This is a genomic window from Shewanella subflava (assembly GCF_025971955.1).
GTDB classification, from domain to species: Bacteria; Pseudomonadota; Gammaproteobacteria; order Enterobacterales; family Shewanellaceae; genus Shewanella; species Shewanella subflava.
In genome coordinates, this window is record NZ_JAPDMX010000003.1 from 57,672 (window position 1) to 288,357 (window position 230,686).

At 41.7% G+C, this 230,686-nt stretch carries 216 protein-coding genes, 1 tRNA gene and 1 other RNA gene (2 of these 218 only partly in view); 138 read left to right on the forward strand and 80 right to left on the reverse strand.

Annotation, left to right across the window (positions count from 1 at the left end):
* From OHT75_RS02335 to OHT75_RS02370, 8 genes are all read left to right on the forward strand, one after another.
* On the forward strand, window positions 1–1,965 hold the 3' portion of the coding sequence (locus OHT75_RS02335; protein ID WP_264724799.1) for a bifunctional aspartate kinase/homoserine dehydrogenase II. It extends 429 nt beyond the left edge of the window; the window shows 1,965 of its 2,394 coding nt (coding positions 430–2,394); its start codon lies beyond the left edge, outside the window; it ends in the stop codon at window positions 1,963–1,965.
* Window positions 1,966–2,213: 248 nt separating this feature from the next.
* Complete coding sequence (gene metF / locus OHT75_RS02340; protein WP_264724800.1) at window positions 2,214–3,098, forward strand: methylenetetrahydrofolate reductase; 885 nt, start codon at window positions 2,214–2,216, stop codon at window positions 3,096–3,098.
* Window positions 3,099–3,278: 180 nt separating this feature from the next.
* Complete coding sequence (locus tag OHT75_RS02345) at window positions 3,279–3,905, forward strand: c-type cytochrome (protein ID WP_406681960.1); 627 nt, start codon at window positions 3,279–3,281, stop codon at window positions 3,903–3,905.
* A 9-nt stretch (window positions 3,906–3,914) separates the two neighbouring features.
* Window positions 3,915–4,970: a c-type cytochrome gene (locus OHT75_RS02350; protein WP_264724803.1), complete on the forward strand. Its 1,056-nt coding sequence runs from the start codon at window positions 3,915–3,917 to the stop codon at window positions 4,968–4,970.
* Window positions 4,971–5,057: 87 nt separating this feature from the next.
* Entirely contained in the window at window positions 5,058–5,303 is a 246-nt protein-coding gene (locus OHT75_RS02355) for a cysteine-rich CWC family protein (RefSeq protein ID WP_264724804.1), read from the forward strand.
* Window positions 5,304–5,387: 84 nt separating this feature from the next.
* Window positions 5,388–5,933: an SRPBCC family protein gene (locus OHT75_RS02360; protein WP_264724805.1), complete on the forward strand. Its 546-nt coding sequence runs from the start codon at window positions 5,388–5,390 to the stop codon at window positions 5,931–5,933.
* Window positions 5,934–6,165: 232 nt separating this feature from the next.
* Window positions 6,166–7,530 (forward strand): alanine/glycine:cation symporter family protein, encoded by a 1,365-nt coding sequence (locus tag OHT75_RS02365; protein ID WP_264724806.1) that lies wholly within the window; start codon window positions 6,166–6,168, stop codon window positions 7,528–7,530.
* Window positions 7,531–7,549: 19 nt separating this feature from the next.
* A complete protein-coding gene (locus OHT75_RS02370) occupies window positions 7,550–7,990 on the forward strand; it encodes a hypothetical protein (protein ID WP_264724807.1) in 441 nt (146 codons plus the stop codon).
* Between the two features lie 283 nt (window positions 7,991–8,273).
* Here the strand turns inward: OHT75_RS02370 and OHT75_RS02375 are convergent, their stop codons facing one another.
* Complete coding sequence (locus OHT75_RS02375; RefSeq protein WP_264724808.1) at window positions 8,274–9,629, reverse strand: flavohemoglobin expression-modulating QEGLA motif protein; 1,356 nt, start codon at window positions 9,627–9,629, stop codon at window positions 8,274–8,276.
* Window positions 9,630–9,855: 226 nt separating this feature from the next.
* Between OHT75_RS02375 and OHT75_RS02380 the strand changes: the two genes are divergently transcribed.
* Window positions 9,856–10,821 (forward strand): PDC sensor domain-containing protein, encoded by a 966-nt coding sequence (locus tag OHT75_RS02380; RefSeq protein ID WP_264724809.1) that lies wholly within the window; start codon window positions 9,856–9,858, stop codon window positions 10,819–10,821.
* A 96-nt stretch (window positions 10,822–10,917) separates the two neighbouring features.
* Here OHT75_RS02380 and OHT75_RS02385 read toward each other — a convergent pair whose 3' ends face one another.
* The 5 genes from OHT75_RS02385 to OHT75_RS02405 form a co-directional block, all read right to left on the reverse strand.
* Entirely contained in the window at window positions 10,918–11,094 is a 177-nt protein-coding gene (locus OHT75_RS02385) for a PA3496 family putative envelope integrity protein (protein ID WP_264724810.1), read from the reverse strand.
* Window positions 11,095–11,494: 400 nt separating this feature from the next.
* Window positions 11,495–12,181, reverse strand: coding sequence for a TorF family putative porin (locus tag OHT75_RS02390; protein ID WP_264724811.1), 687 nt, complete (start codon window positions 12,179–12,181; stop codon window positions 11,495–11,497).
* Window positions 12,182–12,485: 304 nt separating this feature from the next.
* Window positions 12,486–12,758, reverse strand: coding sequence for an HU family DNA-binding protein (locus tag OHT75_RS02395; protein WP_188840938.1), 273 nt, complete (start codon window positions 12,756–12,758; stop codon window positions 12,486–12,488).
* Between the two features lie 124 nt (window positions 12,759–12,882).
* Window positions 12,883–13,680, reverse strand: a complete 798-nt coding sequence (locus OHT75_RS02400) for a response regulator (RefSeq protein WP_264724812.1) — start codon at window positions 13,678–13,680, stop codon at window positions 12,883–12,885.
* Between the two features lie 75 nt (window positions 13,681–13,755).
* The gene (locus OHT75_RS02405; RefSeq protein WP_264724813.1) at window positions 13,756–14,163 is read right to left on the reverse strand and encodes a hypothetical protein; all 408 of its coding nucleotides are present in this window, start codon (window positions 14,161–14,163) and stop codon (window positions 13,756–13,758) included.
* A 65-nt stretch (window positions 14,164–14,228) separates the two neighbouring features.
* Between OHT75_RS02405 and OHT75_RS02410 the strand changes: the two genes are divergently transcribed.
* A complete protein-coding gene (locus tag OHT75_RS02410; protein ID WP_264724814.1) occupies window positions 14,229–14,738 on the forward strand; it encodes a DUF4240 domain-containing protein in 510 nt (169 codons plus the stop codon).
* A 44-nt stretch (window positions 14,739–14,782) separates the two neighbouring features.
* Here OHT75_RS02410 and OHT75_RS02415 read toward each other — a convergent pair whose 3' ends face one another.
* On the reverse strand, window positions 14,783–15,079 hold the full coding sequence (locus tag OHT75_RS02415; RefSeq protein ID WP_264724815.1) for a hypothetical protein: 297 nt from the start codon (window positions 15,077–15,079) through the stop codon (window positions 14,783–14,785).
* Window positions 15,080–15,372: 293 nt separating this feature from the next.
* On the opposite strand from OHT75_RS02415, the gene OHT75_RS02420 reads away from it, so the two are divergent.
* Window positions 15,373–15,915, forward strand: coding sequence for a DUF3016 domain-containing protein (locus OHT75_RS02420; RefSeq protein WP_264724816.1), 543 nt, complete (start codon window positions 15,373–15,375; stop codon window positions 15,913–15,915).
* Here the strand turns inward: OHT75_RS02420 and OHT75_RS02425 are convergent.
* Both OHT75_RS02425 and OHT75_RS02430 read right to left on the reverse strand, forming a co-directional pair.
* A complete protein-coding gene (locus tag OHT75_RS02425; RefSeq protein WP_264724817.1) occupies window positions 15,912–17,660 on the reverse strand; it encodes a GGDEF domain-containing protein in 1,749 nt (582 codons plus the stop codon). The two genes, OHT75_RS02420 and OHT75_RS02425, sit on opposite strands and share 4 nt — an antisense overlap.
* 153 nt (window positions 17,661–17,813) lie before the next feature.
* Window positions 17,814–18,125 (reverse strand): prephenate dehydrogenase, encoded by a 312-nt coding sequence (locus tag OHT75_RS02430; RefSeq protein ID WP_264724819.1) that lies wholly within the window; start codon window positions 18,123–18,125, stop codon window positions 17,814–17,816.
* A 101-nt stretch (window positions 18,126–18,226) separates the two neighbouring features.
* Between OHT75_RS02430 and OHT75_RS02435 the strand changes: the two genes are divergently transcribed.
* Window positions 18,227–19,123: a TraB/GumN family protein gene (locus OHT75_RS02435; RefSeq protein ID WP_264724820.1), complete on the forward strand. Its 897-nt coding sequence runs from the start codon at window positions 18,227–18,229 to the stop codon at window positions 19,121–19,123.
* Window positions 19,124–19,152: 29 nt separating this feature from the next.
* Window positions 19,153–19,776: a chemoreceptor glutamine deamidase CheD gene (locus OHT75_RS02440; protein ID WP_264724821.1), complete on the forward strand. Its 624-nt coding sequence runs from the start codon at window positions 19,153–19,155 to the stop codon at window positions 19,774–19,776.
* A 10-nt stretch (window positions 19,777–19,786) separates the two neighbouring features.
* On the opposite strand, the gene OHT75_RS02445 is transcribed toward OHT75_RS02440, so the two are convergent.
* Window positions 19,787–20,554: a methyltransferase domain-containing protein gene (locus OHT75_RS02445; protein ID WP_264725136.1), complete on the reverse strand. Its 768-nt coding sequence runs from the start codon at window positions 20,552–20,554 to the stop codon at window positions 19,787–19,789.
* 243 nt (window positions 20,555–20,797) lie between these two features.
* On the opposite strand from OHT75_RS02445, the gene OHT75_RS02450 reads away from it, so the two are divergent.
* Entirely contained in the window at window positions 20,798–21,634 is an 837-nt protein-coding gene (locus OHT75_RS02450; RefSeq protein WP_264724822.1) for a MaoC family dehydratase, read from the forward strand.
* Between the two features lie 57 nt (window positions 21,635–21,691).
* Here OHT75_RS02450 and OHT75_RS02455 read toward each other — a convergent pair whose 3' ends face one another.
* Window positions 21,692–22,582, reverse strand: a complete 891-nt coding sequence (locus OHT75_RS02455) for an aldo/keto reductase (protein ID WP_264724823.1) — start codon at window positions 22,580–22,582, stop codon at window positions 21,692–21,694.
* Window positions 22,583–22,704: 122 nt separating this feature from the next.
* The gene (locus tag OHT75_RS02460) at window positions 22,705–24,360 is read right to left on the reverse strand and encodes a mechanosensitive ion channel family protein (RefSeq protein WP_264724824.1); all 1,656 of its coding nucleotides are present in this window, start codon (window positions 24,358–24,360) and stop codon (window positions 22,705–22,707) included.
* 487 nt (window positions 24,361–24,847) lie between these two features.
* On the opposite strand from OHT75_RS02460, the gene OHT75_RS02465 reads away from it, so the two are divergent.
* Window positions 24,848–25,171 carry a hypothetical protein gene (locus OHT75_RS02465; protein WP_264724825.1) on the forward strand — a complete coding sequence of 108 codons (324 nt, stop codon included), beginning with the start codon at window positions 24,848–24,850 and terminating at the stop codon, window positions 25,169–25,171.
* Window positions 25,172–25,176: 5 nt separating this feature from the next.
* Here OHT75_RS02465 and OHT75_RS02470 read toward each other — a convergent pair whose 3' ends face one another.
* Window positions 25,177–25,302, reverse strand: coding sequence for a hypothetical protein (locus tag OHT75_RS02470; RefSeq protein ID WP_261298844.1), 126 nt, complete (start codon window positions 25,300–25,302; stop codon window positions 25,177–25,179).
* A gap of 213 nt (window positions 25,303–25,515) precedes the next feature.
* Between OHT75_RS02470 and OHT75_RS02475 the strand changes: the two genes are divergently transcribed.
* From OHT75_RS02475 to rraB, 6 genes are all read left to right on the forward strand, one after another.
* Window positions 25,516–25,809 carry an ABC-type zinc uptake system zinc chaperone gene (locus OHT75_RS02475; RefSeq protein WP_264724826.1) on the forward strand — a complete coding sequence of 98 codons (294 nt, stop codon included), beginning with the start codon at window positions 25,516–25,518 and terminating at the stop codon, window positions 25,807–25,809.
* 120 nt (window positions 25,810–25,929) lie between these two features.
* Entirely contained in the window at window positions 25,930–27,171 is a 1,242-nt protein-coding gene (locus OHT75_RS02480; protein ID WP_264724828.1) for a hypothetical protein, read from the forward strand.
* Window positions 27,155–28,063: a metal ABC transporter solute-binding protein, Zn/Mn family gene (locus tag OHT75_RS02485; protein WP_264724829.1), complete on the forward strand. Its 909-nt coding sequence runs from the start codon at window positions 27,155–27,157 to the stop codon at window positions 28,061–28,063. Before OHT75_RS02480 ends, OHT75_RS02485 begins: the two co-directional genes overlap by 17 nt.
* A gap of 3 nt (window positions 28,064–28,066) precedes the next feature.
* Window positions 28,067–28,849 carry a metal ABC transporter permease gene (locus tag OHT75_RS02490; protein WP_264724830.1) on the forward strand — a complete coding sequence of 261 codons (783 nt, stop codon included), beginning with the start codon at window positions 28,067–28,069 and terminating at the stop codon, window positions 28,847–28,849.
* Window positions 28,850–28,991: 142 nt separating this feature from the next.
* A complete protein-coding gene (locus OHT75_RS02495; RefSeq protein WP_264724832.1) occupies window positions 28,992–29,726 on the forward strand; it encodes a 1-acylglycerol-3-phosphate O-acyltransferase in 735 nt (244 codons plus the stop codon).
* A 54-nt stretch (window positions 29,727–29,780) separates the two neighbouring features.
* On the forward strand, window positions 29,781–30,191 hold the full coding sequence (rraB, locus tag OHT75_RS02500) for a ribonuclease E inhibitor RraB (protein WP_264724833.1): 411 nt from the start codon (window positions 29,781–29,783) through the stop codon (window positions 30,189–30,191).
* A 282-nt stretch (window positions 30,192–30,473) separates the two neighbouring features.
* Here the strand turns inward: rraB and OHT75_RS02505 are convergent, their stop codons facing one another.
* Both OHT75_RS02505 and OHT75_RS02510 read right to left on the reverse strand, forming a co-directional pair.
* Window positions 30,474–31,439, reverse strand: coding sequence for a sensor domain-containing diguanylate cyclase (locus OHT75_RS02505; RefSeq protein WP_264724834.1), 966 nt, complete (start codon window positions 31,437–31,439; stop codon window positions 30,474–30,476).
* Window positions 31,440–31,457: 18 nt separating this feature from the next.
* Window positions 31,458–32,453, reverse strand: coding sequence for a response regulator (locus OHT75_RS02510; protein WP_264724835.1), 996 nt, complete (start codon window positions 32,451–32,453; stop codon window positions 31,458–31,460).
* A gap of 382 nt (window positions 32,454–32,835) precedes the next feature.
* On the opposite strand from OHT75_RS02510, the gene OHT75_RS02515 reads away from it, so the two are divergent.
* Complete coding sequence (locus OHT75_RS02515; protein WP_264724836.1) at window positions 32,836–33,642, forward strand: crotonase/enoyl-CoA hydratase family protein; 807 nt, start codon at window positions 32,836–32,838, stop codon at window positions 33,640–33,642.
* A gap of 71 nt (window positions 33,643–33,713) precedes the next feature.
* On the opposite strand, the gene OHT75_RS02520 is transcribed toward OHT75_RS02515, so the two are convergent.
* Both OHT75_RS02520 and rapA read right to left on the reverse strand, forming a co-directional pair.
* Window positions 33,714–34,646, reverse strand: a complete 933-nt coding sequence (locus tag OHT75_RS02520; RefSeq protein ID WP_264724837.1) for an alpha/beta hydrolase family protein — start codon at window positions 34,644–34,646, stop codon at window positions 33,714–33,716.
* An 88-nt stretch (window positions 34,647–34,734) separates the two neighbouring features.
* On the reverse strand, window positions 34,735–37,638 hold the full coding sequence (gene rapA, locus OHT75_RS02525; protein WP_264724838.1) for an RNA polymerase-associated protein RapA: 2,904 nt from the start codon (window positions 37,636–37,638) through the stop codon (window positions 34,735–34,737).
* Between the two features lie 300 nt (window positions 37,639–37,938).
* On the opposite strand from rapA, the gene OHT75_RS02530 reads away from it, so the two are divergent.
* The 3 genes from OHT75_RS02530 to OHT75_RS02540 all read left to right on the forward strand — a co-directional run bounded on the left by OHT75_RS02530 (window position 37,939) and on the right by OHT75_RS02540 (window position 45,788).
* Window positions 37,939–39,333 carry a PhoH family protein gene (locus OHT75_RS02530; protein WP_264724839.1) on the forward strand — a complete coding sequence of 465 codons (1,395 nt, stop codon included), beginning with the start codon at window positions 37,939–37,941 and terminating at the stop codon, window positions 39,331–39,333.
* A gap of 275 nt (window positions 39,334–39,608) precedes the next feature.
* Window positions 39,609–43,316, forward strand: a complete 3,708-nt coding sequence (locus tag OHT75_RS02535; protein WP_264724840.1) for a response regulator — start codon at window positions 39,609–39,611, stop codon at window positions 43,314–43,316.
* Between the two features lie 69 nt (window positions 43,317–43,385).
* Window positions 43,386–45,788 carry a zinc-dependent metalloprotease gene (locus OHT75_RS02540; RefSeq protein WP_264724841.1) on the forward strand — a complete coding sequence of 801 codons (2,403 nt, stop codon included), beginning with the start codon at window positions 43,386–43,388 and terminating at the stop codon, window positions 45,786–45,788.
* A gap of 72 nt (window positions 45,789–45,860) precedes the next feature.
* Here the strand turns inward: OHT75_RS02540 and OHT75_RS02545 are convergent, their stop codons facing one another.
* A complete protein-coding gene (locus OHT75_RS02545) occupies window positions 45,861–47,669 on the reverse strand; it encodes a protein kinase domain-containing protein (RefSeq protein ID WP_264724842.1) in 1,809 nt (602 codons plus the stop codon).
* 172 nt (window positions 47,670–47,841) lie between these two features.
* On the opposite strand from OHT75_RS02545, the gene OHT75_RS02550 reads away from it, so the two are divergent.
* Window positions 47,842–48,198, forward strand: coding sequence for a hypothetical protein (locus tag OHT75_RS02550; RefSeq protein WP_264724843.1), 357 nt, complete (start codon window positions 47,842–47,844; stop codon window positions 48,196–48,198).
* Between the two features lie 75 nt (window positions 48,199–48,273).
* Complete coding sequence (locus tag OHT75_RS02555; RefSeq protein ID WP_264724844.1) at window positions 48,274–48,933, forward strand: thiopurine S-methyltransferase; 660 nt, start codon at window positions 48,274–48,276, stop codon at window positions 48,931–48,933.
* Window positions 48,934–49,031: 98 nt separating this feature from the next.
* Here the strand turns inward: OHT75_RS02555 and OHT75_RS02560 are convergent, their stop codons facing one another.
* Both OHT75_RS02560 and OHT75_RS02565 read right to left on the reverse strand, forming a co-directional pair.
* Window positions 49,032–50,075 carry a porin gene (locus OHT75_RS02560; protein ID WP_264724845.1) on the reverse strand — a complete coding sequence of 348 codons (1,044 nt, stop codon included), beginning with the start codon at window positions 50,073–50,075 and terminating at the stop codon, window positions 49,032–49,034.
* A gap of 401 nt (window positions 50,076–50,476) precedes the next feature.
* The gene (locus OHT75_RS02565) at window positions 50,477–51,532 is read right to left on the reverse strand and encodes a porin (RefSeq protein ID WP_264724846.1); all 1,056 of its coding nucleotides are present in this window, start codon (window positions 51,530–51,532) and stop codon (window positions 50,477–50,479) included.
* 403 nt (window positions 51,533–51,935) lie between these two features.
* Between OHT75_RS02565 and tcdA the strand changes: the two genes are divergently transcribed.
* A complete protein-coding gene (tcdA, locus tag OHT75_RS02570; protein ID WP_264725137.1) occupies window positions 51,936–52,733 on the forward strand; it encodes a tRNA cyclic N6-threonylcarbamoyladenosine(37) synthase TcdA in 798 nt (265 codons plus the stop codon).
* 135 nt (window positions 52,734–52,868) lie between these two features.
* Here the strand turns inward: tcdA and OHT75_RS02575 are convergent, their stop codons facing one another.
* A complete protein-coding gene (locus tag OHT75_RS02575; protein WP_264724847.1) occupies window positions 52,869–54,503 on the reverse strand; it encodes a sensor histidine kinase in 1,635 nt (544 codons plus the stop codon).
* 189 nt (window positions 54,504–54,692) lie between these two features.
* Here OHT75_RS02575 and OHT75_RS02580 point away from each other — a divergent pair, with 189 nt between their 5' ends.
* Window positions 54,693–55,304, forward strand: a complete 612-nt coding sequence (locus OHT75_RS02580) for a superinfection exclusion B family protein (protein WP_264724848.1) — start codon at window positions 54,693–54,695, stop codon at window positions 55,302–55,304.
* Between the two features lie 125 nt (window positions 55,305–55,429).
* On the opposite strand, the gene OHT75_RS02585 is transcribed toward OHT75_RS02580, so the two are convergent.
* Window positions 55,430–55,567 carry a DUF3149 domain-containing protein gene (locus OHT75_RS02585; RefSeq protein WP_188840902.1) on the reverse strand — a complete coding sequence of 46 codons (138 nt, stop codon included), beginning with the start codon at window positions 55,565–55,567 and terminating at the stop codon, window positions 55,430–55,432.
* A gap of 351 nt (window positions 55,568–55,918) precedes the next feature.
* Between OHT75_RS02585 and OHT75_RS02590 the strand changes: the two genes are divergently transcribed.
* Window positions 55,919–56,005, forward strand: a tRNA-Leu gene (locus tag OHT75_RS02590).
* A gap of 446 nt (window positions 56,006–56,451) precedes the next feature.
* Here the strand turns inward: OHT75_RS02590 and OHT75_RS02595 are convergent.
* From OHT75_RS02595 to OHT75_RS02615, 5 genes are all read right to left on the reverse strand, one after another.
* A complete protein-coding gene (locus OHT75_RS02595; RefSeq protein WP_264724850.1) occupies window positions 56,452–60,078 on the reverse strand; it encodes a S8 family serine peptidase in 3,627 nt (1,208 codons plus the stop codon).
* Window positions 60,079–60,313: 235 nt separating this feature from the next.
* Window positions 60,314–60,775, reverse strand: coding sequence for a transcriptional regulator AsnC (asnC, locus tag OHT75_RS02600; protein WP_188840899.1), 462 nt, complete (start codon window positions 60,773–60,775; stop codon window positions 60,314–60,316).
* A gap of 69 nt (window positions 60,776–60,844) precedes the next feature.
* A complete protein-coding gene (gene rluA, locus OHT75_RS02605; RefSeq protein ID WP_264724851.1) occupies window positions 60,845–61,522 on the reverse strand; it encodes a bifunctional tRNA pseudouridine(32) synthase/23S rRNA pseudouridine(746) synthase RluA in 678 nt (225 codons plus the stop codon).
* A 77-nt stretch (window positions 61,523–61,599) separates the two neighbouring features.
* On the reverse strand, window positions 61,600–61,890 hold the full coding sequence (locus OHT75_RS02610) for a hypothetical protein (protein ID WP_264724852.1): 291 nt from the start codon (window positions 61,888–61,890) through the stop codon (window positions 61,600–61,602).
* Window positions 61,891–61,913: 23 nt separating this feature from the next.
* Window positions 61,914–62,339 carry a hypothetical protein gene (locus OHT75_RS02615; RefSeq protein WP_264724854.1) on the reverse strand — a complete coding sequence of 142 codons (426 nt, stop codon included), beginning with the start codon at window positions 62,337–62,339 and terminating at the stop codon, window positions 61,914–61,916.
* A gap of 239 nt (window positions 62,340–62,578) precedes the next feature.
* Here OHT75_RS02615 and OHT75_RS02620 point away from each other — a divergent pair, with 239 nt between their 5' ends.
* From OHT75_RS02620 to OHT75_RS02630, 3 genes are all read left to right on the forward strand, one after another.
* Window positions 62,579–64,360: a flavocytochrome c gene (locus tag OHT75_RS02620; protein WP_264724855.1), complete on the forward strand. Its 1,782-nt coding sequence runs from the start codon at window positions 62,579–62,581 to the stop codon at window positions 64,358–64,360.
* 246 nt (window positions 64,361–64,606) lie between these two features.
* On the forward strand, window positions 64,607–65,596 hold the full coding sequence (locus OHT75_RS02625) for a 2-hydroxyacid dehydrogenase (protein WP_264724856.1): 990 nt from the start codon (window positions 64,607–64,609) through the stop codon (window positions 65,594–65,596).
* Between the two features lie 59 nt (window positions 65,597–65,655).
* On the forward strand, window positions 65,656–66,393 hold the full coding sequence (locus OHT75_RS02630) for a dienelactone hydrolase family protein (protein WP_264724857.1): 738 nt from the start codon (window positions 65,656–65,658) through the stop codon (window positions 66,391–66,393).
* A 192-nt stretch (window positions 66,394–66,585) separates the two neighbouring features.
* Here the strand turns inward: OHT75_RS02630 and OHT75_RS02635 are convergent, their stop codons facing one another.
* The gene (locus OHT75_RS02635) at window positions 66,586–67,128 is read right to left on the reverse strand and encodes a mechanosensitive ion channel domain-containing protein (RefSeq protein ID WP_264724859.1); all 543 of its coding nucleotides are present in this window, start codon (window positions 67,126–67,128) and stop codon (window positions 66,586–66,588) included.
* 376 nt (window positions 67,129–67,504) lie between these two features.
* Between OHT75_RS02635 and OHT75_RS02640 the strand changes: the two genes are divergently transcribed.
* From OHT75_RS02640 to OHT75_RS02655, 4 genes are all read left to right on the forward strand, one after another.
* On the forward strand, window positions 67,505–68,251 hold the full coding sequence (locus tag OHT75_RS02640) for a spermidine synthase (RefSeq protein WP_264724860.1): 747 nt from the start codon (window positions 67,505–67,507) through the stop codon (window positions 68,249–68,251).
* Window positions 68,252–68,490: 239 nt separating this feature from the next.
* A complete protein-coding gene (gene ahpC / locus OHT75_RS02645) occupies window positions 68,491–69,060 on the forward strand; it encodes an alkyl hydroperoxide reductase subunit C (RefSeq protein ID WP_264724861.1) in 570 nt (189 codons plus the stop codon).
* A 162-nt stretch (window positions 69,061–69,222) separates the two neighbouring features.
* Window positions 69,223–70,788 (forward strand): alkyl hydroperoxide reductase subunit F, encoded by a 1,566-nt coding sequence (gene ahpF / locus OHT75_RS02650; protein ID WP_264724862.1) that lies wholly within the window; start codon window positions 69,223–69,225, stop codon window positions 70,786–70,788.
* Window positions 70,789–71,343: 555 nt separating this feature from the next.
* Complete coding sequence (locus OHT75_RS02655; RefSeq protein ID WP_264724863.1) at window positions 71,344–72,963, forward strand: methyl-accepting chemotaxis protein; 1,620 nt, start codon at window positions 71,344–71,346, stop codon at window positions 72,961–72,963.
* 465 nt (window positions 72,964–73,428) lie between these two features.
* On the opposite strand, the gene OHT75_RS02660 is transcribed toward OHT75_RS02655, so the two are convergent.
* Window positions 73,429–75,630 (reverse strand): S46 family peptidase, encoded by a 2,202-nt coding sequence (locus OHT75_RS02660; RefSeq protein WP_264724864.1) that lies wholly within the window; start codon window positions 75,628–75,630, stop codon window positions 73,429–73,431.
* 127 nt (window positions 75,631–75,757) lie between these two features.
* Between OHT75_RS02660 and dnaB the strand changes: the two genes are divergently transcribed.
* The 3 genes from dnaB to OHT75_RS02675 all read left to right on the forward strand — a co-directional run bounded on the left by dnaB (window position 75,758) and on the right by OHT75_RS02675 (window position 79,638).
* The gene (gene dnaB, locus OHT75_RS02665; protein ID WP_188840885.1) at window positions 75,758–77,167 is read left to right on the forward strand and encodes a replicative DNA helicase; all 1,410 of its coding nucleotides are present in this window, start codon (window positions 75,758–75,760) and stop codon (window positions 77,165–77,167) included.
* 85 nt (window positions 77,168–77,252) lie between these two features.
* Window positions 77,253–78,344: an alanine racemase gene (alr, locus tag OHT75_RS02670; RefSeq protein WP_264724866.1), complete on the forward strand. Its 1,092-nt coding sequence runs from the start codon at window positions 77,253–77,255 to the stop codon at window positions 78,342–78,344.
* 19 nt (window positions 78,345–78,363) lie between these two features.
* Window positions 78,364–79,638: a BamA/TamA family outer membrane protein gene (locus OHT75_RS02675; RefSeq protein ID WP_264724867.1), complete on the forward strand. Its 1,275-nt coding sequence runs from the start codon at window positions 78,364–78,366 to the stop codon at window positions 79,636–79,638.
* Window positions 79,639–79,664: 26 nt separating this feature from the next.
* On the opposite strand, the gene OHT75_RS02680 is transcribed toward OHT75_RS02675, so the two are convergent.
* Window positions 79,665–80,132 (reverse strand): chemotaxis protein CheX, encoded by a 468-nt coding sequence (locus tag OHT75_RS02680; protein ID WP_264724868.1) that lies wholly within the window; start codon window positions 80,130–80,132, stop codon window positions 79,665–79,667.
* Window positions 80,133–80,565: 433 nt separating this feature from the next.
* On the opposite strand from OHT75_RS02680, the gene OHT75_RS02685 reads away from it, so the two are divergent.
* The 5 genes from OHT75_RS02685 to OHT75_RS02705 all read left to right on the forward strand — a co-directional run bounded on the left by OHT75_RS02685 (window position 80,566) and on the right by OHT75_RS02705 (window position 84,513).
* Entirely contained in the window at window positions 80,566–81,042 is a 477-nt protein-coding gene (locus tag OHT75_RS02685; protein ID WP_264724869.1) for a hypothetical protein, read from the forward strand.
* Entirely contained in the window at window positions 81,042–81,254 is a 213-nt protein-coding gene (locus OHT75_RS02690; protein WP_264724871.1) for a hypothetical protein, read from the forward strand. Before OHT75_RS02685 ends, OHT75_RS02690 begins: the two co-directional genes overlap by 1 nt.
* Before the next feature lie 7 nt (window positions 81,255–81,261).
* Window positions 81,262–81,669, forward strand: coding sequence for a hypothetical protein (locus OHT75_RS02695; RefSeq protein WP_264724872.1), 408 nt, complete (start codon window positions 81,262–81,264; stop codon window positions 81,667–81,669).
* A 212-nt stretch (window positions 81,670–81,881) separates the two neighbouring features.
* Complete coding sequence (locus OHT75_RS02700; RefSeq protein WP_264724874.1) at window positions 81,882–83,453, forward strand: hypothetical protein; 1,572 nt, start codon at window positions 81,882–81,884, stop codon at window positions 83,451–83,453.
* A gap of 1 nt (window position 83,454) precedes the next feature.
* Window positions 83,455–84,513, forward strand: coding sequence for a hypothetical protein (locus OHT75_RS02705; RefSeq protein WP_264724876.1), 1,059 nt, complete (start codon window positions 83,455–83,457; stop codon window positions 84,511–84,513).
* 176 nt (window positions 84,514–84,689) lie between these two features.
* Here OHT75_RS02705 and OHT75_RS02710 read toward each other — a convergent pair whose 3' ends face one another.
* Genes OHT75_RS02710 through OHT75_RS02770 form a run of 13 tightly spaced genes read right to left on the reverse strand, consistent with a single transcriptional unit; the run spans window position 84,690 to window position 88,681 of the window.
* The gene (locus tag OHT75_RS02710) at window positions 84,690–84,983 is read right to left on the reverse strand and encodes a hypothetical protein (RefSeq protein WP_264724878.1); all 294 of its coding nucleotides are present in this window, start codon (window positions 84,981–84,983) and stop codon (window positions 84,690–84,692) included.
* Window positions 84,983–85,108, reverse strand: coding sequence for a hypothetical protein (locus OHT75_RS02715; RefSeq protein ID WP_264724880.1), 126 nt, complete (start codon window positions 85,106–85,108; stop codon window positions 84,983–84,985). Before OHT75_RS02715 ends, OHT75_RS02710 begins: the two co-directional genes overlap by 1 nt.
* Window positions 85,105–85,383 carry a hypothetical protein gene (locus OHT75_RS02720; protein WP_264724882.1) on the reverse strand — a complete coding sequence of 93 codons (279 nt, stop codon included), beginning with the start codon at window positions 85,381–85,383 and terminating at the stop codon, window positions 85,105–85,107. The genes OHT75_RS02715 and OHT75_RS02720 overlap by 4 nt, the downstream gene beginning before the upstream one ends.
* Window positions 85,380–85,622 (reverse strand): hypothetical protein, encoded by a 243-nt coding sequence (locus OHT75_RS02725; protein ID WP_264724883.1) that lies wholly within the window; start codon window positions 85,620–85,622, stop codon window positions 85,380–85,382. The genes OHT75_RS02720 and OHT75_RS02725 overlap by 4 nt, the downstream gene beginning before the upstream one ends.
* Window positions 85,619–85,945, reverse strand: coding sequence for a hypothetical protein (locus OHT75_RS02730; protein WP_264724884.1), 327 nt, complete (start codon window positions 85,943–85,945; stop codon window positions 85,619–85,621). The genes OHT75_RS02725 and OHT75_RS02730 overlap by 4 nt, the downstream gene beginning before the upstream one ends.
* Window positions 85,946–86,209 (reverse strand): adhesin biosynthesis transcription regulatory family protein, encoded by a 264-nt coding sequence (locus OHT75_RS02735; protein WP_264724885.1) that lies wholly within the window; start codon window positions 86,207–86,209, stop codon window positions 85,946–85,948.
* A complete protein-coding gene (locus OHT75_RS02740; protein ID WP_264724886.1) occupies window positions 86,206–86,520 on the reverse strand; it encodes a hypothetical protein in 315 nt (104 codons plus the stop codon). The genes OHT75_RS02735 and OHT75_RS02740 overlap by 4 nt, the downstream gene beginning before the upstream one ends.
* Window positions 86,517–87,227 (reverse strand): hypothetical protein, encoded by a 711-nt coding sequence (locus OHT75_RS02745; RefSeq protein ID WP_264724887.1) that lies wholly within the window; start codon window positions 87,225–87,227, stop codon window positions 86,517–86,519. The genes OHT75_RS02740 and OHT75_RS02745 overlap by 4 nt, the downstream gene beginning before the upstream one ends.
* Window positions 87,224–87,571, reverse strand: a complete 348-nt coding sequence (locus tag OHT75_RS02750; RefSeq protein WP_264724888.1) for a hypothetical protein — start codon at window positions 87,569–87,571, stop codon at window positions 87,224–87,226. Before OHT75_RS02750 ends, OHT75_RS02745 begins: the two co-directional genes overlap by 4 nt.
* On the reverse strand, window positions 87,568–87,909 hold the full coding sequence (locus OHT75_RS02755; protein ID WP_264724889.1) for a hypothetical protein: 342 nt from the start codon (window positions 87,907–87,909) through the stop codon (window positions 87,568–87,570). Before OHT75_RS02755 ends, OHT75_RS02750 begins: the two co-directional genes overlap by 4 nt.
* Before the next feature lie 27 nt (window positions 87,910–87,936).
* Complete coding sequence (locus OHT75_RS02760; protein WP_264724890.1) at window positions 87,937–88,197, reverse strand: pyocin activator PrtN family protein; 261 nt, start codon at window positions 88,195–88,197, stop codon at window positions 87,937–87,939.
* A complete protein-coding gene (locus OHT75_RS02765) occupies window positions 88,194–88,361 on the reverse strand; it encodes a hypothetical protein (protein WP_264724892.1) in 168 nt (55 codons plus the stop codon). The genes OHT75_RS02760 and OHT75_RS02765 overlap by 4 nt, the downstream gene beginning before the upstream one ends.
* Window positions 88,358–88,681 carry a hypothetical protein gene (locus OHT75_RS02770; RefSeq protein ID WP_264724894.1) on the reverse strand — a complete coding sequence of 108 codons (324 nt, stop codon included), beginning with the start codon at window positions 88,679–88,681 and terminating at the stop codon, window positions 88,358–88,360. The genes OHT75_RS02765 and OHT75_RS02770 overlap by 4 nt, the downstream gene beginning before the upstream one ends.
* Before the next feature lie 151 nt (window positions 88,682–88,832).
* Between OHT75_RS02770 and OHT75_RS02775 the strand changes: the two genes are divergently transcribed.
* Genes OHT75_RS02775 through OHT75_RS02785 form a run of 3 tightly spaced genes read left to right on the forward strand, consistent with a single transcriptional unit; the run spans window position 88,833 to window position 90,091 of the window.
* Complete coding sequence (locus tag OHT75_RS02775) at window positions 88,833–88,994, forward strand: hypothetical protein (RefSeq protein ID WP_264724895.1); 162 nt, start codon at window positions 88,833–88,835, stop codon at window positions 88,992–88,994.
* Window positions 88,995–89,012: 18 nt separating this feature from the next.
* Window positions 89,013–89,618 carry a hypothetical protein gene (locus OHT75_RS02780; protein ID WP_264724896.1) on the forward strand — a complete coding sequence of 202 codons (606 nt, stop codon included), beginning with the start codon at window positions 89,013–89,015 and terminating at the stop codon, window positions 89,616–89,618.
* Between the two features lie 14 nt (window positions 89,619–89,632).
* Complete coding sequence (locus OHT75_RS02785; protein WP_264724898.1) at window positions 89,633–90,091, forward strand: hypothetical protein; 459 nt, start codon at window positions 89,633–89,635, stop codon at window positions 90,089–90,091.
* Here OHT75_RS02785 and OHT75_RS02790 read toward each other — a convergent pair.
* Window positions 90,086–90,772: a helix-turn-helix transcriptional regulator gene (locus tag OHT75_RS02790; RefSeq protein ID WP_264724900.1), complete on the reverse strand. Its 687-nt coding sequence runs from the start codon at window positions 90,770–90,772 to the stop codon at window positions 90,086–90,088. The two genes, OHT75_RS02785 and OHT75_RS02790, sit on opposite strands and share 6 nt — an antisense overlap.
* Window positions 90,773–90,876: 104 nt before the next feature.
* On the opposite strand from OHT75_RS02790, the gene OHT75_RS02795 reads away from it, so the two are divergent.
* From OHT75_RS02795 to OHT75_RS02845, 11 genes are all read left to right on the forward strand, one after another.
* On the forward strand, window positions 90,877–91,062 hold the full coding sequence (locus OHT75_RS02795) for a Cro/CI family transcriptional regulator (RefSeq protein WP_264724901.1): 186 nt from the start codon (window positions 90,877–90,879) through the stop codon (window positions 91,060–91,062).
* Between the two features lie 31 nt (window positions 91,063–91,093).
* Window positions 91,094–91,687 carry a toxin YdaT domain-containing protein gene (locus OHT75_RS02800; protein WP_264724902.1) on the forward strand — a complete coding sequence of 198 codons (594 nt, stop codon included), beginning with the start codon at window positions 91,094–91,096 and terminating at the stop codon, window positions 91,685–91,687.
* A gap of 2 nt (window positions 91,688–91,689) precedes the next feature.
* Complete coding sequence (locus tag OHT75_RS02805; protein ID WP_264724904.1) at window positions 91,690–91,893, forward strand: hypothetical protein; 204 nt, start codon at window positions 91,690–91,692, stop codon at window positions 91,891–91,893.
* 1 nt (window position 91,894) lies between these two features.
* Window positions 91,895–92,089: a hypothetical protein gene (locus OHT75_RS02810; protein WP_264724905.1), complete on the forward strand. Its 195-nt coding sequence runs from the start codon at window positions 91,895–91,897 to the stop codon at window positions 92,087–92,089.
* Between the two features lie 130 nt (window positions 92,090–92,219).
* Window positions 92,220–93,002 (forward strand): helix-turn-helix domain-containing protein, encoded by a 783-nt coding sequence (locus OHT75_RS02815; protein WP_264724907.1) that lies wholly within the window; start codon window positions 92,220–92,222, stop codon window positions 93,000–93,002.
* Window positions 92,999–93,742, forward strand: coding sequence for an ATP-binding protein (locus OHT75_RS02820; protein ID WP_264724908.1), 744 nt, complete (start codon window positions 92,999–93,001; stop codon window positions 93,740–93,742). Before OHT75_RS02815 ends, OHT75_RS02820 begins: the two co-directional genes overlap by 4 nt.
* A complete protein-coding gene (locus OHT75_RS02825; protein WP_264724910.1) occupies window positions 93,732–93,953 on the forward strand; it encodes a hypothetical protein in 222 nt (73 codons plus the stop codon). Before OHT75_RS02820 ends, OHT75_RS02825 begins: the two co-directional genes overlap by 11 nt.
* Before the next feature lie 2 nt (window positions 93,954–93,955).
* A complete protein-coding gene (locus OHT75_RS02830) occupies window positions 93,956–95,215 on the forward strand; it encodes a tyrosine-type recombinase/integrase (protein ID WP_264724911.1) in 1,260 nt (419 codons plus the stop codon).
* A gap of 27 nt (window positions 95,216–95,242) precedes the next feature.
* Window positions 95,243–95,488 (forward strand): helix-turn-helix domain-containing protein, encoded by a 246-nt coding sequence (locus tag OHT75_RS02835; protein ID WP_264724912.1) that lies wholly within the window; start codon window positions 95,243–95,245, stop codon window positions 95,486–95,488.
* On the forward strand, window positions 95,475–95,840 hold the full coding sequence (locus OHT75_RS02840) for a hypothetical protein (RefSeq protein WP_264724913.1): 366 nt from the start codon (window positions 95,475–95,477) through the stop codon (window positions 95,838–95,840). The genes OHT75_RS02835 and OHT75_RS02840 overlap by 14 nt, the downstream gene beginning before the upstream one ends.
* Before the next feature lie 584 nt (window positions 95,841–96,424).
* Window positions 96,425–97,114, forward strand: a complete 690-nt coding sequence (locus tag OHT75_RS02845) for a helix-turn-helix domain-containing protein (protein ID WP_264724914.1) — start codon at window positions 96,425–96,427, stop codon at window positions 97,112–97,114.
* Window positions 97,115–97,699: 585 nt separating this feature from the next.
* Here OHT75_RS02845 and OHT75_RS02850 read toward each other — a convergent pair.
* From OHT75_RS02850 to OHT75_RS02860, 3 genes are read right to left on the reverse strand one after another with little or no spacing between them, the layout of a single operon-like run.
* A complete protein-coding gene (locus OHT75_RS02850) occupies window positions 97,700–97,903 on the reverse strand; it encodes a retron Se72 family effector protein (protein ID WP_264724916.1) in 204 nt (67 codons plus the stop codon).
* A gap of 2 nt (window positions 97,904–97,905) precedes the next feature.
* Window positions 97,906–99,090 (reverse strand): reverse transcriptase family protein, encoded by a 1,185-nt coding sequence (locus OHT75_RS02855; protein WP_264724917.1) that lies wholly within the window; start codon window positions 99,088–99,090, stop codon window positions 97,906–97,908.
* Window positions 99,091–99,126: 36 nt separating this feature from the next.
* Window positions 99,127–99,330 (reverse strand): hypothetical protein, encoded by a 204-nt coding sequence (locus tag OHT75_RS02860; RefSeq protein ID WP_264724918.1) that lies wholly within the window; start codon window positions 99,328–99,330, stop codon window positions 99,127–99,129.
* 638 nt (window positions 99,331–99,968) lie between these two features.
* On the opposite strand from OHT75_RS02860, the gene OHT75_RS02865 reads away from it, so the two are divergent.
* The 24 genes from OHT75_RS02865 to OHT75_RS02975 all read left to right on the forward strand — a co-directional run bounded on the left by OHT75_RS02865 (window position 99,969) and on the right by OHT75_RS02975 (window position 121,471).
* Window positions 99,969–100,310, forward strand: coding sequence for a DUF4406 domain-containing protein (locus tag OHT75_RS02865; protein WP_264724919.1), 342 nt, complete (start codon window positions 99,969–99,971; stop codon window positions 100,308–100,310).
* Between the two features lie 152 nt (window positions 100,311–100,462).
* Window positions 100,463–100,954, forward strand: a complete 492-nt coding sequence (locus tag OHT75_RS02870) for a lysozyme (protein ID WP_264724920.1) — start codon at window positions 100,463–100,465, stop codon at window positions 100,952–100,954.
* The gene (locus OHT75_RS02875) at window positions 100,932–101,390 is read left to right on the forward strand and encodes a hypothetical protein (protein ID WP_264724921.1); all 459 of its coding nucleotides are present in this window, start codon (window positions 100,932–100,934) and stop codon (window positions 101,388–101,390) included. Before OHT75_RS02870 ends, OHT75_RS02875 begins: the two co-directional genes overlap by 23 nt.
* Complete coding sequence (gene lysC, locus OHT75_RS17995; protein ID WP_406681949.1) at window positions 101,311–101,544, forward strand: Rz1-like lysis system protein LysC; 234 nt, start codon at window positions 101,311–101,313, stop codon at window positions 101,542–101,544. Before OHT75_RS02875 ends, lysC begins: the two co-directional genes overlap by 80 nt.
* Window positions 101,528–101,779, forward strand: coding sequence for a phage holin family protein (locus OHT75_RS02880; protein WP_264724922.1), 252 nt, complete (start codon window positions 101,528–101,530; stop codon window positions 101,777–101,779). Before lysC ends, OHT75_RS02880 begins: the two co-directional genes overlap by 17 nt.
* Window positions 101,779–102,312, forward strand: a complete 534-nt coding sequence (locus OHT75_RS02885; protein WP_264724923.1) for a terminase small subunit — start codon at window positions 101,779–101,781, stop codon at window positions 102,310–102,312. The genes OHT75_RS02880 and OHT75_RS02885 overlap by 1 nt, the downstream gene beginning before the upstream one ends.
* Window positions 102,287–104,269 (forward strand): phage terminase large subunit family protein, encoded by a 1,983-nt coding sequence (locus tag OHT75_RS02890; protein WP_264724925.1) that lies wholly within the window; start codon window positions 102,287–102,289, stop codon window positions 104,267–104,269. Before OHT75_RS02885 ends, OHT75_RS02890 begins: the two co-directional genes overlap by 26 nt.
* The gene (locus tag OHT75_RS02895) at window positions 104,270–104,470 is read left to right on the forward strand and encodes a hypothetical protein (RefSeq protein WP_264724926.1); all 201 of its coding nucleotides are present in this window, start codon (window positions 104,270–104,272) and stop codon (window positions 104,468–104,470) included.
* A gap of 11 nt (window positions 104,471–104,481) precedes the next feature.
* Window positions 104,482–106,035, forward strand: coding sequence for a phage portal protein (locus OHT75_RS02900; protein ID WP_264724928.1), 1,554 nt, complete (start codon window positions 104,482–104,484; stop codon window positions 106,033–106,035).
* Window positions 105,962–108,031, forward strand: a complete 2,070-nt coding sequence (locus OHT75_RS02905; protein WP_264724929.1) for a ClpP-like prohead protease/major capsid protein fusion protein — start codon at window positions 105,962–105,964, stop codon at window positions 108,029–108,031. The genes OHT75_RS02900 and OHT75_RS02905 overlap by 74 nt, the downstream gene beginning before the upstream one ends.
* 77 nt (window positions 108,032–108,108) lie before the next feature.
* Window positions 108,109–108,429 carry a DUF2190 family protein gene (locus OHT75_RS02910; RefSeq protein WP_264724930.1) on the forward strand — a complete coding sequence of 107 codons (321 nt, stop codon included), beginning with the start codon at window positions 108,109–108,111 and terminating at the stop codon, window positions 108,427–108,429.
* Window positions 108,422–108,727, forward strand: coding sequence for a hypothetical protein (locus tag OHT75_RS02915; RefSeq protein WP_264724931.1), 306 nt, complete (start codon window positions 108,422–108,424; stop codon window positions 108,725–108,727). The genes OHT75_RS02910 and OHT75_RS02915 overlap by 8 nt, the downstream gene beginning before the upstream one ends.
* Window positions 108,728–108,738: 11 nt before the next feature.
* Entirely contained in the window at window positions 108,739–109,290 is a 552-nt protein-coding gene (locus OHT75_RS02920) for a hypothetical protein (protein ID WP_264724932.1), read from the forward strand.
* 24 nt (window positions 109,291–109,314) lie between these two features.
* Entirely contained in the window at window positions 109,315–109,740 is a 426-nt protein-coding gene (locus tag OHT75_RS02925; protein ID WP_264724933.1) for a hypothetical protein, read from the forward strand.
* Complete coding sequence (locus OHT75_RS02930) at window positions 109,737–110,456, forward strand: phage tail tube protein (protein WP_264724934.1); 720 nt, start codon at window positions 109,737–109,739, stop codon at window positions 110,454–110,456. The genes OHT75_RS02925 and OHT75_RS02930 overlap by 4 nt, the downstream gene beginning before the upstream one ends.
* Window positions 110,457–110,532: 76 nt before the next feature.
* Entirely contained in the window at window positions 110,533–114,009 is a 3,477-nt protein-coding gene (locus tag OHT75_RS02935) for a tape measure protein (protein WP_264724936.1), read from the forward strand.
* A gap of 32 nt (window positions 114,010–114,041) precedes the next feature.
* Window positions 114,042–114,419 (forward strand): hypothetical protein, encoded by a 378-nt coding sequence (locus OHT75_RS02940; RefSeq protein WP_264724937.1) that lies wholly within the window; start codon window positions 114,042–114,044, stop codon window positions 114,417–114,419.
* A 20-nt stretch (window positions 114,420–114,439) separates the two neighbouring features.
* Complete coding sequence (locus OHT75_RS02945) at window positions 114,440–116,944, forward strand: hypothetical protein (RefSeq protein WP_264724939.1); 2,505 nt, start codon at window positions 114,440–114,442, stop codon at window positions 116,942–116,944.
* 15 nt (window positions 116,945–116,959) lie between these two features.
* The gene (locus tag OHT75_RS02950) at window positions 116,960–117,916 is read left to right on the forward strand and encodes a hypothetical protein (protein WP_264724940.1); all 957 of its coding nucleotides are present in this window, start codon (window positions 116,960–116,962) and stop codon (window positions 117,914–117,916) included.
* Window positions 117,909–118,214: a hypothetical protein gene (locus OHT75_RS02955; protein ID WP_264724941.1), complete on the forward strand. Its 306-nt coding sequence runs from the start codon at window positions 117,909–117,911 to the stop codon at window positions 118,212–118,214. The genes OHT75_RS02950 and OHT75_RS02955 overlap by 8 nt, the downstream gene beginning before the upstream one ends.
* Window positions 118,214–120,070, forward strand: a complete 1,857-nt coding sequence (locus OHT75_RS02960; RefSeq protein WP_264724942.1) for a hypothetical protein — start codon at window positions 118,214–118,216, stop codon at window positions 120,068–120,070. Before OHT75_RS02955 ends, OHT75_RS02960 begins: the two co-directional genes overlap by 1 nt.
* Window positions 120,071–120,092: 22 nt before the next feature.
* A complete protein-coding gene (locus OHT75_RS02965; RefSeq protein WP_264724943.1) occupies window positions 120,093–120,305 on the forward strand; it encodes a hypothetical protein in 213 nt (70 codons plus the stop codon).
* A 155-nt stretch (window positions 120,306–120,460) separates the two neighbouring features.
* Entirely contained in the window at window positions 120,461–120,619 is a 159-nt protein-coding gene (locus tag OHT75_RS02970; protein ID WP_264724944.1) for a hypothetical protein, read from the forward strand.
* A gap of 15 nt (window positions 120,620–120,634) precedes the next feature.
* On the forward strand, window positions 120,635–121,471 hold the full coding sequence (locus OHT75_RS02975; RefSeq protein WP_264724945.1) for a hypothetical protein: 837 nt from the start codon (window positions 120,635–120,637) through the stop codon (window positions 121,469–121,471).
* Here OHT75_RS02975 and OHT75_RS02980 read toward each other — a convergent pair.
* Window positions 121,468–122,532 (reverse strand): tyrosine-type recombinase/integrase, encoded by a 1,065-nt coding sequence (locus OHT75_RS02980; RefSeq protein ID WP_264724946.1) that lies wholly within the window; start codon window positions 122,530–122,532, stop codon window positions 121,468–121,470. The genes OHT75_RS02975 and OHT75_RS02980 overlap by 4 nt on opposite strands.
* Window positions 122,533–122,642: 110 nt before the next feature.
* Between OHT75_RS02980 and dusA the strand changes: the two genes are divergently transcribed.
* The 3 genes from dusA to OHT75_RS02995 all read left to right on the forward strand — a co-directional run bounded on the left by dusA (window position 122,643) and on the right by OHT75_RS02995 (window position 124,637).
* Complete coding sequence (dusA, locus tag OHT75_RS02985) at window positions 122,643–123,662, forward strand: tRNA dihydrouridine(20/20a) synthase DusA (protein ID WP_264725138.1); 1,020 nt, start codon at window positions 122,643–122,645, stop codon at window positions 123,660–123,662.
* A 291-nt stretch (window positions 123,663–123,953) separates the two neighbouring features.
* Entirely contained in the window at window positions 123,954–124,262 is a 309-nt protein-coding gene (locus tag OHT75_RS02990) for a hypothetical protein (RefSeq protein WP_264724947.1), read from the forward strand.
* Window positions 124,263–124,436: 174 nt separating this feature from the next.
* The gene (locus tag OHT75_RS02995; protein ID WP_264724949.1) at window positions 124,437–124,637 is read left to right on the forward strand and encodes a PspC domain-containing protein; all 201 of its coding nucleotides are present in this window, start codon (window positions 124,437–124,439) and stop codon (window positions 124,635–124,637) included.
* Window positions 124,638–124,729: 92 nt separating this feature from the next.
* Here the strand turns inward: OHT75_RS02995 and OHT75_RS03000 are convergent, their stop codons facing one another.
* The gene (locus OHT75_RS03000; protein ID WP_264724950.1) at window positions 124,730–125,470 is read right to left on the reverse strand and encodes an enoyl-CoA hydratase-related protein; all 741 of its coding nucleotides are present in this window, start codon (window positions 125,468–125,470) and stop codon (window positions 124,730–124,732) included.
* A 35-nt stretch (window positions 125,471–125,505) separates the two neighbouring features.
* On the opposite strand from OHT75_RS03000, the gene OHT75_RS03005 reads away from it, so the two are divergent.
* Genes OHT75_RS03005 through OHT75_RS03015 form a run of 3 tightly spaced genes read left to right on the forward strand, consistent with a single transcriptional unit; the run spans window position 125,506 to window position 127,754 of the window.
* Window positions 125,506–125,994, forward strand: coding sequence for a copper chaperone PCu(A)C (locus OHT75_RS03005; protein ID WP_264724951.1), 489 nt, complete (start codon window positions 125,506–125,508; stop codon window positions 125,992–125,994).
* Window positions 125,995–126,006: 12 nt separating this feature from the next.
* Window positions 126,007–126,978, forward strand: coding sequence for a DUF2333 family protein (locus OHT75_RS03010; protein ID WP_264724952.1), 972 nt, complete (start codon window positions 126,007–126,009; stop codon window positions 126,976–126,978).
* Window positions 126,979–126,980: 2 nt separating this feature from the next.
* Window positions 126,981–127,754: a TIGR04219 family outer membrane beta-barrel protein gene (locus tag OHT75_RS03015; RefSeq protein WP_264724954.1), complete on the forward strand. Its 774-nt coding sequence runs from the start codon at window positions 126,981–126,983 to the stop codon at window positions 127,752–127,754.
* Between the two features lie 55 nt (window positions 127,755–127,809).
* Here OHT75_RS03015 and OHT75_RS03020 read toward each other — a convergent pair whose 3' ends face one another.
* A complete protein-coding gene (locus OHT75_RS03020) occupies window positions 127,810–128,907 on the reverse strand; it encodes a PQQ-dependent sugar dehydrogenase (protein WP_264724956.1) in 1,098 nt (365 codons plus the stop codon).
* A 273-nt stretch (window positions 128,908–129,180) separates the two neighbouring features.
* Between OHT75_RS03020 and pyrC the strand changes: the two genes are divergently transcribed.
* The 3 genes from pyrC (at window position 129,181) to OHT75_RS03035 (ending at window position 134,428) form a co-directional block, all read left to right on the forward strand.
* A complete protein-coding gene (gene pyrC, locus OHT75_RS03025) occupies window positions 129,181–130,212 on the forward strand; it encodes a dihydroorotase (protein ID WP_264724958.1) in 1,032 nt (343 codons plus the stop codon).
* An 811-nt stretch (window positions 130,213–131,023) separates the two neighbouring features.
* Window positions 131,024–132,727, forward strand: coding sequence for an aspartate-alanine antiporter (gene aspT / locus OHT75_RS03030; RefSeq protein ID WP_264724960.1), 1,704 nt, complete (start codon window positions 131,024–131,026; stop codon window positions 132,725–132,727).
* A 90-nt stretch (window positions 132,728–132,817) separates the two neighbouring features.
* A complete protein-coding gene (locus OHT75_RS03035) occupies window positions 132,818–134,428 on the forward strand; it encodes a bifunctional aspartate transaminase/aspartate 4-decarboxylase (protein ID WP_264724961.1) in 1,611 nt (536 codons plus the stop codon).
* Window positions 134,429–134,755: 327 nt separating this feature from the next.
* On the opposite strand, the gene OHT75_RS03040 is transcribed toward OHT75_RS03035, so the two are convergent.
* On the reverse strand, window positions 134,756–135,637 hold the full coding sequence (locus tag OHT75_RS03040; protein ID WP_264724963.1) for a DUF72 domain-containing protein: 882 nt from the start codon (window positions 135,635–135,637) through the stop codon (window positions 134,756–134,758).
* A 208-nt stretch (window positions 135,638–135,845) separates the two neighbouring features.
* Here OHT75_RS03040 and OHT75_RS03045 point away from each other — a divergent pair, with 208 nt between their 5' ends.
* Window positions 135,846–138,911, forward strand: coding sequence for a transglycosylase domain-containing protein (locus OHT75_RS03045; RefSeq protein WP_406681952.1), 3,066 nt, complete (start codon window positions 135,846–135,848; stop codon window positions 138,909–138,911).
* Between the two features lie 225 nt (window positions 138,912–139,136).
* Here OHT75_RS03045 and OHT75_RS03050 read toward each other — a convergent pair whose 3' ends face one another.
* Complete coding sequence (locus tag OHT75_RS03050) at window positions 139,137–140,057, reverse strand: manganese-dependent inorganic pyrophosphatase (RefSeq protein ID WP_264724965.1); 921 nt, start codon at window positions 140,055–140,057, stop codon at window positions 139,137–139,139.
* 180 nt (window positions 140,058–140,237) lie between these two features.
* Between OHT75_RS03050 and gloA2 the strand changes: the two genes are divergently transcribed.
* Both gloA2 and OHT75_RS03060 read left to right on the forward strand, forming a co-directional pair.
* Window positions 140,238–140,627 (forward strand): SMU1112c/YaeR family gloxylase I-like metalloprotein, encoded by a 390-nt coding sequence (gene gloA2 / locus OHT75_RS03055; RefSeq protein WP_264725140.1) that lies wholly within the window; start codon window positions 140,238–140,240, stop codon window positions 140,625–140,627.
* 78 nt (window positions 140,628–140,705) lie between these two features.
* Entirely contained in the window at window positions 140,706–141,569 is an 864-nt protein-coding gene (locus OHT75_RS03060) for an ion transporter (RefSeq protein ID WP_264724966.1), read from the forward strand.
* A 103-nt stretch (window positions 141,570–141,672) separates the two neighbouring features.
* Here OHT75_RS03060 and OHT75_RS03065 read toward each other — a convergent pair whose 3' ends face one another.
* Window positions 141,673–142,344 carry a hypothetical protein gene (locus OHT75_RS03065; RefSeq protein ID WP_264724968.1) on the reverse strand — a complete coding sequence of 224 codons (672 nt, stop codon included), beginning with the start codon at window positions 142,342–142,344 and terminating at the stop codon, window positions 141,673–141,675.
* A gap of 445 nt (window positions 142,345–142,789) precedes the next feature.
* On the opposite strand from OHT75_RS03065, the gene folM reads away from it, so the two are divergent.
* Both folM and OHT75_RS03075 read left to right on the forward strand, forming a co-directional pair.
* Window positions 142,790–143,515 carry a dihydromonapterin reductase gene (folM, locus tag OHT75_RS03070; RefSeq protein WP_264724969.1) on the forward strand — a complete coding sequence of 242 codons (726 nt, stop codon included), beginning with the start codon at window positions 142,790–142,792 and terminating at the stop codon, window positions 143,513–143,515.
* A gap of 121 nt (window positions 143,516–143,636) precedes the next feature.
* The gene (locus tag OHT75_RS03075; protein ID WP_264725141.1) at window positions 143,637–144,929 is read left to right on the forward strand and encodes an O-acetylhomoserine aminocarboxypropyltransferase/cysteine synthase family protein; all 1,293 of its coding nucleotides are present in this window, start codon (window positions 143,637–143,639) and stop codon (window positions 144,927–144,929) included.
* 109 nt (window positions 144,930–145,038) lie between these two features.
* Here OHT75_RS03075 and OHT75_RS03080 read toward each other — a convergent pair whose 3' ends face one another.
* The 3 genes from OHT75_RS03080 to OHT75_RS03090 form a co-directional block, all read right to left on the reverse strand.
* Window positions 145,039–145,839: a 5-formyltetrahydrofolate cyclo-ligase gene (locus OHT75_RS03080; RefSeq protein WP_264724970.1), complete on the reverse strand. Its 801-nt coding sequence runs from the start codon at window positions 145,837–145,839 to the stop codon at window positions 145,039–145,041.
* A gap of 8 nt (window positions 145,840–145,847) precedes the next feature.
* A non-coding RNA gene (gene ssrS / locus OHT75_RS03085) (6S RNA) lies at window positions 145,848–146,030 on the reverse strand.
* A gap of 43 nt (window positions 146,031–146,073) precedes the next feature.
* Window positions 146,074–146,382, reverse strand: coding sequence for a cell division protein ZapA (locus OHT75_RS03090; RefSeq protein ID WP_264724971.1), 309 nt, complete (start codon window positions 146,380–146,382; stop codon window positions 146,074–146,076).
* 217 nt (window positions 146,383–146,599) lie between these two features.
* Between OHT75_RS03090 and OHT75_RS03095 the strand changes: the two genes are divergently transcribed.
* From OHT75_RS03095 to OHT75_RS03125, 7 genes are all read left to right on the forward strand, one after another.
* Window positions 146,600–147,175 (forward strand): UPF0149 family protein, encoded by a 576-nt coding sequence (locus OHT75_RS03095; protein ID WP_264724972.1) that lies wholly within the window; start codon window positions 146,600–146,602, stop codon window positions 147,173–147,175.
* Between the two features lie 52 nt (window positions 147,176–147,227).
* Window positions 147,228–148,505: a 2-octaprenyl-6-methoxyphenyl hydroxylase gene (gene ubiH, locus OHT75_RS03100; protein ID WP_264724974.1), complete on the forward strand. Its 1,278-nt coding sequence runs from the start codon at window positions 147,228–147,230 to the stop codon at window positions 148,503–148,505.
* A 68-nt stretch (window positions 148,506–148,573) separates the two neighbouring features.
* Complete coding sequence (locus OHT75_RS03105) at window positions 148,574–149,797, forward strand: FAD-dependent oxidoreductase (protein ID WP_264724975.1); 1,224 nt, start codon at window positions 148,574–148,576, stop codon at window positions 149,795–149,797.
* A 231-nt stretch (window positions 149,798–150,028) separates the two neighbouring features.
* Window positions 150,029–151,123, forward strand: coding sequence for a glycine cleavage system aminomethyltransferase GcvT (gene gcvT / locus OHT75_RS03110; protein WP_264724977.1), 1,095 nt, complete (start codon window positions 150,029–150,031; stop codon window positions 151,121–151,123).
* Between the two features lie 88 nt (window positions 151,124–151,211).
* Entirely contained in the window at window positions 151,212–151,601 is a 390-nt protein-coding gene (gene gcvH, locus OHT75_RS03115) for a glycine cleavage system protein GcvH (protein WP_264724979.1), read from the forward strand.
* 206 nt (window positions 151,602–151,807) lie between these two features.
* The gene (gcvP, locus tag OHT75_RS03120; protein ID WP_264724980.1) at window positions 151,808–154,696 is read left to right on the forward strand and encodes an aminomethyl-transferring glycine dehydrogenase; all 2,889 of its coding nucleotides are present in this window, start codon (window positions 151,808–151,810) and stop codon (window positions 154,694–154,696) included.
* Window positions 154,697–155,037: 341 nt separating this feature from the next.
* A complete protein-coding gene (locus OHT75_RS03125; RefSeq protein ID WP_264724981.1) occupies window positions 155,038–155,883 on the forward strand; it encodes a DUF2971 domain-containing protein in 846 nt (281 codons plus the stop codon).
* Between the two features lie 150 nt (window positions 155,884–156,033).
* On the opposite strand, the gene OHT75_RS03130 is transcribed toward OHT75_RS03125, so the two are convergent.
* Entirely contained in the window at window positions 156,034–156,873 is an 840-nt protein-coding gene (locus OHT75_RS03130) for a CLCA_X family protein (RefSeq protein WP_406681953.1), read from the reverse strand.
* 309 nt (window positions 156,874–157,182) lie between these two features.
* Between OHT75_RS03130 and OHT75_RS03135 the strand changes: the two genes are divergently transcribed.
* Window positions 157,183–157,608, forward strand: a complete 426-nt coding sequence (locus tag OHT75_RS03135) for a CBS domain-containing protein (RefSeq protein ID WP_264724982.1) — start codon at window positions 157,183–157,185, stop codon at window positions 157,606–157,608.
* Window positions 157,609–157,711: 103 nt separating this feature from the next.
* On the opposite strand, the gene OHT75_RS03140 is transcribed toward OHT75_RS03135, so the two are convergent.
* Window positions 157,712–158,923, reverse strand: a complete 1,212-nt coding sequence (locus OHT75_RS03140) for a porin (protein ID WP_264724983.1) — start codon at window positions 158,921–158,923, stop codon at window positions 157,712–157,714.
* 278 nt (window positions 158,924–159,201) lie between these two features.
* Here OHT75_RS03140 and trxC point away from each other — a divergent pair, with 278 nt between their 5' ends.
* Entirely contained in the window at window positions 159,202–159,624 is a 423-nt protein-coding gene (gene trxC, locus OHT75_RS03145; RefSeq protein ID WP_264724984.1) for a thioredoxin TrxC, read from the forward strand.
* Window positions 159,625–159,736: 112 nt separating this feature from the next.
* Here the strand turns inward: trxC and OHT75_RS03150 are convergent, their stop codons facing one another.
* The 7 genes from OHT75_RS03150 to OHT75_RS03180 all read right to left on the reverse strand — a co-directional run bounded on the left by OHT75_RS03150 (window position 159,737) and on the right by OHT75_RS03180 (window position 166,944).
* Window positions 159,737–160,930, reverse strand: coding sequence for a serine hydrolase domain-containing protein (locus OHT75_RS03150; protein ID WP_264724985.1), 1,194 nt, complete (start codon window positions 160,928–160,930; stop codon window positions 159,737–159,739).
* 94 nt (window positions 160,931–161,024) lie between these two features.
* Window positions 161,025–161,708, reverse strand: a complete 684-nt coding sequence (locus OHT75_RS03155) for a PilZ domain-containing protein (protein ID WP_264724987.1) — start codon at window positions 161,706–161,708, stop codon at window positions 161,025–161,027.
* Window positions 161,709–161,964: 256 nt separating this feature from the next.
* The gene (locus OHT75_RS03160; RefSeq protein ID WP_264724988.1) at window positions 161,965–162,465 is read right to left on the reverse strand and encodes a GDYXXLXY domain-containing protein; all 501 of its coding nucleotides are present in this window, start codon (window positions 162,463–162,465) and stop codon (window positions 161,965–161,967) included.
* Window positions 162,452–163,606 carry a DUF4401 domain-containing protein gene (locus tag OHT75_RS03165; protein ID WP_264724989.1) on the reverse strand — a complete coding sequence of 385 codons (1,155 nt, stop codon included), beginning with the start codon at window positions 163,604–163,606 and terminating at the stop codon, window positions 162,452–162,454. Before OHT75_RS03165 ends, OHT75_RS03160 begins: the two co-directional genes overlap by 14 nt.
* Window positions 163,599–164,672 carry a DUF2157 domain-containing protein gene (locus OHT75_RS03170; protein WP_264724990.1) on the reverse strand — a complete coding sequence of 358 codons (1,074 nt, stop codon included), beginning with the start codon at window positions 164,670–164,672 and terminating at the stop codon, window positions 163,599–163,601. Before OHT75_RS03170 ends, OHT75_RS03165 begins: the two co-directional genes overlap by 8 nt.
* A gap of 30 nt (window positions 164,673–164,702) precedes the next feature.
* Complete coding sequence (locus OHT75_RS03175) at window positions 164,703–164,918, reverse strand: DUF7661 family protein (RefSeq protein WP_264724991.1); 216 nt, start codon at window positions 164,916–164,918, stop codon at window positions 164,703–164,705.
* A 199-nt stretch (window positions 164,919–165,117) separates the two neighbouring features.
* Entirely contained in the window at window positions 165,118–166,944 is a 1,827-nt protein-coding gene (locus OHT75_RS03180) for a S8 family serine peptidase (RefSeq protein ID WP_264724992.1), read from the reverse strand.
* 373 nt (window positions 166,945–167,317) lie between these two features.
* Between OHT75_RS03180 and OHT75_RS03185 the strand changes: the two genes are divergently transcribed.
* The gene (locus OHT75_RS03185) at window positions 167,318–167,575 is read left to right on the forward strand and encodes a hypothetical protein (protein ID WP_264724993.1); all 258 of its coding nucleotides are present in this window, start codon (window positions 167,318–167,320) and stop codon (window positions 167,573–167,575) included.
* 90 nt (window positions 167,576–167,665) lie between these two features.
* Here OHT75_RS03185 and OHT75_RS03190 read toward each other — a convergent pair whose 3' ends face one another.
* The gene (locus tag OHT75_RS03190; protein WP_264724994.1) at window positions 167,666–169,822 is read right to left on the reverse strand and encodes a M3 family metallopeptidase; all 2,157 of its coding nucleotides are present in this window, start codon (window positions 169,820–169,822) and stop codon (window positions 167,666–167,668) included.
* A 302-nt stretch (window positions 169,823–170,124) separates the two neighbouring features.
* Here OHT75_RS03190 and OHT75_RS03195 point away from each other — a divergent pair, with 302 nt between their 5' ends.
* On the forward strand, window positions 170,125–170,385 hold the full coding sequence (locus tag OHT75_RS03195; RefSeq protein WP_188840837.1) for a DUF5062 family protein: 261 nt from the start codon (window positions 170,125–170,127) through the stop codon (window positions 170,383–170,385).
* Window positions 170,386–170,585: 200 nt separating this feature from the next.
* Window positions 170,586–170,834: a DUF3297 family protein gene (locus OHT75_RS03200; RefSeq protein WP_188840836.1), complete on the forward strand. Its 249-nt coding sequence runs from the start codon at window positions 170,586–170,588 to the stop codon at window positions 170,832–170,834.
* 147 nt (window positions 170,835–170,981) lie between these two features.
* Here OHT75_RS03200 and OHT75_RS03205 read toward each other — a convergent pair whose 3' ends face one another.
* Window positions 170,982–171,590, reverse strand: a complete 609-nt coding sequence (locus OHT75_RS03205) for a protein-disulfide isomerase (protein WP_264724995.1) — start codon at window positions 171,588–171,590, stop codon at window positions 170,982–170,984.
* A gap of 237 nt (window positions 171,591–171,827) precedes the next feature.
* Here OHT75_RS03205 and OHT75_RS03210 point away from each other — a divergent pair, with 237 nt between their 5' ends.
* On the forward strand, window positions 171,828–172,340 hold the full coding sequence (locus OHT75_RS03210) for a hypothetical protein (protein WP_264725143.1): 513 nt from the start codon (window positions 171,828–171,830) through the stop codon (window positions 172,338–172,340).
* Between the two features lie 176 nt (window positions 172,341–172,516).
* Here OHT75_RS03210 and OHT75_RS03215 read toward each other — a convergent pair whose 3' ends face one another.
* Window positions 172,517–175,480 (reverse strand): M9 family metallopeptidase, encoded by a 2,964-nt coding sequence (locus tag OHT75_RS03215; protein ID WP_264724996.1) that lies wholly within the window; start codon window positions 175,478–175,480, stop codon window positions 172,517–172,519.
* 992 nt (window positions 175,481–176,472) lie between these two features.
* On the opposite strand from OHT75_RS03215, the gene OHT75_RS03220 reads away from it, so the two are divergent.
* Together OHT75_RS03220 and OHT75_RS03225 are read left to right on the forward strand one after the other, a co-directional pair.
* Window positions 176,473–177,603 carry a Na/Pi symporter gene (locus tag OHT75_RS03220; RefSeq protein WP_264724997.1) on the forward strand — a complete coding sequence of 377 codons (1,131 nt, stop codon included), beginning with the start codon at window positions 176,473–176,475 and terminating at the stop codon, window positions 177,601–177,603.
* Between the two features lie 325 nt (window positions 177,604–177,928).
* Window positions 177,929–178,843: a pepsin/retropepsin-like aspartic protease family protein gene (locus OHT75_RS03225; protein ID WP_264724998.1), complete on the forward strand. Its 915-nt coding sequence runs from the start codon at window positions 177,929–177,931 to the stop codon at window positions 178,841–178,843.
* Between the two features lie 22 nt (window positions 178,844–178,865).
* Here the strand turns inward: OHT75_RS03225 and OHT75_RS03230 are convergent, their stop codons facing one another.
* Window positions 178,866–179,786 carry a substrate-binding periplasmic protein gene (locus OHT75_RS03230; protein ID WP_264724999.1) on the reverse strand — a complete coding sequence of 307 codons (921 nt, stop codon included), beginning with the start codon at window positions 179,784–179,786 and terminating at the stop codon, window positions 178,866–178,868.
* A 289-nt stretch (window positions 179,787–180,075) separates the two neighbouring features.
* Here OHT75_RS03230 and OHT75_RS03235 point away from each other — a divergent pair, with 289 nt between their 5' ends.
* The gene (locus OHT75_RS03235) at window positions 180,076–180,462 is read left to right on the forward strand and encodes a ribosome recycling factor family protein (RefSeq protein WP_264725144.1); all 387 of its coding nucleotides are present in this window, start codon (window positions 180,076–180,078) and stop codon (window positions 180,460–180,462) included.
* Between the two features lie 205 nt (window positions 180,463–180,667).
* Here the strand turns inward: OHT75_RS03235 and OHT75_RS03240 are convergent, their stop codons facing one another.
* A complete protein-coding gene (locus OHT75_RS03240) occupies window positions 180,668–181,525 on the reverse strand; it encodes a PA4780 family RIO1-like protein kinase (protein WP_264725000.1) in 858 nt (285 codons plus the stop codon).
* Between the two features lie 360 nt (window positions 181,526–181,885).
* Here OHT75_RS03240 and OHT75_RS03245 point away from each other — a divergent pair, with 360 nt between their 5' ends.
* From OHT75_RS03245 to OHT75_RS03280, 8 genes are all read left to right on the forward strand, one after another.
* Window positions 181,886–182,383, forward strand: a complete 498-nt coding sequence (locus OHT75_RS03245; RefSeq protein WP_264725001.1) for a VF530 family protein — start codon at window positions 181,886–181,888, stop codon at window positions 182,381–182,383.
* A gap of 509 nt (window positions 182,384–182,892) precedes the next feature.
* Window positions 182,893–183,102 carry a transcription antiterminator/RNA stability regulator CspE gene (gene cspE / locus OHT75_RS03250; protein ID WP_188840826.1) on the forward strand — a complete coding sequence of 70 codons (210 nt, stop codon included), beginning with the start codon at window positions 182,893–182,895 and terminating at the stop codon, window positions 183,100–183,102.
* A 321-nt stretch (window positions 183,103–183,423) separates the two neighbouring features.
* Entirely contained in the window at window positions 183,424–184,356 is a 933-nt protein-coding gene (gene rluF / locus OHT75_RS03255; protein WP_264725002.1) for a 23S rRNA pseudouridine(2604) synthase RluF, read from the forward strand.
* 558 nt (window positions 184,357–184,914) lie between these two features.
* Window positions 184,915–186,264, forward strand: a complete 1,350-nt coding sequence (locus OHT75_RS03260; protein WP_264725003.1) for a DASH family cryptochrome — start codon at window positions 184,915–184,917, stop codon at window positions 186,262–186,264.
* A gap of 286 nt (window positions 186,265–186,550) precedes the next feature.
* On the forward strand, window positions 186,551–186,727 hold the full coding sequence (locus tag OHT75_RS03265) for a DUF2256 domain-containing protein (protein ID WP_264725004.1): 177 nt from the start codon (window positions 186,551–186,553) through the stop codon (window positions 186,725–186,727).
* 70 nt (window positions 186,728–186,797) lie between these two features.
* On the forward strand, window positions 186,798–188,366 hold the full coding sequence (locus tag OHT75_RS03270; protein ID WP_264725005.1) for a cryptochrome/photolyase family protein: 1,569 nt from the start codon (window positions 186,798–186,800) through the stop codon (window positions 188,364–188,366).
* A gap of 95 nt (window positions 188,367–188,461) precedes the next feature.
* Entirely contained in the window at window positions 188,462–189,157 is a 696-nt protein-coding gene (locus OHT75_RS03275; protein WP_264725006.1) for a flavin reductase family protein, read from the forward strand.
* Window positions 189,158–189,206: 49 nt separating this feature from the next.
* Window positions 189,207–189,428 carry a hypothetical protein gene (locus OHT75_RS03280; protein WP_264725145.1) on the forward strand — a complete coding sequence of 74 codons (222 nt, stop codon included), beginning with the start codon at window positions 189,207–189,209 and terminating at the stop codon, window positions 189,426–189,428.
* A gap of 184 nt (window positions 189,429–189,612) precedes the next feature.
* Here the strand turns inward: OHT75_RS03280 and OHT75_RS03285 are convergent, their stop codons facing one another.
* Complete coding sequence (locus tag OHT75_RS03285; RefSeq protein WP_264725007.1) at window positions 189,613–190,488, reverse strand: hypothetical protein; 876 nt, start codon at window positions 190,486–190,488, stop codon at window positions 189,613–189,615.
* Window positions 190,489–190,675: 187 nt separating this feature from the next.
* On the opposite strand from OHT75_RS03285, the gene OHT75_RS03290 reads away from it, so the two are divergent.
* The 3 genes from OHT75_RS03290 (at window position 190,676) to OHT75_RS03300 (ending at window position 195,824) form a co-directional block, all read left to right on the forward strand.
* Window positions 190,676–192,862 carry an OsmC domain/YcaO domain-containing protein gene (locus OHT75_RS03290; RefSeq protein WP_264725009.1) on the forward strand — a complete coding sequence of 729 codons (2,187 nt, stop codon included), beginning with the start codon at window positions 190,676–190,678 and terminating at the stop codon, window positions 192,860–192,862.
* Window positions 192,863–193,447: 585 nt separating this feature from the next.
* The gene (locus OHT75_RS03295) at window positions 193,448–195,031 is read left to right on the forward strand and encodes a methyl-accepting chemotaxis protein (RefSeq protein WP_264725010.1); all 1,584 of its coding nucleotides are present in this window, start codon (window positions 193,448–193,450) and stop codon (window positions 195,029–195,031) included.
* A 133-nt stretch (window positions 195,032–195,164) separates the two neighbouring features.
* A complete protein-coding gene (locus tag OHT75_RS03300) occupies window positions 195,165–195,824 on the forward strand; it encodes an NAD(P)H-dependent oxidoreductase (protein ID WP_264725011.1) in 660 nt (219 codons plus the stop codon).
* A 123-nt stretch (window positions 195,825–195,947) separates the two neighbouring features.
* Here OHT75_RS03300 and OHT75_RS03305 read toward each other — a convergent pair whose 3' ends face one another.
* Window positions 195,948–197,153 (reverse strand): ammonium transporter, encoded by a 1,206-nt coding sequence (locus tag OHT75_RS03305; RefSeq protein ID WP_264725012.1) that lies wholly within the window; start codon window positions 197,151–197,153, stop codon window positions 195,948–195,950.
* A 457-nt stretch (window positions 197,154–197,610) separates the two neighbouring features.
* On the opposite strand from OHT75_RS03305, the gene acuR reads away from it, so the two are divergent.
* Together acuR and acuI are read left to right on the forward strand one after the other, a co-directional pair.
* Complete coding sequence (gene acuR, locus OHT75_RS03310; protein ID WP_264725013.1) at window positions 197,611–198,252, forward strand: acrylate utilization transcriptional regulator AcuR; 642 nt, start codon at window positions 197,611–197,613, stop codon at window positions 198,250–198,252.
* Window positions 198,253–198,345: 93 nt separating this feature from the next.
* A complete protein-coding gene (gene acuI, locus OHT75_RS03315; protein WP_264725014.1) occupies window positions 198,346–199,326 on the forward strand; it encodes an acrylyl-CoA reductase (NADPH) in 981 nt (326 codons plus the stop codon).
* Window positions 199,327–199,433: 107 nt separating this feature from the next.
* Here acuI and OHT75_RS03320 read toward each other — a convergent pair whose 3' ends face one another.
* Both OHT75_RS03320 and OHT75_RS03325 read right to left on the reverse strand, forming a co-directional pair.
* Entirely contained in the window at window positions 199,434–201,503 is a 2,070-nt protein-coding gene (locus OHT75_RS03320) for a M13 family metallopeptidase (protein ID WP_264725015.1), read from the reverse strand.
* A 220-nt stretch (window positions 201,504–201,723) separates the two neighbouring features.
* Window positions 201,724–202,317, reverse strand: coding sequence for a hypothetical protein (locus tag OHT75_RS03325; RefSeq protein WP_264725016.1), 594 nt, complete (start codon window positions 202,315–202,317; stop codon window positions 201,724–201,726).
* A gap of 880 nt (window positions 202,318–203,197) precedes the next feature.
* Here OHT75_RS03325 and OHT75_RS03330 point away from each other — a divergent pair.
* From OHT75_RS03330 to OHT75_RS03340, 3 genes are all read left to right on the forward strand, one after another.
* Window positions 203,198–204,148, forward strand: coding sequence for a LysR family transcriptional regulator (locus tag OHT75_RS03330; RefSeq protein ID WP_264725017.1), 951 nt, complete (start codon window positions 203,198–203,200; stop codon window positions 204,146–204,148).
* A gap of 351 nt (window positions 204,149–204,499) precedes the next feature.
* Entirely contained in the window at window positions 204,500–205,711 is a 1,212-nt protein-coding gene (locus OHT75_RS03335) for a dicarboxylate/amino acid:cation symporter (protein WP_264725018.1), read from the forward strand.
* 5 nt (window positions 205,712–205,716) lie between these two features.
* On the forward strand, window positions 205,717–206,043 hold the full coding sequence (locus OHT75_RS03340) for a hypothetical protein (protein ID WP_264725019.1): 327 nt from the start codon (window positions 205,717–205,719) through the stop codon (window positions 206,041–206,043).
* 102 nt (window positions 206,044–206,145) lie between these two features.
* Here OHT75_RS03340 and OHT75_RS03345 read toward each other — a convergent pair whose 3' ends face one another.
* Together OHT75_RS03345 and OHT75_RS03350 are read right to left on the reverse strand one after the other, a co-directional pair.
* The gene (locus tag OHT75_RS03345; protein ID WP_264725020.1) at window positions 206,146–207,579 is read right to left on the reverse strand and encodes a hypothetical protein; all 1,434 of its coding nucleotides are present in this window, start codon (window positions 207,577–207,579) and stop codon (window positions 206,146–206,148) included.
* A 13-nt stretch (window positions 207,580–207,592) separates the two neighbouring features.
* On the reverse strand, window positions 207,593–208,267 hold the full coding sequence (locus tag OHT75_RS03350; RefSeq protein WP_264725021.1) for a hypothetical protein: 675 nt from the start codon (window positions 208,265–208,267) through the stop codon (window positions 207,593–207,595).
* Window positions 208,268–209,464: 1,197 nt separating this feature from the next.
* Here OHT75_RS03350 and OHT75_RS03355 point away from each other — a divergent pair.
* From OHT75_RS03355 to OHT75_RS03370, 4 genes are all read left to right on the forward strand, one after another.
* Window positions 209,465–211,564 carry a winged helix-turn-helix domain-containing protein gene (locus OHT75_RS03355; protein WP_264725022.1) on the forward strand — a complete coding sequence of 700 codons (2,100 nt, stop codon included), beginning with the start codon at window positions 209,465–209,467 and terminating at the stop codon, window positions 211,562–211,564.
* Between the two features lie 173 nt (window positions 211,565–211,737).
* On the forward strand, window positions 211,738–215,517 hold the full coding sequence (locus OHT75_RS03360) for a S8 family serine peptidase (protein WP_264725024.1): 3,780 nt from the start codon (window positions 211,738–211,740) through the stop codon (window positions 215,515–215,517).
* Between the two features lie 78 nt (window positions 215,518–215,595).
* A complete protein-coding gene (locus OHT75_RS03365) occupies window positions 215,596–219,186 on the forward strand; it encodes a S8 family serine peptidase (protein ID WP_264725026.1) in 3,591 nt (1,196 codons plus the stop codon).
* A 675-nt stretch (window positions 219,187–219,861) separates the two neighbouring features.
* Entirely contained in the window at window positions 219,862–221,580 is a 1,719-nt protein-coding gene (locus OHT75_RS03370) for a hypothetical protein (protein ID WP_264725027.1), read from the forward strand.
* A 110-nt stretch (window positions 221,581–221,690) separates the two neighbouring features.
* Here the strand turns inward: OHT75_RS03370 and OHT75_RS03375 are convergent, their stop codons facing one another.
* Window positions 221,691–222,581: a phospholipase A gene (locus tag OHT75_RS03375; RefSeq protein ID WP_264725028.1), complete on the reverse strand. Its 891-nt coding sequence runs from the start codon at window positions 222,579–222,581 to the stop codon at window positions 221,691–221,693.
* 224 nt (window positions 222,582–222,805) lie between these two features.
* Here OHT75_RS03375 and cobA point away from each other — a divergent pair, with 224 nt between their 5' ends.
* The 5 genes from cobA to cysC all read left to right on the forward strand — a co-directional run bounded on the left by cobA (window position 222,806) and on the right by cysC (window position 228,578).
* Complete coding sequence (gene cobA, locus OHT75_RS03380; RefSeq protein WP_264725029.1) at window positions 222,806–223,633, forward strand: uroporphyrinogen-III C-methyltransferase; 828 nt, start codon at window positions 222,806–222,808, stop codon at window positions 223,631–223,633.
* A gap of 62 nt (window positions 223,634–223,695) precedes the next feature.
* Window positions 223,696–224,604 (forward strand): sulfate adenylyltransferase subunit CysD, encoded by a 909-nt coding sequence (gene cysD, locus OHT75_RS03385; protein WP_264725030.1) that lies wholly within the window; start codon window positions 223,696–223,698, stop codon window positions 224,602–224,604.
* A 62-nt stretch (window positions 224,605–224,666) separates the two neighbouring features.
* Window positions 224,667–226,109 (forward strand): sulfate adenylyltransferase subunit CysN, encoded by a 1,443-nt coding sequence (gene cysN / locus OHT75_RS03390; protein ID WP_264725031.1) that lies wholly within the window; start codon window positions 224,667–224,669, stop codon window positions 226,107–226,109.
* Between the two features lie 3 nt (window positions 226,110–226,112).
* Window positions 226,113–227,837 (forward strand): SLC13 family permease, encoded by a 1,725-nt coding sequence (locus OHT75_RS03395; protein ID WP_264725032.1) that lies wholly within the window; start codon window positions 226,113–226,115, stop codon window positions 227,835–227,837.
* Between the two features lie 117 nt (window positions 227,838–227,954).
* Window positions 227,955–228,578, forward strand: a complete 624-nt coding sequence (gene cysC / locus OHT75_RS03400; RefSeq protein ID WP_264725033.1) for an adenylyl-sulfate kinase — start codon at window positions 227,955–227,957, stop codon at window positions 228,576–228,578.
* Between the two features lie 144 nt (window positions 228,579–228,722).
* Here cysC and OHT75_RS03405 read toward each other — a convergent pair whose 3' ends face one another.
* The 3 genes in view from OHT75_RS03405 to OHT75_RS03415 are tightly spaced (at most 15 nt apart) and all read right to left on the reverse strand, a layout consistent with a single transcriptional unit that may run on beyond the window.
* Window positions 228,723–229,883 carry a dipeptidase gene (locus OHT75_RS03405; RefSeq protein WP_264725034.1) on the reverse strand — a complete coding sequence of 387 codons (1,161 nt, stop codon included), beginning with the start codon at window positions 229,881–229,883 and terminating at the stop codon, window positions 228,723–228,725.
* Between the two features lie 15 nt (window positions 229,884–229,898).
* Window positions 229,899–230,354 carry a SufE family protein gene (locus OHT75_RS03410; RefSeq protein ID WP_264725036.1) on the reverse strand — a complete coding sequence of 152 codons (456 nt, stop codon included), beginning with the start codon at window positions 230,352–230,354 and terminating at the stop codon, window positions 229,899–229,901.
* A gap of 8 nt (window positions 230,355–230,362) precedes the next feature.
* On the reverse strand, window positions 230,363–230,686 hold the 3' portion of the coding sequence (locus tag OHT75_RS03415) for an aminotransferase class V-fold PLP-dependent enzyme (RefSeq protein WP_264725037.1). It continues 909 nt past the right edge of the window; 324 of the gene's 1,233 nt are visible here — the last part of the coding sequence; its start codon lies beyond the right edge, outside the window — the gene reads right to left on this strand; it ends in the stop codon at window positions 230,363–230,365.

Here is a 230,686-nt window from a genome sequence, read left to right on the forward strand (position 1 = left end):
GATGCTTGTTCTATTTTAGTCGCCGATGAAGGCGCAGTGCCTATTATTCGCGTGGAAGAGTCGCGCGCCAAAGTGCAGGCTTTACTTGCGGCACATCCCAATGAGCGTCTAGTGATCACAGGCTTTATTTGCGCAAATAGTCAGGGTGATACCTTACTTTTGGGTCGTAATGGCTCAGATTTCAGCGCAAGCTTAATTGCCAGTTTGGCGGATATTGGCCGAGTCACTATCTGGACTGATGTTGAAGGCGTTTTCAATGCCGATCCAAACAAAATTAACGATGCTAAGCTATTAAAAAGCATGTCATTAGCAGAAGCTGATCGTCTTGCTAAGCTTGGTTCTCCCGTATTGCACTCACGTACCTTACAGCCATTATTTAATACTGAAGTGAGTTTAGCGGTGCGTTCAAGCTACGCCTCTCACACAGATTTCACCTTGATTGCGCCGCAAAGTTCATCGGCCAGTGCACCTGTGGTCACCAGTTTGAACGAAGTGGTGCTATTTAGCTTTAAAGCGACAGCAGATGTTGATCCCTTGTTGGCGTTGTTAGGGCAAGCGGGTTTAACACCGTTAGCCTATTGGTCGCTGGCGCAACATAAATATGAATTGGCGTTCACTCTTGAAAGCCAAAAGCAAGTTCATGCGTTGTTATCAAGACAGGCCTTAGCGTTAGGCATTGAGGAATTACAGGTGCAAACTGATTTAGGCTTAGTGGCTTTAGTCAGCGCAGATGCAGAACTGTACCGCAAAAGTTTTGCCCGTTTGTTAAGTCGTGATGCAAAGCCTATTTATCAGGATGGCTTGAGTTTAGTGACACTGGTACCGCAAGGTCAGGTGAGTTTGCTGACACAAAAGGTGCATCGCCGCTGTGCCGGCCCAAGAATGCGCATTGGCGTATTATTGCTAGGCGTGGGTAATATTGGTGAAGCTTGGATAGATTTATTCAAACGCGCCCGTCTTGGCTTGAATAAAGATTTAGAGGCCACAGTGGAACTTGTTGGCTTAGTTAGCTCGCAAAAAGCTTTGGTCGTTAATCAAGGCGTTGATTTAGACAACTGGAAGCAGCAATACGAGCAGCAAGCGAATGAGTGGACATATGACACATTATTTACGCAATTAGAGCAACTTGCTTGCGATGAAGTTGTGGCATTAGATATCAGCGCCAGTGCGACTTTAACCTTGCAATATCCTGAGTTATTCGCCCGTGGCATTCATGTGGTCAGCGCTAACAAATTAGCAGGCTCTGGCCCCTTGCCTTTTTATCGCGAGCTAAAGCAGCAGTTGTGTAATCGTCGCCTATTTTGGCGTTACAACGCCAGTTGTGGTGCGGGGTTACCTATCCAACATGCGTTAAATGATCTGCGTAATAGTGGCGATACCATTGAAGCGGTTGGCGGTATTTTCTCTGGCACTTTATGTTGGTTGTTTGAAAATTATGACGGTAAAAAGTCATTCTCTGATTTAGTGTTGGAAGCAAAAGGCCTAGGTATTACTGAGCCAGATCCTCGCGATGATTTATCCGGCCGTGATATGCAGCGAAAACTGCTTATTTTGGCGCGTGAGATTGGACTTGCCATCGAGTTAGAAGATATAACGCTAAACTCATTAGTACCAGATGCCTTAGCTGAGCTGACCTTAGCAGACTTTTTAGCGCGAATTGATGAGCTGGATGCAGAGCTATTACAGCAATATGTAGCAGCTGCAGAGCAAAACAAAGTGCTGCGCTATGTTGCATCGTTGGATAAAGTTGGCGGCAAGCTGAAAGCCGAAGTGGGTATCCAGTGGGTGGATAGAAATCATCCGTATGCCAATTTAACTCCAGGCGATAATGTATTTGTTATTCGCAGTGCATTTTATCAGGGCAACCCATTAATTATTCGCGGCCCTGGTGCTGGACGTGAGGTGACTGCTGCGGCGGTGCAATCTGATTTAGTGCATATTTGCCGCGATTTATTGCAGGAGTAATCGCGCCTTTATCTAGGTAATCGCTGTCATGATAGGCAGATGAAGCAAGGCTTTTACGAGTCTTGCTTTTTTTTCATCTTCACATTGATCAATTTTCATCATATAACAATTCATTCTCTGCACATTTATTCTTGACATCATGGTCAGTTAAATTACTATGTAGACATATAGACGTCTAAACGTCCATTTTGTTTATTAAGCATTTAATCCATCGATATTGGTATCGAAGCAGTTGAAGGAAATAAAAAATGGCTTTTCATCACGCCCAGCATTCACAGTCGTTAAATCAGAGTCTATCTGAGTTAAGTGATATCAATGTGTCATTTGAATTTTTTCCGCCTTCAACACCTGAAATGGAAAAAATTTTATGGAACTCTATTCGTCGCTTAGCGCCATTAAATCCTAAGTTTGTTTCTGTTACTTATGGTGCGAATTCTGGGGTTCGTGATCGCACCCATGGCGTGATTGAGCGTATTCAAAAAGAAACCGACTTAGTTGCTGCGCCGCATCTGACGTTAGTAGATGCCAGTGATGAAGAGTTAGTTGAGTTGGCAAAGCATTATTGGAACTCGGGCATTAAAGATATTGTGGCTTTACGCGGTGATTTGCCTGATGGCAGCCCAAAACCAACGCGCTTTGCCAATGATTTAGTGCGTTTATTACGCTCAGTTGCTGACTTTGATATTTCGGTTGCCGCTTATCCTGAAGTGCATCCCGATGCGCGTAATGCTCAGGCTGATTTAATTCACTTAAAGAAAAAAATTGATGCGGGTGCCAATCGCGCCATTACCCAGTTTTTTTATGATGTTGAATCTTACTTACGTTTTCGCGATCGCTGTGTAACTGCAGGCATTGATGTTGAAATCGTACCGGGCATTTTGCCAGTCACCAATTTCAAGCAAACTAAACGCTTTGCAGGCATGACCAATGTGGCTATTCCTGCATGGTTACATCGTCAATTTGAAGGCTTAGATGATGATCCCGGTACGCGTCAATTGGTGGGGGCAAATGTGGCAATTGACATGGTGAAGGTATTGGCACGTGAAGGCGTAAAAGACTTCCACTTTTATACCTTAAACCGTGCAGAATTAACCTACGCGATTTGCCATACTTTGGGTGTTCGCCCTAAATAATTAATTTAACGATAGTTTAGCTTCATTAAGCCTCTGTCAATTTACGACTGAGGCTTTTTTGTTTTGGGGGGAATCTTAAAACAGTATTAAAAATGCTGTGTGTTCATTAAGCCTATATTCATCTATAGTTTACCTAATATACGTGAGCATGGATTTTTAAGAGGCATGATGATGAATAAAATGATAACTGCTGCAATATTTGTTAGCAGCGCATTGAGTATACAAGTAAGTGCATCTGTTCCAGATGCATCGCCAAAAGAGTTACAACAAACAGTGCCAGCAGCTGCACAAGTTTGCCTGAGTTGTCATGGCGCTCAAGGGCAGGGTATTGATCTTGCGGGGCCCAAATTGGCAGGGTTATCTTCGGCTTATATGATGCAGCAAATTAAGCTGTTCCAATCGGGCAGTAGGCAAAATCCACTTATGCAACCGATGTCGATGACTGTGCAAGGTGACAATATCAAAGTCGTAGCCGACTATTTTGCTTCTCAATCCGTTGATAAAATAAATTTACATTATCGTGGCGATAAAGTGGTCATCGCTGACCCCGCGGAGAAAATTGCCTATCAAGGAGACTGGTCTCGCGATTTACCTGCGTGTTTTTCATGCCATGGACCATCAGGTGTCGGTGCCGAACAATTCCCTCGCTTAGCGGGGCAGCAAGCAAGTTATCTTAAAACCCAGCTTGAAGCCTGGCAAAGCGGAACACGTAAAGGCGATGCCGATAATATGATGGGCAATGTTGCCAGTAAATTAACCGCTGCAGAAATCGATCAACTTGCGCAGTATTTTGCCTCGCTTAAGTAAGGATACATTATGAAATTTCAAGCAAAAAATATCTTAGGTGTAGCGGCGCTAATCGGTTTTAACCTCACCCCAATCGCGGATGAATTACCTGATCGTCAACAAGCTTTACCTTCAGTGGCAAAACAAGCAGAACACTTATACATAGAATCTGCGGCGTTAGCGGACATTCCCGCCGGTGAATTTGGCGATAAGGTGCGTTTAGGCTATCAATTATTTGTTAATACTCAACAGCTGCGCGATAAGCATGTGGGTAATGAGCTCAATTGTGTCAACTGCCATTTAAATGCAGGTAACAAGGCCAATGCATCACCGTTATGGGGCGCCTATTTTGCGTATCCTGCCTATCGTAAAAAGAATGACAAAGTGAATAGCTTTGAAGAACGCTTACAAGGTTGTTTTACTTATTCTATGAATGGCAAAGCACCAGAATCGGGCAGCAAAGAGTTAGTGGCATTGTCAGCCTATTCATATTGGTTGGGAATGTCTGGTTTAATGCTTCAACACAATGTTGCAGGCCCTGTGCCTGAGTTAAGCGACAGTGAGTTAGTGAAAGGGGCAAAGCGCGATGACTTTATTTTACCCGAGGCTATTTCAAGTAAAATGGATCAAAATGCGTTAGCGCAACTACCCGGTCGTGGCTACCCAGCGGTACCTAAAGCTGAACAGGCTTATTCACCAGAACGCGGTGCAAAGGTTTATCAGGCACATTGTCAATCTTGTCATGGTAAGGATGGTCAAGGGCAAATGATTGCGGGTGTTGCCGCTTTACCGCCGTTATGGGGACCACAAAGTTACAATTGGGGCGCGGGTATGCATCGCGTTGGCACAGCTGCAGATTTTATTTATGAAAATATGCCATTAGGTAAAAGTGTGCAGCTTACGCCGCAACAAGCCTGGGATGTTTCAGCCTATATTAATTCGCAAGAGCGCCCACAAGATCCACGCTTTAAAGGTCAGGTCACTGACACTCAAAAGCAATATCATCAGCATGATGGTTATTATGGCAAAACGATTTCGGGCAAGGTACTAGGTAGTGCTTCTTCAGCTAATTTTCCTAAAAAATAACTGACTGAACACAGTTCATTAACGCTCTAGATTGATCATATTCTTTCTAGGGCGTTTATGCTGCGCTACCGTTAAGGAGTCTTTATATTGCTTGAAAGTCATTGCCCAATCTGCCAGCAAAATAATCAATGCGCCATGGCTTATGGTCAAAATATTGAAAATTGTTGGTGTATGGATACGGGGTTTTCTGCCGCCCAGTTGATTGAGCAATATTTACATCAACATCCTCAAATATCAGTTAACAAGCAACAATGCGTGTGTCGAAGTTGTTTAGATAACATGGCAGCAACTCAGTTGCCCTCTCAAGCGTGCGTGCATATTTATACTCCTTAGCCCCCCTGGTTAATTACTTCTTGTTAACGATATGTTGCTGAGTATACTCATATCGTTATTTACGATCTAAAAGAGAAAATTAGCATGTTGAAAAAATTTATCATCGTCTTAGCCATAATTGTGGCGATTCCGTTTATCACTGCGTTATTTATCAAAAAAGATTATCAAGTAGAAAGAGTTATCGTTATTAATCAGCCCGTAAATGAGGTGTTTGACTATGTAAAGCATCTTAAAAATCAAGATAACTTTAGCAAGTGGGCGTCAATGGATCCCAATATGCAAAAAACCTATCGGGGTACTGATGCCACGGTGGGCTTTGTGAGTGCTTGGGCGAGTGATAATCCCGATGTAGGTGTTGGCGAACAGGAAATTAAATCAATTACACCAGGGAAACGCATCGATTATGAGTTACGTTTTTTATCCCCATTTCAAGCAACCGAACCCGCCTATATGACAACTGTTACAGTGGGAGATAATCAAACAGAAGTTCGATGGGGGTTTAGCGGCCACATGGATTACCCGATGAACTTGATGTTCTTATTTATGGATTTTGAAGCCATGATAGGTGCAGATTTACAACAAGGCTTAGATACATTAAAAGTGTTATTAGAGAAGCCATCTCAACCTTAATCACTAGGGTGTTTATCTTTGATTATCAATAAAAATAAACACGCCCTAAATAAATTACCGGTAAACGGCTTGGTTAATGTAATTTTGAATTGCGGATTGTTGCAAAAAATACGTTAATCAAGGTACTCTAAAAAATTGCTGCAAATACGGCCTTAGATTCGATTTGTTAACAGCATAGATAAAGCATAAATAACTATAAAGATAATAACTTAGCTAATCATGAGGTTTTTGAATGGAAGCGGTCACAAGTTTTGTAAGTACAATTAATGGCATTGTATGGGGCATTCCCATGCTGGTAATGATTTTAGGTGTAGGCTTGTTCCTGTCAATTGGTTTGAAACTCATGCCAATTTTGAAGTTAGGCACCGGATTTAAATTATTATGGTCGGGCAGAACTGTCACAGATGAAAGCGAAAAAGGCGATGTGAGTCCTTTTAATGCGTTGATGACCTCGCTTTCAGCTACTATCGGTACAGGTAATATTGCTGGTGTTGCAACCGCCATTGTGATTGGTGGACCGGGCGCATTATTTTGGATGTGGTGTACTGCATTAGTTGGTATGGCGACAAAATTTGCTGAAGCTGTATTGGCGGTGAAATTCCGTGAAACAGATTCCAATGGCGACCATGTCGGTGGCCCTATGTATTACATCAAAAATGGTTTAGGACAAAAGTGGGCATGGTTAGGCACGGCTTTTGCCTTTTTTGGTATGTTTGCTGGATTTGGTATTGGTAATACCGTGCAATCAAATTCTGTTGCCGACGCATTAAGCAGTAATTTTAACGTACCCAGTTGGGTGACAGGCTTAATCCTTATGGTACTGGTTGGCGCTGTGTTAATGGGGGGGATCAAACGCATTGCTGAGGTGGCAGGTAAATTAGTGCCCCTTATGACGGTCTTTTATATTACCGCAGGTTTAGCGGTTTTAGTGGTGTATGTTGATCAAATCCCTGCAGCATTTGAATTAATTATTCACAGTGCATTTAATCCCGTGGCTGCTCAAGGTGGCTTTGCTGGTGCGGCAGTTTGGGCAGCCATTCGTTTTGGTGTTGCTCGTGGTGTGTTTTCAAATGAGGCGGGATTAGGCAGTGCACCAATTGCCCACGCTGCGGCAAAAACTAATAACCCAGTTAAGCAAGGTTTAGTGGCTATGCTAGGCACGTTTATTGATACCATCATAGTGTGTTCAATAACGGGTTTGGCGATTATTGTTTCAGGTGCTTGGACCTCAGGTGAAAATGGTGCCGCACTGACCTCGTATGCTTTTTCCCACGCTTTACCTTTAGGTAATTACATTGTGGCAATAGCCTTAGCTATTTTCGCTTTTACCACCATTTTAGGGTGGAGTTTTTACAGTGAAAAATGTGTCCAATACTTATTTGGCGATAAAGCCGTTAAACCCTTCCGCTTAATTTTCACCTTAGTGGTGCCTATTGGTGCGATTAGCTCATTAGAGTTTATTTGGTTATTAGCAGATACTTTAAATGCTATGATGGCGTTACCCAACCTCGTCGCACTTATGATGTTAAGCCCTGTGGTTTTCGGATTAACCCGCGAGTATTTTATTAAGCAAAAAGCGTTAAAAAAAGCGGTGTAAGGGAATGATTCATATTTAATTGGGTTCAGTTAAATATGAGGTTATAGCAAGTTATAAGGATATAGAGATAATGCTTAGATTAAGTGGTTTATTGATACTAATCATGTTGTCGGTTGTTATTTTAGGTTGCTCTTCGCTTCGGTTTGATACTAATGTTTTAGAAATTGGCGAACGAAATGTGAGAGCAAGTAAAGTGGAGGTTTACAGTCAGCAGTTTGTATTTAATCGTAAATATACAAATGTTGGCAATGTATCTGCCACTTATTGTCATGATGCGCCTTTAAACCAGCAGGATATCAAACCAATACCAAGTGATGAAGTGCTGATAAAGTCTTTGAAATCCCAAGTGCAAAGTCGAGGAGGCAATGCCTTGGTGGTGCATCAATGTAAGCGTTCAAATAGCGGGAAATGCTCAGTATTTATTGATTGCACAGGTAGCGGTTATTCAATCGATGTTTAATATCAATTACGATAAGTAGTTATTCTATAATCAAAAAATCTAACGCTGTTATCGAGTGTTTTAACAAGCTAGGGTAAGCAGTTATTCATTACGATTGGTTTTAGTGTTAATAGAAGTAAAAATGGGAATAACAGTTGTTATTCCCATTTTTATCAAGTATTTAACCTGTAGAAGTTGCTTAATACCTTGTGTAGAGTGTTATTTATCTTTGTCAGACGTTGATGATTAATCTTATTTATCAGTTATTTATGCTGCCAGTAACGCTTTTTAGCTAGTTTTAGACTTAATCCGAGTTATTATCAAACTCCGCATCTTCAAACAACTCAGCTTCTTGAGTATCAATGGATACTTTACTGAATGAGCGAGCAAAGTGACGTTGCACCCCTTTCAAATCAATATTACCGATACCAGATGCAAATCCAAACCAAGCATATAAACCACTGATATCGGCAAACATTGGCGGCAGATATTTAGGTCCAGCAATGATGCCTTCCTGATATGCTTGATATAAAACGGGAATATCTTCTATAGCTAACTTGCCTAAAAATAGCATCGGGATCAGCTCTGGCAAGCCTGTGCTAATGGCGCTGCGGATAAAGTTAATGTTTTCAACATAACCACGAACGTAAGAAATATCTTTAGTAAAAAAGCTGCCGCCTTGAACCATGCCGCCGCGAAAAACGCGCTGTGTGACACGGTAACTGTCTTTTGAGCTTAAATGCAGGTTTCTGAAATAACGATACACCTCGATGAAGTCGGCGCCCTGTTCGGCCATGTCTACAGCCGATACGCGGTCGCTAATACGTCTTGCTCGTCCTGGGTTGGAACTTAGCGTAAGCATTTCCATTAATACCGCTAAACCCTCCTGTGAGGCGGTCACGCGAGGTGAACCGACACTGAGCCAAGTTGCATGCGGTTGAGCTCGTCCATTGAGTGTGGTGCCCACATGGACCCAGCCCTCGTGTACTTCATACACATTCATGTCAGATTCACTGAACATGGCACGGGTGTTTATTTTTACGGTATCGCCACCTACAGCGGCATCTGACACAATCCCGTCGCTGAGTTTTACGTGAATTTCATCATCATGGAAGTAATTGACTAAACGTTGGCTGAGATGATCAACTGCTTGTGGGGCGGTGATAATTTTAGGGTGTTGTTTACTCATGTGCCTCGCGGCGGGCAATGAAAAAATATGACTTAATCTGTCGCCTAATTGACGAAGTGTGTTGCGGTCACCATGTAGTTTATGGCTAGCACTGCCATACAATTCCTGGCTTAATTTTCCAAAGGTTGGTTTACCACGATTGTTAAGCATATCAATAACAATGCGATATTGATCGACGTTAGCAATCAAAATTTTACCCAGTTGGTCTTTTTTGCCTAAACGCTTTTCAATCGCATAGCGAAGATCTTTCAACTCTTGTTGGGTTTTGTCGGTATTAAATGATAGTGGAATTGAATCGTAAAAATTGGCACTGATCTCGGGGAGCACTTTAGTTTGTTTTGCCAGAAATTTATCTTCAATTTCACGGGGCCATTTTATCGTATCGAGGATTTTAATCGGCGCTTGTACACGAATTAATTCATCAGAAAAACGACGAATATCTTGTTGATAGCGAGATACAGCATCAGACATGGCATTACCTATGGAGTGATAAATTTTAGCGAATTTAATGAATATTCGCATTTATTGCTTTGATTAACCAATTGAAAATGACGATCTAGACTGAGTTATTTCGGTGCAAGTGCACTATTTTCGTCTGTATTAATGCAGTTTGTTAAAGTTAAGGTATTGATTTATTTTGTTTAATTACTTGGCACATTCACTGCTTTATCTATACATCATGTTAAAGGAGTAATGTATGGCTGCAATGAGTTTTTTAAGTGTTATTGAGCGTTATCATGAACATGAGAATGTTATTCACGAATTACTGGACTCTATTTTACTTGGGTTAAGTGATGCAACACTGTTTCAAAATGGGTTGTCTGATAAGGTTTTTAGCGAGTTAGCTCAGCGTTATCCTTTTGTGCAATTACTGTATTTGCTTGACCAAGATGGTATGCAAATTAGTGATAATATAGTGCTGGTAAACCAAAAGGTTAACCGATCAAATTATGGCTTTAATACCGATCGAAGTCATCGCCCCTATTATACCGGTTTAATTCACCTGCAAGATAAACGTTATATTACCAGCCCTTATCTATCAAATACGGGGGCTGGTTTATGTATTAGCGCCTCGAGGAAGCTAACCAACTCGTCAGGAAAGACGGAGATTTTGGTCATCGATATCAACTTAACCCAACTTATTGAGTTTATGATGGGGGACAGTGCCAGACGCAAAATGATGCCAATTTTTAAGGGGGTATACAGCTTTATCGTGCTGGGACTATTTGTGTTGGTGAGTGTGTTGATGTGGACCGTGATAAAGGATATTTATGTACTGTTTTCTCAACCAGCTAAACACGACCCCTTGTTGCCTTTTGGGATAATTATTTTTCTTACACTTGCATTGGCCATCTTCGATTTAGGCAAAACAATATTAGAGGAAGAGGTGCTAATGCATAAAGATATTTTTCGTCACAGCTCTACAAGGCGAACCATAACACGGTTTATTTCGACCATTTTGATCGCTATTTCCATCGAGGCTTTGTTAACTATGTTCAAAGCGTCTTTAGGCGAAAAGCAATATCTACAGCCTGCGATAATGATGATGCTTGCTGTGGTTGGATTATTGGTAGGATTAGGAATTTATGTGTATTTAGGCGCAAAAGCAGAACAGTTATTAACGCAAAATCAGCAGCATAGATATAACAAAGTATCAGGTTAAGCTGGTAATCAATTCAAATATTGTCACACTACTCTGGGGTTGAGTAGTGTGATCTATTCACACTAAACCGTGCAGATTATCGTAAAGCGCATTCGCTTAGAAAAAATCATCGTCACCAATGGCTTTGCGTAATTGCGCTTGTTCAAGATAATCTTCTAGTCTGCGCTTTATCTGACGTTTGTGTTGTAAATTTTCACCGCTTTTACTATTTCTAGGTGAAGTCATTGCTTCAATTTCAGTATCGTCAGGAACTCTTTCAGTAATATTAGCCATAATAAAACCCTCATAACCAATGGTAAACCACAGAATTAAACCAATGAGCACTTTCTAACTAAAAAGTAACGATTAGAAAAGCAAAATATATTGTTCACTTTGAGCAATTATTTTTACCTTACCTATTTGAGCTTAGCAGTTATTTTTTGGGGTGCTAAAAAATACAGCTCAAAGCGCAATGGTGTGTGACTAGCTTAAAGGGTGTTAATGCTATCAATGCATAGCATTGAGGATAAATAAAGGGTGTTGGAGCAGAGGTGTTGTGATGACTTTGAAGCCTATTTTCAAGCTTGAACATCGCGGCGGTTAACTTTCACCACCTTGCCACAGAATAACAAACGCCACTCGAAGGTGGCGTTTAATAGCGAGTGTTTAGACCCTGTTAATATGCATCATCAGGTTAAAGATCGAAGCTGTACGAATAACCCAAAACCACTTTGACATCGTCATCATCTAAATCGGTATTAGCAGCCATAAACGATACTGTACCCATGTCAGTGTCGGCGCTTAATGACACATTATAATCAGAGTAACTGTCGCCAAATAAGTCTTCAACCACATCGCCTTGTGAGTAACCATAATGAATACCTAGGCTTAACTTTTCCGTTAATGGAAAGCTGGCATTGGCCTGTAGATAGCCCCAATCGGTTTCACTATCAGCCCCCGACACATCTGATTCAGCATTGACGACATGAGAGTAACCTAGCTCTAACCACTTCCAACCAAGTAATAAGCTGACCTCACCAAAGTTGTAATCACTATCAGCATCTGGGTAAGCATAATAAAGATAGCTAATATCGTAAGTGAAATCTTGGGCGAACTCACCTGCATAACCTGCGTAGAAATCGGCTTCGTATGTTGCAGCATCACCAAAGTCTACATTTGATGCCCATGTGCCTGCATAGAAACCAGATTCATGCGCATAATCAAGACCCCCTTGAACCGCCACAGCATCGTCAGTTTGCGTTACACCGCGCCATAGGTAATTTGATGTGGCGCCAATATTTGCTGATACTTCAGCAAACGCTGTACCCGTTAAAAATAGTGTGCTTGATAGTGCGACAGCTTGAATGAGTGTTCTATTCATCTTTATCCCTCAATGTTTTATTGTGCATTTTATGTCTTGTATGTCAGGGCAATACATAAAATGTTTGTTTGTCTGAGGTATGCAAAGCGAAGGTTGTGCCAGAATTTAAAACTATTAAATATCAGTTGCTTATTTTGATTTTGTTTAGGTTTTTACCGGTTGGTTGCTTTGTAATGGTGCGGCATTGCACTCTATGCGTGCAATGTTGGGGGGATTCTTTTCGATTATTGGTGGAAAATAACGAAATGAATACATAAAAAAACCTCCATCAGGAGGCTTTTGAAAACGCTGTTTAAACAGAATATTAGTTAACGCTATCTTTTAATGTTTTGCCAGCTTTGAACTTAGGTACAGTTGCAGCAGCAATTTGAATTTCTTTACCCGTTTGTGGGTTACGGCCTGTACGTGCAGCGCGTTGTGAGGTTTCAAATGAGCCAAAACCAACAATAGAAATTTTTTCGCCATTTTTCATAGCTTCAGTTACTGCGGCTTCAAATGATTTTAATGCACGACCAGCTTCAGCTTTAGTTAAATCTGCGTTTTCAGCAATTTTTGCAATCAGTTCACTTTTGTTCATATTGGTATTCTCTGCTTTCCATAGAAATGTTTATTAAAAACGTGGTTAACATGCCATAAGCGTTGGCGGTTTAAAAGTATTTTGTCCGATAAAAACTGAAAAAGAAGACGAAATGCGCACTAATCTAGTCTTCTAACAGCTTATATAGGATTTGCTTAACCAAATTAGGCTCAAACGGCTTGTCACAAAGGGCATTGACTCCTGCGCTGGACACATTACTTAAATGGGTATCATTTGCTTCTGATGAGACCATTAGAATGGGGATATGTGACTGCTGGCTTTCGTTACGGATATATTGCGTTAAGGCTAATCCATCCACACTTGGCATGTTGTAATCGGTGATCACGAGATCATACATATTGTGCTGCATCAATTCGATCGCCTGAGCACCATCTTCGGCTTCAGTGATAATTTGAATACCTAAGTTGCCAATAGTGCGTTTAATCACGTTACGGGCCATACGGCTATCATCAACCACTAACACACGAAGGTTATGAACATCAAAATGACTCAGATCAAGTTCATCATGACTGATAAGATCGATGGTTGAGTTTAATGCACGGGCTAAATGATCGGCATTAAAAGGCTTGGGTAGAATTGCCACCACTCCAGATTGCCTAAAAATCTCAAGTTGTTCACGACGACACTCGCTAGATACCAACATAAATTGGATATCTTGAAATTCAGGTTCTTGTTTAATGTACATCAATAAATCAGTCGCTTCGCCATCAGTAAAGTGCAATGCACTGGCGATTAAATCAGGTTTATGGCGAGTGATAATCGCCTTTGCTTCAGCCAACGTGGTGGCAGTTTGAATGCTGCTAACGCCTTCTTGTTGTAATCGAGATATAATAATTTTTCTTTGTGTTTCAGAAGGTTCTAGCAATAATATTGATAACTCACTGGGTGATAAACTGTGCATTTTGTACTCTTATTATTTTTTTAGCTAAGAAAACTATAGCATATGCATGTTAGCTTTTTGCCATAGGACGAGTTATCACGCTGTTGTCGAAATACCCTGCGTATTAAGGTATGCGCGGGTTTTATGATGTAATGCTGCCCACCATTGGATTGCCAGTAATGTTATTGCAACGACTACGGCGAGAGTGATGGAAATATTGTAACCTGCAAATTCCAGCTTCACATCTTCAGGTGTAATTTGGTAGGCAATAACAGCCGTTGTAGTCAAAGCGACAAACACTAAAGTTTGTAAGCCTAAGTGGAAAAACAGCACGACCTTTGCCCATCTAGCTTGCATCAAAAGACCAACCAATACCGGAAGAACCCCCATAGTTAAAATATCAAACGAGGCATATTGTGTGGCTCGCCAAACAGCAATGAGGGTAAAGAGGCTGTATAACACTATCAGTAATAAAATACTAAATGGTCGCTTGTTTTGAGTCATTTTGTTCACTTGATGAGACTGATTTGCGGTAGAATATCGCAATTTTGTAGGCAGGGGGAAGTGCGATGACTGAAACACAATTTTGGCAGCTGGTGACACGCAGTCATGCAGACCAATCTTCAGAGCAATTGGCATTGCAATTAGAGCAATCATTAGCTGAATTAGATAATGAATCATTAAAAGCATTTGATAAAATATTTGGCCAACAATTGCGCCGAAGTTATACCTGGTCAATTTGGGGCGCCGCTTACATTATTACTGGTTGTGATTCCGATTATGCCTTTGCTGAGTTTCGGTGTTTTATTCTGTCGTTGGGCCAACAATGGTACGACAATATTGTGAATGATCCTGATTGTTTAGGGGATTTAGTCGATTGGCCGTTGAAGGATAATTATGCTTATCCTTTTGTTGAAGACTTCGATTTAATAGCGGGTAAGCTTTATGAGGATCGCACTGATGAAGAACTGCCTTTTGTTCCCTCTGGCAGTAAATCCCCAGCAGGGAAAAAGTTTTCGACTAAACCCAAAATACTTAAGCAAACCTATCCTAAGTTGAGTGCAAGGTTTCCATTTTAGCAAAAAGCCCCGAAATATCAGGGCTTTTGGTTATAATTTTTTGATTAACGACGACAGGTTGATGTTTCGTTATCGTAGGGCAGATCATGCTGTTGACAAATCTGCGCTACATATCGGCTTTCAGCATTGGCCACTTGTTGCGTTAACTGCTTTTCTAACTTCAATTCATATTGCAGTTCGTTTTGCACGGCTTGTTCATTGAGCTGTACGGTATGTTGTGTCAGCAATTCATTTTGTATTTCGTTTGCCTTACTCGGCGTTGCAATCGCCATACCCACCACCGCAGTGGCCAATATGGCGGCTAAAGAAACACGTTTTGCTGCGTTGTTCATTGTTTTCATAGTATCTGATTCCGTAGGATGAGTCGCACTTCGTTACGATGTTAGATCCTTGAACAGTCGTTAACAGTAAGGTGTTTAATTTTCGAAAACGCATATTAGCCTAAGTTTATTGAATGAAAGCTGAACGATTATAGTCATTGTCTGTTGATGGTTTTTTAGCCACTGACTCTCCACTGTGTCTTGCTGATAAAAGGCGGTTAATTTAGCTTATGTTAAGCAACGATACAGGTTGTGTTTGTTAGAGTATGGTTATTGCCCTAATTGCCCGTTTGAAACCGTCTAGGAGACACATTATGAATATCAAACCTTTACTCATTGCAGGCCTATTGATTAGTCATTTTGCCATTGCTGAAGAAGCTCAAGTCACAAATCCTGTGACTGAAAATGGCGTTGTTAAGGTTGAGTGGCAGGAGCCTGAAAATTATCGCGATATTAAATCCTCTAATGAATTGCAATCGCGTTTTGAAAATCGCTTTTTTGAAACCATGACCAAAAACATTAACAAAAAAGCGGAAAAAACCTTAAAGCCAAATCAGAAGCTGGTGATGCAGGTGTCTGATGTCGATCTCGCCGGTGATATGCGTCCAACCTTTGGGGCAACAACCGGTGATTTACGCGTTGTAAAAGAACTCTACCCACCAAGAATAACGTTCACCTACCAGATTTTGGAGGGCGAGCAGGTCATTATGGCAGGCGATGAAAAATTAACCGATATGGGATTCATGCAGCGACTTAACCGTGTGAATGAACGTCCATTTCAAGCTGAAACAACAATGATTGATAACTGGTTAACACGCACTATCGCCCCACAGCTAAATCAGGCTGCAAGCAATTAAGCCACGTTTACACTCAGTGTTGGCTGCGAAAACAGGTAAAGTCCGCTCTCAGCGAGTTTTGCCTGTTTTTTTGCTTGTGCACTTAAAGTCGACAACTCATGTTCTGTTGCATTAGACGTCATGCTGGGAGGCAATATGCCAATACATAATGAAATCAACGGATGATGTATTAGCTCTCCTTTTCTGTCTTCAGCCAGCATGCTTTGACTCCGCCAATGTTCCTCTTGATAAAATGCCTGTTTATGGTGTTCAAACTGTTCAATGATTTGTTGGCTATGGCTAAAAGTGCTATCGCAGGTGCAGATCATGATAAAATCATCGCCGCCGATATGGCCGACAAAACATCGCTCATTTTGATGTGGAATTAATAGCTTAGCGACAAGTTGAATGACCTCATCACCACGGCAAAAACCATAAATATCGTTATATGGTTTAAAGTGGCATAAATCCAAATAAGCCAAATAGAAGGGTTTTTGTTGTGCGCGCAGTAATTTCAATTCTTCTTGAATAGGCACATTGCCTGGTAAGTTAGTTAATGGATTTGCATGGCGGGCCATTTTAATTCTGTGTTCGGTAATCCGTTGTAGCAGATCTTTGGTGTGGCCAATACCAATCAACTTTTGATTACGGGTAATAATAAATTGCTGCGCCACGGTATGTGCGTCTTCAGAGGTTAATAATTGACTCACATGCGATAAAGGCTGGTTAGCATCAATTTGTAATACCTGCTTATCCATGACTGCGCTAGCGGGGTGAGTTTCGTGCAATGCTCGCCCGTAGGGTGTGCTAAATAATTCCAATAATGTCGCACGATTAATAATGCCCTTTGGCATATCATCCTCAACAATCACAATAGCTTGCAGAGCAGGTTGGTCAATAAACTGCTGACTCAATTGTTTTAGTTGTGTTTTTGGTGTCGCAACAATGGCATTGTGGCAGATACTGTCTGCTGTTTCACAATATCGGGTATGGGGTAATGAAGTGACCGTTAAAGGTGCGTTAATGTATTCTCTGTTCGGCTCGACTTCTGGCCGTCCAAGTAAGTAACCTTGACAATAACTTACACCTAATTGAGATAGCATTGTTAACTCAGCTTCGGTTTCGATCCCTTCTGCAATGACTTTGCAGGTCAAGCTTTGGCATAAATCAACAATTGATCGCACAAACTCCTGTTTTACGGGTGTGATATCAATTTGATGAATAAAGTGACGATCAATTTTGACATAATCGGGTGCTAACTCTGACCATAATCTTAGCCCTGAATATCCTGCTCCTAGATCATCAATAGCGGTTAAAAAACCTTGATTTCTATAATGATTCAAGCAAGATTTTAATAAATCAATATCGTCAGCAGGATATTGTTCAGACAATTCAATCACCACATCGCTAGGGGATAAGCCTAATTGTTTTATGAGTTTTAAGGTGCTGCCTTTAGGGTGGTTAGGATCGAGTAATGCCTTTGGCGAAATATTAATAAACAACTTTCCGGGTAACTGACGTTTTTTAAACGCGGTTAATGAAATACTTCTGCACAGGGTTTCTAATTCACTGAGCTTGCCAAGGTGTTCTGCTGTCTTAAATAAAGGCACTGGTGAATGTAATGGACTATGTTCAGGCCCTCGGCTTAAAGCTTCAAACCCATGGAGCTTGTTATTTTTTATATTGAAAATGGGCTGAAATACAGCATTGATGCATTGCTTATTGATAATGCTATCTAAAGCTTGAGATAAATCAACTGAAGGCATGATGGGATCTAATGATTGTTGTTAACTCATAGTAATCATCATTTATGACAGAATAATGTCGTACTTTTGGCTCAAACTTGAATAAATTTAATACTGATATGGCACTGGCAGATTGAAGTATCCTGCAATGTTTGTACATTGCAGGGGATAAAACTATTTACTTTGCAGTTTAAAGGCTTGTAATGTTTGTAAAAGTATCGCGAGTTTTTTCACGAACGCTTCTAGGGTTTCAGGCGCGGTATGGACACTTTCTTGCATGGTTTCAAATTCAGTAGCAAGTTCTTGCACATAGGGTAGAAAGCGATTACTTTTTTGAGTAAACCCTTGTTCTTCATTAAAAATAGCGACAAACTTACCATGGCCAGCCTTGCGAAGCTCATCTAAACGATTATCACTGTCAATCGCTTGCCTGTAAGCGACTTGGAGGTTTTCTTTTAACTGTTGCATCACTTTGGTATACGGCATAAACATCTCTAAATCTAACGGCACATTTGAGTAAATTATAAGGTTCAGCAATGGATGCAACAAGGAAAATACGCAATTGTTTAAATATAGGGAGTACTTTGATGCATTGGTTTAGTTGTGATGTCCTCAAGTTGCCTTTGCGGGGCAAATGCGCTTTATGGCTGATATTCGCTATTCTTAGCCTGCCATTTTCTGCTAGTGCTGCGCCTGAAGACAAACCGCCATTTTATAAAGTCACCTGGCATGGACAAGATGCTTTTTTGCTGGGGTCTATTCATGTCGGTAAAGCTGATTTTTACCCGATGGCAAAGCCAATCGAGGCCGCTTTTGCCAAAAGTACCACCTTGGTGATTGAAGCGGATATAGAAAAAGCCGATACCGCGAGTTTGTTGGCTCAATACGGTACAGCATCTGAAGAGTTGCTGCAAAAAGCCCAACACACTACAGCCCGTTATTGTCAGCAAATGCAGCCTTTGTGTAATGCGATTAAGCCCTTTGCACCTTGGTTACAAGCCGCGCAAATCAGCATGGTCCGCTTTGCCAACCTAGGCTATAGCGCAGATCTGGGTGTTGATGCTAGGTTTGCTTCTAATCGACAATCAAAAACATTGCTTGAATTAGAAAGTGTGGCCTTTCAATTTGAACTCATTTCCTCCTTTAAAGAAAAAACTCAATTACAAATGCTAGATGAAGCTGTTAATGCCACCGATGATGAAATGAGAGCATTAATTCAAGCTTGGCGCACCGGAGATGAAGTGGGTTTAGCCGCGATGATGGAACAGCAAGCTGGTGGCGAAGATGAGCTGTTAAGTCAGTTATTGTGGCAACGAAATCATACAATGAGCGATAAAATGTTACTGATGATGCAGCAACAATCAGATCAGCAACTATTCTTTATTATTGGGGCTGGCCACTTGGTCGGACAACAAAATATACCGGATTTATTGCGTCAACAAGGAGCGACCGTGCAGGCCTGTTGGCAACAGAGTTGCATTTAGCCGTTAAATCTAGTTGTTAAGGAAATGACATGCCGCAAGAACTTAACCATCAATTGAGAGTATCGCCCAATAGTTGGGAGGGGGGAAGCGGCCATCAATCCATTATTCGTGTCGATCCCGGTGAGTTTTATATCTCCCAAGCAGATGAGCTTATTTATACACGCTTAGGCTCTTGTGTCGCGGCATGTATTTGGGATCCCGCTGCGGGTGTGGGTGGACTGAATCATTTTTTAGTGCCTGAAAAACGGTCACAAAACGAGTGGCAAGAATTAACCAGTTTTTCATGCCGTTATGGTAACTGGGCCATGGAACAGTTAATTAATGCGATTTTATCTAAAGGCGGAAGTCGCAAACGCTTACAAGCCAAAGTGTTTGGTGGCGCACAAATGACGCCACACATTAGCATAAAAATAGGTCAGGCGAATATTGACTTTGTTCGGCACTATCTTGGCTTAGAAAACATCCCTATTGTCAGTGAAGATATGGGGGGAGTCTTACCTCGTAAAGTCTTATTCCACCCTCTGTCAGGTAAAGCTCTGATGAAGTCGCTACCTATGAGTATTGTGTCTAAAGTGAATCATCAAGAGCAAGATTACCTGCAAGCATTAGATAAAGACGATCAACGCTCACAAAATGATATTGAGCTGTTTTAAGCGAAGTCGCTTAGGCCTTTTTAGCTAAAAAGTGCACATAGCGGCCAAGGGATAAATAAGGTTCGCGTTGTGAATAAAGCAGCTCCATTTCTATTAGCTGCTGAGTATCAAAGTTAGGTGGTAAATGATGTTTTAAATAATCATTGATCACTCTGACACCCGATTGGCACACCATTGTAAGCTGCCACTGATTAAACCACAGGCGTACATCTTCAATATACAAGGGGTGTGTTGGGGTTAAACCGACCTTTTTTTTAACTTTCATGTCGCGCATGACATAGTCGAAATTACCTGATACTAAACTGTGAAAACGCATGGCCTCTTTGTTATAAAACATCAATGAAAATAGGCCTTGTGGCTTTAGAAGGGCCAATAAACCTTTTAATGTTGTTTGGGCGTCAATTAGCCATTCCGCGACTGCGTGACATAAAACCACATCAAATTGACCGTGCTGTTCAGTCGTTAACGCTTGAATTGGACTGTGGACTAAAGTGATATTGAGTGGTGTGTTTGCTGCATCGATTTGTTGTTTTGCTTGGGCCAACATTTGCTCTGAAATATCGCATAAAACGACCTCATGCCCCATCGCGGCAAGTTTTTGACTAAGAAAGCCAAATCCGCCGCCCGCATCAAGAATTCGCAGCGATTTATTCCCTAAGGCCGCTATCTGTGGTGCAAGATCACGCCATAAAACTGCAGCCCTGATTTCACCTTTGGTCGTTCCGTATATGTTTTTTGCAAATTTTTGGCTTAGTTTATCGAAGTTTTTATCTTGCACGATAGGTATTTCATCAGTAAAAAGATGCGGTATTTTGCTACGACACTCTTTACTGGGTAAAGCAAAATATATTAGCCAAGGTAAAATAGGACTTAAAAGTGAATAACATCGCACTTGTATTGTGTTATCCATTTCAATTTTGTTGAATTTCTGCGTTATAATACATCACTGTGGCGTAAAACAGCGCCGTTTTGAAAAAGGGTAAACACGTTGAGTTTCGATTACAAAATGGATTTAAAGGCGATGCCTTCGCTTTTTACACTTTATCGTAAAATATTTTTTAGTCGTAAGCCTGGTTGGGATCAAAAGCCGCTGCCAAGTATTGCGATTCAAGCTGATAATGTTATGTTATCTAAAGATAAAATCCGTCAATACGCCAACGTGTGTGGTTTTGATTTTAACGGCAACGTTATCCCCCCCACCTATCTTTATGTGCAGGCTTTTAGATTGCATGCGGTGATATTTACCCATAAAGCGATTACCTTTCCTTTGTTAGGAATGATCCATCTTAAAAACAGTATTAGTGTATTTAGACCCGTTCACTGTGATGAAGTTTTTTCGGTGCAATGCCAGCTACTGAATAGCACCGAAACCGATGCGGGCTTAGAGTTTGTGCTTGAGTCGAATATTTATGTCGGTGATGAATTGGTGTGGCAGGCGCATTCAACATATTTATATCGGATTGAATCGGCAAAGCGTCGTCCGCGTCCACCGCGTGCATCTGATATGACTTGGAATAATGTGCAGCAATGGCGTTTAACCGAAGACCTTGGACGTAATTATGCTAAAGCCTCTGGGGATTATAATTTAATTCATTTGCACCCATTACTGTCAAAACGTTTTGGGTTTGAAAGAGTGCTCGCCCATGGTATGTGGTCTAAAGCAAGATGTATGGCGCATTTAATGCAGTTTGTGGGGGAGCGACCTTTTAAAGTTGAAGTGGAATTTAAACTTCCGGTATTCATGCCCTCTGAAGTGACTTTTGCCTATGAATCACTCGACAATGGTAAACGTTTTGAAATGCGGGATGTGAAAGCTAAGCGGCCACATTTATATGGACAAATGACTTATTTAGACTAGCTTACTAGATTAAAAAAGCCCCCTATTGAGAATATCGGTAGGGGGCTTTTTATTGAATTAAGGCACACTGTGTCCCGTTGAAGCTTGCCAAATACTAAACCACTGTTGTTTATCTAGGGTGATGTTGATTGAGTCTACGGCTGCACGAATACGATCAATATTACCACTACCAATAATTGGCACAGGCTGACTGGGTAACATTCTTACCCAAGCATAAATGACTTGGCTAATATCTTTAGCGCCAACCTGTTCTGCGATTAAGGTTAAGCAGTTTCTCAACCTTAGGGCTTGCTCTGTTTGAGCATGGAATAACTCGCCGCCACCCAAACATGACCACGCCATAGGTCTAATGCCTAATCGTTGGCACTGATCTAACACGCCATCATGGATGTGCGTTAAACATTGCACTGAAATTTCAACCTGATTGGTGATAAGCGGGGCATCTAATCTTGACTGTAATAAATCAAATTGTTGTGGTAGAAAGTTAGACACTCCAAAATGCTTTACTTTACCTTGGCTGTTTAATTGAAAAAAAGCTTCTGCAACCTCATCAGCTTGCATCAATGGATCGGGACGATGGATCAAAAGTGCGTCTAAATAATCGGTATTCAGTGAGGTTAACGAGCGTTCAACACTGGTAATGATATGTTGTTTGCTAGTGTCGTAATGGTTTACATAACGATTATCTAAGCCACCAAACATGGGTTTAATGCCACATTTGCTGATAATCTGCATTTTATCGCGTAGTTTTGGTGCTAAAGATAACGCTTCACCAAATAATGATTCACATTCATATACACCGTAAATATCGGCGTGATCCATACTTGTCACGCCTAATTCCAGATATTGTTCTATCAATGCCAGACGTTGTTGAACATTCATATTCCAAGCATTTATCCGCCAAAATCCAGCGACGAAATTTGAGAATTCAAAATGAGAGACTGTCATGCTTTATCCTAACGTGAGTCGCTTAATAAAGAACGCACCCAATAAAAATGGGTGCAAATTATCTATGTTGTGTCTTAGTCTAATGGGGAGAAATATGACCCCCCTATTGAAGTTAACTCAGTCTATTTTTGATAAATGTGTACATCACGTTGCGGGAATGGAATGCTAATGCCTTCAGCATCAAAGCGCATTTTCACGGAGCGGGTGATATCCCAATATACATCCCAATAATCATCCGGTTTAACCCAAGGTCTAACAATAAAGTCGACAGAAGATTCACCTAACGTGTGCAGTTTTACAATCGGCTCCGGCGTGGCTTGTACTTTAGGGTGTTGCGCAACAATGTCCTTCAAAATGGTTTCTGCATGCTCAATGTTGTCGCTATAGCTGATACCGAAAACCAAATCCACACGGCGTTGATGTTCCGCGGTAATATTATTGATGGTATCGCCCCAAATTTTATTGTTAGGCACAATCAGACGTTGGTTATCTAAGGTTTTAATTGTGGTAGACACTAAGCTCATGTGACTTACTCGGCCAGTGACGCCGGCTGCATTGATTAAATCACCCACATCGAATGGTCGATAAATAAGGATCATCATGCCAGATGCAAAGTTAGATAACGTATCTTGTAATGCAAATCCAATAATCACACCTGCAATACCAAAACCGGCTAATAGTGGCCCCAATTCAAACCCAAGTTGAGATAATGCGACTAATAAACCAATGGCAAATATGGCTTTACTCGATAGAGAAATAAAGAAATCTTGTAATAACTGGCTAAACTTTAGTTTTGACGAGCTCACCGCTTTGGTGGCGATACGTGTCACTACCTTGGCAACGAGACTGCTTAAGAAAATGATTAAGGTAAATACCACGATTTTAAATGTCACACTTGGGCCATTATCTAACGCTTGATCTTTAGCCACACTCATCCATTCTTCAATGAGGCTTGAAGCTACATTAAAGTTCAGAACATCTTGGGTGATATCACCTGATACACTGAATAAGGTTTGTTTTATATGTGCAGTGTCGATTTGTAACTGGTCTAGCAGTTCAGCCGCAATTGATAAACTGGTGCTGTTTTGCTTAAGGCGTTCTTTTAAATTGGTTACCCGCAGTTTTTGATCAGCACTGATGTCTTTGCCTGCTGCGGTGGCTTCAGCAACAGCATTTTGTAATTCATTTTGGGTGTAAGTCACTAGGCTTTGCAGTTTATCCGCACGAATGATTAACCTTTGACGTAATGCCTGCTTGATATTGCTGACATCAATATTAACCTTTTCAGCCCAATTGATAGTTTGTAACTCTGCTTTAAGGTAATGATCGCGCTCAAATTCACGGGCAGATACTTGTAATAATATTGCTTCGTCATCACTTGAATTTGTCACTGAACTTTTGAGGCGAGTAATATCGTTATTGAGGTAATCACCGACTTTGTCTAAAAACGCGAGTTGCGATTGTACTAACGGGGTGACAAAGGGGTAATCAATATTTTCAGCATTGACTAACTCATCTATCAAGCTACGTAGTTCTATGGTTTTGTTTTTAATTCGATATTCTGCAATAGATTTAATCTCACCTTTTGATTGAGGCAATAAATTAACATCTTCTTGGATCATTGCTGTTAATGATGCAATTTTCTGCTGGATTTCAGCACTGACGTGTGAAGCCTGCTCAGTCGTTTGTACTGGTGTGGTAGGGGTTTCAGCGTTGACGTTACTTGCCCCGAAAAGGCAGGCTAGGGTTAAGCCTAGCGTCAGAACCATTTTACACATATCGATTTTTCCTGTGAGTCGTCTGGAATTTAAGCAGATTTTATAGATAAGAGACTAGCGCGTGTTTATCTTTGTTTATTTTTTCTGTTGAGCGATTAAATGACTTTAGGCAAGGCGGATAATTGCTGGCATAGCTGCCCTACGATAAGATTATCCAACGCAGTATAAAGTCATTTTAGCCTCACCCCTAAGGGCAGTGGTTATTTCCAGCCATTCTGGCTACAAATTCACTTATTTAGCGGGCTAAACGGCGTTCATTTGTGATTGCCTGGCAGAAAATAGCCTAGTGCATAATTTATCAACAAAGATAAACACGCCCTAATAGGAATAATCATAAAGTGTTTGTATTGCATTACCAATAAGCTTTTGGCATTAACGCGAAGTTTAACTCATAATAGGCCACAGGAGCAGGCGATTTATCAAATCAGTACTCACGCATTTTTTGTGTACGCCATGTTCATTTGATTTTTTAACTAAAGGATTCAATATGTTATTGCAGTGTGCTTTTTGTCATAAAAGCTTTTCGGTGGCAAAGGTAACTCAAACCCGGGGCAAAGGAATCGGGGCGCAAATTCAGTGCCCTAAATGTCAAGCTTGGTTGGGACGACACAAAAGCCTGACTGCAGGAAAAATTGCGGGATTTTATCTCGCAGCATTTGCTGGGCTGGCGGGATATTTTATGGATAACATGATGCACATTGTTACCCCAACAATAATCTTATCAGTGATTTTGGTCGGGGTAATGCACATCATGGATCATTTAATTTTGATTGAGCCGCCAGAAGATGTCGTCTCGTCACATGATGTATAACAGGATCAGGAAATAACCTGCTCTTGGCTTGCTAAGGATGCTTCAACCCAATAAATGCCGCCTAGCACCACAACACCAATGACAATCATGGTGATGATAATGCCAATATTTTCACGTAGAAAGTTAGCCATGGTCAGTCCTCGTCCTTACAAATAAACAGAATATGCTGCAATTTTACGGAGATGAGCTTAAGTTTATCTTAAATTATGGCTAACTTTGGCCGAATTGTCTGTGGCCGCACAAAATCTGTTAAAAAGTGATTTGTAACAATCTAGAGGTTGCTTTTTTTGGCGTGTCTTCTAAAATTGTGGCACTAATTCCACCACATCTGATCAGGTATATCTGTGAGATTGAGCATTCAGTTGAAGCAACATATCGCAATTTGGCTTTGTGCCATATTGTTGGTATTGGCTTTTACTGCGTCAAATCACAGTGCCCAACATCATAAAGATGGTGTTAATGCTCATCACTGTACCTTGTGTTTTCATCAGCACCAGCTGAATAAAACCCTTACTTCATTTTCTTTTTCTATCCCGGTTCAAAAGCAACAGTATCAATCGAATATTGATATTTTTTCTGAGTTTGAATCCGTCAGTCTGTTTTATTACCACAGCCGTGCCCCTCCTTTAGCCTCGTAAACCCACTGAAAATTGTTATTGATTATTTTATTAAATCGTCAGCAAGGTTTGCTTTGACGATCGTGAGTTTATGCTTTTTAGCACCGTTTAAATCGGTTGAGCTAAAACGTAGGAGTATGTATGTCTGTTTTAAAAACACCTTTATCGTTAGTTTCTGTTGGCTGTGCAATGGTTTCAGCGTCGGTATTCTCCCAAGATTCAAGTTTAACTAACCCCAATATCAGTGCAGTGTTAGATGGTTATTATCAATCGGGTGATAGAGGCTTAGAGGGGCGCGGCGAAGGTTTCGGACTTGGCGAGACTGAATTAGCGATTAGCGCCAATATCGATGATATGTTTTATGGCAAAATGACTGCCATTCTTGCTGTCCATGATAGTGATACCGAAGTCGAGCTAGAAGAAGCCTTTATTCAAACTATGGGCATAGGTGCCGGTTTTGATATCCGCGCGGGTCGCTTTTTATCTGATGTGGGTTACTTGAACAACCAGCACCCACACACAGATGCCTTTGTTGATCGTCCTGGTGCTTACCGAGCCTTTATGGGGGGCCATTACTTTGATGATGGTGTGCGCTTAACCTATGTTGCGCCAACAGAATTATTCTGGACCATGGGCTTAGAGGCATTTAAAGGCAATAAAATGCGTGCAGCTGAAGTGGCTGAAGAGCATGACGAACATGACGAGCACGGCATCGAAGAAGAACATGTTGAGCGTGATTACAAAACGATTGGTGTTTATTCTGCTTTCACAAAATTAGGTGGTGATATTGGCGCATCTAGCTCTTGGCAGTTAGGTTTAAGTTATTTACGTAACGAAAACGGTATGGGTTTCATTGAAGAAGAACATGATGATGAGCCACATATTGCAGAAGAGCACGATCACAGCGGTCACAACCATAATGCTGCTTACTCGGGTGAAAATACCTATATTGCCGATTTCGTCTATAAGTGGGCACCTAATGGTAACTACAAATATCAACACTTAACATTAAGTGGTGAATATTTCCGCGTGACTGATATTTTCTCATTTGAAGAACACGACCACGATATTTTAAGCACTGAAAAAAGTGATGATTATCATCAAGGTTGGTATGTCAGTGGTGTGTATCAGTTTACACCTCATTGGTCTGCAGGTTTACGTTATGGCGAAGTGGATACCCATGAAGTGCATGGCGAACACTTAGATGCACAAAAACTGAAGGAAACGGAATTGAGCTTGGCGTGGCATCACAGTCATTTCTCTACTGTGCGTTTACAGTATACTAACCAGAAAGGAACTAACTTTGATGGTTTCGAAGATGACAACATCATCACCCTTCAATATGTTATGGCATTAGGAGCTCACGGTGCGCATCAATTCTAAACTGATAAAGGCCGTCGCGGGATTGGCAGCATTAGTTTGCTCAACTGCGGCCTATGCCGAATTAAACGTGTTTGCCTGTGAGCCAGAATATGCCTCATTAGTCAAATCATTAGCGCCAGAGGCTGATGTGTATTCAGCAACAACAGCGATGCAAGATCCACATCAAGTGCAGGCTCGCCCAAGTTTGATTGCTAAAATGCGTCAGGCGGATTTGGTGGTTTGTGCCGGTGCAGATTTAGAAATTGGCTGGCTGCCTATGTTGCAAATGAAAGCATCAAATAGCAAGGTTCGTTCAACTGACGAAGGGCTATTTTATGCCGCCGAGCATACTGAAACTTTAGATCAACTCGACAATGTTGATCGGTCGATGGGGGATGTGCACGCCAAAGGTAATCCTCATTTACATTTTGACCCAACTAAACTGCTTGAGGTTGCCAAAGGTCTATCGGCGAAATTAATCCAACTCGATCCACAAAACAAACCCCAATATGAGGCAGCATTTAACGAATTTAGCGAGCAATGGCAGGCTAAAATCCCACAATGGCAAGCGCTTGCTAAACCATTACAAGGTAAAAAAGTCATTGGTTACCATTCAAGTTTCCGTTATTTGTTTAACTGGACTGGCATTGAGCAAGTGGCCGACTTAGAGCCCAAACCGGGTTTAGCACCTACCAGTAGCCATTTAGCCACGCTTTTAGCGCGAGCTGAAAAAGGTGATGTGATGGCAATTGTGGTCGCTTCGTATCATGACGATAGAGGGGCTCAATGGTTAGGTGAGCGTGCCAATTTGCCTGTGCTAATGTTGCCAATGTCTGTGGGCGGTAACGAGCAAAGCACCGATTTAATTAGTCTTTACGATAACGTGTTGGTGCTATTGAACGGAGTGCAATAGCCTATGTTTGATATTGAGCTAGTCTCTATCCTGTTACCTGCCTTTGTGGCAGGTTTACTGGTGCTATCTACCCATGTGGTATTAGGTCAGCAAGTGTTAAAGCGTGGCATTATCTTTATTGATTTGGCCATTGCACAGGTTGCAGCATTGGGCGCTATTGTGTCGCACATTGACCATGATATAGAGCAGTTGCCTTTTTCACATGTGTGGATGCCAGCGTTATTTGCGTTAGCAGGTGCAGGGGTAATTGCTTGGATGGCAACTAAGTTTAAAGGTGAGCTTGAAGCATTTATTGGCTGTTTTTATGTGTTGAGTGCAGTGGGCGCTATGTTGTTATTGGCGAATGACCCCCACGGCGCTGAATTGTTAAAGCAGTTGATGTCGGGGCAAATTCTATGGGTGAGTTGGTCGCAATTATTGTTACCAGCCATAGTTTCTGCGTTGATTTTAGTGGCCATAGCCATTAAACCGAATTTGCTAGATGGGATCAGCTTTTATTTTTTATTTGCTATGGTCATCACCTTATCGGTTGAGTTAGTTGGCGTATATTTAGTCTTTAGTACGTTAATTTTACCTGCATTAGCCTTAAACAAATACCTGGGTAAAGCTAAGTTAGCGCTTGCCTATGGTGTCGGAGTGATAGGGTATATCTTTGGTCTGGCATTGTCGGCAAGTTACGATCTCCCCAGTGGCGCAGCTATTGTTGCGACGCTAGCGATAAGTGCTTTCCTGTTTAGATCAGCTATTTCACGTGTCAATCAGTCCAACGCTACGGTAATACGTTAGATTACAAGTCAGCAATGTTCGTAGGCGAAATCGGCATGTTTATGCGGTTTCGCCTTTTTCAGCTTACACATGTATGCAAAATTGATTGAGTCAATTTGCTGCCCTCGTTATACTGTCGCCAATTCATCTGCAGGAGTCTGTTGTGCTGCTAATCGCTCGTTCGTTAATACTTGGCATACTATTGTTTTTAGCTTTTGTTTTCGCAATGGTTTTATGTATCGTCCGCCCTATGCATCGTGACAATGTTCATGTGATTGCTAAAATTTTTGCCTCAGTATCACCAGTGCTTGGTATCAAGGTTATTACCCGTTATGTACAACCTGATGTGGTTAATCAGCAAAACATTTACTTGGGTAATCACCAGAACAATTTTGATTTATTCACCCAAACTTCAGCGGTACCCAAAGCCACTGTGAGTTTAGGCAAAAAAAGTTTGGCGTGGATGCCGTTGTTTGGCCAAATTTACTGGCTGACAGGTAATATTCTCATCGATCGTAAAAATCGTTCTAGTGCATTTGACACCATGGCTAAAACGGTGAAAAAAATGCAACAAAAATTACTTTCAGTGTGGATTTTTCCTGAGGGTACGCGTTCTCGTGGGCGCGGCTTATTACCGCTTAAAGTCGGCGCATTTCATACCGCCATTGCCGCTCAAGTGCCAGTTGTGCCTGTATTAGCGTCATGTCAAAAGCACATTAAAATGAATCGGTGGGACAATGGTGTGGTGATTGTTGAAATGATGGCCCCCATAGCAACGCAAGGCTTAGATAAAAACGATGCGAAAACGTTTGCGAGTCAAGTGCACGGTATTATGGCAAAGCGTTATGAAGAGCTAAATCAGGAAGCCGCAGCATTAATGGCTAAACCTAGCGTGTAAGATAAAGTATAATAATTAGATTCATTTTTATTGTTACGTTATTCGGAGTATTTCATGTCTATCGAGCGTCAGTTAAAAGAGCAGTTAGCCGAAAACCGCGAAATTGTTGAAGCCCTTATTGCTGATGGTTCTGAACCTGATGCTGAATACACCATTGAGCATCATTTTTCATCAAGCAACTTTGACCGTTTAGAGAAAGCGGCTGTAGATGCCTTTAAACTTGGTTTTGAAGTCAATGATGCGGAAGAAATGGAATTAGATGATGGTGAGATTATTTTCTGTTTTGATGCGATTGCGTATCATAAATTAGAAGTGCCTCTGCTAGATAAAGCCTGTGAGCAGCTGCTCGCGCTTGCAGCAAAGCAAAAAGTGGATTATGACGGTTGGGGAACATATTTTATCGGCGATGCTGAAGGTGACGATGAAGATGACGAATATGATGAAGACAGTGCGCAAATGCACTAACGCTATCGCAACCGGTAGCAGAATATAGTCGATATAAAAAAACCACTCTACGAGTGGTTTTTTAGTTTACAGAACCTCAATTCTGATGAAGAGATGGGCTCAAAAAGCACAACTCAACAGTTTGAGCTTATTTTGTAGCAAACTTGTCATTTGTTTTGAAAACAAGGCGCATGACCACGTCAATAGCGGGCCTATCGCGCGTTCATGAAACGCAGTTAGCAAGACAAAGGGCTGCTTGGTAAGCGTTTATTAGCTCGAGTTGAGGTTACATATCAAGTCGATTTAGCTTGGTTCTGTAAACACAACACTTTGATTGCGCCCATTTTGTTTGGCTTGGTATAAGGCTTTATCCGCGCCAGATAACCACACAGAACTATTCTCACTGTTGGGCTTTATTTCATTTATTCCTAAGCTTACTGTGACTTTAATGATGCGGTTATCACAAATAACTTCAGATGCTTCAATTTTCTTTCGTAATCGCTCGGTAAAATACAAGGCATCTGTATCACCTGTTTTAGACAGCACAATAGCAAATTCTTCACCGCCATAACGCCCAGCGCAATCTGTTTCCCTGAGTGATTGCTTTAACAAGTGAGCAATGTGTTGAATAACTTTGTCACCCGCTGGGTGGCCATATTTATCATTTATCTGTTTGAAGTTATCGATATCGATCATGATTAAAGAAGCTTGATCTTGATAACGAGCAAAGCGTTCAAACTCCCGCTCCATGCAGACTTGCCAATGTCGACGGTTATGCAATTGAGTTAAGCCATCGGTTTGGCTTAATTCTTCAAGCTGTTCATTCATCGCTTTAAGCTGCAATTTGTTCACCGCAATGTCACTGACATCATAAACTATAATGCTGATGTGGGTGATGCTGCCTGTGAGTGATGCTAAAGGAAGCAAGGTTATGTTTTGGTACATAAAATCAGCTCGCCCAGTAATTGGACGATAGTTTTTAAATTTAAACACGTAGGGGCGTTGTTCCCAACTGATAAAGGTACGATTTTTGAGTAAAAAAACTGATTCCATTTTTTGCTTTAGCCAGTCTGCAGGGATGTCAGGCAACGCGGTGAACAGGTTTTTCCCTTTGATGGAATTAGGCGAAATACCGCTATGGTTTTCCATAAAGCCATTCCACAATTGGATGTTGTAATTACGATCAAGCACTATCAAACCCACTTCAATGGTTTGCACCATATCGATAAGCCAGTGAAGTTCATTCATCGCATCTAGATCATTTGACATATTCGCAATATCCAATCTTTAATCGAGAAGATAGCCAAGCTTAAAGTTAAGCGTGGGTATCGAATCTTCGGTAAACAAAAGTAGCAAGTCGCATTGGATGTTGTAATCTTCAATACGGTAATTAATTTCCATGGCAAGGGTACGATGCCATTTTTCAGAACTGGCATGAATAAGATCGTTCACAGTACAGTGCTGCCCTAATACCACCGGATGACTTTGGCTGAATTTCATATCCAGCTGCTCCGATATGCCACTTAAAAAGGCGCCAATAAGCACGTTACCTGTATCAATTAGCACTTCTACTTCGGAATGGGTTTCTTCTGTGCTATTAATTTTCATAAGCTTGGCCATATCGGCAAAACTCGAATCATGAAAGAGTAACAAGGCTTCACCAGCAACACCTGCACCAATAAACCCTTGGCACAAAGCCGAAATCGTGGATGATTCTTCGGTTGCTTTTAGCGCCATGGTCAGTTCACTGACCTCCAATACATTAACATTTGGAATAGGCAATACCACAAACACATCAAGCAACTTAGCAAGGAGATCTGCCGCACGTCCCATCGCCACGTTGGCAATTTCCTGACAGGCATCCCTCAGGTCAACTTTGACCATAGGTTGCGCATCGGCTTCGACACCTTGTGTGAGGGTTAATATGCCATATTCTTGCAATATATTGCTGATGGCATCTGCGCTGACGGGTTTTTGAATAAAATCTAAAGCCCCTAAGGCTTTTACGCGCTCGTGGGCTTTAATTTGAATATCACCTGACACCACAATAATCAGTGCGGGTAAATCTTGTTGTTGAACGGTTTCAAGTACTTCATAACCGTCCATGACGGGCATGTTTAAATCGAGAAATACAATCTCACCTTTTCCCGCTCGAATGGCGTCAAGGCCTTCAGCGCCATTAGTGGCAAATGTCACTTCCACATCCCAATCTTTTGGGAGCGTGCGTGCCATTTGTTTTCTGGCTAATGCTGAGTCATCACATATTAATACGGGAATTGTCATCTTGACTTGTTGTCCTTATTTCGCCCCAGATAAAGAAGATACTGCTGTATAAGAGCCACCAGTAACACTCTTTGGGCGTTCATTTATTATTATAAGACGTTTTTATCTTATCTTTTATTCTAGGATACTCATCAATAACATGCGAAATTAATCTGATTTTCATGTTAAATATGATTGATATAGGCATCCAAACTTGGATTTGTCGAGCGCTTTACTTTCATCAATCTCATTTTACCAGAGGCGATATGCTGAGTTTGTGATTGTAACAGCATGGAATGCCATTAAATTGACTGTGGTCAATTAGTCGACATGTTATAACTATTAGCAAAATACAACAAACATGTTAGTCTAAAATCTGGACTGACCAGTAAGGAAATGTTTCATGACAACGGAATTAGTGACGCTCGATATTCGCGATGATATTGCCTATGTGTGTTTAAATCGGCCAGAAAAAATGAATGCGCTTAACTATGCAATGTTTGTGGCTATAGATAAAACGATCAAACGAATTGCTCACAATCGCAATCTTAAAGCCGTTATTCTGTCGGGCGCCGAAGGTAATTTTAGTTCTGGTTTAGATGTTAAAAGTTTAGCCAATGACCCCATTAAAGGCATTCCGCTGTTGTTCAAATGGTTACCGGGTAATGCCAATTTAGCGCAACGAGTATCGGTGGGTTGGCAGCGTTTACCTGTGCCGGTGATAGCGGTTTTGCAAGGCTGTTGTTATGGCGGCGGTATGCAAATCGCGCTGGGTGCCGATGTGAGAATTGCCGAGCCTGCGACTAAATTATCCATTATGGAAGCTAAATGGGGCTTATTACCTGATATGGGCGGTCTTGCCAGCTTAAGGCAGATAATGCCCAAAGATAAAGCGCTGCACTTAACCTATACCGCGCAAGTTTTAGAAAGTGATCAAGCGTTAAATTTGGGACTAGTGTCAGAAGTAGTAGATGATGCCATGCTACGTGCTAAGGCACTTGCTGAGCAATATAAGCTGACATCGCCCGATGCTATAGCTGCGATAAAACACAGTATTAATCGCAGTTGGAGTAGTTCTATTAGACAGTTATTAAGCCGTGAGTCATTAAGCCAAATCAAAGTCTTGCTAGGTAAAAATCGCGTGATTGCTGCGATACGCCAAACTAAAGATCCTAAAAAATCTTACCGTCCAAGACAAGGTTGGTGGTAATAGCGCGCAAGTCAAAGTATGGTCAAGTCTAAGCCCGCCTGATTTATTAACCAGCAAACAACGAAGCAGTATTATTGATTGATAACGCGTTTAGCAAATCCTTCTATGCGCGTTAAAGCCTCTTCCCAACCACCTGAGTTGTCTAAGTCTAAACTTAAATGGTATTGGCTATAGTATTTAACCGGTTTGGCACTGTTATATTGCTTGCGGATAGGCGCATATTCTAATGCCAGTGGATTAGCATCATTAGATATTAAATCCAGAATTGGCACTGACATCATCATCAATTGTTCGGCTATTGGTTTACGTTGCGCTGATTTCTCAATCAGTTGTTCATACTCTCGATAAGGATTCACCAGAATAAGTAAATCAGGAACAGGGATTTTTTTATCAAAAAGCAGGTGCGTAATCATGCCTGCACTGTCGTCAAACGCAATCAGCATCCTAGCTCCTGGGTAGGGTTGACCTAGGGGAGTGAGTTGATTGAGCGCTTCGGTTAAATTCGCTTGCTGAAAGTTTCTCAGTTCAAGTAACTGTTCGGAATTATATTTAGGTACAGCTTGGTTTGCCGTTAAGGTCAGTTGAGCGTCTCCGGCTTGTTTGATTTGTTCACTTTCGGTTATAAAGTTAGGACGATATAGCCCTTTTGGTGGGGTTAAGCTGAGCGTTGCCCAGCCTTTAGCATTTAATTGATGGCGCAAAAAACCGCTAAGCCCCATGCTTTGAGCTTGGGTATCAGATGCGCCAACAATAACGGCTAAGCCAAGTTGTTGTTTGCCGCTCCACGATCTTAATAAAACTTCTGCGGATTTGCCGTCTAAGGTGATGGTTTGAATTTCAGAGGCTGGAATTGGGGAAAAATCAATCTGCGCCAACACTAAACTTGGCATGAAGCAAAGACTCAATAATAAACGCTGTAAAGTACGTAATGGACGCAAGTTAACCTCGTCGCGACAATCGCTGTGGCATTGATAATCTTGGTTATCAATTGTTTGTGCAATCAATCATAGCGTAATCTAATAAAAAAATAAGCACATGCCCGTTAATCAGTCATGTGCTTATTGTTATTAGCAGCCCCTCGGTTTGAAGCTGTTATACGTGGCTGACTAATACCATACGGATCGCATCAAGTTGTAGCTGACTATCATCAATATAGCTATTTAGCTCATTGATTTGATTGCGAATGTAATCTAATTCAGCATCACGAATGTTGGGGTTAACCGCTTTAAGTGCTTCAAGGCGGTTTAACTCAGCCCCTAATTGATGGCTCATTTTATTTTTAGCCGAAGCAACTAACTCTGATAACGCTGTTTGTGCGTGGGTTTCACCATGGGCAAATAACGGGTGTAATATCGGTTGCGAGGCATTGACTAATTTACTGGCAATATGGCGATTAACCGCACTGAGCTGCTTATCAAAACTTTGATAATCGACTTTGTCTGACATGCTATTGCCGTTTTTGTCCAACAAAATACGGATAGGTGTGGGTGGCATATAACGATAAAGCTGGGTTGATTTAGGTGCTGAAGCATCGGCCATGTAGATAAGTTCTAAGAATAACGTGCCCGCGGGTAAGGCTTTGTTTTTCAATATCGCGACGCTTGTGGTGCCGGTTTCTGAACCTGTGATCAAATCTAGGCCAGTTTGCACAATAGGATGCTCTTGCGAGATAAACGCAATGTCATCACGCGATAATGCGGTGTCGCGATCAAATGTGACCGTTACACCATCTTCAGGCAAGCCGGGATAAGTGGGATAAAGCATGTGCTCACTTGGACGTAATACGATGGTATTTTCACCACTGTCTTCTTGATCAACCCCTATGATGTCCCATAAGCGAATAACACTACCGATTAAATCTGTGCTGCTGTCATTATCTGCCAGGCGTTTTATCAATGCATTGGCACGTTCGCCGCCATGCGAGTTGATTTCTAATAGCTTATCGCGACCTTGTTCCATCGCGTGCTTCAGCTGTTTATATTGTTGTTGGGTATGATTAAGCAGTAAAGTTAATGCTTGCTCATCATCATTGGCCAAAACCTGTGTTAGTTCTTCAGCAAATTGATTAAACAATACGTGTCCACTAGGGCAGGTTAGCTCGAATGAGTTCAAACCATCATGATACCAACGCATTAAACGCTCTTGTGCCGTACCTGCTAAGTAAGGTAAATGAATTTGAATATCATTTTTTTGGCCAATACGGTCTAAACGGCCAATACGCTGCTCAAGTAAATCAGGATTGAGTGGTAAATCAAATAACACTAAGTGGCTGGCAAACTGGAAGTTACGACCTTCAGAGCCAATCTCAGAACATATCAGTGCCTGTGCGCCGCCTTCTTCTTGTGCAAAGTAAGCGCCCGCTTTATCACGCTCGATAATCGACATACCTTCGTGGAACACCGTGGCTTGAATGCCTTCGCGGGTGCGCAAGGCTTCTTCAAGGCTCAATGCCGTTTCTGCTAAGCTAGCGATGATCAGTACTTTTTTACTGCGGTGACTTTTGAGAAAATCAATTAACCAGTCTACGCGTGGATCAAATTTCCACCATGAACTGTCATTCTCAAAAGCCTGATAAAGTTTTTCTGGGCTTAATGCCTGCAAAGCTTTGGCTTCAGGTGTTTTGGCTCCGCCCATCATGTCGTTGACGCGCTGAGCGGTAACGTATTGTTCGGGCATTGTTTGTGGGTAAGCATTAAAATGACGCTGGGGGAAACCTTTTACCGACGCACGACTGTTACGATATAGCACTCGGCCAGTACCATGGCGGTCTAACAATTCTTGCAATAATTCATCGCGGGCTTCTTGTTGTTGAGTGGCATCAACCTCGCTAGCTTGGATCAAACGAATATTAGGCTCGATATCTTTTTCTGATAGCAGCTCAGTTAAGCTATTGATGGCTTCTTGAGTTAACTTACCTTGCGAAGCTAATGCATGTGCGGCATCGGCAACATCTTTATAGCTATCTTCTTCTTTTAAAAATGCGTCGTAATCATAGAAACGATCTGGGTCAAGTAAACGCAAGCGGGCAAAGTGGCTTTGATGACCTAGCTGATCAGGCGTGGCGGTTAACAGCAGCACACCAGGGACGACTTCGCTGAGGGCTTCGACGATTTTATAAGCACGGCTAGGCGCATCTTCAGACCACTCTAAATGATGCGCTTCATCGACTACCAATAAATCCCAGTCGGCATCTAATGCTTGATCAAGGCGTTTCTTTTTACGTAATAGTTCAAGCGAGCAAATAACAAGTTGCTCAGTGTAAAAAGGGTTGTCGTTATCAGCATAGGCTTCAACACAACGGTCTTCATCAAATACAGAAAAACGTAAATTAAAGCGGCGTAGCATTTCAACTAACCACTGATGCCTTAAGGTATCAGGAACAATCACGAGTATACGTTCTGCTCGGCCAGTTAGCAGTTGTTGGTGGATAATTAATCCGGCTTCAATGGTTTTACCTAAACCCACTTCATCGGCGAGTAATACACGTGGTGCGTAACGACGGCCAACTTCATGGGCAATCCATTGTTGGTGAGCAATTAAACCAACGCGCGGGCCTTGTAATCCCAGTAAATCTGAGGTGGCAAGTTTATGACGCAGTAATTGGCACTGATAACGCACACCAAAACGTTCTAAACGATCGATTTGCCCTGCAAACAGGCGATCTTGTGGTTTATTGAAACGAATATTATGGCTTAATAATGTTTCCCTCAAACTCACCTTTTCTTGGGTTTCACTGTGGATCCCGTGATAAACGATAATTTGATTTTTTTCTTCTACTTCTTCAACCGTGAGCTGCCAACCGTCACCACTTTCAATAGTATCACCAGGATTAAAAATCACCCTAGTCAGTGGAGCATCAGTACGGGAGAACATGCGGTTCTCGCCTGTTGCAGGAAATAATAATGTGACCATACGGCCTTCAACTTGCACAACAGTGCCTAATCCAAGTTCTGACTCGGTATCACTGATCCAGCGTTGACCTAAAGCAAACGGCATTTTTAATTCTCATGTTTGAAGCGGGGAAACAAAAAGGGGGCGTATATTATCTTAAACCCATCCAGATTTAAAATTTTAGCACTTAATTAAGTGGATATTTTCAAATTATCGACATAAGTGTCATAGGGATGTCATTAAGCCTCCATATAAATGTCATGTCACCGCAAACAAATAGTTGAGCTTTTGCTAAGCCACTGCCATATTTAGAGGGTGATGTTTACTAAATGCTCAGCCAGAATGGCACTTTAAAAGGTCATTATTTAGCAGGTGAATTTGATAAATCAGCACAGCGGAGGCGCCATGGAACAAAACGACAGAAAGTTGTTTGTATTGGATACCAACGTGTTACTGCATGAACCATTAGCGATATATTCGTTTAAGGAACATGACGTAATCGTCCCTATGACCGTATTAGAAGAACTTGATAGCATAAAAGATCGAAAACGCGATGTAAGCCGAGATGCACGTGTAGCGATAAGAGCCTTAGAGGATATTTTAGGCGGCTCAACCACTCCAGAACAGATTATTCAAGGCGTACCTTTACCCAGTAGAGAGGGCCATTTAGACGTATCGGGCAGTTTATCCATTTTCCCTGACCATCAAATTGACTTCACCATGGGCGCGCTGCCCGGAGACAATAACGATAACCGTATTATCAATACCGCACTTTATCTTCAAAAGCAGCATCATCCCCGTACTGTTGTGTTAGTCACTAAAGATATCAACATGCGCCTCAAAGCCAAAGGAGCGGGTATTGAGCGAGTTGAAGATTACCGTACCGATCAACTTATTGATGATATTCGTTTTCTTGCTAAAGGCTTTTATCAGTTCGACGGTGATTTTTGGAGTCAGGTTGATAAAGTCTCAACCGACAGAGTTGGCCGTCATACGGTTCATCAAGTCCCCTTAGAGCATTTAGGAAAAGAGCCATTTTACATAAACCAGTATTTGATCGATGAATCATCTGATTTTTGTGGCAGAGTTGCTGCCAAAAATGATACCCAGCTGGATATTATCGATCGCGGCCGTGAACGCTTAATGCACCATGAAGCATGGGGAATTAAGCCCAAAAATATCTATCAAGGTATGGCCTTAGATGCATTGCTAGACCCAGATATTGAATTGATTATTTTAACCGGTCCAGCAGGATGCGGTAAAACCCTACTTGCAATGGCCTCAGCACTTGAATTAGTGATTGAGAAAAAACGCTACGATAAAATTATTGTAACCAGAAATACCCCAGAGATTGCCGAATCAATCGGTTTTTTACCTGGCACCGAAGAGGAGAAAATGGCTCCTTGGTTAGCGGCTATCACCGACACATTAGAAGTGCTGCATAAAAACGATGTTAATCCAACGGGTAGCGTGAATTACATCATGGAAAAAGCCAATATTCAGTTTAAATCGATTAATTTTATGCGGGGTCGTTCTATTCAAAACGCTGTGGTCATTTTGGATGAATGCCAAAACCTAACCGCGTCGCAGATAAAGACCATGATCACTCGAATGGGGGAAGGGACAAAGTTAATCTGTAGTGGTAACTTAGCCCAAATTGATACCACTTATTTAACGGCAGTCACATCAGGACTTACTTACATTGTTGAGCGATTTAAAGATTTTGAAGGCAGTGCCAATGTGTATTTAAATGGCGTTGTACGTTCTCGCCTAGCAGAATTTGCTGAAGAGCATCTTTAACCTAAAACTCATTTCAACTTAACAAGGTTCAAACTATTAAATAAAGGCTACAATAACCCCTGTAGCCTTTTTTTATGCTGAATATTGTCGTTTGCGCTTGCATAGCTTGATATGGCGCTATTTAATCGAATGAGATTGATATTAAAGCGTGTGATTGCGACTATGTTCCTGATATTATGAACCTTGTATTAATTTATTGCGTGCGTGATAACCTACTCTGATATTACGCCGACACCTGCTCCTGAATAAAAAGGCGCTGTCGCAAAGGGTATGGAATGAAACCAACAGAGCCAGATTTACAGCTAAAATCACCTATTCAACGTAACTATAACCGCGCGGTTTTTTACACTTACATTGGTGTAATTGTTATGTCACTAATTTCTGCTGCCATTTTTTATGAACGTCAGAAAGAAGTACAAATAGAACAGCGTGAAGATCAGGTTGCCCGGCACGTTTTACAAATCGATTTATTACTGGAATCCAGTATTCGTGCGGTTAAAAGCTTGCGGGATGTTGCCATTGATCATCTGCGTTTAGGTGAGCAAGTACGTAAAGATCGCCTGCCTCAATATGAAAAATTCAACGCCGATGGCCAATACTTCAGTCTAGAACCTAACTATGTAAAAAGCGGTGAACCCTTTACCAATATGGGACGCATTACTGGCATGGGCTCGCTTGATGGCCGCAGCGAACAGTTTTACCAAGAACTCGAAATGCTTTTTGAGTTATCGTTATCCTTCCCTGTTGCAAAAGAAGCCGCGCCCAAAGCCTCGTCAATTTATTATGTTTCTAAGCGCAAAATGATGTCTTATTTTCCTTGGAGTAATAATGATCAACGTTTTAAAGAAGAACAATTAAACAAACAACAGTTTCAATTAGCGACCCCAAAACTCAATCCCCAGCGCAATGCGTTTTGGAGTCCAGCCTACGTTGATGCGGGTCAGCAGGGATTATTAACCACCTTGGGCTTACCGGTTTATCTTGAAGATGATTTTATCGGCACCATTAATCTGGACATGACCTTGGCGTCACTCGCGAAACAAATCCGCACGTATTTCAAAATGCCAGGGACAGTGATCCTGTTGGATCAGCAAAATAATATTTTATCCCATAGCGATTTTGACTCTAATGAAATGAATCGGGTCTACCACATTAGTCAACGTATTCCAGCGGAATTACATTCATTGTCTGAGTCAGAATTGTTTGACGCCCATGAAGGTATTTTACGCAATGGCCATTATATTCACTCGGTGGCATTGCATAATGCCCCTTGGCGCTTGCTGTATATTCAAGAAGAAGGCGCACTATTTAAAGACTCGTGGGAAAAGCTTCAGCTGACGTTTATTTTAGTCGTTTTAGCACTGTCAGTGTTGGTGACCATAGTGCATTGGCAAACCCGCCGCGCTTTTGTTAGTCCAGCATCAAGGCTATTAACCCATTTGGAAGCGTGTTCACAATCGCCTTTAGCACCACCAGAAAAAATGAGCCCAGGGTGGGAGCCATGGTTTTTACTGGTGAGCCGCATTTTTGAAGAGAATCAGCAATATACTCGCCATTTGGCTGAGCAAAACAAGCGCCTTGATAACTTAGTGGCTAGCCGCACTCAAAGGCTACGCGACACCACTGAACGTCGCGAACGAGAATTTGCGTTATTAAGGTCGTTGATTGACTCTCTACCAGAAGCGATTGTTTTTAAAGATAAAGAAGGTAAGTATCTTGGGTGTAATAAGTCTGCCGAGCGCATGTTAGGCGTGAATGAAAGCGACATTATTGGCTTAACCACAGGTGACTTTACCAGCCCAGAACAAGGTAAACGTATTCTGGCAGAAGATAAAAAAATCTTAGATGATAAAAACTCTATGCAGTACAAAGAACGCATTGAAATTGCGGGCAAACCAGTATTGCTCGATGCGTTCAAATTACCCTTCTACAACCGCCGTAATGAGTTACTTGGATTAATTTCAATTTGGCGAGACATCACTCGCGAATACGAATCTGCCGAACAATTACGTTTGTCAGAAGAGCGTTACCACATGGCGATGGATGCGGTTGAAGATGGTTTATGGGATTGGTACATAGATTCAGAGCAAATTATTTGTAACCCTGCATTTTACTCGATGCTAGGCTATGCGCCCAATGAGTTTCCTGCACTATTATCCTCAATTGATGGCTTAACCCATCCCGATGACAGAGACCGAGTGCAAGAATACCGTAGCCAGTATTTGCTGGACCCTACGGATGCCTATGAAATTGAATTCAGAATGAAAGGCAAACTCGGTGAATACCATTGGCTATTGTCACGTGGGCGTGCGGTAGAGTTTTCTGACTCTGGCCAAACTAAGCGTATGCTTGGCACACACAAAGACATTACACGTCAAAAGAGTAACGAAGTTGCCTTGCTTGAAGCCAAGCAAGACGCGGAATTAGCCAACATGTACAAGAGTGAATTTTTGGCGAACATGAGCCATGAAATTCGTACCCCCATGAATGCGATTATTGGCATGTTACAGTTAGCCCAGCGCACCAGTTTGACTCCGCAGCAAGAGGATTACCTCAGTAAAGCGGGATTCTCAGCGCAGTCTTTATTGCGGATCATTAATGACATTCTCGATTTCTCTAAAATTGAAGCCGGTAAATTAGAGTTAGAGCGGGTCGCATTCCCGTTAGATAAAGTGCTTGATCATGTATTAGATATGAATGCCATTAAAGCTCAGGAGCGTGGTGTCGAATTATTACTCTATGCACCCGTAACAGCAGGGCTTATTTTAAATGGCGATCCACTGCGTTTGGGTCAGGTGTTAGTTAACTTATTGTCTAATGCGGTTAAATTTACTCAAAATGGTGAGATTGAGCTCGGTTGTGAAGATGTTGGTGAGCGTGACCATCGCATCACATTGAAGTTTTGGGTCAGAGACACAGGCATTGGTATTAGCAAAGAGCAGCAGTCTAAATTGTTTGATGCGTTTTCACAGGCCGATGGTTCAACGACTCGAAAATACGGCGGTACAGGTTTAGGTTTATCCATCAGTAAACATCTTGTGTCTATGATGGGTGGCACTATGCAAGTGGAGTCTGAAATCAACCAGGGCAGTACTTTTAGCTTTACCATTAGTTTTGAAATTGCCGAAGAAAACATCGTCGAGCCATTGGTGGTACCCGAGCAGTTGAATAATTTAACCACATTAGTGGTGGATGATAACCCAAGTGCATTGCAGATTTACTCTGCGTTGATGAAAGATTTCAGTTTTGGCGTGCGTACCGCATCCAGTGGCCAACAAGCGTTAGATTGTTTAGCAAAACAGCCAGTTGATTTAATTTTGTTAGATTGGATGATGCCTGAAATGGGCGGATTAGAAATGCTAACCAAAGTCGATGAAATGGTGGCGGATGGTCGATTATCTAAACGGCCAATCATTATTCTGATGACCGCATACAGTGCTGAGCCTTTAGCCGACGATGTTGCTGATAGAAACATCCACGCGATATTACAGAAGCCTTTTAAAGCCTCCGCGTTGTTTGATGAAATTATCAGTGCCTTTGCAAAAGAGCCAAAACTGAATGTGCAGTCTGTGCCGAAAGAAGATGTGCAAGAGCAGCAATCGGGATTGGTTTTATTGGTTGAAGATAACTTTATTAACCAACAAGTGGCATCTGAGTTATTAAAAAGTGCGGGTTATGAAGTGGTTATGGCTGATAACGGCCAAATTGCCTTAGATTTGATTGATACCCGACCATTCGATGCCGTGTTAATGGATATACAAATGCCGGTGATGGACGGATTAACAGCATCGAAAGAATTGCGTAAACGCTACAGTGCGCAGCAAATGCCGATTATTGCCATGACAGCCCATGCGATGTCAGGCGACCGCGAAAAAAGTTTGGCAGCGGGCATGAATGCGCACATTACCAAACCGATAGTGTTAAATGAGTTATTTGACACCTTATCTTATTGGATTGAATATAAAAACAATAATAAAGCCTAATGATCTTTTTGTGTTATGCGTAATGGATGGCATTGTGATTTAGGCTAGAATCAAAACAAGGATTAGCACATGAAACCTCGTCAGCTCTCTTTGGCAATACTCTTGGCCATCAGCCCTGTATTGTCGCTATCAACATTATCGACTCAAGCTATCGCAGCTGAAAGCGCCGAAAAAGTGATAAAAAACAGTCAAGCTGCCGAAGGTTTTATTAATCTTTATTATGACAATGTTGAAGGCCAGCTCTATTTACAGGCCAATAAGCTGAACCAGCCTTTTTTATTGTTAACCAGTTTACCCCATGGTGTGGGCTCAAATGATATCGGCTTAGACAGAGGGCAGTTGGGGCGCACCCGAATGGTGCAGTTTGAGCAACATGGTCCTTATATCGTTTTAAAACAACTTAATACTTATTTTAGAGCCAGTAGCGATAATCAAGCTGAACAGCAATCCGTTAAGCAGGCTTTTGCTGAATCCATTTTATGGCGTGGTAAATTGCTTCAAGGTAAAGCCGCATTAGTGTCGATTAACGACTTAGTGATTAATGACTTACATGGTGTGTCCGATGTTTTAGCATCGACAAAGCAAGGGGCGTATACACTTGATTCACAGCGCTCAGTTATCATGCCTGAGCAAGTCAAATCATTTGCCCGAAATGCGGATATCGACGTTAATCTTACTTTTACTGCCCAGCAGCCTGGGCAGCAAGTTGCTGAAGTCACCCCCGATGCCAAGTTTATGTCCGTCAGGATGCGTTACTCGTTTGTCGCGTTGCCTGAGGCTGGTTACCAACCACGTGCTTATCATCCGATGAGCGGTTACCTATCTGATGAACATTTAGACTATTCGACCCAAGTCGATGAGCCAATCGTGCAGCGCTATTTATTGCGTCATCGCCTTGAAAAAGTCACCCCCGGTGATGCTCCAAGTGAAGTCATAAAACCGATTACTTATTATCTCGATCCTGGCGTACCAGAACCCATTAGAACGGCACTTTTAGATGGCGCACGCTGGTGGGAAGACGCGTTTAATGATGCAGGGTTTATTAATGGTTTTAAGGTGGAAATGTTACCCGAAGATGCCGACCCGCAGGATATTCGCTATAACATGATCCAATGGGTGCATCGTGCCACACGGGGGTGGTCATACGGTTCGGCAATTACCGACCCACGAACGGGCGAAATCATTAAAGGTCATGTTACCCTCGGCAGTTTGCGCGTCAGACAAGATCATCTCATTGCCCGTGGATTAACCGCTGACTGGCCAGATAGAGAAGCGGCCGCCGATGCGGCAATGGCATTATCATTAGCGCGCATTCGCCAGTTATCAGCCCATGAAGTAGGCCATACGCTGGGTTTTGACCATAATTTTGCCGCATCAACCAATGAAAATGCATCCGTTATGGATTACCCACATCCCTACGTGCGTTTGGAAAATAACGCGATCGCAATAGATTCGCCTTACACCGAGGGTATTGGTGAATGGGATAAATATACGGTGGCGTTTGGTTATGGCCCGCAGGCTAATCAGGACAATTTGCTTAATTTGGCCATGAGTAAAGGCTACCGTTATATTGGCGAAACTGACTCGCGTGACGCCAGTGCTAGCCATGTTTACGCCAGCCTTTGGGATAATGGCAGTGATGCAGTTGCTGAGTTATTGCGTTTAGAAACTGTGCGTCGACATGCCATTGAACAATTTAATGCTCAGGCCCTATTAAAAGATGAGCCAAAGGGTGAACTTGCCGATGTCTTTGTGCCTATGTATTTACTCACCCGCTATCAAGTTGAGGCGGCTGCCAAATGGTTGGGGGGAACGGATTATAGTTACCAACAATTAGGTGCAGGGTTAAGTTGGCATTATGCCGCCCCAGCAAAACAGTTTGCGGCGTTGGAGGCATTACTTGCTAGTTTATCTGCTCAGAGTTTAGCTGTTCCGGCTAATGTCATAACCGCCTTAGTACCTAAAGCGGGCAATTATCGTAAAAGCCGTGAAAGTTTTAACGGCAATACTGGTGTGGTCGCCGATGAATTAGGTATGGCAGAAGTGATGAGCCGTCATATCGTTAGCCAAATATTAGCGCCGCAGCGTTTAAACCGCATTAACCAAGGGTTTATGCACGATGCTGAACAGCTTTCTGTCGTAAGCCTGTTGGATAAATTGATTGGTGCGACGGTTTATCAAGACCTTAATAGAGGCGCAACATTAGGCATTAAGCTGCGGGTGAATGCTGTGGTGATTGAAGGGATATTAAAGGCTTATCATGATAGTCAAACCGCCCCCGAAGTGAAGGCGCAATTGCTGGCTAAACTTGAATTTACCTTAAAACAGCTTAAACGTCGAAGTACTCGTGCTAGCGAATATCAGGCAGCCCACTATGATTGGCTATATGCGGGCATAGAAAAAGGTCTGCAAACACCTGAGTTTAAAATGATAGCTGAACCTTTGGCTATGCCACCAGGTTCGCCAATTTAACATTTTAGGCTCACACTATCTTTGGCTATCAAAATGGATATAACAAAACCGAGTCACCTCAGGGGCTCGGTTTTATGTTGTCTGTAGTTTGGGATTTTTTGGGTAGAATAGATCTGGTTTTTTGTCTAAATGAGAAAACTGACGGGTATTTTTATAGGGTAACTTCATGAACCCACTGATCCCATGACCTTGTATTTTGCTCGCGTTGGCAATAATTCTATCAAGGCTAGCTCGAAAAGCCGCTTGTTTACGCGGGTTGAGTAAGCGTAAATAACTGTGAATTTTTAAGTGAGTCGGTAAAGCTTCAAAAATAATACAACCTGTGTGGTGTATTTGATTTAACCAGCCTAATTCAGTCATGATTTCAGCAGGAAGCTCGAGGTTTTCTTCTGGATCTTTACCATCTTCAAAATAGGAATGTAATCGTGACTTATCTTCTAAAGAGGGGACGTCACCAACCTCAAAAGGTAATTGCATTTCTCCGCTGGCTTCAAATGGCATGTCTGGGCTACTGCGCTCGATATGCAATGTGTCTTTTGCATTAAAGAAACAGGCCTTAAATACCCCAATGCGCTTAATTCCTCTGGCCATAGTGACCATATTGTTAACCGCTACTATAAGAGCTGTTTTTTGTGTGGGATCGTAGGTCGCTAGGTTGGAATCAATGTAAACCCCTGTTGGTTGCCAATGGATGGCCAGTCCACCCACAATCGGATATTGCGCGAGCCTTCCCACCGCAGCAATAAAGCCTTTTTCGGTGTCAGCCATCCCCACCATAAAGTTACGGTAATACTTATCAACTTGTACATCGTCAATATCCGCAATCGGGTCGTGATCATTGTGTTCTTTTAGAAAAGATTTACGCGAGCTATAACTGACGGTTTCAATGGCTCTGGTGCGAGGTTGAACCCATACAGGAATGTCAGATTTAGTGGGCAGATAGCTAATGGCAGGTAAGTGCATTCTATGGCTGTGGCGCATACTCTTTAAAAAGTAATCTCCTGCACGGCAGCGTAATTCGGGATCATCGCTTAGCATGCCATCTAACGTTTTTGCCAATTCTATGGGTAAGCCTATGCTGGTGGCGGGAATGATTTTAGTACCAAAACGGCTGCTTTGTCCTGAGGCTAAAGCATACAAAGTACCCGCAACACCTTGTTCATCAAATCTAGCCGATGACAATGCACCATTCAGTTGTGCATCTCCAATAAAGTAAACATCGCCCATCCGCGCATTCGTTTGATGCTGATCGCTGGACATTAACGACATCACATTATCATCTACCGGGCGATCGTACTCATCACGTTGCGCAAAAACGGCTGAGCCCCAATCGATTAATGATAATTTGTCAGTTTCAATATCATAAACCAAATTTGATGGCTTAATATCGCCATGGACTAGAGGTTTGCCTTTGCGTAAGTAATACAAAATGTTGGCCAGTTGCCGCGCGATACTAACGATCATCCACGCAGGCAGCGCGCCTAATCTTTGGCAAATTTTATCTAAATCTTCACCCTTGGCGCGCTCCATCACCAAAATCCCTTGCTTGCCTACGCGTTCAAACTTTATTGCCGCAGGCACATTGGGGTGCTTAACTAAACTCAGCATGTAGGCTTCTTCTTCAAGCCTGTCTTGAATATTTTGTGGCAAGGTTAAGCGCGAAAATTTAAACACATGGGATTCGCCAATAGTATTTATCCCTGCGAATACAAAACCATAAGCCCCTTTACCAATAAATTCGATTTCATAATAACCAAGTTTACTGAGCTGTTGCTTACACAAACGTATCCACGCTTTATGTTTACGAGCATCATTGGCTTTTAATAAATAAATCGACTGTTCTTCATTAATATAAAATTGCTGTAATTGCGGCGTTTGCAAATGATATCCCCTTAATGTGCTTAAGTTATTTAATCCTTATCTGGCGTTGACTTCAAGGGCTTCCTAACTAATTTTATTGGTTAAGTAAACCTTGATGTGTATCAATTTAGTAAGGGCATGTAATCGGTAAGATGAAGGGAGATTTAATCATAGCTTTAACAGGGAGACGCTTATGTCAAATATCAACAAAGCAGATTTAATTCAACTATTTGACTTTCCTCGCTCACGTATATTGAAGTCGATGGAAGTGACTCATTGCCCCCATGCCGTCTTTTTTAATGCCTCCGATGAGCAATGTATTACTTGTCACCAAGGGGAAGAGTGTGTGTGGATTAATCATAATGATGAAATGGTAGCTATGGAGGAAAAATCTATTGAAGATTTGAAACAGCAAATTTTGGTCGCTGTTGATTTTGTTGATTCAAGTTTATCTCCACACCATTTATCACGTCGTAATTGTCAGTGTGAAAATTGTGTATGGTTACGTCAAGTTCAGCTTACCCTGAAAGGGGAATCATCCAGCGATTAGCAAGATGATTAAGTTGCTTCTATTGTTTCAAGCTTATAAAGTGAGCCAGCAATTTTATTCGCGGGAGAAACAAAGATGGAACCTCAGTTTTGGCATGAAAAGTGGAAGATGCAACAAATTGGCTTTCACCAGCCCCAAGTAAACCCTTTTTTAATCCGCTTTTGGCCTACATTGGGCCTAGCCGAAAACAGTAAAATTTTCGTCCCCTTATGCGGTAAATCGTTAGACATGTGTTACTTGGCAGAGCAGGGGCATCAGGTACAAGGTTGCGAACTTAGTCAAACCGCCATTGAACAGTTTTTTGCAGAAAACCAGTTACCTTTTCAAGTTGAATCTAAGCAACAACACCAATATTTTAACGCCGATCAGATAGAGCTGATTCAAGGTGATATCTTCACTATAGCCCCTAGTGTGACAGCCAATATTGCTGGGTTTTACGATAGGGCAGCATTAATTGCCTGGCCTGAGATCCTGCGTCAACAATATGCTAAAACCTTAGCAATGCTGATTCCTGCTAATGTGTCTGGTTTACTTATTACCTTAGACTATCCGCAAGAGACCTTAAAAGGACCACCATTTGCTGTTAGCCCTGAGTGGATCGAGCAATATTTAGCGCCATATTTTGAGATTAGCTTGTTGAGCTGTGAAGATGTATTAGCTGAAAACCCACGCTTTTTGAGCAAAGACGTTCCGTGGTTAAATGAAGCGGCTTATAAATTGACGCGTAAAGCATAGTGGCTGCAAAACATAGCCAATAAACATCGAGAGGGCTCAGTTAACGCTCAATAAAAAGGCGACCAAAGGTCGCCTTAATGATTTAGCCTCTAATGAAATTAGAAATCGTAACGCATACCCACAGAGAATACGTTGTCATCTTCTAAATCAGTTTTAAAGTTAGCAACGGTGTAATCACCTTGATACATTGCATAATGTGCGAATACTAAGGTTGACTTCGCAATGCGGTAATCAGCACCAACAGTAAAGTTTTGCACATTAATGTCATCAGCACCTTTAACACCGCCTAGCTTTTTGTAGTAACTACCAAAACCTGCATCATCTTGGCCATATTCGGCCTTAAGATTTACACCATTTAAGTTATATACCACGTTAACAAAATAGCTATTACCATCGATATCATCATTTACAACATCTTCAGCATTTTGGAATAAACCACCAATTTTGAAGTCACCCAATTTAACTTGGCCAACAGCACGGTAAGCATTCACACCACCAATAGCATTGTTGTATGCACCAGCAACATAGTAGTTATGCTTTGCTAACGCTTTATCGCCTAATGTTGCACTCACAGCATACTGTGACTCATTAGTAGGAGCGCCATCTTGGTTATCATCCATTAAATAAGTTGCATTAACGGTGAATAGATCAGCAATCACGGGAGAGAAGTACCAAAAACCATCAGCACTACGAGTTTGGCCACTGACTACACGGTCGATATCGGCGTTTGTGTTACCAAAAACGTCTACGCCACCTTCAGCTTGTTTAAATACTGTGTCGTTGCGACCTACTAATACAGAACCCGCAACAGTTTTTAAGCCTAAATAGGTATTACGTGCTTTGAACACGTCACCAGAACCTGAAGTATTTTCTACTTGAAATTCCATTTGGTAGACAACATCTACACCATCATAGATTTTTTCGCTGCCTTTAACACCCACGTTTGAAAAGTTGTTTTCGAAATAAGTACCACTTTCGCCTAAAGTCACACCATTAGTGCCACCTTGTAACGTTGCGCCTGTGTCAGTATAAGTTACAGCAAGCTCTAAGCGACCATAAAAATCAGGACCTTCAGCAAGCGCACCAAAAGAGGTGATAGCTAGTATTGATGCCACTGATGCAGATAGTAAGGTTTTTTTCATCTTTCATACTCCCAGAACGTGATGTTCTATAATTCCATTTTAAGAATGGTTTTAATATTGACTTATGTCGTAAACGACTATGTAACAATCTAGTATCGGATTTTACAGTTTTGAGGGTGACAGATTGTGGTAGAGATCAAACTTTTTAATTTTGAGTTAAGAATTAATGTTTAAATGTGACCATTTAGATCGTTTACAGCGCTGATTAACACTAATGCAGCATTTTATGCTACTTAGCCTGCGAACATAAAAATAACATTTTGTATTTTGTTGGTTTAGCATTAAAGCTCGGGGGGATGTATGCTTGCTAACTAAATTGCTGTTTTTCTGTGGGCATTGTTATGTATTGAGATATAAAAAAACGGCCAATTTGGCCGTTTTTATTGTCAAGAACTGAGTTTTTAGAAATCGACGCGAAGACCGACAGTAACGATATCATCACTTAGGTCGGCATTGAATGTATCAACTAACATATCGCCATCGAATTTAGTGTAGTGACCATAAACCAAAGTGTTTTTGCTCACACGGTAATCAGCACCAATACTGAATTGTTTTAAATCAATGTCACTGACATCAGATAAATCTGATTGGGTTTCTTTACCGATGAAACGGCTAACGTACTTTCCTAAACCTGAATCATCATGGCCGTAAGATGCTTTAAATTTCCAGTCACCCATTAAATATGCTGCATTGATGATGTAACTATTGCCATCTAGGTGAGCAAGTTGTGCATCATTGCTTTCACTGTGTTGATATAAACCACCCACAATGAAGTTACCAAATTTACCTTGCACTACACCACGGTATGCTTCGATGTTGCTGATACCATCTTGATAAGCTGCAGCAGCATAGAAATTGTGTGATTTAAAAGCTTTATCACCTAGTGTTGCACTAAGGGCATACATAGAGTCAGCTGATTTCTTATTACCTTTAGCATCTACATGGTTGTCATCAACCAGGTAAGTTGCGTTTAACGTGATTAAGTCAGCAAGTTTAGGTGAGTAGTAACTGATACCATCAGCTTCACGGTTTTGACCCGCAACAAGTAAATCGATATCTGAGTTAGTATTGCCGAATTGATCAAAGCCACCTTCAGCAGATTTGAATACTGTGTCATTACGACCCACTAATGCAGTACCAGCAACGGTTTTTACACCAAGAAAGCTATTACGTGCTGCAAAAGTATCACCTGAATTATCAAAGTTAGATACGCCAAATTCCATTTGGTACAGAATTTCTACGTCATCATTAATTTTCTCTGAACCCTTTACGCCCAACCATGAAAAATTATTTTCAATGATGGTGCCGTCTTTTTGGTTTTGAGTTGCAACACCTAGATCGGAATTGGTTAATGCTAAATCAGCGCGGCCATAAAATTGAGGACCTGAAGCGAGTGCACTAAAAGAGGTTAATGCGGCACAGGAAAGGATTGCACTCGTGATTAGGTTTTTTTTCATTTTCATCTTCCTTTATTATTAAGGTAGTGATTATTCGATGGTCTTTAGACCCATATTTACCAGCGCTTTATCAGCACTAGCGGATTTTTTTAAGCTGTCGCAGTCTGACATAAAAGTTTTATCAAAAGTGTGGTTTAGTTCAAAAACATCTATTTTTCAATTAATTAGATGCTTTTTGTTTACACGGGGGTAACATTTAATTTACTGGTTTACAGCAATGTGGCTCGGTATTCTTGCTAAGTGATAACCTTTTAATCATCTTATTTACCAAGGTTGCTTTGGCGAGCGTTTGATTTTGGCAAACGGGTATCGTCGATTTATAAATCTTGAGCATTTAGCTTTGCTGACGAGTCAGTTAAAATAGGCAATTGGAAAAATGAGCTATTTTTAGGGTATCAAAATGTTGTCGCAAGCATATGTAAATCGATTTGCGGGTATTGGACGTTTGTATGGACAGACGGCACTGAATACTTTTGCTGAAGCACATGTAGTTATTGTGGGGATCGGCGGTGTCGGTACTTGGGTTGCAGAGTCGTTAGCTAGAAGCGGCATTGGCCAAATAACGCTTATCGATTTAGATGATATTTGTGTTACCAATACCAATCGTCAAATTCATGCCACAGCAGACACTATTGGTCAGTCAAAAGTTGCGGTAATGGCACAGCGTATTTTATCAATTAACCCTGAATGTCAAGTAAATGAGATTGAAGACTTTGTTACATTAGATAACCTTAATGATTATTTCCCGCGCCAAGATCCTCAACATAAAACCATCAGTTATGTAGTAGATTGTATTGATGCTGTAAAACAAAAAGCGGCATTAATTGCTCATTGTAAACGCAATAAATTACCTTTAGTGACAATTGGTGGGGCGGGGGGGCAAACGGATCCGAGTCAAATTCAGGTCACTGATTTAGCCAAAACAGTACAAGATCCATTATTAGCCAAGGTTCGCAGTATATTACGCAAAGAATACGGATTTAGTAAAAATGTTCAACGACGCTTTGCTATCGATGCCGTTTTTTCAACACAGCATTTAGTCTATCCACAAGCCGATGGTAGTGTTTGTGCCACAAAAGCTACAGCAGAGGGAAGTATGAGAATGGATTGTGCTTCGGGCTTTGGGGCCGTCACTATGGTAACTGGCACCTTTGGGTTTATGGCGGCAAGTCGAGTGTTAGCTAAGTTAGCCGTCAAATAATCCCACTTCCAACTTGAGCGATTAAATCCGCACGATAAGGCTATTTTAAATGCTGACGAAGACCTGCGAAACTTCGTCGATTGAATTTCTTATTCATCTTTTAGCGTAAATTGAGTTTAATTAAAGTGAATTACGTTAATCAGCATTACCTTCATCAATAAAAACGCTGCCTTCACTTAATAATGGGGGCGGAGTATAGGGGAAACTGACAATAAACATAGGGCCACCTAAAGGCGAAAGCGGTTCAAAACGAATGCTCCCTTGAATTAACGTTGCTGCGTTAAAGGCTGCTGCCAAGCCGAGTCCTATACCTCCTTTGTTGCGGGTGGTGGTAAAGAAAGGTTCGAACATATGATCAGCGACTTCTTTAGGTATGCTTACCCCATTGTTTTGAATTTCAATGTTTATCGCATCATTATCAAGGGTGACATTGATGAATATCCGGCTGTCTTCAATTCCTCTGAATGCATGGGTATAAGCATTTGAAATAATATTACCGATAATTTGATTGAGCAAATTAAGGTTACTGTTTACCTCTAGATCGGCATCCACATTCATCTTGATATCAACATGCTGCGGTGAAAACATAATCTGCGTTGAATCAACAATATCTTCTAGTTGCTGCTTTAGATTAAATTGAGTGTTTTTCTCATGTCGCTGTTCAGCTGCGACAGTTTTGAATTTTTGAATTAAGGTGCTTGCGCGGGTGATGTTATTTACTATCAATTGACAGCTTTGTTGGTACTCTTCCAGTATTCGATTTATTTCTTCTAGCGTAGCGTGTTCACTATGAATAAGTTTAATGAGATCTTCTACATGTGAAAGTTGAGAGCTAGCTGCAGTAAGACAAATGCCGATAGGGGTATTAATTTCATGGGCTAAACCTGATACTAATCCACCAAGGGCAGCCATTTTTTCTTGCTCAACTAACACTTGCTGCGCGCGCTTTAGGATCAGTAAAGATTGCTCTAACTCTTTAGTTTGCTCTTTAACCTGTCTGGCTAACTCATCTTTGTAACTGCGTTCTAATTTGAGCAAGCGCTCGCGATCTTCTAATGCCATTTGTAAAGCATTTTTAGATTCTTGCACATCAGCAAAAGATGCACGAACTTGTTGCTGCATGGTGTTAATTGCATTCGCCACTAAAGAAAATTCATCTTTGTCTTTATGATCAAATTGCAGTGGTTCGAAAGGCTTTTCTAGGCTAATTCTGTCGCAGTATTGACTGAGTTTTAATAGGTGTTGGGTAATATTTAGCCATACCAAGAAAAGAATGAAACCTGCCACTAAAAACGTTTTGATCGCATTGGACAGCAAAATTAAAATGGCTTTGTCATAGAGCCTGTCATAAATGATGTTTAAGTCTGCTTGAACATAAAGCGTGCCGACTTTTATATCGCTAGAATTGGTGTAAATGAGATCGAATTGCTTCTCGATAACCGAGGTTTGTTGATAATTACCAGCATGCCATTCTTGGCCGCTATCGTCTTTGATTGAGATATAGGTAATGTCAGGTAATTGACTTAAACCATCTATCTGAGTGTTGATTAAACGTTCATCGATAACCCAAATACTGGCAGCCAGTACTTCTAAGTTTACTTTTTCAATACTTGAGAACGCTCTATCAATTCGGCTGACATCACCATTGTAGTCATTGAATAGCTGATAAACAGTGGTCAGCAGAGTAATGAGAGAACTAAAAAGCACAATTGATAGCATCAGTTTGCGACCAATTGGGCTGGTTAATAGTTGTCCTGAAAATTTTAGCATGACATTTATTTAATTATTCTAAGTGCTTATATAAATAAGTTAGTGCATAAAAACGTTTTAAGCCACCTTTAATTAAGCGCTTTATTGCTGAAATATAATGCTGAATTTTAATTGTTTTGATATATCAATGTGGCATTAGTTTTGCTTTGCTACGGTAGGCGTTCAAAATTCTGACACTGTGGGTGGTATATGAAAGAAGTGATGATAAAAGCGATTAGCTTAAGCAATGCAAAGCGCACTTTTATGAGTGTGATGTTGTGGTTGGTCATTGCATGTTTGGCATTGTTATTTGCCCCGAAAGCCTTATTAGAAAAATTGGCTTTAGCTGAGGTGGTATCTCAGTATAGTTTTATCATTGGGCTTGGGTTAATTGTTGGTGCGGCGTATTTTTTAAGTCAACTTGTTAGCTTTGTTGCTGATGAATCCATTCAATATTTGCGTCAAAAACGCACCGTTGAAACCATAGAAGCAAAAGTAAAGTTACTTGATCCTGCAGAACGTGCATTACTAAGAGAGTTCTTCCTTCAAGGCGCTACGATATTGGCCTTACCGCAAAATGAATTAGCAGTCAGAAGTTTGTTACACACTAATATCCTAGAAAAGTTGGGTAACGAACGTCACTATGCCATTCAAGGTCCTACCGCTGAGTATAAGATTTCTATGGCAGCCAGGGTTTATTTGAACCGTGATGTGCTGCGTTTACCCGCGGGTGAGCCAACTCAAGAAGAATTGTCACACTTACTAAAAGCAAGGCCCCATTTTATCAGTGGACTCGTGCAGCCGCGTAAACATGCCGCTTAATGATCAACGCTGGCTTGATATTATATAAGCAATAAAAAAGGGGCTAAATTAGCCCCTGAAATGGTTCAGTTTTACTTGAAAAACAACAATTCAAAACTAAGAACAAAGATAACGCAGCAAGCAAATTACTCGTTATTGCCTGGTGCTGACTTTACAACGAACATCCACATCAAGTAAGAAATAATTCCCAAAGTACTGAAAATGACAATCATTGAGAGTAATCCAATTGGGTTACCGAACATTAAATCTAACCAAAATGCCATGATAAAATTCCTTGTAATTGTAAAGTCCTAGTTATCATAATGCTGAATTAAATGAACAAAACTGATCTTGATCAATGATCCCCTCTATAAATAGGTATGGATGTTATTTAAATGTGATCGCGGTTACATTTATTGGCAAACTATATTGGTACTGCTCTCATTTAAATAATAGGCATGATGCTTCATTGAACGCAGAATAATGGCAGTGTGTGAATTTGATGGCAAAGATACGATTGGAATTTAAGCGCTTGATATTTTTTGTTGATAAAGTCGAGTCAAAGGGCTTGCCATTGTCATAAGCATGGGTATAATTCCCGTCACTTGATTGATACTATTCAATTATGTGATTGTGCCAGTGTGGTGAAATTGGTATACACAGGGGATTCAAAATCCCCCGCCTTTAAAAGCGTGTCGGTTCGAGTCCGACCACTGGTACCACTTTAAAACCGACCTTAGAGTCGGTTTTTTTGTATCTAAAATAAGTGGTTATACATATTCAGTCGATTACTTTGCCAGCCTCTTGTATCAGGTTTTAAACTGCCTAATTGCCATCTTTATATTTTTTGCGAACAATTCCTCCTGTTTTGGGCTTTGGATTAGCTATGTACGTTAGGTCACGCTGACTTTATATTTAAACAGAGCCAACCTCTAATCATTGGCAATTCTTCTTCCATCGGGGTAATTTCAGTCACCACCTTGATATGTAGAATAATTCAGCACTGTAACATTCCCTTATTTGTAGAGGCTGTCGATCAGATCTGTTTAAGTAACATTCGAAATAACGTTAAATTCAGAATCATTATTATTAAGTTGTCTAATTTTTAAAAATAAAAAAACCAGTTGCCTAAGCAACTGGTTTTTATTTTACTAATTAACGTTTTGAATTAGTGCTTACGACGACGTAATGCAGCTAAAGGTAGTAATAGTGCTGTTAACCAGCCCATTGAACCACCACCTGAGCTTTGCTCTACTTTAGCATTCACTGTAATTGTAGCAACGCCAGGTGCACTTTCTGCACGACCATCAGAAGCGACTACAGAGAATTTGAGAACATGGTTACCAGCAGGAGCTGTAAAGTTAATGCTTGATCCGCCATTTGTGAATGTCACAGCAGTACCAGATGTTTGAGTCCAAGTGTAAGTTAACTTGTCACCATCAGCATCTTTACCATTTGCTTTAGCAGTAACAACAAAGTTCTCTGTACTTGTCATTCCAGTAGGAGCAACTGTAGGAATAGTATTGTTAACCATTACTGACACAGTAACAGGCTCAGAGCGGTTGCCCATGGTATCCATTACTACAACAGAAGCTGTCATTGTTTCTGTTTGTTGGTCAATAACAGCAGACTCACTTAAGGTCACAACACCTTTGTTGTCGATAGCGATCATGCTTGAATCAGAACTTATCACAATAAACTCTGAAATTGGGCTTGTTAGCATATCAGGGTCGGTTGCAACAACTTGACCTAACACTAAACCTGCTTTAGCACCTTTATCAACATAAACAACTAAATCTTCTGCTACAGGCGCTGAGTTACCTTCATCGGTTGTATTAGCAACAACTGACATTGAGCCATCTTCAGATAACAGCATATAACCCATTGAGTTATCACCCACTGAGCTGATTAGCATTGCGCTTTCGCCAGGCGCAAGTTCAGTGACATCATTGCCTTCTTCATCAACTAAACCAGCCATAGCATCTGGGCCAACTAAGCTTAAAGAGGCCAAAGCCTCATCACCCGTGCCTGTTGATACTGGTGCCCAATCACTTTCTTCTACGCGGAAACGTACATTGATAGATTCGCCAAGGTTATTTTGATCAAGTCCTAAATCTTCAAAACATGCTTTGGTGGTTAAGAAGTCATTACCTGTAACATGGAATGCAGGTTGTAAAGAACCACTTGCTGTACCATAAGCGGTTACAAAACCATATAAAGAGCGAGGATATGCATCATTAAACCATTGAAGGTTAACGGTCTTAGCTGTGTAATCCCATACGCCATCATTGTTAACATCATAATCTACGTTATAGCTTGCAACTAATGCATGAACGATTGGATCGCGCATTTGGAAAGTGTTGTAAATAGCGATACCTGCATCACAAGAACCGCTAGCAGCAAGTTCAGCAGAAGCATTTAATAAGTCATGACGCAGTGACATATCTTTTTTGCTTGTTGCTGTTAAAGGTGCACTAAATGGAGCGGTAATCGCCGTGGCACCAGTATTGGTGAAGGTTCTTACAATGCCTTCTTCAGTCACTTCAGTCGCAACTGATGCAGCAGCGGCAGCTTTGGGTAGGATATGATAAACCACATGCAATGCATCGGTTTCGCCATCCATAAACTTAATTGCACCATCATATTCAGATAACGTTAATGCATCAGACGCTTCAGCAGCTGTACCATCAAGTTCGTATGACGATGTTAACGTCCATTCTGGAAGTTTAGTTGGATCAATAGTAACCGTAACATCAAATGATTTAACTTGGCCTGCAGGGATAGATACTGACTCAGGTAAAGTAAATGACACCGCGCCAGAATCTTTATCATTCATGAAGCGTTGTTCAGCCATTAATGAATAGGTTTTGTTTTCGCTAGAGAAGTTTTTAACTGTGATGGTTTTAGTCATCGTAGTCACTTCAGTTAACGATACTAAACCAAATGCTAAGGCGGCTTGCATTGTCTCTTTGTTCCAAGCAGCAACAGGTAAGTTGATCGCTTTTTGAACGTCGACAAGACCAGCACCGATATAACTAATTGGTGCAAGTTCAGCATCTGGGTTTAAACCACGCGGTTCAGCAGTTACATCTAAGTTAGCTGAGTTCATCATAGTGGCTTTAATTTCAAAACCATTGCGGTTAGGCAGTGCTTCTTTAACAATACTCATCGCGCCTGCTGTGATAGGGCTTGAGAAAGACGTTCCGCTAATTGGGGTTAATCCATCACCTAAACCAGGGTGCGCAGTCATAATGGCAGTACCAGGTGCTGTAATTTCAGGCTTCAATGTACCTGCGATAGATGGTCCGCGTGATGTAAATGTTGCAATAGCACCTGCAGTTAATACTTCAGTTGACGTAATAGAGTATTCAACGACACCATTTGCAAGTTCAGCTTTGATTGCATCGCCTTCTTCTTTTGAAATCATTACCGAAGGAATAGTGACGGCAGGATCACTTCCTCCCATGTTGAATGCGCCATCATCAGGTTTATTGTTTGCAACAATAACAAACAATGCACCTTGTTTTTGAGCGTTTAATACTTTGACTGTAAATGAACAAGCACCACGGTCAATGATGACCGCTTTACCGGTAAAATCTTCAGTAAACTCAGCACAACCGTTGAGGTTTGATGTTGGTAATACTAAAGGTGCATTTGTATGGTTGAATTCAAATACGTTGCTCTTATTAAAGCCTGCGCCAAATGCTTCTAACTCAACACCAGCAGCTGTAGCAGCTAATTTACCTACTTTTGTTGTAGGGTGGGTCATGGCTCCCACAGATAAAGCATTGTTTGAAGTACTTGGGCCGCCAACAACAAATGGTGTCGCGCCATCATTACCCGCAGAAATAACTAAGTTAACACCAAGTTCAACCATTTCATCGATAAGTTCTTGAACAGCGCCACCTTTGGTATCACCAAAGTCACCGCCCAAAGACATGTTCACGGTGTCAACACGGTCTGAAATATCACCGTCGTCATTCGGGTCCATTGCTGCTTCAAGTGCATTTAATTGCGCTAATCCAGGGCAACCTGAGTTACATACTGAGTAAACGAACAACTCAACATCGGGGGCGATGCCAACAACAGAATGGCTGACATGAGTACCATGATTGGTGTTTACATCAATTGGGTTAGGGTCATTATTCATGAAATCATAACCGCCAACCACTTTACCTTGTGGCCAGTTAGGCATTTCTGCTTGAGCTGCAACTGCTGCCTGATAGTCAGCCACATCACCGCTACCACCTAATGCTTTGTGGGTGTAGTCAACGCCCGTATCTAATACGGCAACACGTTGGCCTTTACCTGATGCTATGCCAGCATCGATAACTGGGGTTGCATTGACATAGTCAGCACTGTCTGCCACATCTAGTTGGTAATCATAGATAGGCAGAATATCTGCTACGTCTGGATTTGATAATAAAGTGGTAAGTGTATTTTTATCTGCTTTAACAAGAATAGCGTTAACCAGTTTTGAGGTTTTGCCCACAACTTGGATGTTCGCATCTAACTGGTTAATAACACTTAATACTTTTGCTTGAGATTGTTGAACATTGTTTAATGCGGTAGAAAAATCAGTATTTGAAAGTCTATTTTGCTGAGAAACTGATTGAGAGGTTAGCTTTATCATCCAAGCAGAAGGGGTATTCTGACTTTTTTCCAATTTGGTCGCTTGAATACCTGCATATTCATTATTGACTTGGTTGGTCGTATTATACTTATCTGCCGCGCCTGCGAAACATGCGCCTGAAATTAGTGCCGCTGAAATAGCGAGTGATAGTTTTGTCTTCACAACGTCTTCCTTGTTTTCAAGTCACCCTCAAAATGGTTACTGCAATCATTAACAAACTGCAGATAGGTCGCGGGGTGTAATTGTAATGTTTTTATAATGCTTATGTTGCACAAGTGGTGTGCAGTAAACATTTTTATCACAACAGGATAACAAATGTAATAACGCAGGTGAAAAAACTATGCTTTTATTTTTTACAGTATTTTATGCTGTTTTTTCTAACTTATAATGATTTGATCTAAGGTTTAACCGCCCTTACTATGGGGTTTTGCAGGCTAATAAGCGTTTCGGTGGATTGTATTTCGTCAATAGATTGGATGCGGTTTATTAGCACATGTTGCAGCCCATCAATAGATTGGCACATAACCTTTACAAAAATAGAGTAATTACCCGTAGTGTAATAAGCCTCTACAACTTCATCTAAGGCATTTAATTTTGCGATAGCCGCAGGATAGTCGCCTGCACTTTTTAAATTGATACCGATAAAACAGCAAACGTCATAACCCAATGCTTTGGGGTTGACGCTGATTTGCGCGCCCGTAATGATCCCCGCCTGTTTCATTTTTTCTACGCGAACATGAATCGTTCCAGCACTTACAGAAAAACGTTTAGCGAGTTCGGCAAAGGGGGTGCGCGCATCTTCCATTAATGCCGATAAAATTTGGTTATCAAGCTGGTCTCGTTGAAATGAACTATCCACAGTAAAGCACCTATTGTCTATCTAATTGATTACTAATTTACGTCTTTTACTAAACTATTACCATTAAAATTACTGTTCTTTTAATGGCTCTATAAATGAAGGTAAGATGCTGAATTGCATTGGTTGAGCAGAATAGGGGTGTTTGATGGACAATTCTGCAGCATGCAGTAGTAATCTTGGCGCTAAGCGTTTTGCCAAAGCATCAGCATAAAATCCATCGCCTAAAATGGGATGACCAAGGGCCATCATATGTACTCTGAGTTGATGCGAGCGACCTGTAATAGGTGTTAATTTGACTAAGGTTGAACGTTTTGCATAGCTAATGACCTCAATCAGGGTTTCTGATGGTTTACCGATAAGATGGTCCACTTTTTGTTTTGGTCGGTTGGGCCAATCGCAAATTAAGGGTAAAGAAACTCTATTGGTCGATGACTTCATATGTCCAGCGACTCTTGCAAAATAGACTTTATGGGTTTCTCTATCACGAAATTGACGTTTTAGCTCACGTTCAGCATTTTTACGTAAGGCGAGCACAATAATTCCCGATGTTGCCATATCAAGTCGGTGCACGATTTGTGCATTTGGGTGATCACGCAATACCCGATGATATACGCTGTCATGGTATTGAGCCTCCCTGCCTGGAACAGATAGCAACCCAGAAGGTTTGTTTATCACAATAATATCTTTATCTTGATGGAGAATATCTAACCAAGGATCGGTTGCTGGTTGATAGATAAAATTGGCCATAACAGGTCTCTATTGCGGGTGGACGGCAAAGATACTGATTCACTTATGCAGATGCAAGCTTATCTAACAGTGGAGAGTTAAGAAAAAGCATTGCCATTAACATGCATGATGGTAAAGGTCCAAACCACAAATGCTAATGGAATATGGACCAGTGCGTAAAAACATTGATCGAGTCGAGTCATACCCTGTGCCAACCAGATCAAATATCCATGAGATATAATGACTAACGGAAATAATATCATTAACGGATAAAGTGCAAATGGACTGGCATCAGCAAAAATGCTGTGACTTATCAACGCCCAAAATACCATAAAAGCGGTGGTAATAGGCGGCGTGGCAGTACGGTATTGCTCTGGATAAGGGAACATCCTGTGTCCTTGATTGTAAAAGACTAACCTTTAATCTCTTTTTTACCATGGATAACCTTTCTATGCACCACTGAATAATGACGTAATCCAGCAGGTCCATGGGAAACCGTAACCGACAACAATACCAGTGCGGTGATGATCTCAACTTGCCAATTCGAAAAAGGCACGAGTAAAAATAATAAGCCCACTTTGGCTAAAGTGAGTAAGCCTTTTAATTGAATAAGCCAACGCCAGTCACGAATAATCTCCCATGCCATCAACAAAATGCCGGTTGTCATGGTTATGATCCAATAGGTTAGCCAAGCATGCTTATCGACATGCAATAAAATGCCTCCCCCCGCGCCCACTACGCCAATAATATGTAGGGCCCTTAATCCTGTCTTGGTTAGACGCTCAAACCAAAATCGTGCTTCCGATAGCGGTGGCTGATCAGTTTTGTTTTTGCCCATACGTTATTTACTGCTTATGTAAACCATGGGCTTATGTTAGCAACAGCGATAAAAATATACACTAAGCAAGTCTCATTTTTAGAGGTGTTTCAATATGCATCATTGCTAATTCGTGCGTGAGGACACAATTATAACCATGATAAATGTAGGGTTATGTTTGTGTGATCTTGTTACCAATCTACCTCTTTAGAGGGTGTTATGTTATCACCAAGATTAATACCGCTAGGTAGGGGAAACATATGTTAACAAACTCAACAAAATCTTTGCTGGCATTGCTGATATCAGGTGCACTCAGTACAGGGGCTTATGCCACACCCGAGAATTTAGCCGATTTTCACGGTGAAATGGGCAGTTGTGATACTTGTCATGTCACTAAAAAAGGACCCACTGACGATAATTTGACCTACGAAAATGCGCAATGTACTAGCTGTCATGGCACATTGAAGGAAGTGGCCGAAACCGAAAGAGAAGGGATTGTGTCACCTCATCAATCACATCTGATAGGTGATATCAGTTGCACAAGCTGTCATTCAGGGCATGAAAAGTCTGTCACTTATTGTGATGCTTGCCATAGCTTTGATTATAAAATGCCTTTTGCTGGTAAATGGGAGCGTGAATTTGTGCCTGTGAACGCAGATAAAGATGCGCAAGATAAAGCGATTGCTAAAGGTGCGAAAGAAACCACTGATGTGGTTGTTATTGGTTCGGGTGGTGCTGGCTTAGCGGCAGCGGTTGCCGCACGCAACAACGGCGCGAGAGTTATCCTATTAGAAAAAGAGCCAGTACCTGGTGGCAATACTAAGTTAGCGGCAGGTGGTATGAACGCTGCTGAAACCAAAGCACAGGCCAAATTAAAGATTGAAGATAAAAAGCAAATCATGGTCGATGACACCATGAAAGGGGGGCGTAACATTAATGATCCTGAATTAGTCAAAGTGCTTGCTAATAATTCATCAGGTTCAGTGGATTGGTTAACAGCATTAGGTGCGGATTTAACCGACGTAGGCCGAATGGGCGGCGCAAGTGTAAATCGTAGTCACCGTCCGACTGGCGGAGCTGGAGTAGGGGCGCATGTTGCTCAAGTGCTTTGGGATGCTGCGGTCAGCAAAGATACCGATATCAGACTAAACAGCCGAGTGGTTCGCATTATTGAAGATGCATCGGGTAAGGTCACAGGGGTATTAGTCAAAGGTACCTACACAGGGTATTACCTTATTAATACCGATGCCGTGGTCATTGCCACAGGTGGTTTTGCTAAAAATAATGAGCGAGTTGCTAAGTATGACCCAAGCTTAAAAGGCTTTAAAGCGACTAACCACCCAGGTGCTACAGGTGATGGTTTAGATGTGGCTGAGCTTGCAGGAGCGGCAACTAAAGATCTTGAATATGTGCAAGCGCACCCTACCTACTCTCCAGTTGGCGGGGTCATGGTCACTGAGGCGGTACGTGGTAATGGCGCAATATTAGTCAACCGTGACGGTAAACGTTTCGTCAATGAAATTACTACCCGCGACAAAGCATCTGCAGCCATTTTGGCACAAAAAGGTGAAAGTGCTTATTTACTGTTCGATGACTCAGTGCGTAAAAGCTTAAGTAAAATCGAAGGCTACATTCATTTACACATTGTTAATGAAGGTAAAACCTTAGACGAGCTGGCTAAAAAGTTAAGCATGCCTGCGCCTGAACTAACAAAAACATTAGCAACTTATAATGGGTTTGTTAAAAATGGTAAAGATGCGCAGTTCGAACGTCCTGATTTACCTAGAGAGTTAACAACGGCTCCGTATTACGCGATTGAAGTTGCACCCGCTGTGCATCACACCATGGGCGGTGTCGCAATTGACACTAAAGCGGAAGTCAAAGGTAAAAATGGTAAAAACATTCCTGGTATGTTCGCTGCGGGTGAAATTACCGGCGGTGTTCACGGTGCTAACCGTCTGGGTGGTAACGCGATTTCAGACATTGTCACCTTTGGACGCATTGCAGGTGAACAAGCCGCTAAGTATGCCAAAGAAAATTAAGCAAAGGGCGTAATAGCCAGTTTGATCTAAAATCAATATCCGCAAGCGAGCTCAGAAATGGGCTCGCTTTTTTATAGGAGAATTAAGAGTAAAGAAGCAATGCTGGATCACATTTACATTTGTTAAATGACGACTGTTAACGACAAAAAAGACCCGTTAGCATACACTGAAGGCAGAATTAATTTTGCTGGCAACGCGGGGTAAAATCGCCCTAAGCTGTTAAGCCTTTTGAATGTAGGACATGCTATGAGAATTGGATTTTTTAGCGCAAAACCGTATGACATTCGTCATTTCGACCGCACCAATGAAGCCTTTAACGCTCAAATAGAGTATTTTGACTATCGTTTGTGCATGCAAAATGTCAAGCTGGCTGAAGGCTTTGAGGTGGTGTGTGCCTTTGTAAACGACTCATTATGTGAAGAAGTGTTAGTTGAGCTTGCTAAAGGCGGCACTAAAGTGATTGCCATGCGTTGTGCGGGTTTTAATAACGTTGATTTAGTGGCGGCTAAAAAACTTGGTATACAAGTGGTCAATGTACCTGCGTATTCACCAGAATCAGTTGCCGAGCATAGCGTTGCTCTGATGCTAACCCTGAATCGGAAAATTCATAAGGCTTATCAACGCACCCGTGATGCTAATTTTGCTTTAGCAGGCTTAGTTGGCTTTAATATGTTTGGTAAAACTGTGGGTGTTATTGGTACCGGTAAAATAGGCTTAGCAACCATTAAAATACTTCAAGGCTTTGGCTGTAAAGTAATAGCCTATGACCCTTATCCAAATCCATTAGTGCTTGAGCTTGGCGTTGAATATGTCAGCTTAGATGAAATGTACCCTGTTTGTGACATCATCAGCTTACACTGCCCTTTAACCGCAGATAACCATCATTTATTAAACAAACAAAGTTTTAATAAAATGAAATCGGGGGTGATGGTCATTAACACCAGTCGTGGTGGTTTGCTCAATGCTATCGATGCTATGGAAGCGCTCAAAGAAGGCCAACTCGGTTCGTTAGGATTAGATGTCTACGAAAATGAAAAAGGGCTATTTTTTGAAGATAAATCGAGTGAGATTATTCAAGATGATGTGTTCCGTCGTTTATCGGCTTGCCACAACGTGATTTTCACTGGGCACCAGGCATTTTTAACCGAAGAAGCACTTAACGCAATCGCTTTAACGACCTTGAATAATGTTCAAGCACTGGCGTTAGGTGGAAAATCAGGTAACGAGCTGTGTTAACTTACAATAAATATTGATAGATTGGAGCCTACGGGCTCCATTTTTTTGCAAGAGACACTATGATTATTTCAACTCAAGTACATGATATTGCCACGCCAACAGGCAAGATGCGCACCACGGTCTTTCGTCCTGCTCAATTAGGGCAATTTGCCAGTGTCATTTTTTACTCTGAAATTTTTCAATTAACTGCGCCCATCGCTCGAGCTGCTGCCATTTTGGCAGGGCATGGTTTTGTGGTGCTCGTGCCAGAAGTGTTTCATGAGCTCAATCCCATTGGTACGGTACTGGCCTATGATGAAGAGGGAAAAGATAAAGGTAATCAGGATAAGTTTGCCAAGCCATTAGAGCAGCATGATAGTGATACCCAAGCCTTAATTGATTTTGCTCGCTCTCAACCTTACTGTACCGATAAAGTTGGCGCGATGGGCGTATGTATTGGTGGGCATCTTGCATTTCGCGCCGCATTAAATCCTGATATTAAAGGGGCATTTTGTTTATATGCTACAGATATCCATTCCAACACCTTACCTTGCAAGCCGCAAAATGATTCATTGACTCGTGCAGGTGACATTAAAGGTGAATTAGTGATGGTTTTTGGCAAACAAGACCCACATGTTGCTGCAGAAGGTCGTAAACAGATTTATCAGCAATTGGAACAGGTGAATGCTAACTTTAGTTGGGTAGAAGTGAATGCGCAGCATGCATTTATGCGTGATGAAGGTGATCGTTATGATCCGGCATTAGCATTGCAAATGTATCAGCAATCAGTGGCCTTTTTTCAACGTATTTTGAACTAGGTTTCGAATAGAATGGGTTTCAAATAGCATTGGGATGGCAGGTATAAAAGCGAGCTGTTTTAGCGTCATGCTTTACGTTTGCTGAATGCTAGAGTACTTCGATTGCCATAATGCCGAAAAGTCGTTTTTTTATGAAATATAATCAAAAAGGCGCTAAATGCGCCTTTTTGATTGAGTTCGAATAATTGATATCTACTTTAAACGTTTTGGAATAATACGCTTAGTGGTGGTTTTTTTCTTGGCGACATTGTCATTAGACAGTTTAATCACTCCTTTTTGCAGCATTAAGCTGTTTGGGTAGGTCATAACATCGCCTGAGTCGCGTTTAATTAAGATATGAAACAGAGATATTTCAACAATGATGCCCGACATATCTTCATCTTTATCAACAATTTTTATGCGATCGCCAATACGGTAAGGGAAGACAAAAAAGATCAACACTCCAGCCGTAATATTGCTTAAAATCGACCATTGGGCGAATAAGGCTACCCCTAAAACGGCAAAAGCCGATGACACAAACAGTGATACTTCTTGGTAACCCAATCCTAATGAAATCGCGATAACCGATAGGGTGACAAAAAACATAAAGTATGAAATGAGTCGGGTGACCAATCGACTTCGAACTTCGTTAACCTGCTTTTTGATAGCTTGGGTTTTTATCCACTTTTTTAGTTGACGCTGAGCGATAACAAATATGCCTAAGTACAACAACACCATCACAATTTGATTCAACATAACCTACCTTCAAGTAATACTGTCTCTTTAGCTCTATATGATCCGCTATAATACGATCTTTGCATTATTTTGGCTCGCTGAATTTAGAACTTGTTGAACTTGCGTTGTTTTATATTCAGTGGTTTGACCGAGGTAAAAAGTGGCTTCTTGCTGACATGACATAGTGACTCATCATAAAGGCGAGATGCGCGGTCAATCATCAACAAACAGGGTCTTAATATGCGCCCCGATGCCATTTATGGCTAAGTGTGTTTAACTGAAATTCGAATAGCCGTAATTCAAAACTTACCTGACTCAATGACGATGATTTTTCTTGAAATATCTCAGTCGCCCAACTCACCGCTCTGTGAAGGAGCGATGAACAATATGGAATCCTATGTCTGATTATAAAGTGTTACATACCAGTAAAGATGAGTTTGGTGACTTATTTGTACTTGATGATGGCCATTTTCGCGTTTTATCATTTGGTGATAATGATGAGCAAAGTAAAATGGATAAAACTGAGCCACATGTGCCCCAACATACTTATGTACAAGCGATGTTGGCGGTATTAATGGCTAAGCAGCCTAAAAGTGTCATGATTTTGGGCTTAGGTGGCGGTGCGTTAGTGCATGCGTTGCGTCATTATGATGCGGCAATAAAAATCACTGCGGTCGAAATTCGTGAGCAAGTTATTCATGCTGCTAAACGATTTTTTCAATTGCCTACAGGCAAAAAGTTAACCTTAGTTCATCAGGATGCAGTTAGCTTTATCAAGGCCGGTGACTTTAAAAAAACCGATATTCTATTTGTTGATATCTACAGTGAAAAAGGGGTTGATCCTCAATTACTGTCTGCCGAATTTACTCAATATTGTCATCAAACGCTCAAATCTGAAGGGATTTTAGTCCTAAATTGCTGGAAAGAGCATCGTAATAACGCTGCATTATTGCACCATCTTCAACAACATTTCAGTCATGTTGAAGCCTGTTTAACTGGTGGAGGGAATTGGGTGGTATTTGCTACCAATCAAAGCCAGGGCTTATCGGCCATGAGCAATAAAGCTAATCAACAAGCCTTAAGCCAAGCGATAGCGGTTAATGTTCATCGGGTGTTAACCCGTTTTGAGCCATGGGAGTCATAGTGAGGTGGCTTTATCTATTAGTCATCCGGTTAATGTTGAGATGAATCAAAAAATCGATAACGCCTCTCTGTTAAATCAAAAAACCGATTAAGATAATAGTTTTTATCCGTTATACATAATTAACTGACCAGCGTATTCTAACACCATCGAATGACGGCACAACGTTTAAGTGAAAATAAAAACGCTTTTAACGCCGCATTACAACATCACTTAGTTAGTTAATTACAATGGAGTTAATCATGTCACAATCAATTATCAACAGCACTATCAAGCCATTCAAAGCAACTGCATTCCACAACGGCGCATTTGTTGACGTTACTGAGCAAGACCTATTAGGTAAATGGTCAGTGGTATTTTTCTACCCAGCTGACTTTACCTTTGTTTGTCCTACAGAATTAGGTGACATGGCTGACCATTATGAAAAGCTACAATCTATGGGTGTAGAAGTTTATTCAGTATCAACTGACACACACTTCACTCACAAAGCATGGCATGCAAGTTCAGACACAATTAACAAAATCACTTATCCAATGATCGGTGACCCAACAGGTACTATCACCCGTAACTTCGGTGTGATGATTGAAGAAGATGGTTTAGCACTTCGTGGTACGTTTGTGATTAACCCAGAAGGTGAAGTGAAAGTGGCTGAAATTCACGACCTAGGTATCGGTCGTAGCGCATCTGAATTAGTGCGTAAAATTCAAGCTGCACAATATGTTGCAAGCCATGATGGCGAAGTTTGCCCAGCAAAATGGCAACCAGGTGAAGAAACATTAGCACCTTCTATCGACCTAGTAGGTAAGATTTAATTCTGACCTCAGCTTGTTAGAAAGCGTTATATCGCCAGTTAATGCCCCCCTGCATTAACTGGCAATCTCCACCCGTATTTACTCTTACAAACCTTGATCTTAAAACCTTGGTCTTAAAAAACTGAGTTAATTGCCTCATCTTGTTCATCCTTAGGAGTTGTTATGTTAGATGCCAACGTAAAAAATCAACTGAAAACTTATCTGCAGAATCTTAAACACCCAGTTGAGCTTGTGGTATCTGCAGATGACTCAAAAAAATCTGCAGAGTTAACCAGCCTAGCGCAAGATATTGTCGACAGTTCTTCTTTGGTCAGTAGTATTGCTGCGAAAGGTCAGCGTACTCCAAGTATGACCGTGATCAATCCACAGCAAAATACCAGTATTACTTTTGCTGGTTTGCCGATGGGCCATGAATTTACCTCTTTAGTATTGGCGTTATTGCACAGTGGCGGCCACCCTATTAAATTAGAGGCCGATGTGATTGAACAAATTCGCAATTTACCGGGTGAGTTTCATTTTGAAACCTATGTCTCACTCAGTTGCCAAACCTGTCCTGAAGTGATTCAAGCATTGAATATGATGGCGGCAATCAATCCTAATATCACCAACGTAATGATTGATGGCGCATTATTTCAATCTGAAGTTGAGCAGCGCAACATTTTGTCTGTACCATCGGTATATTTAAATGGTGAAGCGTTTTCAGTTGGTGCTATTAGTGTTGTCGAGATTTTAAATAAACTGGATAAAAACGCAGCAGGTCGTAAAGCGGAGCAGTTAAATAACAAGTCAGCATTTGATGTATTAGTGGTTGGCGGTGGTCCAGCAGGCGCATCTGCGGCAATTTATGCTGCGCGTAAAGGCTTAGTTACTGGTATTGTGGCCGATAAATTTGGTGGTCAAGTGGCTGAAACGGTAGGCATTGAAAACTTTATTTCTGTTGCAAAAACAGAAGGGCCTAAATTAGTCGCTAATCTTGAAAACCACGTTAAAGATTATGATGTTGACGTGATGGAAAACCAAAAGGCGATTAAACTAGCCGCAAACGGTTTATTTGATGTTGAGCTTGAAAGCGGCGCAACATTACAAAGTAAAACCGTACTACTGGCCACAGGTGCCAGATGGCGTGAAATGAATGTGCCTGGCGAAAAAGAATATCGCGGTAAAGGCGTGGCATATTGTCCACACTGTGACGGCCCATTATTTAAAGGAAAACGTGTTGCCGTTATCGGTGGCGGAAACTCAGGTATTGAAGCTGCAATTGACCTTGCTAATATTGTTGAGCACGTCACTGTACTGGAGTTTGATAGTAAATTACGTGCAGACGAAGTATTACAACGCAAAGCAAAATCAATGGGTAATATTACCATAATTACTCAAGCGCAAACCACGCAAGTCAATGGTGATGGTACTCGTGTTAATGGCTTAACCTATACCGATCGTAAAACCGGCGAGAGCCATGATGTGGCATTAGCGGGCATCTTTGTACAGATTGGGTTGATCCCCAATACCGAATGGTTAAAAGGTGTTGTTGATTTAACGCCTCGCGGAGAAATTATCGTTGATGCCCGCGGTCAAACGTCTATTCCTGGTGTGTTTGCAGCAGGTGATGTTACCAACACACCTTATAAGCAAATTATTATTGCTATGGGGAGTGGGGCAACAGCTTCGTTAGGTGCGTTTGATTATCTGATCCGTCACTCAGAAGCGACAGCGGAGCAAGCTGCATAATTAACGCAGCAATTTCCATTAAGTTGATATTTCGCTTACAAAGCCAGCATTTGCTGGCTTTTTTGTTTTCAGCCCTAAACGCCCTACTTCAGTAGGGGTTATCATCAATTAGGCTTTGCCTGAAGTATGTTCAATAGCTGGATTCTTAACCTTGGGGTTTTGTTAATTAAAGGTATAGCGATGACAATCACAGCAGAGGATTTATGTCATCTAGCGAGTGAAAAACTTTTTCAGGTATACGCACATCTCGAAATCATTTTGCCTATTAAACAAGCTCGTTTAAGATAATCAAAGCTTTCAATTATTTAGTATAGTTTATACTGTAACTGCCGATAACAGAGTTACTGTAGACATCTTCAGTCAAACAACGATTATTGATTGTTTTTCACCAACAGCAAGTCCGTTGACTATTATTACTGATATCAAGGTTTTGCTCTGCGCAATAAATATAAAATGAAAGTAATAGCCTCTCATGGAACGAGATAAGTTCAGTTGTAAAAATGGTTAGAACCTTCATTAGGTTCACCACTTGTTAGTATCGCTTGGGGGCGAAGTATGAATTGGTTTAATAACATGTCCATTTTCAAAAAAGTGGGATTAATCTTCGTATTATCTGTGGTTATTTTTACTGCAAATTTAGCGATCAGTATTGTCGCGATAAACAAAAATCGTGACACCATGAACTTTATGCAAAGTAAAGTGAGTGAACGTGTCGAGCTTGCTAATCAGAACGTTATTTTTGTGCAGCGATTGGATGAGTTATATACTCAATCAGTCTCATTTGCCGATGAAGACTTACTCACCAATGCCAGCAAAGTGTTTAAGTCATTAGACTCCAATCTTAATAAATTAACCGCGATTGATAGTAATCAATCACAAGCATTATCAACCCTGACACGTGCATTAACAGAATACAATGACATGACATCTGATCTTGCCAGAGGCATGCTAGATGGCACGATTGACATGAGTCAGGTTGGCCAAATTAGTCAAAAAAAGGCTGCCGTCTTTGATAAATTAACCAATGGTATTAGCCAATATAAAGCTGACAAGGTGGATGAGTTTTCAACCACACTTGCTGAGGCAAGCAATCGCTCAGAGCAAAGTTTGTATCTTACCCTCGGTATCGGTATTGCGTTACTTATCATTATGGGGATAGCCACCATTTCGATTGCGCGCTCTATTAGTGGTTCAGCCAGTGATGTTGCCAATTCATTAGGTGAGCTTGCTGATGGTAAGGGCAATTTACGTCATCAATTAAACGTAAATGGCACAGATGAATTAGGTCAGGTATCAAGTAACTTCAATCGTTTTTTACGTTTATTAGCCGACTCGATTCAAGGTGTCGTTAGTGTAACTAACCCATTGTTAGAAAGCGCCAAATCGCTAAAAGATAAAATGTCATTGGCAACCAAGGCGACACAACAGCAAAGCCAAGATGCGCGTACTGTGCATGTGTCAATGGAGGAGATGCGTCATTCTGTAAATGATATTTCACTCAGTGCGCAGCAAGCTGCAGAGGCAGCACAAGAAGCGGAACATGAAGCAACAGCCGGATTAGCGGTTGTGCAGCGCACCATTAATATCTCTCAGGACCTAAATAAAGGCATTGAGTTGGCAGCTAATTCTATTAATGAGTTAGCGCGCGATACCGAAAGTGTGGGCTCTATTTTGAATGTGATTACTTCAATTGCCGAACAAACTAACTTACTTGCATTGAATGCAGCTATTGAAGCCGCTCGAGCAGGTGAGCAAGGGCGTGGCTTTGCCGTAGTGGCTGATGAAGTGCGTGCCCTGGCATCCAAAACAGCCGATGCGACCAAAGAGATCCGCGGTGTGTTAGACAGACTAAAAGGCGCAGCAGAATCATCAGTGACCACTATGGGTGCGGCGATTACAAAATCATCCGATAACGAACGTTATGCAAAAGATACTGGTGATGCGTTGAAGTCAATTCAAGCCAAGATTGTCAGCATTAACAGTATGAATACCCATATAGCTTCCGCCACAGATCAACAGTCAGTTGTCGCGGAACAAGTGAGTGGTAATGTGGTAGAGATGAATGCATCTTTTGAGCATTCATTAAGTATATTAGCGGAGGTTCATAATATTTCTCAGGGCCTAGATGACTTCGCAATCCAGCTAAAAAATGCCACTTCTCAGTTTAAACTTTAGGCTATATCAATCGTAATACATAGCAGCTCATTTTAGCTTGTGAAAATCAGTGACAACGGCGTTAAATGTTTAGATTGTAGAATATGACTAATCATAAAAATCTGCCTTGTTATCATGCATTTTTACATGGCAATGTCTGAACACTTATTCACTGTGGCGGGGGTTAAGGTATTCATTCAGTTGTAGTTTAATCGGGTATGTGGAACAAATAACCACCTACTTCAGTAGGTAGTTATCATCAATTAGGCTTTGCCTGAAGTATGTTCAATAGCGGATTAACTCAAGTGATAGGTGAGCTTTGCTAATGGTGCGGTACAAGTTTCTAAATCAGGAATGATTTAGTAGAGCTTATAGGGATGTATTTACGGCGTCTTGTTAACGCACGATAGGAAAGCGCCCTTTTAGGGAGTGATATCAAAGCCACCTTCTTCAGAAGGTGGCTTCTTTACATACCAACATTTCGGATTAAGGGTTACGTACTAACTCTAATTCTTTGATTAAATTGTCAGCATGGTCAACTTTATCCATCATCCACAAAATGTAGCGAATATCGACATGCACTGCACGGGTAATGGTAGGATTGAAGAACCAATCCTTGGTGATGGCTTCGTAGGTTGAATCAAAGTTTAATCCAACTAATTCGCCTCTACCGTTAAAGACCGGAGAGCCAGAATTACCGCCAGTGGTATCAACGCTAGATAAGAAGTTAACCGGTACCGAGTTAAAATCATTTTTAGGTTCAACACACGATACTAGCTTACACATCCAAGAGCGCGGATCGTTATACACTGACTGAATAGTATGTTTACCATAATCATGGGTTGCGATCGCAGCTAACAATTTAGCGGGTGCATTATAAGGCTCTTCACCAGTATGTTTTGCTGCTATGCCTTCAAGACGGGTAAAAGGCTGTTTGTATAATGCATCTTTAGACTGGTAACCATCCACCATACCGTAGGTAATCCGTAATGTACGGTTTGCATCGGGATAAACAGGCCAGTTGTTTGCTTTGTAATAAGCAATTACCGCTTCCATGTACTTTGGCCGTGCTTTTGAAAGCTTTCCATCTAATAGCTTACTGGCTTTTTCCAGCTCCATGTTGGTTGCATGAACATCAACCGCTAACCGAATAAACGGATCGCTGCTGGTTTCAAACTCTGCAACAGACTTATCCATCCAGGCTAAACGCGTTGCTTGGTCAGTTAACTCTGTTAATGCATACATGCCATCAACTTTTGCAACAAAGGCTTTATGGTTATTAGCATGTTCTAATGCATTATCAAATACTTGTACTTTTAGTGGCTGACCAATATAAGCATTTAAGTCTTGTAACCATAGGGTTTTATCAACCTCAACATCAAAGCTGGTGTCGATACGTTTAAGTTCTGCGCGGAACATTTTCATGTCACGCTCTTGGTAGCCTGATTCACGCTCTGCATCAGGCTTTTGCTTTTCCTGTGCCAAACGATATAGCTTTTTAGCGGTAGAAAGTAGGGTGCTTGATTGGGCATTCTCAAAGTAATAATTGGTTTGAGTTTGCTTTTGTTGCTCCGCCAGTAAGGTTTCAAGTTCAGCAATTAACTTAGGATTAGCTGTTTTATCTTGTTTCAACCAGGCCAGAAAATCATCTTCGCGGCTTTGCTTGATGCCCACAATATCGGTGGCTTTAAAACCGTCTAATAAGCCATTGAGCTTTTTCATTCGGTTTGACATTGAAGCGATAGTGCCAGCGTACTTAATGGCAATATCTCTATCTGTTTCGCCCATTTGGGTAATAGTGTCAATCTGTAATTGGTAGCGTTCAGCATACGTTGGATATAACCAATCACTAGCAAACTTGAGTTCACTGGTTAAGTTGTAACGACTTGTTGAACCTGGGTAACCCGCGGCAAATACGCCATCCCCTGCTTTAACACCGTCGGCATTGATTTTTAAATAGCTTTTGGGCGTAAAAGGCACGTTATCTTCAGAATATACTGCAGGCTTACCATCTTTACCTACGTATGCGCGTAAAAAGGTAAAATCGCCGGAATGACGCGGATATTCATAGTTATCAATATCGCCACCATAGCCCCCGACACTTTCAGGTGGGGCATACACTAAGCGAACATCTCGAATGATCAGTTGTTTAATCAGATAATATTCTAAGCCATTATGGTAACTGTTTACCGAGCAACGATAGTTGTCATCCGCTTCACATTCTTTAATTAGCCCTTTACTGTTGGTTTGGATCTGTTCATAACGGGTCAGTGGCTCATCACTTAGATTGGCAGTCACCTGCTCAGTGACATTTTTGACATTTTCAGTGATGTATAAACGTTCGTTTGGACCTGCTGAAGGCTCATCAGCCATCTTTTTTGCAAGAAAACCATCAGCCAGGTAATTATGTTCTTTTTTGCTGTTATATTGAATGCCACGATAGGCGCAGTGATGATTTGTGACAACTAGGCCTTGGGGAGAGACGAAACTGGCGGTACAATAGCCTAAGCTAACCACAGCGTTCATCGGATATTGACCTAAATCAGCCAGTTGTTTAGCGGGAATTTCAATACCACGCTCAGTCAGTTTATCGGCAATCGAAGGCATCTGATAGGGTTGCCATTGGCCTTCATCGGCATAAGCAAAACCCGATGACAACACTAGGGCTGCTATCAATGTAATACGCATGTTTATTCCTTATGTATTTTATTTTTTCCGTATTTTTAGCATCGCCGCTAGGGTAATATTACCTTAGCTAAATTCGACCACGGTGTTATACCATATTTTTTAAAGTCGTTGGAAACTTGGAGTGTCAATGTCGCAACAATCAACCGTATTTAAGGCTAGAAATAGACAGAAAGATGCCGAAGTCAATGCATTAAAGTTACCCCCTCATTCGATAGAGGCTGAACAGTCTGTATTGGGTGGGCTTATGCTCGATGCGGAAGCCTGGGATCGCGTTGCTGAAGCGGTTGTCGCAGAAGACTTTTATTCACGTTCCCATCGAATGATTTTTCAGGCAATGCAACGGTTAATGGAGCGAGGCCAGCCTATCGATTTGATCACGGTTTCTGAACAGTTAGAAATTGAAGATCAACTTGATGATGCGGGTGGCTTTTCTTATCTTGGTGAAATAGCTAAAAATACCCCCAGTGCGGGTAACATTTTATCGTACGCTCAAATTGTCCGTGAACGCGCTGTGGTAAGAGACATGATTGGCGTTGCCCATGAAATTGCTGATGCGGGTTATAATCCAGAAGGACGAGACTCAAGCCAACTACTCGATTTAGCGGAAACCAAAGTCTTTAAAATTGCTGAATCTCGAGCCAATTCAAATGAAGGTCCTGAAGGGATTAAATCGATTCTTGAAAAAACCGTTGATAGAATTGAACAGCTATACAATAACCCGCATAACGGGGTAACAGGGGTTTCTAGTGGTTTTGCAGATCTGGATAAAATGACCTCAGGGTTTCAATCTGGTGACTTAGTCATTGTGGCCGCGCGTCCGTCTATGGGTAAAACAACCTTTGCGATGAACCTGTGTGAGCAGGCGGCAATGAATGAAGATAAGCCAGTATTAATTTTCAGTTTAGAGATGCCCTCAGAACAAATTATGATGCGTATGCTGGCCTCGTTGGGCCGCGTGGATCAAACCAAAATTCGTACTGGTCAATTGGATGATGAAGATTGGGCGCGTGTGTCTTCGACCATGGGGATTATGCTTGAGCAAGGCAAAATGTATATCGATGATAGCTCTGGTTTGACCCCTACTGAAGTACGTAGTCGAGCCCGACGTATTGCGCGTGAATATGGCGGTTTATCGATGATTATGATCGATTACTTGCAGCTAATGCAGGTGCCAGCGCTAAAAGACAACCGTACTTTAGAAATTTCTGAAATTTCCCGTTCATTAAAAGCCCTTGCTAAAGAGTTAGAAATCCCCGTAGTGGCATTATCTCAGCTTAACCGTTCGTTGGAACAACGCGCAGATAAACGTCCAATTAACTCCGACTTGCGTGAATCAGGGGCGATTGAGCAGGATGCCGACCTCATCATGTTTATTTATCGTGATGAGGTTTATCATGATGACTCAGAAGACAAAGGGACGGCTGAAATCATTATTGGTAAACAGCGTAACGGCCCCATTGGACGAGTTAAATTAGCGTTTCAGGGACACTTCTCACGATTCGACAACTATGCTGGACCGCAATTCGAAGAAGACTAATCCAGTTTGTATTGAATTTATTCCATAGACAGAATTAACAATGGCTCAGCTTTGCGGCCATTCTTTGCTTTATAAGGCCATATTTTTGAAACCTTTTCCTCGCGCAGAAATCAGTCGTCACGCTTTACAGCACAATCTTGCCAGATTGCGTGAAATCGCACCCCATAGCCAAATTATGGCGGTAGTCAAAGCTAACGGCTATGGCCATGGTTTGTTAAATGTTGCCCAGTGTGTCGGTAATTATTTAGGTGGCGCCGATGGTTTTGGTTTAGCAAGATTTGAGGAAGCATTAGAGCTGCGTCATGGCGGCGTCAAAGGCCGTTTATTATTACTCGAAGGTTTTTTCCGCGCCTCTGATTTACCGTTAATCGTTGAGCATGATATTGAAACAACTGTTCATCATGAATCACAAATTGACATGTTAGAAAACATCAGTTTATCCAAGCCGGTTAAAGTTTGGTTGAAAATTGATACCGGCATGCATCGTTTAGGGTTCAGTTTGGCACAGTTTACTTCAATTTATCAAAGGTTAATGTCATGCAACTCTGTGGCAAAACCGATAAATTTAATGACTCATTTTGCCTGTGCTGATGAGCCACAAAACCCATTAACTCAAAAGCAAATACAAGCGTTTGAAGAGCTTGTCAAAGGGTTGGATGGCGAACGAACATTGGCAAATTCTGCCGCCACCTTATTTTGGCCACACAGTCAGGCTGATTGGATACGACCTGGCATTGCACTTTATGGCGTCTCTCCCGTTGTGGGCGACAAAGGGTTTAATCATCAACTGATCCCAGCAATGGAGTTGGTGTCTAACCTTATTGCGGTTCGTGAGCATAAGGCTGGTGATACAGTAGGCTATGGTGCTTATTGGCAAGCCAAAGAAGATACCTTGCTAGGGGTAGTAGCCATTGGTTACGGTGATGGTTATCCACGTAATGCGCCAGAAGGCACACCTGTACTGATTAACGGACGACGTGTGCCAATAGTGGGGCGTGTTTCAATGGATATGCTGACAGTAGATTTAGGTAAAAATGCGACCGATAATGTCGGTGACAGTGTGCAACTTTGGGGTAAATCACTTGCAGTTGAAGAGGTTGCTGAACATATTGGCACCATAGCATATGAGTTAGTGACTAAGTTAACCCCAAGAGTCGTTGTTGAGCTTTTACCGTAAAGTGTGTTGAGCAAAGATAATGAAACCTTGGTGTATTAGTATCGCCCTGTTTGGCCTGTCAGTTATTGATGCTAATGCCAATACCGTGGTTGAGCCGCTTATTGCAGCACAATCGTCAAGCTCTACGCAAACTGCTGTCGGTAACGACCCCCTCTTAAACCAAGACCCTGATGCAGAATTTATCGCGCTGCCGTTTATTTTTTCTACTGAAACGCTCAGTACCGCCATGGGCGCCGCGGCAGTAATCAAACATGCAGGGCAACCTCAAGCCGCGGCATTAGGCATAGGCTTATACAGCAGTAATGACAGTTGGATAGGTTTTTTAGGGCTATATAATTATCAAATTCCCACCATTGAGCAGTGGCTTTTTTCATTTGAAACCTACCAAGGCCATTATGAGCAGGGTATTTATTTCTTAGATGCCAATGAAACGCCCAGTTCTCAGCCGGAAAAAACCATTTCTGAAGGGGATAAAGGCTTTAGCCGTTTACATTTTAAATATATTTTACCCTTTGCAACCGGTGCCAATGGTGCAAAGCAAGCCCTGTTAGACCGACGAGATGATATTAGCTGGAATCCGTTAGTATCTGGTGTCAGCAGCATTAAAATTACCCCATACACTCAACACAGAAAATTAGCGGTAAATGATCAGCTTGCCGATAAAGCGCGTGGAGTAGAGCTTAAATTTGAATGGGATAACCGTGATGCACAAAATGACAGTAAAGAAGGGGGGAAAACCAGCGTTAAAATTAAACACGGCTTAGCCATCGATGATGACCCTCATTGGACATTATGGGAGTTTGAGCAAAGTCTATTTTACAATCTTGGCGGCAATAGCTGGTTTGATGAGCAAGTCGTTGCAGCAAATGTGTTTGTTGCTGATACGCCTACTTGGAACGATTATGAAAATGCCACCCAAGATTATCGCCGTCCTCCCAGTTTTGCTGGCGTGTATTTAGGCGGGTATGATCGTTCAAGGGGGTATTCGTCTAAATCATTTACGGGTAGAAGCGCCGTAAACTATACGTTGGAATATCGTATAAAACCCCAATGGCAACCACTACAAAATTGGCCAATTTTTAATTTGTACCATATTCCATGGTGGCAGTGGGTAATGTTTGCAGAGGTCGGTAAGGTGGCGAATGAATTTGACGCCCAGGCATTACATACAGATATGCATCATACCTTTGGTGTGGGTGTGCGATTTGAGGTTGAAAACATTGTAGTTAGAACAGAGTTAGCTTTTGGCTCAGAAGACAGTGAGTTTTGGGTGATGGTGAATCAGCCATTTTAACCATGGCTGATCCACGTCAATGAACGTCAAATGTCTTCAAAACAGATTTCGATAAAAGCCATGCCATGTTCGTGACTAAAGGGCATTAGAATTTTTTTGCCTTTGGATTTGTGCGAAATTGTATGGTTTTTACCAGACACCACAACAGGTGTGGCCATGTTAAAATCATAACCCTTGTCACTGAGCAAGTTTTTAGCGCCACCCGTAACCATATTGGTAATTTCACCAACCAAATCGCTAATTTCTTCATTAATTGAAGCGGGTTTTTCTCCTAACATTTTGTTCATTATCTCGAGGATGAGTGGCTCATCAAAGGTAATAGATAACGACCCTTTTGTTTTAGGTCCAACCATACCAATTAACCCAGAAACATCCCCCTTTGCTATATCGTGACTTTTCAGCTGTGGTTTACCCGGTTTTAAATCCATCGTGGCCATGGTTGATATCACGTTAACTAAAGACACAAGAAAGGGGTTAATAAATTCAACGTTCATAAAAGACGACTTCCTAATGAGAAAATGCAATGATGAAATAAAGGAGGTAAAAACACATTTACAGTATCACTAAGTTATAGTCTAGAACACCTTATGGGATTTGGGTATCTGAACCTAAGGCTTACATGATATAATTTACCTCGGCATCAAATGCTCATTTATATATGTCTGTTTAATGGCGGTGACTTATATCATCTGCGGTTAAATCGGATTTTCGCATCAGCAATAATGTTTGGTTTTTATGACTTCTACTGCAAAACTTGATCGCACCTTTTCAATCGCACCAATGCTTGATTGGGGTGATTTTTGTTTAAGTATCTGTTTTTAATACCTTTGAATTTGATGAGGTTCCCCATTTGTTCCCCACTTTTATTTTGATGGATTTTGGTTCCCCGTTAATGTAATTTAGATGAATTGGATAATGGGGTGTTCTATGGATGGAAAATCATTTTTAATTCTTCTTTTATTCGTTTCTTGTTCGTCTACTGCAGAGGTTTATAACTGTGCTGATGGTAAGTATCAGGCTGAACCTTGTGATGGTGAAAGTGTACCTATAGATCTTAGCAATGTTGGTAGCGTTATATCCTCGCCAACTAATCCAAATAATATCCTTTCTTCGAGTTCTTCTAGTTCTGATAAAAAATCAGAAGTCAGTTCATATATTCATAAACAACAAATTAAACGAGAAATTTCTGCTCTTGAGCAAGACAGGAGGCGAGTATTTAAAGAACGGGATGCAAAGATTAAGGAGCTTCGTGAACGTGGCCGTTATGCTAGTAATAATCTCGCCGGCGCAACCTGGCAGCAAAGTTTGGCTCAAGAAATGACTGCTGTGATGCAACAGGCTGACACGGTAGTGGGGACTCTTGACCGTCAAATTAGTTTGCTACGTTCAGAGTTGTCTCAGTAATGGTCTTTCGTCCTGTTAGGGTCGCTGTTGGTGTCACGGTGTTGTTTTCTTTAGTTGCTCTTTTTAATATTTTTGTTCTTGAACCAAATATGAGCTGTGAATACGATTTGACAGATCTTGATTTTGAACAGTTTGCTGAAGGCGCTACCCACCCTGTTAATATTGATACTTGGTTTGATAAAGAAAAAAACCAGTGGTGTATGTACGAGTAAAATATAGATGAAATTAATTTTACAGATTGCCGCAGGCGTTTTATTAGCACTGGCCATTTTAGTATTAGGCGCAGCGGTTGTTGAACGATATGAAGTATATAAACTTGAGCAAAAAATGGCCGCAATTAAAGAAGAACGTTTGGCTAAAGAAGCTCTGAAAATACGTCAAGCTGAGTTATCACTTCAGCAAAAAATTGAAGCGCGTAAAGTGAAAATACTTGAGGCGCAAGAAAATCGACGGAAATTAGCAATTCAGCAGCAAAAAAATAAAGCAAAACATGATGCCTGGATAGAGTTCTTCGAACCCCGCGAGGATTGCCATCAATATCAAAATGATGAACACATGGTTGATTGTGTTGAATACCGCAATAAAAAGAAAAGTGAGTTTGAAAGTCGATACCGTGCAGGTTTGTAAAACGTTGTCAATGAGAGCAGAAAGCTCAGGAAATAAAATTAGCCAATTTGTCGTAAATTTCGAAACCTAAGTATACGTTTTTATACTAAAAACTGGTTTGTTCAATTGCCAGTACCTGTTGGTTAAATGTGTATTAATCTTATCAGAATTTGGCCTAAATGAGCTAATCATCACACTATTGCTAATCCATAAAGAGTTTTCGGAGATGTGAAATGAACCAGTTAACACAAACATTAGAAAAACAACGTTTACAGGAGCTTTTTGATAATTGTCAGCAACAAGTCTTGTCCCAAATTATGGGGCCATTCGGTTTATCAACAGCAATGTTTGAAGATAAGAATGGTGGCAATGTGGCGACGGTTCACAATGCTAATCAATCAATATTCCCTGATGCAATGCATGAGAAAAATTTTGCAATTGCTAATATAAATTATAACCAAGAAATCAGACAAAAACATTGGGATGATACGAGTGCTAGATGGAGTCGTCATAAAGCAAACAACCAAAAAATCGATGCTGGTCAAGAAGTATTGAGTGATGCAACTAAGCGTCCAATGGTAAAGGGTGATATTCACGGTGATCATGTTGTTTCTTTGAAGGAGAATCATGATAACAAATCGTTTCATCTTCGATTCAGTGAAGAAGAACGGAAAGCAATAGTAAATAATGAAAAAAACATGGCATATATCGAAGGAAAGTTGAATATGTCAAAAGGGAAAAAAAGCTGGGATGAATGTCTCAGTGATCCTGAGTTCGTAAAAGCTAATAATTTATCTCGAGACGAGATTGAGAATATAAAGAAAATTGACAAAGAAGCACGAGACTATCTTAAGGGGGCTGAAAATAAAAGACTAGCAAGTGAACTGCTGTCAACAGGCACCAAAGAAGCCGCTATGATGGGCGTTCGCCAAGCTTTGGGTATGTTGCTGACTGAGCTAGTTAATCAACTTTTCAACGAGATTAAAGATCTATATAGAGAAGGTGTTGACTCAGGTAAGGCACTTTTACAGCAGTTAAAATTTCGCAGTAAAAAAATCATAGATGCTCTGCTGAAAAAACTGCCTGATGTATTAAACCAAGTTTTTGAAGGTGGTTTAAGTGGGTTTGCTAGTAATCTCATCACTTTTTTAATTAACACCTTTATTAGCACAGCAAAAAATGTAGTGAAAATAATACGTGAAGGACTGCTTTCTCTTTTTAAAGCAGTAAAGATGATCCTTTTCCCGAAAAGCAATGTCAATAAACAGGAAAATTTAAAAGCAGCTTTAAAATTAATTACAACCGCAGTTTTTACGTCTATTGGCATTTTTTTTGAGGAGTCCTTTAAAGCTTTCTTTGTTGCAATCCCTGTGGTTGGTGTTTTCGCTGATACTCTTGCTCCAGTTTTTATGGGTATTCTGGTGGGGATATCATCTGCTCTGATCGCATATGCTATCGACCGGCTTTTTGATAAGTACGGTGGTCCCTCCTTCGATGAAAAAATGCTGGATGAGATAATTGACAATTCAAACCTTCAAAATAAATTTGCAGATGATCTTTTTGAACAGTTAGATTTTTCAATGATGGCAATAGAGAACTATCAATACTCTATTCGTATCAATCAAGATATTGCGGAACAATTTGCAGGAGCATTGGCAAGCAATGATTACACAATTTATTTGTTGGAGCATGATGTTATTTCTACCAAACAGCAGATTAAAAAAACAATCGATGCAATTAAGTGCGAGGAAGACTTTATCGCGAATTTAGATAGCTTTTTAATAACACAGGAGAAAGGTAATTAACATGGATGCGAGTAAAAATGAGCTCATAATTGTAGATGCAATCTCCCAAATGGTAATCCCTGCCGATATCTATGAAAACAGTGAGTTTAAGCAAGTTATTAATGATTTCAAATCTGCACAAGAAAATGTGAAGAAAAATGTAGATTCAATTGAATTAAAACGCGATGAGCTAAAGAAAGGAAATTACTTCGGGAATTGGTGGCATAATAGAGAGGCCGCGCTAAAGGATGCCCAACTAGATCTAAATAAATCGATAGGGCTATTAACTAAGCTGTCGTCTGATCTTATTTTGTTTAATACAGCTATTTCAAAAGTTCTAGTGTCTCAGCAAAAAATTTTACACGAACAGCAAAATCTTCTAAAAAAACAAGCTACTAATTTGGCTTCGCAAAATGAAAGTATAAAAAAACACCAAGTTGATTTATCTGAACAGCAAGAAAGTCTCCTCAAAGTAAATAAAGGTTTGCTTGAAGCAAAAGGGATAACAAGTGAGCATGCTGAAAAACTCGTTGGTTGCGTAAAGCGGGTTGAGATGGCAGAGCAAAATATGGAACGTTCTAACCACGAATTAGAGCGTTCTATTGTTGGGCGTATCGTTGATTGCGAAGGGCGAACTGAGTCTTTTGAAGTGAAAGTTAACGAGGTTCTTTGCAACTATCGTCAAGAAGCTGCTGCTGGGCTTGAGTCGCTTAGTGCAGACCACAATTCCGCTATAGAAGGCTTGAGAAATCAATTATCAAATTTTGAATTAAAAATTAATGCTGAGTCCGAGGTCAGGAAGCAAGCGGTAAGCTTGGTGACAGACAAATTAGATCGTCGGTTTGGTGAATTGCAGAATGAGCAAGAAGTCCGTGACAAAAAATTACTTTCTGATTTGGAAGCCGCGAAGGAAAGCTTCGAGTCGCAAATTGTATCGCTAACAGTAGGTCTTGATAAACACAACGCGGTCTCGGCTGAAAAAAATAAGAGGTTACTATATTTTTCTGTCACAGCGTTGATTGTTTCCTGTCAAGCTCTCGCAGCATCAGCATATGTTTATTTCGTAGTGTTACACCTCTAAAGGCATGACAAATTGAAAGTGTGCAACGACATTTGGTGATCAATAATTGGTATTGTCTAGGTTAGCTTCAAGCTCGCAACTGTCAGTGAGATTAAATATAAATCCATCCGTCTAAACTTTAAGATCAGGTTTAAGCTAGTAGATGATAAAATTAGGCAGCATAAAGCTGCTTAATTTTATCTTGCATTCAGCTGGTGCATAATTTTCAGTGCCCGACCATACGGTCTTGATTCGTGACTTTCTTGTATATCATAATGGCTGAGGGCGACGTTTGCCGCCTTTTGTTTCATTGTTCTTGCGGCTGTTGACGTTGCTTGTTTTCGACTGCGAGAAAGCCCTTTTTGTGATAAATACTTTTTTACCTGGTATTGTGTTAAGCCAAGTTGAGCAGCAACTTGATCACCGCTCATGTGTTGTTGAAGGTAGTAGTATTCAATCAGATCTGAGTTACGTTCAACTGCCGCGTTCATTACTTACCTTCCTTAGCAAGTTTTTCTGCTAGTGTTTTCATGAATTGCTGGCATGAGCCCGTTTTTTCTCTTGGCTGGCTATACCAGTGCTTTAGAGCCTCTTTGATCACCTTTGATTGCTTCATAATATTAATCCTGAATTAATTGGGCGGCTGAAAAGTACAAAATCCCACAATGCATTTTTAGATACTGAAACCCCATCTATGGCAATGACTCTCACCTTGCGGTTTGGTGCGGGTTTTATTTCGCACTCATATTTTTTTGTAACCCGAATATTAAATAACTTTGCAGATGCCACTTTTGTGTTAGTTCCTAATTCAAATGCCAGTTCAGCAGCAGAATATAATTTACCAGTTTGCAGCATGTGCTCTGCAACATATGAGGTGCTTAACTGTTTCATGCAGCATATCCCTTTAGTCGTAGTTTTGAATCAGCGGTGCTGGCAAATAGCTCTGCATCGGCTTGGGTAAAGTCACTCACTTCAATGGCATTGAAGGTTTTGCACATTCCCCAGCCGTTGTAGTTGTTTGGTTTGTATGTAACTTCAATCTGTTGATGGTCATGCATTAGGGTGAAGAACGGTTTTGATAGTGTGACAACACCTTGTTGGGTGCTGAATGTTGTGGTTACTTTTTTCATGCTGCACCTCTGATTAAATCTTCTATATCAATTTGTTCTCCTGGATGTGCGTTGTCAGGTCTGGTTTCAATAGTTGCTATGATCTCAAACGGATGACATGGTAAACGCACTTGGTGAAAACGGTAAGAGTGGGTAATTGTTCGCCTTATTCCTTTGGCTAAATTAGTCAAACCATTGCCGAGGGCTTGCCAGTAAAGGCAGTCTAACGCGCCTAAATATTGCGCGATTTGGATGTTGTCACCAGATTTAGCGTGTATACACAAAAGACATTTGTTGTTGCGGTAGTACATTAGTAAATGTTTAAACGTTGCATTAGTTTTCATTTATGCCACCTTGCTAGGTTTGAATTTGTCCCAATCGAGCTCTTTGATTTGCTCAACTGTACCGGCCACTTCTTCTATTCGCTTCATGGCGCGAGATAGGTTTGATTTTTTGACTTCGTTACGAATGGCCGCAACGCTATCAGGGTGGCCAGTTACAAAGTGATCATGCAATGCCGATTTGATGTTATCTGATTCGATATTGGTTAATTGCAATAGCAGCTGCAGGCGTTCGGTGCTTTCACCACCTTGGATTAGGTACTTCATGCTGCACCGCCTTGTGACGATTCCCATAACAAGAAATGTTTAAAGCTATCAAAGCAATCGCCACGCTCTAAATAACGCTGGTATCTACGCTGTGATGCTGTCGGTTTTCTTATTTTGCCAATTGCACCGTACTCAACGTGCCAAGTAGGGTGACAGTTAGAGATAACGCCAGGTTTATCTTTGTCAAAGTTGATACCAATGAAGTGGCCGCAATCTTTAGCAATTACGCCTGGCTCACCATCGACAACTACCTTTCTGCCTAATTCAGCATTTACGTTGTAGTATGTGTTGATATATTCAAATTGCTTCATGCAGCACTCCTTGCTTGTTTCACATCCTCGCAGTTATCAAACAACTGATAACCAAGACCTAGCCTTTCGTTCTTAGCTTCGGCACAGGTATAAAGCTCGTAAGGATTAAATCCCCAAGTTACCTTGCCGCAATCGGGGCAATTGCCGCGAGTTCTACCAGTGGTCGGTCTATTTCGTTTCCGTGGGTGATTGTTCTTAATTCCTGCACCAGTGACCATTTTTCGCTTGTTAACATTGCTTACTTGGAATGTTCTTCTTGCGATATGGTCTATTACTGACTTAGGGTAAATAACAGTCTCAACATTATATTTGGCTAAGTGAACAGCCTTTTTTAGTGCTTCTGCTTGAGGTAATACCAAGGCATCACTGTATTCAACTGAATGGTAAGCATCCGTCAGCCAATAAATATCATTGCCGTTGTAGTCGCCTACAATGTGAATCACGCAATCTGTGTCGTGTTCTATAAACGGCAATGATGTGGTTGGCAAATATTGATGATCAACTCGCACTGTTGCTAATTGGTCAATTTGGTCTTTACTGTATGGAATATCAGTTTCACGCGAATCAAAGTACCGCTGCGCTTCTTCTTTGGTGTAAACGTGCGCCTTGTTTAGATCACTTGTGTAGCCTAGACCGTTTTTAGCCCAAAACATGCAGGTATCACCAACATTGCTGCGACTATCGCGTAAGTAAAATAATTGGCTCATGCTGCACCGCCTTGTTCACTTGTAACTAATGCCTGAGCTTTATTCCATATCACCATAAAAGCCTTAAGCGAATCTTCCGGATCATCTTCGCAAAGCCATGTAGCGATATTTTCGCCATTAGCGCAAATTTCTAGCAATCCCTCATCAGGCAAATACTCCCAAGCTATCTTATTGCCATAGCTATCGATGGCTAAACCTTGGTTATTTTCAGCTTCAATTGCAACGTGGCATGACTCGCAAACCAGTGATTTAAATTCGTTGGGATGGCTAGCCATGTCGTGCAAATCAACAACAACTCCACAACGAGGGCATGGTGTTGGCATATCCATTTCGCAATTACTCATACAAAATCCTCCAAGCTGATCCCAAGCTCTCTTGCCATCAAAATATCTTCTCGCTTTCTTCTTGCTGCGGCTTTGGCTTTTTCTTGCTCAGTGATTAACTGGTTTGCCGCTTTAGTATCAACAGCATCTACCAATTCAGTGGAGTTAATCACCATGGCATTTTTACGCACCTTGACCGCTTTTTTGACATTAATCGTGGTGTTAAAAACCGCTTTAGCAGATGGCGATACTTTTGATACAGCCTGATATTGGGCGCGTTTGCTGGCACAAATGGTGGCTTTGTTGGCCTCGTAATATTTGCGCTGTGAAATCTGTTTAGGTGTGAGCTGTTGATTCATAATCGCCTCTATCTTCGATTAGTGCCGTTAAGCCGCTTTTGGGCTGTGAATATGGTCTTTTTTTGCTTGATCACGCAGGTTATCTAGGTGTTCGGCTAGGTCTGTTATGTTGATCATCCAAATGGCTTTATTGCTTTTTCCTGCTCTAAATGCCGGTATAGGAAACTTGCCTGCTTTGGCGTAGTTTTTGGCGGTTGGAGCGGATAGCCCAAAATACTCTTCACAGATATCGGTGATGGGTATCACCGCTTTGTTGAACTGGGCCATGAGTAAAAATGCTGTGTTCATGCTTTGTCCTTTACATCTTGATTGTTGCGGCGTTGCAGCTGCACTTTGGTGTTTTGCCAGCCTTCGATTAAGCGATTAAGGCAGGGGGCTTCGTGTGGCCAAGTGCGGATCATGTCTTTGCACTTGGCTATTTCACGGTCGCAATATTCAGTTGCGGCGCTCATACACTGGCCCTTAACTGAAATACCGTGCCGCTTTGGTGTAGTGGCGTGTTACGCCATAGGGTTATGCGGCCTGTGTTGTAGTTGTATCGCATGGCTAATTCGTTACCCAGTTCACCTGCTTGGTTTTCAAACTGCTTACTGAAAAGCTGGCTTGGGTTGCAGGTCATTAATTGGCGCTCAAGTTTGGCAATGCGCTGCTGTACGCGGGGGCATTCCATTGGGTCTTGTTTGGTGGTTAACAGGCAGGCAAAACGAACACTGGTTAAGTGGGCATGTTCGATGCGCTCTTTGTCTGTTGTTGGGGTGTTTGTCAGTATCATTTTGCCGTCCTCGGTTAATTGGGTATGACTAAAGGTTAAGATAACTATACTTTCGCGTCAAGATAAAAGGTAAAGATTTCTAAACTTTTTGTTTTTGCTGTTTTTAGTGGCTTTTGTGGGATAAATTAAAGTGCTAACTAAGGAGGGTTTAATGGCATTAATAAAGTGCGATGAGTGTGGTAACACAAAGAGTAGTACCGCTAAGGCTTATTTTTATTGTGGCAAAAGTCGTGATCATGTTTCATCAGGTGTTGCGTGGTTTGCTGTTGCTGGGGTGTTAGTGTTTTTTGGCGTGATGGGCGCAATAGGGTAATTGTCCAAGGAGTGGATTATGAGTGTTATTAAAAGGTTAAGGGATTTTGTTAGTACAGGTGAAATACTCACTATTATTTATCATGGTGGTACTAATCCAGGGGGGAAGCGCGAGGTTTTTCCTGTCCAAATCTTGCCTGGAGAAGAAAAGCTTAAAGCTAGATGTATTGATTCTGGTGATACCAAAGTGTTTATGATTGATAAAATATCAATCGTCGATGCTGATGGGGTTATCGATTTGGCCAAAAATGTTAGCCAGTCAACTTTATATGTAAATCTTGAACAGTTGCATACTGATGTTTTATCAAAATTTGATGATAATCAATTTCATGTTGATTTGGGAGATGATTATTTAAATATTCATAAGAAGTGGAAAAACGGGAAGCACCAAAAAGGCATTGTTATGTCTATATATTATAATGCTGAATATATTGACCATGTTTTTAGTTTTGAAACTGAAAAGATAGAGGAAGTTGCAAAAACGTATCAAAGGCCATGGCATATATGTGGTCGTAACTTTAATTCGAACTCGTTTAAAGATTTTAACAAAGCCGCTTATTACTTTATTGATCATATCGATAAGGCTATCACTGTTAAGAATATTCATGGTGAAGTAAAAGAATAATACAAGGACTGTATATGAAAGAAATTGATTTAATTCAAAAAATAGGTAGTAAACGTCGCGCGACTCGTAGTGTTGATTTAATAGCAAAGATTAAGATGGACCATCTAGACACTAATCATTGGGTATACCCGATTGGTTATGGTTTCAGGGATGCTATTGACATCAGATACGATGAAAGAGTTAAAGACAAAAAGAAGTATATGGTTTGGACTCAAGGTCCTATCATATCTTTTAAAGAAGGTGATTTTATCTGCAGTGGTTGTAAGTGTTTTGCGCTGCAGGTTGAGTTTGCCCAGCCAATGGGATGGAATGTAGAAAAAGATCTCATGTATTTAGGTAATGTGGTTTTTAAATTTTTTAAACAGAAAGCTGGTAAATTCGCCCTTTATTCAAAATATGAATGTGATCAAGTAGGGTTTCTAGCTTTATTGATTAATGGCAATCTCACTGGCTTTAAAAAGATGATTCTATAGCAATACCGAGTACCAAAACACTTTACCAATAATGGTGATGTGTTTTATATCTTCTGCTTCGTAGCGTTCATCTGGCCATTCGTCGGTGTTGAAACTGCGTAAGCGGATGCCTCCACCTGGTAGTTTGTATAAGGTTTTAACCCGTAACATGCCATCGTGATTAATGGCATACATTTTACCGTCAGTAATAGTGGTTTGTGAGGTGTCTACTCCAACAGTTGAGCCGTTAGGTAATACTGGCTCCATGCTATTACCGCTCACTCGAACGCAGGCGGCATGGGTTGGATCGACATTGGATTTGCGTAATGTTGATTTGGCAAAACGGAGTTTGGGGCCGTGATAGTGTGTCGCTTCGATTGCGCCGTGTCCTGCGGCTAATTCTACTTCCATGTAAAACGGGATCTCTACTTCATCGTCATTTAATGGGGTGCCGCTGTCCCACGTTTCCATTGGGCCAGCCCATTCTGCATTGCTGGTTGGTTTTGATTCACTTCCAAACAATAACCAGTCTGTTGTACAGCGAAGGTGTTTTGCTAAGTTATAAAGGTTTTCACCTTTTGGTGAGGTAGCCGAAGACTCCCATTGTGAAATGGTTGCTTTGGTTACACCTATCAACTTCGCAAGTTCAGGTTGCGTTAGCCTAATAAGCTTTCTACGCGCTTTAATTCTGTCATTCATCATAGTTTAGATAGCTTAACTAAACATTAGTTAAGAATCTGCTCCTTTTTATTGACAATGTGGTATAGTTTTCTTAACCTTGTGTTTGTTGAATATTCGGAGTTGTTATGAAAACGAAAGACGCAATTTTGCATTTTGGTTCTAAGAGTCTATTGGCGAAAAATTTAGGACTTACTAAAGGTGCAGTTTCTCAGTGGCCTGAAGATGTGCCTGAGCTACGGGCTTATCAGATTGAACGGCTAACTAAGGGCAAGTTGAAAGCGGATTTACCGCGCCTTCAGCAAGCCTGTTGATTTTACTTTATCTCACGTTGAGGGATTACACATGAAACAAAAATCACGTTTAGAGCTGTTAATGAAAGCCATTAATGCCTGGCTTGAACTACCCAAAGTCAGCCGTTCGGCAATGGCAACGGCTGTTGTGCAAGCGGTTGATGATTTAAAACTTGCCACAGTGCTGGCTAAAGAGGGGATTACGTTTACGTATTCCGATGATATTTACAATGATTCGCGTGTTAATGCACAAAAGATTTTTAGATGGCTTGGGCAGTACGCAGATCAAAACGCGGTACCTGAGCGGCTATTTTTTGTTGAACAGGCGTTATTGGCGGCGATGCCAGTTGATTTGCGCATTCGTTATTTAAACGATGTTTATAACATGGTTGGGGTCACTGTGGTGGTTGATCACGTTAGTGATGGGGTGTCGTTAAGCACTAATGATTTGGCTGCAACGCTAACAAAGGAAAATTGTGAGGCACAAATAGCGGTAATTCGATTAGGTGTAGAACCAACGCGCCATGAAATTGAGCAAGCTTACCGTGAATTACGTGAATCGCGCGGTACTACTCAGGCGGCTATGGATGTTTTTGAGCGTAGTTATCCGTATTTGTCGAATACTTCAATTCAGTCAGTTGGTTAGTGATGGCAGATAACGTTGATGATGCTAATGATTTGGTTTTGCTGCATTTAGCGGCTGAGCTGGCGAAAGCTAAACCCAGTTTACCACCGCTAACAGGCATTTGTTATTACTGTGATGCGTTAACTGATGAGCGCTTTTGTGATGCGGATTGTCGGGATGATTATGAGCGTGAGCAGCGCAAAATATTAATGCGTAAGCGAGGGTGATATGACTCAGTTAAGTGATAACAGTTTGATTGAAACTCCTGAAGAACGCGAAGCTTTTGAGTGCTTAGAACGTCAGCTACAAATTGATGCTCTGGCGGCGATTGCTAGAACAAGTATGACGATGAGTTGTACAGGTATTGCTGCCAAGTTATTTGATGCAGGTTGCCGTGTGGATTTAGCGCTAGTTAAAAAATAAGAAACCCCGCTTAAGTTTGGCGACTGAGCACGGGGTTAATACCTACAGAGAGAGGCAATTACATGTTACGCAAGCATTTGTGTTACGTCAATTTAGCGTTTGCTGAGTTGGTTTTATGGGGATTGCGCCCATGAGTATGGAATTGATGGTTAAGGCCATGAAGGCGAAGGTGGGTAATCCACTGCGCAAATTGGTTTTGTTGAAATTGGCTGATAATGCCAATGATCATGGCGAGTGTTGGCCGAGTTATGCGTACATTGCTGAGCAGTGTGAGATTACCCGCCGCAGTGTGATGCAGCATGTCAAAAAGCTTGAAGAAGCAGGCTTTTTAATGCGCGAGTATCGAAAAGGCGAAAAGGGTAATTCAAGTAATGTTTTTCATTTAAATTTTGATATAAAACCGGATTTACCTAGTGAATATCATTCACCAGCTAGTGAACGTAATTCACTACCCCCTAGTGAATCTGGTTCACCATCTAGTGAATCTAATTCACCACCCCTAGTGAATCTGGTTCACCCAGAACCAGTCACTTTAGAACCAGTCAATGAATCTTTAAAAGATTTATGTCCGAAATCATCATTCAAAAAATTTTTTATGTTGTACCCGAATCATCGAAAGGGTGGCTCTGACTCATCGGCTTGGAAAGCATGGAAGTCTGAAAATCTAACAGTCCAAGATTGTGAAGCAGCAATCAATTGGTTATTGCAAGCAGCTGAAAGAGATCCAAGCTGGGGAGTTACTGCTAATGGCCAGTATATTTTAGGTGTGACTAAGTTTATCCGCGAAAAAACATGGTTAACGCCCTTGCCGGTGAATAACAGCCCCCACAAAAGTTTACAAATTCCGATTTATAACGAACAGGTAAACGAGTATTCCGACTATGCCGACGATTTTTGTATGGAGATTTTATGATGCAAAACATGAATTCTGAATTATCAAAACTTTTAACACGTTTAAATGCTCCTGTTGGGATACAGCCTGCTAGTCGAGAGCATATTGCAGAGCTAAAACGTAAATCAGAAGTCGCTGCTTACAAAGAACATATTGCCAGAAAAACAAAAAAACTTTTGAATTTGACAGGTCTGAATACTCACTTTTTATCATGTCATTTTGATAATTACTATTGCGACCGCAGTGAACAATTTGATGCGGTTGAGAAGGCAAAACGCTATTGCGAAAAGTTTACTGAGTATTCAGCAGTCGCCAAAGGATTTTTATTTAGCGGCACTTCTGGTACGGGTAAGAATCACCTGGCTAGCGCTATGGTGAATGAGCTTGTTGCAAAGAATCATTTTGTTGTTTTGCTTAGTGTTATGGATTTGCTGGCCAAAGTGCGTGAAAGCTACAAAGACTCAGCAATTTCAGAAGAAAAATTAATGAATGATTTTCTAAGGCCTGATTTATTAATCATTGACGAACTTGGCTTGCAGCGTGGCAGCGTTGACGAAGTTTTATGGTTGACTCGAATCATTGATAAAAGGCTTTATGCACGTAAACCAACTTCATTCATCACAAACCTTAAAAAGTCAGAATTACAGGAGTTACTTGGCGAGCGAGCATATGGACGAATTTTAGAGTCAGTTGGCTTAGGTGTTCTATTTAATTGGCCGAGTTATCGTGTCAAACGAGCAGGAGGTTCTAATGAACAATAAACCATTAACTCAAAAAGAGCGTTTGTGTCGTGTTTTAAGCCAAGGGCGCTTTTTAACTTTGTTTGAAATTCAGCAGGAATGTTTTGAACGCTTTGGTGTGCATGATAGCGAGTGTGCGTTAAGTGCGCGTTGGCGTGAGTTACCTGATTCAAGTAAACAAAAAAGGCGCCGCGAGAAATGCCGTGCTTGGGAATATAGGTTGGTGGCGTAACTATGGCAAGGGCTGCATCAGGTGTAGAAGTCGGCAAGCTGAAAGATGCTGCCATTCGCAGGTGGTTACGTGGTGGTGTGATGCGTGATTTTCGTGATCCGCAATTTCCTGAAATTCGCTTACGAGCATTGGCTGGTCGTGAGCGGGCAAGTGTTTATCTTGTACTGAATGAGCGTGGCGTTACCCATTGGGAAAAGCTGGGCACATGGCCGAGCATGTGTATAAAAACTTTATGTGCTGATTTACCTAAGTTGTTGGCTAAGCGCAATGTGGGTGAGCAGGTGTGTGGCCAGTTTGTTTGCGTGGGTGATTTGTTGACTTGGTACGGTGAGCACATTGGCAGTAATACCACTTATAGCAAAAGTTGGCGCAGTAATATTAAGTCGATGATCAAGTGTCACCTTTTGCCTAGAATGGCTGATGTTCGTTTGGCTAATGTGACTTTTATTACTGTTGACGGTGGTTTGGTTAAGCCGATGTTGGTTGAGGGGTTTTCGCCTCAATACATTCGTGAAGCAGTGAATAAGCTAAAAGCGGTGTTTGCTGCGGCGTCAAAGCTGCGTTTGATTAGTGCTAATCCGTTAGCCGGTTATCGGGTGACATATTCAATTAAGGTGGGTGATGTGGTTGATACTCGGTTGTTTGAGTCTGATTTAGCTAAGTTGTTTACTCGCTTAAGTGAGGTGGCTATGCCTGTGCAGATGTTGTTTGTGTTGATGATGATGTTTGGTACCCGTATTAACGAAACGCGATTAGCTAGATGGGAACATTTTGCGGGTGATTATTGGGTGATACCTGCCAGTAATGCCAAGAATAACCAAGAACATCGTGTACCTATGACAGATTCAGCTAAGGCGCTGATTGAGCATTATAAACGTTGGCAGCTTAAGCATGTAGGTAAACGGGCGTATTTGTTCCCTGGCAATATTGGCGCTATTTCAATTCGCTCTGCTCATGATTGGCATACCCAGATTAGGTTTAAGCATTTCACTAGCCATGATTTACGCCGTTTGTTCAGAACCATTGTTGCTGACTTAGGTGTCGATACCATGATTGGTGAGCGATTGCTTAATCATGCCTTGCCTGTGTTGCTGCGTAAGTATGTTAAATCAACGCTAGATAAGGGTATGAGCCAAGCGTTAGACCAATACCATCAATATTTAATTTATCGTGGGTTTTCTTCTGTTGCGCCCGAGATATTGCCTAGATCGTCAGTCGAAGTTGGGAACGATCAAACCCTTACTGCAAGTGGGTGGCTGTGATGATCACCGCATCATTATTAGAAGAATATGCAATTAGAGGTTTTTGGGGGCGAAATGGTGTTACGCGGGTTTAATTTTTTGAAAACAGGTAGGCGTATTCGTGGGCTAACTCAAACAGAAGTGGCCGAGATTTATGGGGTAAGTGAACGAACTTACCAGCGTTGGGAGCGGGGGGATGTGGCGGTTTCCTTTGATGATGTATCGGCAATCTGCGACCAGGTATTTCGATTGGGTATTGATGAAATAAGGACGATGATTAATGGCGAAGATTAATGTGCAGCAGCTGCAGCATCAACAAGTGGCACTGAATATGAAAGCGTTACGCCATGGCCTAACTCGCTGGGGTAATTATTGGGCCCATCAAGAACGGGGCAAAGGCTTTGCTAACCGTAGCCAGTGCGACAAGTTAGGTGAGCCATTAGCTTTTGGTGGTGCAGTAGTTGAGATACGGCCACCCCGTGAAGTCAGGCAGTTTGATGTAATGATTGAGCGGTTAGCACCGCAATGTATACGGGCCATTAGAGCCCACTATGTATGCAAAGGGCAGTGGGCATTAATGGGGTTTGATAGTAAGAAGTCTTATGTGTATTGGTTAAGACGCGCAGAAATTGAAATAGTGGAGTGATAATAATCAAAGCTTTAAGTGCGAGCAGACTGTTTATGTGATCATTAGTACAGCATAATAAATTTAACTAAGGTAAATGGAAGATATTCGAGATTAGAATTAAACATCATTAGCATTTCAAGTCATAGAGTAAGTAACTCGTAAAGTGAAAAAATGGAGATTTTTAGTACAAAATACAACCTCGACGTGAACTAACTTAGTATTGCCATGAACTAACTGGTAATATAAATTCCATTAATTTAACTAATTAAAATATATATTTACAGGTTTTAACGACTCCTTACTCTCTAGAAAGACTTTCTGTCGAACAATCGACATCCTTTAGATACATCTTCATTATGGTTCTATTGAAAACAATTGAAGGTTAAGATTATGTCGGTAATTATGGGTTATCTAGATGCATTTATGACACTATTAGAAAGGCTTGCTAAAATTCATAAGGAATTGATTCTTTTGATTTTTGTTTTTTTTTCTGATATTTAGGGAAAATGGGTTTGAGATTATAAGTATGATTATAGGAAAATTATAAAATGCCAAGCTTGCTTTGGGTAAAGATGCCCTCTTCTTGGATTAGGGATGGTGGATTGAGTAGGCATTTTAGTTCACGGATTGAGAAATTTGTTTCAGGCGAAATAGCAGCTTTAAAAATATACATATGCATATGTTTGTATAGTGATCGGAAGATGATCACTATACCTCTAACTGAATATAATCATAAGCTTGGTTTACGCCCTATGAGAGAAAGAGAGTTTATTGGTTCTCATTTAACGTATGATCAATTATCTGATTATTGTTCTTTAAGTCGTGTGTTAGTAAGCAGAGGAATACAAAAGCTGATTTCTAGCGGATTGATAAAGAAGGAAGGGAGTAGAAAGAAGATTATATACGAAATTAATAACCTAAAAAGTGCCGGATGGTGCAAGCTTCCATGCAGAGGTTTAGTTGGAACCGATGGGGTTATCTTTTCATTTAAAGGATTGAAAAACCGCTATCAGTCAGAGAGGGATGCTTTAAAAATATTTTTATATTTACTATCTATTAGGTCTAATAGTGAAAGTAAAGTTACTGTTTCTAGAGGTAAAATATCTATTGCAACAGGAATTAGCGTATATGAAATTGACTCATCAATTGGTGTTTTAAGAGCCGTAGAGTTATTAGAAGATGTTAAAAGTCTCGGTTTTTTAATGAGTTCTAGCAATAGGCAACAAGAAAGTGATAGATACGCGAGTTACCTTGTTAAAGGTGCTATGAGCTTGAATCTTGGTAATAAATAAATGGGTCCTTCTTGCTCGGTGCACTGCGGGGGCGGAGAAGCGCAGTGCTTCACTACATATGAAAATTTTAGAGGGTTGTGTTGTTGTTTTATCGCTTTTAACTCTGCAACTCAATTTTACCTAAAAACTAAATACATTAAGTGATTAAATTAATGGGTTTTCCCCTACATGTGTTGATGTACATTTCCACTCATCTTTTGATCAACTTAAACCGCAACTTTTGATCGCCTAAATATTTGTGTCCATAGCTTTAGTTTGCTGCTAAATATTTTGTGTCAGTCGTAAGTTAGTGTTTGATGATGGTGACTCACTTTTTGGACTAGCCTTGCCTAGAACTTCTCTTGCTAAAAATCGAGCTTTAGAACTTGCTGAAACTGTTGGTCAACCATAGTGCAAGTGTTTGATTAAAAAATATAACGAGTTGCTGCGTTAGGATAAATTACTCGTTGCACTCCTAATTTTCCAGTGCGTAAAGCGATGAACTAAGTGTAACCATTATTTGTATACCAAGATCTGCACCAACTTGCATAATGAAGAACCTGGGAACAGAGAGTGTGTAATGAATCATGACTGGGGCTATTCTGTTTATTCTATTAATATGTTGCGTGCCCGTAGACCTTTTGGCTCTTTCGATATTTCAAATTTAACTTTTGTACCTATTGCAATCAGGATTGTATCGTCAGCAAAATCATCGATTGAAAAATAAACATCTTTACCTTTCTCTCTACGAATAAAACCAAAACATTTAAAGTCGTCATAGGTGTTTATAAAGCCAGTATCACTAGTCATTCTTAGCCCCAAAATTCATCGATGGTCATTACTGATGAGTAATGTTTTTTCAAAGAGTTCCGTAAATTTTTTGCTAGCACCTTATTTGTTCTAGCCAAAATTCCGAGTTTATAAATTATTAAATTATATTTTTTTATTACTCCCCATTTTGTATGAAAATTAACAGGAACTTTTAAAGCTGCGTTAACGCTCCTAACTAGCTTATCTTTGCTCTCTTGGTCATATTCAGGGAGGATGTTAGATAAACGTGCCCGATAATTAATAGCTTGAGAGTGGTTTAGCCTGCTTAACTTAGCCACTAATCCTGACGTTTTGTTCCATAATGAGTGAAATGTGTCGCTCGTTTTAGATACAGCCGCAAGCTTTTCACACTCAAATACAAGTTGACGTACATACTTGACATCTTTTTTTCTCATTTGAGGTTTTTTGGGCTGAACCCAAAGTCCAGTTACCTCAAACTCTTTATGCATTTCTGAGCGGTCAGTTATTTTGGTTTTATTACTTTTTAGGGATAATTTGCTTTTTTTAAGCATCGCCGCGACTTTTTTAATTATCTTAGTGGCTGATTCATTGTCTATTGTTTTTTGAGAGGAAATTGTTATGTCATCTAGTAATCTAGTGTATCGAATCGACTTCCCCCTTAATGAGCTTACAAGTTTATATTCTGAATTAAAAAAAACTAGGTTGGCTAAATAACTAGAGGTACAACCTCCTTGGGGTAGGCTTCCATTGTAAGTTGTTATTTTTGTGAGCAATTCAACTACATCGTCATTAAATCTAAAAAAATACTTAAAAATATCACTTACAACTCCGGCCTTTATATTAGGGTAAAAATTTTTTACATCTAAGTTTATTAATGTTTGGCTGTGTCCGTGTTGGGAGGCGTTTTCTACGTAATCTCGCTTAATTAATGGTGTTGCTTTGATACCACCATGTAAGTATGGTGGGAATATTACTTGCTCAAAAATTCTTGAGTTAATTCGTCTTTGAATTTTTTTTAATTCATGTTTTGGATCAACAACTTTTCGAACTTTTCCTGTAATAGGGTGCTCTGGTAAGTCATAGCTTGTATAGGAGGTGTTTACTTTAGATGCTATTTCAATTAGTTTTTTTCTGTGTACACCTAACGTTGAGGCAAGAACGTCAATGGAACCAATTGGTTTACAGGGATATAGCGGCTTGTCCATAAGTAACCATAAGTTTTGATTAAGAGAAGTCAGCTGTTATAAATATTTTGATAAGACATCAAGAAAAAATGATGCAATACCGGTAAATAAATTAACAGCCAAAGGGAGGTAGTCTAAAACTAGTCCTTTCCACCCCTTTGGGCTCTGGTCATCTTGCTTTTCAGAAGATTCATAATTAGCTTTAACTACGAGTTCTGTGTTTTCAGTTTTTCTTGTGTAACTAATGTCGATTTTAAACATTGTATAGTCCTTATAGGTTGTTAGCGGATTGCTTGCCAGACCAATAAAAACGTTTACAGAAATCTTAGTAATGACCGTTGAGCCGACTTCCCGAATCAGTGCCAGACAACCGTCGCATTAAATTCGTGCAATAATGGTGCGAAATTTAACACCGCTTATAGAACGAATTATGAGCGCGGATGCGGGTCAAGAACCAATAATATGAATTAGAGGTTCGCTCGATTGAGCGTCGTTTTTCTGCTTGTTACACAATGAAAACAATAAGCAAATAGGCGAATATCACCTACATATTTAGATTATAATTTAAATTTGTTTTTGTAAACAAATAGTTCTTTCACTTCAACATATTGGCTCTTGAATGAGTAAAAAATAAACGCAAGCAAATCACTTAACCGATAACTTTCTAAAGGATGTCCAAACATTCTTATTTTACATATCACGAAAAACCAAACGCCTCAACGCCATATGTGGCGTAAAACACGACAGATGTGTCGTGTTTTGCTCCCTAAAAACGGGGTATATTTATGTAAGCTTGATACAACTGCGTAACTGGCTTTGCTTCCTCTCTCATTTTTATCCCGTTATGGGCTCCTTACCTTGGAGCCCATTTTTTTTGCTCGCATTTACCTGGTGAAAACATGATCCGTAAAAAGGTGTATATCGCAGGGCCAATGTCTGGTTTGCCTGATTGCAATCGCCACGCCTTTAACTTGGCAGCGCAAGTGCAAAAGTCACTAACGCATGTTGTGCTAAACCCTGCCACGTTACCAGCGGGTTTGTCTGAACCAGAATACATGCAGATTGGATTAACCATGTTGATGTGCGCTGACATGATTTATCTATTGGATGGTTGGGAGCAATCACACGGAGCGAGGGCTGAACATGCATTAGCGCAAAAGCTTGGCTTACACATTGTTTACCAGGAGGGCATTGATCATGAAATAGCATTAATTGGTTTGGTGGGTGAAGAACACTTTTAACCGCCAGCGTGAAGGCTCGCACGTTTAATCACATTGAGCCGTTCGCCCTGCAGCGTAGTCAGCGAAAAGTGGCCTAGCTTGAAAAGTAACGGCATGACGTAGCTCGGGTTTGCGCCCCGTTAATGCATCAGTAGCTTTAAAGAGAAAATACTATGAACATCAAATCACGATTAATGGCAATGGGCTTCACCGGCGCAGTGCTTATAGGTGGTGTGCTGGTTGTTAACAGTGAAGGCGAGGTACATGCCACGTATGTTGACCCCGCAGGGATCATCACCGCTTGTTTTGGGCACACCAACCCACAACTTAAAAATGGTATGTCGTTCACCGAACAGCAGTGCCTAGATTTACTTGCAGATGATTTATCAAAGTTCGACAAAGAGTTAGACAGACTTTCACCGCCATTGTCTCAAGGTGAGCATGCTGCTTACCTAAGTTTTATTTATAACGTTGGCACCAAAGCCTTTGCTGATTCAACCTTGCGGCAAAAATTATTAGCCGATGATCGCCATGGTGCATGCAACGAGTTACCCCGCTGGGTATATGCCAATGGTAAAAAGTTACCGGGACTCATTAACCGCCGCATGAAAGAGCGGCGTATTTGTATAAAGGATCTACCCTATGCTAACGAGTTTAAAAGATAGCGTGAACAGTGCGCTAGGGGTTGCGGTGATATTGGTATTTGCATTAATGGTGGGCGTGATCATCACAGGCAAAATCAGTCTTGAAAGCCTTAAAGCCAATAATGCCTCTTTACGTGCCGACATAGTGCAGCTCAACGCCAACGAACAACAGCTAACCCGCAATAACGACATTAAAGACCAGCAGCTGAAAAAACTTGAACAAGATTACAAAATCATCATTGATTTAAATACCCAAAACCGCAAGCGGCTGGCCGCATTAAAAGCCACTCACGAAAGCCGTACTAAACAAGCCAATCTCATTAAGGACTCAAGTGATGAACCGACAAAAGATTGGGCTAACGCTTTGTTGCCTGCTGATGCTGTGCAGCTGCTCCAGCAAACCCGTTGTGAAAGTGGTGACGCAAACCAACACGATTTATGTTTTACCCCCCCTTGAATGGATTGAACCTTGCGAACCGCCAACGTTTATTGGCAACACCAATTTAGACTTATTGAATTATTCACTCACTCAAACCCACACCCTAGACGTTTGCAATGCCAACATGCAACGGCTTAAACAATGGCGACAACAGCATGACGATAACCACTGAGCTAGGAGCGCAAAAGTTGACAGCAGGAGCCTCTTACTTCGCATCGTTTTTTACCTTTATCGGTGGCGCATTAACCGTTGATGCCATCGCTATCTTAGTCGGTATGGCACTCGCACTTTTGACATTTCTAATTAACTGGGTGTATCAGTCAAAACGTAATAGTCGAGAGCATGCATTATTTGTGCAAAAGCAAGCTCTTATTCAAAAGCAGATGGAAAAATTAGAGACTAGCTAATGGCACGTATTCCTACACCCGAAGCCGAGCCAGTGCTGCTGAACAAAACCGACCTTTGTAAAAGCTTGGGCATTAGTACTCAGGCATTCGACAAGTGGGACGTACCCATACACAGCAAAAAAGGCCGTGAGTGTTTGTACACCATGAGCGACGTGGTCGGTAATCGGGTAGCGAATGAGCGCAAAAAACACATCAGCAAACCGTTAGATGATGAAGACGAAAAACCCAATATTGACTATGAACGTTACCGCTTAACCAAAGCCCAAGCAGACGGCCAAGAGCTGAAAAACGAAAAAGATCGCAAAGAAGTGGTTGAAGTTGAGTTTTGCTCGTTTGTGCTCAGTCGTATTGCAGCACAAATATCGCCAGTGCTTGACCAAATACACATACGAGTAAAACGTAAATTCCCCGACATGCCAGAGCGCACCATAGACGCTATTCGCGCTGAGGTGATTAAAAGCCAAAACACCGCCGCGCAGCTGGCCAACGGCATTGAGGATTTATTAGATGAGTATATCAGCAGCACAGATTAACAATCTGACAGCCGCTGTATCTGCTGGTCTTAAATCGTTTTACCGTCCACCCGTTTTAACCTGCAGTGAATACGCCGACACGCATTTTTATATGTCGTCGGAATCGTCCTACACCGAAGGTAAATGGGAAAGTTTACCGTTTCAAATCGGCATTTTAAATGCCATGGGTAACGACCAAATTACCACGCTGAACATCATGAAGTCAGCGCGTGTGGGTTACACCAAAATGCTGATGGCCAATGCTGGTTACAAGATAGAACACAAAAAACGCAACGTGCTGATATACCAGCCGCGTGACGGTGCCGCCAAAACGTTTATGAAAAAACACGTTGAAACGGCAATACGCGACATGCCGATTTGGAAAGCGCTAGCGCCGTGGATTGGCCGCAAACACAAAGACAGCACATTAGAAGATAAAGTATTTTCAAACGGTAAAACCTTAATGGTACGTGGTGGTACCGCCGCGGCTAACTACCGTGAAATTTCAACCGATGATGTTATTTACGATGAACTCGCAGGTTTTGACGAGTCCATTGAACATGAAGGTAACGCAACATCATTAGGTGACACCCGTGTTGAGCTGTCGATGTTTCCTAAATCGATTCGTGGATCTACACCAAAAATTCTCGGCACCTGCCAAATTGAAAAGGCCTGTAGCGAAAGCCAGTACCAATTTCGGTTTAACTTGCCTTGCCCACACTGTGATGAATTACAGCACTTAAAGTGGGGCGGCAAAACCGAGCCCTTTGGCATTAAATGGCAAGGTAGCGACCCAAGCACCGCGTATTACGTGTGCGAACACTGCGGTTGCTGCATTGAAAACAATCAACTGCACGACATGGAGCTGCACCCCAATGCTGTGTGGGTATGCGAAAAAACGGGCGTGACTACCCCCGACTTTATTTCGTTTTTTGATAAAGAGGGAAACGACTTTTTAACCCCCGAAAATATCTCAATTTATATCTGGTCGGCATACAACACACTGAACAGCTGGGCCAAGTTAGTTACCGAGTTTTACAAAGCTAAAGGCGATAAAGAAAAGCTGCAAACCTTTGTTAACACCAAGCTAGGCCAGCCGTGGGACAACGACAACGGCGAACGCATCGAGTGGGAAGATTTAAGCCGCAGGCGTGAGATGTACCCCAACGGCAATATGCCTGATTGGGTGGTGTACTTAACCGCAGGAGTTGACACCCAAGACGACCGTTACGAAGGCCGTGTTTGGGGCTGGGGCGCGGGTAAAGAATGCGCCTTAATCGATAGGTTTATTTTGTACGGGGACCCAGCAAGCCAAGTGCTACTTGATAAAGTCGCGCTGCGCTTAAACCAAAGCTACACCCGCAATGACGGCATAGTGCTGAGCATTGGTACTATCGCGTGGGACTCTGGCGGTCACTACACCGACACGGTTTACTCAATGAGTAAAAAGCTGGGTTTGTTCCGTGTTGTACCCGTTAAGGGCGCCAACATGTACGGCAAACCGATTGCTAATTTTCCCCGAAAACGAAACAACAAAGGTGTGTACCTAACCGAGGTGGGTACCGACAACGCCAAAGAGTTGATCATGGCCATGATGCGCACTCAACCCAGTGTAGATATTCGTACACCTGGTGCAATTCATTTGCCGCTAAACGACAACATTTGTGATGACACCGAACTGCAACAGTTAACGTCTGAACGCAAAATGCCAACAAGGCGAGATGGTCGCATTGTGTACCGATGGGACGCAGGCGGCAGACGAAACGAGGCCCTCGACTGTTTCGTTTATGCCTTGGCTGCGCTGTATATCGCCATTGACCGATTCGGCATCAATCTCGATGCGCTCAGTAAAGTGATAACAAAAAACACCGAAACCGATTCAGAACCCGTTGAACCCCCACAACCGAAAAAGCCAAAGCAAAGCCAGCAAAACAACTGGCTCAATGGTGGCTCAGCTAAATCAGGAGGCTGGTTGTAAATGTCAAAACAACAAGCGGCAGAGATGGTCGCACTGTATATCGAAGCCGAAAAAGACGTACTGGCGGGTAAAACCGTCAGCGTTAACGGCAAAATGATGACCAGTGAAGACCTAGAGCAAATTCGCAAAGGCCGCATTGAATGGCAGCGCACCTTAAGCATGTACACCCGCCCACGGGGTACCACACTCGCCCGATTTTAACAGGAAACAATATGAGCATTATCAACGATGCAATATCGTTTATATCCCCTAAGTGGGCGCTAAATCGACAAGCCGCGGCAATGAGTTATCGCAACCTTAAAGGTTATGAAGCTGCCAGCCCAAGCCGAACCCATAAAGCGAAAAAGGAAGGCCGAGGCGCTAACCAAGCGGTATTTGCTGCGGGTAAAAGTTTGCGTGAACAAGCCCGTTGGTTAGACGAAAACCACGACTTAAGCATTGGTATTTTAGACCGTTTAGAAGAGCGGGTAATTGGCGCCCAAGGCATAGTGGTCGAGCCTCAGCCTCGCAGCATCAGCGGTGAAATACTCGATGACTTAGCCAATGATATTCAGCGCCGTTTTGCTGCATGGTCATTAAAACCCGATGTAACTGGGCGCTACACACGGCCAGAACTTGAACGTTTAGTGCTGCGAACCGCACTGCGTGATGGTGAAGTATTCGGCCAACAAATTCGCGGCAAAGTGCCCAAGTTTGGCCACCCAAACCCGCAAGGGACCCAATACAGCATTGAGGCATTAGAGCCTGATTACATACCGTTTGAACTAAACGATGTTTCAAGCCGAGTGCGCCAAGGGTTTGAGGTTAACGGTTGGGGGCAGGTGGTGAATTACCATGTGTTGTTTGATCACCCCGCAGACCAAATCGGTTTTCGCTATAAAACCAAAGCGATCCCCGCCAGTAACATGTTGCACTTAGGCATATTTAAGCGCCTGCACCAGTTACGCGGGATCAGTATTTTTCACGGCATTTTAACTCGCCTTGGTGACATTAAAGACTATGAAGAATCTGAACGGGTAGCCGCTCGAATTGCTGCAGCGTTAGCGTTTTACATTAAACGCGGTGACTCCAGCATGTTTACGCCAGCCCAAGGCGAAAGCCAAAGCCGCGAAATTAACATTGCACCTGGTATGACGTTCGACGACCTCGCACCGGGTGAAGATGTTGGCATGATTGAGTCAAACCGACCCAACGTGCATTTGGTTGATTTTCGTAACGGCCAATTAAAAGCCTGTGCCGCTGGGACACGCAGCAGTTATTCAAGCATTGCCCGTGACTATCAAGGCAGTTACTCAAGCCAACGCCAAGAGCTAGTTGAGCAAGACGAATCAAACCGCATTATGCAGCAATGGTTTTGTGCTGGTTGGGCAAGGCCTGCGTTTCGTAACTGGCTGCAAATGGAGTTAATGAACAAGCAAGACCCATTAACTCTGCCGCCTGACTTAGACATGCGCACGTTATTTGATGCGGTGTATTACGGTCCCACCATGCCATGGATTGACCCACGCAAAGAATCCCAAGGCTGGGAAATGATGATAGCCGGTAATGCCGCAACCGAGGCTGACTGGGCGCGTGCCCGTGGCCGTAACCCAAGTGAAGTGAAGCGCCAGCGTGAGCGTGAAGTGAAACACAATCGTGAAAACGACATGGTGACACCGAATGATCCAGTGCCACAAAACGGAGAAAACCCAAGTGAAAAAAACACAACTGGCGCTGGCCGCCGCAATGATAATGCCAAGCGCATCAGTGAGCTTGACCGAGAGTAAAGAAAAACGCGGTACCTACAGCATGAAAGGTGCAGCCAATGGCGTGGTCGAATTGATTCTATATGGCGATGTTGGTTGGGACTTTACCGCCAAACAAATCGCCACAGACCTACGCGCTATGGGCAAAGTGTCGCAGATTAAAGCTTACATTCAATCGGGTGGCGGCGATGTGATGGACGGCATGGCTATTTATAACATCCTCGCTCGCTGGCCTTGTCAAAAGTCGATTTGCATTGAGTCAGTAGCAGCATCAATGGCCAGTGTGATTTGCATGGCATTCGACACTGTGATTATGCCGTCAAATGCCTTTTTGATGATCCACAGTAATTGGGGCGGTGCAGTAGGTACTGCTGAAGATTTACGTGAATACGCAGACTTGCTCGATAAGTGGCGCTCAAGTATGGGCAAGGCTTATCAAGATAAAGCCGGTGGCAAGTTAAGTGACGAACAACTTGCGAAATTTTTCAAAGAAGATACTTGGTTGTCTGCACAAGAAGCGGTTGATCTTGGGCTAGCAGATGAAGTGATAGAACCGATGCAAATGGCTGCATCAATTAATTTTAAACGACTGAAGGACTTTAATAATATGCCTAAAGCATTACAAACCCTGCTAGCACAACAGGGCAATATCGGTGCTACCAACACACCTGCGCCAGCAGCTACTATTAGCCCAGCGTCAGCAGCATCGGTACCAGTACCGACTGCACCGTCGCAAGCGGATATTCAAGCCGCTGCAATTACCTTTAACGCTGAGCGTATTAGCGGTATTAATGCCGCGTTCGCCACATTCCCGCAATTGGCTGAACTTAAAAACAGCTGCATTGCTGATGCAACCATCAATGCAGACAAAGCCAAAGATATGATTTTGGCTAAGCTGGGCGAAGGGACAACCCCTGCCGCAGCACAACCCAACAGCGTGATCATTCATGCTGGCAACGGTAACATTGTGGGTGATTCAATTCGCGCACATGTAATGAGCCGTGCGGGTCATGCACAAATTGAAAAAGATAATGCTTATACCAGTTATAACCTAAAAGAGCTTGCCAGAGCGTCATTGGCAGATCGCGGTATTGGTATTGCAGGGCTAAACCAAATGCAAATGGTCGGCTTAGCCTTTACGCATAGCTCATCAGATTTTGGCAACATTCTTTTAGATGTAGCTAATAAGTCAGTGTTAAAAGGTTGGGAACAGGCCAATGAAACCTTCGAGCGCTTTACACGTAAAGGTCAGCTAAGTGACTTTAAAGTGTCTAAACGTGTAGGGCTTGAAGAGTTTGGTAGCTTGCGCCAAGTACGTGAAGGTGCTGAATACAAGTACGTCACATTAGGTGACAAGGGTGCAGATATTGCGCTAGCCACTTATGGTGAAATCTTCTCCATCACTCGTCAAGCGATTATCAATGATGACATGAATATGTTGTCTATGATCCCGATGAAAATGGGCGCAGCCGCTAAAGCCACCATTGGTGATTTAGTGTTTGCCATTTTAACGGGTAACCCGAAAATGGCTGACGGTAAAACCTTGTTCCATGCCGATCATGGCAACTTAGGCTCTGGTGCTCCGAGTGCTGAAGTACTAGGAGTGTTGGCTGAATTAATGGAAAGCCAAACCACAGGGGGCAAAGACCCCCGCGCATTAAATATCATGCCTGAATTTGTGTTATGTCCACCAAACCTCAAGCGCACATTAACGCAGATCATCAAGTCCAGCTCAGTTAAAGGTGCTGATGTGAATGCAGGCATTGCTAACCCAGTTCAAGACTTTGCTGAAGTGATTTCTGAAGCTCGTCTGAAAGCGGATAGCGACAAGGCTTATTATCTAGCCGCTGGCCAAGGTAACGACACGATTGAAGTGGCTTACCTTGACGGTATCGACACGCCATATATTGAGCAGCAACAAGGTTTTACCTCAGATGGTATTGCAACCAAAGTGCGTATCGATGCGGGCGTTGCACCGCTTGACCACCGTGGTTTGGTTAAATCAACGGGTGTGTAACGCCAACACAAATAAGCCGCTAGCGAATGTTAGCGGTTTTTTTACGCTTAAAATTTAAGTAATCAGGAATAATCCTTATGAAAAACTGTGTAGCAGATGGTAATACCATCGATTTTACCGCCACGGCAGATGTGGCAAGTGGTGCGCCTGTGTTACTAGGCAAAGTGTTGGCAGTGTCACTTGGCAATGTTGTCACTGGTGAAGTGGGTGTTGGTGTAACTGAAGGTGTATTTGAACTGCCTAAAGTTACCGCAGATGACATCACCCAAGGCGGTCAAGTGTATATCAAGGCCGATGGCATGATCACATCAACGGCATCAGGTAATACCTTAGCCGGTAAAGCATGGGCTGATGCGCCTAACCCAAGCGACACCGTATGGGTAAAAGTGAATGCCTAGCGTTAACGAACGCATAAGCGCCAAGCTTACCCGTGCGTTCATCAAACTGGCACAGCCGTGCCAGTTTATCCCTCATTCTGGCCAAGCTGCCTTTAGCCGTAGTGTAAACCTGCCGCCAACCGAAAAAGACCGCAGTAACGAATACGTGCTAGAACCAGTCAACATTGCCGAGTTTCTTCTCAGTGAAGGCAAGGTGCAATGTGATGATCTATTTGAGCTGAACGGTAACCAATATCGGCTGACTCAACACAATGGGTCAGACGAAATCTGTGTCAGTTTTGTGTATGTGAGTTATTAGGACTAACCGTAATGGCAATAGTGGCAACAGGGTTTGATGCGGTCACGGCTGAGCTAAAACGCATGCGTGATGCTCAGGCACCTGCCATTGCTAAAGCCATTGATGATGCCGCTAAATTTGGCAATCAGCTTGCCGCAGATGAAATATTCAACAAATACGGCTTTAAGTCTAAGTCGTATGTTGAGCAACATTTCAGTGTCAGCATTAACCCTAAAACCCTAACCGCATCGATAAGCGCAAGGATGCGCGCCAGCACATTAACTCGCTTTGCAAGCCCTCGTTTTAAAGTGGGTAGGCGTTCTGCAAGGGTGGCCGCGGGGTTTAGTGTCAATGTTATTCGGCAACAGCCTGTGTGGTTTAGTGGTGCGTTTACGGTTATTGGCCGCAATGGCAATCAGCTCATGTTTAGTCGTAAAAAGGGTGACAACACTTGGCGCAGTTTAAAAGGACAAAAAGCGTTATACGGCCCTTCAGTGGCAAGCAGTTTTGGCTATATGCGTGATGCGTTAGAACCACCCATTATCGCCCATCTGCGTAAAAAATACGGTCGTTACGCTAAGTAGTTCAATTCTGTTTTTGAGGTACCCATGATCCAAACCATTTTAAACCGACTTGCCTTGGTTGACGGTGCCATTGTGCGCGAAGGATTTTATGCCCAAGGCGTTGCCAAAGAGCAAAAGTTTGTTTTTTTACAGCCCTATACCGATGCCTTTGGCGCCAAAAATGGCCTCGACAAATACCGCGACGACCTGACATTGCAAGTGGTTGCCGGTATTAACGTGACCAAAACCGATGCACCCACTACCGAGTTAATTAACCTGGTGCGCGACATTCGCAGCGCCTTTTTTGAAGCAGAGCGCAACACTGAAAAACCCTCATGGTTGCCAATGTGCATCAGTTTTAAAGAGGCCGAACCCTGTAAATACATTATGCCCGAAAGCCATGAAAAACATGGCCTTGCGGTCATTACTTTAACCCTAGTTCATACCGTTCAATTTGGAGAAAGACTATGAGCGAAACTGTAGTTGAAAGCTACATCGGATCGGCGATTGTTTATATCGACGGCAGAGACTGTGGCAACGTTAGCGGTGTAAAAATCGCTATTGAGCAAGAAACAAAGTCGTTACCTAATTATCGCGGTGGCGGTGGTTATGCCGATGAAGTTACCTTAATTAAAGCGGTTAACCTCAGCGCCACATTCTACGATTTTAACAATGAAAACTTAGCCTTGGCCATGCGCGGTAAAATCGATGTGTTAACCGCTGTACCGGTAAGCGATGAAGACATTATTGCCATGTTAGATGGCTTGGCACAAACAACTAAAATGATTGATACATCAATTACCCCTGTTGTTAAAAATACAGCCGGTGATGTTACTTACACGTTGGATGAAGATTATGTGGTGAGCGCCGCAGGTATTCGCGCGTTATCTGCAGGTACCATTACAGCTGGGCAGGCATTAAAGGTTAGCTACACCAGTCAAGCTGGTAACGCTTTGCAGGCATTAACGGAATCGGGAAAAACCGTGGGCGTGGTCATTGACGGTATTAACGATTCAACCGGTAAGCCGTGGATGCTTAAGTTTTATAAGTGGAAGCCAACGCCCACCTCAGGTTTAGACTTGATTGGCGACGATTACGGTTCTTTTGATATTGAAGGCGGGGTACTTGCTGATAGCAGCATTGTTGCTACTGGTAAGTCTAAGTTCTTTGTGAGAAGTGCCGCGTAAAACATATCAATTTTCAAACAAGCTCGCAGTTAATCGCTGCGGGCTTTTTTGTTTTCTATTGCTAATTTGGTGATGTATGAGTTTTAAAGACCAAGTTGTTAACCTGATTATTCAGGGAAAAGATTTATTTTCAAGTGAAGCTAAAAAGTCTGAAAAGGCTTTAGCTGAGTTAGCATCAGAAAGCGAAATTCTCAATGCCCGTTTAAAAGAATTAGAAGATTTGCAAGCAGCGGCTAATTCTATTGATGGCTTAACCTCGTCTATCAGCAAAGGTGAAAAAGCCTATAAAGATAATGCGGTTGCGCTTGATAAGTTAGTCAGCCAGCAGAAAGACGCTATAAAAGAGCTGAAGCAACTTGAAGCCGCACAAAAACAGGCTGAAGGCACCACGAATCAACTTGAGCAAGAATACAACCAAGCGCAAGCGGCATTAGTCAAATATGAAACTGAGTTGCAACAGGCCCGTGTTGAAGTTGAAAAACTCAGCAACGAACAGCAGCAAGGCGCGCTCGCCAGTAAAGAACAAGCTGCTGCACTGACTAAAGCCAAAAACGATTTACAGCAATTAGCCACGGCGCAAACTGGCGCCAAAAATACCGCCAATGAGCTAGCAACCGCATTAGATAACCAGCGCCGTGAACTACTTGAAGCCAGTGCAGCTACCGATGTGGCTAGCCGCAATAAAGCCGATTACACGCTACAAGTAAAAAACGCTCGGTCTGAGTTAAATCAGCTTGAGCGCAGCCTTAATAAAAATAAAACCGAGTTAGACAAAAACACCGCTAGTTTAAATAAAGCTGGCATCAGCATGGATAAACTGGCCGATGCCAGTGCTGATTTAAAGCTGCAACAAATAGCCGGGGAAGCCGCACTTAAAGGCGTAAACACTAAGCTTGAACGCCACAATCAATTATTAAATGAGTCACAAAAGCAAGCGGGTGACTTTGGTGGCAGTGTTAAAAGTGCCACAGCGTCATTGGTGGCCATGGCGGGTGCATATGTTGGCGTTGATAAGTTGTGGGAAAGCCTTAAGTCGATACTGACTGCAGGCGATGAAGCCAAAGCCTTTGGTGCCCAAATGACGGCCATGATGGGCAGCATTGCCAGCGGTGAGCAGGCAACCCAATGGATTAAAGATTTTGCCAATAATACCGGTACCCGTTTAGATGCAGTTAAACAGGCATTTGCCTCACTAAAAACCTTTGGTATCGACCCAACCAATGGCAGCTTGCAGGCCATGGTGGATTACAACGCCAAACTAGGTGGCAGCCAAGAAAAGCTTGAAGGGATTATTTTAGGCGTAGGCCAGGCGTGGGCTAAGCAGAAATTACAAGGCGAGGAGATATTACAGTTAGTTGAACGCGGCGTGCCTGTTTGGGATTTGCTTGAAAAAGTGACAGGTAAAAATGCGGTCCAACTGCAAAAAATGAGTGAAGCCGGTCAGCTTGGCCGTGATGTGATGCAGCAGTTGTTTGATGAAATGGGCAAGCAGGCCAATGGTCAGGCATCGAAAAGCCTTGAGCGCTTAAGCGGTCAAGTTAACTTAATGTCGAACAAGTGGACCGAGTTTAAAACCATTATTGCTGATTCGGGCGCTTATCAGGTGGCGGTTGATTTTATTCAATCGTTAAATGAAAAGTTTGATGAACTCAATAAAAACGGTCAAATCAAGCAAGCTGCACAAGATATTAGTGACTTTTTTACCACCATGATCCGCGATGGTGGCGCCAGCATTACTGCCACACTTGAAAACATCAGTGCTTTTGCTAGGGCGCTAAATGTGATCAGTGGGTCAATTCGATTACTTGCTAATACATTTACCTCAATGGTAGCCACTGTTGGTGGTGCATTTACGGGGTTATTTGCATTCCTACTTGAGGGGTGGGCCAAAGTCATTGGGTTTCTAGGTGGTGATGATTTATCTAAAGCCTTTGAAAACCAAGCCGCGGCCATTAAAGCAGTATCTAAAGCCTATTTTGACCAAGTTGAACAAGATGGAAAAGATGCTGCAGCAGCTTGGAAACAAATTACGGGTGAAATAGAAAGCTCTGCTAATGATGCTTATAAAGCTGCGGGTGATGCGGCGACTAAAAGCGCTAAAGTGCAGGCTGATGCAGCTAATAAAGTTAGCGCCGCCCAAAAAGAGCAAGCTGATGCAACCGATGAACAAACGGCTAAAACGAAAGCCTTTGAGCTGGCGATGTCTAAAGCCGGTATCACCACAATATCGATATTACGCGAGCAGGCGGCAGCGGCTAAAGCCACTTTTGAACAAGTAAAGCAAGGTGCAGCCGATGGCGTAGCATCGACAAATGAGCTTAACCAAGCTTTTTTAAAATATGCTGATGCAGCCATTAAAGCGGCAGCAGCAGGTGATCAACAAGTTGACGCAAGTATAAGGCAGCAAGCCGCTAATTTAGGATTAAGCGAGAATATTGAGCAACTTATTCAGCAGCATTATCGTTTAAAAGATGTTCAAAATAACGTTGGTAATGACGCAGAAAAGAATGAGGTAAGAGTAGCTAATGCCAATAAAGGCATTGGCACTACCATGGAAAACACCATGGGAATGGTGGTAAAAAGTGCTGAGCAAGCTGGGTCGTCATTGGCTGGGGTTGCCGAGTTTTTTACTGACTTTTTACGAGGAGTTACTGCGGAAGTAGCTGAACTCAGTAAAGGTGCTGTTGCTTACTTTAAATCCATCCTTTATGGACAAACTTTGTTAACTGACTCAAGTAGTGAGTTAGATAAAACCATTGGCACCTATCGACGGTTAACGGATGAAATTAATGACTTACAAAACCAGCTAGCCGTTAGTATCGACTTTACCGGCATTAGTACCTTTGCCCGTAAAGCTGAAATAGCCGGCAAGCAAGCGCAAGCGGCTTATTATGGACAGCGCATTGAGCTGCTAAAAATGGTTGATGCACTTCATGCGGCTGAGGGCGGCAATCTTGGCCTAATTATCAGTGCTGAACGTGCTGCCAAGTCAATGAACTTGATGAACGATCAGGACTTAGGTGTACTGAAATCGGCCATTGATTCCGCTAAATCTAGCATGGATTCATTGCGTGATAGTGCCCAGTCAACCCTTGATACATTGCAAGATGAGTTAGACGGTTATCTTGGCCGTCAGGACGAAATTGAAAAGCGCCGTTATCAGCAAGAGCTAACCGAGATTAAAGCCCAACTAGCTAAAGCTGAGCGAACGGGTGATCAAGCATTAATTAATCAGCTACGTGAAGCCGAAAAAACCTTAAACAAGGTTTATTCGTTTCGTACCGCTGAAATTAAAGCACAGCAAGAATCTGACAAACAACGTGCCATTACTGATGCACAAAACCTTAAGCAACAACAAACCGCTACCAAAAACACCGCTCAAACAAACGTTACCCAAATCCAGCCAAGCCAAAACACTGTTGCCCAAAGTAGCAGTGACACTGTGGTGTTGCAGCTGCAGGTGGGCAACCGCACTTTTGATGCGCAAACCAAGCGCAGCATAGTGAATGAGTTGGTGGCTGAAATTAAACGTTTGCAATCTGTGGGTGGTTAACCGCGAGTTGCTGAATATAAAAAAGAGGCCCTATGTTTAACACCATTATCGATAAAATTGCACTAGATGATCCCCTGCATTGGCTTAACCGCAATAACACCCAGCGAGTGAGCGCCAATATGAAAAGGGCACTTAACGGTGCCCCGCATATTCAGCAAACCGTTATACCGTCAGGCATTGCATTAGAGCTAGGCACAAAAGATGGTTGGATGCATCGCCTTGACTTTAATGCCCTGCAAGCCCATGCCGCTAGTACGCTCACTGAATTTACCATTAACCATGATGGCAACGACATTAAAGTTGTGTGGGATAACACCCAAGCTAATGCCATTACCGGTGATGATTTGGATGATGAATTTGGTGAATACCCGTTATTAACCAATGTGGTTTTACGATTTATCACGCTTTAACTTATTAGCACAGGTGGCACATGACCATTACCCGTAATGACTTAAAAATATTTAAACCAGAGTTACTTGGTTCAAGTGATGATGCAGGCGGCCAACGCACCAAAAACGAAGTGAAATCAGGCCAGCTAAATGAACTGTTTAGAGCCATATCTGATATTGACCATGCTCAATCAGCGGTTGATATTGTCAAATGTTACCCTGCACTAAACACGGCGGATACCAGTATTTTATTAGATGGTCATGTGTTTATTTCACAAAAACCATCAGACCCATTGGTGAGTATGTTAATCGCTGAATCTGATGATTTAGGTGATGCTGACCGCATGACAGATATGGTTGAAATTTTAGAATCATCAGTTAAAGCGGGGCAATTAATTCGCAATCGTTTGATTGGTTTGTTAGCAGGTCAAGACAGTTTTCCTCGTTCATATTTACAATCAATTTATCAGTTTAATGGTAAAGAATACTATGAAACAGTGACGTTACGCCAAGGCCAAACCATTGTGATTAGCGTGGAATACTCTGGCAATGAAAATGCCAGTTGGCCACGTTTTGAACACTTTTGTGAAATTCAGAAAACCGTGTCAGGTGGTCAAGGTGGACAAGTATCTTTTAAGCCACCAATACCCTATGACACACCTAACTATGATGTGGTGATCAACGGTGAAACAGGCTGTACCAAGCTGCGTTATGTTAGCGACAACGATGGGATTAAATATCACGGCGTTAGTGAATTAACGGTTGAAAATACTGATAACACTCTGAAGGTTGAGTCTACCCACACTGAATTACTTCCCAAAATTAAAAGTGTTAATCCTACAGGGGGTAACAAACTTCCTGGTGTTGAAGATAACCTTGGCGGTACAGCAGGTGGTGCCACCGCATTACCGAGCATGGTGTATAAAAACGTATTTTTACCGTCAGTTAGCGGCCAATCAACTTACGTATTTGAACTACCTGATTTGTTAGTTGACCCTTGGTTAGATGAGAACGGCATTAAAAATGCACAATACACAGGTGGTTATGCCTTTAATGCGTCAGTTACCATTGTTGGAACCACGGTAACAGTTACGTTCAATGGTCAGTCACCAAGCGGTAATAGCCCGATTGGTCTAAGTTATTTGTCGATAGATAAGTGGAGTGTGTGGCAATCACCAAGCCCATTTTTATCTGACCGTATTTTAGTGCTGGGTAAAACATACGGTGTGATTACCTTTAATAACGCGACCTACGGCACTAGCGTGATAAGTACTAGCACAGCGCAACCAACTGATTTGACAGCTGTACCATTGCTTGAAACCAACAACAATCGTATTGCAACCATAAACGCGACAACAGGAGTGATCACTAAAGAAATTGATTTTCGTGGTGATTTCACCGTTGAAATTGGTTCATTGTTACAAGAAACCGAATCTGGCGGGGTGATTACACCAGGTGATACCAGTGTTGTGTTTAATCTCCCTTTTGATGAGCCAATATTAGACACCCTATATATTCAAGTATCGACCACCAATGAAGTGCTATTAAGTGGTAGTTCAGACCAAGCAGGGGTGATTACGGGCAACGGTGTTTCGGGCAATGTGGTAAATGGCATTGTCACATTATCGTTCTCATCAGCCGTTTGGTTATCGACCTTAACCTATGATATTTCTGAAGTGGTGACGTTATCGCCACCCCCAGAATTGTACGGCTTAAACCCGTTGCGGATTAAAAACGGTGGTTTGGTGGAGTCATTCACCGCCTGGAACACCATTAGTATTCAACATACTCAAACTCAAGTGGTGGTAAACCCTGCACCTGCACAAACTTATACGGTTCGTGCTAATGCTCGATTTGTTGATATTACCGATGCTGACGGTAAATCGTTGTGGACGGTTACTGATGAACACTACAGCCTAAATAAAGCCACAGGTGAAGTGACCATTAATAGTGTTTTTACAGGATTCACAGCACCGTTTTTGTTAACTAATTCAATCGGGGAAACCGCACTGGTCACTGATGTGCAGCCTAATAAATTAGTGTTAGCTGCTGCGTTAAGTCAAACATTCCCAATAGGTTCAGTGGTATCAAGCATTCAAAACTTAGGTGATATGCAAGCGCGGGTTGGCACTGTTCGAGACATGACCAGTTGGAATAACAATTGGGATTTAGACGGTACACCAGCCACCGCTAGTATGAACGTGGTTGATTATCCAATTGAAGTGGTGAACGACACAGCCATTAATGAAGATTGGGTATTAATTTTCACATCAAGTACCGCATTTCGTTGTGTCGGGCGTCGTATTGGTCAGGTTGCCACTGGTGACACAATTAATGATTTCGCACCAATTAACCCACTCACATTAGCACCGTATTTCATCATTCGTAATGAGGCGTTTGGTGGTGGTTGGAATGTTGGTGAGGCGGTCCGGTTTAAAACATACGCCAGTGCAAATCCGATCATGATGTTACGTACAGTGCAATCGGGTCACAGCCAAATAACAACGGATAGGGCAGTTTTGTCATTCCGTGGTAACGAGTCATAGCAGGGGTTAAATAAAATGGGTGATTTGAAAAACAGGCCAGTAACAGTTTATCGTTGGGATGATGCAGGTGCTCCATCCATAGGTACTACGAAAGCAAGTGATGTGATCAATATACTTAAAAAATGCCTTGTTGAAGGGTATGGCACAAAGCAACCACTTGGTTGGAGTATTCCATTTGAGAATATATCAACCAATAAAGTTGTATTTAGAAACTCGACAACAGATGGTTCTGGTGGTTTTGTACAATTTTGGGATTATGATGGTACAAATGTAAACTCAAGCAGAATTGCTTACAAAGGTGCTGTTGGTATGGTCGGGTTGGACTCATTTGATAGAGATCAGGTGAGAATGCTTTTAAAAATATCAACCACCCATTTATATTGGGTTTTGATAGGTACGTCACGTGGGTTCTGGTTTATGACCAATAACTCATTAACGACTCCAAATGGATCAAGCAACGAAAAGGCGTGTTTTTTCGTAGGTGATTTTGAGTCATTTGTAACAAATGATGTAGGTTCGTTTGTTAACATTCAATACCCAACAAACGTTGATATGACAAATTCGTCATGGAATTACTCGTTTGATGCTTCCGTGGTTGCTAACAGTTCTGTGGCAAGGGTTTATGATACTGACTCGTCAAATAATAGTGTTTTTTATAAGCTGGATAATCGTTACCTAGCTGGAGCTACCAATTTAAACGGTGTACCTACAGTTGATCGTATATTTTACAAACCTTTGATATATAGTCCAACTACAACTACATCAAACGACAGATTGGGCGTTAACGCAAGCATTAGTGCAATTAACCCATTTTATAGGGGCACTATAGCTGGTCTTTTAAACACACCTCAAGGTGGTTATTTAAATCAACCTTGGCCTGTTATTGAGACTATCAACGGTGTACAACATTTTTTGATGCCGGGTTATCAGTTTGGTAGAAATTGGATCAATATGGGGACTTGGTATGAGTAAAAAAATATTACCCATCATACGTAAGCAGAGTCTAACTCAACCAATGTCATTACTTGAGGTTGATATGGACGCAGACGCAGAATCTTTTATAGTAATTGACCGTAGGAATTTCTCTATGATAACCAAGTCTGTTAGACCCACTAGCGGTATAGTTAAGGTTTTACTTGGGATTGAATATAGTCAAGATGGGTATTGTATTGTTGGTATAATTGATAATGATAAAACATACGATTGTAAATTTGTAGACGGGGTGAAGTTACAAGCTGTAGATGCTAATCTTATAAATATGAGTCAATAATGATTGAACTGTCATTTACAAAACTTTGGTCAGATAGAACATCACCAATTGCCATTAGGTTTATTGACTCACCACCATTTACAGGTATCACCATACGTTTTGATGAACCTTGGGTGGCTAGAATGTCACCCATTTCATTACGTTTTGGTGACACACCTGTTGAACCACCTACACCCGTTGATAATACTTTCGGTATTGAGTGTGGTTTTATTTGGATACCACCACTTGAGCCACAAGCTGAATTGATTATCACTGAGTCATCTACTGATTTTGAAAATCAAACCAGTAATGATTGGGGTTCGTTATTTAATGACGGTGTTTTGGTTACATCAGCTTGGCAATCATTCGATTCACATGGCGTTACAGCCGCTATGGGTTGGTTTATTAAAGATGAAATTCGTACTGATATTTCATTTAATTGGACTACACCGAAAGACTATATATCGGTAACTAAAATCACTTGGTTAACCCCTGATGAACATCAACAAACGCAAACGTTAAACTGGTTGGCGGTTGAGTCCGAAGGACTTAATTTATCGGTTAATTGGTGGGATGGCTACCAACATCAAACCGCTTTGCTGTTGCAATACCATGGTGATGTTCGGGGTAGTGAATGTGCGGTGAAATGGGGCGTACCAGCGGCACGGTGGATTTGTTCAAGCAAGTATCGGCCACCTAAATCACCGATAACAATCCGATTTAGTGAGCCGTTTAGTGCTAATACATCACCCATCACGATTCGATTTACTGCATCACCTGAAGTATGCAAATGGTATCCTGGTGGTGGCTTACTTAACCCGTTCCCAGATTTACCCGACCTTGATTTTAACATCCCCATTGAACCCCAACTGCGCAGGTATTATTTAATGCAGCCAACCATTACGTGTGTGCGTGTGTCTGACAATGTGCCGATTGTGATCAGTAATATCAACATTGGCCGCAGCCGTGGGCAGTGGGCCAGCACGGTTAGTGTGGATTTTTCCAGCCGTATAGATGCTACCCGTGCTGAAAATCAATTACTGAAAATTGGTATAAATGGTTATGAGTTTTATGCCTATATCGAGCAACTAAGTTGCAGCAAAGTGTTTGGCAATGAAACACATAGTGGTAGTGGTCGCAGCCGCTGCGCTGAACTAGCCGCCCCATACATGATGCCAAAAAGCTACACCAATGCCACATCGTTAAGCTTTGCTGGTTTGCTTAATAACATTCTACAAAATACCGGTTGGTCTGTGGACTTAAACGGCATAGTTGATTTTGTGGTACCGGCAGGCGCATTCAGTGTGGGCAATAAATCACCCATTGAGCAAGTGCAAGAGGCGGTTGCGCAGTTAGGCTGCATGTTGCTGTGTGATGATGAAAACCAAGCATTAACCGTGGTCCCACGTTGGCCAACTTCACCTTGGATGATGGCAGGCGCCGCACCTGATATTACTGTGCATGATGCGGTGATCACCCGTTACAGTGAGTCAAAAGAAATTGGTACCGAGTGTAATGTGGTTTGGCTTCGCGGTGAACAGCAGGGTATAAGCGCCAAAGTAAAACGGGCAGGTTCAGCGGGAGATATTGCAACCGATGACATCAGCGCCCAATTGATTGTTGATAACCAAGCCGCCAGAACCGCAGGCACCAATGCACTGGCAGACACGGGCAACAAGCTTAATATTACCATGAGCTTGCCTATTATGGCCGACTTACCACCATTAACACCTGGTATGTTAATCGGCGTTCGTGAAGGGGTTGATGTATACAAAGGTACCTGTGATTCGGTCAGCATTAGCGCATCGATAAGCAACACCGGTGATATTGATATTGAGCAATCAATCACGCTTGTTCGTCACGTAGCCAAGGGTTAATAAGGTTTAAAGAGGTCCGTAAATGTTAAAGCAGTTACAACAAACCCTAGGTACCCCAAGGGTGATCATGACGATTAATGTGGTGAATGCCGACGGAACGGTAACCGCCACCACAGCCAGCGGCCAAACCCAACGGGTAATCGGCACTGGCAGTGCGGGTGATCATATCTATGTACAAGACGGCTGGGTGCTAGGAACCGCCCCCGATTTACCGTTTTATGAGATGGAGGTTTAATGATAAATTTCTTGCACAAATATTAGTATATCTGTATAACCTTTCGCCCAATAATAATCACAATAGTTGCTAGATATAAGCAAATAATTGTTGATAGTTGCCTATGCTTAAGTGTAAGTTAATTTACATAAGCAATTTTATTTAAGGTGGAGTTTATGAATACTAAAAAACCAATTCTTGCAAAATCTCCAAATGAAAAAGTTTATCGCTTGAACGGTAATGGTGAATTCAGCTTGAATTTGAATGATAAAAAAATCCGTCAAAAAGTTATGAATAAGATTAATCGATTTAAAGATTTTCCTGTCACAGCCTAAAATAGTGAGGGTTTCATGGGGGCCTTCGCTGTTGCTTTTATTCTAATATCTGGATACACCTACGTATCTAAATCAACCTTTCAAAAGTATATTACTCGCAGAGAAGACGGACACCGTTATTATTTTCGGTGTGGTGCTTATGGTATCTTATTTAGTTTGGTTGGCGTTTTTATAGCTGTTGTTCTTGACGCACTAAATTTACCATCAGCTTTACTTCATCACTTTGATACATCTATTGAGCAGTTAACTAACATCACCAAGCTAGCTAAAACACTACAAGATTATTTATCAATTAAACTATTACTAGGTAGTTGTTTAGCGATTTTTTTAGCTTTTATTGCCGCACTTGTTGAGAACTTTTGCCGTGATGACGACAAGTCTAGAAAGACTATTCATGCCACTAAAAGCCCACCGTTAGAAAAATTTTTGTTTGAATGCGGATCTAAACTTCAAACAATATTGATTACCCTAGGTAACCGAAAGGTTTATGTTGGTCTAGTTAACGATGTCCCCATTGAGTCAGGCGATGTTGAGCACTTCACCATCTTACCAATTTTAAGTGGCTACAGAGACAAAGACACGTTGAATGTAATCTTTACAGTTAACTACTACCAACATTATGAGAAACATTTAGCTGAAGATGGATCTCCTTTAGATGGTGAAGGTGCGTGTTTAGATGATTTTATTGAGATAATACCTGTTTCTGAAATTGCTCATATTGGAAGTTTTGATATTGAAACATATAAAAAATTTATAACCCCAATTGAAAACTCTTTATCCTGGATGCAACCGATGTCCTTTACAGTAGATAATTATGATGTTGTTGGCTTTAAAAATAAGGGAAATACCTAAACATCTTTATCATGCAACCGCTTAGGAAATAGTTCTGTATAAACCTGCCATAGAGTATTAATGTTTCTGTGTCCTGTTACCTGCGCCACTTCATCAAAGGTATAACCCTTTTCAAATAGCCGGCTAGCCCCTTCACGGCGTAAATCATGGTAGCGTAAATCCTCAATGCCCAGTTCAGTTCGAACACGTTGGAAACCAGCGGACACTGAGCGTTCATTAAATGGAAAGATCCTATCATCATTCCTTGGCTGTTTTTGAATCAGTTCCCACGCCCCACCTAACAATGGTACCAACATGTGGTTACCTGCTTTTTTACGAGGGTCTTTTCGATCACGAACAACCACAGCCTTTTGTTCGTCATCAACATCATCCCACCGTATTCTGCACACCTCACCAATACGCATGCAGCTTAAAATAGAGAACTCGAGTAAATCAACATAAGGAATATGTGCGGTTCTTTGGTCTGAACGTTGCTGCAATCCAACTTTTAGCTTTTCAAGCTCAATGGTTGTCGGCCTGCGCGAACGTCTAGCTGATTTGGCGATCAGATTTTGAGCATAAAGCGCTTCATAAGCGTCAATAATTGCTGATTGAGACACATCATGACCAAAATTAGACTTAGCAATTTTTAACAGCCAGCGAATAACGCTAATATCAATTGCAATGGTCGAAGGGCCTGTACCAGAAGTTTTCCTTTGTTGGCAGTGCTCAATAATATGCTGTGGCTTAATTTGGTTAATTAAGTGCTTTGCTATTTCGCAATCTCTAAGTAGTTTGAGGCAAAACCTTTTTGAGCGCCCAATAGCGCTATCGATGTTTGGGTCGTTTAATACCTGGTCAATAATTTTGCCTAACGTTGGAATAGTAGAGACTTGATCTTCAAATCCATTTTTTTCAATTTCGACAATCCTTTCTTTTCCCCACGTTTCAGCTGTCAACTTTTTGGTAAAAGTCCTTTGCTCCGTGTATAATATTTTGCCTTTTTTCTTAACGCGAATTAAGCATCGGTATTTACTTGTACCATCTGCTTTATCACGTTTCTGAATACTATAAGACGCCATAATTCGGGTTCCCCATTTCCATTTGTCCAATGTATTATGGTTCCCAATAGGTTCCCCATGCAACTAAAAACGACTTAAAATGTCTAAAAATAACCTAAAATGTGAGTATGATGAAATTTGAAGAATCAGTATTAAAGCCAATCACACCAAGGGTTACGCTAGATCGCACCTTTTCAATCGCGCCAATGCTTGATTGGACCGATCGTCACTATCGTTATTTCGCCCGTCTTATGTCTGCAAATACATTGTTGTATACCGAGATGGTGACAACCGGAGCCATTATTTATGGTAGCGGAGATTATTTAGCGTATAACGAAGAAGAACATCCGCTAGCATTGCAATTAGGCGGATCGAATCCCAAAGATTTGGCTCATTGTGCTAAGTTGGCAGCCGAGCGCGGTTACGATGAAGTCAACATTAATGTGGGGTGCCCTTCTGACCGTGTTCAGAATGGTCGTTTTGGCGCATGTTTAATGGGTGAGCCTGAGTTAGTTGCACAAAGTGTTGATGCGATGAAGCAGGTGGCTGATATTCCTATTACGGTTAAAACGCGCATTGGAATTGATGAACAAGACAGTTATGAATTTCTGACCCATTTTATCGATGTGGTAAGCACCAAAGGTTGTACGGATTTTACCATTCATGCCCGTAAAGCTTGGCTGCAAGGGTTAAGCCCGAAAGAAAATCGCGAGATCCCACCATTAGATTATGAGCGCGTGTATCAATTAAAACGTGATTACCCTCATTTAAATATCAGTATCAACGGTGGTGTAACAAGCCTACAGCAAGCCAAAGATCATCTACAGCATGTTGATGGTGTTATGGTTGGGCGAGAGGCGTATCACAACCCTTATATCTTAAGCCAAGTGGATCAGTTACTTTATCACCATGATAAACCACAATTAAGCCGTGAAGAAGTCATTGAATTAATGCTGCCTTATATTGAACGGCATATTCAACAAGGCGGGCGTTTAAATCATATCACTCGCCATATGATAGGACTCTTTCAGGGATTACCTGGTTCAAGAAGCTGGCGCCGTTATTTAAGCGAAAACGCCCACAAGGCAGGTGCCGGAATTGAAGTGGTTCAAGGGGCTATCGCATTGATGAATGAAAATGCGCCTGCCTAATAGGTATTTTTAGCCATAAAAAACGCAAATTCGCGCTCATTAGAGCGCTTTTTTTTGCTTCAAATTCATGTTGGTCTAATTGACTAACCTTGGTAGTGAATTTCACTAACTGTTCGTTTTTGCTCTTTGTGGTTGATGGGTAAAAATGAAACACTGGGGGTGTTTTGTTTTTTATTATTTAAAATCATGAATTTATTTTATATTTAAAAGTTGGCACAAGGATTGTAATACCTAAGATGTCCCGTAATGAAAAAGGTTTTCATTACACACTAAACAGAAAAGGAAGCCATCATGTTTAACGTTAATTCTAAAAGTCGTTTAAATCGTATCGCCGCTACAGCCGTTGTCGCCGTGATGATGTCAGCCAGCAGCTTTACAGCACCAGCCAATGACACAATGGTGCAAGATACCTTTAGCGTACTTGAGCAAAATATCACCCAAGCCAGTCAAGATTTATTGTTGTCAGCTAAGCAAGAGTTTGTATTGTCTTTGAGAACTCAAATTGCAGAACAAATTTTTGATGTTAAGACTGACAGCCAAGCACACATGCTTGCTAGTGATGATGCTGAGCAATCGGTGACAACAGCGAGCAAAGAATAATGCTGTTTGTTGATCCTCTTGGAATGGTGATGCCTTTGTTAGCGATTTTGTTGCTACCACTAATGAGCTTTATTTGTTGCGCGGTCATCGCCAACTTACTCACTAAATTGCAAATCATGCCCAATAAATCAACTGATAATGTTTAATTTTTTGAATAATAAATTAAGGAATACAATGGAAAAACTTGTAGAGAAACTCATCGACAAGCCTAAAATTGTTTCGGGTGTATGTCATTATTTCGCGAAACAATTTGGCTGGTCGGTGATGTGGGTTAGAGTGATCGCGGCACTGATTTTATTAGCTAATCCAGTTGTTAGCCTGATTGCATATTTGGTGCTATCCGTTTTACTGGATAAGAAATCTACTCACTATTAAGTGCGCTTTCATTTGTTCAAATCATACAATGAAAGCGCAATGGCAGGCAGTAATACAAGTCACTGCTAATAGCCTTGATGTTGTATTAATAGTTAAGATGATTTACTTAAAAATGCTTGGAACAGCTTTTTCGATTCATCACTTTTTAAACGCTGTCCAAAATGAACCAGTTCAAGCTGCATTTGTTGTTTCACTTGCTGTTGGTTGTAACGGATCAATTGACGAGATGCTTGAAGTGATTCCGGAGGTTGCTTGGCTAATCTTTTCGCTTTAGTCAGTGCAAATTCAATCACGTCAGTTTCTACCACCTGATTGATAATATTTAATTCACAGGCCGTTGCGGCATTAAATGCATCGCCTAATAAAATCAGTTCCGCCGCTTTTTGTTGACCTACGATTAACGGTAACATTAAGCTCGACGCAGCTTCAGGTACTAATGCTAGATTGACAAAGGGCATTTGAAATTTTGCACTATTATCGGCATAAACTAAATCGCAGTGCAGTAATAAGGTGGTACCAATACCCACGGCAGCACCAGATACGGCCGCAACCAAAGGCTTTTTTAAATCAACGAGGCAGAATAGAAACTTCACCGTTGGATGATCCTCATTTAAGTCGCCACTTTGTAAAAAATCAGCGATATCATTACCTGCGGTAAAGCAATTCCCTTCGCCATGTAACATAAAGGCACGAATCTCGTTGTTGCTTTCGCCTTCGATAAGGTATTCTGTGAGTTGTTGATACATCGCTAGATTAAAAGCATTACGCTTGTCTGGACGATTAAAGCTGATGATCCGAACACCTTGTTCATCACGCATTTTTATAAGACTCATTCGTAGTTTCCTTTGTGAACACGAGCAGGGATTAAGTGGAGTTTAAGACATTGAAAGTAATATTCAAACACTTGTTTAGTTTTTTAGTGCTAACATCAGTATCATTTACCGCCAGTGCCAATGTCATTTTAGTCGACGGTCATGTGCGGGCGATGCCGGCATCTGTGCCAAATACCGCGGCATATTTAACCTTAGAAAACCATGGTGACGCAGCGGTAAAACTAATTGCCGTGACAACCTCTGTGGCAAAAGAAGCTCAGTTACATACTATAGTTGATGAAAATGGCATGGTAAAAATGCGCCAGGTAGAAAGTTTTCCAATTACTTCCCATGGCGCTTTAACGCTAAAACCTTCAGGAGATCACATTATGATCTTAGGGTTAAACAAGCCATTAGCTGAAAACGATAAGGTTGTATTAACATTGATATTTGATAATGAGCAGCAATTACAGGTTGAATTGCCTGTATTAAAAAATGCAGACTCATCGCATCAAGATCATAGCGAACATCATCACCATCATTAAGGAACCGTATTGATGCAGTTTACAAGGAATAAAGTATTTTCTGTTGCCGCTGTTGTAGGCTTAATTGGCTACGCTGTCAGTGTGTGGTGGAGTATTGAACCCGCTCCAATTGAACCCGAAGCTTTGCAAAATGATCAGGGTAAATTGATTATTGGCTATGCGACAACGCAATCCTTGATTGTCACCATGGAAACCTTACTGGATAAACCAGGGGGCTGGTTATCAAATGATATGATGCCGCCTTCAGTATTGATGGATAATATGCCAGCGTTCGAATTTGGTGCGCTGGAACAAGCGCGCGACTTAGCACTGGTCATGCGTAAAGAGTTTAGTCGCTCACAGTCGCAATCAGCGGCGGATAAAGATTTATCTGCGGCACATTCAAAGCTAAATATTGAACACACCAGTTGGTTAGTGCCCAGTGCTGAAAGTGAGTACTCAGATGCCATTAAATTATTCAAGCTTTACCAAGCCAGAATTAGTGATACTGATAACCCATCTGCGCAATTTTATGCCCGAGCTGACAACCTAAATGAATGGTTAAAAGAAGTGCAAAAACGCTTAGGGAGTATTTCCCAGCGCCTGTCTGCCAGTGTAGGGCAGGACAGATTAAACACAGATTTAGCGGGTGACACCGCAGCTCGTCAATCAACGCCTTCAGCAATCAGTGATGAGATTAAAACCAGCTGGTGGAAAATTGATGATGTATTTCATGAAAGCCGTGGTTCAGCATGGGCGTTATTAAACTTCATGCGCGCAGTAGAAGTGGATTTTGCTGATGTGCTAGAAAAGAAAAATGCTGAAGTGAGTTTAAGGCAGATTATTCGAGAGCTAGAAGCTACTCAGCAAACAGTGTGGAGCCCAATGGTATTGAATGGTGATGGCTTTGGTTTAGTCGCAAACCATTCACTTGTTATGGCTAACTATATTTCGCGAGCAAATGCCGCAGTAATTGATTTAACTAATTTACTTTCACAGGGATAACAATGAACAAAACTCTTGTAGCAACAGCCTTATTCGGTCTGTTAAGTGTTTCTTCAGCGCAAGCTGCAACTGTTATGGGCTTTAAAGTCGGTGGTGATATTTGGAACGCAGATACATCGGGTACTTTTAATGCTGACAGTAATGCTGGTAATGCCACAGGGCCGGCACAAAGCTATGATTATGGCTCAGATACCCAAGGAAGCGTATGGCTAGCTATTGAGCATCCAATCCCATTTGTGCCAAATTTGAAAATTCGTGAGAACCGTTTAGAGGCTTCTGCGTCAAAAGACAGCAGCGGATTTTACTATAATCAGGTTAACTTTACTGGTGCATCAACTGTTTATAATGACCTAAGTAATACAGATTTTGTGTTGTATTACGAAATTTTAGACAACGATTTAGTTGCGCTGGATTTAGGTGCTGCATATAAGCAAATGCATGGCTCTCTTCGTGTTGATGGTTTTGCTGGTAGCGAGTTAACCCGCTCAGCAGCTCAAAGAGACATCGACAGTGGTGTGGTGATGGCTTACGGTAATGCCCAAGTCGGCGTTCCGGGATTAGGTCTTTTTGCTTTTGCTGACGTCATGATTGGCGTAGATGAAAGCGGTGTACATGATTACAGTGCAGGTCTTGGTTGGCAGTTTGATGGTGTTGCATTAGACACCTTGGTGCGTGTCGGATACCGAGATTTCAACTTTGACGTTAATGGCTTCTCTGGGACAACGCAGGATATGCAGTTTAAAGGTGCTTTTGCCGGTGTTGAGTTGATATTCTAAGCATGTTGATTTGATAATATGGGTATCTTTTGATACCCATATTTATTTTAAAATATTATGATTTTTTATAACTAATGCGATAAATAGCATCCGCAAAATCATCTGATACCAATATCGAACCATCATTTAGCGTCATGATATCAACCGGACGCCCCCAGCTTTCTTCCCCTTGAAGCCAACCCGTAGCAAAGGGGTTGTAGCTTTTTACTTCATTCTTATCTAGCTCAACTTGCATTAATCGATACCCAACTTTACTACTTCGATTCCACGAGCCATGCTGTGCAATAATGATCGAATTTTGGTAGCTTTCAGGAAATTGTTCACCTTGATAAAACATCATTCCCAAAGCGGCAACGTGCGCACCTAAAGCGAGTACGGGTGGGGTATTTAAGTTTGCTATTTGGTCATTACGGTATTCAGGATCAGCTATATCAGTGTTATGGATATAAGGAAAGCCTAAATGTTGCCCCTCTTGAGTGACACGATTCAGCTCATCATCCGGTAAATTATCACCCATCATATCTCGGCCATTATCCGTAAACCATAATTCGCCCGTTTGTGGATGAAAGTCAAAACCAACACTATTACGCACGCCCTTGGCAACAATGACTGTTTCTTGAGTTTCAACATCGAGTCTTAAAATGCTGGCAAATGGCAGTTCACTTTCACAAACGTTACAAGGTGCTCCTACAGGAATATAAAGCTTCCCATCGGGGCCGAAGGTGATGAATTTCCATCCATGGTGGGATATGTTGGGGAGTTTGTCATAAACTAATTCTGGAGTGGGGATCTGCGGTAGTGTTTTTTCAATATTGCGATATCGCCAAATTTTATCCACTTCTGCCACATAAAGGCTCCCATTATGAAAAGCTAAGCCAGAAGGCATGAATAAATTCGATGCGATGATGATTTTCGAATCAGCCTTAAAGTCGTTATTACTGTCTATTAGGGCATAAACATTTCCAGCCTTTCTACTGCCAACAAAAACCGTTCCATTATCTCCTAAAGCCATTTGACGGGCATTTTCAATATTCTCAGCGTACATTTCAATCGAAAACCCCTGTGGTAGCTTTATCTTATCTAAAGGTAATGCCTTAACTAAACAGGGGAAGAGCAAGCATAGAATTAAGATATTGAGATTTTTGCAGGACATTTGGATACCTTTTATGTTGATGTAGAGTGGAATCGAGCACATTTTCATTTAAATAATATTAGCCCAATTTCAAAATAGGTTTTTAAAATGAATAAATTAACAGTCAAACGTATTTTTTGAAATCACAAAGTCAGCGTTCAAATTACACACCTATTAAGCCAGGCTGTTTTCAGGCACAATAACCGCAAAATTTGGCACCCACCTTTCATGCTCATTTAACTCGCCAATTTTGATGGTTTAAAGTAAATGAGCGGCACTCAATTAGGACTCCTTATGACGCAAATTACGATCACAACCCCTGATGACTGGCATTTACATTTTCGTGATGGCGATATGCTACAGGAAACAGTGCCAGCAACAGCGCGACTATTTCAGCGTGCGATTGTGATGCCAAACCTTGTGCCACCGGTCACTACCGCTCAAATGGCGGTAGACTACCGAGAGCGTATTTTGGCTGCGCGTCCTCAGGGAAGCAGCTTTCAGCCTCTTATGACCTTATTTTTAACCAACACCACCACAGCACAAGATATTATTGATGCTAAGGCAGCAGGTGTTGTGGCGGCTAAGTTGTATCCAGCAGGTGCAACCACTAACTCAGATGCAGCAGTTAAAGCATTAGATGCACTGTTTCCGATTTTTGAAGTGATGGCTGAACAGGGCATGTTATTGCTGGTTCATGGTGAAGTTACCGAATCACACATTGATATTTTTGACCGTGAAAAGCTGTTTATTGATCGCTATCTAGCACGTATTGTCGATACTTTACCTCAGCTTAAAGTGGTGTTTGAGCACATCACCACTAAAGAAGCTGCTGAATTTGTTACCACAGCATCAGCAAATGTGGCTGCAACCATTACACCACAGCACTTATTATTAAACCGTAACGATTTATTAGTTGGGGGAGTTCGTCCGCACAACTTCTGTTTGCCTGTGTTAAAACGTAATATTCATCAGCAGGCATTACAAGCCGCCGTTGCCACGGGTTCAAGTAAGTTTTTCTTAGGAACTGACTCAGCGCCACATGAAAAACACCGAAAAGAATCCGCTTGTGGTTGTGCCGGCTGTTACAGCGCTTGGAGCGCATTAGAGTTATATGCCCAAGTATTTGATAACCTAGGTGCATTAGATAAATTAGAGGGGTTTGCTAGTTTACATGGTGCAGATTTTTATGGTTTACCACGCAATACAGGTACGGTGACGTTAGTAAAAGAAACCTGGACCGTGCCAGAAGAAATCATTTTACCTAACGGTAACCCAATTGTGCCATTTTTTGCTGGCCAACAAGTGAATTGGAAGGTGAAGTAAATCGATCACCATAATGGTTATGTTGCTTTAGGTTTGCGCTTTTCCATTGAAGTTGTTGAGGTTGCGGTGTTGAACTCAATCTCCCCAAACAGTAGCGTAAACATCGACTGTATCTGAAATCGGGTTAAAGCATTTACTCAACCTTTAATGCGTTAACGTCAAATACAAACCAGCATCATTGCTGGTTTTTATTTCATATCCACAGGTGGCTTGCGAAAATCATCAATTGATAAACCTTAAATCCCCCATTTGGCTTAATCCAAATTCTGGTATTGCGTTATATAAATACAAAAATACTAGGGCGTGTTGATCATTGTGAAAAGAATGATGATTTTAGCGGCTCAATTTCACTTTTAAACTCAAGCTTGCTGATGAAAATAATACGGTACCATCCGATACGTCCTCCGCTATATACCTAATCTATCAGTGCATATTGGTGATAAAAAAATCAGTTTATTTTCTGATTTTATTGGCTCTATTTTTAAATTAATCATCATTTTGAATATTTTTTACGAATTTTTATCTTTATGTTGTGAAATACTTACACTTATAAAAATTATTTGTGATTAAAAATCAGTTGCTTAGATTTCTGTTGCGTGAGGTTTGATGGTTTTGAATGATTCAGTCCATCAAACGCGACTCACTTAAACATCCCCCCGACTTTATTATCACTTCCAAGGCAAAGAGAGACATTTGTGTCATCAAGTTACTGATAACCTTATGTGGTTTCTCGCCTTGTCTCTCTTTATTCCGCGATGTCCCATAAATACGTCGTTTCTAATTTAGTTAACAATGAAGGCAGCTTTTGATTATGAGTATTATCAGCAATCTTTTCGCTATTTCGCCCTACATTGCCCTGTTTATTACACTCGCACTAGGGTACCTAGTCGGTAAAATTACCATCGGACGTTTTGTTCTTGGTGGTGTTGCCGGAACCTTATTGATGGGGGTATTAATCGGTCAATTTGGTGTGCAAATAGACCCTGGTGTCAAAACCATTTTCTTCGCTTTATTTATCTACGCTGTAGGTTATCAAGGCGGTCCACAGTTCTTCGGGGCATTAAACTTTAAAACGATTAATATTCTGCTTTCAGCTGTGGTGATGACAGTAACAGGGTTACTTTGTGTACTTGCTGCGGCAATGATATTTGATCTTGATAGTGGCACAGCAGCAGGTCTTGCCGCTGGTGGCTTAACTCAGTCAGCCATTATCGGTACAGCTGGTGATGCAATATCTAAATTAGGTGGCATGACAGAAGAAGCTAAAAGCTTGATGCAAACCAATGTGGCTGTAGGTTATGCGGTAACATACATCTTTGGTTCATTAGGTCCTATTTTAATGGTGTCATGGTTAATTCCATCATTCATGAAATGGGATATCCGTGAAGAAGCATTAAAGCTCGCTGAAAAAATGTCTGATGGTAAGCCTGAGCTGGCCCCTGGTGAATTTAATGCAATGACAGATCTTGTGTCTCGAGCTTATAAAATCCCTACAGACAGTCCATTCATTGGCCAAGATATTCAAACCATAAACCGTGATTTGCTTGATACTGCAATTGAAATGATTTCACGTGACGGCCAGAACATTGAAATAGACAAATCAGTGGTGATCAAAGCGGGTGACATTTTAGTAGTAACGGGTCTTCGTCAAGCTATTGCCAGCCATGTTGAGTCAGCCAAGCATGAAGTCGTATTACCACGTGGCACAGTTTTGATAGAAGAGAATCGTCAACTTGTTGCTAATGACAAACGGTTAATTGGTAAAACACTGGCACAGATCAAAGCGGAAACTAATGTAGACACCCTTCGTGGGGTGTACATCACAAATGTTATTCGTGGTGGAAATTCACAAAATATTTCAGCAGATTTTATTGTTAAAAAAGATGACATTATTCAAGTTACCGGCTCAGCAAAAGATATTAACCGTATCGAAAAAGGTATTGGTAAACGTTTAGTTTCATTATTTTCAACTGACTACGTACTGTTTGGTTTAGGTATGGTTGGTGGCTTATTAATTGGTCTGATTAATTTCAAAATAGCCGGTATTCCAGTCACGATAGGTTCAGGTGCAGGTTGTTTGGTATCAGGTCTATTCGTAGGTTGGTTACGTAGTCGTAAACCTAATATGGCATCACTACCATTGGGTGCTTCTAACTTCTTACGTGATTTTGGTTTAGCGGTATTCGTTGGGATTGTGGGCTTACAAGCAGGACCACAAGCTATCGATATGGTTAAAGAGAACGGTTTAACCTTATTGTTCCTCGGCGTAGCGGTAACCATTATTCCACAAATCGTATCGTTCTTTATTTCGTACTATGTACTCAAGATTAAAAATCCGATTGAAGCGTTAGCGTGTGTAGCAGGTGGCCGAAGTGCTAACCCAGGCTTTGCAGCCCTACTTGAAAAAGCAGGTAATGCGACACCGGTATTTGCTTTCACTGTGACATATGCCATCGCCAATGTATTACTCACCCTCTGGGGACCAATCATTGTCGGCATTATTTCAAGCCAATAATTACTCTAGATAGTCGATGACAGTGACGTTTCATCTTGTCGACTACTTCCCGAATTAACCATTTTAAAATTGATAAATAGGTAAAATATTATGACTACAGTTAACACTCAAGCGACACCAGTAATTGATTTCACTAAGTTTGCAAACTTAAGCCCATTTGAACTAAAAGATAAATTAATTGAAGTGGCTCAAGCCGTCCCTGATCGTATTTTATTAGATGCGGGTCGAGGTAATCCTAATTTCTTAGCGACCTTACCGCGTAAAGCATTCTTACGTTTAGGTGATTTTGCAATCGAAGAATCTGAGCGCAGCTATTCTTACTTAAATGAAGGCTTTGGTGGTATACCTGATGGTGTCGGTGTTGTAGAACGCTTTGATACCTTCGCAAAAGCAAACCCCAACAGAGATGGTGTTACGTTTTTACAAAAAGCAATCAGCTATGCTAATGACCGTTTAGGTATTGATAAGCAAGCTTTTTTACACGAGTTTGTAAACGCGTTTTTAGCCTGTAACTACCCAGTTCCTTCACGTATGTTAACCAACATCGAAAAAGTGGTTAAGCAGTACATAGGTGAAGAAATGTATGGCCCAATGCCTATGACAACAGACTTTGACCTGTTTGCTACTGAAGGTGGCACAGCCTCAATGGCTTATACATTTGCATCAATGTTTAACAATGGATTACTTAAAAAAGGTGACAAAGTCGCGTTAGTGACGCCTATCTTTACGCCTTATTTAGAAATTCCAGAGCTGGCAGAATATGAGTTAGAAATTGTTGAATTACGTTTAGATGAAAAAAACTGGCAATTACCACAATCTGAAATTGAGAAATTAGCAGATACCGGCATTAAGCTATTGTGTGTGGTTAACCCAGCAAACCCTGCATCGGTTAAGTTTTCAAACGATACGTTAGACCGTTTAACAGACTTTGTTAACACACAACGTAAAGACTTGTTCATCATTACCGATGACGTATATGGCACGTTTGCAGACAACTTTATTTCGCTATTTGCCAAATTGCCATATAACACGTTATGTGTGTATTCATTCTCAAAATACTTTGGCGCAACAGGTTGGCGTTTAGGGACTATCGGTATCCACTATAAAAACGTATTTGATGATGCAATGCGCGCATTACCAGAAGCGCACCAATTACAGTTAGATAACCGTTATAAAACGCTAACACCAGAACCAAGAGCCATTAAGTTTATTGACCGTATCGTTGCCGACAGCCGTGCTGTAGCGCTTAACCACACTGCAGGTTTAGCATTACCACAACAAGTGCAAATGGCATTGTTTTCATTAAGCTGCTTAATGGACTTAGAAGATAACTACAAAGCCGCCTGTAAACGTATTATTCGTGAACGTTATGTCACTTTATACAAAAACATGGGCATTGAAGTTGAAGAAAACGAAGACCGTGTTGATTACTACACCTTATTAGAGTTAGACACATTAGGTGGCAAACTTTATGGTGAAGACTTTGTGCAATGGTTTAAAGATAACGATAAAGGTAAAGATTTCCTATTTGTGTTAGCGCACAAAACAGGGGTGATTTTACTTCCTGGTAAAGGGTTTGATGTGGTTCATGCTTCAGCACGTGTATCACTAGCGAACTTAACTCACCATGATTATGAGCTAATAGGCCGTGAAACAAGAGCAGTGCTTGATGGTTATTATGCAGAGTATCAAGCTCGCTAGTCGGGTGAAGCGATATCGAGCGAAATATTTAATTCGCTAAGCAAAAAACGCCAACATCATGTTGGCGTTTTTTGTATTTATACCAGTCACAATGTAGTTATCATGTATTTTAACAAGCTAGAATGAACAGTTATTTATTAAGATTGATATTACATGTCGGCATTTTTTATCAAGTGATATGCAATTTACAGTAACTCGGAATGGCATGGAGAAAGAGACTTAAACAGACATTGTTCAGCGTTTCAACGTCAAAGGTGGATTATATATGGGTCTTGATTCACCTTTGATGTGCGTTATTCCAGCATTATTTTATTTGCCTTTAATTGATTAAAGTAACAAATCTAACTGATTAGGATGATTAAATGGTTGTTCTATTAAATTGATTTTGGGTAATTCATTTAAGCCAACGGTTGCTCTTAACATCTCATTTAATCTAACGGCTAATTCAGGGGCGTACACATTATCTGGTGTATGAATAAACACCAAAGGTTGCTTACCTTCATTAATCCACTGGGCAAGCTTATGACACCATTTTTGAAAAAATACACTATTAACCTCTTCATCTAACTGGCCAATAAAACGCACCACAGGCTGATCTGCTGTCGCAATTGGATGAACAGGTACATTAGGCTTTTTTTGTTGCGCATCAATTAACACTGAATTGTTGGGTACGGCAGCAAAAAGCGGACGGCTGTCCATAATAATGCGATTACATTGATGTTCGATTAATAAACGGTTGAGTGCTTTTTCTGCTTCGCCTTTGCTAAAAAAGGCCTGATGTCGCACTTCCACGCCAAAATGCAAATGTGCTGGCAGTTGCTGTAAAAAGTCCTCAAGTACGGGCAATGAGCTAGGGCCAAACTTTGCGGGTAATTGAATTTTCCACAGGGCAGTTTTTTCAATTAAGGGATTCATTACTTTAAAGAAATGATTTAAATCAGATTGGGAATTTTGCAGCTGTAAATCGTGGGTGATTTGTTTGGGCAATTTGAAAGTAAATTTAAAATTATCTGGTACGGCATCACGCCAGTTCATTGCGGTTGCTAATTTAGGTAATGCGTAAAATGTGGTGTTGCCCTCAACGGTATTAAATATTTGTGCATATTTCTCTAACCGCACCGAGATGGGAGTATCGCCATACAGGCTTTGTTTCCACTGTGTTTGAGACCACATGGCTAGGCCTAATCTTAGTAAAGGTTCGCTATTCATTCGCTGTTACCTATTAACTCATCTTAGTAAAATGGACTTTTATCGCCTTTTTTTGCCACAAACCGATAAAAATACACTTCTTAGCATTTATCCATCTATCTCAACACTATCGCTATCTGATAAAATACATCAGCGATTTTGTGTTATATTCAATTCGCGGATGCAACGTTGACATGTTGTCAGTGTTTTGGTTTTCAACGGAGTGATTGTGTCAGATCCAAACCTAGATATGAAGTTTGATAATTATCGGCCTCAATCTTCTCAACAAAAACAAAAAGCCCAATCTAGCCGTCGAGGTAAACTGCTGTTTATCTTGCTTTTCATTATTTTATTAGTGGCTGTAGGTGTTTTTGTTGCCTTCGAAGTTAAAACCTCTCATTACCAATCTAAATTAGTTAACCATTACGGTACACAACTGACATATCAAGTGGTGCCCTTTGCGAGTGACAAAGTGATTTACCCACAGTATGGCCCGTTTGATATTCGCCATGGCTACACTAAGTTACCCCAATTTATTGATAGATTGGTTAAAAATGGTTTTACGATTGAGCGGCAAGCCAGCTTTTCCCCCATGTTGATGGACTACACTCGCTATGGCTTCTTTCCGCCTTATCATGAAAAAGCCCAGTCAGGTTTAATTATTAAAGACTGCCGCGATGAAAATGTATTTGATGCACTGTACCCAAGCAGAGCCTATCAAGACAGTGACCTTATCCCAAGCGAAGTCACTAATACCTTATTATTTATTGAAAACCGTGAGCTTTGGAACCCAGAGCCTAATCATAATCCGGTGATCGACTGGCCTCGATTTGTGGTGGCTAGTATAACTCAAATTGCTGAAAAAGTGGGCGTTAACATGTCCAAGGCGGGCGGTAGTACCTTGGCTACCCAGATTGAAAAGTTCCGCCATTCTGAGTTTGGTTTAACCTCCAGTATTGAAGACAAGTTACTCCAAATTGGCTCGGCGATGGTGCGCGTGTATCAGCAAGGTGAAAACACCTTGGCAGCCAGACAGCGAATAGTACAAGACTACTTAAATACAGTGCCGTTATCTTCCGCGCCAGGCTTTGGCGAAGTGCATGGTATTGGTGATGGATTATGGGCTTGGTTTAAAACCGACTTTAATCGTGCCAATCAGTTATTAATGTCACCACACGACCCTAAAACGGCTAATGAGCGTGGACAAGTTTTTAGGCAAATTGTGGCGTTAATGATAGCCCAGCGCCGCCCTTCATATTACCTATTACAGGGACACGATGATTTAGAGCAACTGGTCGATAGCCACCTTAGATTACTAGTGAGTTACGCATTAATTGATCCCCAATTGATGAACTCAGCAATGCAACAAAAATTGAAGTTTGATCGCCGCAAAGGTGTGCCAGATAAGCCAAACAACAAAGGCGTTAATGCTGTGCGGATCAGAACCGCGGGTATGCTATCGAGTAACTTATTTGATTTAGATCGTTTGGATTTAACGGTGCAATCTACTTTTCATGGTGATTTGCAGCAGCAAGTGGGGAATTATTTACGCGGTCTAGGCTCTCAGGAGAATGCCCAGCGGGTTGGGTTATTAGGTGAGCGATTACTTACCCCAGATCAGCTGCCTAATGTGTTGTATAGCTTTACCTTATTTGAAAAAGATCGCGGTGTGAATAGGGTGCGGGTACAAACCGACAGTACCGACCAACCTTTTGATATCAATGAAGGCAGTAAGCTTGAACTAGGGTCAACCGCTAAGTTAAGGGTGCTAGCCACTTACCTTGATATTGTGGCTGAGTTGCAACAGCGTTTTGCAGATAAAACCGTGGCCGATTTATACCGAATAGATGTAGAACCTAAAGATAAAATTACCCGTTGGGTGGTGGATTATTTAATTGAAACCCGCGATAGAAATTTAACGCGTATGCTAGATGCGGCATTACAACGTAAATATTCTGCATCGGTTGATGAGCGTTTCTTCACAGGCGGTGGTTTGCATGCGTTTAATAACTTTCAAAAGAAAGAGAACACCCGCAACCCCACTTTATATGAAGCCTTACAAGACTCAGTAAATTTGCCGTTTGTGCGTCTCATGCAAGATATCGTTAACTACAGCAGTAGCTATAACAGTGAAGGTAGCATGTCGCAATTACTGCGTAATGATAAAGACCCACGCCGCGAAGAATACCTAAAAGCCTTTGCTAAGCGTGAAGGTAGCACTTTTGTGCGCCGTTTTTATCGCAAGTACCAAGCGTTAACGCCCCCTGAAAGATTAGAGACTTTCTTTAATGGCGTGCAAGCCTCAGAACACCGCTTATCGGCAACGTATCGGTATTTACAGCCTTATAAAAGTACTGAAGATTTAAAACTGTTTCTGCGCGAGAGAATGCCCGACAAACCGCAAACCGATAAGCAAATTAATAGCCTATACAATAAATATGGCCAAGATAAATTCAATCTGGCTGATCAGGGATTTATTGCGCGGGTGCATCCATTAGAGTTATGGGTATTAAGCTACTTAAATGATTATCCAGATGCCAAGTTAACCCAGGTGCTTGAAGACAGTCAGGCAACCTTGCTTGAAGTATATCGTTGGTTATTCCGCACTCGCCATCAAAATGCCCGCGATCAGCGGATTAAAGTGATGCTAGAAGTGGAAGCATTTTTAAGTATCCATCAACGGTGGCAGCGCATGGGTTACCCCTTTGACTTTATCGTGCCTTCATTAGGCTCAGCGTTAGGCAGCTCTGGTGACCGTCCAGCGGCATTGGCCGAGTTGATGGGAATTATTCAAAATGACGGCGTGCGTGTACCAACCGTACGGATTGAGAAATTGCATTTTGCGCAAGATACGCCATATGAAGTGAAATTCACTAATGACATTAAACAGCCTATTCAAGCATTGCGTCCTGAAGTGGCTATGGCGCTAAAAAATGCTTTAGCCAATGTGGTTGAAAAGGGCACCGCAAGAAGGCTAAAAGACAGCATTATCAATGCTGATGGTAATATTGTGCGCCTAGGGGGAAAAACGGGCACGGGTGACAACCGTATCGCCACCGAAATCCGTAATGGCCGCAAAGTGTCGTCTACGGCAATGAACCGCACCGCGACTTTTGTGTTTTACCTTGGTGATAACTACTTTGGCACGTTAACAGCATTTGTGCCTGGCGCAAAAGCGGATGATTTCAGCTTTACCTCCGCATTGCCTTTGCAAGTGCTTAAAGGCATGTTGCCGATATTAACGCCGCAATTGTTTGCTGCTCAGCCTTTATGTTTAGCCGATGATGCTGAGTAAGCATGTTAGCCATGGTTGAGTGAATAGTGGCTTAGATTTGTTTGCCACAATTCATTTAAGCTTATCGACGCGTTATCAGTAATGAGTGAAGATTACTGCTGCGACTAGCGCTAAACTCGACCGTAATGAATAGCAGCCAATAAAAAAGTCAGCCAAAAATAGCTGACTTTTTTGTCTCTGTTAGTGTGTTAAACACTTAACAGATGAAGATTGATGGGCACAAATTTAAGCAAATGCTTGCTGTAGTGATGGCACAACTTGCTTTTTACGGCTTAATACACCGTCTAACCACACTTTACCGTCTACTGTTGCTTTGCCGTAAGCACGCTCGGTCAGATCTGCACTGTCAGAAATTACCAGCATTTCACTGCCTTCTTTCATAATATCAGTCAGTAGCAATAATACACTGTGGCGATTACCTTCTTGCTTTAGGGCTGCAATATCTGCAACTAAATCTGCTTTGATGGCATCAAATACTGCTAAATCAATCACTTCTAGTTGGCCGATACCGACAAGGTTACCGTTCATGTTGAAGTCTTTAAAATCACGCATAACAAGATCACGCACAGGTGTTCCTTCTACTGCAGACTTCACTTTAAACATGTCCATGCCTAATTCTTTAAAGTCTTCAATGCCTGCGATTTCAGCAAGGGCTTCAACGCAACGAATATCAGCAGTCGTGCAGGTTGGTGATTTGAAAATAACCGTGTCACTTAAAATGGCACACATCATAATACCGGCGATGTTTGCAGGAATTTCTACTTGATAGAAATCATACATCATCTTAATCACAGTGTTACTACAACCCACAGGGCGGATCCAGCACTCTAACGGTGTTGATGTGGTTAAATCCCCCAGTTTGTGGTGATCCACAATACCTACGATGGTAGCCTGGGCAATATCGTCTGGCGCCTGAGTGATTTCAGAGTGATCAACAATATACACATTCTCGCCAGCGTAACTGGTTTTATACTCAGGAGCTTCAAAGCCGAAACGGTCTAGAATAAATGCAGTTTCAGGTGATAATTCACCTAAACGTGCAGCAATCGCAGGTTCGCCAATTTGATTTTTTAAATACGCTAACGCGATAGCACCACAAATTGAATCTGAATCAGGGATTTTATGACCCACTACATACATTGACATTGTTAAGACTCCTCTAAATTTGCGCCGATTTTAGCAAGATTTAAATGCTTGACCAATCCTTATACGAAAAAAAGCTATCATGTCGTGTTAAAAACCTCATCAGCGCCATTATTCCAGCATATTGGTGAGCCATAGTGTGCTATAACATCTTCATTAACATGGGTTGCAATGGAATTATTTATGTTACTGGGAATTCATCATGTGGCGATTATTTGTGGCGATTATGCTCGATCAAAGCACTTTTACCATCACATATTAGGTTTGGGTATTGTTGCTGAGCATTATCGTGCCGAACGCGACTCGTACAAGCTAGATTTAGCGTTACCCGATGGTAGTCAAATTGAACTTTTCTCTTTTAACCATGCGCCGCCTCGTCCCAGTTATCCCGAGGCGCAAGGGTTGCGCCATTTGGCATTCAAGGTTGATGATATCGATCAGGTGGTCGCCTATTTGGTTGCTCACAATATTGATGTCGAACCTATCCGTGTAGATGAATATACTCAAAAACGCTTTACGTTTTTTAATGACCCAGACGGTTTGCCGTTAGAGCTTTATTCTCATCACTTTTAAGGCAATATTAAGCCAACCTCTGTAGTCTCCTGCCACATTTTATCTGTTGTACTTATGTTTGCAGGAGCGTTCATTTTTATGTCTGTTACTACCCTACAAAATAAACTTAAAATCATTAATAGTAGTAAGGCTTTTCAGGGCTTTGTGATTTTTGTCATTGTGGTTTCAGCACTCTCCATTGGCGCTCACACCTATCATTTACCGCCATGGCTAGAAAGTAGCTTATGGGTATTAGATATTGGTATTACAGTATTTTTTCTGTTTGAATTGATTATTCGTTATATCGCCAGTGACGGGATTAAAAGCTTTTTTTCAAAAGGCTGGAATATTTTTGACACAGTAATTGTGATTGGCAGCTTAATTCCATTAGGCGGTTCAACCGTGTTATTAGCACGATTACTGAGAATTTTCCGCGTATTGCGTTTAGTGTCGATGGTGCCTGAGCTGCGCATGCTGATTAATGCCTTGTTTAAAGCGATTCCGCGCATGGGTTATATCGTGCTGCTGATGTTTGTGATTTTTTATATCTATGGCGCAGTCGGCAGTATGATTTTTGGTCATATCAATGCATTTTTATGGGGTGATGTGTCTATTGCCATGCTGACCTTGTTTCGTATTTCTACATTCGAATCATGGACATCCATCATGTACGAAACCATGGCGGTATACCCACTAAGCTGGATATTTTATTTAAGCTTTATTTTTCTAACTACTTTTACGTTTTTAAATATGATGGTGGGAACTGTGTTAGATGTTATGGGCGAAGAGGCCCAAATTATGCGTGACCATCAAACAAAACAACCAGTAGATTCGCAAGGTGAACAGCAAACGCCAATGCTTGCTACTCCTGATGATACTGCACTAGAGATTCAAAAACTGCATGCTAAGATCGATCAGTTAACGGCGATGTTAACGGAAAATGCCACTAAAGTGCCGCGCTAGAGGTAATGTGAATACCTTCAGCGTTAACAGGCTTGAGCTGATATGCCAGTTTAAGCCTGTTTTATTTAACTGAAGCGGCAAAAGATAGATTAACTCAAATTATTCAGTGTGTTATCTGAGTTAACCCAGTTAGCGAAACCGCTATATTTTGCTCGACCAATTGATTAGGCGCTTGCGCCATTGCCTGTTGCTCACCATGTTGCCAATAACTAAGTTTAAGTTGGCTAACATTAAGCGGATCAATTATGTCAATGGTGTTGAGCTTTATTCTATCCCCTAACAGCAGGCTGTCGATGTGGCGGATGTCAGCCGTCTGATTATTTAAGCGGAACAGTCCCAGATACCAAAAATTTCCCGAACCCTGGTTCGCTACCACAAAGGGCGCAACAAATAGCATTTCATGCTCAGGATTACCTAAGTTGATTGGCGTAATTTTGCTGTAATCGAGAGTAACCGAACCTAACTCAAACTCATCTTGGTAATGGCCAATCGCTAAATGCACGTTATCAGCTTGCTTTAGCTCGGTCAGTGGCACAAATATGGGCTTGTTGGCAGGCGATTCTGGCAGCTGTATTTGCCACTGTTTGTCGGTTTTAAAACTAAACAAGGCAAGCATCACATCATCATATTTAACTTTCAGGGTGTTAGCTGAAGATGATGGTTCACCAGTTTGGCTGATAGCTTGATGGTTTATCGTTGCAGGCATAAACCCGTAGCCAATATAGAGCGCCAATATGAAGACAACAGAGATGATTACATACAGGGATTTATTCATCGGTAATACCCATTGCAGTAAGTGGACAGAAATAGCGTAAAAAAGGCCTGATAGTAAGGCAAATTTTTTGATAAGCATTTATTCTTCAATCAAAAAACTAACGCACTTATCAGCTATTTTCACAAGCTAGAATGATAAGTTATTTATGATGATTGGTATCTACCTTTGATGCATTAAAACGTCACAAAGTTAACTTATGCTAGCCTGATATAGATAGCTTAGGCTAATAGTAAGCTTGTTGTTTTGTTAGTGAACCATTAGCAACTAGCATTGCAGATATTAATGAATCCATTTGTTGATTATCAACGTAATGAGTTACAACACCAGGTAGAACGTATGCAATTCTATCAATAATGTAATGTACAACTAATCCTGTTGTTCACGCCTTTTAATATGCTAAGGTGATGAAAAATAACAACTCTATCTTCATAAATAAGAGAAGTATATGAATAAGACGGTATTGATTACAGGCGTAGGTAAACGCATAGGCTATGCACTGGCAAAGCACTTTTTAGCCCGTGGTGATAACGTGATTGGTACTTATCGTAGTCACTACGACAGCATAGAGCAGCTGCGTAAATTGGGCGCAACGTTGATCCAATGTGATTTAACCGAAACGACATCGGTTGCCAATTTAATTGAGCAAGTTAACAGCGCTGCGCGTTTAGATTGCATTATTCATAACGCTTCAGATTGGTTACCCGATAATAATCCATTAAGCCCCAGTGACACCATTAATCGTATGATGCAGGTTCATGTAAATGCTCCCTATGAAATCAACCTCGCATTGGCAGATTTATTAATACAAAGCGCCCAGCTAAATACCGATGTGGTAGGCGCCAGCAATATTATTCATATCACTGATTATGTTGCCGAAAAGGGCAGTAAAAAACATATTGCCTATGCGGCCAGTAAAGCGGCATTGCACAACTTAACCCTATCTTTTGCCAGTAAACTTGCCCCACACGTTAAAGTTAACTCTATTGCCCCCGCGATGATTTTATTTAACGAACATGACGATGATGCATATAAAGTCAAAGCGTTAGCTAAAGCCATATTGCCAAAAGAAGCTGGTAATCATGAAATTATCGCACTAGTGGAATACCTGCAATCAAGCCACTATGTCACGGGGCGCAGTTATGCGGTTGATGGCGGGCGACAGTTAATGTAAAGGCAGAAAGCATTTAACGGATAAAACATTTAGACTTCTAGATGGCTATTTGTTAGTGTGGATATCAGTGCAATATTCACACTGCTCATCATCAAAGGAAGGTATTATGTCAACGGCAAATTTGAAACTCGAATCGCTCGCGCTGCACCATGGTTATAAATCTGAAGCCACCACTAAGGCAGCAGCAGTGCCCATTTACCAGACCACCTCGTATACCTTTGATGACACCCAACATGGCGCCGATTTATTCGACTTGAAAGTGGCTGGCAATATTTACACCCGCATCATGAACCCCACAACAGATGTATTAGAGCAGCGGCTTGCTGCCATTGAAGGTGGTATTGCCGCATTAGCGGTAGCTTCTGGTATGGCGGCCATTACCTATGCAATTCAAGCCTTAACTCAGGTGGGTGACAACATTGTCAGCACCAGCCAGTTGTATGGCGGTACGTATAATTTATTTGCCCATACTTTACCACGTCAAGGCGTTGATGTTCGCATGGCCGCTTACGATGATTATGCAGGTCTTGAAGCCTTAATAGACGATAAAACCAAAGCCTTATTTTGCGAGTCCATCGGCAACCCAGCAGGTAACGTGGTCGATTTACAGCGTTTAGCCGATATCGCCCATAAGCATGGGGTGCCGCTAGTGGTCGATAATACCGTCGCTACCCCTGTTTTATGCCGCGCATTTGATCACGGCGCCGATATTGTGATTCATTCATTAACCAAATACATCGGCGGCCATGGCACCACCATTGGCGGGGTGATTATAGATTCCGGTAAATTTGATTGGGTTGCAAATAAAGCGCGTTTTGCTTTACTTAACCAGCCTGATCCGTCTTATCACGGCGTGGTGTATACCGAGGCATTTGGCCCAGCTGCCTTTATTGGCCGTTGTCGCGTAGTGCCATTACGAAATACCGGCGCAGCATTATCGCCTCAAAGTGCCTTTTTACTGCTGCAAGGGTTAGAAACCCTGAGCTTACGTATGGAGCGTCACTGCAGCAATGCACTGACATTAGCTAAATACCTCCAGAGCCACCCACAGGTGAGCTGGGTTAATTATGCGGCATTGCCCAATAGCCCACATTTTGAACGTTGCCAAAAAATCACTGGCGGCAAAGCTTCTGGCATTATCAGTTTTGGGATTAAAGCCGCCGATGCGCAGGCGGGTAAAGTGGCGGGCGGTAAGTTTATTGATGCATTACAAATGGTTTTACGTTTAGTCAACATTGGTGATGCCAAGTCATTAGCTTGTCATCCAGCCAGCACCACCCACAGGCAACTTGATGCAGCTGAGTTGGCTAAAGCGGGCGTGTCAGAAGATTTAATTCGGATTTCAGTGGGTATTGAGCATATCGACGATATTATTGCCGATGTCAGCCAAGCACTGGAAAAAGCATCAAGTTAAATGTTTGATTTATAAATCTTAATGTATTTTATTAAGTCATAAACGAATCATCCCCAATACACTCGATGTATTGGGGATGATTGTTTCTATGCTGTTAAAGCTGTCGCCTTTAGCTACGGGCTAAGCGTCGAGTGGGTGTGATCACCAATGGCAATGGCACATCCCAACATTCAACAGGCAAATGACTCACCTGCTGACAATCGTGGGCAAAACCTACCGCAAAGGGTTTGTTGTTTACGCTGTTTTTCAAGGTTCTATCATAATAACCACCGCCCATACCCATACGGTTACAGGCACCATCAAATGCCACTAATGGGGTCACTATCATGTCTAGCTTAGGCGTTGGGATCACGTCCTGAACATTCAGTTTAGGCTCTAAAATACCAAACTTGTTTTTAATCAATACTGACTCACTGTGGTAGTGACAAAACAGCAAGTGACCAGGGCAAAAAGGATGCACAATCGGCAAATAGGTTTTCACTCCAATATGCCATAGGGCTTCAATCAATTTTTCAGTGGCAAGTTCACCATCAAAGCTGAGGTACAACGCGACATGCTCGGCATTGCGTTGCTGAATTTCAGCCAGCATATGACGGCTAGCGATTAATGCTAATTGATGTTGTTCAGCAGGGGTGAAGCTTTTACGTTCTTCACGAATATGACGGCGAATAAAGTCGCGGCTCATTCCTTGGCTATCAAATAGGGCATATCGCTCTTGATTACTTAATTCAAAGCCAGAGTCTTGATGGGCCAGGTTATCAATATGCAGATGTTGATTGCCAGCGTCTATCGCAGACAATGCCTGATTAGCACTGTCTAAATGTTTATTAATAGATGAGAAATACGTGGTTTTGGCTGGTGCTGACTCTGCTGGTATTTCAGCAGTGTTCATGTAGCGAGTTAACGTCATAAATTAGGATGCTCCCCAGAATACCGTGGCTGGTGTAAGCCCTTGAACCGTAGGTTCAAGGCGGGTAAATGATCATATCCTAAGGCTTCTCGATACGAGCCGAGCATGCACAATGTCAATGAAAGCATTCACCCTGGGTTTGTAAATATCGGCACAGGGACATTACCAACACACGCATATCCCAGGGAGCAAAACAGGTCGATAGTTGCTTAACGCAAGTATCTAAAACTGATTCTAGTCGTCCTTGCGACTTCGTTCAATCAACGAATTTTCCAGCGTAGATTGCAACAAAGAAATACGCTCGTCCATTTGCGCCATATAGTGTTTATTTTTCTGCTTTTCTTCAAACAATTCATTACCAATATTTAACGCGGCCATAATGGCTAATTCTTCGCGGCTCAAGCTATTGGTACGGGTTTTAAGGTTGGTGAGCTGTGCCTCAACCTCTCTGGCTACAGTGCGTAAGTTATCCTCACGTCCTTTGGGACATGCAATAGAGTAAGTGCGCCCTAAAAGGGTTATTTCAACAGCGCTGGTACTCATAACGTCGCGGCCAGATCCTTTATAAAAAAGCATATTTTGTTAAAGCCGAACTATATAGGTGTGGATTTAAAAGCGCAAGGCAAGCAGACGCCTTTTTATCTATTTGCTGTATGTCTGAGCAAATCTGGCTTTTATATCACATCGTGGTGGCAAGTATTTGGCGACAATAGCGAACTCTGCTAGCATTGGGAAAGTTATCGCCCTTTAGGAAAGTACCATGGCAACCCCACCTTCATTTTGTATCGACAACCTCAAAAAAGCCCTCGATGAAGCCGAAATTGGCCAGCACCCAGTAGAAGTTCACGGTGCATTGGTAGGTTTAATTTGTGGTGGTGTTGAACAGGACAACCAAACTTGGATTGGCCCATTAATTGATTTAATGAACGATGGTCAGGCATTAGAAAGCAACTTACTCCAACTGATCACCGAGCTTTACCAAGATACAGTAACCCGTTTGGTTGATTTTGAATTCGGCTTCACCTTATTACTGCCAGAAGAGGAAGTGTCGCTTTCGCATCGGGTTGAAGCATTATCATTGTGGACCCAAAGTTTTTTAACTGGCATTGCGATTATTCAGCCAAAATTGAATCAGGCATCGGACGATGTCAAAGAGGTGATTAAAGATCTTGCTGAAATCGCCCAAGTTGAATTTGATGTCGGTGATGATGAAGAGTCAGAAGCCGCCTACATTGAATTACAAGAGTTTGTCCGCATGGCCGCTATTTTATGTTATTCAGAATTTGGCCCAGAGCCCGAGATGGACAACACCGACACCATCCAAACGGTTCACTAAATTATTTAGCCACAGGTTTTAGCCGCAAATACATAAGCGATTGAGTTGAGATATGAATTCAGCATCAGCAGCATTACAGCCCTTTGATATTGTCATAATTGGCGGCGCCATGGCTGGCGCCACTCTAGCGTTAGGGCTTGCCAAGCTCAATCAAGGTCGAGCGCAACCGTTATCTATCGCCCTTATTGAAGCGCAGCAAGCCGACGACAGTCACCCAGGTTTTGATGCCCGCTCAATTGCTATTGCCCATGGCTCTATTTTTGAACTCACTCGCTTGGGTATTTGGCCAGCGCTGAGTCATTTAGGCACTGCAATTCAAGACATCCACATTTCAGATCGCGGTCATTTTGGTATGACCGAGCTGAACGCCAAGCCGCTAGGCTTATCGGCACTCGGTCAGGTGGTTGAGCTTGCCCAAGTGGGGCAGGTGTTATTTGAACGACTTAAACAAGCGGACATCAGCTTATTTTGCCCCGCAAAACTCAGCCAGCTTAGTAGTGACGCACAGGGGCATTATTTAACCTTAGATAATGGCATCACCCTTAGCGCTAAATTGCTGGTGGCGGCAGATGGGGCTAATTCAGTGGTGCGTGAGCAGCTAAAACAACACGCCGAACAAATTGATTTTCAGCAAAGCGCTGTGGTGGCTAATGTCGAAACCGATAAACCGCATCACCATTGGGCCTATGAAAGATTTACCGACTCAGGCCCATTAGCTTTATTACCGATGAGCAATCAGCCTGCGGGTAAAGGTCAAGCGCCGCGCGCCTCAAACCATGCCAGATTATCACTTGTGTGGGCTGTTTCACCTGCAAAAGCCGCGCAATTGGCTCAGGTAGATGAAGCCGAGTTTTTGCAGCAACTACAACAGGTGTTTGGCAATCGGGCAGGGCGTTTTACCCAAGTTGGTAAACGCATCACTTACCCGCTAACGTTAACCACCATGCCACGGCCTATATACCATCGTTGCGTGTTTGTCGGTAACGCCGCACAAACCTTACACCCGATTGCTGGACAAGGGTTTAACCTAGGCCTACGTGATGTAGTGGGGCTAATACAGGTGATTGAAACCGCACTTAAACAGGCTGACGATACCGCCTTGAATCACTCTGTGCCCTTTGATGTGGGGGCAAGTGACATAGTGCATCAATATTTGGCGGCGCGGCAGGACGATCGCCACAGCACGTTGCGTAATATCGAATTTTTAGTGCGTGGTTTTTCTAATCAATATTGGCCTCTCGTCGCAGGGCGGTCATTGGGGTTAAGGTTACTGTCTTGGTTACCACCGTTAAAACGGCCAGTGGCGCAAATTGCGATGGGCTGGCGCTAACTCTTTTTTGACGAGCCAACGTTTTACACCGATTTACTTTTTCACTGATGCTTTAAAAGGACACTGCTATGTATACCAGCCAAACTTTTGATGTCGCCATTGTCGGCGGCGGAATGGTGGGATTAGCTACCGCAATTGGCTTAGCTGAAGCCAATTTAAAGGTAGTGGTCATTGATGCTAGCAGCACACAAGCCCCTAGTGGTGAGCCCAAACTGCGCGTCAGCGCCATTAATAAAGCCAGCCAACAACTGCTAACCAACCTAGGAGCATGGCAATATCTTGACCATAGCCGAGTTAGCCCATACCAAAAAATGATGGTGTGGGACAAAGACGGTATGGGGAAGATTGAGTTTGACGCCCACGCTATTAGCGAAACCCATTTGGGGGCGATCATTGAAAACGACGCCATTAGCTTTGCGCTGGCAAAACGAGTCAGTGAGCTCACCAACATCACTCATATCGAACAACAAAAACTGCAACGCGTGGCATTTGGTGAGCGCGAAGCATGGTTAACCCTTGAAAGCGGCGACAATATGTCAGCTGCGTTAGTGATAGGGGCTGATGGTGCTAATTCATGGGTACGCCAGCAGTGCCAAATACCACTCACCTTTTGGGATTACGGCCATCACGCCATTGTTGCCACAGTGCGCACCGAACTTGCCCACGATGCCATTGCCCGCCAAGCTTTTTTACCCGACGGCCCATTGGCCATGCTGCCCTTATATGAAGACAACCTGTGTTCGATTGTATGGTCAACCTCGCCACAACATGCTGAGCAATTGTTAGCCTTAGATGATGCCACCTTTGGCCATGCGTTAACCGCCGCCTTAGATAGCCGTTTAGGTGTATGTGAAGTGATAAGCGAGCGCCATGCGTTTCCACTTCGCATGCGTTATGCGCGTCATTTTGCCCGTCATCGTTTAGTGTTAGCTGGAGATGCCGCCCACACAGTGCATCCGTTGGCAGGACAAGGGGTTAATTTAGGCTTTTTAGATGCTGCCAGTATTATTCAAACCGTGACAGAGCTGCATGAGCAGGGCAAAGATATTGGCGATTATCGTCATTTACGTGCGTTAGAGCGCTGGCGAAAAGCTGAAGCCATGGAAATGATTGCCACCATGGAAGCCTTTAAGCGACTGTTTGCTGGACGCAATCCAGTGAAAAAAGCCATCCGCGACATCGGATTGTCACTGGTTGATAATGTTGCTGGTCTGAAAACAGTGTTCGTCAGACAGGCCATGGGTAACAAGATGACATTACCTAAACTGTGTCGTGAATCAATTTCATCTTGAGAATCTGTAAAATCGCTTATATATCAGGTGATATAGCCCTATAGATGTTTTTCATCTAAATGGGTTGTAAATTTATTACATGTGTCGCATTAGCTAAACTAATGATAAGTCTGTCGGATTAGAAAATTTTTTTGTATACAATCCAACTCTGCCGAGTATAATTTTGGCCGAATTTTAGCAAATACCTAGGCTGTGTTTTTAACATAGCACTACCCACAATAAGGGATAAGAATGGCTAGCAAAACGGTACTCTTCAACAAGCATTTAGAATCTAACGCCAAGATGGTGGATTTCCACGGCTGGGAAATGCCAATCAACTATGGTTCGCAAATCGAAGAGCATCATGCTGTTCGTCAAGACGCGGGTATGTTTGACGTGTCTCACATGACCGTTGTCGATGTGACTGGCACAGACGCATGTGCATTTTTACGTAAGCTATTAGCAAACGATGTCGCCAAACTTACCGTAGCAGGCAAAGCCCTATACGGCGGCATGTTAGACGAAAACGCTGGCATCATTGACGATCTTATCACTTACTACTTAACCGACACGCACTATCGCGTTGTGGTTAACTCAGCTACCCGCGAAAAAGACCTCGCATGGATCAACAAGCAAGCTGCAGCCTTTGATGTCACCATCACTGAGCGTCCAGAGCTAGCGATGATCGCCGTTCAAGGCCCTAACGCTAAAGCCAAAGCCGCCAAAGTGTTCAATGCCGAGCAAAACGCAGCAGTAGAAGGCATGAAGCCATTCTTTGGCGTGCAATCTGGCAGCCTATTTATTGCCACCACGGGTTATACTGGTGAAGCTGGCTACGAAATTATCGTCCCAGAAACCGAAGCAGAAGCACTATGGCAAGCGCTATTAGATGTCGACGTTCGTCCATGTGGTTTAGGCGCACGTGACACATTACGCCTAGAAGCAGGTATGAACCTATACGGCTTAGACATGGATGAAAGCATTAATCCATTAGCCGCTAACATGGGTTGGACCGTAGCGTGGGAGCCAAGCGACCGTGACTTTATTGGCCGCGCCGCATTAACCCAATTAAAAGCCGCAGGTACCGACAAATTAGTTGGTCTGGTTATGGAAGAAAAAGGCGTTTTACGCCATGATATGCCAGTGTTTTTCACCGACGAAAACGGTGTAGAGCATCAAGGTGCGATCACTAGCGGGACTTTCTCGCCAACTTTAGGCTATTCTATTGCCATGGCACGCGTGCCAAACGGTATTGGTGCGGTTGCCGAAGTTGAAATGCGTAAAAAACGCGTTGCGGTAAAAGTGATTGCCCCAAGCTTTGTACGTAACGGCAAACAAGCATTCTAAATTAAGCAGTTTGCCAGGCATGGATAATGTCTGGCTAGCTGGACAATTTTTACTACAGATTACAGAACCAGATTAAAGGACAACGACAATGAGCAACATTCCAGCAGATTTGAAATATGCTTCTTCACACGAGTGGATCCGTCTTGAAACTGACGGTAGCTACACAGTAGGTATTACTGAGCACGCTCAAGAGCTTTTAGGTGACATGGTATTCGTTGAATTACCAGAAGTGGGTGACACGGTTACCGCTGGTGAAGACTGTGCAGTTGCGGAATCTGTTAAAGCGGCATCTGATATCTATGCACCTATTTCTGGTGAAGTGATTGCCATTAACGAAGCGCTAGAAGATTCGCCAGAGTTAGTTAACAGCGATGCATTTGGCGACGGTTGGTTCTTCCGCGTTATGCCATCTGATGCGTCTGAAGCAGACAGCCTATTAGATGCTGAAGGCTATCAAGAAGTTATCGACGAAGAGTAAATCTTGTCGGCACTGAGAAGCTCCCTCGGGAGCTTCTTTGTTTTGTGTGGCGCGTTGCAACACGTCATTAAATAAAAATATCAACAAAAATAACCTTTTTGGAAGATATCGACGTATTACACCCATTCACACGTACCACTATTTCACACATACCCAGTAACTGTGCCCTACAGCCCACTACTGGCAAATTTGGAACAAGGTTAATCATGACCAAGCAAACGCTTACACAATTAGAACAGCACGAATTATTTTTAACACGTCATATTGGCCCGAATGCAGCTCAACAGCAAGAAATGTTGAACTTCGTTGGTGCAGAGTCGTTAGAAGATTTAACCGCACAAACCGTGCCGGGTAAAATTCGTTTACCACAGGAATTAACCATTGGTGATTCATGTGGTGAAGCTGAAGGTATCAGCTACATCCGTAACATTGCCGATAAAAATAAAGTGTTCAAAAACTATATCGGTATGGGTTACTACGGCGTACAAGTACCCAACGTTATTTTGCGTAATGTGTTTGAAAATCCAGGTTGGTACACCGCGTACACGCCTTACCAGCCAGAAATCGCGCAAGGTCGTTTAGAAGCCATTCTTAACTTCCAACAAATGTCGATGGACTTAACCGGTCTTGATTTAGCTTCAGCATCATTGCTTGATGAAGCCACTGCCGCTGCAGAAGCCATGGCACTAGCCAAGCGTGTGTCTAAAGCGAAAAAAGCCAACACTTTCTTCGTAGCCGATGATGTGTTCCCACAAACATTAGACGTGGTTAAAACCCGTGCTGAATGTTTTGGTTTTGAAGTGGTTGTTGGCCCAGCACATGAAGCCGTTAACTACGAGCTATTTGGTGCGTTGTTCCAATACACTAACCGTCACGGTCAAATTACCGATTACACCGAGCTATTTGCCACTTTACGTGAAAGCAAAGCCATCATTACCGTTGCTGCCGACATCATGTCGTTAGTGTTGCTGAAATCACCGGGCGCAATGGGCGCTGACGTGGTATTTGGTAGTGCACAACGTTTTGGCGTACCAATGGGATACGGCGGACCACATGCTGCGTTTTTCGTTGCCCGTGACGAGCACAAACGTTCAATGCCAGGTCGTATCATTGGTGTGTCAAAAGACACCCGTGGTAACCAAGCATTGCGTATGGCCATGCAAACGCGCGAGCAACATATTCGCCGCGAAAAAGCCAACTCAAACATTTGTACTGCGCAAATCTTACTTGCCAACATGGCATCGTTCTATGCCGTATTCCACGGCCCACAAGGCTTAAAAACCATTGCATCACGCATTAATCGTTTTGCTGATATCTTAGCAGCAGGTTTACAAGCTAAAGGATTAAACCTAGTTAACAGCACTTGGTTTGACACCATCAGCGTAGCGGGCGCAGACGTAGCAAGCATTAATGCTCGCGCACTTGCCGCTGGCATTAACCTGCGTATCGACGCCGACGGCGTATTTGGTATCAGCTTAGATGAAACCACAGTACGTGCTGATGTAGCAGCATTATTTGATGTAATTTTAGGCGCAGGCCATGGCTTAGACGTTGCTGCGCTGGATGCACAGGTTATTGCTAGCGGTAGCCAATCTATTCCAGCAGCACTTGTACGTCAGGATGCGGTATTAACCCATCCAACATTCAATCGCTACCAAAGCGAAACTGAAATGATGCGTTATATCAAGCGTCTAGAAAATAAAGATTTAGCATTGAACCACTCAATGATCTCATTAGGTTCGTGCACCATGAAGCTTAACGCGGCAGTCGAAATGCTACCCGTTAGCTGGCCAGAATTTGCTAACATGCACCCATTCTGTCCGCTAGACCAAGCGCAAGGCTACACTCAGTTAATTACTGAATTATCAGACTATCTTGTCAACATCACAGGTTACGATGCAGTTTGTATCCAGCCTAACTCGGGTGCACAAGGTGAATACGCAGGCTTATTAGCCATTAAAAAGTACCACGAGTCTCGTGGCGACGCGCACCGTGATATCTGTTTAATTCCACAATCGGCACACGGTACTAACCCAGCATCGGCGCAGCTTGCAGGGATGAAAGTAGTCGTAACCGCCTGTGATAAAGAAGGTAACGTTGATTTAGAAGATCTACGTGCTAAAGCTAGCGAGCTTGCTGACAGCCTATCGTGCATTATGATCACTTACCCATCTACCCATGGTGTGTATGAAGAATCTATCCGCGAAGTGTGTGAAATTGTTCACCAATACGGTGGTCAAGTGTACCTAGACGGTGCCAACATGAACGCACAGGTTGGATTAACTTCACCTGGCTTTATCGGCGCCGACGTATCGCACTTAAACCTACACAAAACCTTTGCTATTCCGCACGGCGGTGGTGGTCCAGGTATGGGCCCAATCGGTGTTAAAGCTCACCTAGCGCCATTTGTTGCGGGTCACGTTGTGGTTAAGCCTGGTCGTGAAAGCGACAACAACGGTGCCGTATCAGCAGCGCCTTACGGTAGTGCTAGCATTTTACCTATCAGCTGGATGTACATTAAGTTGTTAGGCACTAAAGGTGTGACTCAATCGACGCAAACAGCCCTGTTAAACGCTAACTACGTGATGAAAAAGCTATCTGCACATTACCCAGTATTATTTACAGGCCGTAATGACCGCGTAGCCCATGAATGTATTTTAGATTTACGCCCGCTTAAAGAAGCATCAGGCGTGACTGAAATGGACATTGCTAAGCGTCTAAACGACTATGGTTTCCACGCCCCAACCATGAGCTTCCCAGTTGCGGGTACGTTAATGATTGAGCCAACAGAATCAGAGTCAAAAGTAGAGCTAGACCGCTTCATCGAAGCAATGGTATCTATACGCGCTGAGATTGCTAAAGTGGAATCTGGCGAGTGGCCAGCCGACAACAACCCATTGCACAATGCACCACACACCATGGCCGATATTATGGACCCTGAGTTCGACTCACGCCCATATAGCCGCGAAGTGGCCGTGTTCCCAACTGCATCAGTTAAGGCCAACAAGTTCTGGCCAACGGTTAACCGTATTGATGATGTTTATGGGGATCGTAATTTGATGTGTAGTTGTGCACCATTATCTGATTACGAGTAAATAGCTACTTAACCTCAATAATACTGCATCAGCCGCTACTTTTCTCTTCTCATTGACACCAGTCAACTCCGAGGAGAAAAGCAGCGGCTTTTTTGTCTTACTTTCGGCAGTAACGCTATTTGGTTGCTTTTGCTCGATAAGTAGGTGACCCCTCTGGCTCTGGCCCCGTTTATTTAGGAGCTATTATCTGGGGGATTGAATTTGGGATTTTTAGAAGTTTTATCACAGGACTTTCTGTATTTTTAATATGGACGATGTATTGTTATTTTGAAAGCTAGCGAAACTTACCAAGTTATAAGAATGGCAGTAGTGTAAAAACCACATTATAAGAAGGATTTTCCTTGTATTTTTATAAATTTAGGTCGTTTGATACGAATGCTTTAACAGCGCTTTCTAACAATGAGCTTTGGTTTGGAAAATTAGAAAGCCAAAATGATCCTTTCGAGGGGCGATGTAGAATCGATAGGAGCTTATCTGAAGAGTTAAAGAGCTTCGCTATTCAAAGAATCACGCCTAAAGATCCTAAATCATATAATGTTTACTTTCAGTTAACAGGTGTTCATTATCCAGATAAGTTGTCAAATATTGAGCTGTTAGAGCGAGGCTGCTTTCAAATGGCCAGCGAAATGATTGGGAATTTGAACTCTATTAGCCGAATTTGTAGCTTTTCATATTATGACTCAAGCTCTAAAAACAACGTTTTAATTGATAATCGGATGTGGGGGCATTACGCTAATGGGTTAAGGGGGTTTTGTTTGGTTTTTGACCAGAAGGTACTACAAGAGGCAATATTCGAATCAACAGAAAAAAAAGCCGTTGGATTCAAAGTGCGATACCAGAATGAACCCGATGAGTTGAGAGTGTCGGATATTTTCTCTGTCAATGATAGGCTTGAATTGATTCAAAATAAGACTCTCAGTGGTTATCAGATTGTAGCTACAGCAGCATCAACCAAGTCTGAGCATTGGAAGCATGAACAAGAGGTTCGCTTCATATCATTTTCCGATAAAGCTTTGATAAAATACCCTCATCATGCTTTGATAAAGATTGTTATTGGTGACAAGATGCCAAACGCTCAAGTAAACCTTCTTAAAGACATCATGCAATCCAAATACCCTCATGCAAGCATAGAAAAGATGATGATGAGACAAAACAGCTATGAGCTTAAACAAGTTGCTTGGAACTGATCTTGTATAAACGGAGTAAACAACTTATTTTTGAAAAACGAGGTTATTGTCTAGTTAATTCTTACAAATAACAAAAACAGTTATATAGCTTGAGTTTGAGGGAGGATCAAAAGGTACTTAGTTAAGATTCACAATGACTGTCTCTGTTTTCTATCGCCCTTGTTTATCAAATGCACTCCCTAAGGGTTCAAAATAAGCCATGATAGCTTGGTAAATGGCGGCGCAATGGGTTGCGTCAGGGTAAGCGCCCAATTTTGCTAAGGGGGAATTAATGGTGCTGTTAACCAGATATGGGTTGGCGATAGCGGCATGTGTTTGTGAGTGCATTTCAATACTGGCTTCAAAGGCGCGGGCCATCATTTCAGTGGGTTTGGCAAAGTATAAACTTTGTTGCTGTTTATCAAGTGCAATAGCGCGGCGCACATAATCACTGGGGTGTTGGCTATTGTTGCTTAGTAAAGTTACCTCAAACAACTTCGACAATTGCTGATTAAGTGGATGGTTGATGAGCTGTTTATCGGCTAACCAATGGTCACTGGCGCAGGCATAAGGGTTAAGGTGATAGGGATCGAGTAGGCTGTCGTTGTGATACATTTTGTCGGCAATGTAATGGTCAAACGCATGCCAAAACTCATGGGCTAGTGCGCCAGCGCCTGCATTTTTGGCTAACGCTAATTCACGGTAGGCTGGTGAGTAATGTGCCTGTACGCCTTTTTGCCCGCCATGACCAAACGCAAAGCGTAAGCTACCACGAAGACCAATTAATTCTGGTGGTACACGTAAAATATTGGCTAAGTCTGCCAATGCATCAAATATTAAGTTAGCCGCTAAGGCTGATTCGGTGCGATTAACCCATTTACCAACGCGTATATGCTGTAGGCCAAAGGTGTGTTTAATATCTAAAAAGCTCACTGACTCACCTTGACGGTAATCAGGGCCGATACGTTCAAAATGACGCTGGTGATGCAATAATGAATGCCGTGTAGCCAAATGTACCTCTTGATAAAACCAAAAACTGAAGATGGATAAGTACAGCATATACGTGTTAATGGATCAGTTAGCACAAATTTAACCTAAAGGGTGGGCGGTATCCGCTTCGGCTTATTGCCAGAGACGCCCCCAACGTTCTCTGATAATCCTAAGCGGTGAACTTGGGTATATAAAGGCTTTACTGCTGAATGGGTCAAAGTGTTAGCGGTTTTATAGTGAGACCTATGAATCACTACTGTTACTTGTTACTCGCTATTCATTTTTATTTTGACTAATCTTTAATCATCGTTAGGTATAAGGAGTAATACCATGAAAGTGTGCGATATCATGACCCCAAATCCAGTGTGCATAAGTGATGAGGCCAGTTTGAAGGATGCCCATCAATTGATGCAAAGTCGAAATGTGCGCCATTTACCCGTGATTTCAGAAACAACCGGAGAGTTTATCGGTTTATTGACCCATAAAAAAATGATTGCCAGCGTATTAACTATGTTGAATAAATATGGTCAAGGGGCATTAGATAGAAAAGAGCGCTATAAACCTATTCGAGATGTGATGGAAACCCAGGCAGAAAAGTTAGGCTTAGATGAACCGCTGACTGTGGTGGTGCAATATTTTATTGATAATAAGCTGGGTTGCTTACCTGTGGTTGATGCGCAAAACAAAGTACTTGGTATTGTGACATCGTCTGATTTTGTCAAACTGTGTCAGCGCTTGTTGCTTTTGCAAAAATAACTTTTAAAGGTTGATAGACGTTAGGCATTTCAGCTGATCCACAACAAAAAGCCCGAAGTGATCACTTCGGGCTTTTGGTTTATCTTGCGATTGCGTTAACCGATTACAGGGTGTAACGAATACCGATAGCTACGCCGTCTTCTTCTGACATCGACATTCTTGCTTCTTGTGCTTTATCTGCACTGGTAAAGTCGCTGAAGTCTTTACGGCCTTCAACATACAATACGGTATTGGTGTCCCATACATAGTGTAAGCCTACTACCACAAACTGACGCTTGAATACGTCGTTAGGGTCAGCATTAAAGTTAGGTTGAATAACATAGTCATCACCTGCATCTAAAATGTTGTATGACACAAATGGACGTAAACCGTTGTCAAACTTGTACGAAACTAAGGTTTCAACACCATAAGCATCTTTGATTAAGCGGCCTAGGTTATCAGTATCATGGTTTTCTTGTTTATTGAAGTTAGCGGCGGCATATAGACCATTATTATCCCAGTTGCCCCAGGTAATACCAGCACCGTAAATTAAGTCGATGGCGGTAGTTTGTTCGCCATTACCAAACTGCACCTCAAATTCACCACGGTTAACACCCGCAGTTAATGACAACATGTCAGTGACTTGATAAGTAATCGAACCGCCATAGGTGTAGTCGAAGTCAACTTTTTGAGCTTCTTTTGCACCGCCAACAAACTCTTGTTCACAGTCTGCTTGGCTTATTTCTTCGGTTGTATCACAAGTATAGAAGCTGCTGTTTTTAAGCTGAGTTTGAATCGCGAAGCTGACATCACCAAAGCTGTTACGGTATTGAACGGTTTTGTCACCACGACCCACGCCGTTTACGGCACCATCATCTTTGTTATAGGTATATACGCCAGCGGCATTACCATCCCAAACAAAGCCGTAGTTGGTGTTATAAACCACATCGTACCAAGCGCCCCATTGCTTACCAATAGTTAATGAGCCATAGGTATCATGTTCAAGTCCAACGTAACCTAAACGGTTGTAAAAAAACTCATCTTGAACAGACTCAAAGCGGTTGTTATAAACGATATCGCTGTTACCGACAGGGTTGACACCCCACTCTAATTTAGTAAACGCTTTCCAGCCATTGGTAAGCTCACGATTAAAACCAAAGTTAATACGTGAAGCACCATTGACGACTTCTGTTTCACCTTGAGTATTAATGATACGAGCATCAACAAAACCGCCAATTTCTACCGCATTTTTATCATCTTTATAAATTTCAATTGCCGATACTGTAGGGGCAATAAAAAGTGCTGAAAGCGCGGTAGCTATGAGTGTCTTTTTCATGTGGTATAAACCTTATTTGTTTGAGTCTGTAAGCTGCATTTCTTTGTTTTATGCCTACTTGAGTTGCATCTGAGATTAGCAAAAGATTATCAATCTCTCAAAGATAAAAGACACTATAACAGCTGATTAACATCAAATTTTCTAACTCTTTAACCGATGATGTACAGAATTAAATGCTAAAAACATACGACTAAAACAGATAATGAACAATTGACACATTGTGGTAACATGGTTTTGGCTGTTTGGGCGTTAATACAGATAAGTGACGTGGAGTAAAAATGATAATAGCTTGCCCCCATTGCGATACGTTAAATCGTGTCCCGCAAGAACGACTTGAGCAACAACCCACTTGCGGTAAATGTAAACAACGTCTTTTTATTGGCGAACCCATTGATCTTACCGCGGTAAATTTCATCTATCATGCTAATAAATCAGAGCTGCCACTGGTAGTCGATTTTTGGGCTAGCTGGTGTGGGCCGTGTAAAAGCTTTGCCCCTGTATTTAGTCAGGCCGCTGCAAAGTGGGAACCTAGATTCCGTTTCGGTAAGCTTAATACAGAAGATCAACAAGCATTAGCGGCGCAATTTAATATCCGTTCTATCCCAACCGTAATGGTATTAAAGCAAGGCAAAATAATTGCACAGCAATCGGGCGCTATGCCTGCCTCATCCTTTAACCAATGGCTTGAATCGTTGAAATAGGGTTTTATATAGAACAGGCTTTAATGTGACAGGCCAGTTTGATCGAATAAAAACGCAATAATGGATCGCGTTTATAACGAACACTGCTCATTTAAATCATTAAGTGAGCACACTATTTCAACGAAGCTACGATTTCACGGAAAAATGCGATGGTTTCGTGTTTTGAAATTAACCCATCTTGAAAGCCTAAATCGGCACTGTTTTTCACAATCACGATATTGTGTTGTTGATTGATGTAAATATATTGTCCGTATACCCCAACACAAAAAAACTCTCCTGCTTCAGCTGCGGGTGGTAACCAGATTTGATAGCCATAGCCCAGTTTGTCAGCCTGGGGTTGCAGGTAATCCGCTTGTGGGGTAGTGGCGGCTTTTATCCACTGTGCGGAGACAATTTGTTGGCCATTGTAGGCACCGTTATTTAGCAATAAACGGCCAAAACGCGCATAGTCGCGGGTGGTCATGTTCAATCCACCTAATGCGAAAGCCACACCTTGTGAGTCGGTAAGCCAATAAGCATAGTCCTCCATGCCTAACTGTCCCCAGAGGTTTTGTTGTAACAGCTCGATTAATGACTTACCAGACACGCGCCTGACTATCATGCCAATCACATGGGTATCCATACTGACATAATGAAACGTTTTGCCTGGTGCTGACTCGTTGACCAGCTCGCTGGCCATCTGATCTAACGAGCCACCAATAGCTAAAATACGTCCCATTTTATTGATATCAGAATAAAAATCTTGATAGTCTTCATTCCACTTCACGCCCGATGACATTTGCAAAACGTGCTTTACTTTGACATTGGCATAACCCGAGTGAGCAAGTTCTGGCAGATAAAAATCGACGGTTTGTTCAATATCAATTTTGCCAGCGTCAACCTGCATACCAAATAATACCGACACGAAGGATTTCGCCATCGACCAAGATATGCGTTTGTCATCACTATGGGTGCCTAAAAAGTATTGTTCGTAGCTAATGTTGTCGTCTTTTAGCACTAACAAAGCTGTGGTGGCGCGGCGGGTTAAAAAGGATTCGGTATTGGTCGATTTATTACGGTAAGTGAATGACTCAGGTAATGGCTTTAAGTTGCTGTTAAATACATAAGGTGTGCCTTGTTGGGCAATTTTTTGGTTAAAAAAGAGCGTTTTCATATGGGAGAAGTTGTTTACGATCACCCCTTCATCAAATAAGGTGACGACGCTGTATAAGCGGTTAACGGTTTGCCAGTTAAATCCAACGATCAAGGAAACAATGATAACTATGCCCAAAGCTACCGCTTTGATGTGCTTAAACCGAATCGACATCTCGATTATCCAAAGGAAAAATTAACGTAGATTAAGTAACCTAGCGTTATCGTTACGATAAATCAATTGATTGATATATTTGTGAGCAACAAGATTATTTCTCCGACAACAGCGCAAGGCGGATAATCGATTCAATGGTGGGATCTTGCTCAGCAGCAAATTCCACACCAAACTCAACGCCTTGTTGAAATGGTTTCAGATTACACACTTTACACGATAGGGTGAGGGTAGGTTCGTCTGCATCGTTGTCACAGAATTTGGCGGTGACAAGGGTGTCTTCGGTAATGCTATCGGCACCACCTTTGGCAATATTAATGTGACACCCTGATAGTGACACATCGGTCATTACTGCCTCATACTCTTGACCATTGGTGCTGACGGTACAGGCTAACTCAGTCAGTACTCGCTTAGTGGAGCGTAAGTTATGGATCACCATAGTGTCGGGGAAATTTAACACTAGTATTTTGGTTGGGGTGCTTAAGGTTTGTTTTAAGGTGGTTTGAAACGCGATGACCGAGGCTTCGTGCCCTTCAACTAACCCCCGGACGGTAATGGGGACATTTTTAACTATATATTGTTCGTGTTTGCCAAGTTTGGTGGATTCAGGAGATTGAATCAGAATGAATTGCTGTGGCAGATAACCAATAAAGGTGGTTCTAAAGCGCCCAAGTTCACCGGTAGGAGTAGAAATATCAATATTGACCGGCGTACCAGCTAATAAAAACTTAAATGCGCTAGTGTGATTGTTATTTTTGATGCTGACTTTTTTGGTTGCCATACTTTATCCATTTGCTGCTGACACGTTTAGAGTATTCACTTAATACTTTGTAATCATTACAAATAACGACCTATACTTGCTTGTGAAAACATTAGATAACCGTGTAATGTTTTTCGATTATAGAATAACAATTTACCGCTAAACTCCGCCTTATTATTTTGCTTTTTCTGTACTATTGAAGATCACTTGTTGTCTGTGAGTGTTATTTATCCTAGTAGATAATAGTATGACTTTACTGAATTAAGGTGTTGTGTGATTAAATCCGTTTAAAATCTTTATCTAACATGTTGCTCAGTAGCATTTTTCCCTCAGGGGTGACCCTAAACTCACCATATTTCGCCTTGGCAAACGCTTCAGCTCGCCCCTCTTCAAAGAAAAAGGCATTACTGGCTAGTTTCACGCTGCCGTTTCGCATTCGATATTGGATTATGTGTTGGTTGGGCAGCAGGGGTTGACCTTGGTAGAGGTTGTCAAATTGGGCGAGATTGTGTTGGTTTAAGGTTACAACAAACAAACCGTCATGGTTTTCTAATCCATTTTCTAATTGAGTTGCTTGGCTAATTTTGCTGGCTATTTGGTAGTTGAGCGCCATGTAGTCTCCTTGCATTAACGAGCGAGGGTCAACAGGTGCCAGTTCAAATACCACTAAGTTGCCAGTAACCAGTTGTTGCTCTTGCTGGTAAATATTCAGGTTTACCAGCGCCAAAATGATTAGAGCACTCGCTATCACACCAAGCCTGCTTTTACTGAATGTCATGGCGTTGCTCCTGTTTGTTACTCGTTTTGTCGACCTTGCTAGCGAGTGCCCAGCGGATCAGCAATAGCATCACTCCACTGGCCATTAACCAGAGTGATTTGTCGAATAAACTCATATGCAACGAATAGTAATATAGGCCAATAAAACTCACTAATGCACCAATGGCAAGGGCAGTGAGTTTGAATTCATTGTAAAAATACCCCAGTAGCAGCATCAGTACCGCAGTGCTGATCCCCGCCATAGGGATAGATAACAAACTGATTAATATTGCGCTTAATATGGCGATAGATTTCACGCGGCGCAGTGGTGTTGTATTTGTTGATTCAAGTGGTTGCATGCTTAACTGATTAAATACTTTGTGGATGAGCCACAATGCCGATAACAACACCATCACCACAGCAAGGTAGTGACTAAAGCGAGCGTCAAATGCCATTATTACTTGGGGGAGATCCATCCAGCGCCCCATGTCGGATAAGACAAAATGGGCAAACAGTACGTTAAGGCCAAGGGCGTAGCCTAACATCCGTAGACGTTGGTAACTTTGTGGCCATTGATAAAGCCGCGACCACACCAGCATTAAACAGACAATTAACAGTGGCAGAATAAGCAAACTAAGTTGGTGCATTGCCAGTATGGTGAGCAAGCTAGGCACCATCGCGATAGCAGCAATAAATTGGTTAGCTTTGTGTGGAATAAGCCACCAATGAACAGCAAAAAGCATCGCGTACAGTAAGGCTATAATGCCATCATCTAGGTGTTTTAGGGTGTCGTGGATCCCCCAAAGCATCATCAACTGGCCTGAAATGCTTAAAGCAAATACCATTTGCAGCACAAATTCTTGGCGATTTTCACCGACTCGATAATAGATTAAACAGCCAAGTGTCATGATTATCCCTATTACTAATATCGATTGTTCCATGTCAGTGACAGACGCGATACTCGCTAAAACAAATGCCAACAGGAATAATGCCGCAACCCACCCGCCAATGATTTGGGCGCCAATGATATACCAAGGGCTTGATAGCTCAGTCGCCGGTAAGGTGTTGTTGTCAACCAGCCCTTGGTTAAATAATAAGGTCCACAATTGCGTTTGTGCTTCCTGCGCAGAACTTTTATCAGGGTTGTTTATGGCGTTATTCATCACAGGCTTCCCCATCACTGAGAGAGGATTGTGCTGCAAACTCTTGTTGAATGCGCTTCAACCAATATAAACAGCCGCTGGTAAGACCGACAACTAGCAACGCTATTAGCAAAAAGATCCCGATGGGATCATGACTTTCAAATAAGCCCCTTGAAAATATCGATACTATGGTGGCGCAGAGGCTGGTTAATACTAAGGTGAGTGGGTAAAGCGCAGGTGAGCGGTAACGATACCAGCCAAATATAGCTGCCATGATGGTTAAATACAGTAAGGCGTAGTCACTAGAGTCGACGGTGGCATCAACATCAAACACCACCCAAATCATCAGCCAAGTTAAGCTAACCATACTGACCAATAAGCTGGTGGCTTCTACTGCAGGGCACTGAAAACGTGATTGAGCCGCCCAAGTTAATCGGCGGGCGAGGTTAAATAGCAGATGAATAGATAAATTCACTAAACTAAACAATGCCATTATTTGAATAAGTGCTAGTTTTACCCCCCAAATAGAGGCAAATGAATCAAAGTAAATACCTAAACTGACATTCACTAACACCAGCACAAGCAACCACAAGAGATCGAATCCTGCGATAACAGCAAAAGGCAGAATGAACACCGCCCACAGCGCAAACAATTGCCAGGGATCGGCTCCTGTTTGATAGGTTTGCCCGACCAATGCTAACAGTGCGCCGACCATAATACTGGCCCCCAATAGCATGGCATTGGGTAAGTTCCAATGGTGATTAAAGGCAACAAACTTGTTTGGATTTGAGGCATCTGATGCGCGATGAGTAAGATAATACCCGCCAATAAACGCCATCAACAGACCTTCTACAATCGCAAATTTTGTCAGGTTGGCTAATGCATCCCAATTGAATGCCATGAAAAATATCACCCCTGCGCTGAGCAATAACATGCCAAGAAACAACACTAAATTAGCAATCAGTTGCAGCCAATTGTGCTCACTGGGATAAGGGTAGGCAGCCAGCATTGCTGCGTTAAGGTTATTGGCGACGATTTTACCCGCAGTAAACCATTGCCATATGTTTGAACGTTTGCTGATTATCATTCCTGCTCCTTGGATTTATGCTGCGGATACTTAGGACAGCTTCACAATGTGCGGATGACGGTCTGTGGCCCATTCATGGTAGATATCGCCTAAATATTGTGCCAATTCATTTTCATCTAATGAGGGTGGGAGCACCACATCTTTTACTGGACGTCGTAAGCCCAAACCAGAGTCGATACTGAGTTGCCATTGGTCCTGATGTTGTATTGCTATCATTGTTGTGCCAAATACATCAAATTTAGCCATGCAATTCTCCTTAGTGAACAAGGGCATAATGAAAAACAATTGTCAGGATAGCAATGATATTCATCAAAAAGTATTGCTGTTTAAGCGGGATGAACTGAATTATGGAATAAACGAATAAATTTATGGCATAAAAAAAGCCAGTTTCCTGGCTTTTTAAATTAAAAATGGCGCTGGCCTTATGGATTACGCCAGAGTCACCTTAGAAAGTGATTGATTTTTCAGCGCTACAAGTTGTAGTGCCTGCTTCACATACTTTGTAACTGTAGTTAAGGGTTGACTTAGTATTTAATGCATCGGTGTAAGCGCCATCATTCGCTGTAGTGGTTAATTTGCTACCATTACGGAACACATCTACATTGTTACCGGATAACCCGCTAAAGGTTAAATCGATAAACTTAGCGCCTCGACTCTTCACACCGTTCAAGCTTAAAGTAATGTCTCCGCCAGTTGGTGGTGGCGTTACGCCGCCTTCACAACCATTAGTTGTTAAATATGCATGTGCAGCAGCCGCTTTAACAATACCGTATCCAAAGTAATCGTCTTTTCCTGTTGCACCCGCATCTTGAGCCGTTGCTTTTAGGGCATTACGAATTTCAGTACCAGTACATTCATTGTGTTGTGACCACACCAATGCCGCAATACCAGAAACAGCAGGCGTAGCCATTGATGTACCACTCATAAAGCCAAAGTCAGATGTACCTATGTTTATGGCCATAGTCGAGGCGGCAAGTAATGTTGCTCTGTCTTCAAATGCTGCGCCAACGGCAGGAATTGAAGTTGCGTTAGCATCGCCTAGTGTGCCGTAAAGCATGCCAGGTTCATTGTTAATGATAACCGCACCAACACCGCCTGACGCTTCACAGTTTGCGACTTTATCGTGGAAAGAGATAGCACCGCGATCGATTACACAAATATTACCATTTGCGCCGCTGTCTACCGCTTCAGCGGTGCCCATGTAGTAAGTTGAGCCAGATGCATTACCTGAGTTTTCCATTGAAGAAGAAACAATGAACGCATTATCTGCTGTTAATGATGATGCCGTGGCCATACCCGCTGGGTAGGTCGAAAGGGTGTCTACACCACCCGCTGTCACTTCAACACAAATGGTCTCATCTGTGGTGACACGACGGCCTTTACCAGAAGAACAAGATGGAAATTGAGAAAAGTCAGCAATGTTATTGTTAGCATCATTAGCACCAATCATCATGACAGATGGGTAACCAGCAGGGTAAGAACGGACATTATTACCATCGTTACCTGCAGCCGCCACGACTAAACCGCCCGCGTCAGTAAAGGCTTTGAACGCATTTGATTCTGTTGAGTTTGAACCACCACCACCTAAGCTCATGCTGATGATGTTGGCTCCAGCATTACTACATAGGTTTGCCGCATGGGCTAGATCAGATGAATAACCCCAGCCAGCTTCGTTGAACACTTTAATAATGTGTAAATCAACACCTGGTGCCATACCCACAACACCAAATCCGTTATCTGCAGCTGCAATGGTTCCTGCTACGTGAGTACCATGTGGGCCACCATTAACATCCCAGCTACCAGTTCCAGAGTCGTTATCCCCGGTGATGTTGTTCCATTGAAAATCATTATTGCTACGGTCTAGACCAGAATCAATAACACACACTTTGATCCCCGCATTAGGGTTAAATGTCACTTGGTTGGCTTGTGATTGATACACAGCATATGGCGTGATTTGTTGTGTCATTGGGTTGCCACTGTCATCAGCATACACCGACATTAAATGACGTGGTTGGTCTAATTCAACCAGTTTGACGTGAGGATTATTTAATAGTCCTTTTACTTGTGCTAAGTCTTTACCGCTAAAGGTTGCTGCGATAAAACCATCGCCATCAACGTGAATTTGCGCACCTAATTGTTTTGCTAGCGCCTTAACTACGCCTTTTTTTTGTTGGTCGACTTGAATGACATAACGATCATCCGCTGCTTGTGATGAGGCGCTAGCGCCGACAGTTAGGGCTAGCATTGCACTTGAAAGTAAAGATAATTTCATAATTTTTCTCTTTTTTAATTATTGTTCTTACCACCAACTACATCAGCTTGTCTTTGCAAGCTTTGATAGCATTTTTATATAAGGTCATGTGTACTACCGAATAAAATGTAACACAATGTATCAGCCTTAACAATTTGTTAACTTGTGGTGTTGTAAAATACTGAAAATGTCATTTTGCAAAAAAATACACTGTGAACGGGTGTGTATTATTTTTTGTTGTTGTTTTTATTTAGTTTTTTAGGCTTTAATTGGATGGTTAGGTTTTAGCTGACAGACACTAATCTGATAATTGCTGCTTACTAGATGTTGGTGTTTTGTTAACTTTCTGAGGTGGTTATACGCGGTTTTGGTATTTCATCCCACTGGGAATAATATGCCAACCCATTTCGACATTAGCACTGTCACTATAGCGAGTTTAATTCTGTTAGGCGGTTCTAATGAGGCTGATGCATCAGCTGAAGGAATCAGCAAGGCAGCTCAAGATGTAATATGTTTAGTCAGCAACTTAGCATTTAGTGCTGAAATGGCTGTTGCCTGTGAGTTACTCAATAGGTTCGCCTATAGAGCCACGTCATTACTGAAGATAAGTGTCATATTACTCTGTGGTCATAATGATGCTTTTGCCCCATGATAAATGGTTGTTTGACATCATGATGTGAAACAGGGGGCATTATGCCCCCTTTTTTGCTAGGTAGTGGATAATTGCTACCATGTTGATTAATTAATGCACTAACCCACGGCGCATTAATAATGCCTCTGTTGAGGGTTTCTTACCGGCAAAGTCGATATAGCTTTGCATTAAATCCTGACTGTTACCTTTTGATAAAACCGTGTCACGGTATTTTTGACCGTTTTCTAAGGTTAAGCCGCCGTGAGACATCATGTAAGAGAATGCATCTGCCGCAAACACTTCTGTCCATAAGTAGGCGTAGTAACCCGCAGAATAACCGCCGCCAAAGCTGTGGCTAAAATAAGTGGTTTTGTAGCGTGGCGGGACTGGCGCGTAATCTAAACCATGTTTTGCTAAGGCTTGTTTTTCAAAGGCGGCAACATCGGTAATTTCGGTGTCGGCTGCAATTGAGTGCCATTCCATATCAAGTAATGCAGCAGACAAGTATTCAACGGTACCAAAACCTTGGTTAAAGGTATGTGCTTTTAATACCTTAGCTAATAGCTCGGCAGGAATAGGCTCGCCAGTTTGATAGTGTTTAGCGTAGTTGGCTAGCACTTGTGGGTCGATACTCCAATCTTCGTTGGCCTGTGAAGGAAACTCTACAAAGTCACGCGCGGTTAATGTACCTGCTAGGCTGGGATAATTAACCTGTGAATATAATCCATGAATCGCATGGCCGAACTCATGGAATAGTGTGCTGACTTCGTCAAATGTCATCAGAGTAGGTTGCCCTTCAGCTGGCTTAGGGACATTTAGCGCGTTATAAACCACGGGCTTTGTATTGTTTAAGAATGATTGGCTGACAAGTTCATCCATCCAAGCGCCACCTTGTTTACCTTGGCGGGCATAGAGGTCTAAATAAAACAAACCAATTGAGCTGCCATCCTGATTGAAAATCTCATAGGCGCTGACATCTTTATGCCATACAGGTAGGTCATTACGTGGTTTTACAGTAATGCCGTACAGCTTATTCATGGCGAAAAACATACCGTCATTCAATACGGTGTTCATTTCAAAATACGGTTTAACTTGGCTGTCGTCGAGATCATATTTGGCTTTACGGACTTTTTCCGCATAGTAAGCCCAGTCCCATGGCGCGAGTTCAAAAGTTTGGCCATCTTTTACTATTTCAGCTTGAATATCGGCCGCTTCCACTTTGGCTTTGACTAGGGCTTTTGGCGCAAGATCATCCAGAATGCCATAAACCGCTTCAGGGGTTTTAGCCATTTGATCGCCAAGTGAATAAGCCGCCCAAGTTGAATAACCGAGTAATTTGGCTTTTTGAGCACGTAATTTGGCGATTTGTATATTAAGCGGTGCATTGGTTGCCATTGCGCGATAGGCAGATGTTTCCCAGAGTTTTTTACGTAAATCACGGTTTTTAAGGCTAGCTAACAACGGCTGAGTTGTGGTGTTAACTAAGGTGATCATGTAACCGTTTTTACCAGCATCTTTAGCTGCAGCGGCAAGTGATGCGATATCGTTGTCTGACAAACCATCAAGTTGCGCTTGGTCTTCAACAATAATCACATCCTCTTTATAGGACTTTAATAGGTTTTGGGAAAAACTGGTTTCAAGTTTAGCTAGCTCACCATTGAGTTCACGCATTGTGGTTTTATCCGCTGCTGATAATTCAGCACCTGCACGCACAAAACGATCGTAATACACTTCAACTAAACGCAGGTCTTCACCTGTCAATGCCGCTTTGGCTTTATATATTGCCTGAATTCGGGCAAACAGTTTTTCATCAAGGTAGATGTTGTCCTGATGTGCGGTTAATTGAGGCACTATTTGTTCTTCAACACGGGTGAAGTTATCGTCTGAGATTAATCCTGAAAGATTGAAGAATACCCGTTGAGTGCGGTCTAAAATCGCGCCAGCTTTTTCTAAAGCCACAATGGTGTTTTCAAAGGTCGCAGGGTCGCTATTATTGGTTATTGCTGCAATTTCAGCTTTATGCGCCTGCATGCCTTGCTCAAATGCTGGCAAATAGTCACTGCCTTGCAATTTGTCGAACTGCGGTGCCATGTATTGCAATGGGCTAGGGGTTAGTAATACGTTTGCGGCGGTTGCAGGTGCTTTAGTCATTGTTGTTGGTGTCTCTGCTGTCGCTTGGCTCATTGGGGTGGTGTTTTTTGATGGTTCTGAACAGGCACTGAGCATCAGTGCGGCACTGATTGCGGTAGTGATAAGAGTTTTACGCATTGAAATATCCTTGGGTCTTTGCCCTTTCGATGTATTTGTTCGATATGTGCTTGTGTTGTTGATCGAGTGGGTTGGATGGGAAACATCACAACGCCAATACAATACCAAGCCTTGCTCTTTTCGCCTAGGAGGGATTCTGAAGATTAATCTTTGTTGGCAATATTTATCGCTTAATCGCTGATTGAATCATCTTCCTCGTTAATCTGAAGCGCTTTTTGCGCCATATTCTGCGTTATTATGGTGGTAATTTACTGATATTCGCGTAGCTTAGGGATGATAGAAATACAGGACTAGGCGGTTAAATGAAAGCGGGTAAACACGATACAAAACTGCTTAAGCTCGCAATGGATATTGGCATGGGTTACGCCCACAAGCGTGGTTTTGCTGATTTTGGTAAAGGTATTTCGCCTAAAGATAAAGTGGAATGTATTTATCGGTTATTAGTACAAGATAAATTAATTCAACCGCTTGCTGAAGATAAAGACGACGGCCCGAATAGAAAGCACAAACTGATATTGTGGATCAGTAAACAATTACCCAAAGATCACGAGCTGCTAAACTAACTGTGGTTTTAATGGTTAATACCAGCCGAAGGGGTCGTTTGTGCTCAGCATCATAAAATGATGCGCTGTATGTTTGTGAGCGATTTGGGCTTTTATCGGTATTTATTCATTTAGGCAGTATTTATTATGGCTTCGATACTTGAGCAGGCGACGTGTATTGCCTACAATAACGCACGCTTTATTCACAATAGACAATGACTATGAACGACACGACTTCACAACCTGCTTTACCCGATCGCTTAAGCGTTAATCCACGTAGCCCACATCATGTGGCTGCTATTTTTGAACATGAAATCGGTATTACCTTAAATGGTAAAGAACGCTTTGATGTTGAAGAATATTGTATCAGTGAAGGCTGGGTAAAAGTCCCAGCGGGTAAAGCGTTAGATCGCCGTGGCCAACCACTGACAATGACGATGAAAGGCAAGGTTGAAGCGTTTTATCGTTAAGATTTACTCGCTGATATCAGCCATTGATGTTCTAACTGCTGATGTTCAAATAGAGCTCAGTGATAAAAAATAAAGCGCTACCATTTAACATGGTCAGCGCTTTATTTTTATTCGCAACTGTCAATGCCGCACAGTCTTTGTTGATGACTACTTTATTGCGGCGATCTCTTTTTCAACGGCTTCGACAACGGCTTGTGGATTGCTGAGATACAAAGAATGATCAATAAAAATCGCATTGTCATCTACTGTCATGACTAACACTGGAAACCCTGTTGTACCAATAACCTGCTGTATTTCAATAATGTTCTCAAGGATATATTCTGCTTCGAGACTGAGTTCATCTTTAAATATTTTATTTGAGGGTGACAGTTTGCACTGTTCTACTATGGCGTTGAAATCATGTTTATTATCGAGTGGATTCCCGTCAATAAAATGCGCTTTTTGAATGGCATTTAGCGTTGCCAATTGTTTTTCAGGTTGTTTTGCCTGCAACCACGCCATCAAATTTGCCGTTTTAATTGAATTTTTAGGGCTATTAACGTAGCGAATATGGTCGCGACCAAACTTGAGACCACTTATTTTGGCGGCCGCTGCCATTTGTTCTTCACCCGCACTGTCTGTGCCGATGTAATGCGCGCTATGTAATAAGTGTAAATTCATTTTGGGATAAGCTGCTTGTAACGCATTCACTAAAGGCGTGGTGGCGTAGCTCCAGGGGCAATGTGAGTCATAAATAAAATAAAGCTCAGTGGTCATTAAGTTGATTCTTATTAGCGATTGATGGCGAGATCCTAAATAGTTTACTCACATTATACAATCTTTGAATCTGCGATTAATCGCACAATGGCTGAGGTCGATACTGATTGAAACACTTGTGAAATTAATTCTGGGTTAATGTCGTTGACATATTATGACAGGAGATTGGCCGTCATAAATCATGTTTGATTTTCAGGAGTAATAATGTCACTGATTTTTTTATCAAAAACACGTGCGATGACATTAAGCAGTTGCTTAGTGGCTAGCGCTATATTGTCAGGTTGTGGCTTTATAGGCTCAGATGAAAAACAACAAGCAGAAGCACTTTGGTTAGCTAAAGATGAGCAGTTAAAACTTGCGGTTGAAGCCGTGCGAAGTCAGGGGATTGATGCGGTTATTCATGGCGCTGAGGCTGGCAGTGTTTCGGCGTGTGTTGCGGCTAAATTGAGTGAAGACCCTTTGGGCGAACTGCTTAGCGTTGAGGGCGCGTTAGCTGAGTCTGCTCAGGTTGCTGAACTGATTGGCTCGGTACAAAAGCTACTTGAGCAAGATGTTAGCTTTGAGCAAGTTGCCGGTTTACTGCAACAGGGCGCTGAAGCAGCCTCTTATGCCAAAGCGTTGATAGAGCAACTTGGCGTTACTGGCGCGATAGCCAGTATGCAGCAAATGGCTTTGGCCAGTGAGCAATATGCGACTCAAGACTTAGGTGGTCACTTTAAGCAATTATTACTAGAGTGTCAGACCCAATAACTGCAAAGTGGAAAAAGTTAACTTTAAACACTGCTTTTAATCTACATGTGGTAACTCATTCATAGTGTTTTTAACGTAAAAGCCGGCAATATCAGCCGGCTTGGTTACTTGTCCCAGTAATATGAGTGATCATTGGAAGACGTTATTTCACTTTAATCACTATTTCACATTAATCGTTATTTGATGTTGACGACTAAGCTTGCTCCGTGGCTTGATGGTGCGCCATCTGCGCTGATGTAATACCAACCTTCATTGGGGGCGGTAATGGTTAAGCGCTCTACATTGGTTTCATTTTCAGATTTAACATCAAATGCACTTGGATTTGCCCATGTTTGTTGATTGCCATATAGGTTAACATTGCCGGTGCCATTACCACTTGTTACTGTGATTTCTTCCGTCGCAGCAGGTACATAGAAGTAGTAACTTGAGTGACCATCAGCAATACAGATAGCTTGTCCAAATTCTACACCGCCATAACTGTAAGGTGCTTGCGTGGCACAGGCGTCTGCAACAGTGGTTGGTGGCGTGGCACCATCATCGTTTGTTAAGCTGACATTGACACTGACACCTTCGTAAGCTTGTTCTGCCACTAAACTGATGTACACCCAACCTCGGTTTGCAATGACACTCAGTAATTCATCATTATTTGCCGTAGTTGCCTTGGCATCATAAGCCGTGGTTTTTGCCCAAATACTTTGGTTAAAGTAAATATCGACATTACCCGTTCCGCCAGTGGTTGAGATGTAAAGAGGTGTATTATCTTCTTCTACGTATGTGTAGAAATAGTTAATGCTTTGGCCGCTCACACACTCCGTTTGCTCTTTGATGAGGTTTCCGTCTCTAATGGTTGGAGCACCACAGTTTTGAATTGGGTCAGTTGGTCCATCAGTATCAGCATTATCACCTATACCATCACCATCAGAATCTGCCCATTCATTTGGGTCATTTGGAAATACATCGGCATTATCACCAAAACCATCGCCATCTGAGTCAACTGTTTCAGTGGGGTCGGTCGGGAACATATCGCTGTTATCACCAACGCCGTCGCCATCAGTATCTCGGGTTTCTGTTGGGTCAAACGGAAACGCATCTTGATTGTCATTCACGCCGTCACCATCAGAATCAATAGGGGCAACAATACCGGTATCAATGGTGTCATCGTTGCTTGATACTGAGGCGAGCCAAGTGTTCCACTCACTGTCGTATTGTTTGCCAATCGTATCATTGATATATGTTAGCCAGCCTGTTGCATCACCACCACGGGCTAGAACGAGTAGCGCATCAATATCTGATCTGTGTTTTTCAAACATGAAACGTACTGCTAGATAACCCCAACTGTAAACGCGTTCAGTGCCGCTGTTATAGGTGTTTGATAAAATCTCACTCAAGCTAAATGCTTGTGAACGCCCGACATTAATTGCACCATCATTACGATTTTGTTTTGAGATGTATTCCGCTAAACCTTCTGTCCACCACACAGATTTTCCGGTATCAATGTCGAAATAATTAAATGCGCCATAAAGGTTAAAACGACCATCGAGGTAGTGCACATATTCATGCTCAAGGTTCCAGACAAGAATGTCTTCTGTCCATGTGGCTTCATGGGCAATAAATCGTGCTTGGTTGCCCTCTTGTGATGGTGTTCCTTCTAAGTACATGCCGCCATTGTTGGTGCCGATACCAAAGATCACGCCAGCATACTGTACATAATCATTGTAACTATCAAAAATATTCACTTCGAGGCGTTCATTGAAGTCGTCAGCTACTGGCTGGTATCCCGTTGCAAGTACATTGTGGAACAAGGTTTCTTCCAAACCCATTAGATCACAAGAGCTTTGCAATTCTGCATCTGTTAATGCTTGAGCGCGAATATAAATGGTGTCACTACAGGTGTAGTTAATCGGTAATGCAGTACGTTCTAGTTCAGCTTCCCAACCACAAATGCCGAAGGCTTCACACTCGCCAGGATTGTAGTAATCAAGATAACCTGCGCCATCAGCCCATTCTGCTGACATACGTTCAAATTTACTCATGTAAAGTTGTACGCCTTCGTTTAGGCGAGTTTTGAAGCTTGCTGGCAGGTTCCAGGTTTTTTGGTAGCCATAAAATCGCCCAAATTCATGGAAGGCGTCGGTCGATTCATATTGATAAGCAGAATTATAAATATATTCTGAGGTGGCAATTTTCAGTAAAGCATCAATTAAATCACTATGAGCCAGCGCATTCTGGCTGTACTCATCTTCCCAAGTACCGTAATAAAGGGTGGTTAATGCACTGGTCAATGCTGCGCGGTGACGATTGCTGGCTAAGTATTCGGCATTAAATCGTTGCAAGTAATCTGTTATCACCGGCACACTTTCGAGAATATGGCTTGCACTTGCCCAAGAGCTGAAAAATTCCGTTAAGGTGTCTCCCGAGCTTTGGCTTAAATCAAACAAATGTGGGTTTTTAGTGTATTCCTGTAATGCGCCGTAAACGGCATCAGCAGCCTGAGTGTCGCTGTAAGTTAGTTTATCGTTATAGAATTCAATATAAAACGCGCCGCGTAAGAAATAGAATAGGTTACGCATTTCATCGCCATTACGGCTATCGTAGGTTGCGGCAATGCTTTTAGCTTGATTCGCCACCGACACCACATTGGCAGTTTGATATACAGCAACTGAAATATCGTCATTTCTTGAATATAATTCTGAAATACACGACAGCTCTGCTTGTTTTATAAAATCAAATAATGCTTGGCCATTTAAGTTAGCCATTTCACTGCTACATACATTCACTGTTGCTTCAGCTGCAGTCGCCAATGCTCCCATTGGCCCATCAATCTTTTTTAATGACTTGCCCTCAGTCGTAGGCTGAAGTGGATCTGACTTAATGTCTTTTCGTTGGCCTGGAATATTAGCGCCTTTTTCAAAGCGGTTTGTGACGGCCTTAATTTGCTCTAAATTTGATGCTTCTTTAATTTCGGAAGACTGCTTAACTGCAGAAACCTCCTCAACGGTTGAAGACTCTTTAACTGTTGGAGGTGCTTCAGTTGCTTGTGCAAGGAATGGGAAAAGAATGCTAGAACATGCAAGCGCAACAGCATGTACGGTAAATTTTTTCCTGACATTGTTCAATGGTGATGGTTTTATTATTATCATTTTTAACTCCAGTTAATTATAACAATGTCGTTAAATCACCTAATACAAGGAAGTGATGTTCAGACTATGTTTGTTTCGTCGTGAATTCGATCGTGGTACTGATGGTTGTTAATCTTTTGTTAAAGATTGGTATAATTTATAATGTATACAATATTCGCGATCAAGTTAAAAAATCACTCCAAAAATCATTTTGGTGCTGAGATGGTTTTTGAAGATGAATGCGCATTCAGTCGTCAAATAAATGGCTTTGCTAAGCGCGGATAGGGTTTATTGCAGCAGAGATGAATAGTCTGAGATAGTGTCGCTTGTAAACAGGGTGTTAAAAGCTGGCAAGCTGAAATGGTGCGCCTCATATTGTGCTTTAGTCATGTGCGACATAGTCATCAAAATTTAATATAACAATAACTTGATTGTCATTTATTCAAAATTCAATAAATGATTTTTAGCCTTAAGCCACAAGCTTTCTTTAGCGAGTATTGAGCGGCAATGTGTCGTGAAAAATCGCTTTATTTAAACAATATGAGTGTGTGTCAAAAACTTAATTTTGGGTTAAATTTTTCATAATAAATTGCATATAAATTTAGTATATTGAATTTTTATGCACTGATGCTGTTGTTTGCAACTTATATAGCTAAATGGAATAAGTTATTCCTTTTGTTGTTTTTAGTTGTATCACTACCATTGATCATGATGATGTAAGTCATTAGGCGCATACTGCGCTTGGATACTTTTAGCTGACTTTGGAGATAAGTATTCAATGAGTGCCGTAAATTAAACTAGGGTGATTCAACTGCAACTAATTGATGATATTAATATATGTTTTTGCTGACGAGCAAGTATCATTAGCACGTTTTTTTATGCTGTTTTTGTCCAGAAAAACAAGCCCTTTCTAAGATTTTTATATTTTCATTTAGCGCTTCCAAAGTGATTACTTTTTTAAAGCTTCTGCTAGAATGCCGCGCGTCACATAAGTGTCACTTTGGAGTGGTTGTATGAACGGTTCCCCTTCAGCACTAAGCAATGGCTTACGTTGGTCCAGCTTAGTCGCATCTTTGTATTTATTATTGCTTGCTGTTGCAATGATAAGTTCAGGTTTTAAATTGGCGAGTGGTGAACAAGCCAAGGCGTTATTTGAGTTTGCTTCACATCCGATTGCAGGGTTAATGGTGGGGTTAGTGGCCACCGCATTAATTCAATCTTCTAGTACGACGACGAGTATTATTGTTGGCTTGGTGGCTGGTGGTTTACCTCTACCGATCGCTATTCCTATGATCATGGGAGCTAATATTGGCACAACCTTAACTAATACGTTAGTCAGTTTAGGCCATCTTCGATGTCAGCATGAGTTTCGCCGCGCGTTTGCGGGGGCAACAGTGCATGACTTCTTCAATCTGTTAGCGGTTTGTGTGTTTTTACCGCTTGAAATCATGTTCGGCTTTTTAGAAAAACTCAGTGGCTGGATAGTGGCGCCATTTGCGGCAATGAGTGGTGGTTCAGGCAGTTTTGGTTTTGATTTTATCAAGCCCATAACTAAACCTGTTACTGAGTTATTAGCCAGTCAGTTGCACTTTGCTAGTCCAGCTGTTAATGGTGTCATTGTGATTATGGTGGGTATTTTTATTCTGTTTTTTGCCATTCTTTTTATGGGGCAACAGCTGAAAAAACTCATGGTAGGGCGCGCTGAAACCATGTTAAAAACCGCATTAGGACGAGGACCGATACACGGTATTGCAGCTGGAACAGCTGTTACAGTTTTAGTTCAATCGTCATCAACCACTACCAGCTTAATCGTGCCATTAATTGGTAATAATATTATCACCATAAGAGAAGCGTATCCGTTCACCTTAGGGGCAAACATTGGTACTTGTATTACGGCTTTGCTTGCTGCAATGGCGGTGTCTGGTGATAATGCCATATTGGGATTGCAAATTGCTTTAGTTCATTTGTGCTTTAATGTCTTGGGTGTAGCCGTACTCTATGGCATCCCTTGGTGTCGCGATTGGCCGATCAATTGTGCTGAATGGTTGGCGGAACAAGCACAGAAAAACAAACTTGCTGTGGTGGCTTATATCGGGACTGTCTTTTTTGCTATTCCGTCGTTGATGATAGTGGTGACTCACTGATACAACCTTCTAAATACGGTATTCATGTTAATTTAAGCGGGGAGCAGATATTGCTCCCCGTTTTTATGTCAAAATCTTATGTTTTGGTTTTTTTGGGGGTTAGGAAAGGGTTATTTAATGTTCAATTCCCAGCCTGTTGACATGAGTTTCTTAATTTTTAAAATTTCACTCAAACTCACTTTGCTCTGTAATTCAATGCAGGTTTGCTTTTAAGTTAAGGATTTTAGCCGTATTTATTGATTTATTTTTGCCTAGTGAACTTTTGTTTTTTTATGCTGCTTGCTGTATGTTACAGACTTTATTTTACGTAAATTAAGGATGAATAATGCGTAAGAAAATGATCAAAATCTTCCCTTTTTTGTCGCTTTTACTTTTCTCACTTAATACTGTTGCTGCCACTAATTGGGTTAATTTTGAAATTATCAATGGCCATATTAATTTACCTGTAACCATTGAAGGTATTGAAGGTCGAGCGATTCTAGACAGTGGTGCACAGTTAAATGCGATTAATTTAAGCTTCATTAATAAACATGGATTTGAGTTTCCTAAAGGTGGAAAGGTCAATGTTGAGGGGATTTATGGCACCGAAACACGCCGATTATTTAATAATGTGCAAGTGAAGCTTTTTAATACTGATTTAGAGTTAGATAACCTAGTAGGGCTTAGACTGGGAGACCATGAAGTTCAACTCCTTTTAGGTGCGGGATTATTAGAAAAATTTATTTTTCAGATAGATTACCCAAATAATCGTTTAAGGCTGTTTGAAAGAGGCTCTGTGGATTTGGCCAAGCTTGAGAATATTCAGATGCAAATAGATCGAGGTTCAGGACAACCTATTGTAAAAGTTGATCTAAATGGTGAAAAGAATGCGTGGCTTATCCTTGATACTGGCAATAATGGTGGGCTATTTTTAAAACGCTCAATGGCAACAGATTCAAACTGGCTGGAATCTTACGGTTCTCAATCAAGTTTGATCGCGGGAGCTAATCAAATTGGTACTGTTGATAACTTTCGTTTACCCGAAGTCAAGTTTGGGCCTTTTACCATTGAAAATGTTCAGGTCAGTGTGCCTGCTGAAGGTCAAACTGAATCTGTTTCAGGTCAAGACCAAGTGAGTTTTTCTCGCATAAAAGGAAAAAATATTAAAGGCCTTGTTGGTTATGATGTATTGAAACATTTTGTATTAACCATCGATTATAAATCTGGTCACTTACATGTTGGATTGCCAGAAGATATTTAGTGTGCACTCAGGGTGGGCAATTTTACTCAGCTAGAACAGGCAGAGGGAGGGGGATAAAAGCAATTATGCCGTCTACTGTCATGTTCATGACACCATTTGAGCCGTCAATCGGAGCGGTTTTGGGTGGGGAATCTTGGGCTTTGGCAACAGAAAGTTGTTGCCATTTCATCATTACTCTCGCTAATGCACCATGATTTGATAGCGTCGATATAGCTTGATTGATCTTATCTAGTAAAGCGACATTATTGGCTTTTTTACTGAGCATAAAATGGATTTGATTCGTGTCTACTACAAGTGCTAATGGTGACAGAATTAACCCTTCAGATTGATTAGCGATATAAGGCAATGAAACTGAATCTCCGATTAAAATATCCCCCCTTTTATAGGCAAGCATTTGCACTGATTGTGTTGCATTAGGGCTGGTAATTAATAAACCCTGTCGTAATAATTCATCTTTAGTGGCTAAATAGTCCTGACCATACCAGCCATAAGAAGGGGCTAATAATTTAAGCTTCTTACTGATAATGTCCTGCCACTTATCAACGGTAATACTTGAGGTGTTTTCGGCTTCGACAAATAGTCTAACTTCTTCATCACGATAGGATTTTGAGAAATATGCATATTGTTCTCTTTCCGAGGTATAACTTGCTCCCATCATCATGTCTAAAGAGCCAACTTTTAGCATCTGGTGGGCTCGCTTAACGGGCATGGGGATAAACTCCACTTTACAGCCAAGATTATTTGCCACCAGTGTAAGCATATCCACATCTAAGCCAACGGCTTTACCCGAATCATCAATCCAAGCGTAAGGAGCCCAATCATTAAAACCAATTTGAATGGGGTTGGGGCAGACGGATTTTGCATCTTGTCCACGGGCGATGCTAGGTTGCCCACAAAGCACTAAACATGTTAATAGTAATATTTTCAGTGTGATAGATTTCATATATCACTCACATATTGTTTTTGTTAAATAGACTGTTTTGATGTTGGTGTACCTATAATTAAGTTTAAAACTGTAATATTAGATTTATCTTAGTCTTGTATTTGTGTATTTACCAGACAATAAACATCAGCGCTTGTTGACGCCTGAGTCTGATATTTTTGTTTAAGTTGTGTTGATGCTGCTTATGGAATAAGTCAATGGGTAACGATTAAACTAACTACATAGTTGTGAATTATAGAGTGTGAATAAGCCGCTAGTTTTATGTGTTTAAATATTGTGAAAACCCATGATGAATGAATCTATTGATATCGCATTGCCTTCACTGGTTCACCGGATTGGTGGTGACAGTGTTAAGCAAGCAAAAGCGATTGCACAGGAATACGATTGCCAACTTAAGCGTGTGCGACGTTCAAGAAACTGGCTACTGCGGGGGGAGGCAAAAATGATCCAATCCTGTGTGTTGCGATTGAAAGTAGACAATGCGGAGGCGTTTAAATACTTAATTCAAAAAATAGAAGCAAGCCTATTAGCACACGCAGATAAGCTGGAGCCTTTAGCCATGAAACTACAGCGGTTGATGGCTCAAAATCCGTGTATGACTTTGGCTGAGTTGATGCAACTCACTAATTGCACTGTGGCGCAGGCAAGAGTGGCTCGCATTCAGGCTGAAATATAATCGAGGTTATTAATGTGACGATAAACACATTGAATTTATGGGTAATAAACTCAGTGTATCATCCTTGATAGAGGGAACTGATGAGCGCTTGCAGTCATGTTAAATTTGTTATTTTTTCAATTAACGGGTTTCAATCAAAGCTGATGCTTTCGTGAGGGTGTAACAGATTCTGTGTAACTGCAATTAAGTTGGATAATGAATGGTTTTAATATTCATTTTTAGCATCATTTATTCGCTGTAATCTTTCTTGCTCTTCTTCTTTTGCGGCATTGATTTCATCAAGAACGGCATTAACATCGGCAATGTGTTCACTTTCAGCAAACTCGCCAGTGAGCTTTGATGTGGGCGTGAGCTCACCCGCTTCAAATAATGCCCACATTTCTTTGGCAAATTTAGTGCTTGCGAGTTCAGGGGCAAATTGACTGTAATAACTTGTCATGTTGTTTACATCGCGGGCAAACATCCATTGTGCGTTATTATTGGCGGCAGCATCAACCGCCTGGGGCAAGTCAATAATCACCGGGCCTTTGCTATCGACCAGCACATTAAACTCAGATAAATCCCCATGCACAATGCCCGCGCACAGCATTAATTTGGTATATTCGATCATGCTGGCATGATCTCGAAGCGCTTCTTCATGGCTCATTTCTACATCGTTTAAGCGAGGTGCAACTAGGCCATCATCATCTGTTACTAATTCCATTAACAATACACCGGAAAAACAGCCGTAAGGTTTTGGTACGCGCACGCCAGCATCGGCTAATTTATACAAGGCATCTACCTCGGCATTTTGCCAGGCTTCTTCTTGTTGATCTCGACCAAACTTAGACCCTTTCTCCATTGCTCTGGCGCGGCGGCTATTGCGTACTTTTCTGCCTTCTTGATACTGAACCGCTTGTTTAAAGCTACGCTTGTCAGCATCTTTGTAGACTTTAGCGCAGCGAATATCCTCGCCACAACGGACGACATAAACACTGGCTTCTTTGCCACTCATTAATTGACTTAGGACATCGTCCACTAAGCCTTCTTCAACCAGAGGTTGGATTCGTTTTGGGATTTTCATTGCGTCCTTATACCGCAATTAAGCACAGGATGGAATGCTCAAATGCTTGCTAGAACATAAATATTAACAAAATGAGTTTGTTGGCCATTTTTTAACAATCCAATATCAGCATAAATAACGGATTATTCTTTAGCACAGTGATTGAACTGAAGAGTGCCATAGCCCAAGGTCGTTATTATTTGTTATCATATCGGTATCTGATTTTGTATTTGTGCAGTGACATTGATGCAATTGTCTCTAAGCTAGCTATAGTCATATTTAAGTGTTGATAAGCTAGATGAAAGCCTCGCACAAACTTGCGAATTAACCTCCTGATTTACAATGATAATACAACCGGTTTGTCGGTTATTGGAATTCCTTATGATTGAACTGCAAAAAAATAACCCGCTACATGGTTTAAAATTAGAAACCATGGTGGCAGAACTGGTCGACTTTTATGATTGGAAAATCCTCTACGCGGCACTGCGTTTAGAATGCTTTAATACCAACCCAAGTATGGAAGCGTGCCTAAAGTTTTTAAAAAAGACCGAATGGGCCAGAGAGAGAGTAGAAAGCTTTTATCTTTATCGCTTCAAACGTATGCCAAAGGGAAGTGCGGCACAGTTTGATTTAAAGCCGCGTGAACGCGGGTTTGCTCATGGGATTATGCCTCGTAAACCCCAAGAGCTGACGGTTGAGTTAATTGCTGAAATGCGCGATAAAGCCGCGACGGATTACCAAGAAATGAAGCGTAATAATCGACGTCCACAATTTGGTAAAGATAAGCCCAAAGCGCAAGATAACTACGCACAAAATAAACGTACCAGCAGCAAGCGACCCGCGCCGTCGCAAGACCCTAAAAATCCTTGGGGGAATTAACTCACTGAAGGTGAAATCCTATTATCAAAATTGGATTGTTATTTAAATGCCGCAAACATTGCGGCATTTTTAGTTTAGCATTGGTGTCAACTTATACTGTCAATTTAGCGGCTAAAGTGTCTTTGCGAGCAAGATGTTGTATGCGCCACCTAAATACTGCATTATTTTTTAGCGCATAGATAAGATCAATACGCGTTTTTTTGTCAAACCAGACAGCAGTTGCAGCTCAAATAAAAGTGTCCCTATGAGGGCGGATCGGTTTAGATGAAATAGCTTTAGTGATTATTTTTTATTTATCTTTACAATAGTTCAAACTGATGTATTCTATAGCCTGCTCTGGCAAACAGAGTTATTAATGAATATCAAGTAAAAGTAAAGCTCTAGATCTCTGCGTTATCGTTGTTATCCAAAGTGTTTCCCTTAGCTTCATAGTCACATTCAATAATTCAAGCTTCAGTGCATCGCATTATCGCGATAGATTTATTAATTTATTATATAAGGGACACAAAATGTCTAAAACTACTGGTTTAGTAAAATGGTTCAACGAAGATAAAGGTTTTGGTTTTATCACTCCTGATAACGGCGGCGCGGACGTTTTCGTTCATTTCCGTTCAATCACTTCAGAAGGTTTCAAAACTTTAGCTGAAGGCCAAAAAGTATCTTTCGAAGTAGAACAAGGCCAAAAAGGCCCACAAGCAGCTAACGTTACTGCTATCTAAGTTCTATTTTTAAAGACAGCGCAAATAGTTTAACGACTGTTTGCGCTTTTTTTTTATCTGTTTATCCGGCTAAATTAATCCTTTTGCTTTTTATTTCCCCTTTAATATCAACCGTAACAAATAACTGCTCATCCTAGCTTGTTCTCAAGCGTTTTTCCTACGCTAATTTTGATCACTGACTTATCATGATTGGGATAAATTGCCATTATTTTGTTTATACAGCCTTAGGCAACTTAGTTAAAAATTGCTAAACTCTACCGCGACTTTTTATGTCTATGCATTACTTATTGACCAGAAGATCTTAATTTATAGGAAACCAACGTGACAGATTCAGCCATGCGCCTAAATAAATACATCAGCGAAAGTGGTATTTGCTCTCGACGTGATGCAGACCGTTATATTGAGCAGGGGAATGTATTTATTAACGGCAAGCGTGCACAAGTTGGTGATCAGGTTAATTTTGGCGACAAGGTGAAAGTGAACGGTCATGATATTGAGCCACGAGATGCTGAAGACTTAGTGTTTATCGCTTTAAATAAGCCTGTGGGTATTGTCAGTACCACAGAAGGCACCGAGCGCGATAATATTGTTGATTTTGTGAATCACTCCACGCGTATTTTTCCTATTGGCCGATTAGATAAAGACTCCCAAGGGCTGATTTTTTTAACCAATAATGGTGATTTGGTTAATAAAATATTACGTGCGGGCAATAACCACGACAAAGAATATGTGGTGACGGTAAATAAACCCATTACCGATGATTTTATTAAAGGGATGGGTGCGGGTGTGCCTATTCTTGGGGTCGTGACCAAAAAGTGTAAGGTTGAGCAGGTTTCACCTTATGCGTTTAAAATTGTTCTTGTACAAGGACTTAATCGTCAAATTCGCCGTATGTGTGAATATTTTGGTTTTGAGGTTACAAAGCTTGAACGTCAGAAAATTATGAACGTTAGCCTTAAAGGTTTACCGATGGGGGAATGGCGCGATCTTGATAAGCAAGAGCTTGAGGTGTTGTTTGAAATGATCAAAAACTCTTCATCCGAAGATAAAAAGTCTGCGACGAAGAAAAAACCTAAACCGAAACCTAAAATGGCATCTCTTCGCGATAAAATCGAAGGCCCAGAACACTTTATGCAACACAACCGCAGTACTAAACATAAAGGCCAGGCTAAGGGAGCTCCACGGGGGCAAACTAAAGGTCAGGCACAACAGGGTAAAGGTAAACCAAGTCCTTCAAGAAAACCTAAACGTTAATATGCAACAGTTTAGAATACTCAAACTAAAATAGAGTAAGGCGACAGCGATGCTGGCGCCTTTTTTATTTTCAGCACATAAACCACCAACTTCAGTAGGTGAGCTTTGCTAACGGTGTGGTACAAGCTTCTAAATCAGGGATGAGTTAGTCGATCCTATAGGGATCTATTTACGGCGTCTTGTTAACGCACGATAGGAAAGCGCCCTTATAGGGCGTGATATCAAAGCCACCTTCTTCAGAAGGTGGATTCTTTACTTTCAGCCCTTACCCCCCCAATTTCAGTAGGTGAGCTTTGCTAATTGTGCGGTACAAGCTTCTAAATCAGGGATGATTTAGTAGAGCCTATAGGGATATATTTACGGCGTCTTGTTTACGCACGATAGGACAGCGCCCCTTATAGGGCGTGATATCCAAGCCACCTTCTTCGGAAGTTGGTGCTTTTATTGGCGGTTTTTATGGATAAATAACTGATAATGGGGTTGCTTGCTCAAGTAAGGTAAACTTTTCTGCCCATCAGCACGTAATGGTTCATACGTTCATTTGTTAGTGAGAGCCAGGTGTCTTTATATCGCTCCCTTTTTTGTTTTTCTACTGATCTTAGATTAACGGATAATCTGGCGTTAAGCGCTTTAATAAGCCGTAGCTCAGATATTGCTTTCGTATTTGTTTTTGATGAAAACAGTTTCAAACCCAATTATTTTCAACAGACATCGATGGGGAAGCACAGACTGGCTTTTTTATTACAATCTTTAGAAGATTTAAGTGGTCAACTTAACGCATTAGGGCACAAGCTTCATCTTTGTTATGGTGAACCTGTAAAAGTGATTACTGATATTGTTGATGCTTTTAATATCGAACAAGTGGGTTATTCACAGCCAGTCGGTTGGAACGAAAGGGTTAGTTGGCAAAAATTACACACCAGACTAAGCGAGACGCGTTTTGTATCCCAGTGGAGTAATAGTTTATTCAGTGAAGAGCAAATAAAGGGGGTTGATCTTACCTCTTTTAGTTTTTCACAATTTAGGCGCCATGTAGAAGCTAAACCTTTTGCCGTGTCTAAATGTTGCCAAACCTGGCTGGGTGATCTGCCTCAACCACTGATGATTGATACCCAGCCATTTCAGCAGGCCGATAGCGATAAGCTAGCCCGTTTATTACCTCATCCTGAAACAACACCTTTGGTGTTAGGCGGAGAGAAAAGCGCTCAGGCCCATTTACTAAATTATTTCAGCCAATCATCTCCATCGACTTATAAAGCGACTCGTAATGAGCTTGATGGTTTCGAAAACTCGACAAAATTTAGCCCATTCTTAGCCATTGGCAATCTTTCTGCGCGTCAAATATGGGCTGCATTACGTCAATATGAGGCTATCCATGGTGCGAATGACTCGACTTATTGGATAGGTTTCGAGTTACTGTGGCGTGAATACTTCCATTGGTTGACCTTAACGTTGGGTAAACATGTTTTTAGATTTAAAGGTATGAAAACAACACCGCCGTTAACGTGTTTTTTACCAGAGCGTTTTACTAAGTGGTGCCAGGGTAATACTCCTTTTCCTTTAGTGAATGCTTGCATGAAACAACTTAATGCCACGGGATATATGTCCAACCGCGGTCGTCAAATTGTTGCCAGCTGTCTGGTGAATGAATTGCGTGTGGATTGGCGTTATGGGGCGGCATATTTTGAGCATCAACTTATCGATTATGATGTTGCCTCTAATTGGTGTAATTGGCAATACATAGCCGGAGTCGGTGTAGATCCTCGAGGAGGACGGCATTTTAATATTGCCAAACAAGCTCAAACCTATGATCCCAATAACCGGTTTATTCAACTCTGGCAAGGAGATAAAGACTTGTGCAGTTTGGATTCTGTTGATGCTGCAGATTGGCCTATGTCGGCTGAATAAAGCTCATTGAACGTTGATTTCGATTGCCGTTGTTTGGTTCAAGCGGGCTTAAGATTGTTGTTAAATCAAGCTTTAGCAATGGGATAAATAGCGGTTTGACTTGGGTAATAATTGATCATTTTTAGCCCTGAATGATATGTGCATGTCATATTATTGAGCTAGGCATAGACTATGATTATTGTTTTTTTTGCGGAAGTGAAGCTCGGTTACCCTTGATGGCAGTGGTTTTGGTACGCGAAGACTGACGTTAAATCGATTGTAACCACGACATGTGAGGTCTGACTCAATGAAAAAATCTGAGCTTCCTTCTAAAGTTTGCCTGACTTGCTCACGCCCTTTTTATTGGCGTAAAAAATGGCAAAAAGATTGGCAAAATGTGAAGTACTGTTCAAAACGTTGTGCGGGTGAAAGAAATCGCTCACTGGTAGGCAGAGGCAATAAACATATTAAGCCAAGCCTTTAGTTACTGATAAACCTCATTTGAGTCGCCTTAAATTAGCAAATAAACACTACATAGAATGCAGGGATTATAGATGGGAACAGCAACAAGATTAAGGTTAGTGTTAGGTGATCAGCTTAATGCTTCGCATTCTTGGTTTCGTGAAAAACATGATGATACTTTGTATGTGATTGCCGAGTTACACCAAGAAGCCCAATATACCCAGCACCATGCACAAAAAATATCGGCTTTTTTTGCAGCGATGTCGCAATTTGCTGATGCACTTGTCCAAGCTGGTCATAGGGTATTGCACCTGACGCTAGATGACACCGCCCAGTATCAAGATTTGCCGGATTTACTGACAGCATTATTGCAACGCTATAACGTCAACCATTTTGAGTATCAACTCGCAGATGAATACCGATTACGTAATCAGCTGGATAATTTTGCTCAAGGGTTAACGATTAGTGCAACAGCCTATGAAACCGAACATTTTTATTTAACAGATACAGAGTTGAGTGATTATTTCCAGCAGGGGAAAAGACATCGATTAGAGCATTTTTATCGCAAAATGCGGCTCAGGTTTAACGTGATGATGGAAGGTGAGGAGCCTTTAGGTGGCCAATGGAATTTTGATCAGCAAAATCGTCAAAAAATGAAACCTAAAGACTTTGTCTCAGTGCCAGACCCCTTGCTATTTAGTCACGATGTAACAGCAATATGGGAACGTATTCAAAGACATAATATCAGTACTATAGGTGAGATGAACATGGCACTTCTGTGGCCGGTCAGCCGCAAGCAATCTTTAATACTCTTAGAGTATTTTTGTCGCTTTTGTTTGGTTCGCTTCGGTCAATTTCAAGATGCCATGACAGCCAAGTTAGATACCTTGGGCGAATCAAAGCAGTGGACCCTTTACCACTCTAGATTATCATTTGCACTTAACACCAAGATGATCAGTCCTCAATGTGTTGTAGATACTGCAATTAAGTATTATGCGTCGTCTCAAGGCCAGATATCCCTCCCCCAAATTGAAGGCTTTGTTCGACAAATTATTGGTTGGCGAGAGTTTGTTCGGGGCGTTTATTGGGCCAACATGCCTGATTACGCGCAATTAAATGCGCTTAATGCTGATAATTCACTTCCTGATTGGTTTTGGAATGCTAAAACCAAGATGAATTGCTTGCATTATGCAATCAAGCAATCACTTGAATATGCATATGCACATCACATTCAGCGGTTAATGGTAACCGGAAATTTTTGCTTGATAACGGGGATTGACCCCGAGCAAGTAGATGAGTGGTATCTAGGGATTTATATTGATGCCATTGAGTGGGTAGAAATGCCGAACACTCGAGGCATGAGCCAGTTTGCTGACGGAGGCATTGTGGGTTCTAAGGCCTATGCAGCAAGTGGTAATTACATCAACAAAATGAGCGATTATTGTAGTGATTGCGCTTATAACGTCAGTAAAACAATTGGCGATAATGCGTGCCCATTAAACGCCTTGTATTGGCGTTTTATGGTTAAACATCAGCCACTTTTTTCTAATAATCCACGTAATAAAATGGTTTTTGCTAATTGGCAAAAGAAGCCCATTGATGATCAGCAGGCTATTTTAAAAAGAGCAGAGTATTTACTGAAGCATTTAAACAATATTTAAGATTATCTCAGACTAGGGCGTGTTTATCTTTGCTGATAAAAATAAACAAAGATAAACACGCCCTCATAATCTGAGTATTATATTTAGGATGGATTATGAAGCATTTTTCAACACAAGATTTTGCCATGCTGGATAAACAATATCGGGCAAAACTCATTAACAGTTTATCAGGTTTTAAAAGTGCTAATTTGGTTGGCACTCAAGATGCCTTGGGGAACACGAATTTATCTATGGTCAGTTCGGTATTCCATATTGGTGCAGATCCTGCTCTAGTTGGGATGATTATGCGCCCAGATAGCGTGCCCAGAGACACCTTAACCAATATCAAACATCATGGTTTTTATACTATTAACCATGTTTGTCGTGATATTTTTCAGCAAGCACATCAAGCATCAGCTCGTTATGGGGCTCAGGAGTCTGAATTTGAAAAAGTCGGCCTAACACCTGAATATCTCGATGGCGTTCTAGCCCCCTTTGTGGCAGAAAGTCGGCTTAAATTTGCCGTTAAAATGCGTGAGATCATGCCGCTATCGATTAACAATACCATATTAGTCATAGGTGAAATATGTCATTTATATTGTGTGTCTGACGCCATAAAAGCGGATGGCTATATTGATATTGAATCGCTTGAAACGGTTGCAGTAACAGGGCTTGATTGTTATCACATCACCCATAGGTTATCTCGACTCAGTTACGCCAAACCGAATAAACCCCTTCAATGTTTAAATCTTGATGGTGAAGATAGCGCTGCGTTGATAAGAAGCAAAAATGACCCACATCAACACAGTTAGCATATGCTGAGCTATATTGAGTCATATCAATTCCGCTGCAGTGACTATTGTGACTAACAAAAAGTTAATTTTAATACTTAACACTTCAATTATTACTGGTATTTGCTTAATTTTATTGGGCATATACCTGCATAATTTTAATGAGACCATAGAAGCTATGGGGGTGCAGGGCATCATTATTAGTGCGATGTGCGTAGCGTTTGGTATGGTGTTGTCATTACCGACCAAAATGTACCTGACGTTTTTGCTTGTTAAACGAGAAGAGAAATAAATGCTTTGAGGATGATTACAGGCAAGGAGATAAAACATCGATTGTAATGTTACATTATCAGCCAATGTGTCATTGAGTCGTGACGTTGATGACAGCCTTAAATGATTGCCCCTTCCAACATTCAAGTCACCATGATTGACACTGTTAAATCGCTCGATATCCGCCAATATTCATCCCTAAACATTTAAGGCATGTCTTGTCCTGCATCACTATTGGTCTCAAATGCTTCTGGTAACAGGTAGGTTTGATATTGCCGCATTTTTTGTTGCCAAAGTGGATCGGCGTTTAACTGCTTAACTAGGCTTTCTACCATATCAAATTCGGTTTGAAGTCGCTTGGGAGCAAAAATATGTCGGGTAAAGGTATCATGTGGATTTGATGAAAAATAAATTGAGGTTTCAGTGTTGAGTAGTTGCTGGTAATAAATCGTGGTTGCCCGTGAAACGATGGCACAATCAAAGCGTTTTTTTAGCAACATATTGATTAACTGAGATTCGTTAGCGGTATCAATGCGGGTCATTAAGCCTTCGGCTACAAGCGTATCTACGGTGTGGTAGCGAAACCCTGCAATACCACCAATGCTTTTACCGATTAAGGCCTGTTTACTATCAAACTCTACAGGGTTGTTTGAATGCGAAATGATTTCATCTTGATCGTTAATAAAAGCTTCTGACCATAAGTATTTCGTTTTATTGACATCCTGAAACCAAATCGGATTAACGCCTATCACCATTCCTTCAAATAAGTTGGAGTTAAGTAAGTGATTTAGGCGTTTTCGGGGAATGTAAGATACTTTGAAATAGTATATTTGTTGGTGAGTATTAAAAAATTGCTCAATATCATAGAGTAAGCCTATTTGCTCTGAGCTGTTGATTACGTAAGGGGGCATGTAATGATAGGTATAAAGGGACACGTTTTGACGCTGCGGCTGAGGCGCAGCAGCTAGGTTAAAACAAATCAATAACAGTGTTAGCCAGACATATTTCAAATGTTTTCCTTTTGCTTCTACATGAATGGCTTTAACCACCAACGAACCGCCTCTTGTTTTAATATAGTGCACATTAATGCTATATGCATCATTCAATTTAGCATTTTATGCTTAATGGGTGGCTTGATTATTCCTCTTATAAAGTGCCTGCTTGGCGCATTTATGCAATAAACCCAAGACTATTGAGCCAAAAACACCGATAATTCACTTTAATCAGATAATGTGGCCGTGTGGCTGTGAATGACTTTAGGTGTATTCAATGGAAATCAAAGTAAATTTTCTCGACAATTTAAGACTCGAAGCCAAGTTTGATGACTTTACGGTGACTGCCGACCAACCTATACGTTATAAAGGCGATGGTTCTGCACCGAGTCCTTTTGATTACTTTTTAGCATCATCAGCACTGTGCGCCGCTTACTTCATTAAGGTGTACTGTAAGGCTCGTGATATTTCGACTGAAAATATCCGCTTATCGCAAAATAATATTGTTGACCCTGAAGATCGTTATAACCAAATTTTCCAAATTCAAGTTGAATTACCTGATGATATTTCCGATAAAGATCGCGAAGGTATTTTACGCTCCATTGATCGTTGTACCGTTAAAAAAGTGGTTCAAACGGGACCAGAATTTAAAATTGAAACCGTTGAAAATTTAGATGCCGACGCCAATGCCATGTTGATGGGACAGCCTGATGGAGAAGGTAGCACTTTTATTTTAGGCAAAGACTTGCCGCTTGAACAAACCATCAAAAACATGACTGCGATGCTAGCTGATCTGGGCATGAAGATTGAAATTTCATCGTGGCGAAACATTGTCCCTAATGTGTGGTCGTTACATATTCGTGATGCCGCTTCGCCTATGTGTTTCACCAATGGCAAGGGTGCAACGAAAGAAAGTGCACTGTGTTCAGCATTGGGCGAGTTTATTGAACGTCTTAATAATAACTTTTTTTATAACGATCAATATTTTGGCGAAGAAATTGCCAACAGTGAGTTTGTTCACTACCCCAATGAAAAGTGGTTTGCTCTGCAAGACGATGATTCACTGCCAGCGGGTATTTTAGATGAGTATTGTTTAGACATTTATAATCCAGATGATGAGCTATGTGGTTCACACTTAATTGATACCAATTCAGGTAATAAAGAACGCGGCATTTGTGCAATTCCCTATACACGTCAGTCCGATGGTGAAACCGTGTATTTCCCATCAAACTTAATTGAAAACTTGTTTTTAAGTAATGGCATGAGCGCAGGTAATAATCTCGCAGAAGCGCATGTGCAGTGCTTGTCTGAAATCTTTGAGCGAGCGGTAAAGCGTCAAATTATCGAGCAAGAAATTGTTCTTCCAGATGTGCCAATGGCCGTATTAGAAAAATACCCAAGTATACTGGCAGGGATTAAAGGACTTGAAGAGCAAGGCTTTCCAGTGGTGGTGAAAGATGCCTCATTGGGCGGACAATTCCCGGTAATGTGCGTCACCTTAATGAACCCAAGAACAGGCGGTGTGTTTGCCTCATTTGGTGCTCACCCAAGCTTTGAAGTCGCGTTAGAACGCAGCCTAACCGAGTTATTACAAGGCAGAAGTTTTGAAGGGTTAAATGATGTCCCTAGACCAACATTTAATAGCATGGCAGTGACCGAGCCTGAAAATTTTGTTGAGCACTTTATTGATTCTACTGGGATTATTTCTTGGCGTTTCTTTAGCAGTCAGTATGACTATGATTTCTGTGAGTGGGATTTTACCGGAACAAATGAACAAGAAGCTGAGGCTTTATTTGGTATTTTATCGGCAATGGGTAAAGAAGTGTATATTGCTGAATTGACCGATTTAGGTGCTTCTGCCTGCCGTATTTTGGTTCCTGAATATTCTGAAGTATACCCTGTCGATGACCTGATTTGGGATAATACCAACAAGGCATTGTTATACCGTGAGGATATTCTTAATTTACATTCTTTAAGCACCAAAGCTTTGGGTAAATTAGTTAATCGATTGGAAGAAAGCCAGCTAGACAATCAAACCGATATCCCAACGTTAATCGGTGTTGTTTTTGATGAGAATACGGTTTGGGGACAATTGACCATTATTGAGCTTAAAATTCTCATTTATTTGGCATTAGGTCAGCATGAAGAGGCCATTGAGTTGGTCGAAGAGTTCTTACAATTTAATGATAATACTGTTCAGCGTGGATTGTTCTATCAAGCGATTAATGCGGTGCTGGAAGTGACATTAGATGAAGAGTTAGCACTTGAGCACTTCATCGACAACTTTAACCGTATGTTTGGCAAAGAAGTGATGGAAAACGTCGTTGGCTCTGTGACAGGCAAAGTGCGCTTTTATGGTTTAACTAAAACCAGTATGAAGTTAGAGGGAATTGAGCCGCATTTACGTTTGATTGAAAGTTATAAGAAATTACATCAAGCGCGCAAAGTTGCTGCTATGTTGTAATGCATACCGTAGTTAAACGGCAAATTCATGTTGTGAATTTCACGTTATCTTAAATAAAAGTGCCAGGCGAGCCATTCGACTGGCATTTTTAAAATAAGTACATATTGGCAACCACCTTTGACGTGAAAGAAGTGATTCATGTTATTGTCGATATAAGGTGAATGCACCCTTTCTTTAAATACTGTTTAATTTCTTCATTCAGTACTCGATAGGTTCTAAAGGTATAAATTTTAATTTTTTTACAAATGTTAAATAGTTACATGAAACTTTAAGTCTATTTAAATATTTTTAGCTTAATATAATCAATGCCTATAAAACAGCAGATTGCAAAACAGCTGCGTGATGTTAACCAGAAAATGTATATTAGACTCACTATGAATATGGCCCCCCTTAGCTTACTGACAGTGCAAGGCATGATGTTTGGTGTAAATGTATTTTATATCAGGCACTTATCCTTACCGTGTTTATGCCTGATTTTTAGTTCGGGGTTACATTAAAAATATTTTTGAACAGAATTAAAAAAGTGTCTTATATTTATATTTGCAATAAATCATTAGTAATTTATTAAAATGACAAGGATGTTAAATGCGCAATAACCAACCCGTCACCCAAAGACAATATGATTTTAATACTGAATTTAGATTAATTTCTGGTACCGATGTTCGAGGCCATATTATTTATTGTAATGATGAGTTTGTTGAAGTGAGTGGTTTTGAACGTGAAGAGCTCATTGGTAAACCCCATAACCTTATTCGTCACCCTGACATGCCAAGTGCGGTATTCAAAGAAATGTGGGCCTATATTTCCGCTGGTAAAGTATGGATGGGGCTCGTTAAAAACAGACGTAAAAATGGTGACCATTATTGGGTGAGTGCTTTTGTTACACCCGTTTATGAAAATAATAAGATTGTTGGTTACGAGTCAGTCAGAATTAATGCGTTACCAACTGAAATTGCCCGTGCAGAGGCGGTGTATGCTCGCTTAAGAAATAATTTACCCGCAAGAACTGCCTTAGCAAATGCTACTCAGATTATTAAACCTTTAACGTCCATTTGGCTACCTATGTTATTGCTCACTGTGGTGGCAGGTGTGTTTGGCAGTACAATAGAAGTCATTGCAACATTAACTGCCTTATTAGTGTCCTGTATTTGGTCTTTCTATCGTCAGCAATCAGATTGGCAAGATATTTACACTCTTAATCCTGATTCTTTTAGTGATCAGTTAGTTGCAATGACCTACTTTGATGATTTTGCTGGCAAAGCCAGAGCCAAACTGGCTTTGGGGTCTGAGTTTGCTCGATGCCGAACGGCATTAACGCGTATTGAAGATTCAGCTCGTTCTTTAGATGTGATTGCAGACAAAACCCAGGCGCAATCTGAAGCAACTGCACAAGCCGTGACACTTCAAAGTCACTCAACTCAGCAAATTGCATCAGCGATAACGCAAATGTCCACAGCCATTCAAGAAGTTGCCAGTAATGTTGAGCGTAATGCATCTAACGCGCAACAGGCGCAATTGGCTGTGAAAGAAGGGGCAGAATTAGCTAATTCTGCTAAAGCATCCATTGATAACTTAAACCTTTCGGTAACAGATATCGCGAATACGGTTAAAGAGTTAGTTGATTCAACCAATGCGATTAGTCAGGCTGCAAGCTTAATTTCTAATATCGCTGATCAAACAAACTTATTAGCACTCAATGCGGCTATTGAAGCCGCTAGAGCGGGAGAGCAAGGTCGAGGGTTTAGCGTTGTCGCTGATGAAGTGCGTGCTTTGGCATCAAAAACCCGTGAGTCCACAGATAAAATCCATGACATTGTTAAAGTCTTATCTCAACGTGCTCAAAATGCATTAGAAGTTTCAAGTCGTGGTGAGCAAGCGGCAATGCAAGGCGTCGAAATTGTTGAGAAAACCAGATTAAAACTTGTTTCCACCAGTGAGTCAGTGGAGCTGATTACTCAGTTGTCATTAGATATGTCATCAGCGGTTGAAGAACAAAGTGCTGTAGCTGAGCATATTAATCAACAAATTATTGAAATAGCGGATGCTTCAGAGTCAACTAAGCAATCTTCAGAAACATCATTACAAATGAGCCATGACTTGCATGAATCTGTCACGTCGGTTCGCTCTATCATCAGACGATTTGCCACTAAGACACTCGGTGGTAAGTAACCTAGCTGGTCAAAAAACACCAGATTATTATGGTGTTTTTTGACCAATATAATTGGACTTAATGGAACTTATTAAAAAAAGTGAAACACTTTATGATGCTCCTCATTGACATAGCATTATGAGGATATTCAAGATGTCTCACCCGATTATTCAAGATTTAGAGTCTCGTTATACAGCCAAAAGATATGATCCCAGTAAACGAGTTTCACCTGAAAACATTAATATATTGATGCAAGCTATGCGTTTATCTGCATCGTCAATCAATTCACAACCTTGGAAATTTATTGTGATTGAAAGTGATGCCGCAAAGCAGCGATTTCACGATACCTTTGCTAATAAGCATCAGTTCAACCAACCTCATGCTAAAGAAGCATCACATATTATTTTGTTTGCCCATAAGCCTGATTACACTAAGGATGATTACCGAAAAGTGGTTGATGTAGAAGTGTCATCGGGTCATTTGCCTGCTGAACGATATGACTCCATGCTCAATGGTGGATTTACATTTGCTGAATCTAATACCGATGCAGCCGGTTTTAATGGCAATTGGACGAAAGCTCAAACCTATCTTGCTTTGGGAAACACTTTGCATGTATTAGCGCGTTTAGGCATTGATTCTACCTCCATGGAAGGGGTCGATCCTGAACTGATTAGTGAAATATTTGCACAGGAACTGGATGGTTTTGTTTGTGAACTCGCCTTAGCAATTGGTTACCATAAAGATGGTGCAGATTATAACCATGGTTTGCCTAAAGCGCGTTTAGCGATGGATGATATTTTTACTGTTTTGTAATGTAAGGTTTATACGGGCTACATTTAGCCCGTATAAAGCGTCTTTAAGTCGTTAATCTGCGATGACGCAATTTGCGTAATAGTGATTTAAAATTTCATTATTAATCAAATTAATAGCTAGAAATTATTTGTCTGAGTTGGTCGAGCCAATTTTATGAATGGCTAAATCTGCACCGTGAAATTCATCTTCCTGACTTAAACGTAAGCTGCTAATTTTGTTAATGATGCCATAAACTAACATGCCGCCGATAACTGCAACAACAATACCTGCGATGGTTCCTATCACTTGTGCACTGAAACTGACACCACCTAAACCACCAAATGCCGTCTGACCAAAAATACCCGCTGCAATTCCGCCCCATACTCCGCAAAGTCCATGTAAAGGCCACACTCCTAATACATCATCAACTCTAGTACTGCGTTGTAATTTAGTGTAAATCACCACAAACAATCCACCGGCTACTCCGCCCACAATAAACGCACCAATAGGGTGCATTAAATCAGAGCCTGCGCAAACCGCTACCAGCCCAGCTAAAGGCCCGTTATGAATAAAACCTGGGTCGTTTTTACCCACAATTAAAGCGATAATTGTGCCGCCAACCATTGCCATTAGACTGTTAACTGCCACAAGGCCGCTGATACCATCTAATGTTTGTGCTGACATGACGTTAAATCCAAACCAACCTACAATCAGCACCCATGAGCCCAATGCAAGAAAGGGAATATTGGAAGGCGCAAAAGCGATACCTGGTTTACGCCCACGTCTTGAACCCAATAATAAAATGGCTACTAGCGCAAGCCAGCCCCCCATGGCATGCACAACTACTGAGCCAGCGAAGTCATGAAATTGTGCGCCAAAAGTCTTTGCTAACCATGCTTGAAAACCAAAGTTACCATTCCAAATGATCCCTTCAAAAAACGGATAAACAAATGCCACTATGAGGGCTGAAGCAAACAGAAATGGTCTAAAGCTGCCACGTTCTGCTATACCGCCGGATACGATGGCTGGGATCGCAGCTGCAAAGGTGAGCAGGAAGAAAAACTTCACTAGCTCATAACCATGATTTGCGCCTAATGCCTCTGCACTGACAAAAAAATGTGAGCCATAAGCAATTTGATACCCAATCACAAAGTAAGCCACAGCAGAAAAAGCAAAATCAGTAATGATTTTCACTAACGCATTCACCTGGTTTTTGTGTCGAACTGTACCTACCTCTAAAAATGCGAAACCAGCGTGCATGGCGAGTACCAAAATAGCCCCCAATAAAATAAACACGGTATCGGCACTTTGAGCTATCACGCCAATGGCATCACTAATATTATTATCCATTAAGAGTCCTGATGTGGTTTGAGAATCAATCTTAGGCTTGAAAAGCAAAAATCATTCCTGTTTATTGATGATAAATGAAATGATGGCTGTTATTGGTGCAACGCAATGAAAATGTTAATTAAATTTTTAACTTACGCGAGCAATATTGGTGCGCTAATGTAGCTAACTGAATGGTTTTAATAGGATAAGATGATTAGCTGTGTATCATTTTGGTGCATAAGTGGCGTAAGTTGGTGCACTGCAATGGTGCGTTGAAGTTCGGCAATGCATATTCTTACTCTTAAGGTGAGTCTTTATGAGTTCAATCTCAAGCCCGTTGGCATAATGGGTTTGATCACTTTAGGCGTGTAAATTGGCTTAAGCAGCCTTTAAGGTGACACGCAGCGATTTGTGTGTTTTTTCACACTTTTGAATTGCGAGCTTGTTTTTAAATAGACGATCGGTCTAATATAGCCCCATGCATGAAATAAACACTAAACCACGCCGTGGTAGACCGCCTAAAGCGAGTCGAGATAATCAAGATACCAAAGCCGCGTTAATTCGCAGCGGGCTTGAACAGCTAACTGAAACGGGATTTGCCGGTTCGGGAATTGATCTTATTTTAAAAAAGGTCGGCGTACCTAAGGGATCTTTCTACCATTACTTTGCCAGTAAAGAGGCATTTGGTCAGGAAGTGATTGCAAACTATGCCTCCTACTTTATGTATCAACTTGATAAGTGCTTGGCGGATGAGTCGGTTTCAGAGATTAATCGCTTAAGTTTATTTGTGGAAAAAGCCAAAAGCGGCATGACAAATTATCAATTTAAACGTGGTTGTTTGATTGGCAATTTAGGCCAAGAAGTCGATTTGTTACCAGACAGCTATCGACAACAACTAATTGATATTTTTGTGAGTTGGCAGACGAGGTTAGCCATTTGTTTACAAGCCGCTCAAACCCAAGGTGATATTCATCCTGATGCAAACTGCGCACAATTAGCTGAACTATTTTGGGTGGGATGGGAAGGTGCTGTTAGTCGTGCAAAACTGGTAAAAAGCGCCCAACCTTTACAAGATTACTATGATTTTTTTATGGCTGGTTTAGTTAATAAAGATAAATAAAGACAGTGATAAATGAGTGGGATTTTGTTGATTGAGCGGCGATAAATAATTTTTTTACATTTAAATAGACGATCAGTCTAAATTGGAGGTTTTATGTTTCGTGGTATTTTAATTGAAAAAGATGAGCAAGGTTATCGTGCCGCTTTAAAAGAGATTGATGAATCCTTATTGCCAGAGGGGGATGTGATAGTCGATGTACTTTATAGCACATTAAATTATAAAGATGGTTTAGCGATTACTGGCAAAGGCCCTGTAGTTAGGCAGTTCCCTATGGTGCCTGGCATTGATTTGGTTGGAGTTGTTTCTCATTCAGATACGGACAAATTTGTGGTTGGCGACAGGGTATTATTAAATGGCTTTGGGGTAGGCGAAGTTCATTGTGGTGGTTTGGCACAAATGGCTCGTTTAAAAAGTGATTGGTTGATCCCGTTACCAAAAGCGTTTTCACCTCGCCAAGCTATGGCTATCGGTACAGCCGGTTATACCGCTATGTTATGTGTTATGGCATTAGAAAAAAATGGCGTGGCGCCGGATAAAGGTGACATCTTAGTCACGGGGGCAAACGGCGGTGTCGGCAGCTTGGCTGTGGCGATTTTGGCTAAGCTAGGATATCAGGTCGTCGCCTCAACGGGACGAGCAGAAGAGGCCGCTTATTTGCACAAATTGGGAGCCAAAGAAGTGATTGACCGCCAATCATTGTCGGAGCCAGGTCGCCCATTGGCTAAAGAGCGTTGGGCTGGCGCCGTGGATTCGGTGGGCAGTCATACTTTAGCTAATATTTGTGCCAGCACTAAATACGGTGGCACCGTTGCTGCCTGTGGTTTAGCCCAAGGCATGGATCTTCCCGCCACGGTGATGCCATTTATTTTACGTGGCGTCACATTGGCGGGAGTTGACTCTGTCATGCGTCCGCTAGCTGATCGTGAAACCGCCTGGCTGCGCCTTGCTGACATTATAGATCCTGAATTGTTTAATGATATTGCTACTGAGATGACACTTGAAGGGGTGATTCAAGGGGCTAATGATTTAATGGCCGGTCATATTCGCGGACGAATTGTTGTCAAAGTGAGCTAGTTTGATAGAAAAAATGCCAGTCAGTTAGCTGACTGGCATGTGGTTTTTTAACCTAGTATATGACTGAACGATGAACTCATCTCGTCATTATCAACAAAGCGGCAGTATTACCAAATACGGACGCGTTCATCTTCGGGTAAATACAACTTATCACCAGGTTTTACATCAAACGCTTTGTACCAAGCATCATGGTTACGAGGCGCAAGCGCACGATAATGACCTGGTGCGTGGGTACCGGCTTTAAGTTGGCTTAGCATACTTTGTTCAGTACGCTTTTCTTTCCAAACTTGTGCCCATGCTAAGAAAAAGCGTTGGTCTCCGGTTAGACCATTAATGACAGGGGCTTCCTTACCATTTAAACTTAATTGGTAGGCATGGTAAGCCATTGCGATACCACCTACGTCCCCAATGTTTTCGCCAAGGCTATTGCGGCCATTGACAAAATTACCCTTGATGGGTTCATACAGGCTGTATTGAGCAGCTAATTGATCCGCTTTAGCTTCAAACGCCGCGCGATCGGTATCGGTCCACCAGTTACGTTGAATACCGTTAGCGTCAGATTTTGAGCCTTGATCATCAAACCCATGACCCATTTCGTGACCAATTACCGCACCAATACCACCATAGTTGACGGCTGGATCGGCATTGGGATCAAAAAACGGCGGCTGTAATATGGCTGCAGGGAATACAATTTCATTGAACGAGCTGTTGTAATAAGCATTCACGTACTGCGGTGTCATACCCCAACGATTACGATCCGTTTTTTGTAGCTCTTGAGCGACGCTATCGGCATGGAAGAATTGGCGTAATTTGTGAATATTGCCTACTAAATCTTCATTCGATAGGGTTAATCCATCAAATTCTTGCCACACATCAGGGTAGCCAATTTTAGGGGTAAATGCAGCCAGTTTGGCATGAGCATTGACTTTGGTGTCATCGCTCATCCAGGTTAACCCATCGATACGTTGGCCTAAAGCTGTTCGTAAGTTTTCAACTAAATCAGCCATTTGTGCTTTAGATGATTCAGGGAAATAACGAGCAACATAGACCTTGCCTATGGCAAAACCTAATGATTCGGTTGCTGACATTTCATCTACAGCACGTTTCCAACGAGGGCGCGGCTCTTCTTGGCCATTTAAGGTTTTACCATAAAAGTCAAAGTGAGTGTTGTAAATGTCTTCAGACAATAAATCGGCGTTATTCGCTAAAGTATGGAAGGTTAAATAGTCTTGCCATACATTTAACGGTTGCTCATTCACTAGTGCAATCATTGCCTTAATAGGTTCAGGCTGTGACATGTTAAGCTGCGGCACCTTGTACCCTGTTTGTTCAAAGTAAAGATCCCAATTAAAGTTAGGATAAGCGGTTGTTAAATCTGCTCGCTTAATCTGATTTAAAGTTAAGTCACGATCGCGACGTTTTTCACGTGGCCAGTGACCCTCAGCAATTTTGGTTTCGAGTGTTAAAATCGCTTCTGCACGTGCCTTACCCTCAGCGATACCAGCAAATGTTAGCATTTTGGCAATATGGTCAACATAAGCGCTACGGATAGTGACAAAGCGTTCATCGTCTTCCAAATAATAAGAACGATCAGGTAAGCCTAATCCACCAGCTCCCACAGATAATTCATATTGATTTGGATCAAGGCGATTAAACCACATACCACCATAAATGGGTGATTGGGTATTGGTTAACCAAGATTGGCCAAATACCTTGGTTAAATCATCGGTATTTTTGATCGCGCTAATTTGATCTAAGGTAGGTTGAATTGCTGTTACACCCAGTTTATTAATGGTGTCGGTGTCCATATAAGCATGGTAAAAATCAGCAATTAATTGTTCTTCAGCATTTAAATCTTGGCGACTTACAATATCATCAATGATGGCTTTGACTTGTTCTTCACTGCGCTCGGCTAATGCGGTAAATGCACCATAACGAGTCTTATCCGCGGGCATTTCAAAGTTGTCATACCATGTGCCGCTGGCATACATAAAGAAATCATCACCCGGCTTAACGGCTTCATTTCTGGCGGTTAAATCAATACCAAACTCACCTAATTCTGCTTTTTTTACTGCTGTGGTGTTAACTACTGGACTGTCAGTTTTAGGGGTTTCTGGGGTACCACATGCACTAAGAAAAGTGCTTGCTAATGCGATGGCAATTAAGGACTTTTTCATTGTTATCTGTTTCCTTACGGGCTTTTTAGGGCTAAAAATTCACTCTCATCTTCTAAGAATGAGTATAAAAGTCAAACAATGAATTGTTAGCAAATTTAAAATGACAGCCTAAAGGGGACAGATTAATCTGAGCTTAATATGATAATTAAAACAAACCCAAGTGTGTATTGAGGGGGAAGCATTGTGTCATTCAGGTAGATTATTTTATCAAAACGAATCACTAATATTGAATATTGAAACGCGCAAAACGGGTAAACGCACGGATAATAGGTGCTTTACTGCGCTGCTCGATTAGCAATTGTTTTTGAGTTGAAAATTTTTTGAAATGACGAATATCATCGACTATGTGCACTGGGCGACATTCAAATTGGCTAGACAGGTTAAGTAAGGTTTCGGCAGTAAACGAAAAAGACTGCAGCATTTTATTAGAGATATCATTCTTTCTTGCTGCGGTTAAGGCTGACTTACGTAACAGTTGTTGATTAATCTTATCTTTTAAGCGAATTTTATGCTGTTTCCAGGTATTTTTGTTGGTTAGTGTGCGCATATCTTCAATGATCTGATGTGGGTCACAGTCAAATTTGTAGGCAATTTTCGCAATCATTTCTTGGGAGGTAATATCGATCCCTTTTATGGTTAAATAGACGATAAAATCTAGGCGATCGTTGGCTTTTTCGATTGCTGCTTGATTTTTATTTAACACTTCGTCGGCAGGTGATTCTGATTTTTCAACAGAATCAAGCAACTCAGCCAACGAAAGCGTTTCCGCTTCTACATCAGCATAAGATTGTTGATATTCAGGCTGTTTCTTCATTCACTATTACCATTCAATGTTTGCGAGTTAGGCTAGGTTTTTTGTGAAGCGTTTTGCACTGACTCAGTCTCTTTGTTACGCACACTATTTTAAACTAAATTTTACGTGAAATGGTTAGCCGGTGGAAACTTAAAATTGAAGATAATCAAAAATGAGTGCGCGAAACACTGACTTGTAAGGTGATTGTTTTTTGGTTGTTATACTGTTGTTGTATCATGTTTTTTAATTAACCTGTTGATGATCTAATTCAATATTTAATGCCCAATAAAGTGGCTATGTTGACTTCAATTACTATACAACTGGCTGCATAACACGACGTGTAGCAAAACAACTGAGCACTGAAATAATGACCATGAGTTTAAGTTGCAATCTTGTTGTATCGTTAAATTCACTGAGATTTTATCAATGAAGTCGGATAAACACTCTGTTACTTATTTTGTCTTTATAGATAATCGCAATTAGCACATAAGATTATAGCGCGTGAATTTAAGGTTAACATTTTTTGTCAGTGTATTTGCACATCAATAGGTTGTTCTTTTAAAGGTTAAGAAATGCTCACAACACACTAAAATGAAATGCGATTACCGCCTACTGGTAGCGCAATATTAGTAGCCACATTGGCAACCATTTTTGTAGCAAATGGATGGGCCAGCAAAATACCAAACACGGTTTAGGTGATAAGCTCGACACGAGTGAGCGCCATGATGTGCTATTGAAACATGGTGTGATAGCTCATACCTAATGTTGCGTATTATCGACAGGTATATAGCGGCTAAATAAAGTGCATTAACTTAGCCTGAAGTAAATTGCAGGCTTCACTTGAAATAAACCAATAAAACCCGTTGAATGGCAACAGGTTTTCTTTTTATGGTTGGGATATATGTCGACATTGACCAAAGGGCTTGGGTTGTTTTTAGATGTGGTACAACAGGGGTCTTTCAGTAAAGCTGCAGCCTTGCATGATATGGATAACTCGTTATTGTCAAAGCAAATAAAGAAGCTAGAAGCCGATTTAGGTGTGCAATTGCTTAATCGTTCAACTCGTACCTTTGCATTAACCTCTGCGGGTAAAGATATTTTTGAGCAAACCAAGGTGTTGATGGAAACCTTAACTCAAATTCAAAATATTGCCGACGCCCATCAATCTGAACCTCGAGGCAATATTCGTATTACTTCATCGATTACTTTTGGGCAGCAATACTTACAGCCAGTGATCAGTCAGTTTATGAAGCAATATCCGCACGTTAACATCGCTTTGTTATTAGACGATAAACGGGTAGATATCATATCTGAGCACTTTGATGTGGCGTTCAGGTTGGGCAAGTTAACCGAGTCTAATTTGATAGCCAAAAAGATAGCCAAAACCCATTTTGCAATTGTTGCATCAGAAGATTTTATTGCCCAACACGGTATGCCGGCCACCCCTGAAGAATTAGTATTATTACCCGCCGTGGTTTATAGCAATGGCAATGTTCGCCTAGATCAAATGTCGATTAGCGCACCGCCTGATTTTAATGATTATAAAACCTATAAAATGCAGAGCAATTATTGTGTCAGTGATATGCGAACCTTAATCAAGGCTGTCACAGATGGATTAGGCTATGCGATGATTGATTTGTTTAATTTAGATAAACCGATTAGTGAGGCTAAGTTAACGCTTCTACTTACTGGTTATGGCTTATCTACTGTGGATACTGGTATTTATGCTATTTACCCACATCGAAAACCGACCAAACTTGTGAGTGAGTTTATCAATGCGGTGCAAAGCTACATAGGTACACCTCCCTTTTGGGTCGATTATGTACCTGATTATAAAAATCGTTACAAATAACCTCAGGCACTTTAGAGATGAAACCAGCGTTTGTTCTAAATCTGATGTAGTGCATTAGCAGGGACAAACAGATTGACAGATAAAATCAAAAGTCACACATAGGGCTGGATTTTGAATTAACCCGAAAGGCCATTTTTATCCGCATTTTAAACAACGAACAGAGCCACTTTAAAAGCCGATATTTGAAACTGTTACAGGTGCACTTTTTCGCTAAGGGGATATTTTTACTCAACTGTAGGTTGAGTTTAGCCATCAAATAGCCTCGATATCATCTTGTTCACTAATACAATTGTACTATGGGCGAATTTCACTTAAGTTAGTCTTGATACTCTCTTCTACCTTGGACATGTCATGTGGAACACACTTCGCGCTTATCAATCATCAATTATATTATTGTCGGCTTTGATGCTGGGTGGCGCATTAGGATTATGGCTACCTGAATTTGCCATAGAGTTAAAACCCATCGGGCAGATTTTCCTTAATTTACTCTTTATGATCATTGTGCCACTGGTGGCGGTTAGTGTGATGTCTTCTATTGCCAGAATGACAGATTTAAAAAAATTAGGCGCGATCTTGATTTCGATTATGGCGGTATCAATCATGATGGCACTCATTCCGGCTGTCGGCATTATCTTGCTGGCATCAGCTTTCGATCCCGCCCAAGGTGTCACGCTGGAATTAGCTGAAACTATTGATAATGCTGGTGGTTCGATGGACTTTGTGAGTTTACTGACCGCCAATGACTTTGTGGGCTTGTTATCAAAATCAAACATTTTAGCGTTAATTATTATGTCGGTGATCAGCGGAATTGCGATAGGTCAATCTGGTGAGGATGGACGTAAAGTTGCAGATTTATTAGATAGCTTGAATACCGTGATTATGAAAATTATCGCGATTTTAATGCATGCAGCCCCCATTGGTTTAGGGGCTTATTTTGCTGCCACAATGGCAAGTCAGGATGCAGAATTAATGGGCACATTTGCCCGCGCAGTGGGTTTATTCTTCTTGGCAACGGCATTATATTTAACCATTGGCTCAACCTTTTATGCTTGGTTGGGTGGGGGTGTTGATGGCGTAAAACGCTTTTGGCAAAATATGTTAGAACCTGCGGTCACGGCTTTAGGCACGAGTTCATCATTAGCCACTTTACCTGTCACCATTCGCAGCGCCAATAAAATGGGCCTTAATGAACAAATCAGTGAAATCAGTTTACCTTTGTTGGTTAATTTGAATAAAGGTGGTGCGGCAATGATTACCGCATTAAAAATTGTCTTTATTTATTCTTTACTTGGTTTAGATTTTAGCGCTGATATATTTATGATCACTGTGCTGATTTCAGTATTGTCGGCATTTATCATCGGCGGTGTACCCGGCGGGGCATTTTTGGGCGAGATTTTTATTGTCACAACTCTCGGTTTGCCATTGGAGGCCATCCCTATATTGGTGGTGCTCGGTGCGATTACTGATGCCGCTTCTACTGTGATTAATGTGGTACATGATTTAACCGCGACACAAATTATTGAGCGACTTAACGGCAAGCATTATTTAAAACAAGCACAATAGGCTTTATGAATACTGAGACAAAAAAAAGCAATAACCTAGCGGCAATCATTTTTGTGGTTGTCCTGTTATTGATGGCATCGATAGCGGTGTACAGCATTAATCAAAGCCATCAACATACTTCACCAGAAACTTGGACCGCATTTATTTATAAAAATGGTTACGAATCGGCAAAGTATGAAATGGAAGATGGATTTGAGGATTATTCTTCCTGCAAGTTGTATGCGACTCGCCTATCGGATAATTTTGATCAAGCACCATGGCAATGTGGCTTACGCTGTCGTTTTGACTCTATGCGTCAGGGTTATCAATGTGAAAGCATGGAAAATCATTAGTTGAAAATACACTTTTGGGGAGTCCATTCTGGTAAGGCATAAGCGACAGCTTATGCCTTTATCGTTTATTGAGTTTATTCCAGCTTAATTTTCTTGCTGATATTACAGTTTGGAATTTACAGCAGGTAAAGCCGCACTTTTGCTCAACGGGCAAGGTGACTCTCCTGGGCCTGTGAGTAATGCGGGGTTAATATTGGCATTACACTTCCAATGAATAAATTGGCCATCACTGGTTATGTTAGGCGTAAAAGTCAATTGTGCTTCTTGACCATAATATTTTGCCAGTTTGACAATCACATCACTGTGTTCTGACAAAAAAATATCACTAATTAATGGGTGTGCTTTGAGTTCATTAATGGGTAAAGCAAAGTTGTCAGCCGGCTTAGGTAGCCTTGCTTGATCAGTATAAAATTTTGAAATCGATATTTTGGCCAGTTGTGATAAATCGACAATAGAATTGAGCTGTAATTTAAGGTTTAAGCCATCATAGTGAGAATCTGTTATAGCATTTTCAGTGGGGGCAGGCAAAACATCGTCATTTGCTTGAATACTGATTTGCGGAGCTTGTTGGGCGGCGATAATTTTCTCTGTCACCACATCAATCGTATCACCAGGTTCAAGTGCGACACGCAATACTTGTGACCCACTTTGAGGCCGATCATTATTAGCGGTTGCTGTCGTTAACGCCGTGTTTGGTTCGATAACCATCGATATTTTTTCGGTAGAATCAATGGCCAGCGCATGGGCTAATTCTTCGGGTTCTGTCGAAATGGGTTTATCAGCAATGGTTGTTTTTCGGGGCGTCGTTTCAAAGACGGTGTTCGCTTTGTCATTTGGTGTTAACCCTTGCATATTGGCTGTGACTAAGGGCTGATATGTGGCAGGTGTTTCATTTATCAATGGTTCGATCGGTGCAGTTGAAATGGGCTGATAGTTTCCCACCGTAGCGATGTGGGGTTGTTCTTCGTCTTGAGGCTTTGCCTGCGCCATAATTTGTTCTGTTGTGGGTGACTCAAAGGCTTTAGCTGGGGAGATTACCTCTGTCATGCTATGGCTGTCTTCGTCAGTAACATCAATACTTTCAACTGCTTTGGCAACGTTAATACTATCAATAACCTCTTCATCAGCCTTGTTCATAACTTCAGTAGCCATAATCAATTCTGTAGCAACAATGTCCACAGGCAGGGAGGGAATGAGTTCCGCTGAAGTCATGTCGTTCAAAGAGTGATTAGCCAAGCCAGTATTGGTTGATGGCTGAGCTTTTATATTTGTTAATTGAAAAAAAGCGGCTTTTAGCGCGGTTAATAAACCTGTTTCAGGTATCGTTGTCGATGATGAATCTTCTACAGCGATTTTAGGCGCATCTATTGTTGATGATGTCAAAGCGATTTCTGATACTTGTTGCTCGGTTTGCAGACTGGCGTTGACCGCTGTTGTGGTTGTTTGAGCGACTTGATTCGATACATCGTCAGAGCTGAGGGGGGGCATTACAGCTGTTTCAACGGGGTTGTTAATAACCACTGGGTCGGGCTGCATGCTAACTTCCACTTTAGTCGTTACTAAAATTGGCGTTTCTATAGCGATGTCTTGTAAAACCGTTAGGGGGGGGGGCTGCGAAAACCTCGGTGGACTCGGTTGGAGACACGGCATCATTTGGAATTAACTCTTGGGTTGATTGTACTATCGAGGAAAAAGTCGCTACCGCAGAGTTTTGTATATCATCAAACGTAAAAGGTAAGTCTGGGATGGCATCCTTGCTGGGGATTAATGCCTCGGCTGAGCGGCTCACATCGCTAAACATATCGCTTGCATCCTGCTGTAATGCATTGAAATCGGTTGAGACTATTCGAGTGGCAAAGGATTTTTCATTAGGATCTTTAGGGCTATCATCATCGAGAAATAACACTTTAACGGTCACACTGACAATTAATAACAGCGAGATATTAATTAGCCATTGGTTCATATCTCGCTGCTTTGTCTTCTGCCTCTTTTGCGGAAGAATACGGGTAATATTTTTATGTTTGGCGATGACATCACGAGCGATTTCTTCAATTTCTTCACGATCGATAGTCGTGATCTCATCTAATGCTGCAATATAATCAAGCGGTAATTCAATATCTTCAGCGTGCTTAGTGCCATTTCGAAGGGAGTCTACTTCTAATACGTGATGTTTAATTTCTTCGATAATCGTGTTTTGTTGGCTAGGTTGACTAGCTTGGTTCATTATTATTCACCCTTGCAAATATGTGACCGATAAACTTTTATTGATTGTTTATATCGCTATTAACTCGTATTTAAGTGCAGCTGACGCTATGGCATTGTGATGTGTTACATCATTAGCAAATCCAGATGTTCGATTTTGTAGAAACAAAGCGTTAAATAAAGGCTTTATATATCTTTGACGCGTAATTCAGTACGAGGAAATAATCAAAATGCAGATTGTTATTATTTGCATAACGTGACTCAGATTTACATCTTCCATGACCACTTTTATCTGTTTCTTTTCACTGTTTGGCATAAAACAGATTGATGACACACTTCCTTCGCAGGGCACAAGATAACCAATTGTGACAATTTGTTCAATTTTTTTAACAAGTTGTTATCATTTTGCTGGTTAGATACGCCATAAAACTGTCTGTATAAATTTACATCGATAAAATCACTCATTATTACAAGAGGTTGAAGTTGTTTTATGCTGTCATTTTTTTGCCATTTATGACGTCAATGGTGATTGAATTTGCAGGTCGACTGTTGTTTACTCAATCATTTGTGGAATGACCTTTTATGGAATGACCTTTTATGGAATGACCTTTTATGGAATGACTTTGCTAAGTCAAAGGCTGTAACCCTCAAACTGTTGCGTAAAGGTGAATAGTTAAACTAACAATATGTCCCCTTGCAAAGTAAATGATTTTTTGAGTGTGAGCGATGACTCAAAAGGCAAAGGAGTGTTCATCTTTTAACTTGAGGGGAGGGGTATTCAGTGCAATTAAAATTTCGGGTAATGTTAAATAAGTGTAAACGTGAAGGTTAGGTGTTAGTCTAAATGATAATATGCTGGTACATAGTAAGCTGACTTATACCCATCACCGTCAATAAGTGATCATAAATAGCGTAGGAGCACTGCGTGATAACAAAGACGATTTTTACGGTAAGTTATTATTCTACAATCGAAAAATCTAACGTCGTTATCATGTATTTTAATCTGCTAGAATGAACAGTTATTTATTACGATTGGTATTATATTAAGAGGCATAAATACCGAAGATTAGCAGTGATACAAACTGTTACCTTGTCTAAAGTATTATTTTTCAGCGATTTACGATAATTGTAATTTATGTCGAATTTGTTCGCTTATGCTTTACAGCATTTTTATTTAAGATGCATCTAAAATAATAATAAAATTTTCAGGTGAAGGTGGATGGACGTTATTCAGTATCAAATAGGGCCATGTACATTAGATTGCAGCATCATGACCTTAAGTTGTGGTAGTCAATCAGTAAAGTTGTCGGCAAAAGTATTTGAATTGCTGAAATTATTTATTGAAAGTCCAGATCATATTGTTTCACGCCAAACCGCAATAGATATTATTTGGGATGGAAACCAAGGTGTTGGTGAAAAAGGGTTTACTAACTCGGTGTGGCTTATTCGTAAGTCCTTTAAGGACCTCAATATTGAGGATGATCTACTGCTAACTTTGCCTAAATTAGGCTATCAACTCGTTTTACCTATTTGTGCCATTTCAGTCGCCAGTCAACAAGTGAATATCGCAGAAGAACCCAAACCTGCTCGTATTCTGCCTAAATGGATCGGCATTTCTTTTGGCTTGATTTTTGTATTGCTTTTAGGTTTTTCAGGTTATCAATTTAAACTGTCTCATCAACAGCAGACGGCTCAGTTGCCAGTTTCAATTACCCCTATAAAAAATAAAGTGACTAATTTTGAAGGGGTAGAAGAACATATTGCGGTTTCTAATAATGGTAACTATTTAGCAATGCAGTGGCGAAGCGGCGATTTACTTGGCAAAATTTACATCAAAGACTTAAATAATGCTGACTCACCGTTAAAACTGATTTCATTTGGTGAGTATGAAGAAGCATCACCTACTTGGTCGCCATCAGATGAAAAACTGGCCTACGTGCGGCTGTCTACATCGGGGGATTGTGAGGTACGTGTCAGACATTTGCTGCAAAACACGGATAGTTTAATTGCTGAAGGATGTTTTTACCTGCCCTATAAGCGGGTACTTAGCTGGTCAACTTCAGACGAAAACACACTGGTTTTCGCAAAACAGTTAAACGACAGAGTCGCACTTTTTGCTTATTCGTTCATTACCCAACAAGTAACGCCCTTAACACAGCCAGGCAAAAATGAAATAGATTTTGCGCCTCACCAATTAGACGCAAATAATGGGGTAGCTTTTATTCGTGAAAAAAGTTCATCAATGCAAATGAGTTTAATACTACAAAATAATGAAAACCAACTCATTGATATATTAGCGAATAAAGTCACTATTGTTGATTTTGATTACAGTGTGAAAAATAAGGTTTTTTATGTAAATCATGTTGATGCAGGGGGATTGGCGATTTCAGAAATTGATATTGCAGCAAACCTTGTATCAACCATTACCCATGAGGGGTTACCCAGTAGTATCAGTTTTTCTGATATCGCGAATACCTTATATATCACTGAACATATTTCAAAAGAATATATTGCTCAGGTTGCTTACCAAGATCAAAAAGTCCTCCGTACCATTTCTTCCTCCTCGCGTGATATGTATGCCCGATATTTAAAAAGCTCAGCGGATGTGTTGTTTCTATCTAATCGCTCATCTTTATGGTCAATCTGGAAGAATAATCAGATAAACAGTAAAAATTTGACCAAAAATATGGGTAATGCGGGTGTAGTGGCGACTTCGCCTACGGATCTATCATTTGCTGTCACAATAAATGCTGATGAGAAGCAAACGCTCTTTATTGGTAACACTGAGTCTGAATTATTTGAAAGTGTTGATATTGGTGAGCTTGCTGCTGAAAATATTAGTTGGTCGAAAGATGGTAAAGCATTGTATTTCAAAGGAACTCAAGATGATAAAAGTGCTATTTATCGATATTCGTTAAATCATCACCTTGAGCCGATTAAGTTTGGTCAGGGCAATTATGCGGTTGAAGGTGAAACCCCAGACATTCTTTATATGTCGCGATTTAATGTCAATGGCATTTGGCGTTTTGATGCCAGAACAAATCAAAGCATTCAAATTACTGATCGTTTAGCAAAGTATGATTTTGGGTCTTTTTATTTTGAAAATGGTTATGTGTATTTTGTCGAACGCAGCAAGCTTGAAGATAAAATTCAACGCATTAATGCAGACCATCAAGTGCAAACCATCATGACATTTCCTGCCAATAGTATCCGTAAATTTTTTGGTATTTCGAGTGCCGATGAGGCGTCATTGTTGCTGACATTGAAGGTGGCAAATGAAGCGGATGTCACTAGCTATGAATTACCAGTTAAACATTAAGTCATTGTTTTAATATGGTTTAGATTTTTTTTAGATATCCAGAAGAGATCTATAGATATAAATTTGAGTATAAAGTGAGTTGCGGTTGATTGTGGCTTCATCTCCATCACGTTATTAATTGGTTAAGGCCTTGTAACAGAGGTTAATTACAAAAATAACATGAAGGAATGGAAATGAAATTTAAAAAATGCACACTCGCATTATGCGTCTCCACTGCCATTTTGTCTGGCGCCCTACAGGCTGAGATTCAAACGGATTCTGTTTCAGCATTTACTGGTGTTCAGCAACAAGAACGCACAACTTATGCATTGTATTTAAACAGTGCTGCCGCCATTGAACTTCAAGGCAACAAGCTAAACTATAAGCAACGTTTAGCTGAAGTTGCTAAATTCCAAGATCAAGTATTCAATAAAATTAAAGCGATTGACCCACAGGCTAAACTGGTTGCTCGTTCTAGCTTGGTTGCTAGCATGATTAATGTAGAACTACAATCTAGTGCTATCGGGCAAGTCAAAGCACTGGAAGCCGTGCAGCAAGTATTTAATGCTAATAATACCTCAAGCGTTAAATTTACCCAGAACGTCAAAGCTGTGGAACAAAATGTTTCGGTAATGGCGGATGAAGAAGTTGCCTTACTTACTCCTTACACTGGCAATGAGTCAGCTGGCACGGGTGTTAATGTTGCTATCATTTCTACAGGTATAGACTATACCTTACCTATTTTTGGCGGTTCAGGTGTTTATGGTGAGGATAACGATCCTGAAACGCCACCTCCTGCAGGAAGTTATCTAGAAGCGCTTGAGAACGGCGCAATCGAATACAGTGGTTTTCCTACCTCGGTTGTGGCTGGTGGCTGGGATTTTTCAAGTGAAAACTATGGTAATGATGCCAACCCTATTGATCAAAATTTGAGTTATGAATCTTGGGATGGTTGGGTCTACCCAACAGGTATGGGGACTGAACTTGCCAGTATCGTGCATCAACTTGCACCAGGGGCAAAGCTGCATGCTTATAAAGTCTCAAACGTATCAGGCGCTAGCTGGGATCCGTCGTATATTACAGCAGCGGGTCCAACACTGGATAAAATTATCAGTGCATTTGAACACGCGCTTGATCCAAACCAAGATGGTGATATCAGTGATCGTATTGATATTGCATTATTAGAAGCATCAGGTGCTGGTGCTTTCTTTGATATTGATGGCAATGCCTCAGTCAGCCTACTTCAGTTACTCATTGAGCGTGTTTCAGCCCAAGGTGTTACCGTTATCACTCATGCGGGAAATCTTGCCGAGTATTCACTTTATGGCGATGCTGAAGCTAAACACCGTAACTGGATTTCAGCGGAAGGTAGTGCGACTTCTGCCATCACTGTGGGTGCGGTCAAGTTTGCTGACGATGGTGAAACCTTGGTTGTGCCTGAATGGGCAGCTATGGGGCCAGTGCGCGGTTCACAAACCTTAAAACCTGAAATTGTCACCTTCACCGATAATCAACCTGTGGCAAAAATCTCTAATGCTGATGAAACAGCGGCTAAATTAGGTCTACGTTCAGACTCTATGGCAGGTGTTGCTAGAATCGCCGCGGCAGCTGCAGTTATAAAGAGCCAGTTCCCTGGTTTTGGCCCTGCAGAAATCAAAGCAATATTAGCAAATACTGCAAATATCAATAGCATTTTAGAAAGTGATGGTGTTACACCTGCTGAAATTTATTCTATCGGTCATGGTGTTGAAAACATCGATGCAGCGATTAGCTCACCTGTTGTTGCGTGGGAATCAACATCTAGTCAGCCTTATGTTCAGTTTGGTATGCATGAAGTTGCTGATAGCGTAACGGTACAAAAAAATATTACCTTACGTAACTTATCTGATACGGCACAAACCTATGAGGTTTCGTTCAAAATGGTGGGTGATAAAGCCGCCCATGCAGCGTTAACACTCAGCTTACCAGAATCTGTCAGTATTCCTGCTCATTCAAGTGTGGTTATTCCTGTCACTATGATGGTTGATGGCAGTAAGTTGCCTCAGTGGCCATTAGTGATGACAACAGATCATGTGGATGAAAAACTTAAAGCAACTGAGTTAAATGGTTATATCAGCCTTGTATCTGAAGGTAACCCTGAACTCAATTTAGGTTGGATGATCAAAGCACGTAATAACACCACAATTACTAAGCGCCCAAACGCCATTGAGTTCCCAACATATTTAGGTTGGAACCCTGATACCTTTCAAACTGAATACAATCACCTAGCTTGGGGTCGTGAACTTTATGCTGATGACCAATTTGGAAATGGTGGCTATCTAGCCTATGTGGCTTCGTTTGTTAATAATTCAAAAACAGCAACGACCTTCCAAGCTTACCCGTTAATACTGCAAAATCGCTCAGTCCGTTCAGATCTTGAAAATGTAAAAGGGCATAAGATTAAAGCGGTCGGTGGCGCAATTTTTGATGAGCCTATGTGTAGTAGTGGCAAAAAGTTAAACATTGCGGTGAGTTTGTTTGACCGTGCTGATGTGGCTATTGCTAATTATCAGGATAGAGGTCCACAACTATTTGCATATGACTTATTTTTAGAGTCTGTCGTTAAAGACAATGGTTGGGATAAAAGTTTTGCTGATGGTTCTATTTGGGATGAAGCTTTACAGGTAAACCAACCCCGTGTTTCGTTAAATACCAAAGGTCAGCCAGTTACTTATGTGATTGATTACAATATTCCATATGACTGGAGTAATCCAAATGGTCGCATGAAAGAGTCAAAACTACCGACCTATTTTGCCAATAACGGTAAAAACGTGATTTCACAAGTTTGTTTAGATGAAATGTACCACCATGAGCTTGATAGTGTGGAAGATTTCGACCAAAACTTTGGTTTCCACATCCAAACCGATCGCCACACGGGTAAAGAGATAAATGAGCCTATCGCACAGTTTAACCCAATTAGAGGTGGCACTTACTCAGTTGAACAATCTTGCTATTTTGATTGGATGACCAATGAGCAAGTTTGTACCGACTTAGCCAATGATCGTACGGTGCATGTTGGTTTTGCTACGAAGTCGGAAGATCAAGCCGTGGGTGATTTGGCCTTTAAACAAACCTTTACCGCACAACCTGGTGAAGAAGTTTACATCGCCTCGGTTGGCGCAGTGGGCCAAGGTGGTATTGGTGATACCCCTAAACCTGTCGAGTTCATGGTGATGAGCGTCAATGATGACTTTATGCAAGTAGGTAATAATTCGCTGCTTGATGAAGATGGTAATGTTGTTGCAAAAGCGCAAGCTGGCCAAGTTTTCTATGTTGAAGAAAATGCACCCGCGGGCACCATCGTCGGTAAAGTAGAGCTTGATACTCAAGGCTTCTTCAGCTACGGATCGACTGAATGGGAAGCATTCTTACTGCACATTACTAATACTCTTGTTGGAACACCATTTGCTGTTAATCAACAGACACATGAGTTGTATGTGGTTAATCCTGATGCGATTGATTATGAAAACAATCATGAGTTCGCGATTAAGCTGACAGCGCAACTAGGTAATAGTGTTGGTGAAACAGAAACCATTAAGGTAATGGTTAATGATGTGAATGATATCGCTCCTGTGGTGAATGAAGAGGTAGCAGCATCATTGCCAACGCCTCAATTAACCTTTAAGCAAGGTGAAAGCGCCAGCTTTACCCTCAATATTGGTGGTTTATTCACGGATGCTGAAAACAATCCTCTTAGCTACACAGTGGCGGGGTCAGGTTTCTCTGCGTTATCAATTACAGGTACGGAAGTTTCTGGTCAACTTGATACAGAGGGAAGCCACCAGTTTACTGTGACCGCTTCTGATGGTGAGCATGAGGTAAGCCATACCCTAATGGTTGAATCTTCATTTGAACCAGAAAGTGACAGTGGCGGTAGCTTAGGTATGCTGTCACTGCTGTTTGCTGGGTTAGTTGCATTCCGTCGTCGTTTCTAATCGGGTTAATTAATTAATCCATAGCAAGGGAAAGCCTGATTGGGCTTTCCCTTTGTATAGCAAAAGATAGGTAATCAAATGAAAAATAGCCGTAAATATTTGGTTCTTAGTGCTGTGAGTACCGTGTTCGCATTTTCAAGTTATGCAGATTCAGGTAAGTCACTTAACACCATTAATCCTGGCCAAGAAAAAATAAAACTAGAACGCGCCAGTAAAATTCGTACAGATGGTATGTATTTTGTTCGCTTTAAAGATAGCGCCGTCGCTAGCTACGATGGTTCGGTTGCAGGCTATAGTGCAACAAGCATTAAAGCCAATAAATCCAATAAAACCACCAACGGTGTATTAAATCTTAAGTCACCGGCAAGTGTGAGTTATCAGCATTATCTTGAAAACAAACAAACTCAAATTACGCAGAGGTTGAGCACTAAAATCAACCGTACTTTAAAGCCATCGCAGCAATATCAGGTAGTTGCCAATGCTGTCGCAGTGAAATTAGATGCCAGTGAAGTAAGCACCATTTTAAAAGATAAAGATGTATTGAGTGTAGAGCCTGTTGGCATGCACTTTATTCATACCTCGACAGGGCCAGAGTTTATTGGCGCGAAAAAAGTATGGCAGGGCGTTAATAGCATGCCAGGTTCTCAGGGCGAAGGGGTGATCGTTGGTATTATGGATACCGGCATTAATGCCTCGCACCCTTCATTTAAAGCGGTGGGTGATGATGGTTATGCCCATACTAACCCGTTAGGTGAAAACCAGTATTTTGGTGACTGTCAGCAGTACCCTGAATTCTGTAATAACAAATTGATCGGTATTATTAGTTATGCCGATTTAGTCGATTATCGAGCGGCGACCGCAGATAACCTTGATGATCCTTCATATGATAATTTAGAACAAAAAGCCAAAATAGGTTATGACTTTCATGGTCATGGCTCTCACGTTGCTTCGACGGCTGCCGGTAATGTTGTTAAAAACGTGAATTATTATTTAGAAGTCGAAGAAGAAGACGGCACTTTGATTGCTGAAAAAAGCGCCTTTGAATTTCCAGTTATCAGTGGCGTTGCCCCCCATGCCAACATTGTGTCATATCAAGTATGTGATGATGTGGGGTCTTGTTATCCAGAGTTTACGATTCAAGCGCTTGAGCATGCCATTGCTAACGGCATTCAAGTATTGAATTACTCAGTTGGTGGGGCCGCGACAGATCCTTGGAGCTCTGTGAGTACAGAAGCATTTCTGAATGCACGTGAAGCGGGTATCCATGTCGCTACCGCAGCGGGTAATGCGGGACCAACCGCAAGCACAATTGGTTCACCAGGCAACTCGCCTTGGGTGACCACTGTCGCCGCTTACACCCATAACCTGACTTTTAATTCAAAGGCTGTGAGCTTTATGGGCGGTGAAACGATTCTTGCTCCACTAACAGGTCGTTCTATTACGAAAGGTTTTACGGGCAAAGTCGTTCAGGCTAAAGATTATGATGAAGCCAACGCTATGTGTACCGAACCTTTTGCTGAAAATACTTTTACTGCCGATCAAATAGTTGTGTGTGAACGAGGTTTAAATGCCCGTGTGCGTAAAGGTATCATTGTCAGAGATGGCGGTGCTGGCGGTATGATTTTAATCAATTTAACGGGCGGTGCCGATACCGTTAACGATGACAACCATGTGATACCCGCGATCCATTTAAACGACACCGATGGCAAGTTATTAACCGATTGGTTAGCAAGTGGTAGCGGCCATCAAGCAACCATTGAAGCCAGTGTGACAGCGACAAATGATGCTTTAGGTGATATTGCAGGGTCATTTAGCTCACGGGGTCCTAACTTACCTTATCCAAACATTTTTGCACCAGATATAGCCGCACCTGGGGTGAATATTTATGCTGCAAACGCTGAAGATCGTGTCTTTAAAGATCAAACTGGCCATATTTCATATGTGTCATTTTCAGGTACGTCTATGGCAAGTCCGCACGTAGCGGGCGCGCTAGCATTAATCAAAGCCACTCATCCAGATTGGACTCCAGCACAGGCGCAATCGGCAATTATGTCGACGGCACATCAAGTCACCTATCAAGATGATGATGCTGACGGTGTTAATGTTCGTTCAAACTTCTTTGCTCAGGGAGCCGGTAGCCTAAGAATTAACCATGCGGTTAACGCGGGGTTAATTATGGATATCAGCAAGCAAGAATACCTTGATGCTAACCCTGAAACAGGCGGAAATCCTGGTGATTTGAATACTAGCTCGATGGTCAACAATGAGTGTATTTCAAATTGCACCTGGACACGTACCGTAACTGCGACCAAAAGCAGTAGCTGGACAGTGGATTATGAATACTTAAATGAGGGTTTTAGTTTACAAGTCACCCCTGCACAATTTTCATTAAATGCTGGCGAATCGCAAGTGTTGACGATTAAAGCCATTGCTAATATTGATTTGGTTGATGAGTGGGTAAATGGCTATATTAACCTTAAAAATGCTGATGCAAGTATGAGTGATACTCACTTGCAAGCCACCATTGGTTTCAAAGCTGGACAAATGGTTGATAGTGTTTCGGCCAAGCTAAATAACCTTGATAATAAGATTGCGATTGAAGATATCGTTACCTCGGGCAGTAATGGCTTGCAGGTGAAAGGTTTTGGTCTATTCAAATCACAAAGCGTAACAGGCTCAGCTATTGGTGCGTCTAATGACGCGGAACGTAATAGCCCTGCTTATAATCAAGAGGTGTTGTTCACTTCAACTACAGTGGTTAAACCCTACACTAAACGTTTAATTGTTGAGATCACCGACACAACTTCACCGGACATGGACTTATATGTGGGTATCGATGAAGACAATGATGGTAAAGCGAATGCTTATGAGCTGTTTTACTCATTAGTGTGTGTCAGCGGTCAAGAAGACTCTAACGAGAAGTGTATTATTGAGCGTCCTAAATCCGGTAACTATTGGATACTTGCACATAACTTTAAAGGCTCAACAGACGATCTACCCGACGATGTTACCGTTCGCTTAACTCAGGTTAACTATAGCAGTGTGGCTAGCTTTGATATTGACGCCCCCAGCACGGTTGCCCAAGATGAAAAGTTTGATATTAACCTTGCTGTAAATGGTTATTTAGATGACAGTCAAGCTTTAACCCCACTAGAAGAAGGCGAGGTTTACTACGGTTTGCTTGAATTAGGTACAACAGCGAATTTAAAACGAAACGTTGGTGGAACTTTAATCAAAGTTGAGGGCTTAGCACCGGTAGATATTCCTGTGAATACCGCTCCTACAGTTGCTAACCCACTTAGCAATATTGAGACTCAGCTTACGGCTTCTGGTAGCATCGATTTTAGTGTTGATTTGAGCAATGTATTTGCTGATGCTGAGAATGATGAACTGAGCTATAGCGTGTCAGGCTTAGATGCATTAAGCATTGATGGCATGACATTATCAGGCACCTTAACCCAAACCGGTACCTTTGAGGTGGTTGTCACTGCCAGTGATGCAGAGTTTTCTGTCGCAAGTGAATTTACCTTAACGGTGGCAGCCGCTCCTGAAGTGGTTGTTCCAGTCGAACCGGGTAACAGTAGCGGTGGCGGTGCCATGGGCATGGGGTGGTTACTCATCATGCTCGCTGCTGGCTTACGTCAGCGTGGTGCAATACGTGTTAAATAAGTAATCTTATAGTCGCATCAGCATCGTTTTTTCAAGCCGAGTATCTTAGATACTCGGCTTTTTATTTTCAGTCCTAAACCACCTACTTTAGTAGGTGAGCTTTGCTAATGGTGCGGTACAAGCATTTAAATCAAGGATGATTTAGTCGAGCCATATATGCTATTAAATGTATATGTGTATTAACCTTGAAAATTTACGTCATTTTCAGCTAAGCCATCTTCCAAAGACTTCGAACAATCGTCCCTATCACCATAAAACGTAGCCAATATATCTCTCTTCAGCGGCTATTTTTAACCCAATTAACGCTACAAAGCGCTGTTTGGTATTTATTTATGATCCTTAAATAGAGGCTTGGGACTAATGCGTTAAGATTGAATTGATGTTAAATTATTGATTCGTTTACCTATGTCTTTGGCGATTTCAAAGTAGGTACTTTGACTAATACCAATCGTAATAAATAACTGAGCACCCTAGCTTGATAAAACACTCGATAACAGCGTTAGATTTTTTGATTGTAGAATAACTACTTATCGAAAAGCATCTGCCTTATTCTCAAGTGTTTTCCTACGCTATTTTGATCACTGACTTATCGTGATTGGTAGAATAGATAATCCACGTGACTCTCATGGAAGATCTCATGGAAGAGTTAATAAGTGAATAAATTGGAGTTTATAAATGAATAAAATGGCCGTTGCAGTGGCAATATTAGCCGTTGGTGCAGGTGGATATTATTTTAGCCAGCAATCTAACACAGTCGCGCTAAATCCAATTTTGGATTATGTTCCTGCAGATACATTAGCGTTTTCTGGACAGTTAACCCCTTTCCCCATTAAAGATTATCTGTATAGCATTGCAGGGAACGCTCAGGGCTATTCGGTAGAGCAATTGAACGAGTTGAGTGATTTTACTGAACCGCATGAACAGTTTTTTCTCAGCCTTTATAAACAGTATTTGAGTTTGATGACGGAGCCCGACAAACTTGTCGCGCATTATGGTCTGCCTGATGAAATGCAAAGCTATGCTTATACTTTAGGCGCATTGCCTGTTATGAAGTTGCAACTTGCCAATGCTAAGGCTTTTTGGGCCGAGTTAGACCGCGCTGAGCAAGAAAGTGGCTTAGTTCATACTACCGCAACCATAGCTGGGCTAGAGTACCGTGCTTATCGCGTTACCGGAGTGGATTCAGATGAGACAGTTGATGTGGTGTTTGCTGAAGATAAAGGCTGGCTAACCATTACGTTAAACACTTCGCTCAATCAAGCCGAATTGTTAGAAACGGCACTTGGCGCTAAGAAGGTGGCCAACCCGATCTCTGCGACCACTATATTACAAGACATTGCTAAGCAGCATCATTTTACCCAAGACAGCATTAGCTTTGTGAACCATGTAGAGTTAATTAAAGGCATCACTACTGCCGAGGGTAACTTGCTGGCAAAACAAATTACCCAATTAGCCTCATTACAAAATGATAATCCGTTTGCAGAGTTGCACAGTGAGCAATGTAAAACAGAGTTAATGGCGATTGCCAATAACTGGCCAAGAACCGTGATGGGGTTTAATACTTATTCGGTTTCTCGTCAAGAAAGTACATTTGATGCTCGCGTTGTTATTGAAAGTAAAAATGCGGTTATTCTCGATGCGTTGACTAAAATGCGAGGCTTTATCCCTGATTTTGGTGAAGATGCTGCTAAGCATATTTTATCCGTAGGCTTGGGTATGGATGTGGCACAACTGGCACCTTCGCTCAATGCCATTTGGAAAGACTTAACCACGCCAACATATCAATGCCAGGCATTAGCGGAAAGTCAGTATGCATTGGCAGAGTTTAACCCCGCTATGATTGGCATGATGACGGGAATGGCCAACGGTGTTAAAGGCCTAAATTTAACCGTAATGGATTATCAACTAAAGGATATTGATGGTTCGCCAGCATTTAATACATTAGATGCATTGGTGAGTTTGTCTGCCGAAAATCCTGCCATGCTAGTGGATATGGTCAAACCTTTTTATCCACCGCTAGCGCAAGTAAACTTGGCGGTTGATGGCAAAGCCGTTGATGTGACTTCATTATTAATGTTACCTCCTGAGTTTGGGGTGCAAGTTAACATGGCGATTAAGGGGCAGCATTTAGTACTGTTTACAGGTGACAATGGGCAAACGTTAGCTGATACAATGGCTGAGCAATCATTGGTGGCAAATGGTTTGGTTAATTTTACGGCTGATTATGAAAAAATGTTCGCGCCTTTAGTCACCATGATTGAGCAAAGTGGTGAAGAGGTGCCAGAAGAATTATCAATGATGAAAGACTACAACATGCGCATGCAAATGACGGTTGATATTACCAGTCAGGGGATTGAAATCGGCTCTAAAATGCGCGCTAACGCATCTCAATAAATAGATAGGAATGCCCTAACAATGGGCATTATTTTAGACTAACCGATACAACGAAAGCTCTAGATGCTAGAGCTTTCGTATCATTTAGTTTTTAGCACTTTATCTCAGTATTATAAAATATCGTTTAATGCGATACCGATACCAATACGTTGGTTATGGTGATCGTAATCAATTAAGCTTTCACCGTATCCATTAAAATATTGCGCATATAGGCGTAAATTTCCTAGGATAGGGTAGCTCCACGTAAACTGTCCTGAGCCGCGATTATCTGATTGGAGGTTATTACGGATTGTGGCTGTAAATCTGTGGTCGCCTAGGGCGTATACCCCTTCTAATTCGAAATTACCCATGTAGTCAGTAATATCTGGGTTATCATCACCCTTCGGATCGTCGAATGAGGCTTTCTCATCTTCCGGAATTCGCCACCAAACTTTTAAGCCCATAGCAAAAGGACCACGGTCGAAGATCATAGAACCGTATATTCTATTCCAGCTACGAGACAATATCTGGCTTTGGCCATTCGATTGATGTACTGCACCAAAACCCCAAATCGAATTTCGCATTCCTAGGATTTCCCAGTCATTGTCAAATGCAACAAATATGGCGGGTTCATGATTGGTTTCACGAAAGGGTGAGGAAACCTCTTTATTATAAACTTGCCAGTATGATTGGTTGGTATAGGCAAAATATAACGAGCCATTGTCATCCCAAATTCCATGCCATACAGGAAATTTAAAGCTGATTTGAAATTTCGCTTCAACTTCATCTACGTTAACTTCTTGACCTGGATATTTTTCTTCGAAAGGCGTGTTATTAGGTCTACTTTGGTATGTTACGGGGAGAATATAGTTAGCTTTATGAGGCGTTATTACAAAGGCTTTATCCTCTGTGGAGCGTTCTTTTTCTAGTCGTTCATCGACTATCGAATCTGCGGAAAATGCATTCATCGAACATAAAATAAGCGACAAAGGCAAAAATTGTAGTGCGTTTAATTTTCTCATAATGATCAATCCATTGGGTTTATTTTGTATGTTTGTAATGCATTTGTTTTTTTATTGTAATCGTCAAATTATTACATGCAAATTAATATCTTAATTAAAGCGCAATATTCTGATTTTTTAGTTTTTTTATAACCAAAAAGAATAACGATTAACTATTGGCTATTGTATTTGGAATAAGTAAGCCGTTATATTTGATGTTAATCAAAGAATACGAGGTAAGTGTAATGGAATTAGTATCAATGCCAGGCCAACAAGCAAAAGGCAAAGTATGGCTGGTGGGCGCAGGCCCAGGTGATATTGAGCTATTAACCGTCAAAGCTTACCGTGTTATTCAGCAAGCTGATGTTGTGCTGTATGACGCATTAGTGAGTCAGGATATACAAGATTTAATTCCCTCTAATGCTGAAAAAATTGCCGTAGGTAAACGTGCGGGTAAACACAGTGCTAGCCAAGATGAAATCAATCAGTTACTGGTGACTAAAGCGTATACCCGTAAAAATGTTGTGCGCTTAAAAGGTGGTGACCCATTTATTTTTGGCCGCGGTGGTGAAGAGTTACAAACTTTAGTTGAGGCGGGTGTGGCATTTGAAGTGGTGCCGGGTATCACTGCCGCAAGTGGCACCTCGGCTTATGCAGGTATTCCGTTAACCCATCGAGATCATGCCCAAGGTGTGACTTTTATTACTGGTCATTGTCAGCTGGCCAGCCGTCCAATGGACTGGCAAGGTTATGCTAATCCGAATAATACATTAGTCGTTTACATGGGCATTTTAAATGCCGATGTGATCAGTAAAGGTTTGATCAATGCTGGCCGCGGTGCAAACACTCCGGTAGCGATAGTGTCGAAAGCCACAACCTCAGATCAACAGTGTTTTTTTGGTACATTAGGGGAGCTCGGGCTACTCGCTGCCGATCCCGCTTTAGTGATGCCAGCGTTAATGATTATTGGTGAAGTGGTCACGCTTGCCGATTCGCTGAATTGGTTTCAGCCACAATCTAATCAAGATGCTGTCACAGTTAATCAAAGTGCTTTGTCAGCTAAAGCACTGTAATACAAATTAAATTAATGGAATGCATCAGCCTTCCACCCTTAATTAGCAAACGGAGATCCATCATGGCAGGTCGTTCATTAAGCCATTTACAACAACTTGAAGCGGAAAGCATTCAAATCATTCGTGAAGTTGCCGCTGAGTTTGATAACCCTGTGATGCTTTACTCAATCGGTAAAGACTCTTCGGTGATGTTGCACTTAGCACGTAAAGCTTTTTACCCAGGAAAAATTCCTTTCCCATTGTTGCACGTCGATACGGGTTGGAAATTTAAAGAAATGATTAAGTTTCGTGATGCACAGGCTAAAGCGTTTGGGTTTGAGTTATTAACCCATACCAACCAAGAGGGCGTAGCTCAGGGGGTAGGTCCATTTACCCATGGCAGTGCTAAACACACTGACATCATGAAAACTCAGGCTTTAAAGCAAGCGTTGAACCAATATGGTTTTGATGCTGCGTTTGGTGGTGCACGCCGTGATGAAGAAAAATCTCGAGCTAAAGAACGCGTTTATTCATTCCGTGATAAACACCACCGCTGGGATCCTAAAAACCAGCGTCCAGAATTATGGCGTACCTATAACGGTGCGGTAAACAAAGGCGAAAGTATTCGTGTGTTTCCATTATCAAACTGGACTGAGTTAGATATTTGGCAATATATCTACCAAGAAAACATTGAAATTGTGCCACTGTATTTTGCCGCAGATCGCCCAGTGGTCAATAAAGGTGGCCAGTTAATCATGAAAGATGATGACCGTTTGCCGCTTGAAGAAGGTGAAAAAGTGACCACTGAGCGTGTACGTTTTAGAACCTTAGGGTGTTACCCGCTAACCGCCGCAATGCATTCAGATGCAGATAGCCTTGAAAAAATTATCGAAGAAATGCTGTTAACCCGCTCAAGCGAACGTCAGGGGCGACTGATCGATTCAGATCAAAGTGCGTCAATGGAACAGAAAAAGCGTCAAGGTTACTTCTAATTTTCGTGGCAAAAACCACGTTAGTAACCAGATTGATAAACTCAAATTGAGTGAGAAAGAATATGAATCAAGCAGTAAATAACACTACCCGTATGGCCGCTGAAATTCTAGAACACGGCGTAAAACAGTATTTAGCCCTACAACAAAATAAAGGTTTATTACGCTTTTTAACCTGTGGCAGTGTCGATGACGGTAAAAGTACCTTAATTGGTCGCTTACTCCATGACAGCGCACAAATTTATGAAGACCAATTAGCCAGCTTAAAAAGCGACAGTGCCAAAATGGGAACTACAGGCGAAGCTATTGATTTAGCGCTGTTAGTTGATGGTTTACAGGCAGAACGTGAACAAGGTATCACCATTGATGTGGCTTACCGTTATTTCTCAAGTGAAAAGCGTAAGTTCATTATTGCTGATACCCCAGGTCACGAGCAATATACTCGCAACATGGCCACTGGCGCATCGACCTGTGATTTAGCGGTTATTTTGGTTGATGCGCGTTATGGCGTGCAAACCCAAACTAAGCGCCATGCTTTTATCGCATCTTTGCTGGGTTTACGTCACTTTGTGGTGGCTGTCAACAAGATGGATTTAGTGGGTTTTGATGAAAAAGTATTTAATCAAATTCAAGCTGACTTTGCTGATTTTGTGAAAGACTTTGGTGATTTAGACATTCATTACGTGCCGTTATCAGCCTTGAACGGCGACAACGTGGTTAACCGTAGTACCCAAAGTGATTGGTATACAGGCGGGACGTTGCTTGAATTACTTGAAACGATTGATACCCAGCGTGAGTTAAGTGAATTACCTGTGCGCTTCCCTGTGCAATATGTGTTGCGCCCAAATCTCGATTTTCGTGGATTTTCAGGCACCTTATCTTCAGGTGTTTTGAAAGTCGGTGATGAAGTGGTGGCTTTACCGTCGAATAAACGCAGCAAAGTTGAACGCATTGTGACCTTTGATGGCGATTTAACTGAAGCGGTAGCAGGTCAGGCCGTGACTATCACCTTAGAAGATGAAATCGACATTTCTCGTGGTGATTTACTCGCTAAACCAGATAGTGCGCCAAGCCTTGCTAATCATATTGTTGCAGACTTAGTGTGGATGGATGAAAAGCCGTTACAAATTGGTCAGCTATACGATGTGAAAGTTGCAGGTAAAAAGACCCAAGCTGTGGTCAGTGAAATTGAATATATCACCGATGTGAATACGCTTGAGCGCAGTGCAGCAACGTCATTAAGCTTAAATACCATTGCGCGTGTGAAGTTAGATTTAACCGAAACCGTGGTATTAGATGCGTATAGCTTAGTGCGTGATACTGGCGGCATGATCTTAATTGATCGCTTATCTAATGCCACTGTCGCTGCAGTGATGGTCGTTGATGGCTATCAGGGGCAAAAGCAAGTCAGTAGCGAGTTTAGTGCATTTGAACTTGAGTTTAATGCGCTTGTTCGTAAGCATTATCCTCACTGGAATGCCCGCGACATTAGTTTACTTGGAAAATAATATATGAATGAAATGTGGTTGTTAGCGATCATATTGTTAGCATTGGTAGGCGGTCTGATAGCGGGAGCCGCCAAACCTGCCACAATGTTTTCTATGGCACTATTAAGTGCCTATTTATTAGGATTAGTTGAGCTTAATGAAGCGTTAATGAGCTTTACTAACAATGGGTTAATCGTTTTAGTCTTATTGGTACTTGCCGCCACAGCACTAGAGAAAACTTGGCTAATTGGTAAGTTAAGTCAAGTAATTGGCAAAGGTAGTTTATTCAGCACCTTGGCCAAAATGGGTGTTTCAACGGCATTGTTGTCTTCATTTACCAACAACACTGCGGTAGTAGCATCGTTAATTGGGGTTGTTAGACGTAACCAAGCCCATGCACCATCAAAGTTATTGTTGCCGTTAAACTATGCCGCCATTTTAGGCGGCACATTAACCTTAATAGGTACCTCAACTAACTTGATTGTTAACTCATTTGTGGAAAACGCTGGGCTTAAACCCCTCGGTTTTTTTGAGTTTACCCAAGTCGGTATTTTGGTGGTGATCACTGGCTTATTGATTTTAATGTTGGTCGCCAATACCTTGCCAGATCGTCGTGAAGAAAGCCAAGATGAAGCTCTCCCTTATTTGTTAGAAGCTCATGTGGCTAAAAATTCGCAGTTGGTTGGACACAGCGTGGTAGATAATCGTCTACGTGCTTTGAAAAAATTGTACTTAGTTGAGTTAGAGCGTAGCGGCATTCGTATTTGCCCTGTACCACCGAATATGGTGATCCAAGCTGGCGATATGCTGCGATTTAGTGGCGCGGTTGAATCTGTTGAGTTATTACATCAGTTTGATGGACTTGAATGGTTTGGCAAACAACATGCCAAAGGGCAAAACCTGGTTGAAGCCGTATTAGGCCCCTCGTCCAAATTAGTCGGCACCACGTTGAAGGATGCGCGTTTTCGTGAACTTTATGATTCAGCAGTGATGGCCATTCGTCGTGGACATGCACCACTGAAGGGCGGTTTGGGCGATATCGTTTTACAACCTGGAGATGTGTTGTTAATCACCCCTGGGGATCGCTTCAGTCATAGCCCTAATTTAAGTACCGATTTTGCCGCGATCAGTGGGTTAGATTTAAATGTGCGTTTGGATGATAAGCGCAGTAACTGGGTGATTTTAGGCTTCGTGTTGACCATCTTAGCTAGCGTTACCGAGTTAGTGCCTTTAGCGAAAGGGTTAGTGGTGCTGTTGCTAAGCTACTTTGCTATTGGTGCTGTGAGTTTATCGGAGTTAAAACGTCGTTTTCCGCTTGAATTAGTGGTGATTGTTGGCAGTGCGCTGTGTTTGGCAACCTTGATGATTGACACAGGTTTAGCAAAAAGCTTAGCAGATAGTGTGATAAGTGTTTTTGATGGTTACGGGGTGTTTGCTGCATTTGTAGGGGTGTTTTTTATCACCCTAATCGTGACTGAATTTATCACCAATAATGCCGCTGCCGCATTGGCATTCCCTGTTGCATATGCGGTTGCGACTAGCTATGGGGTTGATCCTCGCCCATTTATTATGGCGGTGGTTTTTGGTGCCAGTGCCAGTTTTATTTCGCCCTATGGTTATCAAACTAACTTAATGGTGTATAACGCTGGAAATTATAAATTGTCTGATTTTGTGCGAGTTGGTTTGCCTTTATCTGTGGTGTATTCACTGACTGTTATTTTTGCTGTGCCGTATTTCTTTCCATTTTAAGTCCCCTGTATTGCTGGGCAAACGTTAACTTACCTCTTCTTTGCACCACTGTTGAGGTTAAGAATTGAATTTTAGTTGTTATGTGTCGTGTCGAGTTACGGCATAAAAGGAGTAGTTATGACTGATATCGTTTGGCATCAGCATGAAATAGATCAAGCCGCTCGTGGGCGTCAAAAGAATCAAAATCCAGTGTTATTATGGTTTACTGGCTTATCGGGTTCAGGTAAATCAACGCTAGCTGGTGCATTAGAGCATGCGTTATTTGAAGCTGGTTTTCATACTTATTTGCTTGATGGTGACAATGTTCGTCATGGCTTATGTAAAGACTTGGGGTTTAGCCTAGAGGATCGTGATGAAAATTTACGTCGTGTGGGTGAAGTCGCCAAGTTGATGGTTGATGCTGGACTGGTTGTGCTTTCTGCATTTATTTCACCTACTCGTGCCGAGCGTGAACGGGTAAGAAACTTATTCCCAGAAGGCAAATTCATTGAAGTGCATGTTTCAACGCCGCTGAGCGTGTGTGAGTCTCGTGACCCAAAAGGTTTGTATGCCAAAGCGCGTAAAGGTGAAATTGCGAACTTTACCGGTATTTCATCACCCTATGAAAATCCTGACTCAGCTGAGTTAACCATAGATACCAGCAAAGGCGATTTAGCTACCCAAGTGCAAGCCTTAGTCGATTATGTCAGTGCACTGCAGGTGATTGATGGCGAAAAAATGGTGGCTGGATTAGGGATTTAATCTGAACATTATCGTTAGCATCAAAAATATGTCCTATTAGCGTTAAACTCATTTGCTTATAAAAGTGATTTTAATGACAAAAAGCGAAGCCAAATAAGTCATCAAAAGCTGAAATGATCATTTCAGCTTTTTTATTGGGGGAGGTTATATCAATACTTGATTCAATACTCGCTGCCAATTACCGCCCATAATGCGATCACGATCGGATGATTTAAAGCGGGCTTTTTTTAAGGCATCGTCAATGCGGCTCATGCGTTCAATGGTGTTTAATTCTGGGATCACCACGTGCTTAGGCTCCACATCAAAACCGAGCACATTTTTAGCCCGTAAACTGTGCCACCAATCTAGGTATTCTTTTACTCCTTCGGCATTATCATTATTGAGTTTTAATAGGTTCTCTTGACCACGCAGTGGATAATCATTGGCAATGGCCACACTGTCTACGCCGGCAATTCTGACCACATGATCTATCTGCTTAATGTAATCGTTAATCGTTGGAATAGGGCGATTGGTTAACCAAAAACTCATCATGAAAATTCCAAATACACCACCGGTGTCAGCAATAGCACGGATCACTTCATCGGGCGAGCAGCGAGCATGATTGACAATGCTTCTGGCCGCGCCGTGGCTTTGCACTATTGGGCTTTTGCTGGCTTTGGCGGTATCTAGTGCGGTTTTAGGACTGGAGTGACTGACATCTATCAACATATGACGATGGTTTAGCGCTTCGATTAACTCATGCCCCGCGGGCGTTAAAGGGAGGTTCAGTCCTGCTTTACCATTGTTATCGAGTGCGCCTCCGGCATAACGATTGCCATAATGGTGCGTTAATTGTAGTACGCGTAAACCCTGTTGTTTAAATTCTTCTAATTGCTTCCAATTGGTTTGACTACTGTCATCTTCTACACAATCAGCACCTTGAATTTGAAAAAACACCGCAGTCCGTTTTGAGTCGAATGCTCTGTTAATATCTAATCCAGTTTGCCCCTGTAAATAGACTTCAGGGTTGGCATCGACCATGGCTTTTGCCGCTTTAATACTTTTGATGCAGGCGTTGTAACTGCGCTTGTAATTGGTGGTGCCGTCAGCTTGTTTGATGGCTTCAATGTCTGATATGTCGGCAATAAATGCACTGAGTTGAGAGGCTTTAACATCATTGATGTCTTTGGGTAAAAAAGACAAACCATCGATAAACAAGGGGCGCTGATCTACAGCCCAAGCATGCTGTGTGACAAATGGACTACATAACGCTGCTGCGCCAAGGCCTTTAAGTAATTTACGGCGGGTGAGCAAGTCATGTGACATTAACTATGTATCCTTTTAATTTGTCTCGGTAGCGTAACTTTTTATGGCTTGCGCTAACGCATGTAATCCATTGGTACGCGATGGGCTTAATTGGCCGTTTAACCCTAAGTGTTCGAAATATAAAGCAATATCAAACTGGGATATTTCTCTAGAGGTTCGCCCCTGTGTTGCCACAAGCAATAAACCAATCAGTCCTTTAACTATACGCGCATCGCTGTCAGCTAGGTAAAAATGTTGCCCATCAATTTGCTGATGATATAACCATGCTTGGCTTTCGCAGCCTTTTACCTGAGCGCCTTCATGGCGAAATGCCTCTGCTAAGTTTGGCAGTTTTTTGCCTAGCAACATTATTTGGCGGTATTTCTCTTGCCAGTTTGTGGCTTGTTCTATCAGTTTAGCGCTATCGAACACGTCATCAGTCAAGGATAAAAACAAGGTTGGATCGGGTTGTAGCATGGGGTTAATTGTCATCTTTGGCCTTACAATAAAATGGATTTTACTTCAGCAAGTGCGTTAATAAAGCGATCAATATCTTGCTGATTGCTATATACCCCAATAGAGGCTCGACAGCAGCCTTTTATTTGCAAGCTTTGCATTAACGGCATCGCGCAATGATGACCACCACGAATAGCCACGCCTTGCTGATCTAATAAAATGCCCACATCTTGATGGTGCTCATTCGCCAGATTAAACGCCACTGCACCAATATTGATATTGTCAGGCGTAATACCATATACGCTAATATCGCCTAATTGGCTTAACTGTTGCTGAAGATAGCCAATTAATTGTTGTTCATGCTGATG

Excerpts from the sequence above, each read along its gene's own strand:
- OHT75_RS02380 (WP_264724809.1), top strand. The coding sequence starts at position 9,856 with ATGGCTGCAATGAGTTTTTTAAGTGTTATTGAGCGTTATCATGAACAT.
- OHT75_RS02450 (WP_264724822.1), top strand. The coding sequence starts at position 20,798 with ATGCCTTCGCTTTTTACACTTTATCGTAAAATATTTTTTAGTCGTAAG.
- OHT75_RS03040 (WP_264724963.1), bottom strand. The coding sequence starts at position 135,637 with ATGAATAGCGAACCTTTACTAAGATTAGGCCTAGCCATGTGGTCTCAA.
- OHT75_RS02745 (WP_264724887.1), bottom strand. The coding sequence starts at position 87,227 with ATGAGCCAATTATTTTACTTACGCGATAGTCGCAGCAATGTTGGTGAT.
- OHT75_RS03350 (WP_264725021.1), bottom strand. The coding sequence starts at position 208,267 with ATGAACCAAGCTAGTCAACCTAGCCAACAAAACACGATTATCGAAGAA.
- OHT75_RS02795 (WP_264724901.1), top strand. The coding sequence starts at position 90,877 with ATGAAAACGAAAGACGCAATTTTGCATTTTGGTTCTAAGAGTCTATTG.
- OHT75_RS02420 (WP_264724816.1), top strand. The coding sequence starts at position 15,373 with ATGAATATCAAACCTTTACTCATTGCAGGCCTATTGATTAGTCATTTT.
- OHT75_RS03235 (WP_264725144.1), top strand. The coding sequence starts at position 180,076 with ATGAATGAATCTATTGATATCGCATTGCCTTCACTGGTTCACCGGATT.
- OHT75_RS02910 (WP_264724930.1), top strand. The coding sequence starts at position 108,109 with ATGAAAAACTGTGTAGCAGATGGTAATACCATCGATTTTACCGCCACG.
- OHT75_RS02470 (WP_261298844.1), bottom strand. The coding sequence starts at position 25,302 with ATGGCTAACTTTCTACGTGAAAATATTGGCATTATCATCACCATGATT.
- OHT75_RS02505 (WP_264724834.1), bottom strand. The coding sequence starts at position 31,439 with ATGTCAAATGATCTAGATGCGATGAATGAACTTCACTGGCTTATCGAT.
- OHT75_RS02740 (WP_264724886.1), bottom strand. The coding sequence starts at position 86,520 with ATGAAGCAATTTGAATATATCAACACATACTACAACGTAAATGCTGAA.
- OHT75_RS02920 (WP_264724932.1), top strand. The coding sequence starts at position 108,739 with ATGGCAATAGTGGCAACAGGGTTTGATGCGGTCACGGCTGAGCTAAAA.
- OHT75_RS03225 (WP_264724998.1), top strand. The coding sequence starts at position 177,929 with ATGCGTAAGAAAATGATCAAAATCTTCCCTTTTTTGTCGCTTTTACTT.
- OHT75_RS02510 (WP_264724835.1), bottom strand. The coding sequence starts at position 32,453 with ATGACAATTCCCGTATTAATATGTGATGACTCAGCATTAGCCAGAAAA.
- OHT75_RS03140 (WP_264724983.1), bottom strand. The coding sequence starts at position 158,923 with ATGAAAAAGACACTCATAGCTACCGCGCTTTCAGCACTTTTTATTGCC.
- cysD (WP_264725030.1), top strand. The coding sequence starts at position 223,696 with ATGGCAGGTCGTTCATTAAGCCATTTACAACAACTTGAAGCGGAAAGC.
- OHT75_RS02580 (WP_264724848.1), top strand. The coding sequence starts at position 54,693 with ATGAAAGAAGTGATGATAAAAGCGATTAGCTTAAGCAATGCAAAGCGC.
- OHT75_RS03295 (WP_264725010.1), top strand. The coding sequence starts at position 193,448 with ATGCGCAATAACCAACCCGTCACCCAAAGACAATATGATTTTAATACT.
- OHT75_RS02790 (WP_264724900.1), bottom strand. The coding sequence starts at position 90,772 with ATGATGAATGACAGAATTAAAGCGCGTAGAAAGCTTATTAGGCTAACG.
- OHT75_RS02975 (WP_264724945.1), top strand. The coding sequence starts at position 120,635 with ATGGGGGCCTTCGCTGTTGCTTTTATTCTAATATCTGGATACACCTAC.
- OHT75_RS03405 (WP_264725034.1), bottom strand. The coding sequence starts at position 229,883 with ATGTCACATGACTTGCTCACCCGCCGTAAATTACTTAAAGGCCTTGGC.
- OHT75_RS02615 (WP_264724854.1), bottom strand. The coding sequence starts at position 62,339 with ATGGGCAAAAACAAAACTGATCAGCCACCGCTATCGGAAGCACGATTT.
- OHT75_RS03210 (WP_264725143.1), top strand. The coding sequence starts at position 171,828 with ATGACATTAAGCAGTTGCTTAGTGGCTAGCGCTATATTGTCAGGTTGT.
- OHT75_RS02725 (WP_264724883.1), bottom strand. The coding sequence starts at position 85,622 with ATGAAAAAAGTAACCACAACATTCAGCACCCAACAAGGTGTTGTCACA.
- OHT75_RS03320 (WP_264725015.1), bottom strand. The coding sequence starts at position 201,503 with ATGAAAAAGTCCTTAATTGCCATCGCATTAGCAAGCACTTTTCTTAGT.
- OHT75_RS03090 (WP_264724971.1), bottom strand. The coding sequence starts at position 146,382 with ATGAGTACCAGCGCTGTTGAAATAACCCTTTTAGGGCGCACTTACTCT.
- OHT75_RS03165 (WP_264724989.1), bottom strand. The coding sequence starts at position 163,606 with ATGAATAACGCCATAAACAACCCTGATAAAAGTTCTGCGCAGGAAGCA.
- OHT75_RS02465 (WP_264724825.1), top strand. The coding sequence starts at position 24,848 with ATGTTATTGCAGTGTGCTTTTTGTCATAAAAGCTTTTCGGTGGCAAAG.
- OHT75_RS02885 (WP_264724923.1), top strand. The coding sequence starts at position 101,779 with ATGGCACGTATTCCTACACCCGAAGCCGAGCCAGTGCTGCTGAACAAA.
- OHT75_RS03395 (WP_264725032.1), top strand. The coding sequence starts at position 226,113 with ATGAATGAAATGTGGTTGTTAGCGATCATATTGTTAGCATTGGTAGGC.
- OHT75_RS02925 (WP_264724933.1), top strand. The coding sequence starts at position 109,315 with ATGATCCAAACCATTTTAAACCGACTTGCCTTGGTTGACGGTGCCATT.
- cysN (WP_264725031.1), top strand. The coding sequence starts at position 224,667 with ATGAATCAAGCAGTAAATAACACTACCCGTATGGCCGCTGAAATTCTA.
- OHT75_RS02840 (WP_264724913.1), top strand. The coding sequence starts at position 95,475 with ATGGCGAAGATTAATGTGCAGCAGCTGCAGCATCAACAAGTGGCACTG.
- OHT75_RS02515 (WP_264724836.1), top strand. The coding sequence starts at position 32,836 with ATGACAACGGAATTAGTGACGCTCGATATTCGCGATGATATTGCCTAT.
- OHT75_RS02865 (WP_264724919.1), top strand. The coding sequence starts at position 99,969 with ATGATCCGTAAAAAGGTGTATATCGCAGGGCCAATGTCTGGTTTGCCT.
- OHT75_RS02630 (WP_264724857.1), top strand. The coding sequence starts at position 65,656 with ATGATTATTTCAACTCAAGTACATGATATTGCCACGCCAACAGGCAAG.
- OHT75_RS03160 (WP_264724988.1), bottom strand. The coding sequence starts at position 162,465 with ATGACATTCAGTAAAAGCAGGCTTGGTGTGATAGCGAGTGCTCTAATC.
- OHT75_RS03180 (WP_264724992.1), bottom strand. The coding sequence starts at position 166,944 with ATGAAATTATCTTTACTTTCAAGTGCAATGCTAGCCCTAACTGTCGGC.
- OHT75_RS02490 (WP_264724830.1), top strand. The coding sequence starts at position 28,067 with ATGTTTGATATTGAGCTAGTCTCTATCCTGTTACCTGCCTTTGTGGCA.
- OHT75_RS02415 (WP_264724815.1), bottom strand. The coding sequence starts at position 15,079 with ATGAAAACAATGAACAACGCAGCAAAACGTGTTTCTTTAGCCGCCATA.
- OHT75_RS02855 (WP_264724917.1), bottom strand. The coding sequence starts at position 99,090 with ATGGACAAGCCGCTATATCCCTGTAAACCAATTGGTTCCATTGACGTT.
- gcvP (WP_264724980.1), top strand. The coding sequence starts at position 151,808 with ATGACCAAGCAAACGCTTACACAATTAGAACAGCACGAATTATTTTTA.
- OHT75_RS03155 (WP_264724987.1), bottom strand. The coding sequence starts at position 161,708 with ATGGCAACCAAAAAAGTCAGCATCAAAAATAACAATCACACTAGCGCA.
- OHT75_RS02400 (WP_264724812.1), bottom strand. The coding sequence starts at position 13,680 with ATGCACAGTTTATCACCCAGTGAGTTATCAATATTATTGCTAGAACCT.
- OHT75_RS02460 (WP_264724824.1), bottom strand. The coding sequence starts at position 24,360 with ATGTGTAAAATGGTTCTGACGCTAGGCTTAACCCTAGCCTGCCTTTTC.
- aspT (WP_264724960.1), top strand. The coding sequence starts at position 131,024 with ATGAGTATTATCAGCAATCTTTTCGCTATTTCGCCCTACATTGCCCTG.
- OHT75_RS02635 (WP_264724859.1), bottom strand. The coding sequence starts at position 67,128 with ATGTTGAATCAAATTGTGATGGTGTTGTTGTACTTAGGCATATTTGTT.
- OHT75_RS03080 (WP_264724970.1), bottom strand. The coding sequence starts at position 145,839 with ATGACGTTAACTCGCTACATGAACACTGCTGAAATACCAGCAGAGTCA.
- acuR (WP_264725013.1), top strand. The coding sequence starts at position 197,611 with ATGCATGAAATAAACACTAAACCACGCCGTGGTAGACCGCCTAAAGCG.
- OHT75_RS02990 (WP_264724947.1), top strand. The coding sequence starts at position 123,954 with ATGTTTAACGTTAATTCTAAAAGTCGTTTAAATCGTATCGCCGCTACA.
- OHT75_RS02685 (WP_264724869.1), top strand. The coding sequence starts at position 80,566 with ATGGATGGAAAATCATTTTTAATTCTTCTTTTATTCGTTTCTTGTTCG.
- OHT75_RS03205 (WP_264724995.1), bottom strand. The coding sequence starts at position 171,590 with ATGACCACTGAGCTTTATTTTATTTATGACTCACATTGCCCCTGGAGC.
- OHT75_RS02935 (WP_264724936.1), top strand. The coding sequence starts at position 110,533 with ATGAGTTTTAAAGACCAAGTTGTTAACCTGATTATTCAGGGAAAAGAT.
- OHT75_RS03340 (WP_264725019.1), top strand. The coding sequence starts at position 205,717 with ATGAATACTGAGACAAAAAAAAGCAATAACCTAGCGGCAATCATTTTT.
- OHT75_RS03010 (WP_264724952.1), top strand. The coding sequence starts at position 126,007 with ATGCAGTTTACAAGGAATAAAGTATTTTCTGTTGCCGCTGTTGTAGGC.
- OHT75_RS02945 (WP_264724939.1), top strand. The coding sequence starts at position 114,440 with ATGACCATTACCCGTAATGACTTAAAAATATTTAAACCAGAGTTACTT.
- gcvT (WP_264724977.1), top strand. The coding sequence starts at position 150,029 with ATGGCTAGCAAAACGGTACTCTTCAACAAGCATTTAGAATCTAACGCC.
- OHT75_RS03105 (WP_264724975.1), top strand. The coding sequence starts at position 148,574 with ATGTATACCAGCCAAACTTTTGATGTCGCCATTGTCGGCGGCGGAATG.
- OHT75_RS02405 (WP_264724813.1), bottom strand. The coding sequence starts at position 14,163 with ATGACTCAAAACAAGCGACCATTTAGTATTTTATTACTGATAGTGTTA.
- OHT75_RS02680 (WP_264724868.1), bottom strand. The coding sequence starts at position 80,132 with ATGAACGTTGAATTTATTAACCCCTTTCTTGTGTCTTTAGTTAACGTG.
- OHT75_RS03335 (WP_264725018.1), top strand. The coding sequence starts at position 204,500 with ATGTGGAACACACTTCGCGCTTATCAATCATCAATTATATTATTGTCG.
- OHT75_RS03355 (WP_264725022.1), top strand. The coding sequence starts at position 209,465 with ATGGACGTTATTCAGTATCAAATAGGGCCATGTACATTAGATTGCAGC.
- OHT75_RS03265 (WP_264725004.1), top strand. The coding sequence starts at position 186,551 with ATGAAAAAATCTGAGCTTCCTTCTAAAGTTTGCCTGACTTGCTCACGC.
- OHT75_RS03170 (WP_264724990.1), bottom strand. The coding sequence starts at position 164,672 with ATGATAATCAGCAAACGTTCAAACATATGGCAATGGTTTACTGCGGGT.
- OHT75_RS02385 (WP_264724810.1), bottom strand. The coding sequence starts at position 11,094 with ATGGCTAATATTACTGAAAGAGTTCCTGACGATACTGAAATTGAAGCA.
- OHT75_RS02695 (WP_264724872.1), top strand. The coding sequence starts at position 81,262 with ATGAAATTAATTTTACAGATTGCCGCAGGCGTTTTATTAGCACTGGCC.
- lysC (WP_406681949.1), top strand. The coding sequence starts at position 101,311 with ATGCTGTGCAGCTGCTCCAGCAAACCCGTTGTGAAAGTGGTGACGCAA.
- OHT75_RS02830 (WP_264724911.1), top strand. The coding sequence starts at position 93,956 with ATGGCAAGGGCTGCATCAGGTGTAGAAGTCGGCAAGCTGAAAGATGCT.
- ubiH (WP_264724974.1), top strand. The coding sequence starts at position 147,228 with ATGAATTCAGCATCAGCAGCATTACAGCCCTTTGATATTGTCATAATT.
- OHT75_RS03370 (WP_264725027.1), top strand. The coding sequence starts at position 219,862 with ATGAATAAAATGGCCGTTGCAGTGGCAATATTAGCCGTTGGTGCAGGT.
- OHT75_RS03300 (WP_264725011.1), top strand. The coding sequence starts at position 195,165 with ATGTCTCACCCGATTATTCAAGATTTAGAGTCTCGTTATACAGCCAAA.
- OHT75_RS03360 (WP_264725024.1), top strand. The coding sequence starts at position 211,738 with ATGAAATTTAAAAAATGCACACTCGCATTATGCGTCTCCACTGCCATT.
- OHT75_RS02360 (WP_264724805.1), top strand. The coding sequence starts at position 5,388 with ATGTTGAAAAAATTTATCATCGTCTTAGCCATAATTGTGGCGATTCCG.
- OHT75_RS02815 (WP_264724907.1), top strand. The coding sequence starts at position 92,220 with ATGAGTATGGAATTGATGGTTAAGGCCATGAAGGCGAAGGTGGGTAAT.
- cysC (WP_264725033.1), top strand. The coding sequence starts at position 227,955 with ATGACTGATATCGTTTGGCATCAGCATGAAATAGATCAAGCCGCTCGT.
- OHT75_RS03245 (WP_264725001.1), top strand. The coding sequence starts at position 181,886 with ATGATTGAACTGCAAAAAAATAACCCGCTACATGGTTTAAAATTAGAA.
- dusA (WP_264725138.1), top strand. The coding sequence starts at position 122,643 with ATGAAATTTGAAGAATCAGTATTAAAGCCAATCACACCAAGGGTTACG.
- OHT75_RS03185 (WP_264724993.1), top strand. The coding sequence starts at position 167,318 with ATGCCAACCCATTTCGACATTAGCACTGTCACTATAGCGAGTTTAATT.
- dnaB (WP_188840885.1), top strand. The coding sequence starts at position 75,758 with ATGTCGCAACAATCAACCGTATTTAAGGCTAGAAATAGACAGAAAGAT.
- OHT75_RS02785 (WP_264724898.1), top strand. The coding sequence starts at position 89,633 with ATGAAAGAAATTGATTTAATTCAAAAAATAGGTAGTAAACGTCGCGCG.
- OHT75_RS02365 (WP_264724806.1), top strand. The coding sequence starts at position 6,166 with ATGGAAGCGGTCACAAGTTTTGTAAGTACAATTAATGGCATTGTATGG.
- OHT75_RS03060 (WP_264724966.1), top strand. The coding sequence starts at position 140,706 with ATGTCTGTTACTACCCTACAAAATAAACTTAAAATCATTAATAGTAGT.
- OHT75_RS02955 (WP_264724941.1), top strand. The coding sequence starts at position 117,909 with ATGAGTAAAAAAATATTACCCATCATACGTAAGCAGAGTCTAACTCAA.
- metF (WP_264724800.1), top strand. The coding sequence starts at position 2,214 with ATGGCTTTTCATCACGCCCAGCATTCACAGTCGTTAAATCAGAGTCTA.
- OHT75_RS02735 (WP_264724885.1), bottom strand. The coding sequence starts at position 86,209 with ATGAAGTACCTAATCCAAGGTGGTGAAAGCACCGAACGCCTGCAGCTG.
- OHT75_RS03375 (WP_264725028.1), bottom strand. The coding sequence starts at position 222,581 with ATGAGAAAATTAAACGCACTACAATTTTTGCCTTTGTCGCTTATTTTA.
- ahpF (WP_264724862.1), top strand. The coding sequence starts at position 69,223 with ATGTTAGATGCCAACGTAAAAAATCAACTGAAAACTTATCTGCAGAAT.
- folM (WP_264724969.1), top strand. The coding sequence starts at position 142,790 with ATGAATAAGACGGTATTGATTACAGGCGTAGGTAAACGCATAGGCTAT.
- OHT75_RS02585 (WP_188840902.1), bottom strand. The coding sequence starts at position 55,567 with ATGGCATTTTGGTTAGATTTAATGTTCGGTAACCCAATTGGATTACTC.
- OHT75_RS02960 (WP_264724942.1), top strand. The coding sequence starts at position 118,214 with ATGATTGAACTGTCATTTACAAAACTTTGGTCAGATAGAACATCACCA.
- OHT75_RS02555 (WP_264724844.1), top strand. The coding sequence starts at position 48,274 with ATGGAACCTCAGTTTTGGCATGAAAAGTGGAAGATGCAACAAATTGGC.
- OHT75_RS02395 (WP_188840938.1), bottom strand. The coding sequence starts at position 12,758 with ATGAACAAAAGTGAACTGATTGCAAAAATTGCTGAAAACGCAGATTTA.
- OHT75_RS02530 (WP_264724839.1), top strand. The coding sequence starts at position 37,939 with ATGGAACAAAACGACAGAAAGTTGTTTGTATTGGATACCAACGTGTTA.
- OHT75_RS03410 (WP_264725036.1), bottom strand. The coding sequence starts at position 230,354 with ATGACAATTAACCCCATGCTACAACCCGATCCAACCTTGTTTTTATCC.
- OHT75_RS03275 (WP_264725006.1), top strand. The coding sequence starts at position 188,462 with ATGAAGCATTTTTCAACACAAGATTTTGCCATGCTGGATAAACAATAT.
- OHT75_RS02550 (WP_264724843.1), top strand. The coding sequence starts at position 47,842 with ATGTCAAATATCAACAAAGCAGATTTAATTCAACTATTTGACTTTCCT.
- ahpC (WP_264724861.1), top strand. The coding sequence starts at position 68,491 with ATGTCACAATCAATTATCAACAGCACTATCAAGCCATTCAAAGCAACT.
- OHT75_RS02880 (WP_264724922.1), top strand. The coding sequence starts at position 101,528 with ATGACGATAACCACTGAGCTAGGAGCGCAAAAGTTGACAGCAGGAGCC.
- OHT75_RS02805 (WP_264724904.1), top strand. The coding sequence starts at position 91,690 with ATGGCAGATAACGTTGATGATGCTAATGATTTGGTTTTGCTGCATTTA.
- OHT75_RS02750 (WP_264724888.1), bottom strand. The coding sequence starts at position 87,571 with ATGAGTAATTGCGAAATGGATATGCCAACACCATGCCCTCGTTGTGGA.
- OHT75_RS02430 (WP_264724819.1), bottom strand. The coding sequence starts at position 18,125 with ATGCCGTATACCAAAGTGATGCAACAGTTAAAAGAAAACCTCCAAGTC.
- OHT75_RS02690 (WP_264724871.1), top strand. The coding sequence starts at position 81,042 with ATGGTCTTTCGTCCTGTTAGGGTCGCTGTTGGTGTCACGGTGTTGTTT.
- trxC (WP_264724984.1), top strand. The coding sequence starts at position 159,202 with ATGATAATAGCTTGCCCCCATTGCGATACGTTAAATCGTGTCCCGCAA.
- OHT75_RS02950 (WP_264724940.1), top strand. The coding sequence starts at position 116,960 with ATGGGTGATTTGAAAAACAGGCCAGTAACAGTTTATCGTTGGGATGAT.
- OHT75_RS03195 (WP_188840837.1), top strand. The coding sequence starts at position 170,125 with ATGAAAGCGGGTAAACACGATACAAAACTGCTTAAGCTCGCAATGGAT.
- OHT75_RS03190 (WP_264724994.1), bottom strand. The coding sequence starts at position 169,822 with ATGCGTAAAACTCTTATCACTACCGCAATCAGTGCCGCACTGATGCTC.
- OHT75_RS02715 (WP_264724880.1), bottom strand. The coding sequence starts at position 85,108 with ATGAAGCAATCAAAGGTGATCAAAGAGGCTCTAAAGCACTGGTATAGC.
- cspE (WP_188840826.1), top strand. The coding sequence starts at position 182,893 with ATGTCTAAAACTACTGGTTTAGTAAAATGGTTCAACGAAGATAAAGGT.
- rraB (WP_264724833.1), top strand. The coding sequence starts at position 29,781 with ATGTCTATCGAGCGTCAGTTAAAAGAGCAGTTAGCCGAAAACCGCGAA.
- OHT75_RS02345 (WP_406681960.1), top strand. The coding sequence starts at position 3,279 with ATGATAACTGCTGCAATATTTGTTAGCAGCGCATTGAGTATACAAGTA.
- OHT75_RS02970 (WP_264724944.1), top strand. The coding sequence starts at position 120,461 with ATGAATACTAAAAAACCAATTCTTGCAAAATCTCCAAATGAAAAAGTT.
- OHT75_RS02775 (WP_264724895.1), top strand. The coding sequence starts at position 88,833 with ATGGCATTAATAAAGTGCGATGAGTGTGGTAACACAAAGAGTAGTACC.
- OHT75_RS02900 (WP_264724928.1), top strand. The coding sequence starts at position 104,482 with ATGAGCATTATCAACGATGCAATATCGTTTATATCCCCTAAGTGGGCG.
- OHT75_RS02710 (WP_264724878.1), bottom strand. The coding sequence starts at position 84,983 with ATGAACGCGGCAGTTGAACGTAACTCAGATCTGATTGAATACTACTAC.
- OHT75_RS02640 (WP_264724860.1), top strand. The coding sequence starts at position 67,505 with ATGTCTGATTATAAAGTGTTACATACCAGTAAAGATGAGTTTGGTGAC.
- OHT75_RS03270 (WP_264725005.1), top strand. The coding sequence starts at position 186,798 with ATGGGAACAGCAACAAGATTAAGGTTAGTGTTAGGTGATCAGCTTAAT.
- cobA (WP_264725029.1), top strand. The coding sequence starts at position 222,806 with ATGGAATTAGTATCAATGCCAGGCCAACAAGCAAAAGGCAAAGTATGG.
- OHT75_RS03135 (WP_264724982.1), top strand. The coding sequence starts at position 157,183 with ATGAAAGTGTGCGATATCATGACCCCAAATCCAGTGTGCATAAGTGAT.
- OHT75_RS03095 (WP_264724972.1), top strand. The coding sequence starts at position 146,600 with ATGGCAACCCCACCTTCATTTTGTATCGACAACCTCAAAAAAGCCCTC.
- OHT75_RS02410 (WP_264724814.1), top strand. The coding sequence starts at position 14,229 with ATGACTGAAACACAATTTTGGCAGCTGGTGACACGCAGTCATGCAGAC.
- OHT75_RS02980 (WP_264724946.1), bottom strand. The coding sequence starts at position 122,532 with ATGGCGTCTTATAGTATTCAGAAACGTGATAAAGCAGATGGTACAAGT.
- OHT75_RS02455 (WP_264724823.1), bottom strand. The coding sequence starts at position 22,582 with ATGACAGTCTCTCATTTTGAATTCTCAAATTTCGTCGCTGGATTTTGG.
- OHT75_RS02565 (WP_264724846.1), bottom strand. The coding sequence starts at position 51,532 with ATGAAAAAAAACCTAATCACGAGTGCAATCCTTTCCTGTGCCGCATTA.
- OHT75_RS02705 (WP_264724876.1), top strand. The coding sequence starts at position 83,455 with ATGGATGCGAGTAAAAATGAGCTCATAATTGTAGATGCAATCTCCCAA.
- OHT75_RS03220 (WP_264724997.1), top strand. The coding sequence starts at position 176,473 with ATGAACGGTTCCCCTTCAGCACTAAGCAATGGCTTACGTTGGTCCAGC.
- OHT75_RS02720 (WP_264724882.1), bottom strand. The coding sequence starts at position 85,383 with ATGAAACAGTTAAGCACCTCATATGTTGCAGAGCACATGCTGCAAACT.
- OHT75_RS02850 (WP_264724916.1), bottom strand. The coding sequence starts at position 97,903 with ATGACTAGTGATACTGGCTTTATAAACACCTATGACGACTTTAAATGT.
- OHT75_RS03345 (WP_264725020.1), bottom strand. The coding sequence starts at position 207,579 with ATGCAGCCCGACCCAGTGGTTATTAACAACCCCGTTGAAACAGCTGTA.
- acuI (WP_264725014.1), top strand. The coding sequence starts at position 198,346 with ATGTTTCGTGGTATTTTAATTGAAAAAGATGAGCAAGGTTATCGTGCC.
- OHT75_RS02930 (WP_264724934.1), top strand. The coding sequence starts at position 109,737 with ATGAGCGAAACTGTAGTTGAAAGCTACATCGGATCGGCGATTGTTTAT.
- OHT75_RS02940 (WP_264724937.1), top strand. The coding sequence starts at position 114,042 with ATGTTTAACACCATTATCGATAAAATTGCACTAGATGATCCCCTGCAT.
- rluA (WP_264724851.1), bottom strand. The coding sequence starts at position 61,522 with ATGGCCAATTTTATCTATCAACCAGCAACCGATCCTTGGTTAGATATT.
- OHT75_RS03230 (WP_264724999.1), bottom strand. The coding sequence starts at position 179,786 with ATGAAATCTATCACACTGAAAATATTACTATTAACATGTTTAGTGCTT.
- OHT75_RS02610 (WP_264724852.1), bottom strand. The coding sequence starts at position 61,890 with ATGTTCCCTTATCCAGAGCAATACCGTACTGCCACGCCGCCTATTACC.
- OHT75_RS03305 (WP_264725012.1), bottom strand. The coding sequence starts at position 197,153 with ATGGATAATAATATTAGTGATGCCATTGGCGTGATAGCTCAAAGTGCC.
- OHT75_RS02435 (WP_264724820.1), top strand. The coding sequence starts at position 18,227 with ATGCATTGGTTTAGTTGTGATGTCCTCAAGTTGCCTTTGCGGGGCAAA.
- OHT75_RS02860 (WP_264724918.1), bottom strand. The coding sequence starts at position 99,330 with ATGTTTAAAATCGACATTAGTTACACAAGAAAAACTGAAAACACAGAA.
- OHT75_RS03175 (WP_264724991.1), bottom strand. The coding sequence starts at position 164,918 with ATGGCTAAATTTGATGTATTTGGCACAACAATGATAGCAATACAACAT.
- OHT75_RS02770 (WP_264724894.1), bottom strand. The coding sequence starts at position 88,681 with ATGATACTGACAAACACCCCAACAACAGACAAAGAGCGCATCGAACAT.
- OHT75_RS02540 (WP_264724841.1), top strand. The coding sequence starts at position 43,386 with ATGAAACCTCGTCAGCTCTCTTTGGCAATACTCTTGGCCATCAGCCCT.
- OHT75_RS02760 (WP_264724890.1), bottom strand. The coding sequence starts at position 88,197 with ATGAACACAGCATTTTTACTCATGGCCCAGTTCAACAAAGCGGTGATA.
- OHT75_RS02825 (WP_264724910.1), top strand. The coding sequence starts at position 93,732 with ATGAACAATAAACCATTAACTCAAAAAGAGCGTTTGTGTCGTGTTTTA.
- OHT75_RS02730 (WP_264724884.1), bottom strand. The coding sequence starts at position 85,945 with ATGAAAACTAATGCAACGTTTAAACATTTACTAATGTACTACCGCAAC.
- OHT75_RS02810 (WP_264724905.1), top strand. The coding sequence starts at position 91,895 with ATGACTCAGTTAAGTGATAACAGTTTGATTGAAACTCCTGAAGAACGC.
- OHT75_RS02895 (WP_264724926.1), top strand. The coding sequence starts at position 104,270 with ATGTCAAAACAACAAGCGGCAGAGATGGTCGCACTGTATATCGAAGCC.
- OHT75_RS02440 (WP_264724821.1), top strand. The coding sequence starts at position 19,153 with ATGCCGCAAGAACTTAACCATCAATTGAGAGTATCGCCCAATAGTTGG.
- OHT75_RS02870 (WP_264724920.1), top strand. The coding sequence starts at position 100,463 with ATGAACATCAAATCACGATTAATGGCAATGGGCTTCACCGGCGCAGTG.
- OHT75_RS03050 (WP_264724965.1), bottom strand. The coding sequence starts at position 140,057 with ATGTCAATGTATGTAGTGGGTCATAAAATCCCTGATTCAGATTCAATT.
- gloA2 (WP_264725140.1), top strand. The coding sequence starts at position 140,238 with ATGTTACTGGGAATTCATCATGTGGCGATTATTTGTGGCGATTATGCT.
- OHT75_RS03065 (WP_264724968.1), bottom strand. The coding sequence starts at position 142,344 with ATGAATAAATCCCTGTATGTAATCATCTCTGTTGTCTTCATATTGGCG.
- OHT75_RS03365 (WP_264725026.1), top strand. The coding sequence starts at position 215,596 with ATGAAAAATAGCCGTAAATATTTGGTTCTTAGTGCTGTGAGTACCGTG.
- OHT75_RS02755 (WP_264724889.1), bottom strand. The coding sequence starts at position 87,909 with ATGAATCAACAGCTCACACCTAAACAGATTTCACAGCGCAAATATTAC.
- OHT75_RS02560 (WP_264724845.1), bottom strand. The coding sequence starts at position 50,075 with ATGAAAAAAACCTTACTATCTGCATCAGTGGCATCAATACTAGCTATC.
- OHT75_RS02375 (WP_264724808.1), bottom strand. The coding sequence starts at position 9,629 with ATGTCTGATGCTGTATCTCGCTATCAACAAGATATTCGTCGTTTTTCT.
- OHT75_RS02915 (WP_264724931.1), top strand. The coding sequence starts at position 108,422 with ATGCCTAGCGTTAACGAACGCATAAGCGCCAAGCTTACCCGTGCGTTC.
- OHT75_RS02890 (WP_264724925.1), top strand. The coding sequence starts at position 102,287 with ATGAGTATATCAGCAGCACAGATTAACAATCTGACAGCCGCTGTATCT.
- OHT75_RS02625 (WP_264724856.1), top strand. The coding sequence starts at position 64,607 with ATGAGAATTGGATTTTTTAGCGCAAAACCGTATGACATTCGTCATTTC.
- OHT75_RS02425 (WP_264724817.1), bottom strand. The coding sequence starts at position 17,660 with ATGCCTTCAGTTGATTTATCTCAAGCTTTAGATAGCATTATCAATAAG.
- OHT75_RS02535 (WP_264724840.1), top strand. The coding sequence starts at position 39,609 with ATGAAACCAACAGAGCCAGATTTACAGCTAAAATCACCTATTCAACGT.
- OHT75_RS03020 (WP_264724956.1), bottom strand. The coding sequence starts at position 128,907 with ATGTCCTGCAAAAATCTCAATATCTTAATTCTATGCTTGCTCTTCCCC.
- OHT75_RS02835 (WP_264724912.1), top strand. The coding sequence starts at position 95,243 with ATGCAATTAGAGGTTTTTGGGGGCGAAATGGTGTTACGCGGGTTTAAT.
- OHT75_RS02660 (WP_264724864.1), bottom strand. The coding sequence starts at position 75,630 with ATGCGTATTACATTGATAGCAGCCCTAGTGTTGTCATCGGGTTTTGCT.
- OHT75_RS02875 (WP_264724921.1), top strand. The coding sequence starts at position 100,932 with ATGCTAACGAGTTTAAAAGATAGCGTGAACAGTGCGCTAGGGGTTGCG.
- OHT75_RS03330 (WP_264725017.1), top strand. The coding sequence starts at position 203,198 with ATGTCGACATTGACCAAAGGGCTTGGGTTGTTTTTAGATGTGGTACAA.
- OHT75_RS02350 (WP_264724803.1), top strand. The coding sequence starts at position 3,915 with ATGAAATTTCAAGCAAAAAATATCTTAGGTGTAGCGGCGCTAATCGGT.
- OHT75_RS02800 (WP_264724902.1), top strand. The coding sequence starts at position 91,094 with ATGAAACAAAAATCACGTTTAGAGCTGTTAATGAAAGCCATTAATGCC.
- OHT75_RS03200 (WP_188840836.1), top strand. The coding sequence starts at position 170,586 with ATGAACGACACGACTTCACAACCTGCTTTACCCGATCGCTTAAGCGTT.
- OHT75_RS02765 (WP_264724892.1), bottom strand. The coding sequence starts at position 88,361 with ATGAGCGCCGCAACTGAATATTGCGACCGTGAAATAGCCAAGTGCAAA.
- OHT75_RS02965 (WP_264724943.1), top strand. The coding sequence starts at position 120,093 with ATGTTAAAGCAGTTACAACAAACCCTAGGTACCCCAAGGGTGATCATG.
- OHT75_RS03035 (WP_264724961.1), top strand. The coding sequence starts at position 132,818 with ATGACTACAGTTAACACTCAAGCGACACCAGTAATTGATTTCACTAAG.
- OHT75_RS03000 (WP_264724950.1), bottom strand. The coding sequence starts at position 125,470 with ATGAGTCTTATAAAAATGCGTGATGAACAAGGTGTTCGGATCATCAGC.
- OHT75_RS02390 (WP_264724811.1), bottom strand. The coding sequence starts at position 12,181 with ATGAATAGAACACTCATTCAAGCTGTCGCACTATCAAGCACACTATTT.
- gcvH (WP_264724979.1), top strand. The coding sequence starts at position 151,212 with ATGAGCAACATTCCAGCAGATTTGAAATATGCTTCTTCACACGAGTGG.
- OHT75_RS03325 (WP_264725016.1), bottom strand. The coding sequence starts at position 202,317 with ATGAAGAAACAGCCTGAATATCAACAATCTTATGCTGATGTAGAAGCG.
- OHT75_RS03015 (WP_264724954.1), top strand. The coding sequence starts at position 126,981 with ATGAACAAAACTCTTGTAGCAACAGCCTTATTCGGTCTGTTAAGTGTT.
- OHT75_RS02655 (WP_264724863.1), top strand. The coding sequence starts at position 71,344 with ATGAATTGGTTTAATAACATGTCCATTTTCAAAAAAGTGGGATTAATC.
- rapA (WP_264724838.1), bottom strand. The coding sequence starts at position 37,638 with ATGCCGTTTGCTTTAGGTCAACGCTGGATCAGTGATACCGAGTCAGAA.
- OHT75_RS03215 (WP_264724996.1), bottom strand. The coding sequence starts at position 175,480 with ATGATAATAATAAAACCATCACCATTGAACAATGTCAGGAAAAAATTT.
- OHT75_RS02675 (WP_264724867.1), top strand. The coding sequence starts at position 78,364 with ATGAAACCTTGGTGTATTAGTATCGCCCTGTTTGGCCTGTCAGTTATT.
- OHT75_RS03290 (WP_264725009.1), top strand. The coding sequence starts at position 190,676 with ATGGAAATCAAAGTAAATTTTCTCGACAATTTAAGACTCGAAGCCAAG.
- OHT75_RS02820 (WP_264724908.1), top strand. The coding sequence starts at position 92,999 with ATGATGCAAAACATGAATTCTGAATTATCAAAACTTTTAACACGTTTA.
- OHT75_RS02480 (WP_264724828.1), top strand. The coding sequence starts at position 25,930 with ATGTCTGTTTTAAAAACACCTTTATCGTTAGTTTCTGTTGGCTGTGCA.
- OHT75_RS02995 (WP_264724949.1), top strand. The coding sequence starts at position 124,437 with ATGGAAAAACTTGTAGAGAAACTCATCGACAAGCCTAAAATTGTTTCG.
- OHT75_RS02575 (WP_264724847.1), bottom strand. The coding sequence starts at position 54,503 with ATGCTAAAATTTTCAGGACAACTATTAACCAGCCCAATTGGTCGCAAA.
- OHT75_RS03240 (WP_264725000.1), bottom strand. The coding sequence starts at position 181,525 with ATGAAAATCCCAAAACGAATCCAACCTCTGGTTGAAGAAGGCTTAGTG.
- OHT75_RS02780 (WP_264724896.1), top strand. The coding sequence starts at position 89,013 with ATGAGTGTTATTAAAAGGTTAAGGGATTTTGTTAGTACAGGTGAAATA.
- OHT75_RS03150 (WP_264724985.1), bottom strand. The coding sequence starts at position 160,930 with ATGTCGATTCGGTTTAAGCACATCAAAGCGGTAGCTTTGGGCATAGTT.
- pyrC (WP_264724958.1), top strand. The coding sequence starts at position 129,181 with ATGACGCAAATTACGATCACAACCCCTGATGACTGGCATTTACATTTT.
- OHT75_RS02620 (WP_264724855.1), top strand. The coding sequence starts at position 62,579 with ATGTTAACAAACTCAACAAAATCTTTGCTGGCATTGCTGATATCAGGT.
- OHT75_RS02700 (WP_264724874.1), top strand. The coding sequence starts at position 81,882 with ATGAACCAGTTAACACAAACATTAGAAAAACAACGTTTACAGGAGCTT.